The sequence below is a fragment of the Pseudomonas sp. s4 genome, assembly GCF_046764235.1.
GTDB lineage: Bacteria > Pseudomonadota > Gammaproteobacteria > Pseudomonadales > Pseudomonadaceae > Aquipseudomonas > Aquipseudomonas asiatica.
Window position 1 is genome coordinate 3,321,063 of record NZ_CP177209.1, and the last position, 230,686, is coordinate 3,551,748.

A 230,686-nucleotide genomic window follows, 5' to 3' on the forward strand; every position below is an offset into this window, starting at 1 on the left:
CCCTTCCATAGCGCATCCGCCACCTGTTTGTCGTACACGTGCGGCTGGTCGTCAGGGTTGCTTGGCGGCAACGTCTTCAGGTAGCGGGCGATAGCGGTCAGGTCGGCGTCGCTCATGTGTTGCATGCTGTGCTCGACCACGTCGCTCATGCCACCGAACACGGCGCTGCGGTCGCTACGGCCAGTCTTGAGAAACTGCACCAGCTGCTCTTCGCTCCAGCTACCCAGGCCGTCCTTGTGGTCGCCACGCAGGTTCTTGGCAATCCAGCCTTCCAGCGGTGCACTACCGGCCAGGAACTGCTCGCCATCCTGTGGGCTCAGTGCCTTTTCCTGCATGGTCAGCGCCCGCGGTGTATGGCACGCACCACAGTGCCCCAGGCCCTCGACCAGGTAGGCACCGCGGTTGACCACCGGGTCGGCTGCCGCCGATGCCTGCCAGGGCTTGGCCTCTGGCGCGAACAACCCACGCCAGACCGCCAGCGGCCAGCGCATGCTCAGCGGCCAAGGGATATCGGTGGCCTTGTTCGGCTGCTCGACCGGTTCCACGCCCTTCATGAAGTAGGCATACAGCGCTTGCATGTCCTGCTCGCTGACGCGTGCATAAGACGGATATGGCATGGCGGGATACAGGGTGCTGCCGTCCTTGCCGATACCCTTGCGCACCGCCCGGTCGAAGTCTTCGAAGCTGTACTGGCCGATACCACTGGCCGCCGGGGTGATGTTGGTGGAGTACACCGTGCCGATCGGTGTCTCCATCGGCAGCCCACCGGCGAACGGCTTGCCGCCCTTGGCGGTATGGCAGGCGACGCAGTCGCCGGCGCGGGCCAGGTACTCGCCCTGGCGCACCTGCGCATCGTCATTCGGCGCAGCCTGTGCAGCCACGCTGGCACCCAGCAGGGTTGCGATCAACATTGTCTTCATGCGCATCGCTCCTCAAGCCTGAACCAGCGGGCCAGGGTTTTTCAGGTACTGCTCGCGGATGGCGCGGGCCGACCAGTAGGTCAGCGCAGCCACCAGCCCGGTCGGGTTGTAGCCCAGCCCTTGGGGGAACGCCGAAGCCCCCGGAACGAACACGTTGTGCACGTCCCAGCTCTGCAGGTAGCGGTTCAACGCACTGGTTTTCGGGTCGGTGCCCATGATCGCGCCGCCGTTCAGGTGGGTGGTCTGGTAGCTGGCGGTGTTGAAGTGGTCCTTGACCTTCTTGCCCAGCACGGCAATGGTCTTGGGGTTCATCGCCTGGGCGATCTTGCTCAGCTTGTCGACCATGAACTGGTTCATCCTGATGTCGTTTTCCTGCCAGTCGAAGGTCATGCGCAGCAGTGGCTGGCCGTAGGCGTCGCGGTAGGTCGGGTCGAGGTCCAGGTAGTTGCCACGGTAGGACTGGTGGGCGCCGTGGGCGTCCATCGACACCTGGTGGGTGTAGTAATCGGCGGTGGCCTTCTTCCAGGCGCTGCCCCAGGCCGGTGTGCCAGGCGGGGTGGCGCCGCCGGCAATCGGCCGTGTGCCGGCCTGGTTCACCCACATCGGCGAGCCACCGACGAAGCCGTGCGGGCCATGGTCGAAGTTGTCGGCGTTGAAGTCATCGATGGCGATGCCGTTGCCACCGGCGCCGATGAAGTTGTTGGTGTAGGTGTCCTTGTCGAAGAACGCCTTGACCGTGCCCATGTTCTGGTAGGCGAAGTTACGCCCGACCACGCCTTCGTTCCTGATGGGGTCGTACGGTTTGCCGATGCCGGACAGCAGCATCAGACGTACGTTGTTGAACTGGAACGCCGCCAGGATCACCAGGTCCGCCGGCTGCTCCACTTCCCGCCCCTGGGCGTCGATGTAGGTGACGCCGGTGGCCTTGCGCTTGCTGTCGTCCAGGTTCACCCGCAGCACATGGGCGTTGGGCCGCAATTCGAAGTTCGGCACCTGGCGCAGCGCCGGCAGGATGTTCACGTTGGGCGAGGCCTTGGAGTACATGTAGCACACGTAGCCGCTGCAGAAACCGCAGAAGTTGCATGGCCCCATCTGCGCCCCGTACGGGTTGGTGTACGAGCCAGAGGTGTTGGCAGAGGGCAGGTTGTAGGGCTTGTAGCCCAGGCTGGCCGCCGCCTTTTCGAACAGCCTGGCCGACACCACGTTTTTCTGCGAAGGCAGCGGGAACGGGCTGGAACGGTCCGGCGCATAGGGGTTGCCGCCCTTCCCTTCACCAACGACCTGGCCGTTGACGGTCCAGGCCTGGCCAGAGGTACCGAATACCTTTTCGGCAAAGTCGAAGTGCGGTTCCAGTTCTTCGTAGCTGACCCCGAAGTCCTGGATCGTCATGTCTTCGGGGATGAACTTGCGCCCGTAGCGTTCTTCGTAGTGGCTGCGCATGCGCAGCTCCATCGGGTCTACCCGGAAGTGCACGCCAGACCAGTGCAGGCCTGCGCCACCTACACCTTTGCCCGGCAGGAAGGCTCCGAGCTGGCGGTTGGGCAGTGCCACGTCGTTCATGCCATGGCGGATGGTGACGGTCTCTTTCGACACATCGACGAACAGCTTCTTGCGCACGCTGTAGGTCAGCTCGTCGATCACCTGCGGGTAGCTGCCTTCCGGGTAGGTGTCCTGCATCGGCCCCCGCTCCAGCGCCACCACCTGCAGCCCGGCCTCGGTCAGTTCCTTGGCCATGATCGCGCCGGCCCAGCCGAAGCCCACGATTACCGCGTCCACTTTCTTCATCACGGTCGCCATGCCTCAGGCCCTCTCGCCACGGATCGAAACAGCCGGGAACGGGTAAGGCTCGTTGCGCTCGACCCAATCCATGAAATCGGCGCGGGCGCCGGGGAAGCCGATCTGGGTCCAGCCGACCATGCCTTTGTTGCCGCCATGGATCGGGTCGCAGAAGAACCCTTCACGGGTGTTCTGCACCAGCAAGCTGAAGAACACCTTGGCCGGCACGGTGTCGAAAACCAGCTCTCCAGCCTCGACCTTGCTGAGAATGCGGTCTCGGGTAGCGCTATCTTGCGCAGCAAAAACTTGCCCGGAATTGGCCTTGCACCAGCCGTCCACGGCGGCGATGCCCAGGCGGTAGATCTGTTGCGGGCTGAGTTGCAGCTGGTAACCCAGTTCGGGCGCGGCGTCGGCCTTGAACGGGCCCTGCATGTACCACTGCGCGCCGGTTGCGTAGGGGGTGTTCATCTGCCGGTCGATGAATTCGGCAGCGCCTGCTTCAAGTGCACCGGGACCAAGCTCGTCGGCCGGGATGATGCGCGAGACGGCCGCCTGCACGAAGGCCCACTCCTCGGCAGTGAAGAACGTCGGCTGGTAGTTGCCCGCTGGCGGCGTGGCCGGCACTTTGGGCTCGTGTTGCGGGGCCGCAAGCAGCTGACTGGCACCCACGCCAAGCCCCGTGCTGGCCACGGTGACCACGGGGATCAAGGTCAAGGTCTTGCGCAGAAAGTCCCTGCGCGGGTTGTCGGGGGCATGCTCAGGCATTGCGAATCCTCATCGGCTGTGTGCGGCCTTGAAAAGCGCCATCTGATTTTCAATATGGGGGGTGGTCTTGATGGGCCATCAAGAAAACAGCCGGATAATCTAGCGCGTTCAGAAATGTTTTGAAACCGGTTTCATGCCGTGCTTGCCTGCCATGAAAGATGCTCCTAAGCCTATGCATCCAGCCAAGGGTATTTTTCACACTAAGGACGCTTTGAGCTGCATCTTCAGATTCTGAAATGCACAAAGGAAGAATCTTCCTACGATCGCATCGGACGTTTCGGGATTCCCGATAGATTGATTCCTGGTTTACGTTCGGGCTTCAGCCAAATGCCTGCGACTAGCCGCGTGGATACTCCATGCCACCATGCAGCGATGGCGCGCCGACAAACGAGGATTAAGGATGTCCGATGAGCCCGATGTAACTGTGAAAACACTACACAGGAAGAAAAAGCCGGTCCTGCTGGAGGATATCCAAGGGAACCCGCTACCTCGCTCCAGCACCGAATCTGGGCAAGCCATGGATCTTCCTGGCTACTCAGCCGACCCGGACTTCCAGCTACGCGGCGGCTTCGCCAACCTGATGCTCGACGCGGCCAACCCGCTGTTCGGCCTGGTCATACGCCTGCGTACGCTGGATGACCTGCCCAACATCGAACATGTGCACAAGACCCTGCAGATTCAGGTCAGCACAATCCGCGAGGAAATACAGCAGCACGGTTATTCCTCTGTGCACCTCGAAGCCTATTCCTATGCCTTGTGCCTTTACCTGGACGAGGCCGTGATGAGTCGCCCCTGGGGGAACAATTCGTGCTGGAGCCACGAACCGCTGCTCAGCATCTTCCATGGCGAAACCCAGGGTGGCGAGAAGATCTTCGTGTTGCTGGAGCGGTTGATGCAGTCTCCGGAGGAGTTCCAGGATGTGCTGGAGTTCCTGTACTTCTGCTTTTGCCTGGGCCTGAAGGGCAAGTACGCCCTGGACCCGAAGTGCGATGAAATCATCAACGCCCTGATTTCGCGGATGCACAAGGTCATTCGTGCACTGCGCGGCCCCACGCCGGAATTCCCGGGCGACCCCTATACCAACGTGGTCCATCGCCCCCACCGCATGCGTCGTCGGGAATGGCCCTGGTGGAGCCCGTTGGTGATCTCCGCCATCGCCATGGTCTGCGCCTACTGCTACTACAGCTACCGCCTGAGCTTGATCACCGCCGAGGTGCTGGAGTCGCTCAACGGCATTTTGCAGCAGTAGCAAAGGGGATCCGCATGCCTAGCCAATCCGACTTGCGCTTCACCTTCCAGCCGCTCGCTGGCCAGATTGACTTCGAGGTGGTTTCGTTCGAACTCGACGAAATGATCAGCTCACCGTTCCAGCTGAAGCTGGAATTGATCAGTTTTGAAGACGAGGTCGACTTCGGCCAGTTGCTCGACCAACCAGTGCTGTTCACGATCTGGCGCGGTGAGCGCCCCCTGCGCTATGTGCACGGCCTGGTCAGCAGTTTCAGCCAGGGTGAGACGGGGTTCTATCGCACCCGTTACCGCGCATTGGTCGAGCCCGTGCTGGCCCGTGCCGGCTTACGTTCGAACTGGCGCATCTTCCAGCAGAAAACCGTGCCGCAGATTCTCGAATTGATGCTCAAGCGCCAGGGCATTGCCCGTTTCGAAATCAACAGCATGGGCGAGCATCAGGTGCGCGAGTTCTGCGTACAGGCCGGTGAAACGGACCTCGACTTCATCGCCCGCCTGGCGGGGGAAGAGGGTTTCGTCTATCGCTTCGAGCACACACCGAAACACCATCAGCTGGTCATCACCGACCGACTGCTGGCGCTGGGGCAGATCAGCCGAAGCGCGCTCAAGGCCGACGACGAGGATGAAGACTTCTTCGACGAAGACGACATCGGCCCCGGCCAGGTGCTGTACCGTGCCAACAGCGGTGGCGACCAGGCCAGGCCTTGCCTGCGCCGCCTGCGTTACAGCGAACAGGTACGCACTGCACGTCAGGTGCAGCGGGACTACACCTTCACCAACCCGCAGTACCGGCAGGAACACCGCGCAGGTGACAGTGGCATCACCCATCAGTCCCGGGACTATGAGCGCTTCGACTACCCCGGCCGCTACAAGCGCGATGCGGTCGGAGTGCCCTTTACCGCCACGCGCTTGACGGCCCTGCGCCATGACGCCCGTATTGCCGAAGTCGAGGGTGACGATGTACGCCTGCAACCGGGGCTGAGCTTTACCCTCATCGAACACCCGCGCAAAGACCTCAACGCCCATTGGCGTGTGATGCGTGTACATCACGAGGGCAGCCAGTTCACCAGCCTGCAAGAAGAAGCTGCCGGGGCCGAACAAGGAACGCGCTACTCGCAGGAAGCCGTGCTGGTGCCCGGCCGAATCGAATGGCGCCCGGCGCCGTTGCCCAAGCCACGCATCGACGGCCCGCACATGGCCACGGTCGTCGGGCCGCCCGGGGAAGAGATCTACTGCGACGAGTGGGGCCGGGTCAAGGTGAGCTTCCCCTGGGACCGGGAGAGCGAGAACAACGAGTTCAGCTCCTGCTGGGTGCGCGTGTCGCAAGGCTGGGCCGGTGGTAGCTGGGGTTCGATGGCCATCCCGCGCATTGGCCAGGACGTGATCGTCCAGTACGTCAACGCCGACCCCGACCAGCCGATGATCACCGGGCGTACCTATTGCGGCGACCAGCTGCCGCCGTACGACCTGCCCGAACACAAGACCCGGATGACCATCAAGAGCCAGATCCACAAAGGCGATGGTTTCAACGAGCTGCGCTTCGAGGACGAACTGGGACGACAGGAAGTCTTCATCCACGCAGAAAGAGACCAGAACAACATCGTCAAACATGATGAAACCACGCAAGTCGGGAACGACCGCACCGAGCGTGTCGAAAGGGATGAGACCCTTTCGATTGGCCAGGACCGCCGGGAAGAGATTGCCCGGGACGAGTCCGTCAATATCGGCCAGGACCGGACCCACCAAATAGGCAACGACGACACCCTGACCATTGGCCGGACTTATACCATCATCACCGGCCTGGACCGGATCGAACAGGTCGGCAACCACCGCCAGGACGTCACCACAGCCAATCACACGGTAGAAATTGGCGGTCACCTGGAACAGAGCGTGGCCGGTCACAACACCTTGCAGACCGGGGAAGCCATCCGCCACACAACCAAGGTCTATGACATCCAGGTCAGCGAAAGCCTGACTATCAGGAGTCCGGCCGGGTTGCTGCGCATAGATCGTGCCGGTATCACGTTGGACGGACTGGCACTGGCCTTCAAAGGTCCTGTGAGTCAGCAGGCCAAATGCAGCCAGCACATGACATCGACCTTCGGCGTACCAGAGCCCGGCGAGCCCATTTGCCTCAGCTGCTTGCTGAAAGCGATCGCGGATGGCCACAACATGATTCGCATGGAAGGAGCAAGCTGATGCCAAGCCCATTTATCAGAACTATGGTGGAGGTGCTGCGTACCTCCGACCGCTATCGTCTGAGCGCGATCGTGGAAATGGCCAAGCTGACACCCAGCGTGCAGGAAAAGTTGACCCGGCACTATGAGGATCGCTGCTGGCCACTATTGCAACAAACCCAATTCCACAATCTGCGAACAGCAGGCCCTTGGCTGTTCGGGTCGCGGCTAGGCGCCGTTGTGTCGGCCCAGTACGATTTTCAATGGCAACTCGAACAGCTTGCTTCGGGCGCGGTTTGCGGCTGGATCGTCAGTGCGTTACCAACTGCCCAACTTGCCCGGCATCTTAGCCACGCCAACATCGTGACGGGAGCAGACGGCCATTTGTACCTCCTGCGTTTCCACAACGCTGCAGCTTTGCGAGTGCTGGATACATATCGTGAGCTGCCAGGGATAAGCGAATGGCTAGCTCCCATCCATCACTGGTGGTCGCCTGTAGCGCACCCGAACAAGCGGTTGTGGCTACAAGTATCCGGTGCTGATCAGCCTCCGCCCCTGCACCTCCCACAAATCACGCTAAACGAAGACTGTTGGGCTGAATTGGCGGGAGACCCGCTGAGCTATCAACTTGCCGAATTGATCAAGGACGAGCCGTCCTGTGCGGCTTTGGCCACTGCTTGCCACGGAACAAGGGTTGGTTTGATCCAACACTACCTGGATCAGGCGCGCGAGCAAGGCTTGGACCGTGAGGAAGACCTCATCAGCTATGTGCTCATACTAGCTCGCCACGGCGAACAACTCAGTAGCTCGCAAGCCTGGCAGGACGCGATTGTCGCAACACGCGAACAGCAAACATCCCTGATGGACAACGTGCAGCGATGCCTGCGCGCCAAGAATTGAGGTACACAGCCATGGACTCGGTCACCGAAACCCTCGAACTTTGCAGACGCATCACCACTGGCTACCGCCCTGCCCTGCGCAACAGCCCTGTCGCCGACTGCACCCGCCGTTTCGAACTGCTGCCCCTGCGCTATGCCGCCGTCGGTGGCAATCCGGCACAACGAACCCGCCTGCCCAAATTGCCGGACTACCTCAGCCCCTTTCAGGATGTCGGCGAGCTGACCCATTCTGGCTATGCTATCCGCCCTTTGCGCGAAGGCTTCCTCTATCTGCTGATCAAGCGCCACAGCGAATCGGCCTATCAATGGCATAGCCAGTACCGCGTTGCCCCCAACGGCTCGCTGCTTTACATCAGCGCAGACGCGCCTTGGGAATCCGCTCCCAACGCCGCTAACCTGGAGGAGACCATTCGCGGCTTTGGCTGGACTATCACTCTTTACGATCTGGATGACATCCAGGAACTGCGCCCTTTGTTCAGCCCCTCCCCACTGACCCCACGTATGCTCGATAACTATCGCCTACTTGAGGACGAATATCGCAGTAGTCTGCCGCCCATCGATATCGCCCGATTAACCCAGCCCTCCAATGCACCGCCGCAAGCCCATGTACTCAAGCACGATCAACTTGGCTGGGTCGCCGATTTCAAAGCCCTGGAGGATTCCGACCTGAAAGCGCTGCTGGACCTGCAGCCGTTCAACAACGACCAGATCGTCTCGCCGCATGCGTCACGACAAGCCCTGGCACCGCCGGTTAATCAAACCAAACCCCGCGGCGCCGCAATCGTCATCGAAGACGCCATCGGTATCACCCAAGAGCTCAATGCCTGGCGCAATGCTGCCGTCGACGACGTAAAGACCAAGTGGCTGCGGCGCGGCGTAGAACCAGGCGTGGATAACGAGCGCAGGCTGCTGGTCGCGCAATCGTTCCTGGAGATCGAGAAGCTCTACCCGCAGATGATGGCCGACCGGATCGTCAAACGCGAAGTCATGGCCGAGACCATTCGCAACCAGCCGGCCACGCCGGTGAAGTTCTATGCATTTTCCGATCGGGCCAGACAACAGGCCGATGCGCATGATGAGAGGATGAGACCACACCTTGAGAAGTTCGAGCGCGGCGTGCGTGCCAAGGTCCAGAACCGTCAGGATACCGGTGAATTCAGCAAGAAGTTCGACCAGAAATACGGCCATCTGGTCGACCGTCAGGCGATGCACGATCAGCTGGAAAGTTTCGAGCAAGCCATGCAACAGGCCCAACAGGAGTCAGAGGATCGGGCCAAGGATCATGCCCGCTGGTTGATCAGTGAACGCCTACTAAAGGCCCTGGACCGTTACGACAATGCTGACCTGATCAATGGCCTGGCCTTTGCCGAGCAGACCGGCCAATGCGTTATCGGCATGGAGCTCAGTGAATGGGGAACGACTGTGCTGGACCACTGGTGGCGTAGTGATGTTGCTGATCGGAGCAACCTGGCGATACGGGGTATTACGTACAACCAGGATGACATTCGTGATGCGCTCGCGGCGCTACGGGAAGCGGCCATGGCCAAACCTCCGTCGGAATCATGGTTCGTGCTGCGTGAGTCACTTGTCCGACAAGCGCACATTGCGGCGAATGCTTTCGGGCGCGCCAACGCTTTATATGAAGAACTGCAGAACAGAAACAGCCACGCCAGCATCGGCCTATACGCCTGGTACGTGGCGCTGGGCCGACAAGTGCTTCGTACCGGAGCCCCCAACAGTGTGGACCGTGCCCTGCACCATGGCCTGCGCCTGACTCTGTTTGCTTCGGTACATGAGACAGCTGTCGACATTCGCCTGAGTGAAGCGGCTCGTAGCGGGCAGCCATTGAATCCGCAGCGCAGCGCTGGCCAGGCAAAACGATACTTGGACCAGGCCTGGGCCGAAGGATTGATGCAAGCCAATAAGAGCGACTTTTACAAAGTGCGTGTCTCCGGTCTTGTATGCCTGCTGGAAGGGATGCTGATGGCGTTCAAGGCCCGCGAACTGCCCGACAGTGATGTACGGATTAAGACCGAACTCATGGCAGCCGCCATGACCACGGCTGCGGCGGGTTTCGAGATTGGGGCCAGCTATGTGGAGCAGGTGGTGACGCGTTACGGCGCAAATAGCGTGTCCGGCAGAGGTGCGGTTGCGACCTTGGGGAGGTTGAAACTCTGGGGAGCCGGATTAGCGGGGACGGGAGGGTTCGTACTGGCTTGGTGGGACTTCGCCGACGGGGTAAAAAATCACACTCAACATAATGTCTCAACGAAATCTTGGACATTGAGTGGGGCCTACTTTACGCGCGCACTGGCTACACTTGCTTTATCTATCGGAGAATTGGGAACTGCTATAGGAATAGCTAAGCCCTTCTTCAATCGCCTTACGATCAACAATCAGAGCAAACTCATACGTCTTGTAGGGCGATCATTAGGTAGCCTGGCTACCAGACTGGGTACGCAGGCGGCTCGTTTGCTGTTAACCAAATTAATTTTAGGAGCGTTCTGGGTAGGCCTGCTACTAACCGCCATTATTTTCTTGCTTGAGGACGATGCGCTAGAAAAGTGGTGCAAGCGGAGCAGCTTTCGCTTGGAAAAGAACTCTAAACCTTACGATGAACGAGAAGAGTTAGCAGCCCTGCATTCAGCTTTTAGCGAGGTCCTTTAATGTATCTTATCGAGCGGGGGCTGTGGCAGATGGCGATTGAATCCGAGGCTAAGCGCAAGAAATTCGACGTGCAAAGGAGCTCGACTGTAGAGCGCGCTGACAAGGATTTCCATGAAGATGACTTGAATAAAGACATACACTTCAACAGTGTCAGCGAAAAACCAAATGCACGCGGCCCCATATTTTCTTTCAACGATACATATATGGAAATGCGCTGCGGCGGGTCAGAAGAAAAACGCGGCATCATCACGATGATGACGCTTGGCAGTTTAGGCCCAATGACTTACGCATGGCTGCACATAACGTTTGGCTCCATCTATATCAATGCGACTCAACCCGATTTCTTTTCTGCGTTCTCGGTCCTATTCAGCGCGTACATGCTATCAATTGGCGGAGCCATTTATTACTTATATGCCAAATACGGATTTCGTTTTACTCGACTTGAAATGCTTACCAGCCGCCATTTGCTCATTCGCTTCAATCGAAAAACCCAGCAAGTTCACCTCCATAGACCAAGCTACTGCGGCGGTATAGCAACATTCCCCTGGAGAACAACCGGAAGCACCGGCGTCAACCCTGAAGACGACTCCCTCAGCGCGGGCATGAGGCTGTGCTTGGTCTGGCACCCCAGCCGCACTGGCCTCCCTCACATGGAAATGGCCCTACTCGGCAAGCAAGGCCAAGGTGGTAGCGAACTTCGGGACGAGTGGGAGTTCATTCGCCGCTATATGGAAGATGGCCCACATGCCGTCCCCCGCCCCCGTCTGAGCACCCAACTCCCCTCGCCCGTCCAGGCATTCAGCGCCCAGTTCGAAGGATTGGGTCGTTTCTACCGGAAAAGCAGTTGGCTGTTCAAAGTCGTCCTGCTCTTGGTTTGGCCCGCCTTCGTCATTATCGGCACCGGCCATTGGCTGAGCTTGCTGTTGTGCTGGCGACCGCGCTGGCCGAAGGTTATCCGCGAAGCTGGCATGCCCGGTAAGCCCGTCCCAGCGGTGACAGCGCTGAGCGACTACCCACCAGAGATCCAGAAACGCCTGCTCGCCAATGCCGATCGCTGGCAACTCAAACCCGGCAAGCGCTCAGAGAAAAAGCCACGCAAATTACGTACGTCGAGATCGAAGGTGCACCGACCGGGTAGCTGATGCTACGAATGGGTCGGTACCACCTGCCCCAGTCCCCAACCTTGGGGACACGGTGCCCAACGGCAACCCCCTGCAATCGCCCTTGCAAGAGAAATGGATCCCTTGCCCTGCAAGGGCTGCAGCACATTTTTTCCGGCTTGGCACGCCTATTGCCGATCTCCTGCCAGACGCCCCAAGTCCATGGGCCCGTTTGCAGGAGGAAATGACTCATGCACCGACCGATACCCCACCCGCTGGCAGTGGCGATTTTCGCCGGCATGCTCCAGCTCCCGGCGCAGGCTGCCTTGAACGCTGTCGATCCAGGCGCCTATGTTCCCGCCAACGGTGGCTTCCCAGCCTGGTACCAGGACAGTCACGGTCGTACCCTCGACCTGTGCCTGACGAAGGCGGTCAGCTCGCGTGTGCCTGGCGCACCCGGCGCACCTTCGTACATGTGCACGCTGCTGCCCACCCCCGGCGTGTTCGACGATACCCAACCCATCGTCTTCCCCACCAACTTCCCTGACGAGGCGTTCTGGTTCACCGCCGACGCCGCCATCGTAGACGCCACTCGCGGCATCGACCTCAGCTACGGCACCGCGATCGAAGCGGCATTTGCCGCCGAAGAACCGGTCGACGGCGACCAGGTCAGCTTCGCCCGGGTGCGTATCCGGGTCGACGTGCCAACCGCCGGCACCTACGTGGTCACTCACCCCTATGGCGTCGAAGTGTTCGACGTACCTGCGCCCGGGCGCCGGGCGATCAACATGACCCGCGACATCGGCATTGCCGGCGCAGGCGACTTCACCGGCGCCCTGAAAGGCGATGTCGGCCCGTTCCTGCGCAGTGTCAACGGCCCCTACACTGAAGGCAGCGAGCGCTTCATCGGCGACCCGAACCTGGAAGAACGGGTGACCGGCAGCCCCTTCAATACCAACTACGTGCGCATCGAAGGCCCCGGCGGCATCGACCTGCGCACCGAGCTGTTCGCGGTTTCGGGCAAGCTTTCCGAAGTGACCCTGCCAACCCCGCTGATGCCGCAACGCAGTACCTACTCGCGGCATACCGAGAACGGCGACCTGCGCGCCCAGCAGGACATCTTCGCGATGGCCCCGCCGCCACCGGCCAGCGTCACCCTGACCAGCCAGACACCCAACCTGAACCTCACCGAGGCCAACGGTACCGGTGCCTGGTACGCCCAGTCGGTGCTCGACCCGGCCGCCGGGACGATCCTGACGCTGACCGCCGACAACAGCGTGGCGATCCCTGCCAGCAGCCCGACCACCGCCAATGTACCGCTGACCGACCTGGTCGTTATCACCCAGGCCCAGTTCCGTCTGTCCACCGGCGAGCTGACCTTGGTGGCCAGCACCAGCGACGAAACCACGCCGCCAGTGCTCACCGCACACACCGGCAACGGCGCGCTGATCGGCAACCTGAGCGGCACAGGTGCCGTGAAGACGCTGAGCACCAGCCTGTCGCCGATCCCGCCGGCCAAGGTGCAGGTCACCAGTACCAACGGCGGTAGCGACACCGAAGACGTGGTGCTGGTGCCATGAACAGACAAAGGCTCAGCCTTCAAGGAGGCAGCATGAACACTTGGTCGCGCCGTGCGCTGTTGGCCGCCGGTTTCTCCCTTACCGTTACCAGCGCCGCGTTTGCCGCGCTGTCCGATGTCGACCCGGGGCCCTACACCTTCGCCACCGGTGGCTATCCGATGTGGTACAAGGACAGCCTCGACCAGTCCCTGGAGCTGTGCCAGTCCCGTGCTACCAGTACGCGTGCGCCAGGCGCGCCGGGGGCACCGGCCTACATGTGTACCTTGTTGCCCGAGCCTGGCATCTATGACGATGCCCTGCCGCTGGTGTTCCCGGACAACTGGCCGCCCGAGATGTTCTGGTTCCTGGCGGAAACCGCCATTCCGCAGGTCGGCAACAGCGGCTATGAACTGGAGGTTTATGTAGCCGGGGTGGAGGCTGCCTTCGCCGCCGAAAACCCTGTCGATGGTGACCAGCAAAGCTTCGCGCGGATCCGCATCCGTGCTTCGGTTCCAAGTACCGGTACCTACACCATCACCCATCCCTACGGGGTGGAGACGGTCAACGTCACCACGGCGGGGCGTCGGGCGATCAACATCACCCGGGACATTGGCATTGGCGCACCAGGCAACTTCCGGGGAGCGCTGGCGGGGGCGATCGGCCCTTGGCTGAAGGGTGTTGGCGGGCCTTACACCGAGGTCAACCCCGATACCGGCGCCATCGAAACCTACATCGGCGACCCCAATATCACCGAGGCGGTGACCGGCAGCCCCTTCAATACCAATTTCGTGCGCATTCAAGGCCCCGCTGGCACCATCCAGACCAACACCTTCACTGTTTCAGGCAAGGTACTCGACCAACGGGCCCAGACCCCGGTCAGCCTGGAACGCGCCACCTATTCGCGCAATGCCACCGGCACTCGTACGGAAGTGTTCGCCAAGGCGCCCAGCGCAGCCAGCCTGTGCATGCGCAATGGCATTGCCCTGGTCGGCACCCCGCCCTCGCCGTGCCAGTACACCCTCACCGCCGACAACAACGGGCTGTTCTTCCACCAGCAGTTCGGCCAGGAAGCACCGCCTGCAGTGGTGGTGGTCACCGCCAGCGACAGCGCCGGCGGTACCCAGCCAACCGCGCTGTCGAGCAAGCTCACCGACGTGGTCAAGGTCGGCACCGCACGCTACGACTGGGCCAACAAGCGCCTGTTGATCGAGGCCAGTTCCAGTGACGAAGTGGCGGTCCCGGACCTGATCGCCCAAGGCTACGGTCGCCTGTCCAAGGCGGGCACGCTGCAGAGCCTGACCGTCAACGACGTGCCGCAGCCACCAGCCACCATCACGGTGAAGTCGGCACGCGGCGGCAGCGATGTCGAACCGGTAGTCGTGGTCGGCAACGCGCCGGTCGAGGCGGCCAACCAGCCGCCGCTGGCCCAGGCCGATACCGGCAGTACCAGCGTGGGCATCCCGATCACCCTCAACCTGCTGCAGAACGACAGCGACCCGGATGGCAACGTACCGCTTACCATCAGCGACCTCACCCAGCCCGGTACCGGTCTTGGCGGCGTGGTGATGAACGGCACCACCTCGGTCACCTACACCCCGCCAGCCGGGGCCACGCAACCCGTGGTGGCCACTTTCAGCTACCGGGCAGTGGACGCCAAGGGCCTGAAGTCGGAACCGGCCACGGTCACCATCAATGTGGCGCCCAACCAGGCCCCGACCGCCAACCCGGAAACGGTCGCCACCCTGGGCGTGCCTTTGACCATCAACGTGCTGGCCAACGACACCGATCCGGAAGGCAACGTACCGCTGAGCGTTGCTGCCGTCACCCAGCCGGCTGCCGGCCGGGGCACCGTCAGTACCGACGGCACCACGGTGACCTACACCCCACCGGCCACGGTGACCACGGCCTTCACCACTACCTTCACCTACCAGGCTCGTGACTCGCTGGGGGCCCTGTCCAACGCCGGCACCGTCACCGTCAACGTATCGCCACGGCCCGCCGCCGAAACCTTCACGGTCACGACCGCCACGGTCACGGCACGCTCCAACAACCGTTACAACTGGGACCTCAGCGGTACCTCGTCGGTCACCACCGGCAATACCGTCACCGTGCGGGTAACCACCACTACCGGCGTACAGACCCTTGGCACCGCCACGGTGGCGCTGACCGGCCGCTGGCGCCTGGCGGTGAGCAATAGCACCACGATCATCCCGACTGCGGCACCGACGGCGACGATCACCACCAGCCAGGGCACCACACGCACCGTCAACGTAACCGTGCAGTAAAGGCCGGAGGTTGCAATGAGACGCCTGTACTCCCTGCTGCTCGGCCTGGCCGTGGTGGGCCAGGCCTGCTGGGCCGAGGACCTGCTGGACAATGCCGACCTCGCACCCGGCAACGACCTCGGCGAACCGGTGATCATCCGCCTGCTGCCGGCCAGCGCCGGCCAGGCTGCGGTGATCGAGCAGCAAGGCGCGGGCAACCGCGCCGCCCTCGACCAGAACGGCCAGGCCCTGCTGGGCCGCATCGTCCAGGCCGGTGGCGCGCAGGAAGCGTACATCTTGCAGGAAGGCAGTGACCTGATGGCCCTCATCAGCCAACAGGGGAATGGCAACAGCGCGTCGATCCGCCAGACCGGCAGCAGCAACAGTGCGGCCATCGAGCAGATCGGCAACGACAACAGCGCCAGCATCGTGCAGTCCGGCACAGGCCTGAACAGCTCCGTGACCCAGGCCGGCAATGGCCAGCACGTGCAGATAACCCAATACCGATAGACCTGGAGGCACCCCCATGTACAAGCTCGCTCCGTTAAGTGCCGCTATCGTCCTGGCCCTCGCAGGTCAGGCCATGGCTGCTGACAGCACCTCGTCCCAGACCCAGGATGGCAAGGAAAACATCGCTGAAGTCAGCCAGTCCCTGGCGCCATTCGCTTCGGCTACCCAGACCCAGACCGGCAAGGGCAACAACCACCTGGCGGTGCAATCGGATAGCACCAGCGATATCCAGCAGAGCGCCAACGGCCAATACAACGCAGGCTACGCCGACCAGCTGTTCGAGAACGGCAGCCAGGTCACCCAGCACGCAAGCGGCAGCTACAACGATGCCTTCGCCAGCCAGTCACTGGGCTTGGACAACCAGTCGCTGCAAACCCAGCAAGGCGCGCAAAACGCCTCGACCGTATGGCAGGAAAGCCAGGAAGGCAGCAAGGCCACCTCCTGGCAATCCGGCCAGCGCAACGAAGCTTTCATCGAGCAGATCTTTGGTGGCAGCAACAACCGCAGCAGCATCAACCAGACCGGCCAGGAAAACTACGCCGCCGCCGAGCACCTGAGCCACGTCGATGGTGATATCCAGGTCTACCAGGATGGCACGGGCAACTGGGCGTATGGCGACCAGCGCGACGGCACCGGCGGCACCATCGGCATTGGCCAGTACGGTGGCGGCAACTCGGTGGAAGTGTGGCAGGACAACCAGACCGCCAGCCAGGCATCAGTGACCCAGTCCGGCCAGATGAACGAAGGCTATATCGACCAGAGCTTCGGCATGAACAACAAGGTCAGCCTGTCGCAACAGGGCACGGCCAACGCCAGCTGGTCGGACCAGTTCGAGACCAGCAACTCGACCACCACCATCACCCAGACTGGTAGCAACAACGTGCATTTCACCTACCAGAACGGTGAAAACCTCAACCTGACCATCAACACCAAGGGCACTGGCAACAGCGTCACCGCCAGCAACTGGAAAGGCGCCAAGATGGGCGGCCAGTTCGGTACCAACCAGACTGCCACCATCAACCAGAATGGCAATGGCAACGGCGTCAACCTGACCCAGAACGGTGACAACCAGCTGGCTACGCTGACCCAGAAAGGCACCGGCAACCAAATGGAGACCAAGCAGGCCGACATGAACAACGAGCTGTACTTCGAACAGAACGGCACCGACAACATCCTGATCGCCGACCAGCGTGGCACCGACAACTATGCCTACGGCAACAGCCAGGGCAACGGCAACGTCATCAACCTGGACCAGTCCGGCTACAGCAACCAGAGCTACACCAACCAGCTGTACGGTAGCGGCAACGAAGCCAACATCAAGCAGGTTGACAGCTACAACATTGCCTACGTGACCCAGGGAGGCCAGGGCAACAAGGCGTATGTCGACCAGAGCGGTGTGACGCAGACCGCGACCATCAGCCAACTGGGCAGTGCGAACGTGGCCACTGTGACCCAGCAGTAGATCGCTCCCCCCTTGAACCGCGGTGCTCCTCTCCCTGGTGCCGCGGTTCCTTTTTTTCCTGTCAGAACTTCTTTTCTTGCCGACCTGTTCGCGGGCACGCCCGCTCCCACAGGTGCTCCACCGCCGTCAAAGCCTGCGCCAACCCTGTGGGAGCGGGCATGCCCGCGAATAGGCCAAGCCTGCCAAGCGCATTACAATGGTCCACACCCCAACCGATGCCTGCCCCATGATCCAGTCCGACCTCGACCTGTTCGGCCCCCAGCCGCAACGCCTGGCCAGCCATACCGTGCTGCTGCCCGGCTTCGCCCTGGCCGAGATCGAGGCCCTGCTCGATGCCCTGCGCCCGGTGCTGCGTGCCGCGCCGTTCCGGCACATGCACACCCCGGGCGGCCTGCGCATGGCGGTAGGGCTGACCAACTGCGGCACGCTGGGTTGGGTCAGTGACGAACACGGCTACCGCTACACCCCCTGCGACCCGCTCAGCGGCAAACCTTGGCCCGCCCTGCCCCCCGTGTTGCTCGAACTGGCCGCCCGCGCTGCGACCATGGCCGGGTTCGACGGTTTCGTGCCGGATGCCTGCCTGGTCAACCATTACCTGCCGGGCACCCGCCTGAGCCTGCACCAGGACCGCGACGAGCAGGACTTCGGCCAGCCGATCGTGTCGGTGTCGCTGGGCTTGCCGGCGGTGTTCCTGTTCGGTGGCCTGCAGCGCACCGACAAGACCCAGCGCATCCCGCTGAGCCATGGCGATGTGCTGGTCTGGGGTGGCGAGGACCGCCTGCGCTTTCACGGCGTGCTCCCGATCAAGCCTGGCGTGCATCCGCGCCTGGGTGAACGGCGGATCAACCTGACCTTGCGCAAGGCCGGTGGCTGAAGCGGCCAACGGCCCGTAACCGGCGCAAACAGGATGAACGCGCATGAAACAGGTTGAACATCTTGGCCTGGCAAGCTTCAAACGATATGCCATGCCCTGTTCAGCCTGGAGCCCGCCATGCCCTACCAGCCCTGTTCCCCGCCCTCTCAAAGCGGAGCCGCGCGCCCATGAAAATGCCCTGCCGCGCGCCCAATGCCTCACTACAGCTCGATTACGTACGCGACACCCTGTTCGGCCCGGTGGCGCAAAGCGTGGAGTGCCAGTGCCAACTCGCCGCCCTCGACCTGCAAGGCCGCCCCGGCCTGCGCCTGCACATCTGCCCGCCCCTGCCCGACAAGGTCGACCGCGCCCACAGCGTGGCCTTCGTCTGGGACGGGCGCAGTTACCACGGAGTGGTCCGCGACCAGGGCAAGTGCGGTGATGGCGGCCTGAACCTGCTGCTGGAGCTGCTGTAAGACGATCAACGGCGATCAACCCGGCTGAACCCACCGGGCGCGTCACGTCTCCATAGCAAAAGGGCCCATGCCTGCCGAAGAACGCGGAGAACGTCAATGAACAGTCCGTTGCTCAAGCTCTTCACTCACCCCGCCGACGCCTGGCTGGAAATCCGCCGGGCCGAGGAAGACCACCCGCAGCAATATCTGCCGCGCCTGTTGGCCCTGGCACTGATCCCCGCTGTGTGCCTGTTCGTCGGCACGACCACCTTCGGCTGGAGCCTGGCGGCCGAGGAACGGGTGCGCCTGAGCATGACCAGCGCCGCCCAACTGGCGGGCTTGCTCTACGCCACAACGGTCGTCGGGGTAATGTTGATGGGCACGATGATCCGCTGGATGTCGCGCGGTTTCGATGCACAGCCCAGCCTCAACCAGTGCATCGGCTTTGCCGCCTACTGCGCAACACCATGGTTCTTTGCCGGGGTGGTCGGCCTGCTACCGATCCGCTGGCTGGCGCTGGCGGCACTGCTGGCTGCCTCGGCGTATGCCAGCGTGTTGCTGTATGGCGGATTGCAGACCTTCCTGCGGCTGAAGAAGGAACAGGCCATGCTGTTCGCGACCTGCGTGTGGGGGGTGGGGTTACTGCTGCTGGTCACCATCCTGGTGGCGATGATCCTGTTCTGGTTCAACGGCCTGATGCCGGAATATGTGCGCCCGGCCAGCGTGGGCTGACCGGGGCGCGGCAGGCGCCTCAGGCAATCGCCTTGAGTGTCGCCGGGTGGCTGGCACGCAGCGCGTGCAGCTGCCCCACCAGGTTGACCAGGTCACGGCAACTGTTGAGGCTTTGCAGGGGGACCCCGCTCAGGGTCACGCCCTCGTCAAGGCTCTGGCCCTGACCCAGGCGTATGGTCAGGTTGGCGCCATCCGTGCAGCTGACTTCGCAACGGTCGGGCAGGCAGGCCTGCTCGATCATCTGCCGCATTTCTAGCATCGAAACTCCTATCAACGACATGGTACGACCCTCTCTTTGGGATGGCCTGTTGTGTGAGTACGCCTTTGTCGGGCGAGGTGCCAATTGATATTGCGCATGCCGGGGCAGGCGCTCATGCGCCTGGGCAATGATCATGCAGGGAATCCTCTAGCACCTTAGTGGAAGATTGCCTGCGCGGGCTGGGCGTTCGAACGCAATGGCAGACTTAGCGACGAGCGGTCCCGGCAGGCCCCAGCGATGCCCAAAGATGCTGTGCCGCATAGGCTCGCCACGGTCGCCACGCCAGGGCTCGTTGCGCAAGTTGGGCATCCTCGCCTTCGAGCAGGCGCAACGCCTTGATCAGCGCCACATCGCCCAGCGGCAAGGCATCGGCCGCGCCGGCCTGGCGCAATGCCAGGTAGTGCGCACTCCAGGGGCCGATACCCTTGAGCTGGCACAGGTTGCGCAGCAGTTCATCCAGCACCTGCCCGCGGCGCAGCAACCTGGGCTCGGCGAGCAATGCATTGGCCAGCGTGCCCAGGGTGGCGGCGCGCGCTCGCGGCATGCCCATGCCATCGAATTTCGCAGCTGCCAATACCGGCAACGCCGGGAATACGTGGCTCAGGCCGGGTGCGGGCCAGCGCAAGGGCACGCCGTGGCGTTGCACCAGGCGGCCGGCCAAAGTCATGGCCCCGGCCACACTGACTTGCTGGCCCAGCACAGTGCGCATTGCCTGTTCGCAGGCGTCCCAGCCTTGTGGCACCCGCAAGCCTGGACGCTCCCGTAGCAGGCGCGCCATCAGTGGATCGCGGGACAGTTCGGCATTGATGCGCACGGGATCGGCGTCGAGGTCGAAAAATCGCCTCAGTCTGGCGGTCAGGCCGGGTAGCGCGTGGGCCGGGACGCCTTCAAGGCGGACCCGCAGGTACTGGCTGCCCGAAGGTGTGGCGTGCAAGACGGCGTGTCGGCCGGCAATTACCAGGGTGCGGCGGTAGGTGCCGTCGAGGCAGGTCTCGATGCCGGGGATGCAGCGGGCAGCGAGGAAGGCCAGGGTCGAGGGCCAGTGGTAAGGAGCACGGTAGCGCAGCCACAAGGTGTGGTGGCCGGGGGTGGGCAATGATCGGCGTACGGCGTGCAGGGGGGTGAGCTTTGGCATGGCTGCATCATGCCAGCAAAAGTAAAACCTGTACCGGCCCTATCGCCGGCAAGCCAGCTCCCACAGGTACAGCGTTGCTCTCGAGATTGTCGCTGTACCTGTGGGAGCTGGCTTGCCGGCGATAGGGCCGGACAAGCCATTCAATCAACCAGGATCAATGCGCCGCACCGTCCCGTGCATCCTGCATCTGCCCGAACCGCCCGGCATGGAAGTCGTCGAACGACTCGGCAATTTCCGCCTGGCTGTTCATCACGAACGGGCCATAGCCCACGATCGGCTCATCGATCGGTTCACCGCTTAGCAGCAGCAAGCTGGCACCTTCCAGCGCTTCGATAGCGACATCCTCGCCGCCCCGGTCAAACAGCACCAGGCTGGATGGGCCGGCTTCTCGCTCGCCGTTAATCCGCACGTTGCCGCGCAACACCACCAGCGCCGCATTGCGCCCAGCGGCGACCGGCAGTTGCAAGGCTGCACCGGCATTCAGGCGCAGGTCCCAGACATCCATCGCAGTAAAGGTCCGCGCCGGCCCCGAATGCCCACGATAGTCACCGGCAATCACTCGCAGGCTGCCGCCCTCGCCGTCCAGCGTCACCACCGGGATGTCCTTGGCCAGCAGCGTCTGGTAGCCGGCCGCTGCGCGCTTGTCCCGCGCCGGCAGGTTGACCCACAGCTGTACCATCTCCAGCGTACCGCCAGAACGGGCGAAACCTGGGGAATGGAACTCTTCGTGGATGATGCCATTGGCAGCAGTCATCCACTGCACGTCGCCAGGGCCGATCAAGCCGCCAGCGCCGGTGGAGTCACGGTGTTCCAGTTCGCCCTGGTAGACGATGGTCACGGTCTCGAAGCCGCGGTGCGGGTGCTGGCCAACGCCACGCCGCGCACTGGTCGGGGTGAAGTCATGAGGGCCGGCATAGTCCAGCAGCAGGAACGGGCTGATCTTGCTGGCCAGGTTGTCGTAGGTGAACAGGCTGCGCACCGGGAAACCATCACCTACCCAGTGGGCGTGGGGGCTGCGGTGAATACCCAGAATCGTTTTCATGAGAAGGCTCCTCTCTTGGTTGAGATAACCTTACCAGTGAGACCAATCAGGCAATAGCCGGCTAAAATGGCATGCATCGTCTCATTTAAAGGACAATCCACAGCCAGCTGCCTGAAAAAACTATCCCGCCGGTCCCTGAAGCAGGAAGGCCTGCACTTCTTCGGCACACGCCTCAGGATGCTCCTGCATGAAGCAGTGCCCACCTGCAACCTGCCTGCCGCTGACCTTAGGGTTGAGCGCCACCAGGCGATTTACCGAATGCGGTACGAAGGGGTAGGTGTGCTCGCCGTACAGCACCCGCGTGGGCGTACGGATTGCCGCCAGGCTCGCCCACATGCGCTTGGGGAACGAACTGAATATTTCCACTTCGCGGCTGGGCCGGCACTTGAGCACCACCGCTTCGCCACAGTCGCCAATGGCATGCTCCACGTAGGCCCGCAGCGCCGCATCGGTCCACCCCTTGAAGATACCCCGCCCATGCAGCGAAGCCAGGGCTGCCTCGCGGTCGGGCCAATGGCTGCGACGGCTGGCAGCCTTGCGCGCCAGGGCATGGCGCTGGTGCAAGCCGACCAGGGCTGCCATCCCCATCACACCCAGCATGCGCCGGCTGAACAGTACCGGGTCGAGCAGCACGGCACGCGTGAACAGTTGCGGTTCACTGGCCAGGATCAGGCCGGTGAGCACGCCACCGAAACTGTGCCCGACGGCAAAGCGCGGTACGTCACCATACTCGCCTCGCCCGGCGGCAAAAGTCTCCACCGCCAGCGCAGCGGTCCGGTTCCAGCCACGGAACACCCCGCCATGGTCGCTGTCACCATGGCCCTGCACATCGCTGAGCCACAGGTCGAAATGTTCGCCCAGGCGCATCAGCAATGGCTGGTAGGCCAGGCAGCAGAAGCCGTTGCCGTGCAGAAAATGCAGCAACGGCTTGCCACTGGCCGGGGTTCGCCAGCCCCGCAGGGTGAAGCCTTCGGCGCATTCGTGAGACCAGGGGATCAACTGCATCGGCTTACCGTACTCGCGGGGTCAGGAAAACGCTGATTCTACAAACAGCAGCGGGTACAGTGAAATCACCAGCAACAAGGCCATCAGGACATTGAACAGCATCAGCCAGCGCGGGTTCTGCAACAAGTTGCGCAGGGCGCTGCCGAACATCACCCACACCCCGACGCTCGGCAGGTTGACCAGGGCGAACAAGGCAGCAATGACAATGACGTTGGTCACATAGCCCTGCGCCGGCGTGTAGGTGGTGATTGCCCCGACTGCCATCACCCAGGCCTTGGGGTTGACCCACTGGAATGCCGCCGCTCCCCAGAAGCCCAGCGGTTTGCGGGCACTGGACGAAGCTGTGCCGACCGGCCCGGAGGTGGCGATCTTCCAGGCCAGGTACAGCAGGTAGGCGGCACCGGTGTAACGCAATACCGTATACAGCGCCGGCCAGGCCTTGAACACCTCGCCCAGGCCCAGGCCGACAGCCAGCACCATCACCATGAAACCGACACTGATGCCCAGGGCGTGCGGGATCGAGCGACGCACACCGAAATTCACCCCGGAGGCAAGCAGCATGGTGTTGTTGGGGCCGGGAGTGATGGAAGACACGAAGGCGAACAGCACGAAGGCGGTCAGCAGGTCGGCAGAGGCAAGCATGGCAGGCAATCCACTTTTTTTATGGGTGCTGTCACACTAACGGAGTCGCCCTCCTCTGCGACCGGTACAGTTTAACGAAATTGTGTAGATACACATCGCTGTACCGCTACCATCAGATCAAGGAAGCCGTCCCATGAGCCTCACCATCCGTCCTGCCGTTCGCGACGACGCCGAGCAGATACTTGCCTTCATCACCGAGCTGGCAGAGTACGAACGCGCCCGCCACGAGGTGATCGCGAGCGTTGCCGATATCGAGCACAGCCTTTTTGGCGAGGGCAGCACCGTGCATAGCCTGATGTGCGAGCGCGATGGCCGGGCAATCGGCTTTGCCGTGTATTTCTATAGCTACTCGACCTGGCTCGGGCGCAACGGCATCTACCTGGAAGACCTGTACATAACGCCCGAGCAGCGCGGCGACGGTGCCGGGCGGCAATTGCTGCGGCACATCGCCCGCGAGGCGGTGGCGAAGAATTGCGGACGGCTGGAATGGAGCGTTCTGGACTGGAACAAGCCGGCTATCGGCTTCTATCAGAAGCTGGGGGCCGAAGCGCAGGATGAGTGGGTGCGCTACCGGCTGGACGGGGACAAGCTTGCGGCGTTTGCCCGGGGCTGACCGGGTGGATGCTCACGGCATAGACCACTACAGGCCGAACCGGCTTACATGAGGGCTTGAGTGCGCATGCCTTGAGCTTTTCAGCGCCTGGGAGATCGAGCGCCGCCCGCGCGGCGCTTCGCGGCACAAGGCCGCTCCTACATCTGTTTCCGGCCAATTACTCCTGTGCCAGGTGGGTTGCAGCCTTGGTGCTTGGCTGAAGATTGATGAGGAGCAGTCGTGCGCCCCTCGATATCGAATGGAACAAACAAGACGGACAGAGGTGAACTCACAGGAGTAATTGGCCGGAAACAGATGTAGGAGCGGCCTTGTGCCGCGAAGCGCCGCGCGGGCGGCGCTCGATCTCCCAGGCACTGCAAAACCAAAGCCCTATCATCAGGGCAATTGACGCCAGCCCCGCCCCATGGTCTCCTTATGCCTCGCGTTCAGGTGCCCCCGATGGGGGTGAAACGGGAAACCGGTGCGTCACAGGCCCTCCAGCAGGGCCGGACAAGGCCGGTGCTGCCCCCGCAACGGTAAGCGAGCGAAGCGTCTGTACCACTGTGCCTGATCCCCGGCATGGGAAGGTGACGCTTTCCAGGAGCCTGGCTCCTCCTCGCAAGCCCGGAGACCGGCCTGGCGTTCATGAACACCCCGCGGTGGGCGGGCGCTGTTGCATTCCCCTGGGCTGCCACGCTCGGGGCTGCCGCGCTTGCCCGTTGCCCACAAAAAGCAGAGGAACGCGTCATGCCCGTCACCAGCGCCAAGCAACACAGCATTACCACCCCCGTCACCCTCAGCCAGCGTGTCGTCATCGCCATCGGCGCCAGCCTGCTGGGCCTGTGCCTGGTGTACTTCGCCGGCTTTTCGCACATCGAGGCCGTGCACAACGCCGCCCACGACACCCGCCACAGCGCCGCATTCCCCTGCCACTGAGTACAACCCGATGATCACACGCATTGCCCGCACCGCGGGCTTCAGCGGGTTGCTGGCGGCCTTGCTGCTGACCTTGCTGCAGAGCTTTTGGGTCGCCCCGCTGATTCTCGAGGCAGAAACCTACGAATCCTCGGCCCCCGTCGCCGAGCACGAGCATGCCGGCGAAGTGGCAGCGCATGAACACAGCGCCGAGGCCTGGGCACCTGAAGACGGCTGGCAGCGAGTGCTGTCCACCACCGGCGGCAACCTGGTGGTCGCGGTCGGCTTCGCCCTGATTCTCACCGCCCTGTACAGCCTGCGTGAACCCAAGCGAGCCGGCACCGGCGCACTCTGGGGCCTGGCCGGCTTCGCCGTGTTCTGCCTGGCCCCGACCCTGGGCCTGCCGCCGGAACTGCCAGGTACTGCCGCAGCCGACCTGGGGCAACGCCAGGCCTGGTGGATCGGCACCGCCAGTGCCACCGCGCTGGGCCTGGCCCTGTTGGTGTTCGCTCGCCACTGGTTGCTGAAGGCGCTGGGCGCTGTGCTGCTGGTCATTCCCCATGTGATCGGTGCGCCGCAACCCGAGGTGCACGAGAGCCTGGCCCCCGCCGCCTTGGAAACCCAGTTCAAAGTGGCCTCCTGGCTGACCAACGCCGCATTCTGGCTGGCCCTGGGCCTGATCAGCGCCTGGCTGTTCCGGCGCTCCAGCCAGGCCTGATGCCTGCCTTCTACGCCGGCTTCGGCTGTCGTCGGGGTTGCCCGGCGGATACGCTGGAAATCTTGCTGCGCCAGGCCCTGGCCACCCAGGGCCTGGCGTTGGCCGACCTGCAAGGCATCGCCAGCATCAGCCTGAAGGCCGACGAGCCCGGCTTGCAGCAACTGTCCGAACGCCTCGGCCTGCCTTTGGTGTTGTACGATACCGCGCAGTTGCAACCCTACGAACTCCAGCTCAGCCACCGCTCCGCCGCTGCCCATGCCCACTGTGGCTGCTGGGGCGTGGCGGAGAGTGCGGCACTGGCCCTAGCCAGCCAGCGGCTCGGCACGGCCAGGTTGCTGCTGACGCGCCAGGTACTGGGCCCGGCTACTCTCGCCCTGGCCTGTTGAACGTTTCACCCCTCTTTCCTGCAAGGACTTACCATGACGGTCTACTTCATCGGCGCCGGCCCCGGCGACCCGGAACTGATCACGGTCAAGGGCCAACGGCTGATCCGCCAGTGCCCGGTGATCATCTATGCCGGCTCGCTGGTGCCGGCCGCCGTGCTCGAGGGCCACCAGGCCGAGACCGTGATCAACAGTGCCGAACTGCATTTGGAACAGATCATCGCCGCCATGCGCAGTGCGCATGAGCAAGGCCAGGATGTGGCTCGGGTACACAGTGGCGACCCCAGCCTGTACGGCGCCATCGGCGAGCAGATCCGCCATCTGCAAACGCTGGGCATCGATTACCAGATCATCCCCGGGGTCACCGCTACAGCGGCCAGCGCCGCCCTGCTCGGCTGCGAACTGACCCTGCCCCAGGTAGCGCAGACCGTTATCCTCACCCGCTATGGTGACAGCTCGCCGATGCCGCCCGGCGAGCAGCTGGGCGAGCTGGCGCGCCATGGCAGCACCCTGGCGATTCACCTGGGGGTCAAGCACCTGTCGCGTATCGTCGAAGAACTGCTGCCGCACTACGGCACGCACTGCCCGGTGGCGGTGGTGCATCGTGCCACCTGGCCGGACCAGGACTGGGTGCGCGGTACCCTCGGCGATATCGTGGAACGCGTCGCGGCCAAGGATTTCCGGCGCACGGCGCTGATCCTTGTGGGCCACGTGCTGGGCGACACACCGTTTGCTGAATCGGCCTTGTATCGCGCCGGGCACGCCCACCTGTATCGCCCTGGCGACTGAGCATTGCCAGGTTCGCCGCAGGCGTAGCAGACTCCGGTTTCCCGCCTGCAAACAGGAGTCATGCCCATGCTGGACCTACGCCCAAACTGCGAGTGCTGCGATACCGATCTGCCGGGTGACAGCCCCGATGCGCTGATCTGCTCCTTCGAATGCACCTTCTGCCGCACCTGCGCCGAAACCCGTTTCCAGGGCCGCTGCCCGAACTGCACCGGCCAGCTGGTGGCACGCCCGACACGGGTCGGCCAGGCACTGGCCAACAACCCCGCCTCAACCCAGCGCGTGAGCAAATCACACTCCGCCTGCGCATGACGACTACAAAAACAGGCATCGCCGCTTTGCCAGGGTGATGTCTTTCCCACTTTTTGTAGGACTTTTCAACAACAAGCACGTGGACTTTCAACACTTCTATACTCGGCATTACCAAATTTCGGGAATGGTCGTATCGTGCAGCGCTTCCGATAACCCCACTTGCAGACGTATTCCTGAGTGATCCAGGAAGCGGACCACATCCTGACAGGAGTTTTCTTCATGACTACCGTGCTGATCGTCGACGACCACCCCATCGTCCGGCTGTCCTTGCGCATGTTGCTCGAACGCGAGCGCTTCCGTGTTGTCGGCGAGGTCGGCAATGGCAGCGAGGTGGCGCAGGTGGCCCGCGACCTGCGACCGGATGTGGTAATTCTCGACATCGGCCTGCCCGGCCTGGATGGCATGGAAGTGATAAAGCGCCTGCAATGCCTGGAGCCGGCGCCCAAGATCATGGTGCTGACCGGCCAGGCCACCGACCTGTATGTGCGGCGCTGCCTGGATGCTGGCATCGGCGCTTTTGTCACCAAGGAAGAAGACCACGAGGCGTTGCTGTTTGCCCTGAAAGCGCTGGTCAAGGGCTACTCGACCTTCCCGCAGATGTCGGTCAACAGCAACTCGCTGGAAAGCGAGCCAGTGCGCCTGTCCAGCCTGTCCAACCGGGAAATGGAGGTGCTGCGGCGCCTGGCGCGCGGCGAGAACAACAAGAATATCGGCACCTGCATGAACCTCAGCGCCAAGACCATAAGCACCTACCGGGGCCGCATCATGGAAAAGCTCAAGACCGAATCACTGGTTGAAATGGTCGACCTGGCCAAGCGCAACAGCGTCTACTGAGCGCTCGATGACAATGAAGCGCCTGCTGGCAAGCGCCCTACTGGTCATCGGCCTGGCCGGTTCCGGCGCGCTGCTGGCAAACAGCGAACCTCGCCAGTTGCTGGCACGCTCGGTCAGCGCCGCGTCCCCGCTTGCGCTGTCCAGCGAAGAGCGGCATTGGCTACAGCAACGCCAGCACCTGGTACTTGGCAGTTCGCGCCCCGACTACCCACCGCTGGAGATCAATGTCAGCCTGCACGACTACGAAGGCCTCAGCGCCGATTACGCTGGCATCATCGCAGAACAGCTGGGTACAACCATCGAAGTACGACGCTTCGACAGCCGCCACGAAGCCATCGCTGCGCTGCGCGACGGCCGTATCGACCTGCTGGGCAGCTCCAACGCCTTCGAGGCAGCGGATGCCCAGCTCAGCCTCAGTTCAAGCTACGCCGACGATCTGCCAGTCATCGTCACACGCGAGGGGCGCAGCCTGAAGAACACCCCCGACCTCGCCGGCCTGCGCCTGGCCATGGTCGATCATTACCTGCCGGCCAGCAGCGTCCGCCGCCTGTACCCCAAGGCGCAATTGAGCCTGTATCGCTCCACCCTGGCCGGGTTGGCCGCCGTCGAACTGGGCGAGGCCGACGCCTACCTGGGCGATGCCATCAGTACCGACTTCGCGATTGGCAAGAGTTACCAGGGCACACTGAAGATCGACCACTTCTGTCAGGTTGCCCCTGGCGCGTTTGCCTTTGCCATGGCCAGTGACAACCCGCGCCTGCAACAGTTGGTCAACAAGGCGCTGGCGCGTATCAGCGAAAGCGAACGCCTGAATATCCTGCGCCGCTGGAGCAGTGGCAACACCAGCCTGCTGCTGCAGCGCCACCTCACCGCCCTGACCGCCGAAGAAGAAGCCTGGATAGCTGCCAACCCCAACGTCAGCGTGCTGGTCAACACTTCGCTGGCGCCACTGACCTTCAACGACACCAAGCATCGCCCCAGCGGCATCACCCTCGAGCTGCTCAAGCAGATCTCGCTGCGCACGGGGCTGCATTTCAAGCCGGTCGAAAGCCCGTCGGCGCAAGCAATGATCGAGCGCCTGGCGCGCGGGGATGCGCAGATGATCGGCGCATTGGGTTACAGCACAGACCGTTCGAAACAACTGCGTTATACCCGTCCCTACCTGGTCAGCCCACGGGTGCTGGTCACCCGTGGCGACAATGCATTACCGCCGCAGGCCATGGCGCTGGATGGCATGCGCATCGCCCTGGTACGCGGTTCGCCGCAACGGGCCGTGCTGCAACAACGCTATCCGCAGGCCAGGATGGTCGAGGTGGACAACCCGCTCGGCCTGATGGAGGCCGTGGCCAACGGTGCCGCCGACGTCGCCCTGAGCAGCCATATCAATGCCGCCTACTACATCAGCCATGTGTTCAAGGACCGCCTGCGCATTGCCAGCGTGCTCGACGATGACCCGGCCATCGCCGCCTTCGCCGTGGCCGCGGACCAGCCACAGCTGCAGGCAATCCTCGACAAGGCGCTGCTGAGCATTCCACCCGAAGAGCTGGACCAGCTGATCAACCGCTGGCGCACCACCACCCTGGTCAGTGACAGCCCTTGGCGCGACTACCGCACGCTGGCCTTGCAAGTGCTGGTGCTGTCGGCCTTGCTGCTGGCCGGGGTGGTGTTCTGGAACAGCTACCTGCGCAAGCTGATCAACCAGCGCACCGAGGCCCAGCATGCCCTGCAAGCGCAACTGGCGCTTAGCCGCGGCCTGCTTGAACAGCTGCGCCAGGCCAAGGACGACGCCGAACAGGCCAGCCAGACCAAAAGCACCTTCCTGGCCACCATGAGCCATGAAATCCGTACCCCGATGAATGCCGTGATCGGCCTGCTGGAGTTGGCCCTGGAAGACAGCCGAGGCGGCCGCTGCGACACCCAGACCCTGCAGACCGCCCACGATTCGGCCATTGGCCTGCTTGAGCTGATCGGCGATATTCTCGACATTTCCCGTATCGAATCCGGGCATGTCACCCTGCAGCCAGTGCCCACCAACCTGGTAGAACTGGTACGCGCCACCGTGCGGGTGTTCGAAGGCAATGCAAGGGCCAAAGGCCTGCACCTGCACAGCGAACTGCCCGCTGCGCCGGTGTGGGTGCTGGCTGATCCACTGCGCCTCAAGCAGGTCTTGTCCAACCTTATCAGCAACGCCATCAAGTTCACCGACAGCGGTGAAGTCCAGGCCAGCCTGCTACTGCCCCCGCCCACCGACACTGACAGCCTGGCAGTAGAGCTGAGTGTGCGAGACACCGGCATCGGCATCAGCCCTGCCGACCAGGCCCGGCTGTTCAATACCTTCGTCCAGGCCGACGGCCCCCGGGCACGCCAGGGCGCCGGCCTGGGACTGGTCATCAGCCGCACGCTGGCCGAGTTGATGGGCGGTACCTTGAACTTGCAGAGCGTCGAAGGCCTTGGCACCAAGGTGCAGGTCAGCCTGCAGTTGCCCGCCTGCGCTGCACCGGTGCAGGCCGACCAACACGACCCTGTGCTGGAAACAAGCAGCGGCCCTTTGAACATACTGGTGGTCGACGACTACCCCGCCAACCTGCTGCTGCTGGAGCGGCAACTGCATACCCTGGGGCATCGGGTCACGCTGGCGGAAAACGGGGAAATCGCGCTGGCACGCTGGCAGGCTGCGCGCTTCGACCTGGTAATCACCGACTGCAGCATGCCGGTCATGGACGGCCACGAACTGACCCGCCGTATCCGCAGCCTCGAGGGCGAACGCGGCCTGGCGGCATGCCGCATTCTCGGCGTCACCGCCAACGCCCAGGCCGAGGAGCGTGCCCGCTGCCTGGCCAGCGGCATGGACGAATGCCTGTTCAAACCCATCGGCCTGCGTACGCTCAAGACCCACCTGCCCCACGCCCACCCCCGGCAGCAGCCGACAGCACGGCGCGCCAGCGGGTTCAACCTTGGCGAACTGCGCCACCTGACCCAGGACGACGAACAACTGACGCGGAACTTGCTGCAGCAGTTGTCACAAAGCGTCAGCGAAGACCTGGCCACCTTGCGGGCGTTGCCAGCAGACGCCCCCGGCGAAACTTTGCGCGCCTTGGCTCACCGGATCAAAGGTGGGGCGAAGATGCTCAAGGTACGCACGCTGGTCAAGGATTGCGAAGCCATCGAGCAGGCCCACGACCAAGGCCTGCCGACGATTGACCTTCGCCTGCAATTACAGGCCAGCCTGGAGACCCTGCTGGACGAGCTGGGCGATGTGCTCAGTGCAATTGCAGCGTCGAACTGATCTGGCTGATAGCGTTTACCACGTGCCGTGAACCCTGCTGGATTTCCATGATCACCGTACCGGCTTCGTTGGCCAGCGCCACACCATGGCCGGTACGCTTCAGGCTCGACTGCATGCTGGCCACGGCCAACAGCGACAGGTCGTGGTTCTGCCGCACCACGTCGACGATTTCCAGGGTAGCCTTGCTGGTGCGCGCCGCCAGGCTGCGCACCTCGTCGGCTACCACGGCAAAACCGCGCCCGTGCTCGCCGGCGCGGGCCGCCTCGATGGCTGCGTTCAAAGCCAACAAGTTGGTCTGGTCGGCAATGCCACGGATGGTCAGCACTATCTGCCCGATCACATCCGACTGCTTGCTCACCGCATCGATACTGCGTGCCGCGTCGTTGAGTTCATGGGAAATCTGCTCGATCACCTGTACCGCCTGCTGTACTACCTCGGTGCCCTTGCGCGCGCAGGCATCGGTCTGTACCGAACTGGCATGGGCAGCATCGGCCGCACTTTGCTGAGTGCTGACCTGGCGGGTGATGTCGCTGGCGAACTTCACCACCTTGTACAAGCGGCCCTTGCTGTCGAAAATCGGGTTGTAGGAGGCCTCCAGGTAGACCGTCTGGCCATGTTTGTCGACACGCTCGAAACGGTGCGAGTGGTACTCGCCGCGGTTGAGCGATGCCCAGAACTCGCGGTACTCGGCCGATTCGCGCTCGTGCGCCAGGCAGAACAGCCCGTGATGGCGACCGACCACCTCGTCCAGGCGATAGCCCATGGTGTCGAGGAAGTTCTGGTTGGCTTTGATCACCCGGCCTTGCGGGGTGAATTCGATTACCGCCATGGAGCGGCTGATGGCCTTGAGCAGGCTTTCGCTCTCGTGCTCCTCCATCACTCGCTGGCTGATGTCGGATGCCACCTTGATAACGCTGGTGACCTGGCGCTGCTCGTCCAGTACCGGCATGTAGCTGGCTTCCAGCCAGACTTCGCGTCCGGCCTTGTCGATGCGCTCGAAGGTACCGCTGATGGCCTTGCCCTGCCCCAGTTCACGCCACAGTTGCTGGTATTCGGCGCTTTTCGCGTAGCCAGGGTCGCAGAACAGCCGATGATGCTTGCCGCGCAACTCCTCGGCGCTGTAGCCCATGGCTTGGCAGAAGCGCTCATTGGCATCGAGGATCGTGCCGTCGGGGGTGAACTCGATCATTGCCATGGAGCGGCTGATCGCCGCCAGCTTGGCCTGCAAGCTGGCCAATGCCTGATGACTGCGCTGGATTTCGACCAGATCGGACTTGCGGTGGAAATCGAACATGACGCCGGGCTCCTGTATGCGCGGTGTCCTGAGCATAGATCGCCTGGCGTAGGTCGTGGCTTTTGTGGCGCCTGTGAGATCGAGCGCCGCCCGCGCGGAGCTTCGCAGCACAAGGCTGCTCCTACATCTGTTTCGGGCCAATTATTCCTGTGAGGTTTGTGCGCGAACGCTCTGGCACAGGCGTTACTGGCCTGAAACAGATGTAGGAGCAGCCTTGTGCTGCGAAGCGCCGCGCGGGCGGCGCTCGGTCTCGAACCCACCACACCACTCAAGACAAACTCAGGAACTCTCCCGCACCATCAACTCGAAGCCCAGGTCCTGCTGCGCATTCGGCACCCGCTTGCCATCGAGCAGCGCCAGCAGCGCCTGCGCAGCACCGCGCCCCACGGCGGCGCGAGGCGTGCGAATCGAGGTCAGCCGCGGCACCATGTGCGCCGAAGCCGGCAGGTCGTTGAAACCGACCATCGCCACCTGCCGCGGCACCTCCACCCCTTGGCGCAATGCCTGCAGCACCGCGCCCTGGGCCAGGTCGTCGTTGCAGAAGAAGATACCGTCGACATCCGGCGCCTGCTGGAGCAACTGGCTGAACAACGCGCTGCCCAGGGCAATGGAAGAAGGCTCCGGCGTCAGCACTTCCAACTCGGCCGCCTGCAAGCCGGCCTCGGCCAACGCCTGGCGGAACCCTTCGGCACGCTGCATCACTCGTGGATCCAGCTGTGCGGCAATGAACCCCAGGCGCTTGCGCCCGCGCTCGATCAGGTGGCGGGCGGCGGCGCGCCCGGCTTGCTGCTGCGAGAAGCCGACGGACAATGCACCAGCTTCGCCATTCAGTTCCATCATGTGCACACAAGGTACGCCACTGGCCGCCAGCATCTGCCGCGATGCCTCGCTGCGCTCGAAACCGGTCAGCAGCATGCCGCAGGGCTGATAGGCCAGGTAGTTGCGGATGAGGTTCTCCTCTTCGGCAAGATCGTAGTGATAGTTGCCGATCAGCACCTCGAGCCCGCGCGGGCGCATGACCTCATGAATGGCTTCCAGCGTGTCGATGAACAGCTGGTTGGACAGCGACGGGATCAACACCACCACTGACTGGCTGCGCGCCGATGCCAGGGCACGGGCCGCCGGGTTGGCGACATAACCGAGGCTCGCCGCGGCAGCAACGACCTTTTCCACCAGCTCCGGCGCAACCGTGCTGACCCCGCGCAGGGCGCGCGACGCGGTAATCGGGGAAACCCCGGAAAGCCTGGCAACTTCTGCCAGGGTGGGACGACCTGTGGTACGGGAGCCGGTGCGGGACATGGATGTTGTAATTTTACTACTTGCAAGGAAAGGGAACGGCCACTAAGGTAGCGCTGTCTCAGGACGCAGGCAATGTAATCTTTGGTAGCGGCCAACGCGCGCCCGCCGCCAAGCGTCCATACTGCGTAGGGACAAGACCAATAACACCGGGGAGGTGGCTGTTCGTCGACAATGAGACAGCGCTATCTCACCCGCAGGAGGTACTGATGAATTCTCCCCTGTCCGCCATCGTGGTGATGGGCGTGGCCGGTTGCGGCAAAAGCTGCATCGGCGCTGCCATCGCTGCCAGAAGCGGCGGCCGCCTGATCGAAGGTGACGCTTTCCACCCTGCCGAAAACATCCGCAAGATGAGCGCTGGCATCCCCCTGGACGACAGCGACCGTGCCGGTTGGCTGGTGCGTCTTGGTCAGGAGCTGCAAGCCACGACCCAGGCCGGGGAACGTCCGATCCTGACCTGTTCGGCCCTCAAGCGCCGCTATCGCGACTCCCTGCGCGACGCCATGCCCGGGCTGGTGTTCGTGTTCCTCGAGCTGTCACCCGCCGAGGCGGAGAAACGCGTGCTGGCCCGCCCCGGGCATTTCATGCCGGCGAGCCTCATCGATAGCCAATTCGCTGCCCTGGAGCCGCCACACGGCGAACCCCTGACCCTTGCGCTCGACGCCACCCAGCCCATCGAAGCGCTTGCCGAAGCGGTCGACAGCTGGCTAAAGGGCCGCAGTGAGCCGGGCCTGGCACAAACCGCCTGACCCTGGCGGTTTTCCCGGCTCACCCAAGACAGCGCTACCCTGCCCCTCAAGCGCAAGCAAATTTGCAAAAAAGCTACGCCAAAACAACGATAAGACCGAGGCCTTCAAACCATGTTCGGACTGGCTACTGATACCTTCCTGCTGCTCGACGCGCTGGTTACCATCGTCGGGCTGATCCTGCTGATCACCCACTTCAAAGTCCATCCCTTCGTCGCACTGACCATCGCGGCCGGCTTCCTTGGCCTCACCTCCGGCATGCCTGTGGCCAAGGTCATGAAATCGTTCCAGGACGGTTTTGGCGGTGTTCTGGGCTTCGTCGGCATCGTGCTCGCCCTGGGCACCATGCTTGGCAAGCTGATGGCCGACTCCGGGGGGGCCGATCAGATCGCGCAAACCCTCATCCGCGCCTTCGGCAAGAAGAACGTGCACTGGGCGATGATGTTCGCCGCCTTCCTGGTGGGTATCCCGCTGTTCTTCGAGATCGGCTTCGTGCTGCTGATCCCGCTGGTGTTCATCGTTGCCCGGCGCTCCGGTGTATCGCTGATCAAGATCGGCATTCCGCTGCTGGCCGGCCTGTCGGTGGTGCACGGCCTGGTGCCCCCGCACCCGGGCCCGCTGCTGGCAATCGGCATCTTCCATGCCGACATCGGCAAGACCATTTTCTATGGCCTGATCGTGGCGCTGCCTACCGCCATCATCGCCGGCCCGCTGTTCGGTAATTTCATTTCCCGCTACATCCCGGGCACCCCGTCCCAGGAGCTGATGGACCAGATCGCCAAGGAGTCCGACCAGGGCAATCTGCCGAGCTTCACCATCACCCTGGTCACCGTGCTGCTGCCGGTGGTGCTGATGCTGCTGAAGACCTTCGCCGACGTGGTGCTGCCTGCCGAGCACATCGTGCGCCAGTGGATGGACCTGATCGGCCACCCCATCACCGCCCTGCTCGCTGCCCTGCTGCTGGCCTTCTATACCTTTGGCTCGGCCCGTGGCTTCAACCGCCAGCAGATCATGAAGATGCTCGACCAGAGCCTGGCACCGACTGCGGCGATCGTGCTGATCGTGGGTGCAGGTGGTGGCTTCAAGCAGATGCTGGTAGACACCGGCGTGGGCAACGTGATCGGGCAGATGGCCGTACAGGCGGAGATTTCGCCCATCATGCTGGCCTGGCTGGTAGCAGCGGTAATCCGTATCGCCACCGGTTCCGCCACGGTCGCCACCATTACCGGTGCGGGCATCGTTGCACCGGTGATCGACCTGGTGCCGGGGGTCAACCGTGAGCTGCTGGTGCTGGCCACCGGCGCTGGCTCGTTGATCTTGTCCCACGTCAACGACGCCGGCTTCTGGCTGGTGAAGCAGTACTTCAACATGACCGTGGCGGAAACCTTCAAGACCTGGAGCATGATGGAGACCATCCTGTCGATCGTCGGCATCATCTTCATCATGTTGCTGTCGCTGGTGGTGTAACCGTTGATCGGGGTAATGGCACCTTGAAGCTTCGGGTAGGGCCGAAGGGAAGTATCAGCCCTACCAGAAGCAAAGGAGCCTGCCATGCCCCGCTCAAGCATCCTGCTGATTGCCCTGCTCGCCGCGCCGTTGGCCATTGCTGCCGGCACCGGCCCCACCTACCCCGACGACCCGCACAACCCGGCGCCCAAGCCGGGCGCGGACAGCACCCTCAACCCGATCGAAAAGCCCTTGCCGCGGGACACAGACCCACGCATAAAGGGCAACGACCCGGACAGCCCGCCTGCTGAACAGAATGACAACCGGGATTTGCCAGGGATGGATGGCAGTGGCTCGGAAGGTACCGGGCGGCAGGGAGCAGCCGATAATCAGCGTTGATCAATGCCCCTGAATGCAACTGTTTTGCTCAAATTCCAAAAGTTGCCGCAATCCCTGTAGGAGCGGCCTTGTGTCGCGAAAGGGCCGCAACGCGGCCCCAGGATTGATGCGCAACAGTTGAAATTGCTGGGGCTGCTTTGCAGCCCTTTCGCGACACAAGGCCGCTCCTACAGGTACAGCGACAACCTCGAGGCAATACCGCTCCCGCAAGCCCCTTGCTCACCACTGGCGCTTGTCCGGCCTGGTCAGCCCCAGCTTCTCGATCCGGTAACGCAGCATGTCCCGCGACAGCCCGAGCATGCGCGCCGACTTGGTCACGTTCCAGTCGGTGCGGTCCAGGGTCTTGCATACCAGGTCACGTTCCATGTCCGGCAGGCTGGTGCCGGGCTCCGGTTCGTGCCGAGGCATTTCGAACACCGCAGGCGCCGCCTGCTGCACCAGCGGCTCGTCGATCAAGGTCATGCACAGGTTGAGCTGGTGCGCCTGCACCACCTCGTTCGGCGCCAGCAGCACGGTCTGCTCCAGCATGTTGCGCAGTTCGCGCACGTTGCCTGGCCAGCTGTAACCGAGCATCAGGCTTTCCGCTTCGGCGGAAAAGCGCAGGTTCGGCTTGCCATAACGCCGGCCATGATGGGCCAGGAAATGCCGCGCCAGCAGCAGCACGTCCTGCCCGCGGGCATACAGGCGCGGTACCTTCAGGGCAATGATACGCAGGCGGAAGAACAGGTCGCGGCGGAACTTGCCCTGCTGCACCATCTGCTCCAGGTTGCAGTTGGTAGCGCTGATCACCCGCAGGTCGACCTTGCGCTCCTTCACCGCGCCGATCCGGCGGATACTGCGGTCTTCCAGCAACTTCAGCAGCTTGGCCTGGAGCACCAGGTCCATCTCGCCAATCTCGTCGAGGAACAAGGTGCCCCCATCGGCAGCCTCCACCAGGCCCACCCTGCGCTCCTTGGCATCGGTAAAGGCGCCCTTCTCGTGGCCAAACAGCTCGGCCTCCAGCAGGTTGGCCGGGATCGAGGCGCAGTTGAACTCGATGAACGGTCCCTTGCTGCGCGAACCATCAAAATGCAGGGCGCGGGCCACCAGCTCCTTGCCGGTACCGGTCTCGCCTTCGATCAGCACCGGTGGCAGGTCGTCGCTGGCCATGCGCCGTTCTGCATCCAGCACTTGGCGCAGGGTGTGCTTGAGGGTGAGCATCGCCGGTGATTCGCCGATCAATGCCTGCAACCCGGACTTCTGCGCCTCGCGCTCCTGGTAGAACGACAACGTTCGCTCCATGCGCTCGGCGGCCAGCGCCTTGTCCAGGGTCAGCTTGAGCTCGGCCAGCACCACGGGCTTGGTCAGGTAATGGAAGGCGCCCTCCTTCATTGCCTGCACGGCATCTTCCACGTTGCCATAGCCGGTCATCATGATCACTTTCAGGTCCGGCACCTGCGCCACCAAGGTACGCAGCAGGTCGTGCCCGCTCATGCCCGGCAGCGAGTTGTCGGTCAGCACCGCATCGGGCTGGCCCCGTTTTATCTGCTCCAGCGCCAGCTCCGCGCTGTGGCACACGGTGACCTCGAAGCCCTTGAGGCCGAGGTAGGTGCGAATATTGTCGGCGAGAATTTCATCATCCTCGACTACCAGGATGCTGTGCTCCATGGTCCCCTCCCGCTGCGATATTGAATGTGAGGCTGACGCGGGTTCCTTCCTCTTCGCGGCTGCTCAGGCTGACCGAGCCGCCAAAACGCTCCATGATGCGTTTGACCAGGGCCAGGCCTACACCCAGGCCGCCCTGCTTGGTGGTGTAGAACGGCTTGAACACCATCCGTTCCTGCTGTTGGCTCATGCCCTTGCCGGTGTCGCTAAGGACGAACTCTGCACGCTGCCCATCCTGCACATTGACCTGGGCGCACAGCATGCCACCTTCAGGCATGGCTTCCAGGGCATTGGAGAACAGGGTGTTGAGAATCTGCGTTAGCTGTAGCGGCTGGCTGGCCACCCATTGTGACCGGGGGCCTTCGTAGCAGAAGTGCACACCGTTGCGTTCGATCTGCTGGGCGAAGGCCAGGTGGGTGTCCTCGATGGCCGTCACCAGGTCCACGGCCTCGGCATCGTCACTGGTCGGGCGCAGCGACACCAGCAGGTCACGCACCCAGCGCGACATGCGGTCGACCTGGCTGATGATGTCGGTGATGTTCTTCTGCGCCGCGGGGTTGGCGATTTCCTGAGCCAGTTCGGCGCTGGAGCGAATGTTGGCCAGCGGGTTGCGCAAGCTATGCGCCACGGCCGAGGACATCTCGCCCAGGGCCACATAGGTTTCACTGGCCACCAGCCGGTCCTGCTGCAGGTGCAGCAGCTGCGCGGCGCGGCGCACGATCCAGAACAGGCCGAAGTAGACCAGCGCCCCGCCCACCAGGGTAGAAGCCCAGATCAGCACATAACCGCGCTGGATGCGCCACACCAGGTCCTGCGGCTCCTTGTAGACTTCCACCATGGCCAGCACCTGTTCGCCCTGGCTGTCGAACAGCGGGATGTAGTTCTCGATGAACAGGAAGCGCGGTTCACGCTGGAACTTCTGCTCTTCGCGGTCATCCTCGGCCTGGTGGTAGCTGGCCGATACCGTCTTGCGCGAGCGGAAGGCGCGGTCCAGGTCACCATCGGCCTCGATTCGCTTGCCGATCAGCTCCCGGTTGGTCGACCAGACAATGGTGCGGTCGCGGGCATAGACGTTGGCCAGCAAGGTGTCCGGCAGGTGCTCCACATGGTCGAGGAACTCGACCCGGGTCGATTCGGCCAGCTCCGGGTTGAACTGCAAGTGCTGCTGGTCCAGGCGCGGGTCAAGCAACTCGCCCATGGTGGTGCCCGGCGGCAACTGCGAATGACGTACTTCGGCCTGGGCCATGGCCTGGATGAACTGGGCGGTGAGCATGGCATCGCGCTCGACGCTGTCGCGCACCACGAAACGCGTCGACACATAACCCAGCCCGCCCGCCACCGAGGCGATGATCAGCAGGCTTATGACCGAAAACCAGCGCAGCAGGTTGAATTCGCGCAATGGCACGGCCACACCGTTGGCGGTAGTACTGGCCTTGTCAGGAACTTCTTTATCCAGCATCTGCATCGCGTGCTTCCCGCCCAGGGCGTCCATTCAGAAATGCATCAAGGCGACAAATAGTAGCCAATTGATAGCACTCCACCCGTGCAGCCGCAGCCGCCATTTGTCGTGTGTTGCGCTCTGCCTGTCACATTGCAAGAACCCAGCCAGCCACCATGCCGATTAAATTTATCCTTGATTATCAATAGCTTGCATACACATCTTAAATTAACTTGGAGGTCTATCCCCCACGTTTGGGGGTATTCACCCAAAAAACTTTAAATCCCTTATAAACAATGAGATACGAGCATTTATTAATGCAAGTCAGGAGCCCTTGACCAGTCGGAAACTCAGCGAAACCCGGGTGCCATGGCCTTCACTGCTGCTGAGGCGGACACTGCCCCCGAAGCGTTCCATGATGCGTTTCACCAACACCAGGCCCACGCCCAACCCACCCTGCTTGGTGGTGAAGAAAGGCCGGAAGGCCATGCGCTGCTGCTGTTCGGTCATGCCTTTGCCGTTGTCGGACAGGCGCAGGGTCAGGTTACGCCGGTCATGACGCACCACCTCGACACGCAACCGCCCACCCTGCTCCATCGACTCCAGCGCGTTGGCGATCAGGCTGCTGAAGATCTGCCGCAGTAACACCGGATGCCCCAGCACCTGCACTGCCGGTATCGGTTGCAGGTCAAGGCTCACTCCGCCGCGCGCCAGCGGCACTGCGTAGGTCTGCAGGCTTTCCTGCAATGCCAGCGGCAAATCCACCGCCACGGCCTCATCGTTGAGCGGGCGCAAGGACTGCAACATCTGGCGGATCCACTGCGACATGCGGTCGACCTGGCTGATGATGTCGTTGACGTTGCGCTGCGCCGGGCCATCGTCGAACGCCTGGGCCAACTCGGCACTGGAACGGATGCTGGCCAGCGGGTTGCGCAGGCTATGGGCCACCGCCGAGGACACCTCGCCCAGCGCCACGTAGGTTTCGTTGCTGATCAGCCGCTTCTGCTGCACCGCCAGCAGGCGCGCGGCGCGGTGCATGATGCCGTACAGGCCTACGTAGACCAGCGCGGCACCGATGGTGATCGCCAGCCAGATCAGGATCAGCCCATGCTCGATGCGCACGATCAGGTCATGGGGCTCCTTGTAGATCTCGACCATCGCCGTGACCTGCTCGCCATCGGCATCGAACAGCGGAATATAGTTTTCGATGAACAACTGCTCGGGTGGGATGACGAACTTCTGCTCGACGCGGGCCTGGTCGAAGTTGTGGTAACTGGCCGAGACTCGCATCTTGTACTCGAAAGCCTGCTCCAGGTCCTCGTCGCCTTCGATCAGCTTGCCGACCAGGGCCGGGTTGCTGGACCAGATCACCGTACGGTCCGGGGCATAGATGTTGGCCAGCAGCATGTCGGGCAGGTGCGCAATGTGGTCCAGGAACTCGCCACGCGCCCTGCGCCGGGCGTCCGGGTCGACATCGAGCAGGTTGGCGCGGTCGATGCGCGGGTCAAGCAGTTCACCCATGGTGCGCACATTAGGGATCGACACATGGCGCACTTCGGCATCGGCGATGGAGGTGATGAACTGCGCGGTGAGCAAGGCATCGCGCTCGATGCTCTCGTCGACGATGAAGCGGCTGGAAATCAACCCCAGCCCGACCGCTACCGAGAGGATGATGGCCAGGCTGACCCAGGCGTACCAGCGCAGCAGATTGAACGGCTTGCGTCGGGTGGCCAGTTCGTTACCGGCGGGTCCTTCAATAACGTCGGAACAAGGGGCGATGTCCATGGCGGACTCCACAACTGGGCACCTTCAGAAGGTTATAGCCCAGAGTTGGGGAAACAATCGGGTCAGCTTGGTGGCATCCGCCGAAGGGTATTGTTTCTGTCCTTGCCGAGGGGCGCCTGCAGATGCCGGCTCTCATAGAACAATACATGACTCATTGGTTCGGCGAGGTTCTGTAGGAGCAGCCTTGTGCTGCGAAGAGGCCGGTACTGACAAAGCCTGTCTATTGCTTGTACCGGCCTCTTCGCAGCACAAGGCTGCTCCTACAAAGGACGCGTCAGACGAGCGATATTTGTTCTCTGCGCTACAGCGCAGCCCAAAAGGGATGGGCAATCTCCCACAATGAAAGTTGCAAAGGCTACTCACCCGTCAACCCCTGCAAGCGGCGGTACTCCCGCAGTACGTTGGGCACATAGCGTCGGGTCTCGGCGAACGGCGGTACCGCACCACGGCGCAACACTGCTTCGGGGCCGGCGTTGTACGCCGCCACGGCCAGGGTGATGTCATTGTCGAACAAATTGAGCATGCGCTTGAGGTAGCGGGCCCCTCCCTGCACGTTGTCTTCCGGGTCCAGGCGGTTTTCCACGCCCATCTCGCGGGCAGTATCCGGCATCAATTGCATCAGCCCCACCGCGCCCGCTGGCGAACGCGCCTTGGGGTTGTAACCGGACTCGGCCTTGATCACCGCATGCAGCAACGCCGGGGGTACGTCGTGGGTGCGCGCCGCGGCGGCGACCAGCTTGGCGTAGGGGCGGCCGGTGATGAGCTGCGCGTTGGCCGGGCCGGCCTGGGCCTTAGGCTCGCTGATCACCGTTTCATAGAGGCGCCCGGGTCGATGGACGTTGGTCAGTATGTAGCTGCCTTTGGCGTCGATGGAAATGTACACATCGGCCTGGGCAGCACCTGCCACCAGCCAGATCAAACCGAGAATGAGTCCACGCATGTCGGTCGCCTCTTCGTGGTCTCCCCCGATGTTGGGGGATATACCCCGGAAAACCCGGGGTCGATGACCACGACGCAAGCACTGTGCCGCTTCGCGTGCCGCATGGTGCAAGGCGCCAGCGCAGGCGTGCACGGCTGTTGCATGGAGCCTGCAAAAGCTTGTCCCCATGCAGCGGAGGGCTTCACCATGCAGCGCAGATCCAACCCTCAACGTGGCTTCACCCTGCTCGAACTTTTGGTGGTGCTGGTGGTGCTCGGCCTGTTGGCCGGTATCGTCGCGCCCAAGTACTTCAGCCAGCTCGGCCGCTCCGAAGCCAAGGTGGCGCGGGCGCAGATAGAGGGGCTGAGCAAGGCCCTGGACCTGTACCGCCTGGAAGTCGGCCACTACCCCAGCAGTGAGCAGGGCCTGCAGGCCCTGGTGGTCGCCCCCAATGGCGAAGCGCGCTGGACCGGCCCGTACCTGCAGAAGGCCGTGCCGCAAGACCCGTGGGGCCGCGCATACATCTACCGGCAACCCGGCGAGAACGGCGGCGAGTACGACCTGCTGTCGATGGGCAAGGACGGCCAGCCCGGTGGCGACGGGGAAAACGCCGAAATCACCAGTTGGCAGTAGGGAGAACGGCCATGCGCTACAGCCTCAAGGCCCTGGGCAGGCAGGGTGTGGTGCAGTTGCAGATCGACGCCGAGGACGCCGACCAGGCCCGCCGCCAGGTCGAGGACCAGGGCTTGCGCGTGCTCAGCCTGCGTGGCCACGGCAGCGCCTTGCGCGGCATGGCCTGGCGCCGCGAAGCAAGCTTTGACCTGGTGCTGTTCAGCCAGGAACTTTCGACCCTGCTCAACGCCGGCCTGCCGCTGATCGACGCGCTGGAAAGCCTGGCGGAAAAGGCCCCCGCAGCCGCAGCGCGCAAAGTGCTCGCCGAACTGGTCCGCCAACTGTACGAAGGCCGCTCGCTGTCCCAGGCCCTGGGCCAACAGCCACGGGTGTTCCCGCCGTTATACGTGGCGCTGGTGCAGTCCAGCGAGCGTACCGGCGCGCTCGGCGACGCCCTCGCCCGCTACATAAGCTACCGCCAGCGCCTGGACCTGGTCCGGCAGAAGCTGGTGGGTGCCTCGGTCTACCCGATGCTGCTATTGCTGGTGGGCGGTGGCGTGGTGCTGTTCCTGCTTGGCTACGTGGTGCCGCGTTTCAGCCAGGTGTTCGAGGGCATGGGCACCGAGTTGCCCTGGCTGTCTCGGCTGCTGATGCAGATCGGGCTGTTCCTGCATGCCCAGCAACTACCGCTGGCATTGGGCGCCCTCGGTGCGGCCACTGCGCTGTGGCTGCTGCGCCGCCAGCCATGGGTACGGCGCTGGGCAGCCTGCCAGCTGCGGCGCCTGCCGGCACTTCACCAACGCCTGATGATGTACGAACTGGCGCGCTTCTATCGCTCGTTGGGAATCCTGCTGCAAGGCGGTATCCCCATCCTCACCGCCATGGGCATGGCCCGCGGCCTGCTCGGCAGCGCGGCGGCCGAGGGCCTGGAGCACGCCAGCCAGCGGGTCGCCGAAGGGTTGCCGCTGTCCGATGCACTGGAGGCCGGGCAACTGGTGACGCCGGTATCGTTGCGCCTGCTGCGCGCCGGCGAGCAGTCCGGCAACCTGGGCGAGATGCTGGAGCGCTGCGCCGACTTCCATGACCAGGAAATCGGCCGCTGGGTGGAATGGTTCGTCAAGCTGTTCGAACCGCTGCTGATGACCTTCATCGGCCTGCTGATCGGCCTGATCGTGATCCTGATGTACATGCCGATCTTCGAACTGGCCTCGAGCATTCACTGAAATCTCAGGCCCAGGATGAAAGCCCACGACCGAGCTGGCCATGTCTGCAATCGATGAATGATCTGCTCATATCATTCATCGTGATAATAACCTTCGTCCCGTTCGATTCGTGCCTCACGCGCAAGACACTCACACTCCGCCCACTACTAATACATTGGCGGAGTTCTCCATGGAACAATCATTCAAACCCTTGCGCTTCCCCCTCGCTGCCCTGGCAGTGGTGGTGATCAGCGCTTGTGGCCGAACCCCAGACGCAGTGCAGGCTCCCACCGCGCCGAAGGTCAGCGTGGCCAAGGTGATCGAGCAACCGATCAATGAATGGGACGAGTTCACCGGCCGCCTCGAAGCCCCGGAAACCGTCGAGGTACGCCCACGGGTGTCCGGCCAGATCGACCTGGTGGCCTTCACCGAAGGCGCCCAGGTCAAGAAAGGCGACCTGCTGTTCCAGATCGACCCACGCCCGTTCCAGGCAGAGGTCCGCCGCCTCGAAGCCCAACTGCAGCAGGCCAAGGCCACCGCCATTCGCAGCGCCAACGAAGCCCGCCGTGGCGAACGCCTGCGTGACAGCAACGCCATTTCCGCAGAACTGGCCGAATCGCGTAGCAGCGCCGCCGCCGAAGCCCGCGCCGGGGTCGACGCGATCCAGGCCCAGCTCGACCTGGCACGCCTGAACCTCAGCTTCACCCGTGTCACCGCGCCCATCAGCGGCCGTGTCAGCCGCGCCCAGTTCACCGCCGGCAACATCGTCACCGCCGATGTCACCCCGCTGACCAGCGTGGTCTCCACCGACAAGGTCTACGCCTACTTCGACGCCGACGAGCGCGTGTACCTCAAGTACACCCAGCTGGCCCGCGAAGGCCAGCGCGGCCAGAGCACCCCGGTGTACCTGGGCCTGACCAACGAAACCGGCAACCCGCACCTGGGCCAGATGAACTTCGTCGACAACCAGGTCAACCCGCGCACCGGCACCATCCGTGGCCGTGCGGTGTTCGACAACAGCGACGGCCAGTTCACCCCAGGCCTGTATGCACGCCTGAAGCTGGTGGGCAGCGCCCAGTACCAGGCCGTGCTGATCAACGACGAAGCCGTGGGCACCGACCTTGGCAAGAAGTTCGTGCTGGTCATGGACAAGGACAACAAGGCCGCCTACCGCGCCGTGGAGCTGGGGCCGAAGCTGGAAGGCCTGCGCATCGTGCGCAGCGGCCTGGGCAAGGACGACCGCATCGTGGTCAAGGGCCTGCAGCGTGTGCGCCCTGGCTCACCGGTCACCCCGGAAGAGACACCGATGGCCAGCGAACAGACCCTCGCCGCCCTCGCCCAGCAGCGCCAGGCCCTGGAGGCCAGCAACCCGGCGCCGAAGGTGGCGGGCAACAACGTGAAAGTCGCCAGCGCCCAGGCGCCACGCGGTTAAGGGACCACACCGATGAACTTCTCGAAATTCTTCATTACCCGGCCAATCTTCGCCGCGGTGCTGTCGCTGGTGCTGCTGATCGCGGGTTCGATCTCGCTGTTCCAGCTGCCGATCAGCGAATACCCCGAAGTGGTGCCGCCCACCGTGGTGGTGCGCGCCAACTTCCCAGGCGCCAACCCCAAGGTCATCGGCGAAACCGTCGCCGCGCCACTGGAGCAGGCGATTACCGGCGTGGAGAACATGCTGTACATGTCTTCCCAGTCCACCGCTGACGGCAAGCTGACGCTGACCATCACCTTCGCTCTGGGCACCGACCTGGACAACGCCCAGGTGCAGGTGCAGAACCGCGTCACCCGTACCCAGCCCAAGCTGCCCGAGGAAGTGACCCGCATTGGTATCACGGTCGACAAGGCCTCGCCCGACCTGACCATGGTCGTGCACCTGACCTCGCCGGACAACCGCTACGACATGCTCTACCTGTCCAACTACGCCATCCTCAACATCAAGGACGAGCTGGCGCGCCTGGGCGGCGTGGGCGATGTGCAGCTGTTCGGCATGGGCGACTACTCGCTGCGCGTGTGGCTGGACCCGAACAAGACCGCTTCGCGCAACCTCACCGCCAGTGATGTGGTGGCTGCAATCCGCGAGCAGAACCGCCAGGTGGCCGCCGGCCAGCTGGGCGCCCCACCCGCCCCCGGTTCGACCAGCTTCCAGCTGTCGATCAACACCCAGGGTCGCCTGGTCAATGAGGAAGAGTTCGAGAACATCATCATCCGCGCCGGTGCCGATGGCGAAATCACCCGCCTGAAGGACATCGCCCGGGTCGAACTCGGCTCCAGCCAGTACGCCCTGCGTTCGCTGCTGAACAACCAGCCGGCGGTGGCCATCCCGATCTTCCAGCGCCCAGGCTCCAACGCCATCGAGATCTCCGACGAAGTGCGGGCGAAAATGGCCGAGCTGAAGAAGGACTTCCCCGAGGGCATGGACTACAGCATCGTCTATGACCCGACCGTGTTCGTTCGCGGCTCCATCGAGGCCGTGGTGCATACCCTGTTCGAAGCGCTGGTGCTGGTCGTACTGGTCGTCATCCTGTTCCTGCAGACCTGGCGTGCCTCGATCATCCCGCTGATGGCCGTGCCGGTATCGCTGATCGGTACCTTCGCCGTGATGCACCTGTTCGGCTTCTCGCTCAACGCGCTGTCATTGTTCGGCCTGGTCCTGGCCATCGGTATCGTGGTGGACGACGCCATCGTCGTGGTGGAAAACGTCGAGCGCAACATCGGCCTGGGCCTGAAACCGCTGGAAGCCACGCAAAAGGCCATGGGCGAAGTGACCGGCCCGATCATCGCCACCGCCCTGGTGCTGTGCGCGGTGTTCGTACCTGCTGCGTTCATTTCCGGCCTCACCGGGCAGTTCTACAAGCAGTTCGCCCTGACCATCGCGATCTCGACCGTGATCTCGGCGTTCAACTCGCTGACCCTGTCGCCGGCCCTGGCTGCCGTGCTGCTGAAGGACCACCATGCGCCCAAGGACCGTTTCTCGCGGTTCCTGGAAAAACTGTTGGGCAGCTGGCTGTTCGCCCCGTTCAACCGCTTCTTCGACCGCGCTTCCAGCCGCTACGTCGGCGGCGTGCGTCGGGTCATCCGCTCCAGCGGCATCGCCCTGTTCGTCTATGCCGGCCTTATGGGCCTGACCTACCTCGGCTTCTCGTCCACCCCGACCGGTTTCGTGCCGGCCCAGGACAAGCAGTACCTGGTGGCGTTCGCCCAGTTGCCTGACGCGGCCAGCCTCGATCGCACCGAAGCGGTGATCAAGCGCATGAGCGAAATCGCCCTGAAGCAGCCTGGCGTGGCCGACTCGGTAGCCTTCCCAGGCCTGTCGATCAACGGTTTCACCAACAGCCCGAACAGCGGCATCGTGTTCACCCCGCTCAAGCCGTTCGACGAGCGCAAGGACCCGAGCCAGTCGGCGGCGGCCATCGCGGCTGCGCTGAATGCCCAGTTCGCCGACATCCAGGACGCCTACATCGCGATCTTCCCGCCACCGCCGGTACAAGGCCTGGGCACCATCGGCGGCTTCCGTCTGCAGATCGAAGACCGTGGCAACCTGGGCTACGAGGCGCTGTACAAGGAAACCCAGAACATCATCGCCAAGAGCCACAACGTTCCGGAACTGGCGGGCCTGTTCACCAGCTACCAGGTCAACGTGCCGCAGGTCGATGCCGCCATCGACCGGGAAAAGGCCAAGACCCACGGCGTGGCGATCACCGACATCTTCGACACCCTGCAGGTCTACCTGGGCTCGCTGTACACCAACGACTTCAACCGCTTTGGCCGTACCTATCAGGTCAACGTCCAGGCCGAGCAGCAGTTCCGCCTCGATGCCGAGCAGATCGGCCAGCTGAAAGTGCGCAACAACCTCGGCGAGATGATCCCGCTGGCGACCTTCCTCAAGGTCAGCGACACCTCCGGGCCTGACCGGGTGATGCACTACAACGGTTTCATCACCGCCGAGATCAACGGCGCCGCGGCACCGGGCTACAGCTCCGGCCAGGCTGAAGCTGCCATCGAGAAGCTGCTGAAGGAGGAACTGCCCAACGGCATGACCTTCGAGTGGACCGACCTGACCTACCAGCAGATCCTTTCGGGCAATACCGCGCTGTTCGTGTTCCCGCTGTGCGTGCTGCTGGCCTTCCTGGTGCTTGCCGCCCAGTACGAAAGCTGGAGCCTGCCGCTGGCAGTGATCCTGATCGTGCCGATGACCCTGTTGTCGGCCATCACCGGGGTGATCGTGTCGGGGGGTGACAACAACATCTTCACCCAGATCGGCCTGATCGTACTGGTGGGCCTGGCGTGCAAGAACGCGATCCTGATCGTCGAGTTCGCCAAGGACGAACAGGCCAAGGGGCTCGACCCGCTGGCTGCGGTACTGGAAGCCTGCCGCCTGCGCCTGCGGCCGATCCTGATGACCTCGATCGCCTTCATCATGGGTGTGGTTCCACTGGTGTTCAGCTCCGGTGCAGGTTCTGAAATGCGCCATGCCATGGGTGTGGCGGTGTTCTCGGGAATGATCGGGGTTACCGTGTTCGGCCTGTTCCTGACCCCGGTGTTCTTCTTCCTGATTCGCCGTTTCGTCGAGCGTCGCCAGGCCCGCAAGGCCGAACGCGCCCAATCGCTGGAGAGCCATGCATGAACCTGCTCAAACCCTTGACCCCGAGCTTGCTGGCGCTCGCCCTGGCGGCCTGTGCAGTAGGCCCGGACTACCAGGCACCGGCCACCGAGCCCGCGCAGCTGGCCAGCGACATACAGGCCAAGGCCTACGACCGTAGCCGTTTCGAAAGCCTGTGGTGGAAGCAGTTCGACGACCCGGTGCTGAACCAGCTGGTGCAGGCTTCGCTGGATGGCAACCGTGACCTGCGCGTGGCCTTCGCCCGCCTGAAGTCGGCCCGTTCGATCCGTGAAGACGCGGAAAACGATCAGTTTCCGGTGGTCACCAGCCGCGCCAGCAGCGACATCGGCAAGGGCCAGATCCCCGGCCAGACCACGCAGCGGGTAAACAGTGAGCGCTACGACCTGGGCCTGGACATGGCCTGGGAGCTTGACCTGTTCGGCCGCATCCAGCGCCAGATCGAAGCCAGCGAAGCCCAGGAAGCAGTAGCCGCGGCCGACCTGCAGCAGCTGCAGGTCAGCCTGATCGCCGAACTGGTGGATGCTTACGGCCAGCTGCGTGGCGCGCAGTTGCGCGAGAAGATCGCCCTGGCCAACCTCAAGACCCAGCAGGAATCGCGGGCCATCACCGAAACCCTGCGCGATGCCGGCGTGGGCAACGACCTTGATGTGGTGCGGGCCGACGCGCGCCTGGCCGGGGTCGAAGCCACCGTGCCGCAACTGCAGGCGGAACAGGCACGGGCCCGGCATCGCATCGCCACCCTGCTCGGTCAGCGCCCCGAGGCGCTCAGCGTCGACCTGTCGCCCAAGGCCCTGCCGGCCATCGCCAAGGCGCTACCGGTGGGTGACCCGGGAGAACTGCTGCGCCGCCGCCCGGACATCCGCAGCGCCGAACGCCAGCTGGCGGCTGCCACCGCCAACGTTGGCGTGGCCACGGCCGATTTGTTCCCACGCGTCAGCCTCAGTGGCTTCCTCGGCTTTACTGCTGCACGTGGTTCGCAGATAGGCTCCTCGGCAGCCAATGCCTGGGCGCTGGGCCCGAGCATAACGTGGGCCGCCTTCGACCTGGGCAGCGTGCGCGCCCGACTGCGCGGTGCCAAGGCCGATGCCGAAGGGGCACTGGCCAACTATGAACAGCAGGTGTTGCTGGCCCTGGAAGAATCGGCCAACGCCTTCAGCGACTACGACAAGACCCAGCAGCGGCTGCTGTCGCTGATGCGCCAGAGCGACGCCAGCCGCAAGGCGGCGGAACTGGCCTCGATTCGTTATCGCGAGGGTACGGTGGACTACCTGGTGCTGCTCGATGCCGAGCGTGAGCGGCTGAGCGCTGAAGATGCGCAGGCCCAGGGTGAAGTCGAGCTGTACCGGGGCATCGTCTCCATCTACAAGGCCCTGGGCGGCGGTTGGCAACCGGAGACCGTAGCCAGCGCGCGCTGATACACCCGTTTCAACGACTCCTTTGGTTGGCCCCTCCCCCAACCGTTTGCCCCGCAGGCCTTGGTCCGCGGGGCTTTTTTATGTTTTTGGAAGTGTGTTTCGGGGTGGGTGTTCGCCACAACATTTTCATTGCCTGTGAGACCGAGCGCCGCCCGCGCGGCGCTTCGCGGGACAAGCCCGCTCCCACATTTGTTTCGGGCCAGTCATTCCTGTGAGGTCACCTCTGTCCGCCTTGTTTGTTCCATTCGATATCAAAAGTTGCTCTGCTGCTTTTCATTCATCTGCAGTCATGCACCAAGGCTGCAACCCACCTGGCACAGGAATAATTGGCCCGAAACAAATGTGGGAGCGGGCTTGTCCCGCGAAGCGCCGCGCGGGCGGCGCTCGATTTATGCCCCACCGCAGAACCCGAGGCAGGCACCACGCAACCCTCACTCGGTTGCATTTACCCCCCGGCTAGCCCAAGCTCTGCCCTTCCCGTCGCCCCGGATCGTCCGATGCCCAGACGCAACCGCTACCTGATCGCCCTGCTGCTGTTGATCCTGGTATCGGCCCTGTTCGGCTACCTGTGGCGCGACGCTCCGCCAGCCCCGCCTACCCTGCCTGCGCACAGCTACGCCAAGGCCCTGCGCCAGGCCCATGAGGGCCAACCCGGCGCAGCACGGGTGCTGTACCAGCAACTGCAGCGCACCGACCTGCCGCCCATTCGCCGTGCGGCCTTGTATGCCGAACTGCCAAACTATCCTTCGCCCCAGGCATTGAAACTCGCCCGTCAGGACCTCGAGCATGCCGACCCGCAGGTGCGCCGTGCAGCCATTGCCGGTATTCGCCGCCTGCTGCCGGCGGCGCAGCGCAGCCTGGTACTCGGCCCACTGCTGGACGACGACGAGCAAAGCGTGCGCTTTGCCGCGGTAGATGCCCTGCTCGGCCTTGCTCCGGATGACATCGGCCTTTATTTCGGCCCGCTACAGGTCGCCCTGGAGCAATACCAGCAGGCACTCGAGCAACAACCCGAAGACGCCGACGCCCAGGTCCACCTGGCGCGCCTCTACCTGCACGAAAACGACTACACCCTGGCCGACACCGCCCTGCAGCGAGCCCTGGCGGTAGCGCCAGGCAACCTCGACGCACTGGCGACCCAGGTACGCCTGCTGGAGCGCCAGGGCCATCACGACGCCTCGCGTCAGATACTGGGCAAAGCCCTGGCGCTAAGCCCCGATTCGGCCTTTCTACAGTACGAACTGGGGCTCTGGCTGAACCGCCACGAGCAGCGCGAATACGCCTTGCTGGCCTTGTCCCGCGCGGTCGAGCTGGACCCGGACAACGCCGACTACCGCTATACACTGGCAGTCACCCTGCATGAACTGGAACAACTCGACGCCGCACAAAAGCAACTGGAAACCGTGCTCAGCCGCCAGCCGGCCAATCGCCGGGCACGGGTGTTGCTGATTAAGTACTGGAAGGAAACCGGCCAGTTGCAGAACGTGCAGGTACTGCTGGCAGAACTGGAGCGGCAGAACCCGGACGACCCCGTGCTGCAACAGGGCCTGTAGGCAACGTCCGAAAATTTGTTGAACCCTGGGGCTGTGCCCAAGGTCCAGTGGATATCAGACCACCCTGCAGGAGAGTCGTTTTGGCCAGTTCGTTGGCGCTGGACGAACGTGCATTGATCCTGGCGCCCCCGCCAATAGCCGCAGATACTGCTCGCCTGCTCGCTTCTGCGGGCATCGACAGCCTGTGCGCGGTCGACCTGGCCAACCTGCAAGCCTGCCTGGCCGAAGGCGCAGGCCTGGCGATCATTGCCGAGCAAGCGTTCAAACAGGGCCCAAGTGCATTGCTGCAAGAATTCATCGACCAGCAACCGTGCTGGTCGGACCTGCCCATCGTGCTGCTCGGTCAAGGGAGCCAAGCGGCCAAGGGCTCGACCAACCTCCCGGTGGGCAACCTGGTCCTGCTGGTCGCACCATTCGAAAACGCCCAGCTGCTGCGCATGACCCAGTCCGCCCTGCGCAACCGGCGTCGGCAGTATCTGGCACGCGACCAGTTGCAAGACCTGCAGCAACGCCTTGACGCCAAGGCCGCACCTCCCGGCGAAGAGCAGCAACGCAGCGAGTTCGTACGCCACCAGACGCGCAAGATGGAGGCCATCGGCCAACTGGCCGGGGGGGTCGCCCACGACTTCAACAACCTGCTCACCAGCATTGGTGGCAGCTTCGAGCTGATTGACCGGCGCTTGCGCCAGGGTCGCAGCGATGGCCTGGACAACGTGCTGCGCATGGGCCGCGAGGCGGTGTCACGCGCCGCGCGCCTGACCCACCGCCTGCTGGCCTTCTCTTCTCGGCAATCGCTGCACACCCAGCAGGTCGACCTGCACGACCTGCTCCAGGCAAAACGCCTGAAGGCTTGCGTGACCCCGACCGTGACCCTGCAGGTGCAAATCGCCAAGAACCTGTGGTCGGTCGAAGCCGATGACCAACAGTTGCAGGAGGCCCTCGACAACCTGTTGATCAATGCCTGCGAAGCCATGCCCAATGGCGGTCAGCTGCGCATCGAGGCAAGTAACCAGCACATCGGCGCCGGGCAATTCGCTGGCGGTGCCCTGTGCGCCGGCGACTATGTACGCCTGCGAGTCATCGATGACGGCCAGGGCATGGCGCAAAGCACGCTGGAGCATGCCTTCGAGCCGTTCTTCAGCACCAAGGCGATCGGCCAGGGCATCGGCCTTGGCCTGTCGATGGTTTACGGCTTCAGCAAGCAATCCCAAGGACATGTCACCCTGCACAGCCAGATCGGCCAAGGGACCCGGGTGGACCTTTATCTGCCGCGCCACGTCGACCAGGGCCAGGCACCGGTCAAACCCGTACAACCCGTGCGAGGTTACCAGGGCCATCACGTGCTGATAGTCGAGGACGACCCCCATGTACGCCAATTGCTCTGCCAGGCCCTGCGCGAGGATGGCTTCGCCTGCCACAGTGCCGCCGACGCCAATGAGGGCCTTAAGGTACTGCGTTCGACACAACCGGTGGATCTGCTGATCAGCGATGTCGGCTTGCCCGGCATGAATGGCCGCCAGTTGGCCGAGATTGCCCGCAACCTGCGCCCACGCTTGCCAGTACTGTTCATCACCGGCTATGCAGAAACCGCCATGGCCCGCGAGGGCTTCCTGGAGGCGGGGATGCACCTGATCAGCAAGCCCTTCGAGCTGAAGCAGCTGCAGGCCCAGGTGACCCAGATACTGGGCAAGCCCTGAACCGCTTCATTCCTCGAGCATGCGTAGCGCCTCATCCACCAGGTCCGCCAGCGGGAACGGCTTGTTCATCAATGCCGTGCCCGGCTGCTCGAGCAACTGCGCTTCGATCGGCTGACCCGCATAGCCGGTAATGAACAGGATCTTCTGCAACGGCAGCTGCATGCGCATGGCCTTGGCCACCTGGCGGCCGCTGAAACCACCCGGCAAGCCAATATCGGTGATCACCAGGTCGAACGGGCCGTCATGGCGGAAGCGCTCCAGTGCGCTATTGGCGTCGCCCACATCAATGACTTCGAAACCACGTTCGGTCAGGTACTCGCACATCACAGCACGCAAACCGAGCTCGTCATCGACCAGCAACAGGCGCTGCCTCCCGGCCATGCGCTGCGTCCGGTGCACAACCGCAGGCGCCTCGGGTACCGGGTCATGCCACCTTGGAAAAAGCATGCAGACCTTGGTGCCCTGGTTCGGCGCCGACTCGATCCAGGCGTAGCCCCCCGACTGGCCGACAAACCCATACACCATCGACAAACCAAGGCCTGAGCCACGCCCGACCGGCTTGGTGGTGAAGAATGGTTCAAAGGCCCTGGCAATGTCCACGGCCGGCATGCCATGGCCATCATCCTCCACATACAACGCAACGTAGTCGCCTGGTGGCAGGCCGCTCTCATCCGGGAAACACCTTGTCAGCCGCTGGTTGATGCTGCGCAGCGTGACATTGCCGCGATCAAGGCACGCTTCGCGGGCGTTGGTGCAAAGATTGATCAAGGCATTTTCCAGCTGGGAAATATCAAGGTTCACCGCCCACGGCGTGACATCCAGCTGCCAGTGCAAGCGCATCTCGGCGCCCAGCGTGCTCCGCAGCAGTGGTTCGCTCAAGCGCAATTGCCGGTTGAAATCCAGCGGCCTGGGCGCCAAAGGTTGATGACGGGAAAACGCCAGCAGGCGATGGGTCAGCTCCATGGCACGCTGCACCGAATCTCGCGCGACCTCGACATACGCCTCCACCCGCTCCAGCCGTCCTTCCTGCAGGCGCCGCTGAAGCAGTTCGAGGCTGCCACCGATGCCGGACAACAAGTTGTTCAGTTCATGGCCCATGCCCCCGGCCAACTGCCCAACCACCTCCAGACGCTCGTTGTTGCGCATCAGCGCTTCGGATTGACGAGCAGCCTCCTCACGTTCCCCGGTGATATCCCGGCCAACGGCAGTCAGCAGGCTGCCATCGAACCGTGCACTCCAGCGAAAACAGTGGTAATGGCCATCGCGGTGGCGCAGGCGCGTCTCTATCTGCTCGGTATCCTGGTACTGCAGGCACCCGGAAACGGCCACCTCAACCTCAGCGCGATCTGCCGGATGTACCAGATCCAGCACCGGAGTGCCCAGTACCTGCTCTTCGGACCAGCCCAGGATGCGATACCAGGCGGGGTTGGCGGCACACACCTTCATCTCGGGAGTGACCGTCATCATCGCATCACGCGACAGCTGCCAGAACTGCTCGCGCTCCACCAGGTGTCGCTCGACCTGCCGCTGGAATTCTTGCGCCTGCTCCCGCCAGTGGCGATGCGCCTCGACGCTGGCCGTGGTTTCGATCACCGCGTGCAGAAACCCTGCCACGTTGCCCAGTTCATCGTGCAACGGTGTGTAGCCGAACGCACACCACAACGGCTCCCCGCCTTGGCCGCGGCCAATATGCAGTGGTGGGTCCTCGACAAAGCTCGAGCGCCCCTCGAGCGCCTTGAACACCCACGGCCCCATCGCCGGCCATTCATCGCTCCACAGCGCGTCGAAGGGCATGCCCAATGCATTCGGGGCAACCCGCCGCAATGCCCGATAGCCTTCATTGTGGACCACGCTGAGGTCTGGTCCCCAGACCACGGCACACGGAAACGGTGACAATTGCATCATGTCGACGGCAATGCGCAACGAAGCCGGCCAGCGCGGCAGCGGCCCGAGCGGTGTACGCCCCCAGTCGAACCGTGCAATCCGTTCGCCCATGAGGTCAACCGGTGCCAGCACAGACGGCTGCAGGATGACCATCGACGCAGGCTCGCGCGGCGTACCATTTGTGACCACTGTCGTGACTCCAGCATGATTCAGAAAAAGTACAGGCGCTGCGTGAATGTGGTTCACGTTAGCACAACACACGCCACCCAATATGGCGTACTGGCACCTGAGAGCTATGCTCATTAGGTTTTCCCTCGGGCCGGGGGAGCAACGGCCCATTCAGGTTGCCGACGGGAGCGTGGTCATGAGCAAGAAAATGCTGGTGGTGCTGACCAATACAGCCAAGTATCCGACCCTCAAGCGGGCGACCGGCTTGTGGCTGGGGGAAGCGGTGCACTTTGTCGAAAAAGTCGAAAAAGCCGGTTACGAGGTCGATTATGTCAGCCCGCTGGGCGGCTACGTCCCTGTCGACCCGCATAGCCTGCAGATGGCCCCCGACCTGGACTGGCTGTGGTATGACGACAAGCGCTTCATGACCCGCCTGGGCAACACCTTGAGCCCTGGCCAGGTGAAGGCAGAAGAGTACAGCGTCATCTACTACACCGGCGGGCACGGAGTGATGTATGACTTTCCCGACAACCAGCCGCTGCAAGAGCTGGCCCGCCGGGTGTACGAGCACAAGGGCATTGTCGCGGCGGTTTGCCATGGCGTTGTCGGCCTGCTGAACATCAAGCTCAGCGACAACAGCCTGTTGCTCAAGGACCGTCAGGTGACCGGCTTCTCCAATACCGAGGAGAAGCTCGTCGAACTGGACAAGGTGGTCCCCTTCCTGACGGAAACCGAGCTGGGTGCCCGCGGTGGTACCTACAGCAAGCATGAAGACCCGTGGCAGCCGTTCGTGGTGGCCGATGATCGGCTGATCACCGGGCAGAACCCGGCCTCCACGGCCCAGTTGGCCGAAAAAGTGCTCGCCAGGCTGAAGCGAGGCTGACAACGAAGTTCTGCTTTTCTGTAAAACCGCAACACTTTTGGCCTACAGCCGGAGCATCATCAAGCACATAGGATCAGCGCTGACCTGTTCAACCCGAACAGCAAGGTTCAACGGAGCGGCGGTCCTATGGCAGCAATACCGAGTCTCGGCATCAACTGGCGGAAGTTACTATTGATATTGTCCATCGGCGCAATACCGGTACTGTCCGGGTTACTGATGATGAACTATCAACTGGATAGAAAACTTGAGGAGAATGCCAAGGTTTCTGTTCAAGAGGCGATTTTCAGCATCGACCAGGCACTGGGCCGCATGGAAGGCGATCTGGACCTGATCCTGCCATTGGCAGGCAAGCCCTGTGACGAAGTACTTGGTACGCTGGAGCAGAGAGTCGCCAACAGCCCGCACCTTCGTTCACTGATACTCACCCGCGACCAACAAGCGTATTGTGCGACGGACATGGACCCTTTGGCGTATAACTCGGCTTTTGCCCTGTCCGGACGGCAGACAGAGCTGGCATTCGACGCTCCATCGTCGCCTAACGCGGCGATCATCAAAGTCCAGAGACCGAACAGCGACCCTGGGATAATCGCAACAGCGTACGGTCGGCAGCTGCGTGACGAACTGCGTGCTTTCCAGGACGGCCTGACATTGCTTCTGGAATTTAGCGACCTGTATATCTGGAGCGAGGGAGACAGCCGCGACGCACAACGGCCCTCCCAGGTCGAATTCACCGAGCGATCGGTTTCCCAGAAATATGGTTACGTGGTGATCGGCGGTTACCCCAAAGGATACGCCACCCAGGAGTTTCGCCTATCCCTGCATCAGGTACTGCCCTCGCTGGTACTGGTCGGGGTCGCCAGCATGTTCATCATGTACCTGGGCCTGACCATTTCGGGCAAGAGAAGGGTTGATACCGCCGCCATCGAATCGTGACGGCGGTACCCTGGGGTTACTCGGTGCTCAGCACACCACGACGTACCTGGTCGCGCTCGATGGATTCGAACAGTGCCTTGAAGTTGCCTTCGCCAAAGCCGTCATCCCCCTTGCGCTGGATGAACTCGAAGAACACCGGGCCGAGCAGGGTCTCGGAGAAGATCTGCAGCAGCAGGCGCTTGTCGTCAGGCTGGGAGGCACCATCGAGGAGGATACCGCGTGCTTTCAACTGGTCGACCGGCTCGCCGTGACCTGGCAGGCGCTCTTCGAGCATCTCGTAGTAGGTTTGCGGCGGTGCAGTCATGAAGCGCATGCCGAAGCCCTTGAGGGCGTCCCAGGTCTTGAGCAGGTCATCGGTCAGGAAGGCGACGTGCTGGATGCCTTCGCCGTTGAACTGCATCAGGAACTCTTCGATCTGCCCGGAGCCCTTGGACGATTCTTCGTTCAGCGGGATGCGGATCATGCCATCCGGTGCAGTCATGGCACGCGAAGTCAGGCCGGTGTACTCTCCCTTGATGTCGAAATAGCGGATTTCGCGGAAGTTGAACAGCTTCTCGTAGAAGCCAGCCCAGTACGACATGCGCCCGCGATAAACGTTGTGGGTGAGGTGGTCGATGATCTTCAGGCCGGCACCCACCGGGTTGCGGTCCACACCCTCGATGAACTTGAAGTCGATATCGTAGATCGAGCTGCCTTCCTCGAAACGGTCGATCAGATACAACGGCGCACCGCCGATGCCCTTGATCGCCGGCAGGCGCAGTTCCATCGGGCCGGTTTCGATTTCCACCGGCTGGGCGCCCAGTTCCAGGGCGCGGGCATAGGCCTCATGGGCATTGCGCACGCGGAACGCCATGCCGCATACCGACGGGCCGTGTTCGGCAGCGAAGTACGAGGCGATGCTCTTGGGTTCGTTGTTCAGGATCAGGTTGATGTCACCCTGGCGATACAGGTGCACATCCTTGGAACGGTGGGTAGCGACCTTGGTGAAGCCCAGCATCTGGAATACCGGCTCGAGCACGCCAGGGGTCGGCGAAGCCAGTTCGATGAATTCAAAGCCCATCAGGCCCATCGGATTGTCGAAGATATCAGCCATGTTCGTGTCCTCATCTGCAGCGAAAGATTATTGATTGCGTGGGATGTGGAACGGAAACGGCGGGGAGCACGGGATACCCCGCACGCTGCGGGCGAGGAAATCACCTATTATCAGCTTGAACCCATGGTATGTCATATGGACCCATTCTCGGCGGGCTTGATCCTTCGGCATCGAAGGACCTTATTGTTGTATTCGTAAATGGATTCTACATTGCGTAAAATGGTTTGTCGCCCTTTAGTTGCTCACCGGTCCCGACAAGCGGCTATCCTCTCGTAATCCTTTATACAGATCAGGGTCAGCATGCCCCTTACCGTCAAACGCCGCGCCGGCCTCGGCTGGCGCACCCTGTTGCCCTGGGTCGTCGGCGTGCTGCCCGTGGCATGCGGCCTGGCCGTGATGAACTGGCAGATCGAGCGTGAAATGCACGCCAGCAGCCAGGCTACCACCCGCCAGGTGGTGGAGCACGTCGAGCGCATTCTCGACAATCTGTCCAGCGCTGCCCATGCTCTGCTGCCGCTTGTCGACAGCCCGTGCGACGAGGTCCAGCTCATGCTGCGCGCCCAGGTCACGCGCAACGCCTTCGTGCGCTCGACCAACCTGTTCCGGCACAACGCCCTTTATTGCACCTCGCTGTTCGGCGCATTCGACGAGCCGGTCAACCCCGGCGACTACATCGACGGCAAGCTGTGGCTGATGGACGGCAACTCGGTCACCCCTGGCCACCCGCTGCTGGTGTATCGGGCCAGCGATGGCGACCGCGGCGCGATCAGTACGGTCGATGGTGAACACCTGCTGACGGCGCTGCGCCTGATCGGCCCCGATGAAGAGCTGCAGATCCGCGTGGGCGATGCCTGGCTGGGCAAGGATGGCATCGTGCACAAGGGCGTGCCCCCTGCCGCGGCCAGCGCGAATGTGCAGCTGGGCTCGACCCGTTACCCGTTCAGCGTGCATGGCGGCTACGGCGCCGACAAGCAGGGCCAGCTGTGGCTCAGCCACTATCCCGCCCTGTTCGGTCTGCTGCTGATACTGGGCGCGGTGGCCGGCCTGGTGTGCCGCTGGCAGGTTCGCCGCGCCACCTCGCCCCGTGCCGAACTGCGCCGGGCCCTGGAGGCCGACGAGTTCCTGCCGTACTTCCAGCCGGTAGTGCGCAAGGGCGACTACCGCTGGGCCGGCGCCGAAGTGCTGATGCGCTGGAACCACCCGCGCGAAGGCCTGGTGCGCCCCGACCTGTTCATCCCCTACGCCGAACACAGCGGGCAGATCGTCGCCATGACCCGTGCGCTGATGATGCACACCGCGCAGAGCCTGGCTCCCTTTGCCGGGCTGCTGGAGGACGGTTTCCATATCGGCATCAACATCACCGCCGACCACTGCCGCGACTTCAGCCTGCTGGACGATTGCCGGACCTTCCTCCAGCACTTCCCGCCAGGCCGGGTGGTGCTGACCCTGGAGCTGACCGAGCGCAAGCTGATCGAGCCCACGCCGGTGGCCCTGGAGCTGTTCGAGAAGCTCGACGTCATGGGTGTGAAGATCGCCCTGGACGACTTCGGCACCGGCCAGTCAAGCCTCAACTACCTGCGCCAGTTCAAGGTCGATTACCTGAAGATAGACCAGAGCTTCGTGGCCATGATCGGTGGCGATGCGCTGTCGGTGCACATCCTCGAGACCATCATCGAGCTATCGGCCAAGCTGGGCCTGGGCATCGTTGCCGAGGGCGTGGAAACAGAAGCCCAGCGCGACTACCTGGCCCGTCACGAGGTGGACTTCCAGCAAGGCTACCTGTTCGCCAGGCCCATGCCGGCTGCCCAGTTCCTCGAAGCGCTGGCCGCACGCCCGGCTGCGTCGCGGTTGCCGCAAGCCGCGCCCCCTGAGATCATGCGCGGCTGATCCACCTGCTCAATTCCCTATTCGAGGCATTCGTGTCAAAAGGCATTCTTTCGTCGGTCATGGCGTCCTGTCTGTTCGCCGTGATGTACTTCTATACCTCTCTGCTCACGCCGCTCGATGGCGAGGAGATCTTTGGCTGGCGCACCCTGTTGACGCTGCCCTGCCTGACCCTGTTCATGCTTGTCTCGAAAGACTGGAAACGGGTGGGCGAACTGCTCGCCCGGGTAAAACACACGCCGCTGCTGTTGCTGGGCATGGTCGGCACATCGTGGCTGATGGGCGTGCAGCTGTGGCTGTTCCTCTGGGCGCCCCTGCACGGGCGCAGCCTGGAAGTGTCGATGGGCTATTTCCTGCTGCCGCTGGCCATGGTCCTGACCGGGCGACTTGTGTATGGCGAGCGCCTGTCACGCCTGCAGAAGGTGGCCGTGGCCTGCGCTGCTCTCGGCGTGGGCCACGAGCTGTATCAGCATGGCAGTTTCGCCTGGGAAACCCTGGTGGTGACGATCGGCTACCCGATCTATTTCGTGTTGCGCAAGCGCTGCCGCACCGACCATTTGGGAGGTTTGTGGTGCGACATGTGCCTGCTGTTGCCCTGGGCGCTGTATTTCGTGATCCAGGGCCCGCTTTCCCCTGCGGATCTGCAGGCACACCCTGGGCTGTATGCGTTGATCCCGATCCTCGGGGCGATCAGCGCCTCGGCCCTGATCGCCTACGTGCTGGCCAGCCGCCTGCTGCCTTTCAGCCTGTTCGGCCTGCTCAGCTACGTCGAGCCAGTGCTGCTGGTAGGCGTTGCGCTGTTGCTGGGCGAAACCATCGGCCCGGATCAGTGGCTGACCTACCTTCCGATCTGGGCCGCGGTGCTGGTACTGGTGATCGAGGGTTTCAAGCACCTGCTGCGTCAACGTCGCCGTTCGGTGTAAGCCGAACCTGACGCACCCGCCGCTCCTCGACCGCCTCCACGGTCAGCGTCCAGCCATTCCAGGCCAGGCGGTCACCAACCATAGGCAGGCGGTCGAGCAGGCTCATCACCAGGCCCGCGAGGGTCTGGTAGTCCTCGGTGGCTCGGGCGCAGAAGCCGGTACGTGCCTGCACCTGGCCCAGGTTCAACGCGCCGCTGACCACAAAGCCTTCACCTTCCTGAACGATGCCCGGGCCTTCGACCTCGCTGGCATCCGGCAACTCGCCGGCAATCGACTCCAGAATATCGGTCATGGTCAGCAGGCCGGTAAAGTCACCGAACTCGTTGACGACGAAAGCAATGTGCGTCGACTGGCCTCGCATCTGCTCCAGGGCATTGAGGATGCTGAAGCTCTCCAGCAGGTTCAGCGGTACTCGGGCCATGCCTTCCAGATCGGGCTGGTTGCCCGACAGCAGCTCCTTGAGCAGTTCCTTCTTGTGCACGAAGCCCAGTGGCTCGTCCACGCGGCCATCGCGGATCAGCGGCAGGCGCGAGTACGGCGAATTGGCCAGGGCCTGGGCAATGGCGTCGGCCGGCTGCGCCAGGTCGATCACATCGACCTCGGCGCGGGCGGTCATCACCGTGCGGATAGGCCGCTCGGCCAGGTTCAGCACGCCACTGATCATCACCCGTTCACGGCGGTCGAACAGCACCTGCTCCTCACCGCCTTCGACCAGGTCAGCGATTTCCTCGCCCACCTCGTCAGCCTCGACCCGGCGGCCACCCAGCAGGCGCAGCACGGCATGCGCGGTGCGCTCACGCAGCGGCCGGTGCTGCTGCAGGCTGCGCTTGCGGCGGGCACGGGCCAGCTGGTTGAACAGCTCGATCAGAATCGAGAAGCCGATGGCCGCGTACAGGTAGCCTTTGGGGATATGGAAGCCCAGGCCTTCAGCGGTGAGGCTGAAGCCGATCATCATCAGGAAGCCCAGGCACAGCATGATCACCGTGGGGTGGGCGTTGACGAAGCGGGTCAGCGGCTTGCTGGCAACGATCATGATGCCGATCGAGAAGATCACCGCGATCATCATCACCGACAACTGCTCGACCATGCCAACCGCGGTGATCACCGCGTCCAGCGAGAACACCGCATCAAGCACCACGATCTGCGCGACGATCGGCCAGAACGCAGCGTGGCGTACCGTGCCGCTGGCCTGGGCCACGTGGCCTTCCAGGCGTTCGTGCAGCTCCATGGTGGCCTTGAACAGCAGGAACACGCCACCGAACAGCATGATCAGGTCGCGACCCGAGAAGCTCTTTTCGAACACCTCGAACAACGGCGCGGTCAGGGTGACCATCCACGAGATACTGGCCAACAGGCCAAGGCGCATGATCAACGCCAGGCTCAGGCCAATGACCCGTGCGCGGTCGCGCTGATGCGGCGGCAGTTTGTCGGCGAGGATGGCGATGAACACCAGGTTGTCGATACCCAGCACCAGCTCGAGGACGATAAGCGTCAACAGGCCCAGCCAGGCCGTGGGGTCGGCTAGCCATTCCATTAGCGGGTACTCACGAGGGCAGCGTCACGAGGACGGGAGAAAGAAGGCCGGGAAGACCGGGGACTGGGGGGCTCCGCGAAGGTGCTCATATAGACCTTGTTAGCAAATTGGGAAAATGATCCTACAAGCACAGCAGCTTTCCGTAATAGCGCAAAACTATTACAAAACCTGTAACAACCTTGTAGGAGCGGCCTTGTGTCGCGAACGGGCCGCACAGCGCCCCCCGGGTTTCAGGAGCGCTGCATCAACAGCTGGGGCCGCTCTGCGGCCCGATCGCGACACAAGGCCGCTCCTACACAAAAATGCGCTGGCCGGGCGTGGGGTACTTTTCTTCAATACCGCAGGCTGTCAATGCCCGAGCATGAAGGCCTACCTCAACCAAACGGATCCCCCTCATGAGCCTGTCCCTGTCCATGGCCGCTTTCGCACTGGCGGCCTCGATCTCCCCCGGCCCGGTCAACATCGTTGCGCTGGGCAGCGGTGCCCGCCATGGCCTGCGTGCCAGCCTGGCACATGTGGCTGGCGCCACGCTGGGCTTCTGCCTGCTGCTGGTGCTGGTCGGGCTGGGCCTGCATCAATTGTTGCTGCGCTGGCCTTTGCTGGGCCTGCTTTTGCACTGGGGCGGCGTGGGGTTCCTGCTGTACATGGCATGGAAGCTGGCCAGCGATGACGGTCAGCTGGGTAGTGCACACCCCACCCAAGCCCCCTCGGCCTGGCACGGCGCGGCGATGCAATGGCTCAATCCCAAGGCATGGCTGGCAGCGGTGGCCGGGGTTGGTGCCTATACCGGCGGTGAGCAGCAGCTGCTGTGGCTGTTTGCCTGGATCTACGGGCCGATCTGTTTCATTTCGGTGGCCAGCTGGGCGTGGGCCGGGAGCGTGGTTCGCCAGTACCTGGGCAACCCACGGCACATGCGCCTGCTGAATCGGGGCTTGGCGCTGCTTCTCGTGGGCAGTGCAGTCTACCTGGTCATTTGAGCCTGGCTGCACCGACCCTATCGCTGCCCTCAAGACCTGCGCAGTACCCGTGGGAGCTGGGTTGCCGGCGATAGGGCCACCACCGCCAAAAATGGCAATTCAGCCGAATGCATTGCGGTAATGCCCCGGTGTCGCCGCCAGGTGCTGCTTGAAGGCCCGCTGCAGGTGCGCCTGGTCGGCAAACCCGGCCTCCTGCGCAACCTCGGCAATAGCCCGGCCCTGACGCAATTGCGCCCTGGCCAGCTGCACGCGCTGGTCGAGCAGGTAACCATGCGGCGTCAGGCCGAAGCGTTGGCGGAACGCGCGAATCAGGTAGGAACGCGACAGGCCGCACGCCGCGCAGATGTCGTCCAGGCTCAGCGGGTCGCCACGATGGGCGCGAATGAACGCTGCCGCCGTGTCCAGTCGTGGGTTGCCCTCGTCGTTGACGCTGGCATCGCCGCCAAGCAAACCTGGAAGTGCGCCAAACAGCGCCGCCAGGCGCCCTTCCCGGTCTGGCACGCCGGCGTCGAACAGGTCGGCAAAGGCCTGCAACAGGCTCCGGTACAACACCGGCGAGCTACTCCAGGGCCGGGCCGGCAAGGTGAACCCCAGTGCCTGCAACCAAGGCATATCGACGAACATCATCAGGTAGGACCAGTGTTCCCCGTCGATGGGGTTGCAGGCATGCACCACACCTGGGTTCATCAGCACCGTGGTACCAGCAGCCACCTCTATGCACTGGTCACCGTACAGATAGGAGCTGCGCCCCCCCGTTATCACTCCGATGGAAAAGCTCTCATGGGAATGCGCGGCGTAGCACACCTGGCGCCCGTCCCCTACCCGCCGGGCCTCGACGAAGGGCAACGCCGGGTCGCGCCAGAACCGTGATACCTCGATCATCCCTCACCCCGCTCGCCGCTGCCATGCGCCTGAATACTACACGCCTATCGCGGAAACAGGTCCAGCGTCCGCTCAACTTCGCCGACATCGATCGTGAAACCATCGCCGTCCGGTATCCCGACCACAAAGCCGAAATGCTGGTGGTCTCGGTCCGTCAGGTACTTGTAGTAGCTGACAAACCGATTGGGCGGCTGCAACGTCAGCAGGCAACCACCGGCCTGCAGTACGTTGACCCCATGCACCAGCTGGCTACCCTCCACACCGATTACCACCCTCGCCCCGGCGCAGGCCGCGACGATACTCGGCACATCGGACTTCAGCGGGTTGACGATGCGAAAACCGCGGGTGGCGCGCAAATGCTCCGCCAGCGCCAGCTCATTGCGCAGCAGGCGCAGGTCACCATCGCCACCACGCAGCAGGAACACCCCCGGATGTGGCGCATGCGGCACATGCGACAGCAACTTGTCGCCCATGGCCCGGTAGCGGGCATGCCGGCTGCGGTTGTTGGCCTGGTCATCGAACAGCACCAGCTCACGGAAAAACGCACTGCGCAGGCGCAGCGGGTTCATTTCCAGCCAGTCTTCATAGGCCGGGGCCTGGGCAAACAGCGGGTATCTGGCCGAGGGCGCGGTGGTTACCGGTATGCCTTCGTTACAGGCCAGCGCATAGGTCGGACAATCCTCCATCAGCCAGGTACCGAACCACGTGTTGCCGTTTTGCGTGCAATAGATGGCCGCGCGGTCGATTTCGTTTTCCACGACGATGCTCGGAAAGGGGCCCGGCTTCAACGACAGCCAATGGCTGGCCTTGCCCTTGTACAACGCCCCGTCGACCAGCCATACGTCCTTGATCAGGTAGCCGCGGGTTGGCCCTTGCAGTGTGCTGATGCCGCCTTCCATGGTACGCGCAGGGTGCACGTAGGGATAGAAACGCTTGCCTTCCCACCCCGTTACTCGCTCCAGCTGGCCTGGCAGGAAAACGGCCGGGGGCGAAACCGTGACTTCCCCCGGGGCAATGTCCCAACTTTTGTCCGCCACGCTCTTGAGGTCGATGCCGCTGTTCCTGCCTAGCCGTTTGCGCGCCATGTAGCGGTAGGCGGCCAGGGTCCAGGTGTGCTGCCTGGCCGCAGGCGATGCACTGAACTTCGAGATGTCGCTTCCCATGAAGCGTCCTCCCTTGATGACAAGGTCAAAAGCCTGGCGCAAGGCGCCAGATCAACGCCTCCTGGCAACCGCTCAGCTGCACGTGACCCTTTCCATGGTGGGTGGTGACCGCAGGTTGGCGTAACGGTGACGCAGGCTTTCCACGAACGTTTCGCCCGTACCGTTGCCCCCATAGAAGTAGATCTTGTGCAGGCCGCCAAACACCATTTCCTGATAGCGGCTGGCAACTTCCTCGTCACTCGCGCCCTCGGGCAACCCCAGGTGCAGCGTGAGCTTGTCGCCTTCGACCGCGAACATCGGTGTGTCCCAGAGGAACTTCGCCGTGCCGGTTCTGGGCAAGCGGACAAACAGGTAGGCATGGTTACCCAGCGAGTCGATATCGCCACCGCGGCGGCGCTTCCACTTCAACAAACCGTCATCCGGGCGCGCCAGGCAAAGGCCGATATCGTAATAGTCGAAGCCCTGCTCCAGTGCCCACTCCAGGGCCATGAAGGTGGTGATCGAATTTACCTCGCGCAACTTCCGTGCATCGGTGAACACCGCCTCGCAATAGCCGAAACGCAGGGTGCTCCAATAACGCTTGCCACCACGCACCACTTCACAGCCCAGGTGGCAGCCGATCACTTCATCGCCCAAGGTGATCAAGTCGAGCCGACCGACGCCCCTGGCAATGCGGAACACTTCTTCAGTGGGAAACTGCGCGGCATGGATACCTTGCCTGGCGCTGGCATAAGGGCGCAGCAGGTAGCGGTCGGCCATGGCGATCTCGTCATCCGACCGGGCCTGGCGCATCTGGTACAGCGGCCGGTTCTTGCGGATGCTGCGCCGCAATTCGCTGTCGTAGCGCGCGGTGATATCCTCCAGCGAGCGCCCCAGCGGCACCACGGCGCTCAGGTAATGCGGTACCGACAATGCCCCCGACGTCGGCATTTCGCTGACCACCACCACGTGGTTGGCTGCTACCGTCGCGCTTGCGCTGTCAACAATTGCAGCATTGCCCGAACCCTTGCCGGCAATCAGCAGCTTGGCCATTTCCCGTTGCTGCTTCCGGCCGATATAGATGATTTCGTAGGGGCTTTCCTGCTGCAACCTGAACCTGGCGATTTCCCAGCGCCAGAAACAGGCACGCGCCATCGCTTCAGACACCTTGCTGGCCAGGTGTCTGATTTCGTAGCGTATGGAGGGCGAGACGAGTTTCCTCGCCGCTGCCGTCAAGGTCGCTTTCATTTCTTCTTCGACGTCCTTTGAGACACAGCATGGTCAATCGGAAAAGGACAGCAATTCAGTAAAAAGCACGTATCATGTTGATATTCGGAAATTATCCAGAAACCCCCATATCAATTAACAATTTAAGGTGCGCCCAAACACTTTATCAAGTGGCACTTTGATTGCATTTCCTTAAAGCTTCCTCACGCCATGTAAAGTTTCATGACGTCAAATTTCCTGCATGAATGGCCGATTCAGACAGCGAATTTCCATCGATATATCCAAGCCGCGTTATCCCATTACCACTCGCCTGTCTGGAATTGACGTTTGATGCCCCCTTTGCCTGAAAGGAGCGTCGACATGCCAGCCATCAATCCCCATCAACCCCTGCTTCAGGCGCAGCTGCCGCACTGGGCTCGCCAGGTAACGCCCAATCAGTGGGCCGCGTTGAAGCGAACCCAGGTCGCCCCGTGGAAGAGGCAGGACTGGTTCGCCAATGCTGCCCCCGACCTGCGTGAAGCAGCGTGTGCCAGCCAGGCGCGCCTGATGCAGGCGCAAGCAGCCTTGGCCAACTCACTCAAAGGCCTGAAACAAATCACAGAATTCGCCGAGCCATTGCTGCAACGGCGTCTTGCCGAACACGGCTTTCACGCGCAGCTGCGCAATAGCCAGCTATTGCGGGTCGAGCGCAGCTGGCACTGGGCCGCCCTGCGCTATCTATTAAGCCATCGACGCGACAACCTGCTGCAAGCCGCGCTGCAGAACTTCGCCAGCGACGAGATGTTCACTGCTGAAAGTGCCATTGCCCTGGGCGATAACATTCACGTCACGCCGATTCAGATACAAGGCGCCGTCCCTGTTGGCATGCAAGTGCCCATCGCCCACTTTCCATTGCAGTCGGAGCACTACCAGGTGGAACGGCTGCCACTCGAACCGGCCGCTTTCGCCACCCTGTGCCGTGACCTGGACCTGGGCAAGGCTTACCAGGCCCACCTGGAACAGCACCTCGCCCAACCCGCCACACGGGGCTTGGCCATCAGGGTGCAGAAAGACCGCCTGCGCCTGGCGGCCGACCTTGCCTATATGCGGCACCTGCTTGATGGCAGCACCCTTGACCAGATCGAACGGCTGTTGCGGGGGGGCACCGTACAGTGCTGGCAACTGGCGCTGTTCGGCACGCCCCTGCACGAGGTAATGCTGATCGATGCCGGCGGTGCGGGGCTGGCGCTGTATCTGCCCGGCCATGACCCGGCCCTGCGCCAATGCAGCAACCTGGACGCGGTACACGACACGCTGGCGACCTTGCTGCTGGAGCCCGATGCCCGCCAAGCCTTCACGGCCTACATCAGGCAGGACCAGCGCACGCACTTTCTCGACCTGTTGCAGCAGAACCTCGACGCCACAGGCAATACTGCCTATGACCGCCCTTGGCAGCGTGCAGCGCAAGCGGACCTGCGTCCCACACGCGTGGCTATCACAGCCGATCCTTTCGGCCATTACCAGGACCTGCACCTGGCCCGCCTCAAGCACGAAGCCAGCCTGCTGGCGGTCCCGACAGCAATGGCCGATGCCAACGCGCGAACCAGGCGCCTGGAGGAATGGGAAAGCCTTGGCCTGGATGCACTCGGTATTGCCGCGTTCTTCGTTCCGGGTGCAGGCACCCTGATGCTGGCCGTCACTGCCTGCCAACTGCTCGGCGAGGCCTTCGAGGGCTACCAGGCCTGGCATGAAGGCGACCGTCACCTGGCGCTGCGCCACCTGGAGGCGGTCGGCCTGAACCTGGCCCTGATCGGCGGCTTCGTGGCGGCGGGCAAGGTGGTACCCAAGCTGTTCAACAGCCCGTTGATGGAAAGCCTGCAGCAGGTACGCGGCAGCGACGGGCGCTACCGGCTCTGGAATGAAGACCTCGCCCCCTACCGCAGTGCCGTGACACTGCCGCAAACCCTGCAGCCCAATGCACTTGGCCAGTACCTGTACCAGGGCCGGTATTTCATCCGCATGGACGGCCAGCTCTTCGAACAACGCTTTGACCACAACCTGCAGCAATGGCGGGCCATTCACCCCGACACGCCCGATGCCTGGCAGCCACCGCTGACGCACAATGCCCAAGGTGCCTGGCGCGGCCAGCATGAACAACCCGGCCAGTGGCCATTCGCGAAGCTGGCGCGCCGTCTTGGCGAGGCGTATGCCGCGTTCACACCAGAACAGCTGGCCAAGGCAGGGCGCCTCTGCGGCATCGACACCGCGCGCTTGCGCCGGGTGCACCTGGAAGGCCAACCAACGCCCCCGCTGTTGCTCGATACCCTGCAACGCATGACGGCACAGGCCGAGGTAGAGGCGTTGGCCGACAAAGCCCCGCCAGGCCTGTTCGAGCGGCTCTACAATGGCAGCGCGCCCGCCACCCCGGCAATGCAGAAGCTGCTCGACGCCTATGCGCGGCTGTCCCCAGCCTTGGCCAGACGCTTGCTGGCGCCGCTGAGCGAGGCCGAAACGTTCGCCTGGCAAGAGCACGGTCAGTTGCCCACACAGGTTCGCCAGTTGCTGGAGCAGGTGCACAGCGAGCTGCCGCTGGTACGTGCACTGGAAGGTGTGCTTCAGCCAGCCCGGGCCAGCAGCGACAGCGAACGCTTGCTGTTCAGCGCCCTGGATGCCATGCCCGACTGGCCCGCGGACCTGCGCCTGGAGCTGCACGGTGCAAGCCCCATAGGCCCTTTGCTGGAGCATGTCGGCCGCGAACAGGCCGGCACCCTGCGCCGCGTGATCAAATCGGTCGAAGGCTATGAGGTCGACCGGGGCGAGCGCCCTGCACCTGCACCGCTTGATCCAGACCTCTGCCGCGCCATAGAGCAGGCACTGCCGCGCCCGCATCGCGATACGCTGGGCATCACGACGGCCGATGGCAGCTCGCTACGCCAGCGCGTACTGGGTTGGGTCGACCAGCACAGGGAGGCACTCGCCCAACGGCTCTGGGGGCATCGCGCGCTGTTGCGCAAGCCCATGGGCAGCTTGCGCGGCGGTCGGCCGCTTGACCCCGAACCGCCTCAGCCGCGCCTGGCAAGCTCCCTGGCCGGGGCTTATCGCCGCTTGTTCCCTGACGCCACCGACTGGGAATTCGAAAACTGGCTAGGCAACGACGAGGACAACCTGTACGTCGATGACATTCGCTCACCCACACAGCGCCTGCATGACCTGCAGCAGCGTCTGGATACTTTGCGCCGCGACCTGCATGAATGGGCCCGGCCCGATCCGCAGCGCCCTCACCAGCGGCACCTGGCCATCCGACCCATCCTCAACGCCTGGCGGCGGCTGTCGACCGTAGCGCTTGAAGGGGGTGGCAGCCTGCACAGCCTGGACCTGTCCGGCCTGGAGCTGGACAACCAGGACTTGGCCAGCCTGGCCTTGCCAGACGACTTCACCCATGTGCAGCACCTGTCACTCAGCTACAATCGTTCGCTCAACCAGTTGCCAACCGGGTTCTACGAGCGCTTCCCCAACCTCAATCGCCTGCTGCTGGCCGACTGCCGGTTCGACACCGTGCCCCGCCTGGGTAACACTGAGCACCTCGCCTGGCTGGATCTGGAAGGCAACCGCATTACCTGGAGTAGCCAAGCCCAGCAGGCACTGAACCGCTGCTCCGGGCTTGTAGTACTGGACCTTTCGGGCAACCCACTGCTGCAGGCCCCGGACCTGCGCGGGCTGGGCTACCTGAGGACACTGTTCCTGAACGACTGTGCGCTCAGCGAATTGCCGCAAGGCCTGGACCAGATGATCGAGCCCATCATCCTGGACATTGGCGACAACCAGCTGCTGCGGCTGCCTGACGGTTTCAACGTACCACGGCCTGTCGCAAACGCCCTGCGCCTGGAAAGCGAATGGCTGGGTTCACCAGTGCTTGCGCAGATCGAGGCCTACAACGCGATGCACCAAGTGGACCTGCTGGTGTGCGAAGGCGACTACCTGGAATTCTTCGAACAGACCGGCCCGGCCGAAATGGCCCTGTGGCAGCGATTGCCGCTGCAGTATCGGCGCGACCTCAGGCCCTTGCTTGAACTTGAACCGTTCGTGTCCCGCCCACGGCAAGCCCGTGCAGAGTTCTGGCGGCGCCTGGCCCTGATCGACGCAGACCCGGCCCTGCGCCAGCAATGGTTGACGCACCCACCCTATGACCTGTTCAACCTCCCGCTTTGACAGGGATACCGATGCCTGCCTGTCCAACAGGCAGGCGCGGGTGGTCATGTTAGGCCAGACTGGTGTTTTTCCGGCGAGCGGTGCATGCTCGCTGCTGAAGCGTTTCACCCAGCTCGAAACCCACCCAGCAATGTGAGGTGCAGTACCCATGGACCGTCTGCTCGATTCACTCTTCCCCAGCGCCGAGGACATCCCAGAAACCTGGCGCCTGGAAGCCCCCCTGGAACAACGCGACTACCTGGTGAACGGTGAGCTCAGGCGGTGGGACGGCCCACTGGCCACAGTGCGCAGCCCGGTCTGGCTCAAGGAAGGCGACGATGAGCACCAGGTGGTGTTGGGCAGCGCTCCACTGCTCGATGCCGACACCGCGCTCACCGCCCTCGATGCCGCCGTGCAGGCGTACGACAAAGGCCGTGGCGCCTGGCCGAACATGCGCGTGGCCGAGCGAATCCAGCATGTCGAAACCTTCCTGGCGCGCATGCGCGAGCAGCGCCAGGCCGTGGTCAAGCTGCTGATGTGGGAAATCGGCAAGAACCTCAAGGACTCGGAAAAGGAATTCGACCGCACCTGCGACTACATCGTCGATACCATCAACGCCCTCAAGGACCTCGACCGCCGTTCCAGCCGCTTCGAGCTGGAACAGGGCACGCTCGGCCAGATCCGCCGAGCACCGCTGGGCGTGGCCCTGTGCATGGGCCCATACAACTACCCGCTGAACGAGACCTTCACCACGCTGATCCCGGCGCTGATCATGGGCAACACCGTGGTGTTCAAGCCGGCCAAGTTCGGCGTGCTGCTGATTCGGCCGTTGCTCGAAGCCTTCCGCGACAGCTTCCCGCCGGGGGTGATCAACGTCATCTACGGCCGTGGCCGGGAAACGGTGAGCGCGCTGATGGCCAGCGGCAAGGTCGATGTGTTCGCCTTCATCGGCACGCACAAGGCCGCCAGCGACCTGAAGAAACTGCACCCGCGCCCGCACCGGTTGCGCGCCGCGCTGGGGCTGGATGCCAAGAACCCGGGCATCGTGCTGCCCCAGGTGGACCTCGACAACGCCGTCGAAGAGGCCGTCACTGGTGCGCTGTCGTTCAATGGCCAACGCTGCACGGCGCTGAAGATCCTGTTCGTGCACGAGGATGTGGTCGATGCGTTCCTCGACAAGTTCCAGCGCAAGCTGGCCGCGCTCAAGCCTGGCATGCCTTGGGAGCCTGGCGTGGCGCTGACACCGCTGCCCGAGCCCGGCAAGGTCGACTACCTCGATGGCCTGGTCGCCGATGCCACCGCCAAGGGCGCCCGCGTGCTCAACGAACGCGGCGGGCACAGCCGTGGCTCGTTCTTCTACCCCGCCGTGCTGTACCCGGTGAAGAGCGACATGCGCGTGTACCACGAGGAGCAGTTCGGCCCGCTGGTGCCGGTAGTGCCCTACCGCGACCTGCAGACGGTGATCGACTATGTGCTGGACTCCGACTACGGCCAGCAACTGAGCCTGTTCGGCAATGACCCGGCGACCATCGGCAGCCTGGTCGACATCTTTGCCAACCAGGTCGGGCGCATCAACATCAATGCGCAATGTCAGCGCGGCCCCGACACCTACCCGTTCAACGGCCGCAAGAACAGCGCCGAAGGCACCCTGTCGGTACACGACGCCCTGCGAGTGTTCTCTATCCGCACGCTGGTCGCGACGCGCTTCCAGGAGGCCAACAAGGAACTGATCAGCGAGATCATTCGCAACCGGCAGTCGACCTTCCTGACCACCGACTACATCTTCTGACCGCCACGCTTATAGAGAATCGATCTATCACCCCTGTCGATTTTCCATCTGCGCAAACGACTCTAAGCAAAAGGGCGCCAACCGGCGCCCACTTCCAAGGAGAGTCGAACATGGCAGCCAAACCCATTCCCGAAGGCCAGCACAGCATTACGCCCTACCTGGCCATCAACGACGCCGCCCAGGCCATCGAGTTCTACAAGAAGGCCTTTGGCGCGGTGGAAATGTTCCGCCTCGATGCCCCTGGCGGCCGCGTTGGCCATGCCGAGCTGAAAATCGGCGATTCGTCGCTGATGCTGGGCGACCCCTGCGACATGGAAGGCGGCCTCACCGCCAGCCAGAAGCTCAGCGGCGCCAGCGTAGGCCTGCACCTGTATGTCGAGGACTGCGACAAGGTCTATGCCCAGGCCCTGACGGCCGGCGCCACCCAGCTGCGTGCAGTGACGGACCAGTTCTACGGCGACCGCAGCGGCACCCTGAAAGACCCCTTCGGCAACATCTGGTTCGTTTCCACCCACAAGGAGGACCTGACCCCCGATGAAATTCGCGCCCGTGCTGCGAAGATGTTCGCTGGCACTGCGCAGTAAGTTGAAAGCGGCGCCACTTTGCTTGAAGCTTGGGGCTCGTAGCTGGGAGCTGCTTCATGCGAATCATCGACAAAACCGCCGCACAGGTCCGTAGCCTGACCCCTGCAGAAGAAGAGCTGCTGGTCGGCTTTGCCACCGGCAGCCTCACCGGCCCGCGCCTGCTGCAGGCCAACCAGTTGCTGATGAAGGTGCGCAACGCCAACCAGTGGCTGGCCTGCGATTGCCGCAACGATGCCTTGCCGGTGCTGAATGTCACCCTCAACGGCAGCACCGGTACGCTGTTTCTCAAGAACAACCCGGGAACTGCCGAACACGCGCCTGGCTGCCCGTTCACCAAGGACGAGCGCGAAGCGACCGAGCGCGAGCACGACCCCGCGCCACCTGCTGCCTGGCTACCGCCCGACACACCGTTGCGCCTGATTGGTGATTTCCGCAGCAGCACCACCAGCAGTGGTGGCGACGGCAGCGAACGGCGTGAACAACAGCGCCTGCTGTCACTGTTGCTGACCTGGATCGAGACCAGCGGCCTGAACCTGTATGCCACGCACCTGAAAAAGGACCTGACCGGGCAGTTTGCCGAGTTGCGCAGCGTTGCCAGCCGCTATCCGCTGCTGGAACGGGTGCCCGCAAGCAACTACCTGGAAACCCGCCTGGACATGAAGCACATGATGATGCTCAAGTCCCGCCTGCGTGAAGCCACGGTGTTCGGCAACCACCGCCGCCACGGCCTGCTGCTGGATTGCGTGGACCAGATCAAGGGACGCAAGCTGTTCAATAACCGAAGTGAAGACGGCTTCGACTTCCAGGGGCACCACCTCTACTGGGGCGGCAACCGCACCAGCGGGCCATTGCTGGCGCTGATGCTCTATTCACCGACCAGTGCCGGCAGCCATTACTACGAACTGATCCATGTGGCCAGCGTGCCGGTGCTATCGCGTGCTCATCTGTTCCCGGTTTACCGCGATGAAGAACGCGAGCCGCTCAAGGCCCTGGTGTCGCTGGTCGACTGGATGGCCGGCAAAGGCGTGAAAGTGCAGATGCGCCGGCCGGTGATCGGCGGCCAGGTGATGGACGAACTGGTAATGACCTCGGACCAGGACCGGGTGTTGTCGGTATCGTTGCTGGAGCAGCCAATCGGCCCCGAACCGGATACCGAGAACTTCAAGCGCTACGCCGATTTCAAGAGCCTGGAAACCTTCCGCAAATTCGTCGCCGGCTTCTTCATGCGTGAGCGCTGAGCCCCCTCTACCGGCACACACAAAACCTTGTAGGAGCGGCCTTGTGTCGCGATGGGCTGCAAAGCAGCCCCTGCCATTCATGCACTAGTGCTGAAACCCAGGGGCCGCTTCGCGGCCCATCGCCGGCAAGCCAGCTCCCACCTGGACCGCACCAACCTCAAGCCATGCGCCGTCCCTGTGGGAGCGGGCGTGCCCGCGAAGAGGCCCATACAGGCTGCATGAGGTTTGCGTATCAACCCAGGAACAGCTTGTACGCCGGGTTGTCGGTCTCATCCCAGTACCGGTACCCCATCTCATCCAGCGCCAGCGGCAACCCCGCCAACTCATCCCCCGGTACTTCCAGCGCCGCAAATACCCGTGCTTCTGCCGCGCCATGGTTGCGGTAATGGAACAGGCTGATATTCCAGCGCTTGCCAAGCCGCTCCAGAAAGCCCAGCAAGGCCCCCGGGCGCTCGGGGAATTCGAAGCGCAGCACCCGCTCGTCAGCCCCGGGCGCGGCATGGCCGCCAACGGTATGGCGCACATGCAGCTTGGCCAGTTCGTTGTCGGTCAGGTCCAGCACGCTGTAGCCCTGCTCACGCAGGCTGGCCAGCAACTGCTCACGCGGGTCGTGCAGTGGGTGTGTCTGCACCCCAACGAACAGCCGCGCCTCCTTGCCAGGGTAATAGCGGTAGTTGAACTCGGTGATCTGCCGCTTGCCCAGGGCCTGGCAGAAGGCGCGGAAGCTGCCGGGCTGCTCCGGAATGGTGACAGCGATGATCGCCTCGCGCTGCTCGCCCAGTTCGGCACGCTCGGCCACATGGCGCAGGCGGTCGAAATTGACGTTGGCCCCGGAGTCGATGGCCACCAGGGTCTGCCCCTGCACGCCGTCGCGCGCCACATATTTCTTGATCCCCGCCACGGCCAGGGCGCCTGACGGCTCGGTGATCGAGCGGGTATCGTCGTAGATGTCCTTGATCGCCGCGCACAGCTCGTCGCTGCTCACGGTCACCACTTCATCAACGAAGTGCCGGCACAACTCGAAGCAATGGGCGCCGATCTGCGCTACCGCCACGCCATCTGCGAAGGTGCCGACCTGCGGCAGGATCACCCGCTCACCGGCCGCCATGGCAGCCTGCAGGCAGTTGGAGTCCTCCGGCTCGACGCCGATCACCTTCACCTCCGGGCGCAGGTACTTCACATAAGCGGCAATACCCGCGATCAGACCACCACCGCCCACTGGCACGAAGATGGCGTCCAGCGCACCCGGGCGCTGGCGCAGGATTTCCATGGCCACGGTGCCCTGCCCGGCGATCACATCCGGGTCGTCGAACGGTGGCACGAAGGTGGCGCCTTCGCTGTCGGCCAGTTTCAGCGCATGGGCCAAGGCATGGGGGAAGCTCTCGCCGTGCAGCACAACATGGCCACCTCGCGAACGTACCCCTTCCACCTTCAGCGACGGCGTGGTGGTAGGCATGACGATGGTGGCCTTCATGCCCAGGTGCGATGCCGCCAGGGCCACGCCCTGGGCATGGTTGCCCGCAGAGGCGGTGATCACCCCGCGCTCGCGCTGCAGGGTACTCAGCCGTGACAGGCGGGTATACGCACCGCGGATCTTGAACGAAAAGGTAGGCTGCAGGTCTTCCCGCTTCAGCAATACCTGGTTGCCCAGGCTGGCAGACAACGCAGGCGCAACTTGCAAAGGCGTTTCGATGGCCAGGTCGTACACCGGGGCGGCAAGAATGCGCCGCACCTGCTCCGACAGCAGTTGCTGGGGGGTGACGGTAGAACGAGGGCTGACGAAGCTGGTCATCGATGACTCCTTGGCTGTGTTCACGTTGCCCAGGAGTCAGAGAGAAGAAACCCGCCTCCAGGGCGGGTTCGGTGCACGTACGCGCTAGCCCGCCAAACTGATAATGGCGGTAATAATAATGGCGTTGACGTGCTGGAAAGTTTTCATGGGGTAGGAACTTAGCCGGTAGCGCAGCACAAAGTCAACACTTGGCCTGCTGCGCCGAAAGCGGCACATCGAACACCTTGTCGAAGCCCCACTGGAAGACAAACGCATAAACGAAGAAAAACACGAACAACGCCAGGTTGGTCAGCAACGCCGCCCACAGGCTGACATCCAGCCAGTACGCCACCAGCGGCAGCAGGATCAGCACCAGCCCGCCCTCGAAGCCCAGCGCATGCAGCAGACGCCGCAGGAAAGTGCGCTCACGCCGGTGCTGGCGCGCTTCCCAGCGTTCGAACACCCAGTTGTAGGCCATGTTCCAGCTCATCGCGATGCCCGACATCAGCACCGACAGCACGGTCGACTGCGCCATGCCGGCACCGAACGCCAGCTCCAGCGCGGGCGCCACGCAGGCGACGGCGATGGCCTCGTAAAGGATGGCCTGGACGATCTTGCGTGCCTTGCCTTGCATGTTCAGCTCCCTGGGTAAACGACCTGTAAAACTACAAGAAGTGGCCCACAAGAAAAAGCCTGAAATTTGGACAACCCCGCGTTCGGCTGCTTGTATCTATCCAGTACAAACGGCAGCAAGTCGTACAACTTCGTCCAGGGAATCGAACGAGGATAAAGACGATGGCCCACCCCTTCCTGTCGGTGACCGGCAAATGAGCCTGGTATTCATCGACTTCCTCACCTACGTGCTGTTCGGCCTGAAGATCCTCGCGATCATCCTGGCCTCGCTGATGTTCCTGCTGGGTCTGGATGATCTGTTCATCGACCTGTGCTACTGGGGCCGCAAGCTGATCCGGCGCTTTCGCATCTACGACAAGTACGAGAAAGCCGACGAAAAACGCCTGTTCGAGGTACCGGAGAAACCGCTGGCCATCATGGTCCCGGCCTGGAACGAAGTGGGCGTGGTGGGCGAGATGGCGCGCCTGGCTGCCTCGACCATCGACTACGAGAACTACCAGATCTTCGTCGGCACCTACCCCAACGACCCGCAAACCCAGGCCGATGTCGACGCCGTGTGCCTGCACTACCCCAACGTGCACAAGGTGGTCTGCGCCCGCCCCGGCCCCACCAGCAAGGCCGACTGCCTGAACAACATCATCGACGCGCTGCTGCGCTTCCAGCAGGACGCCGGCATCGAGTTTGCCGGTTTCATCCTGCACGACGCCGAGGACGTGATCTCGCCCATGGAGCTGCGCCTGTTCAACTACCTGCTGCCGAACAAGGACATGATCCAGATCCCGGTGTACCCCTACGCACCGGAATGGAAAGGCTTCACCGCCGGCCACTATGTCGACGAGTTCGCCGAAAACCACGGCAAGGACGTGATCGTGCGCGAGGCCCTGACCGGCCAGGTGCCCAGCGCCGGGGTCGGCACCTGCTTCAGCCGCCGCGCCATCAGCGCGCTGCTCGAGGACGGCGACGGCATCGCCTTCGACGTACAGAGCCTCACCGAAGACTACGACATCGGCTTCCGCCTGAAGCAGAAGGGCATGAAGTGCATTTTCGCCCGCTACTCCATCACCGACCCGGCGCTGACCCTGAAGCAGGAATGGCGCCCGGGCATGAGCCGCGAATTTTCCCAGGTGATCTGCGTGCGCGAGCACTTCCCGCGCGACTGGCAGCATGCCATCCGACAAAAGTCGCGGTGGATCGTCGGCATCGTGTTCCAGGGCACCAGCAACCTCGGCTGGAGTCGCAAGGGCGCGCTCAACTACTTCCTCTGGCGCGACCGCCGCGGCCTGTTCGCCTACCTGCTGAGTTTCCTGGTCAACCTGTTGCTGCTGGTGTTGCTGGCCATGTGGCTGGTCACGGTGATTGCGCCGGAGTCGTGGCGCTTCATGTCGATCCTCAGCGACAGCTGGCTGCTGACCACCTTGCTGTGGCTGAACGGGCTGATGCTGTTCAACCGCTTGTTCCAGCGCGCCTGGTTCGTCACCCGCTTCTATGGCATCGGCGAAGGGCTGCTGTCGGCACCGCGGATGATGTGGAGCAACTTCGTCAACTTTTTCGCCAACCTGCGTGCCCTGCGCCAGGTGATGGAAATGGGTGACTCGCGGCGCGTGGCCTGGGACAAGACCACCCACGAATTCCCCGCCATCGCTGCCCCCGCCCGCACGCCGCTGGGTCAGCGCCTGGTGGCCAAGGGCCTGATCAGCGACGAACAACTGCAACAGGCGATCACCAGCCCGGTACGCCGGCGCCTGGGCCGCGAGCTGCTGCTGCGCGGCTGGCTGAATAGCGAACAGCTGGTCGCCACCCTGGCTGAGCAGATGGACCTGCCCTGGGCGCCGCTGAACCCGTTCAAGCTCGACCCGCAGCTGATCGCCAAACTGCCGCGCAAGCTGGCGACGCACTATGGCGTGCTGCCGGTGGCCGAAGACGGCGACACGCTGGTACTGGCCAGCGAAAGCCCGGTGAGCCAGGTGTCGCTGGGGGTAATCAGCCGCCACCTGAAGCGCCCGGTCAGCGCCCGCCTGGCGCCCCAGGGCCGGGTGACCCTGGGCCTGCGCTACCACTACCCAAGCCCCTGGCAGAAGCCGGAAACCCGCGACATGCTGGCCATCCTCGAGCGTCACCAGGACGACGAAGTGCTGCTGGAACAGGTCAGCCATCACTAGGTAATGCTCGGCGCCCTGCTGCAGGTGCGCGGCATGGTCCCGGTCACTTTGTTCAACCAGGCGCTGATCGACTTCGACCCGGAACACCAGAGCCTCGGCGAGCACCTGATCGCCCGCGGCATCATCACCGAGCAGGTGCTGCAGCAGGCGCTGATCGAACAGGCCAGCGAACAGCAGGCCGCCTTTGACCTGACCCGGGAGGTGGCATGAAGCCGCGCTTTTCCCTCACCTTCACTGGCTTGTTGCTGTGTTCCGCCGCCCTGCCCTGCGCCGCTTCGGCGCCGATGACCGACTTTCAGCGGTTCACCAGTTACCCGTTCATGGAGCGCAGCTACCGCGAAGCGAAGAAGGACAACTGGGCCGAGGTCGAACGCCTGACCCGCCACGTGCTGGGCCGGGTGCCGAACAACGACGAAGCGCGTGCACTGCTGGTGGAGGCACTGGCTCATCAGCGCCGCTACAAGGAGGCCGAAGCCCTTGCCGAACAACTGGGTGACAGCCCCGAACACGCCAACGCCCTGCTGGAACTACGCTTGACCTGGATCGAACAGGACCCACCGCCGGCCAGCCAGGTGGAACAATGGCTGGCCAGCAGCGACGGCGCTCAACGGGTTCGCCTGTGGCAGGCCTACAGCCTGAGCCTGGCCAGATTCGGGGGTGCTGCCAGGGCGCTGGACTGGCTCAACCATCTGCCGCCACAGGGCGACGGCCAGGTTCTGCGCCTGGCCCGAGCCAACTTCGCCGAACAACTGCGCAACTGGAAGGAAACCATCGAGCAGTTACAGCCGCTGGCCGAGCAAGGCCAATTGCCTGCGCAGGACTGGCAGCGCCTGGCCAATGCGTATATCCAGCAGGTGGATGAAAAAGGGTTGAACGCGCTGTTGCCCAGCGCCCCTTCCCCCGAAGCAGCCAACCAGGCCCGCCTGGCCATGGCCAACCGCGCCATCGCCGTCGGCCAGAACCAGCAGGCCCGGCATTGGCTGCAGGCACTGCCCGCCGAGCAGTTGAACCAGCCCGAGCAGCGCCAGCAACTGTGGGAGCTGGCCCGCGCAGGCGACGACGCGCCGCTGGTGCAGCGCCTGAGCAACGAACTGCAACGCCCCTGCCTGGAAACCGTCGACTGGCTGTCGCGCCGCGACCCGCAGCTGGCGCGCGAGCAGTTCAAGGGCTGCACAGCCAGCACTGACCCAAAGGCCTACGCCGTGCTCAAGCAACGCCTGTACGGCGACCCGCCCCAGCCCCCGCAACCACGTACCGCCGCCGAGTGGGAGCAACGCTATCGGCAGAGCGGCGATATGGCCGCACTGGAGCAAGCTACCTTCCTGCTGATGCAGCAAGGCCATGACGAACACGCCCGGCAATTGCTGGAGCAGGCCTACGACCGCCACCAAGGCCGCCTTGCACCGTCGCTGCTGCAACGCCTTGGCAACCTGTATGCACGTAACGACGGGCCGCTGGACACCCGCCGCATGCTCGGCCTGGTCCCTCGGGTCGACGCCAGTACCCGGGCCCAGTTGCTCGGCCGCCTTGCCGAGGCTGGCCAGTGCGATGCCGTGCGCCAGGCAGTACCGGCCACCCCGAGCGAACCTGGCCAGTACCGCGCCCTGGGCCGCTGCGCCATGCCCGACCAGCCAGGCGAAGCGGTGGTCTACTACCAGGCCGCCGAGCGCCTGGGCGACAGCGGGAGCCGCCTGCCCCTGGCCTATGCCCTGGAAGCCGCTGGCGACTCCGAAGCGGCCCTGCCCATCTGGCGCACCCAGCCGGACAGCGCCTGGACCGACAACGCCCGCCTCACTGCCGCTCGCGGCGCGTTGAACGCCGGCGACGCACAAGCGGCCCGGCGCTATTGGGACGCCGCCGCACACGATAGCGCCGACGATTGGGCCCTGGGTGCCGCCATCGCCCAGCGCCAAGGCGATTACCAGGCGGCGCTGGGCTTCCAGCGCCAGGCCCTGGCACACAACCCGCGGGCCGACCACTACTACGCGGCCTCCAGCACCGCGCAACTGGCTGGCGACAGTGCCCAGAGCAGCGCCTGGCTGGCAGAAGCCGTGCGCCTGGCTCCCGACCAGCCACGCTACCGCGCCGACTACGGCATGCGCCTGGCCGGCTCGACGGACAAGGCCCAGCGCCGCCAGTCGATCCCCTACCTGGAACGCGCCACCCACGACTTCCCCGAGGACTACCGCCTTGGCGAGACGCTGGCCTTGCGCTACGACGAAGCCGAAGACAGCGCTTCGGCGCGCCGCGAACTGCGCCGCATCCTCGATGTGGAGCAGGACCTGGTCGACGGCGACGACGAATACGGCAGCCTGGAAGCGCGCAAGTACCGCCAGCGCCGCGCCCACGAAAGCCTGTCACGGCGCGACACCATCACCCTGGCCAGCACCTGGTCGCCGGCCGGCACCTCGACCAACGACAAGTTCCTCGACAATGGCCAGCGCAGCGGCACTTCGCGCCGCGCGCAATCGCAGAACGTGCAACTGGCCATGTGGGACCACGCCCTGGGCGAAGAGCCCAGCCGCAACGGCAGCACCCTGTCTGTGTATGGCCGCGTGCTGTTCGGTGGGCAAAGCCGCACCGACTACGCGCAAAGCATGGGTACCGGTGTCGGCCTGCGCTACAAACCATTCGGCCAGGCCAACCTCAACCTGTATGCCGAGCTGTACCACCAGCGTCAGATCGACGAGGAACACTACCGCGGGCTGAGCCTGGGCCAACTGCTTAGCCCCGCCAAGGTCGGCGGCAACTGGGGCGACCTGCGTCACCACGCCGAATCGAGCAACGACCTGCTGTTGCGGGCCACCGCTTCTTTCCTCGACCAGGGCGACTGGCGCAACGACTGGCGGGTCGATGAAGACGACTGGAACGAACGCTTCCTCTACCTCGACGCCGCCTGGTGGACCCGTGCCGGCGACCACGCCTGGCTGTCGCGCTACCAGCAAGGCCACGCCTGGAAGCTGCCGGGCAGCTCACCGCAAACCATCATGCCCTATGGTTTTGTCGAGTTTTCCAGCCAGGACCCGAGCAACGACTGGCGCCAGGACGCCCGGGCCGGGGTGGGCGTGCGCTGGCAATGGTGGTTCGATGACGACCGCTACAATGCCTACCGCGGTTCGCTGAAAGTGCGTGCCGAGTACCAGCAATCGCTGGGCGGCAATCTATACGAGCGCGCCAATGGCGTGCTGGTCGGTGCGGAGATGACCTTCTGATGCGTACGTTCCTGGCCCTCTGCCTGGTTGCCCTGTGCCTGCCAGCCAGCGCCGACCAGCGCCTGTTCTACCAACCCCTCAACCGCGACGCCAATGTCACCCCCGCCCAGTGGCAGCAACTGTGGCACGCCACCGTGGCCCAGGGCGGCAAAACCCTGATCGTGCAGTGGAGCGCCTATGGCGACAGCGATTTCGGCGGTGCCCGGGGCTGGCTGGCCGACAGCCTGCGCAGCGCGCGTGCCCAGGGCCTGCAACTGGTGCTGGGGCTGTACATGGACCCGGCCTATTACCAGCGCCTCGACGAACTGGACGGTGAAGGCCTGAACAGTTACTGGAAGGCGCAGCTGGGGCGCTCGCTCAGCCAGTACCGGCAACTGCGCCAGGCGTGGCAGTTGCCGGTGGACGGCTGGTACCTGCCCATGGAGCTGGACGACCATCACTTTCGCGGGGCCGAGCGCCGGGATGCCCTGCACAGCCAGTTGCAGGCCTTCAACCGGCAACTGGACAAGCCTTTGCACATCAGTGCTTTCAGCGCCGGCAAACTCTCACCGCGAGTCAATGCCGCATGGCTGGATCAACTGGCCGGGTTGGGCTTGACTGTGTGGTGGCAGGATGGCGCCGGGACCGGGCGCTTGCCCGCGTTGGTGCGCCAGGGCTACGAGCAGGCTTTGCCGTGCCGGGTTGGCGTGGTGCGCGAGGCGTTCCGCCAGGTGAGCGCGCCAGGCCAGGCGTTTCGGGCTGAGCCTGCCCAGCCGAAGCTGGGCGCCGGGTGCCATGCCGAGGCGGTGTTCGACCTGCGTTACCGGCCATGGGCCCGGGGTGTTCTGCCCACCAATTGAGTCCCCAGGCCTGGCCTCTTCGCAGCACAAGGCTGCTCCTACAGGAGAAATGCGTCACCTGTAGGAGCAGCCTTGTGCTGCGAAAGGGCCGGGACCGGCATGGTAGTACTCTCAGGAGCCCGAATGTTCAAGACCATCGAAGCCCACGTTCGCAAACAGGTCGCCCCCGCCGCCCTGCGCGCCGAGTTCCGCCAGCACGAATTCGAGCTCATGCGCCCGTTCTGCCTGCTGGTATTCTGCGTCAGCATTCTGATCTGGCTGGTTTTCGACCTGATCGTCAGCTTCCTCGGCGGCCAGGGTTTCACCTGGCTGTCCTATCTGTTCATCACCCTGCTCGGCAGCCTCACCGTGGTACTGCGGTTCACCCGTCGCAGCCATCACTTCGATGTACTCAACCTGCTGTTCATCGCCGCCATCACCCTGAGCATGCGCCTGGTGATCGAAGGCATCCCGGTGGCCCAGCGCCCGGTATGGCTGGTGCTCGGGGTGTCCACCGTGCTGTATGCCGTTTCGGTGCTACCGGTGCGGCGCTGGTCGTTCTTCTGCGCCATGGCCATCACCTGGGTGGTGCTCAACCCGTTCTACCACACCCGTATCGGGCCGGACGAACTCGAAGGCGCCATGCTGATCAGCTACGCGGTGTTCCTCAGCGGCCTGGTCATCTACAGCTACCTGCAGATGCGCAAGGCCAAGCTGCACAACTTCTACCTGTCCAAGGTGCTGCTGGACCAGGCCTATGTCGATGCCCTGACCGAAATCCCCAATCGCCGCTCGTTCATGGCCCAGGCCGGCCACCAGCTGCGCCTGGCCACGGCCGAGCAGTACCTGGCGATGATCGACATCGACAACTTCAAGCGGGTGAATGACCGTTTTGGCCATGACGTGGGCGATGAAGTACTCAAGCGCGTGGCCCTGCATATCAAGGCGAGCATGGCCGGTTACGAGTTTGCCCGACTGGGTGGTGAGGAATTCGCGATCTTTTTCCAGGGGCTGGACCAGCAAGGCGCCGAGCAACGAGTGGCGGCGCTGTGCCAACGAGTACGTGAAGATGTTGGCGAACACCCGGTAACCATCAGCATTGGCCTCACCCGGGTGGACCAGGGCGACAGCCTGACCACGGCGCTGGTGCGCGCCGACCAGGCGCTGTACGAGGCCAAGCACAGTGGCAAGGACCGGTTTGTGCTGTGGTCTGCCCGGCTGGCAGAAAGTGATTAGCAGGCCCGGCCTCTTCGCGGGCTCGCCCGCTCCCACAGGGACCGCACCGGCTTCGAACCCTGTGAATGCCCTGTGGGAGCGGGCAAGCCCGCGAAAGGGCCGGTACAGGCAGCCCATCACCCGGCAGGCAGGCGAATCCGGAACTGTGCACCACCCAGCGCCGACTGCGCCACGGTCAAGGTGCCACCTTGCCCCTCGATCGCCCGCCGGCTGATCGCCAAGCCCAGGCCAAACCCGCCGGTATTGCGGTCACGGCTACGGTCCAGGCGGTAGAACGGCTGGAAAATCCGCTCGCGCTCCTCCACCGGAATACCGATCCCGTCATCCTCCACCGTCACCAGGCAGGCGCCATCGTCTTCCAGGCGCAAGCGCAGCAACAGGCTCTCGTCGCAGTAACGCATGGCATTGCGCACCAGGTTCTGCACCGCCCGTGCCGTCAGCCGTGGGTCCAGCACAAAACGCGGCAGATCCCCCTCGGCCCGCACCTCCCACTGGATACCCCGGCCATCGAGTTCCTCGGCAAAGCCGCCGAGTACACTGTCGACCAGTTCCAGCAACGACACCTCGACCCGCTCGCGGGCCTGGTCGGCGTTGTACAGCCGGCTGTAGGACAACAGCTCCAGCACCAGCTCATCCAGCTCACGCACATGCCCCACCAGCTCCAGCAGGCGCTTGCGGCTGGCCGGCGGCACTTCGTCGAACAGCAGCACCAGGCCGAAATCCAGCCGGGTCAACGGCGTGCGCAACTCGTGCGACACCGCATTGAGCAGCTCGCGCTGCTGGTTCACGTGGCGTTCCAGGTCACTGGCCATGGTGTCGAACACCCCGGCCAGTTCACCGATGTTGGAGTGCGGCGAGATGTGCGTACGCTCGGCCATCTGCCCCTGACCCAGGCGCCGGGCGGTTTCCTTGAGGCGCTCCAGGTCGCGCCAGTGCGGCCATACCCACAGCAACAGGCAACCGAGCATCGCTGCACCGATCAGGACGGTCACACCCCACGACAGCACGTTGATATCCAGCGGGTCTGGCGGTGAGTGCAGACGCACCAGCCATTCCTTGTCCAGCGGCGCCAGCACCGTCTCGTAGTAGCCCCATTCGGCAATGCGCACGGCGTACAGGCCGTGCTCCAGGCGCGCCTGCTCGTCCTCGCTCAGGTCAGCCTGGTCCATGCGCAGCAGTTGCAGTTCCAGCGGCGCGAAATCACTGGCCAGCTCTTGCTCCACCGCCGGCCACTGCTCGCGCGGGGCCTGGCGGAACTGGCGCACGATCAGCGACTGCACGCCCTTGGCCTGGTCCAGGTTGTAGGCCATGAAGCGGTCCTGGAACAGGCCGACGATGGTGTCGGGGATGAACAACAGTGCACCGGCATAGGCAACGATGATCACCAGGTACAGCCGCACCAGAATCTTCAGCATGGGCGGTCAGCACTCCCACTCGACACGGCTGAACAGATAGCCCTTGCCCCACACGGTCTTGATCTTGCGCGCTTCGCCGGCGTTATCGTCGAACTTGCGCCGCAGCTTGGAGATGGCCACGTCCACCGAGCGGTCGGTGCCGTTGAACTCGATACCCCGCAGTTGCTGCAGGATGCGGTCGCGGTTCAGCACTTCGCCGGCATTGCGCGCCAGTACCACCAGCAGGTTGTACTCGCCGCTGGACAGCTCCACCTCTTCGCCACGCCAGCTCACGGTGCGCTCGGCCAGGTCGATGCGCAGGCCACCGATCAGGATCAGGTCGTTGTCCAGGCGCGGCTCGTTGACGCTGCTGCGACGCAGCAGGGTACGCACGCGGGCCAGCAGTACACGCGGCTCGCAGGGTTTGGTCACGTAGTCGTCGGCGCCCATTTCCAGGCCCAGGACCTGGTCGTGGCTGTCGTCGCGGGCGGTCAGCATCAGGATCGGCAGGCCCTGCGACTCCTGGCGCAGCAGGCGACACAGCTGCAGGCCGTCGATCCCCGGCAGCATCAGGTCGAGGATGACCAGGTCGGGCTTTTGCCGGCGGTACTCGTCAAGCACATGATCGCCACGGGCGATCACCTGGACATGGAAGTCGTTGCGTTGCAGGTAGCTGGCGATCAGTTCGGACAGGGCGCTGTCGTCTTCGACCAGGAAAATATTCGGCATAGGCGCTTGGGAATCTGGGTTGGGGTAAGACCTCACCGGCCTCTTCGCGGGCTTGCCCGCTCCCACAGGGACCCAACAGCACTTGAAAGCTGTGCAGTCCCTGTGGGAGCGGGCAAGCCCGCGAAGAGGCCGGTACAGGAATACTCAGGATATAGAACACTACAGGCAGACAGGATTGTTCTTCACACTTTTTCACACTCGTCCTACAGGTATTAACAGCCACGCAAGGAACGCCTGCCGTAGCATACCGGCGGTCATCATCGGAAGATCCGTATGTCTACTACCCTCCCCCCACGCTTGCGCCCGTTGGCGCTTCTGGCGCTCCTGAGCCTGTCCCTGGCCGGCTGCGACGACAGCCCCGAACAGGAAGAACAGGCTCCCACCCCGCAAGTGCGGGTGGAAACCCTGCAACTGCAGCCACTGGCCATCAGCAGTGAGCTCAGCGGCCGCATCCTCGCGCCGCGCACCGCCGAAGTGCGAGCACGTGTCGCGGGCGTTGTGCTCAAGCGGGTGTATCGCGAAGGCAGCGACGTCAAGCAGGGCGATGTGCTGTTCCTGATCGACCCGGCACCGTTCAAGGCCGACCACGACAGCGCCCGCGCCACCCTGGCCAAGGCCGAGGCCACCCTGTACCAGGCACGCCTGCAGGAACAGCGCTACCGCGAACTGGTCGACGACAAGGCCGTCAGCCGCCAGGAATACGACAACGCCAAGGCCAGCTACCTGCAGGCCGATGCCGCAGTGGCCGAGGCCAGGGCCGCCCTGGAACGCGCCCGCCTGAACCTCGGCTACGCCACCGTGACGGCTCCGATTTCCGGCCGTATCGGGCGCGCACAGGTCACCGAAGGTGCGCTGGTCGGGCAGAACGAGACCACGCCCCTGGCGACCATCCAGCAGCTGGACCCGATCCACGCCGATGTCACCCAGTCGACCCGCGAGCTCAACGCCCTGCGCCGCGCCATGCGTGCCGGCGAGCTGCAGCAGGTGGGCGACGGCCAGGCCCGGGCCACGCTGATCCAGGACGATGGCAGCACCTACCCGCTGCCGGGCAAACTGCTGTTCTCCGACATCAGCGTCGACCCCAGCACCAACCAGATCACCCTGCGCAGCGAGTTCCCCAACCCGGACCTCGACCTGCTGCCCGGCAGCTACGTGCGCGTGCGCCTGGAGCAGGCCGTGCAGCCCAAGGGCCTGAGCGTGCCGCAGCGCGCCATCCTGCGCGACAGCGCTGGCGTGCCCAAGGTGCTGGTGGTCGACCCGCAGGCCCGGGTCAGCGACCGCCAGGTAGTACTGGGCAGCGCCCAGGGCGACCGCTGGATCGTCAGCGAAGGCCTGGCCCCCGGCGAACGGGTGGTGGTGGAGGGCCTGCAACACGTCAAGGCCGGTGACCAGGTGCAGGTCGACAATGCATCAGGGGCATCGCCCATCGCACAGCACACTGGCCAGTGAGGGCCTGATTCATGCCGCAATTCTTCATCGACCGCCCGGTATTCGCCTGGGTGGTCGCCCTGTTCATCCTGCTGGCCGGTGCCCTGGCCATCCCGCAGCTGCCGGTGGCCCAGTACCCCAACGTGGCCCCGCCGCAGGTGGAAATCTACGCCGTGTACCCGGGCGCCTCGGCGGCGACCATGGACGAGAGCGTGGTCAGCCTGATCGAGCAGGAGCTTAACGGCGCCGACAACCTGCTGTACTTCGAGTCGCAGAGCAGCCTGGGCAGCGCCACCATCACCGCCACCTTCGCCCCGGGCACCAACCCGGACCTGGCCCAGGTCGACGTGCAGAACCGCCTGAAGGTGGTCGAGTCGCGCCTGCCGCGCCCGGTGACCCAGCAAGGCCTGCAGGTGGAAAAGGTCTCCACCGGCTTCCTGCTGCTGGCCACCCTCACCTCCGAAGACGGCAAGCTCGACGAAACCGCCCTGTCGGATATCCTTGCGCGCAACGTGATGGACGAGATCCGCCGCCTCAAGGGCGTCGGCAAGGCCCAGCTGTACGGTTCGGAACGCGCCATGCGCATCTGGATCGACCCACGCAAGCTGATCGGCTTCAACCTCACGCCCAACGACGTGGCCGAGGCCATCGCCGCGCAGAACGCCCAGGTGGCCCCCGGCAGCATTGGTGACCTGCCCACCCGTGGCACTCAGGAAATCACCGCCAACGTGGTGGTCAAGGGCCAGCTGAGCACCCCCGAGGAGTTCGCCGGGATTGTCCTGCGTGCCAACCCGGACGGTTCCACGGTGACCATCGGCGATGTCGCCCGGGTCGAGATCGGTGCCCAGGAATACCAGTACGGCACGCGCCTGAACGGCAAGCCGGCCACCGCCTTCAGCGTGCAGCTGTCGCCGGGCGCCAACGCCATGGAAACCGCCACCCTGGTGCGGGCGAAGATGCAGGACCTGGCGCGCTACTTCCCGGAAGGCGTCAAGTACGACATCCCCTACGACACCTCGCCATTCGTCAAGGTGTCGATCGAGCAGGTCATCAACACCCTGTTCGAAGCCATGCTGCTGGTGTTCGCGGTGATGTTCCTGTTCCTGCAGAACCTGCGCTACACCCTGATCCCGACCCTGGTGGTGCCGGTGGCCCTGATGGGCACCTTCGCCGTGATGCTGGCCATGGGCTTCTCGGTCAACGTGCTGACCCTGTTCGGCATGGTGCTGGCCATCGGCATCCTGGTCGACGATGCCATCGTGGTGGTGGAAAACGTCGAGCGGATCATGGCCGAGGAAGGCCTGCCGCCCAAGGAGGCTACGCGCAAGGCGATGGGCCAGATCAGCGGCGCGATCGTCGGCATTACCCTGGTGCTGGTGGCGGTGTTCCTGCCGATGGCCTTCATGCAAGGCTCTGTGGGGGTGATCTACCAGCAGTTCTCGCTGTCGATGGCAGTGTCGATCCTGTTCTCGGCGTTCCTCGCCCTCAGCCTGACCCCGGCGCTGTGTGCCACCCTGCTCAAGCCGGTGGCCAAGGGCGAGCACCACGAACGCAAGGGCTTCTTCGGCTGGTTCAACCGGCGCTTCGAGGGCATGAGCAACGGTTACCAGCGCTGGGTGGTGCAGGCGCTCAAGCGCAGCGGCCGCTACCTGCTGGTATACGCGTTGCTGCTGGCGGTGCTGGGTTATGGCTTCAGCCAGCTGCCCACGGCGTTCCTGCCCACCGAAGACCAGGGCTACACCATCACCGATATCCAGCTGCCGCCGGGCGCCAGCCGCATGCGCACCGAGCAGGTGGCGGCACAGATCGAGGCGCACAACGCCGAAGAGCCCGGCGTGGGTAACACCACCTTGATCCTGGGTTTCAGCTTCTCGGGCAGCGGGCAGAACGCAGCGCTGGCCTTCACCACGCTCAAGGACTGGTCCGAGCGCGGTGCCGACGACAGCGCCCAGTCGATCGCCGACCGCGCGACCATGGCCTTTACCCAGCTCAAGGACGCCGTGGCCTATTCCGTGCTGCCACCGCCAATCGACGGCCTTGGCGAGTCGACCGGCTTCGAGTTCCGCCTGCAGGACCGCGGCGGCATGGGCCACGCCGAGCTGATGGCCGCCCGCGACGAACTGCTGGCAAATGCCGGCAAAAGCAAGGTGCTGACCAACGTGCGCGAAGCCTCGCTGGCGGAAAGCCCGCAGGTACAACTGGAAATCGACCGCCGCCAGGCCAACGCCCTGGGCGTATCGTTTGCCGATATCGGTTCGGTGCTGGACGTGGCCGTGGGTTCCAGCTACGTCAACGACTTCCCCAACCAGGGCCGCATGCAGCGGGTGGTGGTGCAGGCCGAAGGCGACCAGCGCAGCCAGGTCGAAGACCTGCTGAAGATCCACGTGCGCAACGACAGCGGCAAGATGGTGCCACTGGGCGCCTTCGTCCAGGCCAGGTGGGTCAGCGGCCCGGTGCAGCTGACCCGCTACAACGGCTACCCGGCGGTGTCGATTTCCGGCGAACCGGCAGCCGGCTACAGTTCGGGCGAAGCCATGGCCGAGATCGAGCGCCTGGTGGCCCAGCTGCCGGCCGGTGCCGGCCTGGAATGGACTGGCCTGTCGCTGCAGGAGCGGCTGTCCGGCAGCCAGGCACCGATGCTGATGGCGCTGTCGTTGCTGGTGGTGTTCCTGTGCCTGGCAGCGCTGTACGAAAGCTGGTCGATCCCCACCGCAGTTCTGCTGGTAGTACCGCTGGGCGTGCTCGGTGCGGTGCTGGCGGTGACCCTGCGCGGCATGCCCAACGACGTGTTCTTCAAGGTCGGCCTGATCACGCTGATCGGCCTGTCGGCGAAGAACGCCATCCTGATCATCGAGTTTGCCAAGAGCCTGGTCGACCAGGGCGTGGATGCTGCCGACGCCGCCGTGCAGGCCGCGCGCCTGCGCCTGCGCCCGATCGTGATGACCTCGCTGGCGTTCATCCTGGGCGTGGTGCCACTGGCCATTGCCAGCGGCGCCAGCTCGGCCAGCCAGAAGGCGATCGGTACCGGGGTGATCGGCGGCATGCTCAGCGCCACCCTGGCCGTGGTGTTCGTGCCGGTGTTCTTCGTGGTGGTGATGCGCCTTGCCGGGCGACGCCAGGCGGGTAATGCCGACACGCAGGCCGTGACCAGCGACAGCTGACTGGACAAGCCCCGCGTGAAATGGGAGGGTTCCCGGCATTGACTGCCCGGAACCCTTTTTCATGCCTGATGCCCTGCCCCCCTGCTCCATCCTCATTCTCGCCGGTGGCCGCGGCCAGCGCATGGGCGGCCGCGACAAGGGCCTGGTCGACTGGCAGGGCGAACCGCTGGTGGCGCATGTGCAGCGCGTGGTACGGCCGCTCAGCGATGACCTGGTGATTTCCTGCAACCGTAACCAGCAGGCCTACCGGGCGTATGCCGACCAGTTGGTCGGCGATGCCGAGGCGGACTACCCCGGGCCGTTGGCGGGGGTGATTGCCGGGCTCAAGGTGGCGCGGCATGAATGGGTGGTGCTGCTGGCCTGTGATGCACCGCTGGTTGACCGGGGGTTGATCGAGGACCTGCTGCACCTGGCGGTGGCGGGTGACAGTGCGGCCATGGTGCGCCAGGGTGGGTACTGGCAGCCGATGTTCAGCGTGCTGCCACGCCGGGTGTTGCCGGTGCTGGAGCAGGCCTGGGCGACGGGCGAGCGGAGTTTGCAGAAGGCCTTGCTGCGTGAAGCGGTGCAGGGGCTGGAATGTGCCGACGATGATCGCAGGTTGAGCAACTTCAACAGCCCGGAGTTGCTGCAGGGCTGAGGTCATCTGCTGCCTGACCATCAGGCCTGCGCGCTCCTACAGGGGCCCACTTCCTTTTCAATGGGTGATTTACCCGGCAAACAGCTCCTCGACACTGATCTCGCGCATGCGGAACTTCTGCACCTTGCCGGTCACCGTCATCGGGAACTCATCGACAAAGCGGAAGTACCGGGGCACCTTGAAGTGTGCGATCCGCGCCTTCGCCCAATCGCGCAGTTCCTCCGCGCTGGCCGTATGCCCCGGATGAAGCCGCACCCAGGCCACGATCTCTTCACCGTACTTGCTGCACGGCACGCCAATCACCTGCACATCGGCCACCGCCGGGTGGGTGAAGAAGAACTCCTCCAGCTCGCGCGGGTAGATGTTCTCGCCGCCGCGAATGATCATGTCCTTGCTGCGCCCGACAATACGCACATAGCCCTGCTCGTCCATCACCGCCAGGTCGCCGGTGTGCATCCAGCCTTCCTCATCGATGCTTTCGGCCGTGGCCTTGGGGTTGTTCCAATAGCCCAGCATCACGCTGTAACCCCGCGTGCACAATTCGCCGATCTCGCCCCGCGGCAGCGTGTTGCCATCGGCATCAATCACCTTGTTCTCCAGCCTTGGCTGGGTGCGCCCGACGCTGGTCACGCGGCGCTCCAGGTCGTCGCTGGCGCCGGTCTGCAGCGACACCGGGCTGGTTTCGGTCATACCGTAGGCAATCTGCACCTCGGCCATGTGCATCTCGCCGATAACCCGGCGCATCACTTCGATCGGGCAGGTGGCGCCGGCCATGATCCCGGTGCGCAGGCTGGACAGGTCGAACTCGTCACGCTGCGGGTGGTCCAGTTCGGCAATGAACATGGTCGGCACACCGTACAAGGCAGTGGCCTTTTCTTCCGCCACCGCACGCAGGGTGGCCAATGGGTCGAAGGCGTCGTTGGGGTAGATCAGGGTGCTGCCGTGGGTCATGCAGCCGAGGTTGGCCATGACCATGCCAAAGCAGTGGTACAGCGGCACCGGCACCACCAGCCGGTCATGCTCGGTCAGGCCCAGGCTTTCACCGACCATGTAGCCGTTGTTGAGGATGTTGCTGTGGCTGAGGGTGGCGCCTTTCGGGAAACCGGTGGTGCCCGAGGTGTACTGGATATTGATCGGGTCGTCGCAGCGCAGCTGCGCCTGGCGCTCGGCAAGGGCTTCGCGGCTGACGGCCGCGGCACGGGCCTGCAGGTCGTGCCAGGCGAGAAAGCCCGCCGGTGGCGCAGCGGCCAGGCTGACCACACCGCGCAGTTCGGGGAAGCGTTCGCAGATCAGGGCGCCCGGCTGGCTGCTGGCCAGGCCCGGAACCAGGCCCAGCAACATGGCGTGGTAGTCGGATGTCTTGAACGCGTCGGCGCAGATCACCCAGCGGCAGCCGGACTGGCCGAGGGCGTAGTCCAGTTCGCTGGAGCGGTAGGCCGGGTTGATGTTGACCAGGATCGCGCCCACCTTGGCGCTGGCGAACTGGGTGATGCACCACTCTGCGCAGTTGGGTGCCCAGATACCGAGGCGGTCACCGGGCTGCACGCCCAGGGCCATCAGCGCACGGGCGTGCTGGTCGACCGCGTCGGCCAGCTGCTGCCAGGTGTAGCGCAGGGCCTGGTGGCGGACGACCAGGGCGTCACGGTCGGGGAAGCGGGCGACGGTGGTGTCGAAGGCGTCGCCGATGCACTGGGTAAGCAGGGGTTTGTCCTGGTTGCCCTGGGAGTAGCTTGGCTGGGGCATGGGCGGTCTCTTGTTGTTCTTGTGTTGATTGAGCGGGCCTCTTCGCAGCACAAGGCTGCTCCTACATTGGAGCGCAGTAGCCTGTAGGAGCAGCCTTGTGCTGCGAAGAGGCCAGTGAAGCCATCCTGGAGCTAACGGATGAACACCTGCGGCGTGGTGGTGGACATGTCCCCACCCGGCAACTTGATGTTCTTCACTTTCTCCAGCGTATCCGGGTTGAACACCGCCAGGTCATTGAAGGTGCCGCCCAGGTACAACTTGTCGCCTTTCTTGTCGAAGGCCACGCAGTAGTAAGTGTGGTCCAGATTCGCCGCCTTGATCAGCTTGCGCTGTTTGAGGTCGTACTTGGCCAGGCGGTTGAGCACGCCGTAGATCTGGTTCGGGTCTTTCGGCGAACGCAGCCCGGTGAAGTACAGCTCGGTCAGGTCGGCAAATTCCTGGGTGTGGGTCTTGCCGGTCTTCAGGTCGACGCTCAGGTAGCCATACAGCAGATCGGCGGTGGCCGGGTCCTGCTTGTCATCCTTGAACCTGGCAATGGTGTACAGCATCGAAAACTCGTGGCGCGGGCTCTGGTGCGGCCAGAAGTACAGCACGTCCGGGGCGCTGTAGCCTTTGCGGTTCCAGTTGCGTAGCGGCAAGGCCACCGTGTACTTGCCGGTCTTCACGTCCATCTTGTAGATGTCCGGCCCGGCGACGTACAGGCTGCCATCGTCCGCCGCACGCATCAGGTACACCTGGCGCGGCATCGGGAAGGTGCGCACCGGCTTGGCCTCCAGGCCATCGGCGGTGCTGAACACTTCCAGCCGCGGTGGCTTGACCACGTAGTGGTCGTTCAGGCGCTGGGTGGGGTTGACCGTGGCGTACACTTCCTTGCCGTCCGGGCTGATGGCGAACGAGTACATCGACCGGCCCACCTCACCCGGCACACTGGACAGGTTGGCGTGGAAGGTGTTCTTGCAGGTGTCCAGGTCGATGCCGTAGATGTCGCCGTAGTGGTTGTTGAGCACGTAGGCGGTGCGGTTGTCCGGCGCCATCATCGCGGTGCCGGGGCCGAACTTGTCGGGCATCACGCAGCTCTTGTACACCGTGTCACTGGCCACATCGACCACGTGCAGGTTGTTCGGGTAGTTGGTCACGATCATGTATTCGTGGCCAGCCTTCAGCGCCGGCCCGGTGTCGGCGGCCTGTACCAGCCCGGCACAGGCCGTGGCGGCGATGGTGAGCGCGAGTGACGCGCAGCGTCCAGCTTTCATGCGGTTTCCCCTTGTCATTCTTGTTGGGCCGGTCACTTGTCTTTCGGGAACACGGTGCCGAGGTTGCGCCAGTCTTCCGCCGAGTTGCTCGCCTGGGCGTTCCAGTCCTGGTAGGTGCTCATCATGTCCGGCACCTGGGCCGGCCACCAGCAAGGGTCGGAGCAGCCATACAGGTCGGCCTCCATCGGCTGGCACAGCGAGCTCACGCCACCAAAGGCGTCCACTTCCCAGCCCGGGTCGGTGGTGGCGGTGCAGCCCGCCACTGCGCTCATGGCCATGACTTCTTCGACGCGGTCTTCGGCGGCGGCCTGCTCGAGGATGCGCGCCTTGTTGTTCAGGGGCTTCAAGTGCTTCATGTCAGTGCGCCTTCCGCGGGGTGATGTAGCGATCGATGAAGGCCGGGTTGGCGGCCATGATGCGGCTGTAGACTTCGATGCCGAAGTCGACCCAGTCGCGCATCAGTTCGCAATAGTGGTAGGTCGGGTGCTGCGGGTCGCCATAGCGGGCATAGCTTTCGTGGTAGCAGCCGCCGGAGCACAGGTTGCGGATGCGGCAGCTGTCGCAGCCGGTGTTGCTGCGGTCCAGGCGCTGCGACAGGAAGTCGTTGAGCTGCGCCTGCTTCACGCCCTGGTGCACATTGCCGAAGGTCGGCAGGCTGGAGCCGGTGAAGCGGTGGCACAGGTTCAACTCGCCCTCATGGTCCACGGCCAGCATCTTCAGCCCGGCGCCGCACGGCAGGGCCTTCTTGTGGCCTTCGTGGATGTCGGTGATCAGCTGGTGCAGGTTGGAGAAGCCGATGTTGCGGTGCTCCAGCGCAGCCTCCAGGTAACGCCGGCCCAGCGCCTTCATGTTGGCGAACACCTGCACCAGCTCTTCGCCCGTGAGGTTGAAGTTGGCCATGTCGCCGGAGGTGACCGGGGCAAAGCCGACTTCAGCGAAGCCCAGTTCGTTGAACAGGTGGTTCCAGATGGTCTCGACATCGGTGATGCCACGGGTCAGCGTGACCCGCGCGCCCACCGGGCGGCTGTGGTAGCGCGACAGCAGCATGTCGACCTTGCGCCGCACCACGTCATAGGTGCCCTGCCCGCCCACGGTGATGCGGTTGCGGTCGTGCACGGTCTTGGGGCCGTCGATGCTGATCGACAGGCCGAAGCGATGGGCATTGAGCCAGTCGACGATCTCTTCGTTGAGCAAGGTGGCATTGGTGGTCATGATGAACTCCACCTGCTTGCCCGCCTCGGCGAAGCGCCGCTCGCAGTAGGCGACCATGTGCTCGATCAGTGGCCGGTTGGACAGCGGCTCGCCACCGAAGAACACCACGCTGTAGCGCTGCTCGTCGGGCGACTCCTTGAGCAGCATCTCCACCGAAGCCTCGGCGGTGGCAGTACTCATCTTCTTGCCCGCGGACGGTTTGTCCAGGTCTTCCTTGTAGCAGTAGGTGCAGCTGAGGTTGCAGCCGGTGTTGACGTTGAGCACCACGGTGTTCAGCGCCGTGCGCTCGACCTGCTTGAGGGCGATTTCCGGGGTCAGCGGCGAGCCGTCGCTGACCAGTTCCAGCGCGATCAGCTCGCGCAGGGTGTCCTGGATATCGCTGCCGGCAAACCGCTGGCCAAGGCGCTGCATCAGCTCCTCGGCCGAGCAGCCTTGCTGGCGCAGGGTGTCGATGATGCCGCCGGTCACCGCGTCGGCGGTGAACAGCGAACTGCTGGGGATATGGAACAGCATGCGGTCGGCGTCGACCTGCACTTCATGCAGGTTGCGTTCGACCAGATTCAGTAGCGCGCCCATGGCGACCTCCCGATAATCGATCCGTTGGAAAACCGTAAGCCCCCTGCCGTTACGGCAGCGGCGGGTTGTTCCAGCGCTGTACGGTGACGATCATGTGCCCCTCGCCAGTCTGGCCACCGTCGGCCAGGGTGGCGATGACCTTCAGGTTGCCGGCGTTGTTGGTCATCATCTTGCGCTCCGGGTTGGGGCCAGCGCCGCCTGGCACGAACACGCCATCGGCCTGCATCTTCCCGGCGAACTTGACGTCCTCGTCCTCGACCGCACGCTCGTTGAACGGCTCGACCTTCCAGCTGGCCGGCAAGTAGCCGATGCGCAGCGGCTGGCCATTGGCGTCCTTGCCCCAGGCTTCGGCCTCGAAGCGGCCCTGCACCTTGGGCACCGAGGCGCCGTTTTCACCGATGCGGGCGATGGAGAACGCCGGCACCACTTTCACTTCCTCGACCTTGTCGTACACCGCCAGGTTGACGCCCTTGAGCGCCCCTACGGCGACTTCGCGCTGGCCAGGCCTGGCATCGGCCGCGGCGCGGGCCTTCACCCGTACCAGGGTTGGGGTCTGCTCCAGTACCTCGGTCACTTCCACGCCAGCGCCCAGGTCCGGTTTGCCGGCCAGGCCGCTGCCGACCAGGGTGATCTCGCTTTCGCCACCGGCCTTGATGAATGCCGGTTGTACCGCCAGCAGGCGCGCCTTGCCCTCCTTCACTGCGGTGAAGTCCAGGCCACGCTCGTCGTGCTCGGCCTCGAACATGCGGCCCTTCATTTCGCCATCCAGCGCGGCGAACACCTGGCGCAGGTTGGCGTCGCCGACCTTGACGTTGCCACGCCATTCATAGCCGTTGTAGAGGATCGCCGACCCGCTGCCATTGAACGGCGTGCCGTCGGCATAAGCGCCCTTGACCTCGACCTTGAAGGTGTCACCCTGGTCAGGCGTGACGCTCATCACCCCGCGCACATCGCCCTTGGCCAGCATGTGGCCGCTGAATGTCCACTGGCCCGGCAGCGTATCGGCCTTGGGCCTGGCTTTCTGCCATTCGGCCCACGCCGCGCTTTCCAGCGGGTAGCGCTTGGCCAGGTCCGGCACCACTTGTTGCAGGGCGATCGGCAGCCAGTCGCGGTCACGCGCCTGGGCCTGGTATTCGAGGGACGGCCACTGGCCGAGATGGAAGTTGACCAGGTGCTCCCACTCCTTGGCCGGGCGCCGCTGCAAGGCGACACGGGCACCGGAGTGGCAACGGCCACAGGTTTCGCTGAGCTGGGTGTCGAACTGCTCGACGGTGTTCAGCCGGCGCTCCATGGCATACCGCACGCCATCGGTTTCGCTGGGCGCCAGGCCCTGCTTGTCGGCCAGGTACTTGACCAGGGTGCGGCGGTCGTCGTCGCTGATCTGCAGGCCGTGCATCACCTGCATGCGGGCGATGCTCATCAGCCAGCCTTCCGGCGTCTTGCGCTGGTGGCTGATGCGGCTGTAGGTGTCGTTGCCTTCGGGGATATGGCACCCCATGCACTTGTTCTGCAACAGGCTCGGGCCCTGCTCGGCCGCCATGGCCTGGGTGCTCAGCAGCGCGGCGGCGACCAGCGCCAGTTTGCCCGCATGCCGCCGGAGTCGAGTCGTCTTCAAGGTCAGACCTCCACGGTTGTTGTTCTTATCGTTTTCGCACGCTTTGGTACAGCAGGTGTGCATGTGACGGTTGTGATACAGGAACTGTGCCAGGTGCTGTGAAAGTGTTTTAAATCAAGCCATTGAGGTCAATTACCGGATAATGGCAATGCAAGGACAGCTTCTTTGAGCGTCCCATTCCGCGACTGAGTGTTTCACCTTGAGACACTGGGCCTGCTGCGCAGGCCTTTCGCGACACAAGGCCGCTCCTACAAGGGATCGCGTACGGCCTGTAGGAGCGGCCTTGTGTCGCGAAAGGGCCGCACAGCGGCCCCCGCTTTTACTGTTTCACCACCGTCTCACACCGTCTCAATGTGCAACAGCGCAACCCTGCAATCCCAACCTTGCAGCAGGAAAAAACCCAACCCGTTCAACGGTTTGCAGCCATCTACCGACCTTGGCACGCCCATTGCGCCTATGCCTGTCACATCCAATGACAAGAGGCACCGTCCCATGCTTTCCGAACTGCCCATCCTGCCCGCCACCCGCGCCTTTCTCGAACGCAAGCTGAAGATGCGCATCGGCGCCGACTGGCAGGACGCCGCCAGCGGTCGCACCCTGTCGTTCCGCAACCCGGCCACTGGCGAGGTACTGGGTGAAGTGCCCGCCGCCGAGGCCGAAGATGTCGACCGCGCCGTGCGCGCCGCTCGCCAGGCCTTCGACGATTCGCCGTGGAGCCGCCTGCGCCCACGCGAGCGGCAGAACCTGCTGTGGCGCCTGGCCGACCTGATGGAGCGCGACGCCCGCCAGCTGGCCGAACTGGAATGCCTGAACAACGGCAAGAGCGCCGCCGTTGCCCAGGTGATGGACGTGCAACTGGCCATCGACTTCCTGCGCTACATGGCCGGCTGGGCCACCAAGATCGAGGGTAGCACCGTCGAAGCCTCGATGCCGTTGATGCCCAACGACCAGTTCCATGGTTTCGTGCGGCGCGAGGCAGTGGGCGTGGTCGGCGCCATCGTCGCCTGGAACTTCCCGTTGCTGCTGGCCTGCTGGAAGCTCGGCCCGGCCCTGGCTACCGGTTGCACCGTCGTGCTCAAGCCCGCGGACGAAACACCGCTGAGCGTGCTCAAGCTGGCTGAGCTGGTGGACGAAGCCGGCTACCCGGCAGGTGTGTTCAACGTGGTCACCGGCACCGGCCTGAACGCCGGCGCCGCACTCAGCCGCCACCCCGGCGTGGACAAGCTGACCTTCACTGGCTCCACCGAGGTCGGCAAGCTGATCGGCAAGGCAGCCATGGACAACATGACCCGTGTCACCCTGGAACTCGGCGGCAAGTCGCCGACCATCGTCATGCCCGACGCCAACCTGCAGGAAGCCGCGGCCGGCGCGGCCACGGCGATCTTCTTCAACCAGGGCCAGGTGTGCTGTGCCGGGTCCCGCCTGTACGTGCACCGCAAGCACTTCGACAACGTGGTGGCCGACATCGCCGGCATCGCCAACGGCATGAAGCTGGGCAGCGGTCTGGACCCGGCAGTGCAGATGGGTCCGCTGATCTCGGCCAAGCAGCAGGACCGCGTCACCGGCTACATCGAGCTTGGCCGCGAGCTGGGCGCGACCATTGCCTGCGGTGGCGAAGGCTTCGGGCCGGGCTATTTCGTAAAGCCGACAGTGATCGTCGATGTCGACCAGCGCCACCGCCTGGTGCAGGAAGAAATCTTCGGCCCGGTGCTGGTGGCGATGCCGTTCGATGACATCGACGAAGTGATCGGCATGGCCAACGACAACCCCTATGGCCTGGGTGCGAGCATCTGGTCCAACGACCTGGCCGCCGTGCACCGGATGATCCCACGCATCAAGTCGGGGTCGGTGTGGGTCAACTGCCACAGCGCCCTCGACCCTGCCTTGCCCTTTGGCGGCTACAAGATGTCCGGCGTCGGCCGTGAGATGGGGGCGGCTGCCATCGACCACTACACCGAGCTGAAATCGGTGTTGATCAAGCTCTGATCATTTTCCTGTACCGGCCTCTTCGCAGCACAAGGCTGCTCCTACAAAGGTAGCGCGGTCCTTGTAGGAGCAGCCTTGTGCTGCGAAGACGCCGGCACAGGCAACCCGAGAACAACAACAAAAACATGGAGCACACCATGAGGCACAAACTCGCCTGCACATTGGCCCTGCTGTTCGCCGCCCCGGTCACCCAGGCCTACGAGCTGTACAACCACGACGGCACCACCCTCAACGCCGACATCGAAGCCCTGTTCGGCGCTTTCCACAGCGACGAAAGCTTCAACCTCGCCGGCAACCGCAAGCCTGGTAGTACCGCCTGGCAGGAAGGCTACGTCAAGTATGGCCTCAGCGGCAGCCAGGCCCTGGCCGACAGCGGCGCGCTCTACGGTGCCTTCAACCTGCTCAGCTCCGCCACCTGGGGCGACGGCGATGCCGCCGGCCTGACCCTGGGGGACGAGCGCCGCACCGCCATCGAAGACCTGTACCTGGGCTGGCGCTCGGCCAACCTGTTCCCGGCCCTGGGCGAAGACGGCGTGAACATTTCCGGCGGCCGCCAGGTGGTGACCCTGGGCGACGGCTTCCTGATCCAGGGCGACCCAGTGAACCTGGGCAAGGTCGACCTGGGCGCCAACTTCGACCGCGGTGGCGCCTACTACCTGGCCGCACGCAAGGCCTTCGACAGCACCGCCGTGCTGCGCCTTGGCGGCAAGCAAGGCTGGCGCAGCGACCTGATGTGGCTGAAGTCCGACAACCACTACCAGGCCGACACCTCGCTGGCGGTGGCCAACCTGGAACACGTCGCCGACGCCGGCACCGTGGGCCTGAGCTGGATCCACGGCCTCGATGTGGACCAGCGCTACGCGCAGATCATGGGCCTGGAACACCGCGACGGCATGGACACCGCCAGCCTGCGCGGGCGTGGCAACCTGGGGGTGAAAGACCTGGAGCTGGCCGCCGAGTACGTGACCCAGGACAAAACCGGCGGGCGGGAGAACGCCTGGTACCTGGAAGGCAACTGGACCTTTTCCGAACTGCCCTGGTCCCCCACCGCCACCTACCGCTACAGCCGCTTTTCCGAAGACTTCGACCCGCTGTTCTATGGCCTGAGCCGTGGCTATGGCACCTGGTTCCAGGGTGAGGTGGCGGCGAACTATGCCGGGCCGTTCAACAGCAACAGCCAGGTGCACCACGTGGCGCTGAAGGGCAAACCACGGGACAACCTGACCGTCGGCGCGCTGTACTTCGACTTCGATACGCTGGACACCGACCAGGGCAACCTGGGCGGGCGGGAGCTGGACCTGTATGTGGAATGGATGGTCAACGACCACCTGCTGATCAGCCCGCTGGTAGGGTTCTACAAACCGGAACGCAGCGCGGCCAATGGCGGGACGCAGCTGGGTGGGCGGGATACCGGGACCTATATGCAGCTGATCGTCGGGACTTTCTTCTGATTCGAAATCCTGGGGCTGCTACGCAGCCCATCGCGACACAAGGCCGCTCCTACAGGTACCGCACAAGCATCATGGGCATCACCGAACCTGTAGGAGCGGCCTTGTGTCGCGAAAGGGCCGCAAAGCGGCCCCGGCAATCTCAAACCAAGCCCTGCTCCAACAACCACCGCCGCACCATCCTCTGCTGCTCCCCTGGCAGGCCTGACAACACTGCCTCGAGAGGTCGGCCGCTACACAGCCCCCGCACCACTGGCGCCAGCTCCACCCCCTGCAAATGCCACACCCCCAACGGCTGATCCGCCGTCACCACCACCTCGGCCTCATCCACCAGCCCGTCACGCAACACTGGCCGCCGCTCGACCCTCACCGCGCTCCAGTCCGCCGCCACGTGCAATGCCTGCATGTCCGGCCACCCCTGCCGCCGCGTCCAGAATGGCTGCCCCACCCGACCCTGCTCTTGCCCATAGAAATCCCGCCCGATCCGGGCAAAACGCAAAAACAGCTGTTCGATCCGCTGCTGGTGAAACTGCCGCGCCAACCCGGCCCGCTCGGGCCTGCGCAGCAAGGTATTGATCACCACCGGCGCCTGCAGCGCCGAAGACAGCGACTGGAAGATCCCGTTGCCCGACAGTGGGTCAACGGCCATCGCGGCATCGCCCACGCGTATCCAGTCCTGCCCGACGCACTCACCGGCCAGAATCGCGGTGCTGCTGCGCGCATGCACCTCTGCCGGCGCCAATGCCCTGGCATCGAACAGCTCGGCCACCAGCGCGCTGTCGGCTCGCCGCGCCGCGCAATAATCCGCCAACCCGGCCTTGCCCGGCAGCCCTGCGGCGTCCAGGGTGACTTGCCAGTAGCAACGGCCGTCTTCCAGGCGCGCCATCCACGCCCAGCCATCCGCCAGGCTCTCCACCGCCGACGCGGGCGCCCCGGGAGCGGCCTGCCAGACATTGAGCAAGCTGACCGTTTCCGGCCCGCGCAGGCGGTCGGCAGCCAGCGGGGCCTGGCGGCCTCGGGCTTCGACCAGGAAATCGGCCTGCAGTACCTGCCCGTCGTCCAGGCGAATGCCATGACCGACTTCGCGAACCACCTCACGCACCCGCCCCTCGACCACGCTCACACCCGCACGCTGAAGGTCGTCGCGCAGCGCCCGGTCAAACCTTTGCCGATCCAGCAGAAACTCCTGGTTCAGGTGCAGCTGCTGGCCGTTCCAGTGCACTTGCCGAGTCGCCGGCATCGCCGCCTGGCGCAACGCCCCGCCAAGGCCGGCGTGGCGCAGACCGTCCAGCACCCGCTGCGAAACCCCTTCGACCGCGGCGAACCGGCGCCACTCGGACACCACCGTCACCGCATAACCCAGCCGCCGCAAGCCAATGGCCGTGGCCGCACCCGCAGGGCCTGCCCCCAGCACCACAATGCGCGGTTCAGCCATGGCCGGCACCTCGTCGCTCGGGGCCGGTAAACGCCGCGTGGTGGCGCAACCAGTCATGAACCTGCTGGTGGCCCATGCCCGGCTCATCACGCAGCAACGCAGCAATCCTGCCACTCAGGGCCGCACAGCCCAGGCTCGCGCCCGCCCTGCCGCCCGCGCCCACATAACCGCCGAAGTCCGCCTGCCGGGTACCCAGCCAGGACCACTGGCCCGGTGCACAGCGGGCATCGCCGGTAACCCGGATCACTCCGGGGTAGCTGGCCGGATACACCGGCCCGCCCTGGGCCGGGCTGGAGGCGCACAACAGCACACCCGCGGCCAAAGCCTCGGCGCAAGCCTGGTGCAGCACAGGCCGGTCCTGCTGCAGGCCAAGGCTGAGGTTGACCAGCGTAACCCCCGCCTCCACCAGCCACAGCAGCGCGGCCGCCACCTGCAAGGCACTGGTGCTGGCCTGGGCGCCGAAAACCTGGGCCAGCAGCACAGGCACCGGCCCGGCCTCCCGCTGCAAGCCGGCGAGCACCGCGCTACCGTGCCCAAGCTGGTCGGGCAGCATGTCACCTTCGCGCAACTGGCCGTCCTCCAGCCAGAAGCGGCGCGCGCCCAGCAAGGCGCTGGCCTGCTCCGGCGTGCAACCACTGTCGATCACGCCAACACGCACGTCAGTGCCCATGCTTGATCACCTCCTCGGGCAGCACCTGCAACTGGCCAGCGTGCAACTGCAGGTGCAGGTCGGCATCGGCCAGGGTCGAAGCACGGTGACTGATCAGGATGCGCGTGCGGCCGGCGAACAGCTGGTCGATGGCCGCGATCACTTCGCGCTCGGTGGCTTCGTCCACCGCCGAGGTGGCCTCGTCCAGCACCAGGATCGCCGGCGCCTGAAGCACCGCGCGGGCGATAGCTATGCGTTGTTTCTGCCCGCCGGACAACTGCTGGCCACGCTCACCGAGCAGGCCGTCCAGGCCCAGCGGCAGGCTGTCGACCAGGCTGTCCAGCCGCGCCAGGCGCACCACCCGCTCCAGTTCCTCACGGCTGGCCTCGGGCACGCCGTAGGCCAGGTTCTGTGCAAGGGTGCCGCGGAACAGCACGATATCCTGGCTGACCACCGCAATACGCCGGCGCAGCGCGGCCAGGTCCAGCTCGCGCAAGTCGATGCCATCCAGCAGGATGCGCCCGGCGTCCGGGTCGTAGAAGCGCTGCAGCAGGTCGATCAAGGTCGACTTGCCCACCCCCGATGCACCGCTAATGGCGACCTTCAGGCCACCCGGCACGCACACCTGCACGTCGTTCAGCACCGCGCCCTGGCGCCCTTCATGGGCAAAACTCACCCCCTCGAGGCGCAATTCGCCCGGCCCGTCGGGCACCGGCTGCGGGTTGGCTGCCGGGCGCACGGCCACGGCCTCCTGCTTCAGTTCCATCACCCGCCCCAGGCTCACCGCCATGCGCTGCACCGCCACGTACAGGCCCAGCAGGCTCTGCACCGGCCCTACCGCCATGCCCATGTAGGTGGAAAAGGCGATCAGCGCACCCAACTGCCAGGTCCCCTGAATCACCCACCAACCGCCGACCAGGAACGCGCAGGCGCGGCACCAGGAGGTCAGCGTGCCGGGGATGGCCTGGGTGAAGAATTCGGTCACCTGCACCTTGAGCAGCTGGCGCATGTAGCCCTGGCCCAACTGGTCCAGGCGCCCCGCCTCGCGGCCTTGCTGGCCGGCGGCCTGGATGAACTTCATTGCCGGCAGGGTTTCGACCAGGAACGACGACACATCTGCCGAGCGTTCGCGCAGGGTGCGTACTTCGCGCTCAACCTTGCGCCGCATCCAGCGCAGCCACAGCACTTCTATCGGTACCAGCAGCGCCAGCAGCAAAGACAGTTGCCACGACAGCATCAGCATCAACACCACCGCGCCCACCAGGCCGATCACCGCCGACACCGCCGAAAACAGCGAATCCACGGCAAAGCGCTGGATTTCCGCCACATCGCCATCCAGCCGCGAAAGGATGTCGCCGATGCGCCGCCGCCCGTAGAACGTCGGCGACAGCTGCTGCAGGTGGCGGTAAAGGTCGTCGCGCAGGGCAAACAGGATGCGCCCCGACAAGCGCGTGTGCAGGTAGCGGTTGACCCCGGCCAGCACGGTACCCAGCAGGCCCGCGCCGATCATGATCTCGGCCATGTGCCAGAGGGTCTGGTAGTCCTTGGCCAGCAGCCCCTCGTCGATCAGCGTCTTGACCAGCCAAGGTTGCGCCAGCGCCAGCAATGAGGCACCCAGCGACAAGCCGAGCAACAGGCCGATGGCGCGTCGATGGGGGCGCACGAAACCATACAGCCAGGCCAACGCCTGGCGCATGAGCACAGGGTCGCTGGACTCCACCAGCCGGGCGAACAGGCCGCCCACGTCAGCCGCGCAACTGTTTGAGCTTGCGGTACAGCGTCGCCCGGCTGATACCCAGCGCCTCGGCCGCCGCGGACACATTGCCCTGATGGCGCGCCAAGGCGCCACGTATCAGTTCCAGTTCGTTGTCCTTGAGGCTGCCGGAAGGCGCCGTGCCACTGGCCAGTTCGTCCAGCAGGCAGTCGGTGAGGTGGTCCAGGGTCAGCACCTGCTCGCCGTCCTCGCGCATGGCCAGCGCGGTGCGCACGACCATTTCCAGCTGGCGGATGTTGCCCGGCCAGTCGAAGCCTTCGAGCAACGCGGTCAGGGCCGGGTCCAAGGTCACGCCCCGGGCATCGGACTTTTCCAGCAGCCCCTGGATGATCGCAGTCAGGTCATCACGCTCGCGCAGTGCCGGCAGGCGCAGCGACACGCCGTTGACCCGGTAGTAAAGGTCTTCGCGGAAGTGCTGCTCCTGCACCAGGCGCTTGAGGTCGCGGTGCGTGGCACAGATCAATGCCACATCAATGTCCTGCTCGTCGCCCGCCCCCAGCGGTGCCACTCGCCGTTCCTGCAGTACCCGCAACAAGCGCGCCTGCAGCGCTAGCGGCATGTCGCCGATTTCGTCGAGGAACAGCGTACCGCCGTGGGCCTGCATCAGCCGGCCGACCATGCCGCCCCGGCGCGAGCCGGTGAACGCACCTTCACGGTAGCCGAACAGTTCGGACTCGATCAGCCCTTCGGGGATGGCCGCGCAGTTGACGGCCACGAACGGTTTGTCGGCACGCGGGCTGGCCTGGTGCAGGGCCCGGGCGACGACTTCCTTGCCAGTACCGGTCTCACCCAGCAACAGCACCGGCAGACCATTGCCCAGCCCCTGGCGGGCCATGCGCAGGTTGCGCGCCAGGCGCGGGTCGCCACCGGCCAGGGCGTCGAGGGCGGGTGACTGCTTGCCCGGCGCCGGCTTGCTCACCGGCGTGCTGCCGTTGACCCGGCCATGGCGCGGCAGCTGCAGGGCGCGGAAGTAGAACTCGCCCTTGGCCGTTTGCACACTGCTCACCCCGCCCTGCCACAGGCGGGCGATGAAGGCCGGTGACCGTTCACCCAGCAGGTCGCTGCTGCGCCGGCCCAACAGCTCATGGCGCGGCACCTGCAACAGCTGGCAGGCACTGTCGTTGGCAGCCAGCACTTCACCGTCCAGGCTCAGCGCCAGCAGGCCATGCCAGGCGCTGTTGAGGTATTGCGGGCGGCTGTGGAAGGCCAGCACCAATTGCTCCGGGTGGCACAGGCCAAACATGCGGCTTTCGATGTTGCCGGCCGCCAGCATCAGCGTCGACAGGCTGTCCTGTGGTTGCGCCATCACCCCTTCACGGGTGATGTCGAGCACGCCGATCACCTCGCCGCGCGGGTCGCGCAGGGGTACCGAAGTGCAGGAGAACGGGCTGAGGCGGTCGAGGTAATGTTCGCCGCAGTTGATCAGCGTCGGCCGGCCTTCCACCACTGCCGTGCCGATCGCATTGGTGCCACGCAGCGACTCGCTCCAGCAACTGCCCGGGTGCAGGTCGCGCAGGCCCTCGCGTTGCAGCACGTGCTTCTGCCCTTCGATGGCCAGCACATTGGCCTGGGCGTCGCCGAGGATGACGATGCCGGCCTTGCCCTGACGCGCGACCAGATAGTCCAGTTCCGGGGTAACGGCGTCAACCAGCAGGCGGTTGCGCTCCAGCAGCATGCGCAGGTCGTGGCCCTGCTCCAGGCCCAGGCCGACCTGCTCGCCCTGCAGGCAGTCCAGCCCATGGCCAAGGCTACGCCGCCAGGAGGCATCGATCTCGTCGCGCAGCATGCCCAGTGGCAGCTCGCCTTCGCTGGCCAGCTTCAGGCGGGCCTGGCGGGATTCGTGCAGCGGGTCGTGGGCGTTTGTTATTAGTTGTCGCGCCATTTTCTACTCCGGCTGTGCCCCGCAAGGTGGCGGGGAACGGGCTTGGGAATTTTCCGCAGTGTGCGGGAGAAATCCCTGGCCGTCATCAGGCTGAGGTAGAAGGTGGCATATGGTGACGTTTACGTAAAGGGACAGGCAGGAGCACCGCCTTGCTCAAGATCTGAAAGCTTGCGCAAGCTTTGTGGGAGCGGGTTCCTCGAGGTCGATCACGGCTGCCGCTTGATTTCAACAAAGCCCAGGTGCCCGCCAGACACCTGGCACCGGCCCATTCGCGGGTAAACCCGCACACAGGGACGGCGTCGCACTTGAGATCACGCGGTACTTGTGGGAGCGGGCATGCCCGCGAACACCGGCAAAGCCGGTGCCATCCACCGCGTTGCCTGCTTCGCGGGCGCGCCCGCTCCCACAGGTACTGCGCTGGCTTCGAGTTGGCGCTGAACCTGTGGGAGCGGGTTCACCCGCGAAGAGGCCCTCAAGCTCAATCACGGCTACCGCTTGATTTCAACGAAGCCCTGGCGCCCATCAGTCACCCGGCACCGCCCCATTCGCGGGTAAATCCACTTCCACAGGGACGGCGTCGCACTTGAGATCCCACAGGTACTGCGCTGGCTTAGCCACCATAAAACGAAACAACCGGGCACAAAGCCGCTCCTGCAGAAACAGCGCACAACTTGTTCTCAACTAATGGCCGCGAAGACAACTTAAAGCCACCCAACAACCAAGAAAAAAACACTAAGTTACAAGTTTCAGAAAGTCCCTACTTATAACCCAAAACAACAACACCCTGTTTATTTAAATCCCGCCGCAGCCCGCCTACCCTGCAAGTCCGCCCTCGCCATCAACCTTACCCCAGGCCCAATCTTCACCGGGCCTACGGCTGATACCGGAGCAATTCCTAACAAGGGAAAACACGCCATGTACCGACAATCTGATCTGCGCTTCAGCTTTCAACCCTTGGCTGGCGACATTCAATTCGAGGTGATTTCATTCGAACTCGACGAAGCCATCAGCGCACCATTCCAGTTGAAGCTGGAGCTGATCAGTCACGAAGATGAAGTCGACTTCGGTCAGTTGCTCGACAAGCCGGTACTGTTCACGATCTGGCAGCACGAACGCCCACTGCGCTACGTGCACGGCGTGACAAGCAGCTTCAGCCAAGGTGAAACGGGCTTTTATCGCACCCGTTACCATGCCTTGGTCGAGCCCCTCCTGGCCCGCGGCGGGTTGCGTTCGAACTGGCGAATCTTCCAGCAGAAAACCGTGCCGCAGATTCTCGAAATCATGCTCAAGCGCCAGTGCATCCTTCATTTCGAGTTGCACACTTTTGGCGACCATCAGGTGCGCGAGTTTTGCGTACAGGCCGGTGAAACAGACCTCGACTTCATCGCCCGCCTGGCGGGTGAAGAGGGTTTCATCTATCGCTTCGAGCACACGCCAAAACAACACCTGCTGGTCATCACCGACCGACTGCTGGCGCTGGGGCAGATCAGCCGAGGCGCGATCAAGACCGAAGACGACGATGAAGGGCTTCCTGAAGAGGACGACGTCGGCCCCGACCAGGTGCTGTACCGCGCCAACAGCGGTGGTGATCAGGCCAGGCCTTGCCTGCGCCGCCTGCGCTACAGCGAGCAGGTACGCACCGCACGACAGGTACAGCGGGACTACACCTTCACCAACCCGCAGTACCGGCAGGAACACCGCGCAGATGACAGTGGCATCGCCCATCAGTCCCGGGATTATGAGCGCTTCGACTACCCCGGCCGTTACAAGCGCGATGTGGTCGGCGTCCCCTTCACCGCCACGCGACTCACGGCCCTGCGCCATGACGCCCGTATTGCCGAGGTAGAGGGCGACGATGTGCGGCTGCAACCAGGCCTGAGCTTCACCCTCATCGAACACCCCCGCAAAGACCTCAACACACACTGGCGCGTGATGCGCGTGCATCACGAGGGGAGCCAATTCACCAGCCTGCAAGAAGAAGCAGCCGGAGCCGAACAGGGAACGCGCTACTCGCAGGAAGCCGTGCTGGTGCCCGGCCGGATCGAATGGCGACCTGCGCCGCTGGACAAACCGCGCATCGATGGCCCGCACATGGCCACCGTCGTCGGTCCACCCGGCGAGGAGATCTATTGTGACGAATGGGGACGGGTCAAGGTCAGCTTCCCCTGGGATCGCGAGAGCAGAAACAACGAGTTCAGCTCCTGCTGGGTGCGCGTATCACAAGGTTGGGCAGGCGGCAGCTGGGGCTCGATGGCTATCCCACGCATCGGCCAGGACGTGATCATCCAGTACGTCAACGCCGACCCCGACCAGCCAATGATCACCGGGCGCACCTACTGCGGCGATCAACTGCCGCCCTACGAGCTGCCGGAACACAAGACGCGCATGACCATCAAGAGTCAGACCCACAAGGGTAATGGCTTCAACGAACTGCGTTTCGAAGATGAACTGGGTCGGCAGGAAGTGTACGTGCATGCCGAAAGGAACATGAATACCAAGGTCAAACACGACCAGACCCTGAACGTCGGCAATGATCGCGCCACTGCGACAGGCCGGGACCAAAACACCAGCATTGCGCGTGACGAGACTATCGATACCGGACGTGATCGCCGCGATCATGTTCACCAGGACCGATTCACCAGCATCGACCGCAACGATATCCACACCATTGGCAACACAAGCCGCATCACCATTACCGCCGACCACAGCCTGAGTATCGGCGGCAATCAGTCGCTCGTCATCGAAGGTACGCGCGCCATTGAAGCCCGTACTGCACAACGCCTGCTGACCCGGTATTACATGCTTCAGGGCACGGAACGCATCCACATCCGTGGCCCGAGCGGCAAGATCATCCTCGATACCAACGGCATCACTATCGAGGCTCCCAACATCCACTTCAAAGGCAATGTCACCTACCAGACACCTGTGCAGGCCCAGGTCGAAGCCATCGAGGCCGCCATTCGAGAAGGCTCACCGCTGATTGAAGAATGCCCCTTTGCCGGGAAGGACGACGCATGAGCCTGCACCAGCAATTAAGCGAAGGCAGCCTGTACACGGGTGTCGTCAGTGCAAGCCTGTTCGTGCTTGCCGAAGCGTCGGCCAATCCGGGCCTGCTGGGCAGGCTCGAGTTTCATTCCACCCGACACCAATGCCTATGGCACCTGGACCATCACACCGGGCTGGAGAAGCATGCGCCATTACTGTTCCAGCTGACAGCAGGCAGCGAACTGGATGCCTGGCTTGGCGGCCTGGACGGGGCCTTCGCCTGTACTGTCGCCGAGACCACTCTGCCCCTCGAAGCCCTCGCGAGGCACCTGCGCCGCTTTGGCAAAGTCCAGGAAGGCCGACGTCGGTACTTCATGAGGCTTGGTGATCCTCGGTCGCTAAGCTTCTATGTCGGCTCACTGACGCACCAGCCAGACACCCTGGCCCGGCTGTTCGATCACGGACGCATACGCAGACTCTACTTTCACGATTCACGAACCGGGCTTGCACTTGGCGCACAGCCGCTGTTCGAGCAAACAGAAAGCAGCATCGAACGGGAAGGCTGCCTGGCCTGGCTGCCATTGCGCCACGAGGTCCCTGCATGAGCCTGCCGAAACTGAATCTGGGTGCGCTGCAAGCTGCCTCGCTACGGACCACCAACCGTCGACTGTCCCGCTTCCTGCTGGGGACGTTGGACGGTTCGATTGCGCGCTTTCATACCCGTCCCGAGGATGTTCCCCTGCTGGTAGCCAATGCGGGGGCTCTGGTCAGCAACAGGGGCTACACCTGCGGCAAGGAATACAGCTTGCTGGTGCTGAGCCATTTCTTGCTGGGTCTGGGCTGGTGGAACGACCCCGCAAGCGTATCGGTGTGGTCAATCCACCAGGTTCCCGGCCTTACCCAGGATGAGCGACTCGACATGCTGACCGTGCGGGCAGTAGCCCACCGTATGCAGTGGGAGGGTCAACTCACCCTTATGCATGACGTTACACGGCAGATTTTGCGCTTGCCCGATGACGATTGCGACCACGACCGGCAGTGGCGATCACTGGAGCAACTGATGACCCTGCGCGGCATACCGGCTGACGCGCAGCAGTCTTGTTACTGCTGCTATGAGTCGGATGCCAGCCGCCGCTATGCGCTGCCCGCCATCACTCACAAGGAGCTGAACGGGAACGAGATCCTCGCCCACCGCTATTACGGAAAACGGCTACCTCAGCCGTCCGATGACCTGTACAAGCTGCCCCCGTTGCCCCGCAGCCAAGTGCTGATGCATGTGCTCCTGGCGATCGCGTTCGGTCGACACTTTTACCTCAACCCATTGTTCACCCCTTGGGTGAAGTTGCTTGAAGCCACCGACTCTCCCCGAGAGCGCTGCCGGGTGTTGGCAAGTCAATTGGCAGCCCACCAACAAGCACTCAAGGAGCCGAGCCCGCATGGTTGAAGCATCTGCTTTACAAACGCTGGGGCAAGCCGCACTCAACGGGGCGCTGCCTGTTCCACCCGACATTTGCGTACCCTGCTCCCTTCCCGGCGCGCTGTTCTCCCTCGACGGCGGCGACGGTTGCGACCAGTTGCTGGGCATCCCCTCCCAGAACGGCGTCGGCCCTGCCTGGTTTCGCAACAACCCCTGGATCCGCGACCAGGCGCGCAACCACCGCGATACCTTCCTCCAGCAGGTGCTGGAGCATGCCGGCGACACGCTGGGCAATGCCTGGCTGGCTGAGTTTCATGCCTTTGCCGCCAGCGAAAAGCTGCAGTTGGTTTGCATCGACGACGAGATCCGCCTCGACGAACTGCCCCCACCCGTACTCGACCACATGGGCGAGCGCAGCCAGCACGGTTATGCCTTTGCCCTGCACAGCAATTTCTTGTTCACCGACCACAAGATCTATTTCGCCACCTTCACCCATGTGCAGTGGGCCGAGGCGCAACGGGAAGAGTACGTCGACGAGCACGGCACCCAGCGTATCAGCCCGCCCTACACCTGGCACACGCCCAGTGGCCTGTACCCGGTCGAACAGGCCTGTGAACAGCTGGCCCGGCACTACGCCGAAGCCAAGGCCCGGGCTCGCTTCTGGCAAGGCGTCATTGGCGCGGGCGAATTCGCCCTCGGAGTGCTGGCATTCATACCGGTGGTGCGCGGCATCAAGGGCACCGTATCGCTCGGCCGCTATGCCTTCGTCGCCCTGGAAGCCGCGCTGGCCGCCGATGCCATGGTCGACGGCAGCAGCCGCATGATCACTGGCGAAGGCCTGAGTATCGGCGAGCAGTTCTTCACCGACCTGGCGCGCCTGGCCAATCCCGACACTGCCGAGGCACGTGGCAAGCAGGTATTCATGGCCATCAACCTGGCCCTGCTGCTGCCGGCCGCCATCGGCGGCGCCCGTTGGCTGATGCACAAGTTGCAGCCCGGCAGCATGACCACCGTACGCCTCGACAACGCCGCGCTGTCGCAAGAGGAAGTCCGGCGCCTTGGCAACCGCAGCGCCGGCGAAGTCACCGTACTGGAAACCCGCATCCAGCGACGCCCCCGTGAGGGTGAGCTGCCGGTCACTGCCCGTGAACTGCACTCGGTGGAGCGCAATGCCAGCCTGGTCGCGCTCGATGTGGCTGGCGGCAAGGCCGACTATGCCTACATGGCCACCACCCTGCGCGACAGGCTGGTGGCCATGATTCAGCACAGCATCGGGCCGGTGCGCATGGGCGGCAGCCTGACCCGGGTCGTCGCCGATGCCGGCGAAGAAGCCCTGGCGGCGGCCCTGGTCAGCCACTGGAAGGTCAAGCCGGAGAACATCCTCGGCCTGAGCACCCACCCTTCCCGGCCCAGCCAGTTCGGTTTGAAAAACAAGAGCGACCAGGGGATCGACATGCTGGTGTACGTGCCACCACCGCCCTCGATGACGGTGCGTAACCCGACGACGCTGGAAATGCGGCATCACATCGACGGGCTGAAAGGGACGGCACCCGTGGAAGAGTTGAAGTTCGAGGCTGGGACGTTGTTGGTGATTGAAGTGAAGACGACGTTGGGGAAGAGCAAGACTCCTGGTTTTTTGAAGACACAAGCCAGTGGCGGAGCAGCCAACTTAGAGCGCATACAATATTTATCAGACCGAAAGCTACAAGGCTGGAACGAAAAGCTACTAGAAAGTTTTGACCAAAATTTCCCCGATAAAGTGAAAGCTATAACTAAGGCCGTGGAATCTGGGAAAATTTCATTCCTTCATGCTCAAATCTTCTTCAGCCCAACCGGACAGTTAAGTAGCCCTGACGGGAATTCAAACCGGAATCCAGTTAAATCTATGGAACCATAAATGAATAAGCAACAAAAAAAACGACTCGACCGTAGTCTGCACGCCCTGCCTGAATGGGCTAAACATGACCTTTCCGTCGACCATGGAATGCTGAATTCATATATCAACCATGGTGAGTCCATTGGAGCAGCGTGCAAGCAGATTTTCAGAACAGGCATAAACGAAATCAGTGAAGGGCTATTGCAGGAGCTACACAAACCGAAGTACTACGCTAACGAGCTTATCCGTTGCGGGATTGTGAAAATGCTCGTAGCAGATTGCCTATTAATTCAAACAAAGAAAGGCACTCAAAGGTGGTCCAGTGACACACTAGATGGGATAACTCAAATCATGCTCTGCGCCATGGCCGTTGGCCACTTTGGCTCGATAAAACCAGGCGGTTGCAGAAGCTGAGTGCAACACGGTTATTGGATTGAAGTGGGCGCATCGTGCCGCATAGCCATGGCCTTTTGCATCACCTCACTCATCATTTCGATCGGACATTTGAAATCGAAGCGCTTACGGGGACGCATATTCAGTTGCAAGGCAATGGCGTCCAGCTCCTCCTGGCTATGTACCGACAGGTCTGTGCCCTTGGGCAAGTACTGGCGAATCAGGCCGTTGATGTTTTCGTTGCTGCCGCGCTGCCAGGGGCTGTGCGGGTCGCAGAAGTAAATTGCCACCCCGGTCTGCTGGGTGATTTCAGCATGCCGCGCCATTTCTCGGCCCTGGTCGTAGGTCATGCTCTTGCGCATCGCCAGCGGCATGCCATTGAGCGCTGCACTGAAGCCTTCCATCGCCGAGGTCGCCGTCGCGTCGTTCATCTTTACCAGCATCAGGTAGCCACTGGTTCGCTCCACCAGCGTGCCTACACACGAGGCGTTGGCCTTGCCCTTGATGAGGTCGCCTTCCCAATGCCCCGGCATCAGCCTGTCTTCAATCTCCGGCGGGCGCACATGAATACTGACCATCTCGGGGATCTGGCCGCGCCGATCCACGCCACCAGAGCGCGGTCGGCGCGTCGTCTTGCCTTGGCGCAGACAGATGATCAGCTCCTTACGCAGCTCACCCACTGGCAGGGCATAGATCGCGTTGTAGATCGTCTCGCGACAGACGTAGGCTTCTCTGAGGCTGGGAATGTTCATGCTGCGCAGCTTGCCGGCAATCTGCTCGGGAGACAAACGCTCGCGCAGCATATGGGCCACCAACTGGAAGCGCTCACTACTCGGCAAGAGCTTTCGTTTCGGTCGACAGCGTTGGCGGCGGGCCTGCATTTGCTGCTGGGCCAGGCGGGCCGAGTAGCCACCGCAAGCACCTCGGTTACGGCGCAGCTCACGGCTGATGGTCGAAGGGGATCGGTTGATCAAGCAGGCAATCCTGCGCAGGCTGAAGCCTTGGGTACGACCGATTTGAATGGTGGCGCGTTCTTCAACGCTGAGTTCGGAATAAGACATAGGGGCAGCACCGTACCGGAAAGGTCAGGTGTTGCACTCAGTTTTTGCCGCCGCCCCATTTCACGCTACCGTTTTCGCTGGTTTAGAGAATGACTATGGCGTTCGCGACGGTCGCAATGCCCCCTTGGCACCACCCTACGATACGCCGCCTTCGGCCTGACCATCATCGGCGACTGGCTGGGCAAACCGCTCGACCTCGACAAACATGCCCTGCCCCGCGACCCAGCCTGGGGTCAATTGGTCGCTCATTGGCGCGAACCTGATCCCGACAAACTGGCGCCTATTTTGGTGGCGGCCTGCGATACCCATGTCGAACGCATCGCGCTGACGTCCCGCGAACTCGACTCCGGCAATTTCGAATTCGGCTCCCCCTTCGAAGCCGTCTACCCCGCCGAGATCCTGGCCATTCTCAACCTGCGTCGGTCGTTGGGGCTAACCAACCCCTCGCCCATCGAACACCCGTTGATGCAAACGCCCTATGCAAGGCTGACCTGCCCGCCTGGCATGCGTTTCGAACCTGATGAGCTGTTGGTGCAGTTCTTGGCCGCCGTATGCAAACACGACCCGGCTGCAATGCCAGACGGCCTTTATGAAGCCGTTCTACAAACAAACTCGGCCAATTGATCATGGCCGGCTTGCAGGCGCTGCTCGAAAATACCCGCAATGGCGCACTGCCCATCCCCGTCGACATTTGCGTGCCCTGCTCCCTGCCCGGCGCGCTGTTCTCCCTCGACGGCGGCGACGGCTGCGACCAGTTGCTAGGCATCCCCTCCCAGAACGGCGTCGGCCCTGCCTGGTTTCGTAACAACCCCTGGATCCGCGACCAGGCGCGCAACCACCGCGATACCTTCCTCCAGCAGGTGCTGGAGCATGCCGGCGACACGCTGGGCAATGCCTGGCTGGCTGAGTTTCATGCCTTTGCCGCCAGCGAAAAGCTGCAGTTGGTGTGCATCGACGACGAGATCCGCCTCGACGAACTGCCCCCACCCGTACTCGACCACATGGGCGAGCGCAGCCAGCACGGTTATGCCTTTGCCCTGCACAGCAATTTCTTGTTCACCGACCACAAGATCTATTTCGCCACCTTCACTCATGTGCAGTGGGCCGAGGCGCAACGGGAAGAGTACGTCGACGAGCACGGCACCCAGCGTATCAGCCCGCCCTACACCTGGCACACGCCCAGTGGCCTGTACCCGATCGAACAGGCCTTTGAACAGCTGGCCCGGCACTACGCCGAAGCCAAGGCCCGGGCTCGCTTCTGGCAAGGCGTCATTGGCGCGGGCGAATTCGCCCTCGGCGTGCTGGCATTCATACCGGTGGTGCGCGGCATCAAGGGCACCGTATCGCTCGGCCGCTATGCCTTCGTCGCCCTGGAAGCCGCGCTGGCCGCCGATGCCATGGTCGACGGCAGCAGCCGCATGATCACTGGCGAAGGCCTGAGTATCGGCGAGCAGTTCTTCACCGACCTGGCGCGCCTGGCCAACCCCGACACTGCCGAGGCACGTGGCAAGCAGGTATTCATGGCCATCAACCTGGCCCTGCTGCTGCCGGCCGCCATCGGCGGCGCCCGTTGGCTGATGCACAAGTTGCAGCCCGGCAGCATGACCACCGTACGCCTCGACAACGCCGCGCTGTCGCAAGAGGAAGTCCGGCGCCTTGGCAACCGCAGCGCCGGCGAAGTCACCGTACTGGAAACCCGCATCCAGCGACGCAGCCGCGAGGGTGAGCTGCCGGTCACAGCGCATGAACTGCACTCGGTGGAGCGCAATGCCAGCCAGGTCGCGCTCGATGTGGTCGGCGGCAAGGCCGACTACGCCTACATGGCCACCACCCTGCGCGACCGGCTGGTGGCCATGATTCAACACAGCATCGGGCCGGTGCGCATGGGCGGCAGCCTGACCCGGGTCGTCGCCGATGCCGGCGAAGAAGCCCTGGCGGCGGCCCTGGTCAGCCACTGGAAGGTCAAGCCGGAGAACATCCTCGGCCTGAGCACCCACCCTTCCCGGCCCAGCCAGTTCGGTTTGAAGAACAAGAGCGACCAGGGGATCGACATGCTGGTGTACGTGCCACCAACGCCCTCGATGACGGTGCGTAATCCGACGACGCTGGAAATGCGGCATCACATCGACGGGCTGAAAGGGACGGCACCCGTGGAAGAGTTGAAGCTCGAGGCTGGGACGTTGTTGGTGATTGAAGTGAAGACGACGTTGGGGAAGAGCAAGACGCCTGGTTTTTTGAAGACACAAATGGCTGGCGGCAATGCGAATGTCGAGCGAATACAGAAACTGATTGCGCGAAAAAAGGGCGGCTGGAATATCGACGACCTAAAAACAGTAACCCCTGATATAGCCGCCAAAGCAGCACACCTGCGCAATGCAATGAGTAGTGGAAAGATCTCACACCTGCACGCTCAAGTGTTTTTTTCATCTGATGGACAGTTAAGTACGCTCGCAGGCAGCTCAACCGGAATTCAGATAAACACGTGGTGACGACATGATATCTACCAATAGTTCTCGGCTAACCCGTAGCCTCAAAAGCATTAAAAACTGGGCGTCAGCTGATGCTTCGCTAGAAAAACATAGAATCATTGATTACATAAACGGAAACGACAGCATCGCTATTGCCGCCGACGAAATATTCAGACTTGGCATAAATGACATAGGAAAAAGTCTGCTCCAAGCCTCTGAGAACCCTTACTTGGAAGCACCTCGTACAATTGCCATAGGCATATTGAAACTCCTCGTAGCCAACAGCGTAATCGTCGAAAATTTAAAGGGCACCACACGGTTTGGCCTTGATGATCTGGATGGCATCACTCACGTAATGCTGTGTGCCCTGGCCACCGGACAATTTGCCCTAATAACGCCTTGCCACAGTGCTGTGTTGTCGGGTTTTACCAATGGTTACGGTGTCAGCGATGGCCACAACCTGCCGATAGGCACCACCCTTCGCTACGCCGCCTTCGGTCTGACCATCATCGGCGACTGGCTCGGCAAACCGCTTGACCTCGACAAGCACGCCCTGCCTCGCGACCCTGCCTGGGGTCAATTGGTCGCCCATTGGCGCGAACCTGATCCCGATAAACTGGCGCCTATTCTGGTGGCGGCCTGCGATACCCATGTCCAACGCATCGCCCTGACATCCCGCGAAATTGACTCCGGCAATTTCGAATTCGGCTCCCCCTTCGAGGCCGTCTACCCCGCCGAGATCCTGGCCATTCTCAACCTGCGCCGTTCGCTGGGCCTGCCGAATCCTTCCATTGACCACCCATTGATGAAAACACCCTACGCCAGCCTGACCTGCCCGCCTGGCATGCGCTTCGAGCCGGATGAACTGCTGATGCGCTTCCTGGCTGCCGCCTGCAAACACGATCCTGATGCCGTGCCGGCCGGCCTTTACGAAGCAATCTTGCAAAACAGCGCAAAGGATTGAGCGATGTCCCGACAAGGTGCGATTCGAAAAGGCGATCCCCACAGCGGGGGTGGTCGGATGGGGGAAGGAAGCGGAATTCTTGTCAACGGGCGGCAGCAATGCGTCCTCGGAGATCGTGCGCCATGCGCGCTTCATGGAGGGACATTTGCGTTGGTCTCTGGCGGTGACGGTAGTGTCTTGTTCAACGGTATTTCGTTGGTGTTCGAGCCGGCAGAGCTTGCTTGTGGGTGCAAGGTTTCATCTACCTGTTCGGGACCTTATGCCAAAGAGGGCTGAACGACCTGAAGATCGTGGTTTCATGCATCGACCTCTTCGCAGGCTTGCACGATTTGAACAGCGCACGCGTTGTCTGTTTCGCGGGCGCGCCCGCTTTGACAGGTACTGCGCTGGCTTCGAGTTGGCGCTGTATATGTGGGAAATTGCAAAGAACAAATATCGCTCGTCTGACGCGTCCTTTGTAGGAGCAGCCTTGTGCTGCGAAGAGGCCGGTACAAGCAACAGACAGGCTTTGTCAGTACTGGCCTCTTCGCAGCACAAGGCTGCTCCTACAGAACCTCGCCGAACCAATGAGTCACGTGTTGTATGAGAGCGGGTTCACCCGCGAAGAGGCCCTCGTAGCCAATCACGGCTGCTGATTCTGGCTCAGGTACTTGTCCACCGTAGCCTGCCCTTCCCCCGCATCCCCCGCCACCTGCCACAGCCGCCGTTCGATCCCTTGCGCCAGCAAGTGCCCCACCGCCGCCTCGATCGCCGACAGCACGCACAGCTGCGCCGGTTCGTTGGTGGTGTACCCCACCTCGGCCTCGAGTAGCTTCTTGAACTCGATGAACTTGAACACCCCCGCACTGCGCCCAACCGAATAGATGGTCTTGCTGGTCATCACGTTGGCCAGCACCTGCCCGGTGCGCACGTCCACCGCGCGCAGGTTCACGGTCACCTGGTCGACGCGGTACTGGGCTCGTGCGCCGCAGCGAGATATCGGTGGCGAGTTAGCCATGATCAAAGTCGAATCAACAGTTTCTGGGCGCCAAAACCAGTTCAGCGATAAAAATGCGCATTCGGACTTTTTTCATAATATGAATCCCTACGAACGAGCGGGCCTCTTACCTCTGCACGAACAACTATTTTATCAAATGCACCCGGACGAATTACCATACTTTCATCCCCGGAATCTATATAGTCAAAATCAATGCCCTTTCTTAATTCGTTTATATTTTTTGAATACACTCCAAAGACATGTCCGCGGCGACGATTTGAGGGGATTTCCGCATACCCTGAGGCGACATTATAATTTTGTGAGATGTAAAATCCTACCCCACACCTGTCGTGCCCCCCTATTTGACTCGTGACTCCTGCCTCCAAGCTACCGGTATAGATTTCATTACTGCCGTGATACCCTACGAGCATATGACCTTCTGGTATATTCTTACGGGATACTCTCCCAAGAGGCACGATCGTTTCGAGCACCTTTCGCCCCCTTTGCATAAACCCATAAACGCCTGTGGCATTTCTCGCATATATCCCGTACAACCTCCCAAAAAATCCTCGCACTGAGAAATGCCCACTTGAATCTTCCGAATTTATAGGGTCCCCTAGGCAATACGCATATGGATTTAAACCACCAAGCATAAACGGACTCATGCTATCAGGAGTATTGAAACGCATCAAAACCGGACTAAACTCTCGATAGCCATTACCCAACGGATAATTTCGCGTAATTTGATCTGGTCGCTCACCATTGAAGCCAAGCGCCACCAGAATTTCCGAACAAAATCCATAAGGTGAATAGTTCAAGGCCTGCCGTACACGTTCGGTATTGACCACCGTTCGATGCTGATCCACTGCTAGCAATGTGTTAACGCATGCATCACCTTTACGCTGCTGCTGAGCTAATAATTGATCCGCATTCTGCATGAGGGAAGTATACAACAAGCCTTGCACTTCATTAACCATACGTTCTTTACAGTAGAACCTGTAAATCCTATGAGCCTTCCGCTCAACTAAGTGAACTTCGGAACCTGATGAAAGGCCGTCAAAACTGTTTGCCGAAATGAGTGCCATTATTGGATTCCGCTGAATTTGTGCGTTATTTGAATATCACAAACAAGACTAAATCCACCACTAGCAAAAATACCAGGTTGCATGCTGACGCCTCGATTGCCGACAGCACGCACAGCTGCGCCGGTTCGTTAGTGGTGTACCCCACCTCGGCCTCGAGCAGCTTCTTGAACTCGATGAACTTGAACACCCCCGCACTGCGCCCAACCGATCAGCATGCTTGCTGCACCCTGGGTGACGGTGGTGGAGAACGAACTGGCCGGGGTCGGCTTGTATTGCCCGGTCTGGTCGCGGAAGCCGTACATCTCTTGGGCTGAGGCAAGTTGATCAGGATAGGAGGTCGAGTCGCGCGATAGAATTGGCTGAACGGCATCTAGTAGTGTATGGATTGGGGTAAGGCTGGGTTATATTCCATAAAATTAGCGCAATCCTTGTGTGGCTTGTCGGCGATCACAAGGCTGCTCCTACAGAACCTCGCCGAACCAATGAGTCACGTGTTGTATGAGAGCAGGTTCACCCGCGAAGAGGCCCTCGAGGTCAATCACGGCTACCGCTAGAGTCCAACAAAGCCCAAGCGCCCGTCAGACACCCGGTACCGTCTTCCGCCCAACCAGTTGCTGTCTCTCCACCCCATCCAGCAACGCCTCCACCACCGCCTTGGCCGAATCCAGCCCATGGTCGTTGCTCAACAACAGATCACGACAGGTCCCCTTGGCCCAGCTCCAGTGCCTTGAGATTGGTCGCAAACGCGCCTTTGAGCAGCGTGGACAGATGCACCAGCGCATCTTCGTAGTCCACCCCCGAACGCACGGCAAACAACGGCGGATGGCTGCATTCGCACGTGGAGAAACTGGAGGACGCCGTGGTGGCGCGTACGGGAGGATCGGGTAAGCCTTTTGTCATTGTGTCGCTCCTTGATTCACTGGAGCCGCCACAAATCGCTACCAAACGAGATGGTGACGGCTGTACGCAGGTTGGTAGACCGGGAATCAAGGAAACCGGCGCGCACGGAGGCGCCCTACGCACAGCCGCCATAAAACGAAACAGCCGGGCACAAAAAAGCGCCAACTGTATCGCAGAGCGGGCGCTTGTGCGCCTTGATTGATCGCGGGCTACCAAACCCGGCTGCTGGACTTACAGCAGCGGGCAAAGACTACCGGTGTCGGGGAAGCGTTTCAAGCGAAGGGAATGTGCAGTAACACTTCCGTTGCCGCCTCCACAGGGACGGCGTCGCGCTTGAGATCACGCGATACCTGTGGGAGCGGGCATGCCCGCGAACACCGGCAAAGCCGGTGCCATCCACCGCGTCGTCTGCTTCGCGGGCGCGCCCGCTCCCACAGGGACGGCGCGGGCTTCGAGTTGACGCTGTACCTGTGGGAGCGGGTTCACCCGCGAAGAGGCCCCCGTAGCCAATCACGGCTGCTGATTCTGGCTCAAATACTTGTCCACCGTAGCCTGCCCCTCCCCCGCATCCCCCGCCACCTGCCACAGCCGCCGTTCAATCCCCTGCGCCAGCAAGTGCCCCACCGCCGCCTCGATCGCCGACAGCACGCACAGCTGCGCCGGTTCATTGGTGGTGTACCCCACCTCGGCCTCGAGCAGCTTCTTGAACTCGATGAACTTGAACACCCCCGCACTGCGCCCAACCGAATAGATGGTCTTGCTGGTCATCACATTGGCCAGGACCTGCCCGGTGCGCACGTCCACCGCGCGCAGGTTCACGGTCACCTGGTCGACGCGGTACTCGCGGGAGATGTCTATCCCCAGGTAGCGGGCACCTTCGCCGCCGCTGCGCACGTTGGTGTCGTAGGCGATGATCCCGCCCTCCAGCATCAGGTTGGCGGCCTGCAGCGGTGGCAGCTCGCCCATGATGTTTTCCGGCACGTCGGGCTTTTTCTGCGAAGCACGGATGATCTTGCGCTCGGTCAGCAGGTTCTGCAGGCCTTCACGCTCCAGCACCACGAACCAGCCGCTGGCGTTCAGGGCGTCCATCAGCATGCTTGCCGCGCCTTGGGTGACGCTGGTGGAGAACGAGCTGGCCGGGGTCGGCTTGTACTGCCCGGTCTGGTCGCGGAAGCCGTACACCACCGCCATCAACCGACCCTTGGGCCGTGGCATGTTGATCAGGTCGTAGTAGGTCGAGGCACGGGGGGTCAGGGTCGGGGTTTCCGAATCCTGTTCGGCGGGCATCGGTTCGCGCAGGCCACAACCGTGCAGACCCAGGGCGGTGAGGATCAGCAGCGTGCTCAGCAAACGTTTCATGGTGTTCTCTCCCCAAACAAATAGCCTTGCCCCCTCAAGGGTTCAGGCCGCTGACCTCAATGATCGAAATTTCTCCTGTGGCGCGATCGGTGACCTTGATGCTCAGGGCCCCGGAATCGTCGATGACGTCGATGAGAAACGCATCGGTCGCCATGCTGCCGGTGTTGCCGTTACTGATGTTGTCCAGCAACTGCGACAACATCCGCGACTCCAGCTGGTTGCTGAAGCGCTCCAGGGCCGTGGTGCCGGCAAAGGCCGAGGAACGGTCCTTGAGGTCGGGGTCGTCGTAGTCGTTCTGCGCCTGCGCATTGTTCAGCAACCAGGTGCCATTGAGCGGGTTGCCGCCAAAGGCCGGGTTGACCGGGGTGTACACCAGCTCGGTGGCCTGGGCGGCACACGCGCTGGCCAACAGGCAGGCGGCGATGCAACGGGGTATGTGGTGCTTCATAGCTCGTCCCTCTCCAGATCGGTGGTGTCCTGCAGCAGGCGTTGCAACTTGCGTTGGATGATTTGCTGCTTGACCAGGTCGGCTGCTGCAACGGCCTCGTCCTTGAGCTCGGTGGTGTTCGGCGGCAGGAAGCGGCGGTACACCACCTCACGCTCGAACTCCACGGTGACCAGGCTGCCCCAGCGGGCATCCGGGCGTTCGCGCACCACCAGGTTGAAATCAAGCCGGCTGGTGGCGCGCAGGCGGTCGGCGAAGTAGTAGTAAAAGTCGTGGCCGATGTGCGAGATGGTGTTGTCGACGATGAAGCCTTGCATCTCGTCCTCGTCCCCGGCCCTGGCCGAGGTGGCCAGCACTGCCACCAGCAGCAGGCCCAGGCACAACGCGGCCAGGCGGCTCATGGCGTGTCTCCCGGGCCGGCATGGGTCTGCACGCCACCGGCACTTTCGGTAAAGGCCTGTTCGGCGACGAACTGCCAGTCGCTGTAATGTTCCAGCCCGTCGAAACCGCTCCATTCGGCGCTGAAGCCACTGCGCTTGAACGGGGTGGCGTCCGAGCGGCTGTGCACGCCGGTGATCCGGCCATCGATCGAGCGCAGCAGGCCCCAATCGTCGCTGTTGGTGATGGGGTCGGGGTACAACCGGCGAATGTGCCGCCTGGCCTGCGGGAAGCGGTTGTCCTGCAGCAGGTCGGCCAGTTCCTGCGGATACTGGGCCAGCCCCGGCGAGGCGCGGTAGTAGCTGCGCAGGGCCTGGGCATACTGGCTGCCTACCCACAACAGCTGGCGCTCGCGGTCACGCTGGGCAGCACTGGCCCAGAGCGTGCCGGTGGCGGCCAGGGCCACGCTGCTGACCGCAATCAGCAGCAATACGCCCAGGTAGGTGAAGCCGGCGTCGGCCTTACCATTCCGCGAACAGGCTGCCATCGCGCGCCCTCCCTGTGGCACCGCTCTTGATATCGGCCACGCCGCCAGCCACGCCTTCGGGCGGTGGCACCAGCTGCCAGGCATCGCTGCGCTCGGTGATCGGATCTATCGGGGTGTTGCGTAGGTAACGCTGTTCCACCAATTGCTCCAGCGAGTCCGGGTAGTGGCCGGTGTCGCCGTAGTAGTGGTCCAGCGCCTCGCGCAGCACCGCCAGGCTCTGGCGCAGGGTGGCTTCGCGGGAGCTTTCCAGGCTGTTGAAGTAGCGCGGCATGGCAATGGTCATCAACGTGGCGATGATCGCCAGCACCACCAGCAGTTCGATCAGGGTGAAGCCTTTGCTGCGTTTCATGGCTGTCACCATTGCCCGTAGGGGATGTTGTTCAGGCCTTTGCCGCGGGCCTTGGAATACACGTCGAACACGTCTTCACCTTCGCGCGGGTTTTCGGGGCTGCTGTCATAGGCGCGCAGCCCCCACCCGCCTTCGTCCTCACCCTTGGCCGCCACCAGCGGGTCGTGCGGGATGCGCCGCAGGAAGTAGAACTTGGCGCCCTTGGCGCTGCGCACATCGCGCACGCCGTCGACCAGCACCTGCAGGTTCGGCGGGTAGCCACTGGCGTCCAGGCGCTTCTCGATGTAGCCGGCATCGAACGCGCGCTTGTAGGCGTCGATGGCGTCGCGAATCTGGTACAGCGCCTCGCGCAGCTGCTGTTCCTTGCCGCGGCGCACCACGGTTTCGGTCAGCGGCGCGGCCATGCTGGCAAGCAGCCCGAGCAGTGCCAGGGTCAGCACCACCTCGATCAGGCTGAAGCCCTGCATGCGGCGCTGCGCGATCATGGCCGCGGGCTCCCTTTGGGTGGGGCGATCGCCATCTGGCTTTCCACCACCGGGGCATCGGTGGCCGGGGCATTGCCAGGCACATCCGCCGGCGGCAACGGCGCCATCTGCCGCACCTGCATGGCCGACTCGGTGCCGGTGGCGAACTCCATGTCCGACGGGCTCTGGTACGGCAGGTTGCGCACGATGCGCGGAGTGATCGCCAGCACCAGCTCCGACTTGCTCATGTCGTCCTTGTTGCTGCCGAACAGCCGGCCCAGGCCAGGGATGTCGCCAAGGCCCGGGATCTTGTTGCCGCTGGCGTTGTGATCGTTGCGCACCAGGCCGGCCAGCACCTGGGTTTCGCCATCGTGCAGGCGCAGGGTGGTCTGGGCGTTGCGGGTGTCGACCTGGACCGGAATGGTGCCCTGGCGGGTGGCTTCCAGCGGGGTGGCGTTGCTCACCTCCAGGGCTACCTTGATCGCCACTTCGTTGTTCAGGTGCACGGTGGGCTGCACCTCAAGCTTCAGGCCCACGTCCAGGTAGGTAACGCTTTCGGTGATCACCGGGCCCTGGGTGGACGGCACCGAGGTGGCGCTGATGATCGGTACCCGCTGGCCGATGTGGATGCGCGCCTGCTCGCGGTTGCTGACGCGGATCACCGGGCTGGCCAGGGTGTTGATGTCCTTGTCCTGCGCGTTGATCTTGGCCTGCGGTGCCGGCGCGATGCTGATGCGGCTGGAGTCGATGCCCTTGAGCTGGTCGAGCACGCTTACCGGCTGGCCGTCGGAGCTCAGCACGCCGAAGGTGTTGGGCCATTGCAGGCCGAGGTCGAGGATGCGCGAAGTGGCCACTTCCATCACCTCCACTTCCAGCACCACCTCGGGGTTGGACTGGTCCTGCGACTGCAGCAGCTTCTCGGCCATGCGCACGGCATCGGGGGTGTCGCGCATGGTCAGGGTGTTGAGGCGCTCATCGACGAACACGTCGCGGGTCTTGAGCATGGTCTTGACCATGTTCAGCGCGGTGTTGGAGTCGATGCTGGTCAGGTAGAAGGTGCGCATGACCAGTTCCTGGTAGTCCTTGGTCTTCTGCGGCGAGTCGGGGTAGATCATCAGGGTGTTTTCGTTGACGATCTTCTGCCGCAGCTGGTTCTGTTCCAGCAGCAGCGCCACGGCGTCCTCGATGCGCAACTCGCGCACGAAGATGGTGGCCTTCATGTCCGGGCGCATGTCCTTGTCGAAGATGAAGTTGATGCCGGCGACCTGGGACAGCACCTCGAAGATGGTCTTCAGGTTGGCATCGCGAAACTCCAGGGTCACCGGCCGCTCCAGCTTGCTGCGCAGTTGCGGGAACGGTTGCGCGGTGCGCGCCTGCACGTTCTCGATGTCGCTGCGCAGGGCAATGCCCTTCTGGTTCTGCGGGTCCAGGCGCAGCACTTCGCGCATGTAGCGCTCGGCACCGAACAGGTCGCCCTGGCGCAGCGCCGCCTGGCCCAGCGCCACGCGCTCGTCGAGGGTGCGGATCAGCTCCAGCTGGCGGATGCCTTCCTGGGCGCGGCGGTTGTTCGGCTCCAGGGTCAGCACCCGGCCATAGCCCATGCGGGCGCTGGCGAAGTCGTGGCGGATGCGGTCGGCGTCGGCCTGGGTCAGCAGCGCCTCGACCGCGGCCTGGCGGCTGTGGGCCAGGGCGATGTTCAGCTCGGTATCACGCGGGTCCTCGCGCAGGGCTTCTTCCAGGCTGGCGATGCCGGCTTCGTACTGGCCCTCCTTCATCAGCTGTTCGCTGTCCTTGCGTACCGCACTGGAGCCGCAGCCGGCAATGGCCACGCACAGCGCCACTAGCAGGAACGGAGCCGGTTTGCACAGCTTTGACGACTTCATGGTGCGCTCCCTACAGACAAAGTCTGCGACTGATGCAAAGGCAGGTAGACCAGATGCAGCTCGCTGGCCGATACCCGCTCGAGGCGGTAGGTGTCTTCGATCACGTCGCCCTGGCGCACGACGTAGAGTTTTTCGCCGCTCTGCAGGAAGATCTGCAGGTCGTCGCGGTCGCCGATGCGGCCAATGAACTGGAATGGCAGGGCCGGTGCAGTCGGGGCTGCGACTACGGCGGGTGCAGTGACCACGGGTTGTTCGGTGACAGTGGCCAGAGCCTTGGGTTTGGTCCATTGCTGGGTTGGGAAGAGATCCCTGGAGGCTTGTTCCGGCCCTTTCGCGGGTAAACCCGCTCCCACAGGGACCGTGGATACCGCCGATTTTGTGGGAGCGGGCGCGCCCGCGAAGGGGGCAACACTGTCTTCCTCGCCGAACCAATGACCCGGCGCCCAGGCCAGCGCAGCACTCACGCCGAGGAAGCCAACCCAGATGACAGCACGTTGTGTGTTCATCATGACCTCGACAGGTAAAGGGTCATGCGCAGGCGGGCGTTGAGCTCGCTGTCGCCAATGCGTTTGCGTTGCAGCTCCAGGTCTTCCAGCACCAGGGTCGGCAACTGCTTGAGCAGGCCCTTGAGGAAACCGCGAATCTGCGGGTAGCTGCCGCGTACCGGCAGCACGATCTGGTAGCGCGCCAGTTGCGTCTTGGGGTCGATGCCCAGGGCATATTCGCCACGCGCCAGGCTGATATGCTCGGCGCTGGCCAGGTGGTACAGGCGCTCGATCAGCTCACTGGCCCGGGGCTGCCCCGGCAGTTGCTGGCGCAGGCTGTCGAGGGCCTGCTGCTCGGGTTTGATGGCAATCTTCAGCTCGCCACGCCTGACCCGCTCGACCTGCACGCTGGCGTCCGCTTCTGTGGCGCGCAGCTCGCGCAGGTTCTGCCATTGCGGCAACACCCCGGCGCACAGCACGCCTACGGCCAGCAGGCCCACCGCAGCCGCAGCCAGGCCGACCGGGCCGACGCGACGCAGGCGCTCCTGGAGGATCAGGCTGTTCAGCGATTCACGGGCGCGCATGGCCGGTCTCCCAGGTAGCGGTGAGGGTGAAGCGCACCGGGTGTTCGGGCTGCGCGGCCAGCACTTCGTGGTTAAGCAACGACACATCGCTGAGCTCGGCACTGGCCTCCAGGCGCTGGTGGTACTGCAGCATCGCTTCCAGGTTGCGCGCCTCGGCGGTGATGCGCAGTTGGCCTTTGCGCGCGTCGGGGGCCAGGCTTAGCAGCGCCACGTCGTCCTGGGGCTGCGCTTCGAGCATGGCGAACAGCTGCTGCCAAGGCCGTTGCAGTTGCTGCGAGACGCTTTGCATCTGCGCCAGGCGCTCGGCCTGTTCGCGGCTGGCGGCGCTGCTCAGCGGCGCGACAGTGGCCGGGCGACGGCCCAGTTGCTGCTCCAGGCTGTGCACGCTGGCCTCCCGTTCGACCTGCTCGGCCTGCAAGCTTTGTTGCAGCAGCACCAGGCCGGCAACGGTGGCGCTCGCCACGGCCAGCAGCGACCAGGCCAACGGGCCGTTGCGCCGGGGCTGGAATTCCAGGTCGAGGCGGCGCATGTCAGGCCACCGCCCGCCACATGGCGCACAGTGGGTCGGCATCGCTGGCTGGCTGGCACAGCTGCACCGCCGCCAGTTGCGGCACGTCACCCCGGCCCGGGGCATGCAGGTAGACTCGTGGCAGGTGCTCGCCGTACAGCTCGCAGGTACGCTCGATCAGTGCTTGCAGGGCCAGGTCACTGTCGGCACAGCCTTGCGTCAGCACTTGCTGCCAGGCCCCGCCGGCAGCCAGCAGCAGCACGCTGCGGCGCGGTTCGGCCAGGACGAACAGGAAGTCGCCCTGCCCCAGCTGCGCCGAGCAGCGGTTGTAGGCGGCCATCAGGTACGGCTGTACCGAGCGCAGGCTCAGGTGGCTTTCCCGGCCCAGCGCCTGCAGCCGCTGCAGCAGGGCTTCGGGCAACGCCGTGGCGATGCGCGCGGCACCGGCCGGCTCGGGCGACAGCACGATGCGCCAGTCGTCCAGCGGCTGCCCGTAGAGGTTTTCGAAACAGGCCCGGGCGTAGGCGTCCAGCTCGCGCGGGTGGCTGATGGCATCACTCCAGGGCACCAGGCAGAAGCGGCTGTACCGGGCCGACAGCAGTACCCGCAACTGGGCACCGCGCACGGCATGCTCGGCCAGCAGCGTGGCCAGGGCGTCGACGGCGGCCTCCCAGGCCGGCTGGGCGGCATCGCAGGTAAAGTCGCGGCTGCCCAGCCATTGGTGGTGATTGGCGTGCCAGCTACCCAGGCCCACACCTTCGGCACCGAGTACGGCACTGTATCTGTAAGCGCCACGATCAGATGAATGTGACACGGTTGATCTCCTCGAGTGTGGTACGGCCATCCCGGACCAGGTCCAGGGCCGAGGCCCGCAGCAGGCGCAGGCCACGCTGGCAGGCGAGGTTCTTGATTTGCGACAGAGGGCGACGCTCGACGATCATCTGCCGCAGGTCGTCGTCCAGGTGCAGCAGTTCGGCGATGGCGCTGCGGCCGCGGTAGCCACTGCCACGGCACTGGCCGCAGCCCTGGGCGCGGACGAACTTCCAGCCGGCCACGCCCTCGCGGGTCAGGCCCGCGCCGTACAGGGTGTCGTCGTCGACTTCGCACGGCGTGGCGCAGTGCAGGCAGGCCAGGCGGATCAAGCGCTGGGCCAGCACCGCATTGAGCGCGGAGACGAAGCTGTAGGGGTCGACCTGCATCTGGCTGAAACGGCCGATCACATCGAACACGTTGTTGGCGTGGATGGTGGTGAACACCAGGTGGCCGGTGAGCGCCGACTGCACGGCGATTTGCGCGGTGTCCGGATCGCGGATTTCACCGACCAGGATCTTGTCCGGGTCGTGACGCAGGATCGAGCGCAGGCCGCGGGCGAACGTCAGGCCCTTCTTCTCGTTGACCGGGATCTGCAACACGCCAGGCAGCTGGTATTCGACCGGGTCCTCGATGGTGATGATCTTGTCCACGCCGTGGTTGATCTCGCTGATCATGGCGTACAGGGTGGTGGTCTTGCCGCTGCCGGTGGGGCCGGTGACCAGGATCATGCCGTAGGGCTCGGCGGCCAGGCGGCGCAGGGCGCGCAGGGTTTCCTCGGCAAAGCCCAGGGCCTGCAGCTGCACGCCGCTGACCCGGTCGGACAGGTCCTGCTTGTCGAGCACCCGCAGCACGGCGTCTTCGCCGAAGATGCTGGGCATGATCGATACCCGGAAGTCGATTTGCCGGTCGCCCACGGCAACCTTGAAACGGCCGTCCTGGGGCACGCGCTTTTCGCCGATGTCCAGCTCGGCCATCACCTTGATGCGCGAGATCACCTGGTCGGCGAAGGCGCTGCCGCTGGCCTTGCCGGCGCCGTTGAGCACGCCGTCGATGCGGTACTTTATGGTCAGGCCCTGGCCGGTCATGCCCAGGTGGATGTCGCTGGCGTGCAGCTTGAGGGCGTCGTACAGCGTGGAGTTGACCAGCTTGACCACGCGGCTCTGGTCTTCGCTGATGCTGGCCAGCGACAGGCGCTGCAGCGGGTCGCTTTCGCTGCTGGTTTCGGCGTCGTGGTCAAGGGCGTCCACGGCGTGGAAGCTTTCTTCGTGGCGGGCCAGGAAGGTGGCAAGGTCGGCGGCGTGGGCCAGGTACAGCGGTGCGCCTTGCAGCACATCGTCGATCCAGGCCAGGCGGGCGTGGTCGAAGGGGTCGGCGAACACGCCCAGCAGTTGGCCGCCCTGCTCGATCAGGACGAATTCACGCTTCAGGCACATCGCCAGGCTGACCTTGTCGAAGCGTGGGGTGCTGGCCAGCAGGGTGTGGCTGTCCAGCACCGGGTAATGCAGGGTCAGGCCCAGGCGCTGGGTGAAGGTGTCGGGGGTGTCGCAGGCCAGCTGTTCCAGGCGGGTGAGCAGGCGTTCGTCGCTGGTTTGCAGGCGGGCCTGGGCCAGCAGGTCGCGGGGGTAGGCTGAGAATGGTGCTGGATTCTTCGCGGGCATGCCCGCTCCCACAGGCACAGCGCAATCCTGAAGGCAACGCGAATCCTGTGGGAGCTGGCTTGCCGGCGATAAGGCCGTAACGGTTGCATCGAATGCTTCTGGCATGGCCTGCGACTCCGCTCAGGGGCGCGTCGCAGGCTGGCTCGGCCAGGGGTGCGGGCGCCGCTATTCCCCTGTGAGCAGTTGATCGTCGTCGGGCCCCGGGGGCTTGGCGCCGTTGCGGCGGCGGTCGGCCAATACCCAGCTTCCATCGTACAACTGCAGGGGGAACGATTCGTTCCTGTTCTGGCGTCGTTCGACAAACCCTTCAGCCGGGTTGTCCGTGGCCCTGCGCCGGCGCTCGATGCCCATCAGGTCGAAGACTGCACGGGCCAGTTCCACCAACGGGAACGGCTTGAACAGGACATGGCTCACACCCAGTTCGGCGGCCCGCTCACGCACCTCGACGGTGGGGTGGGCGGTAATCAGCACGAAGTGGCACTGCCTGTTCCTGCGTACGGTCTCCAGAACCTGAAAACCCTCCATGTCGGGCAAGCGGTAATCCAGCACGATCACTTGCGGTGCCAGGCTTGCAGCCTGCTCGATACCACTGGCACCGTCGTGGGCAACATGAACTTCCAGGCCTTGCGCCTGCAGGTACGCTTGCAGGTTCTGCGCAAGAGTCTGTTCGTCATCGACTACCAATACTCTGTTCACCAAGGTCGACTCCCAAGAACTGCCCGGTAACCCGGTCTGCGAAGTGCGCCCCTGTACAGGCTTGAGCAGGCTTCGTGCCAGGCGTGAAAAATCATGCTGCACCACTGTAAGTCATTGATTCGCCAGGGGGTACCGATCAACATCCGTAACGCAGCGGGCAGGCGCACCGGCCTGGTTCCCCACATGCGGGGAAACTGATGGCACACTGCCAGATCGTTATTCCCCATGATTGGGGAAACGCCATCAGTCACCTCAGTCGGCAATCTCCACGATAGCGGACGCACGCAAACGTTGGCGCACGGACTGGCGCGCCTGCGCCTCCCGCTGCCCGATGAGCGTGGCCCTGGCTTGAACCAGTCCCTGTTCGCGTATGACCGAAGGTTCGTCATTTTGTTTCTGCACTCCTTGCAGGGTTTCCAGGCTGGCATCGTAGAATGCCTCCACTTCGGCCTGGCTGGGCGCGGCGACAGCGCTGAGCTGGGCATACACCTGCTGCGCGGCCAGCTCGCGCCGGGTGTACTCATTGTACTGTGCCCTATCGAAGCCCGCTTCCGCCAGCCGCCGTTCAAAGATTGCCGGGCTGCCAAGCGCGGCCTCGACCTCGCCCACATGCGCCGACACCTGCTCGTCGCTGATGGCTATGCCGCGGCGCTGGGCCTCCTGCCACAACAGCTCCTTGTCGATCAGTTCATTCAGTGCCTGGTCGCGCAGGCGCTGGTACAGGTTCGGGTTGCGGATGCTGGCCACCGCGCGGCCCTGGGCATCCAGATATTCGCTGAAATAGCGCTCCAGGCGCATCGTCTCGATCTCCACACCATTGACCCGCGCCGCCGGCATATCGGCCCAGCTTGCCTTGGCCAACACCTGCAACAGGCACAACAACAGAACGCGCATGGCAACCTCCGCTCAAGGGCTGTCCGGCAGTGGCCGGTATGGGGTGACCGCGGTGAAGCGCGGCCCGGGCAGGGCCACCGCCACCACATGGGCACCGGCCATGCCCTGGCGGCGACCGGGGCCGAAGCCCAGGGCCGGGGTCAGGCCGGTGGACACATCATGCAGGCCTTCCAGCGCGGCAATCAGCTGCTCGCGGCTGGTGTCGCGGCCTGTTTGCTTTAACGCTTCACTCAGCAGGCGCAGCGCGCACAGGGTGTTGACCTGCAACGACGCCTGGCGAGGGTCGAGGCCCTGGCGCTGTTGCAGGCCGGCCAGAATCGCCTGGCCCTGTTCGGTCCAGTCCCCAGGCACGTAGGGATAAGCCAGGAACACCCGTTGCGACCAAAACTCGGGCAAGCGCGCCACGGCGCCGGTCACCTGGCTGGAGGCGGCAAACAGGTATGGCTGGCGGCCGGCTGACTGCAGCGCCGAAGCCAGTTCGGCAAAGGCCTGGGCACGGCCGAGGAAGACAATGCCCTGCCCGTCCACGGCCTGGCCAGCAAAGGCCTGGGCCGCAGGTGGTGACCAGCCCTGCTGCTGAAGGCGTTCGCGCACCTGTTCGGCCAACGCCGCTTGTTCATTGCCGGCATACACCACACGCAGGTCGTTGGCAGCCAGCCCCAGTGCCGCGCGGGCGTGGCCGGCCAGGCTCAGCAATTGCGCGGGCAAGCCGGGCAACGGGTCAAAAATCTGTGGGCTGCCGCCGCTGCGTGGGGTGCTGCCGATCAGCGGTACATTGTGGGGCGCCAGCAAGGTTGCCAGGCGCTGGTCGAGCATGGGTGCCAATGGCGCGATCAGGGCGAACACCTGCTCCTGCTCCAGCAACTGCTTCAGCGCCCGTTCGGCGCTGGCCGGGTCGGATCCCGGGTCGAGCACCACCAGCTCCAGGCGTCGCCCGTGGATGCCACCCTGCTGGTTGAGTTGCGTCAGGCCGTCTTCCAGCACCGCACGCACCACCTGCCCGGCCTCGGTCAGCGGGCCGGATGCCGGCAGCAAGGTCCCCAGGCGCAGCACGCCCTCCTCCACGCCGGGGTCGCGCTCCTGGGCCAGGCGCTTGAGGTAGGCCGTGAGGTTGCGCTGGTCGGCCAAGGTGAGTTCGAAGCGCGGCATGGCCGGGTCCAGGCGATTGCCTGCCGGGTCGACGCCGTGCTGAATCGCCCGGGCCAGGCTGCTGTCGGTGTAGGCCGGATAGCGGCGGCCGTTGACCTCGCGTTCGCCCTGGCCTTGCGTCAGGCGCTGCCAGTCGAGGCTGGGCGGGCGTACGCCCCCTTCGGCACGGCCGCGGCCATCGTTGCCGTGGCAGCTGGCGCAGGGCAGCACGCTGGCGGGGACCGTCATGTCGCTGGCGCCGACACGGGCTTGCAGCTGTGCGTCGCTGCTGGAGACGCCCTGGCGGTAGAGGTGTTTGCCGGCTTGTTCATGTTCGGTCAGGTCCAGGGCGAGTGCACCGCTGCACATGGCAATGCCTAATGCGAATGCCAGATAGCGCAGCACTGCTTCAATACGGACGCGAATCCCTGTAGGAGCGGCCTTGTGTCGCGATCGGGCGCGCAGCGGCCGCAGGACCGGCGAATGTGTTTCATCAGGTACTCCGGGTATGCCGGTTTTACGGCCGCTGCGCGCCCGATCGCGACACAAGGCCGCTCCTACAGGGATTCGCGCCGGGATTCGCGCCAAATTTGGCGTGGGCATTGGCGAAGTACTGCGCATGATACTCACCGCCCTGCCAAAGGCAGTGCCAGCAGCTGCATGCGCTGGGCAATCGCCGCCGGTGGCGCATCCGGGCGGATCTTGCTCCAGCGCTTGCCGGCCACATCGCCGGCAATCAGCTGTGTCGAATGCTGCTCGGGGCTGGGCAGGAACTGGCCGATGCGCCCGAGCACCAAATCGACATTGGCCTTGTCACCGGTCAGGAACAACCAGTTGGGCCCATCCACGCCCTGCTTCCCGGCAAACGCCTTGAGCACTTCGGGGGTGTCATTTAGCGGGTCGCTGCTGATCGACACGAAGGTCACCTGGCTGGCCAGCTGCGGCCCCATGGTCTCGCGCACTTCGCGCAACTTGCGGGTAATCAGCGGGCAGGCGTCGGTGCAATGGGTGAAGATCACGTTGAGCATCACCACCTTGTCCTTGAGCACATCGCTGTAGAAGCGCAGCTCGCGGCCATTCTGGTCCTTGAGCACAGTGTCGGTGAACCAGGCCTGGGCATCGCGGGTACCGCCGCCACTGGTCATCGCCTGCGGTGCCGGCTGCGGTGCTGGCGCCTGCGGGGCATGGCCTTCATGGGCGAACGCCACCGAGGCGAGGATCCACAGGCAGCCACCCAGCATCAGCCAGTCAAAACCGCGCATGCCTGCGCGGCGGGAGCTTACCAGGCTCATGGTTGCACCTCGTGATGGTCGGCAATCGCCGTGCTCTTGGCATGCACCCGGCGGGCGCCGAGGCGGTTGATTTCGTCGATCAGCACTGCCGGGTCGGTGAAGCCGTAGTAGCGCGTCCAGTGGCCGGTGCGCCCGTCCCCCACCAGGATCAGTGGCGGGTGCTGGCTGAGGTCGGCGCTGAAGCTGCCAAGGCCCTTGAGGGTTTCGCTGATGGCATATGGCGTGCCGGTCAGCCAGCTCCAGCCCGGCCCCTTCTGGAAAGCCTTGGCGTAATCCTGCAGGCGCTTGGCGTCGTCACGTTGCGGGTCGACGCTGATCGATACCAGGTGAATGTCTTGCCCTACCCGACCACCCAGTTGCTGCTGGACCTTGCCCATGATCGACGACACCACCGGGCACACCGTGGTGCAGCTGGTGTAGATAAAGCCCATGACCACCAGGTGGTCGCCCACCAGGTCTTTTTCCAGGCGTACCGGCATGCCGTCCTGGTTCAGCAGCGAGACATCGGCAAAGCGCACACTGGCCTTTTCCTGGCGCGCCGCCGGCGGCTGTTCGGCGTGGCCGTTGTGGTCGTGGCCGCCATGGGCCAGGGCCAGGTTGCCGGCAAAAGCCAGGCTCAGGGCCAACAGTGTGCAAGCATGCTTGGCGTTCATCGCAGGTTCCTCACGTCATTATCGGAAACGGTGGACGTTGCGGCCGGCAGCACGCGCAGGCTGGTGTAGTTTTCTTCGGCGAACTTGCGCCCCAGCGACGGCGACTGCACGTGCAGGTACCAGGCACCAGCTTCGGGCAGGCTCAGCGCCGCCTGATAGATGCCCTCGCCCACCTCCTCCAGCTGCAGGTTGCGTGGCATCGACGAAGGCGCCAGGAAGTAGCGCAGGCTCAGGTCGCTCAGGCCCAGGCGCGGCAGGCCGTCGTCGCCGACGATGCGCACCCGTGCGGTCACAGCGCTGTGCTGCGACAACGGCCGGTCCAGGCCGATGAACTCGGCATGCGCGCCCTTGCGCTTGCCGGCATTCGGCGCTGCGACCACATCGGTGCTGAAGCAGTGGATGATCTGCGGCTGGTTGAGCAAAAAGGCCACGTCGAACTTGCCGGCGGCGGGCATCTTCACCGTCGAGCCATACACGCCCGGCGCCAGTTCGCGCAGGCTGCGGTCGACGACGATGGCGGCACGGGCCTGGTGGCCACGGTTGTTGTAGCCGGACATCGGTGCGTTCATGCCTTCGGCGTAGAAGTAGGTGGTGTTGTCCACCGGGTTGACCACGAACACCGAATTGTCATCGCGCGACACCGACAGCCCCTGAGCCAGCGGCAGGTCGCCAGCCTGGCGTGGCGCCGCCGGGCCGGCCTCGAAGCCCTGGATGATCGGCGAACGCCCTTCGCCCAGGCTGGCCAGGTTGATCATGCTCACCTTCGGTGAAGCCAGGCCGCGCACGTAGGCATAGCCCTTGGTGAAAGTCAGCTGATACGGTTCGGCCGCCACCGGGATCCGGTGGATCAGCTTGTCGGTACTGGCGTCGATCACCAGGGCCTGGTTCTCCAGGGTGTTGAGCACGATGCCATAGCGGCCATCGCTGCTGAAACGCATTGGCCCCAGGCCCTGCTCGGCCTGGACCGTGTGGCGTAGCTGGTGGTTGCGGGCATCAAACACGCGCACGCTGCCCTCCTCGCCATCGACCACGTACACCGCCTGGGACAACGCCGAATAGCTGACCGACAGCGGGTGCGGGCCAACCTTGATGGTCTTGGCCAGGCGCATTTCCGGGATGTCGATCACGCTCAGGGTGCCGCTGTCGCGGTTGCTGACATAGGCGTAGCGGGAGTCACCACTGAAGGCGATTTCGTGGTGGCCGCCGCCGGTGTTGAAGGTTTTCAGGGTGTTGCGCCCCGGTACGTCTATCACCGTTACCCCGCCCTTGGCCGGGTCGCTGCTGTTGTTGCCTACCCAAAGCCGGTGCTGGTCCGGTTGCAGGGCCACGCGCAGCGGCTGGTCGCCAGCGTCCAGGTCGGCCACGCGGGTGAAGGTCTCGGTGTCGATCACCGAGACCTTGCCGCGCTCGGGAATGGACACGAACACCTGCCTGTCGTCTGCGGTGGCTACCCAGTCCATGGGCCGCCCAGGCAGGTCGATGCGGGCCATGGTGCTGGTCACGCCGCCCACCGATACGGTCGGGTCGATCACCGTCAGGCTGGCGTCCTTGTTCATCATCAACAGGAAGTAGCTGTTCAGGTCGAGCAACGGCCGGGCGCCGATACTGCTTTTGAGGAACAGCGCGACACGGGCCTTGCAGCTCTGGTCGCGGTCGCCCTCCGGGGCCGACTGCGTCGGGTCGAGCCACGCCCCCGGGGCCATGCCCGACAGCGGTTGGCCACTGGCCTGGTCGCTGACCTTGAAACGGATGTTGGCGAAGCTGCCCTCCTGCAGCTGATCCCCCGCCAGCGGCCGGGCCTCGAACTCCACGGTCACACCGTCGCGGCTGAGCCGGTGCGGGGCCTGCGGGTCGGCAGAGCCCTGCAAATACTCGCGCGGATCGCACCACAGGCTTTCATAGGCCACGCCCAGACCGATCAGCGCTGCCCCCAGTGCTACCCCCATGCATGCAAGGCGGGTCTTCTTGTTCATTTTCGCGCCCCCATTTACCGTCACTGCGCCGGTGCCGTTGCCGGCGGCGCTTCATTGGTCACCCGCAAGATCCCCCACAGCCCCGAGAGGTTGCCGTAGGCGGCGTAGTCGCGGAACAGGTAGTCACCCGCCACCGCGTTGGCGCCGCCGGCACTGGGCAGCATGAAGCTGAAGTGCGCGGCCGGCAGCACGCTTTCCTGGGCACCGATGTACATGGCCATCGGGTTGTAGCCGAAGCGCACCGAGCCGATGCCAGGCAGGCTCAGCGGGTAGCCGTCCACGTCGTTCTTCTCGGCCTGGTAGTTGTGCAGCGGCCACAAGTGGCCATCCAGCTGGTAGACCATGCCGCGGCTGCCACCACTGGGCATCACGATATGGTTGCGCACCGGCTGGCCGGGCTTGGCGTACAGCACCGGGGTTTGCGGGTCGCCACCGACCAGGGCGTTGGCGTAGGCCATGTGGGCATTGGGCACATCGCCAAAGCCCAGGCCACCGGCGCGGCCGAAGGGTGAGTCGGGGGCCATGCCGAAGCGCAGCCACAGGGGTTCGGTCTTGTAGTTGACCGCCATGTTGCCGTTGTCCTGCGGGTCGCCGGCGGCGCCGTTGCCTTCGGTATTGATGCCCTCCACCGGGCGGCCGTCGGCCCAGCGCATGTTCAGCGCACGCTGCCAGACCGTGACGAAGTCGCGGTAGTCGGGCTGGCCGGTGACCTTGACCGTGGCCTGGGCCCGTGTTGCGGTGTCCTCGGTCCAGGTGGCTGTCTGTGGCAGGATGCTCATGGCACCCACCAGGCCTTTCTGCGGCTGCTTGATGAAGTCTGACGGGGTCAGGTTGAGGCCGCCGAACTCGATGGCCGTGGTGTTGATGTTGTCCACCGTGCGGCCCAGCTGCGACACCGGCTTGCCTTCACGCTCCAGGTGGCCGGCATAGTACTGGTAGGTACGGGTCGGCCAGGCGCCACTGGTGCCGGCACGCGGGGCTACGGTCTGCACCGGGTTGAGGCCGACGTTGGCGCCATCGGACTTGGTGATGTCGTAGGCCAGCAGCTGGGCATGCAGGCCCACGTGGCTGGACGGCCGCATCAGGTTGTTGGCAAAGGCGGTGGCACCCTCGCTGTCGAAGCGGTCACGCTTGACCACGTTGTGCATCACCGCAGTGCTGGGCAGGTCCGGCATCACCAGCGGCAGGCGGTTTTCCAGGGTGATGCTGATGCACTCGCCGGCATTGGCGCGCAGCACCAGTGGCTCCACGGGCACGCCCGCCTTGAGCTTGCCGGTGGTGGCGTCCAGGTCGGCCTTGCGCACGTACAGGATCGCGGTCGGGTCGTGCAGCGGTGCGCTGTGGCCACCAATAGTGAAGGGTTCCCCATCTTCGGGGTCTACCCCACTGACCAGCGGGATGGCGGTCTTGCGGCTGTTGAACACCAGGGTGCCGCCATTGGCCTTGAGCGGGCCGCCGACATGCTGGCCGACACCGGCCGGGTCATTGATGCTGACGCCGTTGCGGTTCTCGAGGATGTCGTTGGCCAGGGCCGCGACGACCTCGTAGTTGCGTTTGACGGTCGGGCGGGTGCCGATGCCATTGGGGTTGGCCGTGGTTTTCGGGCAGATGCCGTCGAAGTTGACGGTGTTGCGCATGGCCACCGGCTGCGGGTTGTTGGGCAGCGGGAACAGGTCGGCACGCTGCGCGGTGTAGTTGCGCATGATGCCCCAGATGCCGTTCCAGTAGCCCTCCAGGGCCGCGTCCAGGGAATACAGGTAGTCACCGTTGGTGGCCGCCGAACTGGAGATCATCGACACCGGCGCCATGAAGCCCAGTTGCTCGGAAATACCGATCATCTGCGATGACTTCCAGCCCGAGTTGGAGCTGTTGCCGTAGCCGGTGCCGTTCTGCAGCCACTTCACGCCATGCAAGGTGACGTTGTGCTCCTCTTCATGGCCGCCGGCGTGCATGCGCAGGCGTACGTTGTCACCGGAGTAGGTGCGCAGCATCGGGGTAAACGGGTCGCCCGGTTCGCTGCCGGCCGCGTTGATGTGCGGCGGGAACAGCGTGGTGCCGCCGGTGGGGCCCACGGCCGAAGTAATCGCCGACGGAGCCAGGTTCATGGCCGGAATCGCCCGGTCGGTACGGGTTTGCAAGGCATAGCTGAGGTCGCCGGCCAGGCCGTCGGCCTGCATGCCACGCTTGCCGTCCGGGCCGACCTTGTTCGGGTCGTACACACGCAGGGCCAGGGGCTCGTTGCGGTAGTTGACGACGAACATGCCCGGGTCATCCACCGAGATTGCCTGCGGGCAGGGCCGGCTTGGGCAGCCCGGGTTGATGCCGCCGCGTTCCTCGACGATGGCCTCCAGCAGGTTCGACGCCTTGCCGCGCACCGGCGGGTTGATGGCGTAGCGGAAGCTGTCGGCGGTGGCCGGGTACGACTGGGCATTGGGGATGCCGTCCGGCCCGGCGCCGACGTACACACCGGCCTCGTAGGCGTGCTGGAAGTCGCTGTATTCCAGGAAGAACTCGCGGTAGCTGTCGTTCTTGCCGTCACCATCGTGGTCACCGGTCTGGATCACCGCCTGCCACGAGGTCGGGCCACCGTCCTGGCGCGTGGCCGGGTTGTACAGCTTCTCGCCGGTTTCGGCGTGGTACCAGGTGGAGTTGGCCGGTTCGGCCAGTACGGTGGCATACAGCCCAAGCTGCTGGTGGGTCGAAGGGCCGAGGTGGTCGTGGGTGAAGATGGTGCCCAGGCCACGGTCGACGTTGTACACGTTCACCAGCGGGTCGGCGAACCAGCGCTGCATGGCCGTGCGTGCGCCCAGCCAGTCGGCCCGGCCGAAGCGGCCGAAGTATGGGTGCTGCCGGGCTTGCGGGCAGGCGGCGGTGCCGTCGCGGCTATCGCCCTGGGTGCAGCCGTTGTAGGCACGAATGGCCTGCACCCGCTCGACCACGCTGCCGGGCGAGAGAATGCCGTCTTCGTAGTTCCAGCCGTTGGCCGAGCCATCGGCGGCGGTCAGGTCCCACTTGGGCAGGTGGATGTGCTGGCCGATCACGTCGGTCGGGGTGCGCACCTGGTAGTCGTCCATCTCATAGATGTTCGGGATCAGGTTGGTGTGCTGGTACATGGTGCAGTCGAAGGTGTTCATGCGCATCACCAGCGGCTCTGGCGGGCGCTGCTTGGTGATCACCGGCCAGGCGTCTTCCCACAGGGCGATGATGCGGGCCTGCGGGAAGTGGTAGCCGACCTTGTTGTACACCGCGTCGAACTGGATGTTGGCGCCCTTGTAGATGCGTGGGCGGTCGGCGGTGAAGGCCGAGGAGCCCCGGAAGTTCAGGCCCGAAAGGCTTTCGCCGCTGAAGTACTCGCCTACCCCGGAAGATTGGGTCAGGCGTTTGCCCCGGTCATCCATGCATGGCTCGTAGAACGGCGCGCCGGCAGTCGGCAAGGCGCCGTTGGTGCGGAACGCCTTGGCCACCGGCTGGCTGCCGGGGATCAGGGCAAAGCTTTGGTGTTCGGCCTGGGCATGGAACTGCATGGCCGCCTGCTCGACATCGGTGCCCTCTTCTGGCAGGTAGATCGGCTTGGCCTTGTGTACCACCTTGGTGAAATCGAGCTTGGTGGTGGTGGTTTCGGCCTCGCCGCCGGCAGATACGCCGTCCAGCGCGTGGCGCCCCAGGCCACCATCCCAGCCATCGACCTGGTTCGGGTCAAGGTTGGCCCACAGCGCCTTGCCGCTTTCCTTGAGCTGGCGTGCCATGGCCGGGTCGAGCATGTCCAGTGGCGGGGTTGGTGGGCGGTTGCCCACACTGCTTTCCATGCCGCCGATCCAGAACGGATAGCCAGGGTTCTTCAAGGTGCCGTCGGCGTTGCGGTTGGCGTCGCTGCGGTCGACCAGCGCCAGCGAGCCGATGGCCTTGCGAACCGGCGCCTGGTTGGCTGGCTCCTCATCCTCTTCTTCCTCGGGCTCGTCGTCGTCATCATTGGCGGCAACCAGCGCTTCGGACAGCTTCGGTACCACCACCACCTTGCCTGGCATCGGCGCCATGGCCTTGCCGGGCAGCGGCACGATGGCCGGGATCGGCGTGCCGGCAACGATCTCGCCATCGGGCAGGGCCCGGGCGCCAACCGCCGGCTTGCCGCTGCGCAGGGCGAACGGGGTGCTGTGGAAGCCGTTCTCGCCCTGCCCGCTTACCTCGAGGCGGGTGCCTTCCTCGAACACGTCGTGCACCCGCCACATGGCCCACATGCCCTGGGCGAAGTGCGGGTAGAAGTGGCAATGGTAGATGGCATCGCCCGCCACCCGGTTGCGGTTGCCCGAACCGCCGTTGGCGATTTCGTAGGTGTAACCGACCCCCGCGCCGATGCCCTGGGCATCGATGTAGTCGGAATTGTCGTCATTGGGGTTGAACAGCCACTGGTGGCCGTGCAGGTGGAAGATGTGCTGCTCATGGCCGTTGTGGGTGTTGCGGAACTTGGTGAAGTCACCGATGTAGCTGTGGTGCACGTTGGCCGGTTCCGCCGGGAACAGGGCCATGCTGGCCTTGACCCCGATTGCGCTGGCCGGTGGTACCTCGCCAGGGCGGATGTGCTCCAGGCCGACGTTGGCCGGCACGTCCACCAGCGTACCGACGTCACCGACAGTGTGCGCACTGAGGAAGAACTCCTCATAGGCGCACGACAGGCAGTCGTGCATCGGCCCCACGCCCAGGCGGTTGGCCACCACTTCGGCGCCCATGCCACCGGAACCGTAGTTGATCATGAACGAGTCGCGGGTGGGTTCCAGTACGTGGCCCATCACCGGGTCCGCCCAGTAGCCAGGGAACGCCTGGGTGCCGGCGACCTCGTCGGCGAACTGCGAGGCGAAGTCACGGAACGCCTCCAGGCGGTTGGGCAGCGCCGGGTTGCGCTTGCCCAGGCTTTCCAGCGGGTAGGTGGATTTGGGGAAGCTGCCATCGGGGTTGGGGCCCATGACGATGGCATCGGTTTCGCTGTTGATGATCTGGTTGCCGTCGACCATGGCAATGATCGGCTTGCCGGCCTTGCCTTCGGCGATCCAGGGTTGCATTTGCGGGTAGCGGGCTTCGTAGTCGATCACCGGCTGGCCGGTGGCGGTACGGCCGGTGGTGGCCAGGCGCATTTCTTCTTCGGTGAGGGTATTGCGGTAGGCGCGGCCGAGTTTGGGCACTACCACTACCTGGCCGAACAGGCCGTTGGCAACATTGCCCGCAGTGCCCTCGCCGCCGAAGGTGGCGGCTTTGCTGGTGGCGGCGAAAGCGCCTTCGCGTTCGGCGTACAAGGTATAGCTGCGGGTGCTGCCGGGGCTGACGAAGAAGTTGCCATTACGCCCGGTGTAGGCAGAAATGTCGGCGATGCTGTTGACCGCCTGCATGCCGTTGACCTGGAAGCCGACCATGCGTTCGGCCACCTGTTCATCGGCGACGAAGCCTTCGGCGGCTTCATTTTCGAGCTCCGGCCCCTCCTCTTCGCCCTCAGGCTCTTCGGCCTCGATGCCGTCCTTGTTGGGGTTGGCCTTGTAGTCGAGCAGGTTGGTCAGGTTGACGGTAAGGCATTCACCGGCGGCCACCCGCAGCACGATGGGCCGCGGGCGCTTGTCCGGGCGCAGGGTGACCTTGCCCGGTACCGCCGCCCCGCCGCTGCTGAGGGGGACCATCTTGTCGTCCACCACATCCTCGCGCAGGGCGAACATCATGCCGTTGGCGTTTTGCGCGCCAAGGCGGTTGAACATCAGTGGCTGGTCCAGCGCCACAACGTTGGCGACCAGGGTGCGCTGGCACTGCACGGCGGCTTCGCTGGTCGACTCCCAGCCGAGCAAGGCCAGAACGAGTGATGACAGGATGGGGCCTTTGAGTGGCATGGACATGCTGCACCTCCGGGACACAAGATCTCTGCGTGGAGCTGGAGCAAGGTGTATGCCAGGAGCGGATTGCTTTAATTTTCAGTTGGTTGCAGCGGCAAACGAAACAGATTGGGGAGGATTCCCCAGCGGTTTTCCCCGAAACGGGGGGTGGGTTGCGGGTGTTCGTCACGAGGTTTTCAGTGCCTGGGAGATCGAGCGCCGCCCGCGCGGCGCTTCGCAGCACAAGGCTGCTCCTACATCTGTTTCGGGCCAATTATTCCTGAGGCAAAGGCGCGCGGCCCCTTGGCGTCCACTTCGATATCGTGCCGGACAAACAAGGCGGTCGCGCGCGTTGGCACAGGCGTTACTGGCCAGAAACAGATGTAGGAGCAGCCTTGTGCTGCGAAGCGCCGCGCGGGCGGCGCTCGATCTCACAGGCGCTGAAAATGCAGTGCCGGACACATGGCAGCCCTGACCCCAACCTCTCGCCCTACACCCCACAGCCAACAAAGCCATCACCTGTAAGACATTTCTGAACATGAAACCAAATACTTCAGAAACGACCCGCTTGGGAATTATCCTACGCGCGCTGCCGAACTATCGCTGTTGTCGGGGAAACACCTCACGGATAACGTTTTCGGGTCGCTCCGGCGACCGGGTGTGAGAACCCGACGGGTAGATTTGGTATCACCGTCATGGTGGCCGTACGTGGGCAGGCTTTTGCCTGGCCGAGTCTTTACCAATTCTCCTCGGTTTCTCACCCCACGTATGGCTGCCACCTTCAATCCGTGAGAAAGATTCTGGTGGCAGTTCCCTTATTAGAGAACTGGAACCCTGAAAACATGAAAGACGAACCCAAGGTTATCCTCACCATCGGCGCCGAGACCTTTCTCGAGGTCGGCAACCCGCCGATCAATCTGCTGCGGGTGCAGCCCGGCATTCCTATTGATGATGCCTACGAGCAAGTGTCGATCCTGCTGAGCTATATCAAGCACCTGCTGCGCGAAGGCGATATGGAGGACGACCACAAGTTCCTGGGCGCCGCCGATTATCTCACGGCCTTGGCCAAGGCCTTGATGAACGAAGTTGAGCTGACCAAGAATACCTTGCGCTAAAGCTCAGGGTTCTGCCTGTACTGGCCTCATCGCCGGCAAGCCAGCTCCCACAGGTACAGCATTGCTCTCGAGGTTGTCGCTGTACCTGTAGGAGCGGCCTTGTGTCGCGATGGGGCGCGCAGCGGCCCCAGGATCTTGGCTGCGGTGCGGATATCGCTGGGGCCGCGGCCCGATCGCGACACAAGGCCGCTCCTACAAGGGGTCTGCGCAGTCCAGGAGATTGATGTCACCCAACCAGGGCGCGTACGCAGAAGTACAGGATCGACGGGCCCATCAGGCAGCCCAACCCGGTATGGAAGGTGGCTGTCAGTGCCCCGTACGGCACCAGGCGCCGGTCGGTCGCCGCCAGCCCGGCCGTCACCCCCGACACCGTCCCCGCCAACCCGCCGAACACCATCGCCGAACGTGGGTTGTCCAGCGCCAGCAGGCGCGCTGATACCGGGGTAAACACCATCACCAGGATCGCCTTGATCAGCCCGGTAGCAATCGACAGCGCCATCACGTCCGAGCTGGCCCCCAGCGCCGCCCCGGTCACCGGCCCGACGATATAGGTCACCGCACCCGCACCGATGGTGGTCATGCTCACCGCATCACGGTAACCGAAGGCGTAGGCCACCGCAGCGCCGACAATGAACGGCAGCACCGTGCCGAGCAGCAGCGCCACCGCGCCGATCATCCCGGCCCTGCGCGCCTCGGTGGCCTGCACTTCGAAGGCCGTGGCGACAATGGCGAAGTCGCGTAGCATGGCCCCGCCCATCAGGCCGATGCCGGAGAACAGCGTCATGTCGGCCAGGCCTTTCTGGCCACCGGTAATGGTGCCGCCGACCCAGGCCAGCACCAGGCCGATGACGATGGCGATGGCCGAGCCGTGCACGCGGCCGAAGGTCAGGTACTTCGACAGCACCACCGACAACCACATGATCGCGCCCACCACCGCAAAGGCAGTGATCAAACCGTTATGTTCCAGGGCATTGTCAATGATCGGCCACATGATCAACGCCCTCCTGCAGGGGCGGCCTGCACATTGCTTTCGGGGCCGGCCTCCACTGCCGGCAGGGGTTCGCCGCGGTGGCTGCGGCTGATCAGGGCAATGGTCGCACCGCACACCAGTACCGCACCCACTGCCGCCAGCAGCGCCACCGGCCCGCCGTGCAGGGCGGTGACCACGTTCTGCTGGGCGGCCATGGCCACCACCACGGGGATATACATGGCGCCCCAGAAGCCCACGCCGAACTCGCATTCCTTGCTCATGCCGCCGTTGCGGTGCATGTACAGGCGTGCGCAGATCAGCAGGATCATGGCGATGCCGACCCCGCCCACATTGGATTTGACGCCCAGCAGCACGCCCAGGAAGTCGCCGACGATGACGCCGGCAAGCGTGCAGACCGCCAGCAGTGCCACACCATAGATGATCATTGTTGTTGTCCTCAGGTAGTGTCGAAGTTGCTTGTTGTTGTTCTTCGTAAACACACTTTTGTGCAGCTTTCGCGGTCATTGTGGGAGCGGGCGTGCCCGCGAACACGGGCAAAGCCCGTGCCACTCACCGAGGTGCCTGCTTCGCGGGCACGCCCGCTCCCACTGGGATCACCATCCTCCGCGGTGTTGCCATCATCGTTCGTCGGCCACCTCCTGGCGCAGCAGCGCATCCAGGGTGTCCCAGCGGGTGCCTTCAACAGCAACCACCCTGCCCTGTTCGAACACCGGCCGGGCCAGCCCGCCGAGCACGTTGCCGGGCGGCAGTTCCAGGTGCAGGCGCACACCACGCTCATAGGCGTTGCGCAACGTAGCACGCCAGTCGACCACCCGCGCCATGTTGCCGGCCAGGTCGTCGCGCAGACGCTGGGGGTCGAATATCGGCCGAGCGCTGCTGCCGCTGAGGTAGGTGATACGCGGTCGCTGCAGCTCGACCGTGGCCAAGGCACTGGCCAGTTCGGCCGCCGGGCCATCCAGCAACGGGCAATGCGACGGCACGCTGACCGCCAGGCGCCGGGCCACGCCCTGGCCCAGGCGGCGTGCCCTGCCGGCAACCGCAGCCATCGCACCATCGCTGCCGGCGATGACGATCTGGTTGTCGCTGTTGAGGTTGGCGACATACACCTCGCCGCCCGTATCGCTCAACAAGCGTTCGACACAGGCCAGGTCCAGGCCGCTGAGTGCGGTCATGCCGTAGCCTTGCGGATAGGCGCGCTGCATCAGTTCGCCACGCAGGGCAACCAGGCGCACGGCATCGGCAAAGCCCAGGGCGCCCGCCGTGACCGCCGCCGGGTAGGCGCCAATCGACAAGCCCGCCACGTAATCCGGCGTGGGGCTGCGCTGCATCAGCCAACGCGCCCAGGCCACGCCAGCCAGCAGCAGGCACAGCTGCACGGCACGGGTCGTCTGCAGGGCCTGCTGGCTGTCCAGCGCCAGGGCCTGCTGGCCGAGGGTGTCACTGGCCTCTTCCAGCAATTGCCCGGCACCCTCAGGCAGGCGCTGCAGCATGCCCACCTGCTGGGCGCCCTGGCCGGGGAAGGCGAACAGGCTGCTCATGCGGCACGCTCCATCGCTGCCCATGGGTCGCTGACCAGGCGTGGGCCATGGGCCGACTTGAGCAGTACGCGGCGGGCGAAGCTGGCCCACTCGCGCAAGGCAACAGCGCCCGCCGGAGTTTCCAGCTGCAGGTCGATACGACAAGGTGCGCATTCGAGGATATCCAGCAGCTCACGCGCCTGCGCCCGGGCCAGCGGTTGTGGCGTACGCAGCAGCACATCCAGGTCGCTGTCGGCGTGTACCACCTCCATACCGGTGGCGATCTGGTACCCCACCCCACCTGTCGGCCCCCAGGCCAGGCCGCTGGCATCCAGTACCGGGGCGACCGAGGCCAGGGCCTGCAATGCAGGCCAAGGGCTCTCAGCTTGCCAGCGCAGCGCTTCGGGGCCTTGCTGACACCGGATATCGGCCAGCCGCATCAGTACACCCGACCGCTGCGCCCTGCCCTGGCCACGCAGCCCCACCGCCACCCAGCCGTTCGCACAGGTGGCACGGCGCACCACCACCGGCTGGCCGCTCAGCAGCACATCCTGCGCCCAACGCGGTGCATCAGCAGGCAGGCCCGATACGGGCATGCCCCAGAGCAGGTCGTGCGGCCTTGGCGCGTTCATCTCAAGCGCCCTGCCACTGACGGCGCAGCTGTTCGCGCACTTGGCGCGAGGCGTTGCGGTTTTCGCCCGCCAGCCGCGACGACAGGTCGCTCGAGCTGCCGATGTCGCGCACCGCATCAGCCAGGCAGGCACGTACCTGGGCGATGTCGGCACTGCTCGGCGTCTCGGCGTTGTCCACCGTCAGGCGGCGCCACAGCAGGCCCAGCGAGGCGTAGCTGGCCAGGTCGTAGGCCATCGGCGGCACCTCGGCGGCCAGGGCTTCCAGTTGCTCGACGCTGCGCAGGGTGATGCGCGCTGCCGCCGCCTTGCCCATGGCGTGCACCATGACCCCGGCATCATCCAGGGCGATCAGGCGCTGGGCCTGGTAGCCGTGGGCCAGGAAGGCACCGGACATGGCCTTGCCGACCAGCAGGCCGATCACCGGGTGCCCGGCCAGCCGCGCCTGGGCATAGGCCTGTACCGCAGCGGCCAAAGCCTGGTGAATACCCAACGCCTCCTCACGGCGGCCATAGGCCTGGCTGGGCACGTCGATCACCGCGACGATGGCGCGCTTCTGGCCATGGCGGTCAGCCTCGACCGCTTCGCTCACGGCCTTGGCCAGCCCCCAGCCTTCCAGCAGGCCGACTTCGCCAGAGCGCGCCCGGGGGAACGGGTTGTCGGCGTCCGGCACCACGGCGATGAAACGCGCCAGGCGGTTGTCCAGTTCGCCATCGATTACCCGCAACGACGCGGGGTAGCCGGGCACGGCTTGCCCGCCGGCGAGGCCCGGCAGCCAGTTCAAGGCACGGTTCATTTGGCTTCTCCTTGGTACAGGTCACGCACGGCAGCGGCATCCAGTTGCGTGCAGTCATCGCCCAGCCGGGCCAGGCGTTCGAGGAACCAGGCGTGTTGACCGGCGCGATCCCTTGAAGGCTCGTCGAGCAATTGCAGCAAGCGTTCGCGCAAAGTCTCGATGTCATCGGCCACACAGGCATCGACCAGGCCGCTGGCGTGGCGCTGCTCGCCGCCGGTCAAGCTCCAGATGAAGGGACGGTCCTTGGCGTCGTATTCACCGATGCCCGCTTCCTGCTCGATTACCTGCGGGCCGTTGAGGCCCACGCGGGCTTCGCGGGTGACCAGCAAGTGGCTGCACAGGCCGGCGGCGATGGACATGCCGCCGAAACAGCCGACCGAACCTGCGACCAGGCCGACCACCGGCTGCCAGGCGCGCAGCTCGACAATCGCCGCCTGTATTTCGGCAATCGCCGCCAGGCCCAGGTTGGCTTCCTGCAGGCGTACTCCGCCGGTTTCCAGCAGCAGCACGGCGCAGGTGGGGATGCCGTTGCGGTTGTCTTCGATGGCCAGCTCCAGCGCACCGGCGATCTTGGCACCACCCACCTCGCCCATGCTGCCGCCCTGGAAACTGCCTTCGATGGCAGCGACCACAGCGTTTCGCCCGTTCAGCAGGCCCTTGGCGATGACCACGCCATCATCGGCCTGCGGCACGATGCCCTGGCGCGGCAGCCACGGTGACATCAACCGGTCGAACGGGCCCAGCAGCTCACGGAAGCTGCCCGGGTCGAGCACGGCGCGGGCGCGCTGGCGGGCACCCAGTTCGACAAAGCTGCGGCTGTGCAGCAGGCGTGCGATATCAGTCATGGGCGATCTCCTCGAAGCCTTGCTCCAGGCGCAAGCGCACCACGCCTGGGGTGGCACCAAAATCATGGATGTCGATGTTGACGGCCGGCCAGGTGCGGCCTTCGAACAGGCGCTGGAACAGCTGCGCCCAGCGGGCAGCGCTGCCGTTGACCGAAGTCACCACCTTGATTTGCAGGCTGCCGGCGGTGCCGGGCTCGATCAGCACTTCAAGGTCGCCGGAGCTGACGCAGCCCACCAGCGTGCGGCCACGCCCAGGGGCGGCGGCGGGGAATTGAAAGGTCAGGGTTTCCATGTCACAGGCTCCCGGCTTTGTCGAGGAACAGGCAGGCGGCCAGCAGATCGGCGGCGCCGCCCGGTGAGGCATTCAGCTGAAGCAGGTGCTGGTCCAGCCGGCGCAGCTGCCGCCGCCCGGCCAGCGTGGCGCTGCCGCCTTCGCTCAGCACGGTACGGGCGCCGTGCTGGACGGCAGCCAGCCCGGTCGGGCCGCTGCGCCAGAGCACGCAGGTATCGTTGAGCACGGCCATGATCGCCAGCAGCGCGTCGAGCCGGGCGTGGGGCTCGCTGGCACCTGCGGCGCGGCTGCGCTGCAGCTGTGGCAGGCCGTGACCGATAACCGCCGGGAAGCCTTGTTGCGCCTGTTCGCGGGCGCCGCCAGTGCCATAGCGGCGGCGTACCTGCAGGCCATGGCTGTCCTGGGTGGTCATGGCGGGGTCGTCGAACAGTGCGATGCGCCCGGCACGGGCAGCCAGGGTGTTGGTATCGGCCTGGGTGTCGAGGGCCTTGGATGCTACCAGCAGGCCGAGGGCCCAGATTGCGCCGCGGTGGGTGTTGACCCCACCGGTCGCGGCCAGCATCGCCGCCTCGCCTTCGCGGCCGAGCTGGCCCAAGGTGGCGCGCAGGGGCTGGCCGAGGGTGCCGATGGCCTGGGCGGCTTCGGCCATGTTGCGCAAGCATGGCCACAGGGCCAGGGCCGAGGCATGCATCAGGGCCAGGGTCATGTCGTGGTGGGCGCCATTGCCACGGCGGTCGACCAGGCCGGGTTTGGGGGACAGGTCGGCTTCGTCGATCAGGGCTTCCACGGCCAGGTCGGCCAGGTGGTCGGCCAGGGGTAATTCGGTTGCCTGTGCTGGCCTCTTCGCGGGCACGCCCGCTCCCACAGGGACCGCGCAATCTTCAAATGGATCACTATTCCTGTGCTCGCGAAGAATCCCACGCGGTTGCAAGTCGAGTGCTTTCATCACCAGCTCCTGAACCGTGCAGGCGGGTTGTAGAGGCCGCCGGACCATTCGACCAGGTCGGCGATGCTGCGCGCGGCCAGCAGTTCGCGGCTGGCGTCGGTGCGGCGGATGCCGAGGTCTTCGGGCAAGGCGACCAGGCCTTGCTGGCGCAGGCGCTGAGTGTCCTTGGGGTCGTGCCGCAGGCCGATGGCGGTAACCCCGGCCACGGCGGCGATCATCTGCTGGCGCTCTTCCAGGCTGCGGGCCTTGTACAGGTAGGCAATGCCCTCCTCGGTCAGCAGGTGGGTAACGTCGTCGCCGTAGATCATCACCGGCGCCAGCGGCATGCCGGCTTTCCTGGCCACTTCCACGGCATCGAGGGTTTCCACGAAGGTGGGCTTGCCGCCTTCCTGGTAGGTCTCGACCATCTGCACCACCAGCTTGCGACCGCGTTCGAGCATTGTTTCCGGCACGGTCATGTCGAGCCAGGCCGGGGTCGCATGGCGCCGGCCACGGGGGTCGTGGCCCATGTTCGGGGCACCGCCGAAGCCGGCCAGGCGGCCGCGGGTCACGGTCGAGGAATGGCCATCGCCATCCACCTGCAGGGTGGCGCCAATGAACAGGTCGACGGCGTACTGCCCGGCCAGCTGGCACATCATGCGGTTGGAACGCAGCGAACCATCACGACCGGTGAAGAATACGTCCGGGCGCTGGGCGATGTAGTCCTCCATGCCCAGCTCGGTGCCGAAGCAGTGCACGCTTTCCACCCAGCCGGTCTCGATGGCCGGGATCAGTGTCGGGTGCGGGTTGAGTGTCCAGTTGCGGCAGATCTTGCCCTTCAGGCCCAGGGATTCGCCATAGGTGGGCAGGATCAGCTCGATGGCGGCGGTGTTGAAGCCAATGCCATGGTTCAGCGACTGCACCTGGTGCTTTTCGTAGATGCCGCGAATGGCCATCATCGCCATCAGCACATGCACCGGCTTGATATGGCGCGGGTCGCGGGTGAACAGCGGCTCTATATAGAAAGGCTGGTCGGCAACCACCACGAAATCGACCCAGGATGCCGGGATATCGACCCGTGGCAGGTCATCCACGCGGTCCACCAGCTGGTTGACCTGGGCAATGACGATGCCGTCGCTGAACGCAGCCGGCTCCACCAAGGCCGGGGTGTCTTCGGTGCTGGGGCCGGTGAACAGGTTGCCGTCGCGATCGGCCATGAAGCCAGCCACCAGGGTGACGTTGGGGATCAGGTCGACCAGCAGCCGCGAGTACAGCTCGATATAGGTGTGGATGGCACCGACTTCGAGCAGGCCGTCTTCCAGCAGTTGGCCAATGCGCAGGCTCTGCGGGCCGGCGAACGAGAAGTCGAGCTTGCGGGCGATGCCACGCTCGAACAGGTCCAGGTGCTCGGCCCGGCTGACGCTGGGCATGATCATGTGCAGGTCGTGCAGGCGGCCAGGGTCGACCTTGGCCAGCGCGCGGGAAAGGAAGTCGGCCTGCTTCTGGTTGTTGCCTTCGAGCACTACCCGGTCGCCGGGGGCCAGCAGCAGTTCCAGGGCTTCGACGATACGCTCGGTGGGCAGCACCACGCCGTCGGCGAGGTGGCGGACCCGGTCAAGGCGGCGCTGCTTTTCGGCGCGCCGCCGCGACCATTGCGGCGGTGGATTCTTGGTTGTTGTCATGGTGACTCCACGGGTTCGCTGTCGTGGGGGTCACCTTAGGGCTGGGGTGGTTGCGCATCAATCAAGCTCAGGCACTGATCGTTACGGTCAGGGTAACGATTTAGCATATGCGCTGTCGCTCATGGCCCTATCGCCGGCAAGCCAGCTCCCACAGGTACAGCGCAGGCCTTGAAAGTTGTGCGGTACCTGTGGGAGCTGGCTTGCCGGCGATAGGGCCAGCCCGGCCAACCTGAAACCTTGCTAGAGTGGCGTTATCGCCACACAAGACAAAAATGCAGAATCCCCCTGCAGATTTGTCGATTGTGCAAGGCAAATTCGCATGACAGGATCCTGCGATCCTCCAGCGAACTCCAGACTTCACTTGGAAAATCAATAACAAAGCAGGGAGAACGCAATGACTGCGCACGCTCATACCTCGGCAACCGACCATGTGCTGGCCGAGGTCCGCAACCAGATCGGCCATCTGACCCTGAACCGCCCCGCCGGCCTCAATGCCCTGACCCTGGACATGGTCCGCAGCCTGCGCCAGCACCTCGACCAGTGGGCCGAAGACCCGCACGTGCACGCCGTGGTACTGCGTGGCGAAGGCCCGAAAGGGTTCTGCGCCGGTGGCGATATCCGCTCGCTGCACGACAGTTTCAAGGCCGGCGAAACGCTGCATGAAACCTTCTTCGTCGAGGAATACGCCCTCGACCTGGCCATCCACCGCTACCGCAAGCCGGTGCTGGTGCTGATGGACGGCTTCACCCTCGGTGGCGGCATGGGCCTGGCCCAGGGCTGCGACCTGCGCGTGGTCACCGAACGCAGCCGCCTGGGCATGCCCGAAGTGGCAATCGGCTACTTCCCGGATGTGGGTGGCAGCTACTTCCTGTCGCGCCTCCCCGGTGAACTGGGCATCTACCTGGGCGTCAGCGGCAGCCAGATCCAGGCCGCCGATGCACTGTACTGCGGCCTGGCCGATTGGTACCTGGCCAGCGACCAGCTGGCAGCCCTCGACCAGGGCCTGGACCAGCTGCACTTCGGCGACCAGCCACTCAAGGACCTGCAGAACCTGCTGGCCAAGCTCGGCACCCAGGTGCTCGACGATGCGCCGCTGGAAAAACTGCGCCCGGTCATCGACCACTTCTTCGCCCTGCCCGACGTGCCTGCCATCGTCGAGCAACTGCGTGCGGTGAGCATTGGCGACAGCCACGCCTGGGCCGTGGCCACCGCCGACCAGCTGGAAAGCCGCTCGCCGCTGGCCATGGCGGTTACTCTGGAGATGCTGCGCCGGGGTCGCCACCTGAGCCTTGACGACTGCTTTGCCATGGAGCTGCACCTGGACCGCCAGTGGTTCCAGCACGGCGACATCATCGAAGGCGTGCGCGCGCTGATCATCGACAAGGACAAGCAGCCACGCTGGAACCCGCCGACCCTGGCCGCACTGCAACGCCAGCGGGTCGACCAATTCTTCGAAGGCCTGTGAGCCCGGGAGTACACAGATGCAAGACCTGGAACTGAGCGAAGAACAGATCATGATCCGCGACATGGCCCGGGACTTTGCCCGTGGCGAGATCGCCCCGCACGCCCAGGCCTGGGAAAAGGCCGGCTGGATCGACGATGGTGTGGTGCGCAAGATGGGCGAACTGGGCCTGCTGGGCATGGTGGTGCCGGAAGACTTTGGCGGCAGCTACACCGACTATGTCGCCTACGCCCTGGCGGTGGAAGAGATCGCCGCCGGCTGCGGCGCCACCGGAGCGATGATGAGCATCCACAACTCGGTGGGCTGCGGCCCGCTGCTGGCCTATGGCACGGCCGAACAGCAACAGCAGTGGCTGCCACGCCTGGCCACCGGCGAGGTGATCGGCTGCTTCTGTCTGACCGAGCCACAGGCCGGTTCCGAGGCGCACAACCTGCGCACCCGCGCCGAACTGGTGGATGGCCAGTGGGTGATCAACGGTGCCAAGCAGTTCGTCAGCAACGCTCGCCGCGCCGGCCTGGCCATCGTCTTCGCGGTGACCGACCCGGAGCTGGGCAAAAAGGGCCTGTCGGCGTTCCTGGTGCCCACCGACAACCCGGGCTTCAAGGTCGATCGCAGCGAGCACAAGATGGGCATCCGCGCTTCCGACACCTGCGCGGTCACCTTCGACAACTGCCGCATCCCTGCCGCCAACATCCTCGGTGAGCGTGGCAAGGGCCTGGCCATCGCCCTGTCCAACCTCGAGGGTGGCCGTATCGGCATTGCTGCCCAGGCACTGGGCATTGCCCGCGCCGCATTCGAGGCGGCGTTGGCCTACTCGCGTGATCGGGTGCAGTTCGGCAAGCCGATCAACGAACACCAGAGCATCGCCAACCTGCTGGCCGACATGCAGGTGCAGGTGAATGCCGCGCGCTTGCTGATCCTGCATGCCGCGCGCCTGCGCAGCGCCGGCAAGCCGTGCCTGTCGGAGGCCTCGCAGGCCAAGCTGTTCGCTTCGGAAATGGCCGAGCGGGTGTGCTCGATGGCGATCCAGGTGCATGGCGGGTATGGCTACCTGGAGGATTACCCGGTGGAGCGCTACTACCGCGATGCGCGGATCACGCAGATCTATGAAGGGTCTAGCGAGATCCAGCGGATGCTGATTGCGCGGGAGTTGAAGCACTACCCGCTTTAAAACCTTGCGCGATCCCTGTAGGAGCGGCCTTGTGTCGCGATAGGGCCGCATGGCGGCCCCAGCAATTTGTGCATCGAAGCTGACATCCTGGGGCCGCTTTGCGGCCCTATCGCGACACAAGGCCGCTCCTACAAGGGCCAGCGTTAACCGCCCCGCACTCGGCTATCGCCAATACCGCGAATCATCCACCACCCTGGCATGCCCCTCGAACAGTGCCGGCAACTGCTCCTTGAGGTAGTCGATCCAGGTGCGCACCTTGGCATCCAGGTAATGCCGTGACGGGTAAATCGCATACAGCGCGCTCTCGCGCAGGCGATACGGCGCCAGCAAACGGCACAACCGCCCCTGCTCGATCGCCTGGCTGGCGGTGTAGAACGGCAGCAGGCCAATGCCCATGCCCAGCTCGCTGGCCACCAGCATGGCGTCGGCGACGTTGGTGGAAAAACTGTCGTTCGGTGCGATCACGCACTGGTCCACCCCTTGCGGGAACACCCAGTCACCTTCGTACATCGGATAAGCCATGCGCAGGCAACGGTGCTGGTGCAGGTCTTCCGGGCGCTCTGGCACGCCGTGGGCCAACAGGTAGCTCGGCGCCGCGCAGGGGATGCTGAAAATGTTGCCCAGCGGCACAGCGATCAGCTGCGAATCCGGCAACGCACCGTCCACGGTAATCACCACGTCATGCCCTTCGGCCAGCGGGTCGGGGTTGCGCTGGGACAGGGTCAGTTCGATCACCACCTCCGGGCACAATGCGTTGTAGCCGGCCACCAGCGGCATCAGCAGCAGGCCCAGGCCGTGCGGGCAATGCAAGCGCAGGCGACCGCGGGGCGTGAGGTGCGCGCCACGGGCTTCACCCACCGCCTCTTCGGTCAGCAACATGATCTGCCGCGCGCGCTCGAGAAACCGCTCGCCCGCCTCGCTCATGCGCAAACGCCGCGTGGTGCGGTGCAGCAGGCGGGTCTGCAGCTGGTTTTCCAGCTCGGCAACGATACGCGAAACCTGCGCCGCGGAAATATCCAGGGCATTGGCGGCCGCAGCGAAGCTGCCGCATTCCACCACACGGGCGAAGGTACGCATGGCATGCAGCATGTCCATGAAGGTGCTCCTTGTTCGGTCTTATTCTTGCGTTACAGGCAGGAATCTATCACGGGTTAGCCCATTTATTGTGGATGACCAATGAATGGATCATTAGTCATACATTGAAAAAAGGAGCCTGCCATGAAACGTTCGATCGCTGTCCTTGCCGTTACCGCTGCCCTCGCCTCGTTCGGTGCCCTTGCCGACACCGGCAGCAACCAGCCGGTCAGCAGCAGCAATTACGAATACGGCATGCCGCTGGACGTGGCCAAGGTCATCTCCATCACCCCGCCCAGCAACGCCGCCGACTGCCAGGTTGGTACCGCGCACATGGTGTATGTAGACCACCAGGGCCAGAAGCGCGAAATCGACTACCGGGAAATGGGCAACTGCTCGCAGCAGTGAGTCAGGCCAGCACCTCGGTGATCCAGCCGACCTGTTGCCTGAAGTCGTCGATTTTCGCCTGAGGCACCGCACCGCGGGCCCGCTCGAAGTTTGCCAGGGTCTGCTGCTTCTGCCGCAGCATGCGCCGCCACTTGACCAGAAACGCCTCGCTTTTCTCCTGCACCAGCACCGGGCCGAAGTACAGCTGTTCAGCGGTGTACGCCGCCCCGCCTGGCTCGGCGACGATGATCTCGTAGTCGAAGCGGTTCTCCCGCAGCAGTTCTTCGCTGACGATCCGGTAACCATTGCCCATCAGCCACTGGCGCAGTTCGCGCTCGGCGCCATTGGGCTGCAGCACCAGGCGCGTGACGCCACCCAGGCGCTGCTTGCCGGCCTCGAGGATCTCGCACATGGTGTCGCCACCCATGCCGCAGATGCTGATCACCGAGATGCGATCTTCCGGCTCGACCGCTGCCAGGCCATCGGCCAGGCGCACGCAGACCCGCCCTTCCAGGCCGTTCCTGCGCACGTTGCGCTGGGCCGAGGCGAACGGCGTCTGCGCCACCTCGCCCGCTACCGCCGCGTCCAGTATGCCGCGCAGCATCAGGGCCACCGGCAGGTAACCATGGTCCGAGCCGATGTCGGCCAGGCGCGCGCCTTGCGGTACTTGTGCAGCCACGCGCTCCAGGCGCCTGGACAATGTCTGTTCGTTCAACGTAAACCCCTGCTTTGCAATCGGCCGCGATTCTGACGGCGAACGCCACGCATTTCAAACACCGGGGCGCCCTCGACCGGGCCGGCGCGCTCGCGTAGGCTTGCCGCTTTCCTTCCGTAGCAAGGCAAAACACACCATGGCACAAGCAGACATCATCTACACCCCGGACCCGGACGCCGAGTCGATTTCTTCCGACGTTGCCGAATACAACGGCGTGCTGGTCACCACGCAGATCCCGACCCACGCTGATGGCAGCCTGGAGCTCGGCGGCATCGTCGAGCAGAGCGAGTGCACCCTGCAGGCACTGAAGGTGGCGCTGGAGAAGGCCGGCAGCGGCATGGACCGCGTGCTGCACCTGACCATCTACCTCACCGACATGGCCGACCGCGCGGCATTCAACGAGGTGTACCAGCGCTTCTTCAGCAAGCCCTGGCCGGTACGCGCCGCCGTGGGCGTGGCTGCACTGGCGTTCGAAGGCATGCGCGTGGAAGTGACCGCAATGGCTGCCAAGCGCTGACTTTTGCCTGAGGCACGATCCTTGTAGGAGCGGCCTTGTGTCGCGATGGGGTGCAAAGCACCCCCAGATTCTCAGCTCCGCAGCATATATTGCCGGGGCCGCGTTGCGGCCCTTCGCGACACAAGGCCGCTCCTACAAGCACCCCGATGATGCCGCCAGCCCGTTTCGCCGCTACAATGCCCGCCTAAACCGTGACAGCCCGAACCTATAACGACATGTCCCTTCCAAAGAATCACCTGGAACTGCTCAGCCCTGCCCGTGACGTGGCCATCGCCCGCGAAGCGATCCTGCACGGCGCAGACGCCATCTACATCGGTGGCCCTAGCTTCGGCGCGCGCCATAACGCCTGCAACGAAGTCAGCGATATCGCCGAACTGGTCGAGTTCGCCCATCGCTACCATGCACGCGTGTTCACCACCATCAACACCATCCTCCACGACAACGAGCTGGAGCCCGCGCGCAAGCTGATCCACCAGCTGTACGACGCTGGTGTCGACGCACTGATCGTGCAGGACCTCGGGGTGATGGAGCTGGACATCCCGCCGATCGAGCTGCACGCCAGCACCCAGACCGACATCCGCACCCTGGAACGGGCCAGGTTCCTCGACCAGGCCGGCTTCTCCCAGCTGGTGCTGGCGCGTGAGCTGAACCTGCAGCAGATCCGCGCCATCGCCGCCGAAACCGACGCCGCCATCGAATTCTTCATCCACGGTGCGCTGTGCGTGGCCTTCTCCGGCCAGTGCAACATCTCCCATGCGCAGACCGGCCGCAGCGCCAACCGCGGCGACTGCTCGCAAGCCTGCCGCCTGCCCTACACCCTGAAGGATGACCAGGGCCGCGTGGTCGCGTTCGAGAAGCACCTGCTGTCGATGAAGGACAACAACCAGACCGCCAACCTGGCTGACCTGGTCGACGCCGGCGTGCGCTCGTTCAAGATCGAAGGCCGCTACAAGGACGTGGCCTATGTGAAGAACATCACCGCCCACTACCGCAAGGAACTCGACGCCATCCTCGAAGGCCGCCCTGAGCTGGCCCGTGCCTCCAGCGGCCGCACCCAGCACTTCTTCGTGCCCGACCCGGACAAGACCTTCCACCGCGGCAGCACCGACTACTTCGTCACCGACCGCAAGGTCGACATCGGCGCCTTCGACTCGCCAACCTTCACCGGCCTGCCGGTGGGCGTGGTGGAAAAGGTCGGCAAGCGTGACCTGCAGGTGGTCACCGAGGTGCCGCTGACCAACGGTGACGGCCTCAATGTGCTGGTGAAGCGTGAGGTGGTGGGCTTCCGTGCCAACATCGCCGAACCGCGTGGCGAATTCGAGGAAGACGGCGAGAAGCGCTACCGCTACCGCGTCGAGCCCAACGAAATGCCTGAAGGCCTGCACAAGCTGCGGCCCAACCACCCGCTGTCGCGCAACCTCGACCACAACTGGCAGCAGGCCCTGCAACGCACCTCGGCCGAGCGCCGCGTCGGCGTGCAATGGCACGCGGTACTGCGCGAGCAACGCCTGGTGCTGACAGTCACCAGCGAGGAAGGCGTGAGCACGCAAGTGGCACTGGAAGGCCCGTTCGGCCCGGCCAACAAGCCGCAGCAGGCGCTGGATCAGCTGCACGACCTGCTCGGCCAGCTGGGCACCACCATGTACCACGCCGACAGCATCGAGCTGGACGCCCCGCAGGCTTACTTCATCCCCAACTCGCAGCTCAAGGCCCTGCGCCGCGAAGCCATCGAGGCGCTGACTGCAGCACGGGTGCAGGCGCACCCGCGTGGCGGGCGCAAGGCCGAGACCACGCCACCGCCGGTTTACCCAGAGTCGCACCTGTCGTTCCTGGCCAACGTGTACAACCAGAAGGCCCGCGACTTCTACCACCGCCACGGCGTGCAGCTGATCGACGCAGCCTACGAGGCCCATGAAGAGCACGGCGAAGTTCCGGTGATGATTACCAAGCACTGCCTGCGCTTCTCCTTCAACCTGTGCCCCAAGCAGGCCAAGGGCGTGACCGGCGTGCGCACCAAGGTGGCGCCGATGCAGCTGATCCAGGGTGATGAAGTGCTGACCCTGAAGTTCGACTGCAAGCCGTGCGAAATGCACGTGATCGGCAAGATGAAAAGCCACATCATCGACCTGCCGACCCCGGGCAGCGCGGTGGCCCAGGTGGTTGGGCACATCAGCCCGGAAGACTTGCTGAAGACCATTCCGCGCGGGCCGCATTGATCGGTGGCCTGCAAGGGCCCTTTTGCGGCTGAAGCCGCCTGCATGATGATACTCGAAGGGGTGGTGGGACGACTCGGGAAGACCCGACAATGCTCGCCTGCAAAAAACCGTTTGCCCCCGCGCAAACCTGCGCCCGCCAAGCCCTTCTTGTACACTCCTCGCATTAGCCCCCACCTGCACATTTTTTTTTTGGTGAACGCATGATCGAGGTAACCGAGGTTTCCATTGCCGAGCTGCGCGATGCGCTCGAGTCGGGCCGCACGACGGCGGTCGAGCTGGTCCAGGCCTACCTGGCGCGCATCGACGCCTACGATGGCGCCGACACCGCCACCGCCATGAACGCCGTTGTGGTACGCAACCCCGAGGCGCTGAATGAGGCCGCAGCCTCCGACGCCCGTCGCGCCAAAGGCCAGGTCCTGAGCCCGCTGGACGGCATCCCCTACACCGCCAAGGACAGCTACCTGGTCAAAGGCCTGACCGCTGCCTCCGGCAGCCCTGCCTTCAAGGATCTGGTGGCCCAGCGCGACGCCTTCACCATCGAACGCCTGCGCGCCGCCGGCGCCGTGTGCCTGGGCAAGACCAACATGCCGCCCATGGCCAACGGCGGCATGCAGCGCGGCGTGTATGGCCGCGCCGAAAGCCCGTACAACGCCAACTACCTGACCGCACCGTTCGCCTCGGGCTCGTCCAACGGTGCCGGCACCGCCACTGCCGCCAGTTTCAGTGCCTTCGGCCTGGCCGAAGAAACCTGGTCCAGCGGCCGTGGCCCGGCATCCAACAATGGCCTGTGCGCCTATACCCCGTCGCGTGGGGTGATTTCGGTGCGTGGCAACTGGCCGCTCACACCGACCATGGACGTGGTGGTTCCCTATGCCCGTACCATGGCCGACCTGCTGGAAATCCTCGACGTAGTCGTAGCCGACGACGCTGACAAGCGCGGCGACCTGTGGCGCCTGCAACCCTGGGTGCCAATCCCGGCCGCTTCTACGGTGCGCCCGGCTTCGTATCTGGACCTGGCCATGGATGCCAGCGCGCTCAAGGGCAGGCGCTTTGGCGTGCCACGCATGTACATCAATGCCGATGCCGAAGCCGGTACTTCCGAGAAGCCAGGCATCGGCGGCCCGACTGGCCAGCGCATCCACACCCGCGCCACGGTGATCGACCTGTGGCAGCAGGCCCGCCAGGCACTGGAGGCGGCTGGTGCCGAAGTACTGGAAGTGGACTTCCCGCTGGTGTCCAACTGCGAAGGCGACCGCCCGGGGGCACCGACCGTGTACAACCGCGGCATCGTCAGCAAGGAATTCCTGCATGACGAGCTGTGGGAGCTGTCGGGCTGGGCCTTCGACGACTTCCTGCGCGCCAACGATGACCCCAGGCTCAACCGCCTGGCCGATGTCGACGGGCCGCAGATCTTCCCCCACGACCCGGGCACCCTGCCCAACCGTGAGGACGACCTGGCCGCTGGCATGGACGAGTACGTCAACATGGCCAAGCGTGGCCTGAAGACCTGGGACCAGATCGAGACCCTGCCCGACGGCCTGCGCGGCCTGGAGCAGACCCGCAAGATCGACCTGGAAGACTGGATGGACAACCTGGGCCTGGACGCGGTGCTGTTCCCCACCGTGGCCGACGTGGGCCCGGCGGATGCCGACGTCAACCCGGCGTCGGCGGACATCGCCTGGAGCAACGGTATCTGGGTGGCCAACGGCAACCTGGCAATCCGTCACCTAGGCGTGCCTACCGTGACCGTGCCAATGGGCGTGATGGCCGATATCGGCATGCCGGTGGGGCTGACCTTTGCTGGCCGGGCTTACAGCGACAATGCGCTGCTGAGCTTTGGTGCAGCCTTCGAGGCGACCGGGTCGCGTCGAATGATCCCGCCGCGTACCCCGCCCCTGGGCTGAGTACTGGGGCTGCATCGCCGCCTATCTACCTCGATCCGTGCGCAATTCCTGTAGGAGCGGCCTTGTGTCGCGATAGGGCTGCGAAGCAGCCCCAACAATCTGTGCATGTACGCTGAAAACCTGGGGCTGCTTCGCAGCCCTATCGCGACACAAGGCCGCTCCTACAGGGCTGTGCAGTCCACAACAGATCGCAAAATTCAACTTTATGTGTAAAAATACACAAAACGTTGATTTTGCGATCTGCCATGCCTATCACCCCAAGCGAAGAACGCCAGCTCACCCTCACCGTCCTCAAGGCCGCCATCCAGGCCCTGGGCAGCGTTGCCGCGCGCAACATGGAAATCCTCCTGCACGACCTCGACCACCCGGAACACTCCGTGGTGGCGATCGTCAACGGCCATCTTTCCGGGCGCAGCGTCGGTAGCCCAATCCTCGCCGCCCCGGAACAGGACCAGGGTTTCAAGGCGCTGATGCAGGCCTCGGCCGATCAGCACGGCTGCGAGCCGGTGGTGCTGCCCGACTACCCCACCACGCTGAAGGGCCGCACACTGCGCAGCGCCACGGCCATCTTCCGTGACAGCAGCGGGCACCCCTTCGCCAGCCTTTGCGTCAACACCGACGTCACCGGCCTGGACGCCGCCATGAACTTTCTTCAGCAGTTCCAGCCGCTGGGGGCCACACCTGCCGTCAGTGAACCCGCCGACATGGAACTGCTGATGAGCGAGATAATCCAGGCATCCCTGCAGCGCAGCGGCCAAGGGCGGATGAACAAGCAGGCCAAGGTCGAGGCCGTGCGCGTGATGCAGGAGCGTGGCCTGTTCATCGTCAAGGGCGGCGTGGAAAAGGCCGCCAGCGCCCTGGGTGTGACCCGCTACACCGTTTACAACTATCTCGAGCAACTGCGCGGAGCCAGCCAATGACCTTGCATATCCATACCCCCCTGATCGAATCCCGCCCGCTATCGCTGGCCGCGGGCTGCAACGTCTGGCTCAAGCTCGATGCCCTGCAGCCCTGCGGCTCGTTCAAGCTGCGCGGCGTGGGCCATGCCTGCGAGGTGCACCATGCCCGTGGCGCTCGGCATTTCGTGTCTTCCTCGGGCGGCAACGCCGGCCTGGCAGTGGCCTATGCCGGGCGCAAGCTGGGCGTGCCGGTGACCGTGGTAGTGCCCGAGACCACCACCGAGCGGGCCAAGGACCTGCTGCGCCTGGAGGGCGCCAAGGTGGTGGTGCATGGCAGCTCCTGGCAAGAGGCCAACGCCCTGGCGCAGACCTTGGTCGGCCCGGATGACGCTTTCATCCACCCATTCGACGACCCGCTGCTGTGGGCCGGGCATGCCAGCCTGGTGAATGAAGTCGCCGAGGCCGGCGTGAAACCGGATGCCGTGGTGTTGTCGGTAGGCGGTGGTGGTTTGCTCAGTGGTGTGGTCGAGGGGCTACAGCGTAACGGCTGGGGCGATGTGCCGGTGCTGGCGGTGGAAACCGAGGGCGCGGCATCGCTGCATGCGGCCATGCGGGCGGGGCATTCGGTGGAGCTGGAACGTATTGCCTCGGTGGCGACGTCGCTGGGGGCCAAGCGTGTGGCTGACCAGGCGCTGGTGTGCGTGAAGGAGCATCCGGTGCACAGCCATCTGGTCACTGACCGCGCTGCGCTGGAGGCGTGCGAGCGATTCCTGCTGGACCATCGCGTGCTGGTGGAGCCTGCATGTGGGGCGGCTTTGGCGTTGGCCTATGCACCGGGCGCCCTGGCGCAGTACCAGAATGTGCTGGTGGTGGTTTGTGGCGGGGCTACCGCCACGCTGGAGCAGATCCAGGCGTGGTTGCAGCAGGTGGATTGAGGTTACCTGTACCGGCCTCTTCGCGGGCTTGCCCGCTCCCACAGGAACCGCGCATTTTCTGAGCCTCGCGCTAAACCTGTGGGAGCGGGCAAGCCCGCGAACACCGGCGGAGCCGGTGCCATCCAATACAACACTCATCGGATTCTCCTTGCGGCACCCGGTTGCTGATTACGATAGTCACATGCCGCTGTTCTACTGAGCCCGCCGCAACCGGAAAAATCCTCTCGCAACAGCGTCAACCACGACGAAATGCGTAACCCACCCTTTCGGTCTGCGGCAAGTGAAGGCACAATGCGTGTCCTTTTTTTGGCCGGCCTGGCCGGGGGCCTTTAAATGATCAAGACGCCGTACTACCTCATCGATAAAACCAAGCTGCTGGGCAACATGGAGAAGATCGCCTACGTGCGCGAACACTCCGGCGCCAAGGCACTGCTCGCCCTCAAGTGCTTTGCCACCTGGTCAGTCTTCGACCTGATGCAACAGTACATGGACGGCACCACCTCTTCGTCGCTGTACGAGCTCAAGCTCGGCCGCCAGAAGTTCGCCGGCGAAACCCACGCCTACAGCGTGGCCTGGGCCGACGACGAGGTCGAGGAAATGCTCGAGAACTGCGACAAGATCATCTTCAACTCGATCGGCCAGCTACAGCGCTTCGCCGAACAGTCCGAAGGCAAGGTCCGTGGCCTGCGCGTCAACCCGCAGGTCAGCAGCTCCGACTACCTGCTGGCAGACCCTGCCCGCCCGTTCAGCCGCCTGGGCGAATGGGACCCGGCCAAGGTCGAACAGGTGATCGAGCAGATTTCCGGCTTCATGTTCCACAACAACTGCGAGAACGGCGACTTCGGCCTGTTCGACAAGATGCTCACGCACATCGAAGAGCGCTTCGGCCACCTGCTGCACAAGGTCGAGTGGGTCAGCCTCGGTGGCGGCATCCATTTCACCGGTGAAGACTACGCGCTGGACGCCTTCTGCGCGCGCCTGAAAGCCTTCTCGGAAAAGTACGGCGTGCAGGTGTACCTGGAGCCGGGCGAAGCGGCCATCACCAACAGCGCCTCGCTGGAAGTGACCGTGCTCGACACCCTGTACAACGGCAAGCACCTGGCCGTAGTCGACAGCTCGATCGAAGCGCACATGCTCGACCTGCTGATCTACCGCCTCAACGCCAAGATGGCCCCCAACGACGGCGCGCACACCTACATGGTCTGCGGCAAGTCGTGCCTGGCCGGTGACATCTTCGGCGAATACCAATTCGATCGTCCGCTGGCCATCGGTGATCGCCTGTCGTTCGTCGACGCGGCGGGTTACACCATGGTCAAGAAAAACTGGTTCAACGGTCTGAAAATGCCATCCATCGTGGTCAAGCAACTCGACGGCAGCGTCGAAGTGGTGCGCGAGTTCGGTTTCGAAGACTACGTTTCCAGCCTGTCGTAAGACCGGCTTTCAGTAAGGAGCAAGGGATAAATTGAAGAAGAACGTTCTTATCATTGGTGCAGGAGGTGTCGCCAAGGTGGTGGCCCACAAGTGCGCGCAGCATAACGACGAACTGGGTCGTATCGCCATCGCGTCACGGAACATCTCCAAATGCCAGGCCATCATCGACAGCGTCAAGGCCAAGGGTAGCCTCAAGGTACCCGCCGACATCCAGGCCTTCTCGCTCAATGCCCTCGATGTCGAGGCTACCAAGGCGCTGATCCGCGAGACCGAATCGCAGATCGTGATCAACGTTGGTTCCGCCTTCCTCAACATGTCGGTGCTGCGTGCCTGCATCGATACCGGTGTCGCCTACCTGGACACCGCCATCCACGAAGAGCCGGGCAAGATCTGCGAGACCCCGCCGTGGTACGGCAACTACGAGTGGAAACACCTCGAAGAGTGCCAGGCAAAGAACATTACCGCCATTCTCGGCGTCGGTTTCGACCCGGGTGTGGTGAACAGCTACGCCAAGCTGGCGCAGCAACAGTATTTCGACAGCATTGACTCGATCGACATCCTCGACGTCAATGCCGGTTCGCATGGCAAGTACTTCGCCACCAACTTCGACCCGGAAATCAACTTCCGTGAATTCACCGGGCAAGTGTGGAGCTGGCAGAACAGCCAGTGGACCAGCAACACCATGTTCGAGGTCAAGCGTACCGACGACCTGCCGGTGGTGGGTTCGCAGAACCTGTACCTGACCGGCCACGATGAGGTTCACTCGATTTCGAAGAACCTCAACGTGCCGAACGTGCGTTTCTGGATGAGCTTCGGCGAGCACTACATCAACGTGTTCACCGTGCTGAAGAACCTGGGCCTGCTCTCCGAGCAACCGGTGAAAACCGCCGAAGGCCTGGAAGTGGTACCGCTGAAAGTGGTCAAGGCCGTGCTGCCGGACCCAGCCTCTCTGGCCCCGGGCTACACCGGCAAGACCTGCATCGGTGACCTGGTCAAGGGCACCAAGGATGGCCAGCCGCGCGAAGTGTTCATCTACAACGTGGCCGACCACGAAGAAGCCTACGCCGAGACCGACAGCCAGGGTATTTCCTACACCGCCGGTGTACCGCCAGTGGCTGCCGCCCTGCTGGTCGCCCGTGGCGAGTGGGATGCCAAGCGCATGGTCAACGTCGAGGAGCTGCCAGCCGAGCCGTTCCTCAAGGCACTGGACGTCATGGGCCTGCCGACCCGCGTCAAGGATGAAAAAGGCGATCGTCCTTGGGACGCTGAAGCCTAAGCAGCAAAGCAGAGGGGGCGCCATCAAGGCGCCCCCTCTGCTTTTGCAGGCCACGTGTAAGTCTAGATGCCCTGGCCAGAGGCCTTTGCCTGCTGAGCCAGCTTTTCCAGCAATACCTTGGCCAGCGCCTTGTCCGAGAACGGGTTCTGCCCGGTGATGAGTTCGCGGTCCACCACCACATTGGGTTGCCAGGCCTTGGCGTAGCCCATGTCGCCCCCTGCCATTGCCATGGCGTTGGCCGGGTAGAACAGCAGCCGCTGGTCCTTGAGCGAACCTTCGAATACCTGCTCCTCCGGGTCGGAGAAAATGGTCATCTTGTAGCCCTTGTACAACCAGTCGGTGGCTGCCGGCTTTTCACCACGCGCCAGCGCCGACTGGTAGCTGGCCGGGTCCTGCTGGGCCGAGAGCAAGGCGATGGGGCCGTGGCAGATCGCGGCTGTAGGCTTGCCGGCTTGATGGAAATGCCGCAGCAAGGCGCCCACGTCCGGGTTGTTGGCCAGGTCGATCAACGGCGCATGGCCGCCGGGGATGAACAGCCCGGCATAGCGGCCCAGGTCACCTGCCAGTACTTCTTTCACCGACAGGGTATCGTCAATGCCCGGCAAGCCTTGCACGACCTTCTCGATCCGGCGCATCTCCACCGCATCGCCGGCAAAGTAGCTCGGGTCGATCGAACGCTGGTCGACACTCGGGGCATTACCCTTGGGGGTAACCAGCACCAGCTTGTAGCCAGCCTTGAGCAACTGGTCGGCAGGCACGCCGAATTCGTTCAGGTAGTAGCCGGTGGCGTAGCGCTTGCCGTCCTGCAGGGGCAACTGGTGCTCGCTGGACAACAGCACCAGCACCTCTCCCTTTGGCGCAGCGTGGGCGCCGATGGCAAGCAGGGTGCTGGCAACAGCCAGGGCAAGCCGGGACATCTTGGTCATGCAACAATCTCCTGATCAGGCAAATAGAGCTGTCCGCTCATGTTGGCGGGGATGCGTTCATGCTAACGGCAAGGCTATGATTCGATAATTCGAAAGCTCTCATGCCTGTGATCCAGAAAATGAATATCTCCAGCAAGGACTTCAACCTGCTGTACCTGTTCCATGTGCTGTACCAGGAACGCAACGCCACCCTCGCCGCCCAGCGCATGGCGCTGAGCCAGCCGGCCCTAAGCCACAAACTCAACAAGCTGCGCCATCAGTTTGGCGACCCGCTGTTCGTGCGCGCGCCCAGGGGCCTGACCCCGACGCCACGCGCCCACGAACTGGCGCCTGAGGTAGAACGCCTGGTCGTGGGCCTGGAAGGTTTTTATGAGCGCTGCGAAGGGCAGGACTTCCTCGCCCGCCCTGCCCGACTGCACCTGTACAGCACCGATTATGTGGAGCAGACCCTGTTGCCCAGGCTGCTGCCGATCCTGCGTAGCCAGGCACCGAACCTGACGCTGGTCACCTGCAACACCCGCGGTCTGCTGCCTCGCGAAGAACTGGAGAAAGGCACCTGTGACCTGGCCGTTGCCGGGTTCTACACCGACCTGCCGGAAACCTTCCACCAACAGCGCCTGCTCAGTGAACCCTTGGTAGTGCTGGCCTCGCGCAGCCATCCAGGCCTGGAAAACGGCCTGGACCTCGATACCTTCCTTGCCAGCGACCACCTGCTTACCACCCTCACCGGCGACCTCGATGGCCTGGTCGACCGCGCCTTGCGCAGCCAGGGCATGCAACGGCGGGTCATGGCTGGCCTGTCGAGTTTCCTGGCTCCCATGCGCCTGCTGCGCGGCACCGATCTGCTGCTCACCTGCCTGCGCTCACTGGCCACCGAAGCCGTCGAACGTGACGACGACCTGCTCATGTACCCGCTGCCGCTGACATTGCCAGCGATCGAGGTGATGCAGATCTGGCACGAACGCACCCACGCCGACCCCCTGCGCCGCTGGTTTCGCCAACAGCTGTGGAACGTCGCCCAAGAGGCAGCCGCCTGCGCGAGTAACAATTTCTAAACAACGATGTGACATTTTTTTCAGCTTTCTCGCCAAGGAGCTGTCAGATGAAGGTCACGGTTTTCGGTACCGGCTATGTCGGCCTCACCCAGGCAGTGTGCCTGGCCCAGGTGGGCCATTCGGTGTTGTGCATGGATGTCGACGCCGAGCGGGTCGCCAGCCTCAATGCAGGCCATTGCCCGATCTTCGAGCCCGGCCTTGCGCCGATGCTGGAGAAGAACCTGGCGTGCGGTCGCCTTCGCTTCACCACCGACGCCAGCGCAGCGGCCAACTACGCAAAGGTGCAGTTCATTGCCGTCGGCACCCCGCCTCAGGCCGATGGCAGCGCCGACCTGAAGCACGTGTTCGCCGTGGTCGACAGCATCCTCGAACATGCCGATGGCCCCAAGTTGATCGTCAACAAATCCACCGCGCCGGTTGGTACGGTGCACCGCATCAAGGCGCGCATCGCCCAGGCCGTGGCCGATACCAGCCGCTTCCGCGTCGTCAGCAACCCCGAGTTCCTCAAGGAGGGCTCGGCGGTCGATGACTGCATGCGCCCGGAGCGCATCATCATCGGTGGCGCGGAACCCGCCGAAGTAGAGCTGCTGCGCGAGCTGTACCTGCCGTTCAGCCGCAACCGCGAAAAACTGATGGTGATGGACGCGCGCAGCGCCGAGCTGACCAAGTACGCGGCCAACTGCATGCTGGCGACCAAGATCTCGTTCATCAACGAAATCGCCAACCTGGCCGAGCATCTGGGCGCCGACATCGAACTGGTGCGCCGCGGCATCGGCTCGGACCCGCGCATCGGCTACGACTTCATCTATGCCGGCTGCGGCTTTGGCGGCTCATGCTTCCCCAAGGACCTGCAAGCCCTGCGCCGCAGCGCCGAGGCCGAGGGCTTCGAACCACAGTTGCTGCGTGCGGTGGAATCGGTCAACGAGCAGCAAAAGAACCGGCTGTTCGGCAAGATCCAACGCCACTACCCACGCGGCCTGCGAGGCAAGGTCTTCGCCGTGTGGGGGTTGTCGTTCAAGCCCAATACCAACGACATTCGCGAGGCCTCCAGCCGAGTCTTGCTGGAAGCGCTGTGGGCCGCCGGCGCGCGGGTGCAGGCCCATGACCCGCAGGCCATGGAGGAAATCCAGCGGCACTATGGCGCCCGCGCCGACCTGCAACTGGTACCGTGCAAGGACGACGCGCTGCGCGGCGCCGATGCCCTGGTGATCGTCACCGAATGGCAGGAATATCGCGTGCTCAACCTGGACAAGGTGCCGCAACAACTGGCCGACCGGGTGGTGTTCGACGGGCGCAACCTGTTCGAACCCGAGCACATGGCCGCCGCCGGCCTGACTTACTACGGCATCGGCCGCGGCCAGGTGCAGCCAGCATGCCCGTACTGATTACCGGTGTGGCCGGCTTCATCGGCGACCACATTGCACGGCGCCTGTGCGAAGCAGGCATCGAGGTGGTCGCCGCATGGTACTTTGCTACGGCGTAACGGCGCCCTCGGGAGGATTCAGTTGCAACACCTCGTTGGTGTATGCCCACTCCTTCTGCACCTGGTCCGGGTGGTCGTTAAGGCGGATGCCGTAGGACGGGATGATCTGCCTGATCTTCGCCTGCCACTGCGGCGATGCCATCTTGTCCTTGAACACCTTGCTCAGCACATCGAGCATGATCGGCGGCGCGGTCGAGGCGCCAGGCGAAGCACCCAGCAATCCTGCAATGCTGCCATCCTTGGACGTCACCACTTCAGTGCCGAGCTTGAGCACACCACCCAATGCTTCGTCCTTCTTGATGATCTGCACCCGCTGGCCCGCCTGCCACAGCCGCCAGTCCTCCTTCTTCGCCTCGGGGAAGTAGGTGCGCAACGCTTCGAAACGGTCATCGTCAGATTGCAGCACCTGGCCGATCAGGTACTGCACCAGGTCGAACTCGCGCACCCCAACCCTTACCATCGGCCAGGCATTGTGCACACTGGCGCTGGCGAACAGGTCAAGCAGCGAGCCCTGCTTGAGGAACTTGGTCGAGAAGGTGGCGAACGGCCCGAACAGGATCATGCGCTTGCCATCGAGCACACGGGTGTCCAGGTGCGGCACCGACATCGGTGGTGCGCCGGTGGCGGCGATACCGTAGGCCTTGGCCATGTGACGCTGGGCGATGGCCGGGTTGTCGGTGACCAGGAACGAACCACCGACCGGGAAACCGGCATAGTCCTTGGCCTCCTCGATACCCGACTTCTGCAGCAGTGGCAGCGCTGCACCACCTGCGCCGATGAACAGGAACCTGGCGTCGGTGGCCGCATTGCTGCCGTCCTTGAGGTTCTTGTATTCGACATGCCAGGAGCCGTCGTCGTTGCGGGTGATCGCCTGCACTTCGGTCGACAGCTTGAGGTCGAAGTTCGGCCGGGTCTGCAGATAGCCCACGTATTGCCGGGTGATCTCGCCAAAGTTGACGTCGGTGCCGATCGGCGTCCAGGTCACGGCCAGTTTCTGGTTGGGGTCGCGGCCCTCCATCATCAACGGTACCCACTTGCGGATCTGCTCGTGGTCCTCGGAGTACTGCATGGGCTTGAACAACGGACTGGCCTGCAGCGCCTCGTAGCGCTTCTTCAGGAAGCGAATGTTGTCGTCGCCCCAGACGAAGCTCATGTGCGGGGTAGTGTTGATGAAGGAATGCGGGTTCTTCAGCACGCCCTGCTTGACCTGCCAGGCGAGGAACTGACGGGTGACCTGGAACGACTCGTTGATCTCCACCGCCTTGCTGATATCGACCTTGCCGTCCTTCTCCGGGGTGTAGTTCAGTTCGGCCAGGGCCGAGTGGCCGGTACCAGCGTTGTTCCAGCCGTTGGAGCTTTCTTCGGCGACCTTGTCCAGGCGCTCGACCATTTCCATCGACCAACCCGGCTCCAGCTCATTGAGCCAGACGGCCAGGGTTGAACTCATGATGCCGCCGCCCACCAGCATGACATCGACCCTTCTGGTTTCCGCGGCCTGGGCATCGAGCATGCCGAATGCCAAGGCCAGCCCGGTCAGCGCCAGTACCGGCTTGATGGTGATCCTCATAACCTCCCCCTTGCCTCGTTGCTATCCGTAAGTCAGCCACAAGCTTAGATGACGGATTTGGTCGGGCGTGGCTAGTGCACAATCACTTGCAATCCGTCACGTCTCAAAATACTGTATGAATATTCAGTATCACAGGTCAGACCCATGCAACTCATCGCCAAACTCGGCATCCTTGCCGATGCTGCCAAGTACGACGCATCCTGCGCCAGCAGCGGCGCGCCCAAACGCAACTCGCGCGGGGCTGATGGGCTGGGTGCTACCAATGGCATGGGCATCTGTCACAGCTACACCCCTGATGGGCGCTGCGTATCGCTGCTCAAGGTGCTGCTGACCAACTTTTGCCTCTACGACTGCCAGTACTGCGTCAACCGCCGATCCAGCAACGTGCCACGCGCACGCTTCAGCCCCGAGGAAGTGGTCCGGCTGACCCTGGACTTCTACCGGCGCAACTGCATAAGCGGCCTGTTCCTCAGCTCCGGCATCATCCGTTCGGCGGACTACACCATGGAGCAGCTGGTCCGTGTGGCGCGGCTGTTGCGCGAAGAGCACGACTTCCGTGGCTACATCCACCTCAAGACCATCCCCGATGCCGACCCGTTGCTGATCGAGGAGGCAGGGCGCCTGGCAGACCGGCTCAGCGTCAACATCGAGCTGCCGACCGACGCCAGCCTGAAACGCCTGGCACCGGAAAAACAGGCGCACACGATTCGCCAGGCCATGGGCGTGATCCACCAGGGCCAGCAAGCTGTGGCCCACGAACCCAAGGCGCCGCGCTTTACCCCGGCCGGGCAAAGCACCCAGGTGATCGTCGGGGCCGACAGCACCGACGACAGCACACTGCTGCGCAATGCCGAATCGCTGTACCAAGGCTACGGCCTCAAGCGTGTGTACTACTCCGCCTTCAGCCCCATCCCTGACAGCCCCGGCAGCGTCCCCCTGGCCGCACCACCGCTGCTGCGCGAGCACCGTCTGTACCAGGCTGACTTCCTGTTGCGTGGCTATGGCTACAAGGCCGGCGAGCTGCTGGGCCAGAGCGGCAACCTGGCACTGGACATCGACCCCAAGCTGGCCTGGGCGCTGGCCAACCGCGACGTGTTCCCGCTGGATGTGAACCGTGCCGAGCCGGCGCTACTGGCGCGCATCCCCGGCATCGGCCTGCGCAGCGTGCAGCGCCTGGTAGCCCTGCGACGCGAACGGCGCATTCGGTACGATGACCTGATCCAGTTGCGCTGCGTGCTGGACAAGGCGCGGCCATTCATTGTCACCAGCGACTACCGCCCGCCCCAGGCCGAACTGCGCAGCGGCCTGCTGAGGGCGCGCTTGCGTGAGCCGCAGGCCCCGGTGCAGATGGGTTTGTGGGGATGATCGCGCTCGATTGCGACGGCCTGTTCGCCACCTGGCGTGACCAGGCCCGGGTGTTGTTGGGGCATGGCATCGACCCGTCGGAGGTCACCTGGGCGCAAGGGCCGGTGGCTGATTTGCTGGCCGTACCGACAGCGCTGCCGGAAGGCTCCGGTCCCTTTCGCGCCAAAGTGCCTGCGGCGCTGCTCGGCCAGCTGGAACAGGCGGCCCGCTACCGTGGCGAGCACCGCTGGAACCTGCTTTACGAGGTACTGTGGCGGGTGGCCCATGGCGACCGCACTGCAATGCTGCCGGGTGACCGATTGGGCAGTGAGCTGCATAGACGGATCAAGCAGGTCAATCGCGAAGCACACCACCTGCATGCGTTTGTACGCTTCGTACCACTACCCGAAGTATTGGCTGAACAGCTGCAACTCGACCTGGTGGCCTATCACGAGCCGGCGCATGACATTCTCGAAAGCGCCAGTGGGCATTTCGCCGACCGCCTGGGGCGTTTGCGCTGGATGATTGCCACGGCCCACGACGGCATACGCTTCGATGGCCAGGCATTCGACTACCAGCGACAGTGCCCCGAACCCTGGCGCCAATGGGCCCGCAACGCCGAAGACCCTGGTGCCGAATTATGGCGCACCTACTATCGTCATACCTTCAACCCCGCCCGCCTCAACCCCGACGCCTTGCGCTTGCACATGCCCGGGCGGTTCTGGCGCCATTTGCCGGAGGGCATGCTGATTCCGCAGCTCGAAGGCCTGGCTCGGCAAGGCAAGCAACGGGACGGCCAAGCACTGGAGGTCGCCTCTCAGGCTGGCAAACAAATCAGCAGGCCCATACGGTAGTTGCGTATTCGCAAACCTTGATCAGTGGCAGTTTCTTCGCGGGCATGCCCGCTCCCACAGGTATTGCACAGTTCTCGAAGTGTGTAGAGATCCGGCGGGAGCGGGCGCGCCCGCGAAACAGCCAAAAGCAATCTCAAGCCGAACGATCAGCCGCCACAGCCGTCATAACCTGAGCCGCTGCCGACACGCAAAGAGGACGCGAAATGACCCAACCCGACCCGTCATACGTCAAATGGCTCGAAGACCGCGCCATGCTCAAGGCCTCCCAGCAACGCACCCACCTGTACTCGGGCCAGTCGCGCCTGTGGCAACAGCCCTACGCCGAAGCGCAGCCCCGCCGCGCCACTGAAATCGCTTCGGTCTGGCTGACCGTCTACCCCGATGCCATCATCGCCCCCGAAGGTTGTTCGGTGCTTGGCGCCTTGGGCCACGAGGCGCTGTGGAAGCGTTTGTCGGAGATCGGCATTCAGGGCCTGCACACCGGCCCGATCAAGTTATCCGGCGGCATTCGTGGCCGTGAACTCACCCCCAGCGTGGACGGCAACTTCGACCGCATCAGTTTCGACATCGATCCGCTGTACGGCAGCGAGCAGGAGCTGATCCAGATGAGCCGCATGGCCGCCGCGCACAACGCCGTGACCATCGACGACCTGATCCCCTCGCACACGGGCAAGGGCGCCGACTTTCGCCTGGCCGAGCTGGCCTACGGTCCCTATCCGGGGCTGTACCACATGGTCGAAATCCGCGAGGAAGACTGGCCGCTGCTGCCCGAAGTGCCTGCCGGGCGCGACGCGGTCAACCTGCTGCCGGCCCAGTGCGACGAGCTCAAGGCCCGCCATTACATCGTCGGCCAGCTGCAACGGGTTATCTTCTTCGAACCAGGTGTGAAGGAAACCGACTGGAGCGCCACGCCGCCGGTGACCGGTGTAGATGGCAAGACCCGGCGCTGGGTGTACCTGCACTACTTCAAGGAAGGCCAGCCATCGCTGAACTGGCTGGACCCGACCTTCGCCGCCCAGCAGATGATCATTGGCGATGCCCTGCACGCCCTGGACTGCCTGGGTGCACGTGGCCTGCGCCTGGATGCCAACGGTTTTCTCGGTGTGGAGACCCGCGCCAGCGGCACTGCCTGGTCGGAAAGCCACCCGCTGTCGATCGTCGGCAACCAACTGATCGGCGGCATGATCCGCAAGGCCGGCGGTTTCAGCTTCCAGGAACTGAACCTGACCCTCGACGACATCGCGCAGATGTCCAGGGGCGGTGCCGACCTGTCCTACGATTTCATTACCCGGCCGGCCTACCAGCATGCGCTGCTGACTGGCGACACCGAGTTCCTGCGCCTGATGCTCAAGGAGATGCATGCTTTCGGCATCGACCCGGCCTCGCTGATCCATGCCTTGCAGAACCACGACGAGCTGACCGTGGAGCTGGTGCATTTCTGGACCCTGCATGCCCACGACATGTACCTGTACAAAGGCCAGACCTTGCCCGGCGGCATCCTGCGCGAGCACATCCGCGAAGAGATCTACGAACGGCTGTCGGGCGAGCATGCGCCATACAACCTGCGCTTCGTCACCAATGGCATAGCCTGTACCACGGCCAGCCTGATCGCTGCCGCGCTGGGTATCCGCGACCTTGGGCAGATCGGGGTGGCAGAAATCGAGCTGATCCAGAAGGTGCACCTGCTGCTGGTCATGTACAACGCCATGCAGCCGGGTGTGGTGGCGCTGTCCGGCTGGGACCTGGTAGGCGCCCTGCCCTTGCCAGCCGAAGCGGTCGCCCAGCGGATGCTGGATGGCGATACCCGCTGGATTCACCGCGGCGGCTACGACCTGGCCGGGCTGGAGCCGCAGGCCCAGACGTCTGTGCGTGGCATGCCCCGAGCCCGGGCGCTGTATGGCAGCCTGGACAGCCAGCTGGAGAACGGCGATTCGTTTGCCTGCAAGGTGAAGAAGCTGCTGGCGGTGCGCCAGGCCTATGGCATTGCCACCAGCCGCCAGGTGCTGGTGCCCGAAGTCAGCAGCCCCGGCTTGCTGGTGATGGTGCATGAGCTGCCGGCCGGGCGTGGCATCCAGATCACTGCGCTGAACTTTGGCCAGGAAGTGATTGCCGAGGAGCTGCAACTGACCGGGTTCACGCCGGGGCCGGTGGTGGACATGATCAATGAAACGGTCGAAGGGGATTTGACCGAGGATGGGCGGCTGATGGTGAACCTGGACCCGTATGAGGCGCTGTGCCTGCGGATCGTCAACAGCAGTGGGCATGTCTGAGTTGGATTTGCCCCATTGCCTTCGCCGGTGAAGCTCTGAACGGCAGCCACGCGACTCCTGTGGGTTTCCAGTATCCTGACCAATGGCTGGCTTGCTTTTACCGCTCCACGGGCATAGCGTTCGGAAGTTTTCTTTTCCGTGCCCAGGAGCAACTCCATGTACACCGGCATCGTCCAGGCCGTCCGCCCTCTGCTTGATGTGACCACCTACCCGGGCCACAACCAGTTCACCATAGACCTCACCCCGGAATTGCTCGACGAGCTGAAGATCGGCGCCAGCGTCAGTGTCGAAGGCACCTGCCTGTCGGTCACCGAAATCAACGGCACCCAGGTCAGGTTCGACGCCATGAGCGCCACCCTCGAGCGCACCAACCTGCGCAACTTCAAGGCCGGCCAGGGCGTCAACATCGAACGCTCGGCGAAGATGAACGCCGAAGTCGGCGGCCACCTGATGGCCGGCCACATCGCCACCACCGCCGAAATCGTCGAGCTGTCGATCAAGGAAACCGGCGCCTTCATCAAGTTCCGCATGCCAGCGGAATGGGGCAAGTACGTGTTCCCGCGCGGCTTCATCGGGGTCAACGGCTGCAGCCTGACCGTAGCCGATGCCGAGGACAACGTGATCACCATCAACCTGATCCCGGAAACCCTGCGCCAGACCACCTTCCCCAGCTACAAGGCCGGCGAACTGCTCAACATCGAAGTGGACCACCAGACAATGGTGCTGGTCGATGTGGTGGAGCGCACGATCAAGAGCACCCTGGCCCGCGAAATGCCTCGCTGAGTTCCCGAGGATGCTGCCCAACACCCTCCCCGCGCGCACTGCCAAGCGGCTGCGCCTGCAGATTCTGCGTGGTCGTGTCGGCCTCGGCCTGGTCGCCGGCCTGTCCGTACTGGCCGGCATGACCGATGCCATCGGCCTGCTGGCGCTGGGCGACTTCGTGTCATTCATGAGTGGCAACACCACGCGTCTGGCCGTCGCCATCAGCGATGCGGACCTGGCCCTGGTGCTGCGCCTGAGTGCTGCAGTGCTGAGCTTCGTCATCGGCAACGCCCTGGGCGTGCTGCTGGCGCGCGCGTTCCGTCGTCGGGCCTGGCCGGTGCTGCTGGTGGTCGCCGCCCTGCTGGGCTTTGCAGCCGCATGGCCCTTGGCAGCGACCTTGCCCGCGCTGCTCGCCGCCACACTGGCCATGGGCATGATCAACGCCGTGGTCGAACAGGTGAACGGCCTGCCCATCGGCCTGACCTACGTCACCGGCGCCCTGTCACGCTTCGGTCGTGGGCTGGGGCGCTGGCTGCTGGGCGAGCGGCGCAATGGCTGGCGGGTGCAACTGGTGCCTTGGGCCGGCATGCTGCTGGGCGCCGCGCTGGGTGCCTGGCTGCAGCACCACCTGGGCCTGCAGGCGCTAGCCGGCAGCTGCTCGCTGGCCTGCGTGCTGGCCCTGGTCTCGCGGTTCATTCCACGAACATGGCAGCGTGGCTACATGCCACACTGATCACTCGATGCGCGGGTGCTGCTGCACCAGCAACTTGCGCTTGGCCTCCAGTTCGGCAATCTGCGCATCGATGTCCTCTATCCTTTGTTCGATGTTGTCGTGGTGCTCCTGCAGCAGCTCACGCGCTTCCTCGATATCCGATGCTGCCGGTGCCGCGCCGCGCAGCGGCTTGTTGGCGGTTTCCTTCATGGTCAGGCCGGTGACCAGCCCCACGGCGGCGATCACCATCAGGTAATAGGCCGGCATGTACAGGTTGCCAGTACTCTCCACCAGCCAGGCGGCGATGGTCGGGGTGAGGCCGGCGATCAGCACCGAGATGTTGAAGGCGCTGGCGAGGGCGCTGTAGCGGATATGCGTGGGGAACATTGCCGGTAGCGTCGAGGCCATCACGCCGATGAAGAAGTTCAGCAGCACGGCAATGATCAGCAGCCCGGCAAAGATCACCCCCAGTACGCCGCTGTTGATGAGCATGAATGCCGGAATAGCCAGCGCGAACAGGCCGACGCTGCCGACGATGATGAACGGTCGGCGGCCGAACTTGTCGCTGAGCAGCCCGATCATCGGCTGCACGAACAGCATGCCGACCATGATCGCGATGATGATCAGCACGCCATGGTCTTCGCTGTAGTGCAGGTTGTGCGACAGGTAGCTGGGCATGTACGTGAGCAGCATGTAGTAGGTGACGTTGGTGGCGATTACCACACCGATACAGGTCACCAGGCTGCGCCAGTGTTGGGTGGCGACCTCCTTGAAGGACACCTTGGGCCCGGACGCCAGGCCTTCGCGGTCGCCCTGCTCCAGTTTGTCGACATGCTGCTGGAAAGCCGGCGTTTCCTCCAGGGCATGGCGCAGGTACAGGCCGATGATGCCCAGCGGCAAGGCGAGGAAGAACGGCAGGCGCCAACCCCATTCGAGGAACTTGTCCTCACCCAGCACCGTAGAGATCAACACCACCACACCGGCACCCAGCACGAACCCGGCAATCGAGCCGAAGTCCAGCCAACTGCCGAGAAACCCCCGTTTTCGGTCCGGGGCATATTCGGCGACGAAGATCGACGCGCCGGTGTACTCGCCCCCCACCGAGAAGCCCTGGGCCATCTTGGCCAGCAGCAACAGGATCGGCGCCCAGATACCGATGCTGGCATAGGACGGTATCAGGCCGATGGCAAAGGTGCTGAGCGACATGATCACGATGGTCGCAGCGAGGATTTTCTGCCGCCCGAACCGGTCGCCCAAGGCACCGAAGAACAGCCCGCCCAGAGGCCTGATCAGAAACGGCACCGAGAACGTGGCCAACGCCGCGATCATCTGCACGCTTGGGTCGGCATTGGGGAAGAAAACCTTGCCCAGGGCGTAGGCGACGAAGCCGTAGACGCCGAAGTCGAACCACTCCATGGCATTGCCCAGTGCCGCCGCGGTGATTGCCTTGCGCATCTTGCCGTCGTCGACGATGGTGATGTCCTTCAGGCCGATTGGCTGGATGCTTTTCTTGCGAGGTTTCATGTCCGTATCCCTGTCGATGAATGCTCTAAGGGATGAGATACAACGGGACACTAAATAATTCAGCGCTTACGGTTTTTTTGTGTTTTTCCTCACCGGTTGCGGCGCAGGTAAAGAAAAGCCGCTGCGATGGCAGCGGCTTGCATGGGCAACGGCTCGCGGTCAGATGCCTTCGCGGGCCAGGTCCATGGCGAAGTAGGTGAGGATCAGGTCGGCACCGGCACGCTTGATCGCGCCAATGCTTTCACGCACCACCCGGCCTTCATCGATGGCGCCAGCCAGGCCACCGAACTTGATCATCGCGTACTCGCCGCTCACCTGGTACGCCGCCAGCGGCAGGCGCGAGGCGGCACGGATATCGGCGATCACGTCGAGGTAGGCACCGGCCGGCTTGACCATCAGTACATCGGCGCCTTCCTGCTCGTCGAGCAGCGACTCGCGCACGGCTTCGCGGCGGTTCATCGGGTTCATCTGGTAGCTCTTGCGGTCGCCCTTCAGCGCGGTACCACCGGCTTCACGGAACGGGCCATACAGCGACGAGGCGAACTTGGTGGAATAGGCCATGATCGCGGTGTCGTGGAAGCCGGCACCATCCAGCGCGCTGCGGATGGCCTGGACCTGGCCGTCCATCGCCGCCGACGGGGCAATGAAGTCGGCACCGGCAGCAGCGGCGATGACCGCCTGCTTGCCCAGGTTGGCCAGGGTGGCGTCGTTGTCCACGCCGTGGTCGTGCAGCACGCCGCAGTGGCCATGGCTGGTGTATTCGCAGAAGCAGGTGTCGGACATCACCACCATTTCCGGCACGGTGTCCTTGCAGATGCGTGACATGCGCGCGACCAGGCCGTTTTCGTTCCAGGTGTCGCTGCCGACGGCGTCCAGGTTGTGCGAAACGCCAAAGGTCATCACCGACTTGATACCAGCGCGGGCATAGCGCTCGATTTCCTGGGCCAGCAGCTTCTCGGGAATGCGGTTGACGCCCGGCATGCTGGTGATCGGCACGAAGTCATCGATACCCTCTTCGACGAAGATCGGCAGGATCAGGTCTTCAAGGCGGAACTCGGTTTCCTGGAAGATCGTGCGCAGGGACTCGTTCTGGCGCAGGCGGCGTGGACGAACGGACGGGAATTGGTTGGACATGACAGCTCCAGGGAATTTGAACGGCGTATACCTTATGCCTGTCGCGCGCCAGTGAAAAGGCCGGATGACGAGATATTGTCTTGCGTCAACAGCAACAAGCCTGCAATGGCCCTATCGCTGGCAAGCCCTGGCCTTGCCTTCAAGGCATGCGCAGGTCCTGTAGGAGCAGCCTTGTGCTGCGAAGGGGCCATTAAAGCCGAAGGTGATGTGTTACCTTGCAGGCCTCTTCGCAGCACAAGGCTGCTCCTACAGAGAACTGTGCAGCCCTCAAGGCAACATTTTACTGAAGCCAGGGCGGCGCAGGCTCCTCTGCCCTGGCCGCCCCATGCTCAGCCTCGGCCCGCGCGGCTCGCCGGCGCGCATCATCCAGCCGGGCCGCATCGATCTCGCGCATCACCCCGGCCACGTCAGCCGCCTGCTCGTCATCCTCGAACAACCCCGTCAGTGGGCTGTCCGGGCGCAGTTCGCCCGCCTCGTACAAGGCCCACATTTCCTGCGCATACCGGGTACTTTTCAGCTCCGGCGCAAAGCGCCCGAAATAATGGGCCATGTTGGCCACATCGCGCTGCAGCATGCTGAAGGCATGGTTGTTGGCCGCTGCATCCACCGCTTGCGGCAAGTCGATGATCACCGGCCCGTCCGGGCCAAGCAGCACGTTGAACTCCGACAGGTCGCCGTGCACCAGCCCGGCACACAGCATCAGCACGATCTGGCGAATGACAAAGGCATGGTACGCCCGGGCTTCCTCGGCTTCGAGGTGTACGTCGTTCAGGCGCGGGGCCGCGTCACCGTCGGCATCGGTCACCAGCTCCATCAACAGCACGCCGTCCTGGAAATCGTAGGGCCTGGGAACCCTCACGCCAGCGCCGGCCAGGCGGAACAGCGCCGCCACTTCGGCGTTCTGCCAGGCGTCTTCGGCTTCCTTGCGGCCGTACTTGCTGCCCTTGGCCATGGCCCGGGCCTGACGGCTGTTGCGAACCTTGCGGCCTTCCTGGTACTCGGCAGCCTGGCGGAAACTGCGCTTGTTGGCTTCTTTATAAACCTTGGCGCAGCGCACCTGGCTGCCACAGCGCACGACATACACGGCGGCTTCCTTGCCACTCATCAACGGCCGTAGTACTTCGTCGACCAGGCCGTCTTCGATCAGGGGTTCGATTCTTTTGGGTGTCTTCATCAGGCTGCGTTCGGGGTCCTGGCTGTGATGGCGGACATCCTCTCACAGCCTGATGCGACTTGCTCGTCTGTCTTCAGGCCGAGCGACTCAAGCGCCCTGCCCTACGCTGCCAACCACCGCCTCGCGCGCCCGGCGTCGTGTGACCAGAAGGCCCGAACACACCACCAGTACCGCCAGCACCATGGTCGATACTACTTCCAGACGGTGATCCGGGCGGAACAGCATCAGTACCAGCACGCCGCTGATGAACAGGATCACGCCCCAGGTCAGCCATGGGAACAGCCACATGCGGTAGCCCAACGTCTTGCCCTGTGCAGTCAGGCGCTGACGCAGGCGCAGCTGGGAAACGGCGATCACCAGGTACACCAGCAGGGCAATGGCGCCGGAGCTTGCCATGAGGAAGCCGAACACCTTGGCCGGGACCAGGTAATTGGCAATCACCGCCAGGAAAGCTGCGCCTGTGGACAGCAGTACAGCCACCACGGGGGTGCCGCTGCGGCTGGTCACCTGGGCGCAGGCCGGCGCATCACCGCGGCGGCTCAGCGAGTAGACCATGCGCGAAGCGGTATACAGCGACGAGTTGAGGCAACTGGTCACCGACGTCAGCACCACGAAGTCGATGATCGCCTTGGCATTCGGCACGCCCAGGGTGTCCAGCACCGTGACATAGGACCCTTCGGTGGCCAGGCGCGGGTCAGTCCACGGCACCAGCGCGATGACGATGAAGATCGACAGGATATAGAACAGCGTGATCCGCCAGATCACCGAGTTGGTGGCCTTGGAAATATGCTTGCCCGCTTCATCCGATTCGGCTGCGGCAATGGTCACCACTTCGGCGCCGAGGAACGAGAACATGGTAATCAGCATGGCGCTCAGCACCGCACCAAAACCGTTGGGCATGAAGCCGCCACTGTCCCACAGGCGCGACACGCCGCTGACACCGGAGCCTGGCAGCAGGCCGAAGATGGCGCATACCCCCAGCGCGATGAAGCCGACAATGGCCACCACCTTGACCAACGCCAGCCAGAACTCGAACTCACCGTAGTTCTTCACGCTGAACAGGTTGGTGGCGGTCAGCAACAGGGTAATCACCAACGACAAGACCCAGATCTCCAGCTGCGGGACCCAGGAATTGATGATGGTGGCGGCGATATTGGCTTCGATGGGGATGATCAGTACCCAGAACCACCAATACAGCCAGCCGATTGTGTAGCCGGCCCATTTGCCGATTGCGAGGTCGGCATAGGTAGAGAACGAACCGGTGTCCGGTGAAGCAACGGCCATTTCGGCCAGCATGCGCATCACCAGCACCACCAGCGCGCCGGCCAGGATATAGGCCAGGATGGTGGCGGGCCCTGCCTCGGCAATCGCACGGCCGGAGCCGACGAACAGGCCGGCACCGATCACGCCGGCAATGGACAGCATGGTGACATGCCGGGATTTCAATCCATGACTCAAATTGTTCTTGTGGGTTTGCATGGCGCTACCTTGTTGTTTTTGTCATGCCCACGCTGGGGCCGCCGGCTTGCACGTCACCGACGCAGGCGCGAAAAAGCCCGCCCTGCCCCAGATGGTGAGTGGGGCAGTACGGGTTGAGGAAAACGAAACCGCAGGGCGTATTACGGGTAGGTCAGCCGGCAGCCCGCTGACGAGGCGCCAGGTCGGCCTTGGGGAAACTGCCGCCCTGGCGGCCAACCTGCTCGCATACCTTGTCGACGATGTACGCGCCGATCGGGATGGCGGAGGTAGCGGCCGGCGACGGTGCGTTGCACACGTTGACGCTGCGAGCGGTGTTGACGAACAGGAAGTCGTCGATCAGCTTGCCGTCACGCGATACGGCCTGGGCACGCACGCCGGCCGGATAAGGCGTGAGGTCGGCCTTGGTGATGCTCGGGCAGTATTTCTGGACCTGCTTGAGGTAGCCACCCTTGAACAGCGAGTTCTTCATCTCGATCAGGCCTGGGCGGAAGTTCTTCGCCAGCACCTTGAGGATGCCGGGGGTGGTCAGGGTCTGGAACAGGTCGGCTGGGCTGACATCACGCTTGCGGTAACCCTCGCGCTTCATTGCCAGCACGGCGTTGGGGCCAACGGTCACGGTGCCGTCGATCATGCGAGTCAGGTGCACCCCCAGGAACGGCATGGACGGGTCGGGAATCGGGTAGATCAGGTGGTTGACGATCTGGTTGTGCTGCTTGGGCAGCAGGTAGTACTCGCCACGGAACGGGCAGATGACGAACTCGGTCCGCAGGCCCAGCATGCTCACCACGCGGTCGGCCATCAGGCCCGAGCAGGTCACCAGGAAACGGCTGCGCAACTCATCGTCATGATGGTCACCACGCGTGCGCACGACCACTTCGCTGGCCAGCTCCTGCAGGCCAACCACCTCGGCGCCATAGCGGATCTCACCGCCGGCGCGCTGGAACTCGGCGCCCATGGCCGCAGTCACTTCAGCGTAATTGACGATACCGCTGGAGGGCACGAAGATGCCGCCCATGCCAACGATATTGGGCTCGCGCTCGCGCAGTTCGGCCGCCGACAGCCAGTAGCGCTCCAGGCCATTGGCCGCGGTGCGCTCCCACAGCGCCTTCATGCGCTGCATTTCCAGGTCGTTGGTAGCCACCAGCAGCTTGCCGCATTCATCGAAGCGGATACCGTGCTGGGTGCAGAAAGCCTTGGTGGCCTTGTTGCCTTCCAGGCAGAAGCGCGCCTTGAGGCTGCCGGGGGTGTAATACACGCCGGCGTGGATCACGCCGCTGTTGTGGCCGGTCTGGTGGCGGGCCGGGCCGGACTCTTTCTCCAGCAGGAGAATCTTCGCATCCGGGTAGACCTTGATCAGGTGCATGGCCGTGGACATGCCCACAATGCCACCGCCAATGATGATGAAATCGTACACAGCCTTACCTCACACGCAGGCATTGCCTGACTGGCTCACCAAGGCCCGCGCGGGCCCTGGTGGCATCGTTTTGTGCAAAGACGCGAGGGCGGGCGCCCGCCCCGCGCCCTGTCATTATTGCCCGCGCTGGTACAGCGGTTTGGGGAAGGCCACGTAACCGCGCTGGCGCATCAGCTCGCGGCGCAGGCCTTCATGCGGCGTGAAGCGGTCGCGGCCATGCAGCCAGAACAGGTTGTTGATCAGCAGGAAGCTACCCACACCGACCGGTACCGAAAGCTTCTTCTCGCTGCCTTCCAGCGATTCGGACAAGGCGTTCAGCCAGATGCCCTCCTCGTAGTTTTCCGGCTGCACGAACTGGTCGATGTAGCGCATGGTCGGGCGGCCTTCGGCATCGGTGTCGAATACCGAGTGGAACACATCTTCGGACACCTTCTTGCTCGGCGGTGCGGTCCAGCGCATTTGGCGACGGGCCAGCGGGTGGCGGAAAAATTCGTCGCACTGCTCCCAGTCGTCCAGGTGCAGCAGCAGCGAGTTGCCGCCTTCCATGTTCTTTTCGTCAATCTTCAGCATCAGCACGTAGTCGGTGATCTGGTTGACGAAGGTGCCGTCGTTGTGCAGCTCCATGACCCGGTGCGGCTGGCGCAGGTAGCTGTCGGAGTTGTCGGTGTTGACCACCACGAAGCGGGCATAGAACTGGCCGCTCATGGCGTCGTAGTTGGAGCGGCCGATCAGGTGTGCGCAGGCGGTGGTGAACTTGACCATGTCCTCGGCCTGGCTCACGTCATCCAGGCCGACCGGGGTGATCAGCATGCCGCCGCTGGCGCGGTTGAGGATGGTATTGAGCAGCACCGGCCGCAGGGTGCCCTGGCACAGCTCGTCGAGGATCTCGCCAACCCGGAAGCGCAGGAACGACTTGTACTCCAGCGCCTGCACCGGCCACTGGGCAACAGCCTGGACGAACGCTTCGACCGTTTCGCGGGCAAAGGTGAGCTCAAGCAGGCGCGGCGACTGTTTCGAAGGGGCGATGGTGTAACCACGCGGCTCGAGCGGCAGTGGCATCACAAGTTCGTCGATCTGCGTAAAAGCGTTCATGGCAGTGTCCTGGCAGAAAAAATGAGTAGCGCCGTCCGGGCATGACCTGGATCAGTGCGGGCGAGCTAAAATTATCGCCATAAACGCAAAATGTCTACATTTTTATTTTTCAAAGACAGAATGTATTTTTGTCCATTGTTTTTCGCCGGCGAACGCTTTCGGTATGATCGTCAAAACCGTTTGAGGAACAGGACCTTGGAAGCGCTCGCCCCCCGACAAAACTCAGCATTCAGCGGGTATGAGAGGCTCAAGAAGGACATCATCCGCGGCGTGTTCAAACCCGGCGAAAAGCTGCTGATGAGCACCCTGAAGGAGCGCTACGACCTGGGCGTGGGCCCGCTGCGCGAAGCACTGTCGCAGTTGGTGGCCGAGCACCTGGTCAACGCGATCAGCCAGAAGGGCTACCGTGTGGCGCCCATGTCGCTGGACGAGATGAACGACATCTACGATGCCCGCGCCAACCTGGAGGCGATGATCATCACCCTGGCCATCGAGCGTGGCGACGACGCCTGGGAGGCGTCGGTACTGGCCCACTCGCATACCCTGGCCAAGGTGGTGGAAGTGAAGACCCGCGAGCAGCGCCTGGATGTGTGGGACGAACGGCACAAGGCATTCCACACGGCCATTGCCTCGGGCTGCGGCTCCAAGCACCTGCTGCAGGCGCGCACTTACCTGTTCGACCAGGCCGAGCGCTACCGGCACCTGTGGCTGACCCAGACGGTGTTTTCCGAACAGGCCCTGGAGCTCAAGCGCCAGGAGCATGCGGCTCTGGTGGAAGTGATTCTGGCCCGGGACGCCAAGCGCGCCAGTGCCATGATGCGCTCGCACCTGATGACTCCGGTGCCGATCATTGCGCAGATCATGCATGCCGAGGGTATCGGCGCACGCTGAGCGCTTTGCCCTGGCCTGCGCAGCCCTTTGTAGGAGCGGCCTTGTGTCGCGAAAGGGCTGCGCAGCAGCCCCGGCAATTTGTGCATTTGTGCTGAAATCCCGGGGCTGCTGCGCAGCCCTTTCGCGACACAAGGCCGCTCCTACAAGGGGGCGGTCAGCCGGTCAGGTGGCCAGATGAATTTTTCTTAAATCGCCGTTTGGCTATTCTTTGGCACAATCAAGTCTCCAATAGATGCCCGGGAACCAGCATGCCTCGCGTACTGACTATCGAAGACGACGCCGTCACCGGCCAGGAAATCGTCGCCGAACTTACCAGCCACGGCCTTGAGGTGGATTGGGCCGACAATGGCCGTGAAGGCCTGGCCAAGGCCATTGCCGGCGGCTACGACCTGATCACCCTGGACCGCATGCTGCCCGAGGTCGATGGCCTGACCATCGTCACCACGCTGCGCAACCTCAAGATTGCCACGCCGATCCTGATGATCAGCGCCCTCTCCGACGTCGACGAGCGGGTGCGCGGCCTGCGTGCCGGGGGTGACGACTACCTGACCAAACCGTTCGCCTCCGACGAGATGGCCGCGCGGGTCGAAGTGCTGCTGCGCCGCAACAGCGTACCCATGACCCAGACCCGCCTTCAGGTCGCCGACCTGCAACTGGACCTGATCAGCCACGAAGCCCGCCGTGGCGAACAGACCCTCAACCTGCTGCCCACCGAATACAAGCTGCTGGAGTACCTGATGCGCCATAGCGGCCAGGTGATCACGCGGATGATGATTTTCGAGGAAGTCTGGGGCTACCACTTCGACCCGGGCACCAACCTGATCGACGTACACATCGGTCGCCTGCGCAAGAAAATCGACTCGCCCGGCCAGTCGCCGCTGATCCGTACGGTACGGGGCTCCGGCTATGCCATTGCTGAACCCGTCTAAGGGCTGGAGCTCCTCGACCAGCCGCCTGCTGGCGCTGTACAGCTTTCTGTTCGTGGCCTGGAGCAGCATCCTCATGGGGGTGCTGTACTTCGAGGTGTCCAGCTACCTGAACAAACTCACCCGCCATTCGATGCTGCAGCGCCAGCACCTGTTCGCGCACATGAGCGGCAAACAGCTGGACGACGCCCTGGTCGCCAGCCAGGCCTTCGAGGAGCGCAGCTTCGACGCCTACGGCCTGTTCGACAACCAACTCAACCCGATCGGCGGGCGCATTCGCGCCATCCCGCCAGAGCTGGGGCTGGACGGCAAGGTTCACGAACTCAAGCGCTGCCTGGACGCCGACGACCCGCACATGCCGCGTGACAGCTGCGACGCGGTGGCGATCAAGGTGCAAGATGGCCGCTGGCTGGTGCTGGTGCGCGACAACGGCTCGCTGTTCGTGGTCACCCGGATCATCCTGCATGCCCTGCTTTGGGGGATCTCGCTGACCCTGATCCCGGGCTTTGCCGGCTGGTACCTGCTGAGGCGCCGCCCACTCAAGCGTATCCGCGCGATCCAGGCCCAGGCCGAACTGATCGTCGCCGGTGACCTTACCCACCGCCTGCCGCTGTCGGCCCGGCGCGACGAGCTGGACATGTTGGCAGCCATCGTCAACGCCATGCTCGACCGCATCGAGCGGCTGATGCACGAGGTCAAGGGCGTGTGTGACAACATCGCCCACGACCTGCGCACCCCGCTCACGCGCCTGCGCGCCCAGCTGTACCGCATTCGCCAGCAAAGTGACGCTGACTCCACCCAGGCCGAGGCACTGGACCAGGCCATTAGCGAAACCGACACCCTGATGGCGCGTTTTCGCGGGTTGTTGCGCATCAGCGAACTGGAAGACCGCCAGCGGCGGGCCGGTTTCGTCCAGCTTGACCCGCACGAGTTGCTGGTCGAGCTGCACGACTTCTACCTGCCGTTGGCAGAAGATGGCGGCATCCGCCTGGAACTGCAGCAGCCGGCCGAACTGCCGGCATTGCATGGTGACCGCGAACTGCTGTTCGAGGCACTGGCCAACCTGGTGGGCAACGGCATCAAGTTCACGCCCGAGGGTGGGCTGGTGCGGATAGCGGCGACGCAGGACGACAAAGGGCTGCACCTGGCCATCGAGGACAGCGGGCCGGGTATTCCGGAAGAGGAACGTGCGGCAGTGCTGAAGCGCTTCTACCGTAGCGATGAAGGCCACCGCCATGCGGGGTTCGGGCTGGGGTTGTCGATCGTTGCGGCGATCGTCGACCTGCATGGGTTCGGGCTGGAAGTGGGGGAAAGCGAGCTGGGTGGGGCGAGGCTGGTACTGCACTGCCCGCTCGCCGGGCTAGCCAAATAGAAGCTGGGGCCGCTATGCGGCCCATCGCCGGCAAGCCAGCTCCCACAGGGACTGCGCAGTTCTTCAGTATTGCGCGGTTCCTGTGGGAGCTGGCTTGCCGGCGATGGGCTGCGCAGCAGCCCCAATGACATCGATCAGTCGGCCAGACGCCAGGTAGTCCCACCCTTGCCGTCTTCCAGCACCACACCCATGGCGGTCAGCTGGTCGCGAATGCGGTCGGACTCGGCCCAGTTCTTGTCCGCTCGCGCCTGCAGGCGAGCCTGGATCAAGCTTTCAACTTCGGCCGAATCAACCTTGCCTTCGGCCCCTGCACGCAGGAAGTCATCGGCTTCCAGCTGCAGCACACCCAGCACGTCACCCAGCTCGCGCAGGCGACCTGCCAGGCCGGCAGCAGCCTCCACGTCGCTTTCGCGCAGGCGGTTGATCTCGCGCACCAGGTCGAACAGCACGGCGCAGGCTTCGGGGGTGCCGAAGTCGTCGTTCATGGCCACGCTGAAGCGCTCGACAAACTCTTCGCCACCCTTGGCCGCCACCCGTGGCAAGCCACGCAGGGCGTGGTAGAAGCGCTCCAGCGCGCCCTTGGCGTCGCGCAGGCTGTCTTCCGAGTAGTTGATCGCGCTGCGGTAGTGGCTGGCCACCAGCAGGTAGCGCACCACTTCCGGGTGATACTTCTCGAGCACGTCGCGAATGGTGAAGAAGTTGTTCAACGACTTGGACATCTTCTCGCCATTGATACGAATCATGCCGCAGTGCATCCAGGCGTTTGCGTACTGCTTGCCGGTGGCCGCCTCGCTCTGGGCGATCTCGTTCTCGTGGTGCGGGAACTCCAGGTCGCTACCGCCGCCGTGGATGTCGAAGCTTTCACCCAGGCAGCAGGTGGACATCACCGAGCACTCGATGTGCCAGCCCGGACGCCCCGGGCCCCATGGCGACTCCCAGCTCGGCTCGCCCGGCTTGACGCCCTTCCACAGCACGAAGTCCAGCGGGTCCTGCTTGGCTTCGTCGACCTCGATACGGGCACCGATGCGCAGGTCTTCGATCTTCTTGCGCGACAGCTTGCCGTAGCCGACGAACTTGCCGACGCGGTAGTACACGTCACCATTGCCCGGGGCATAGGCATAACCCTTGTCGATCAGGGTCTGGATCATCGCGTGCATGCCGGCGATATGGTCGGTGGCACGCGGCTCCTGGTCCGGCGGCAGGATGTTCAGGCGGCGCTCGTCTTCGTGCATCGCGTCGATCATGCGGGCGGTCAGGGCATCGAAGCTTTCGCCGTTCTCGTTGGCCCGGTTGATGATCTTGTCATCGATGTCGGTGATGTTGCGCACGTAGGTCAGCTCGTAGCCGCTCTTGCGCAGCCAGCGGGTGACCAGGTCGAAGGCCACCATGCTGCGGCCATGGCCCAGGTGGCAGTAGTCGTACACGGTCATGCCGCACACGTACATGCGCACCTTGTTGCCATCCAGCGGCTTGAAGGTTTCCTTCGTTTTGCTCAGCGTGTTGTAGATGGTAAGCACGGCGGTTCCTCAGCTGCCCCAGGAGTCACGCAGGGTGACAGTGCGGTTGAACACCGGGCGGCCCGGCTGGCTGTCCTTCAGGTCGGCGCAGAAGTAGCCTTCGCGTTCGAACTGGAAACGGTCCTCGGGCTGCGCCTGGGCCAGCGACGGCTCGGCGCGGCAGCCGCTGAGCACCTGCAGCGAGCCTGGGTTGATGTTGTCCAGGAAGCTGCCGCCCTCCTCGGTCTTTTCCGGGTTCGGCGAGCGGAACAGGCGGTCGTACAGGCGCACTTCGCACTCGATGCTGCCCTCGGCCGGTACCCAGTGGATCACGCCCTTGACCTTGCGGCCTTCCGGGTTCTTGCCCAGGGTGTCCGGGTCGTACGAGCAGCGCAGCTCGACGATGTTGCCGTCGGCATCCTTGATCGCCTCGTCGGCGCGGATCACGTAGCTGCCGCGCAGGCGCACTTCACCGGCCGGTTCCAGGCGCTTGTAGCCCTTCGGCGGCTCTTCCATGAAGTCGTCGCGGTCGATGTACAGTTCACGGGAGAACGGCAGCACGCGCACGCCCATGTCTTCCTTCGGGTGGCGCGGCAGTTCGAGCTGCTCGACCTGGCCTTCCGGATAGTTGGTTATGACCACCTTCAGCGGGCGCAGCACGCACATGGCGCGCGGTGCGGTGCGGTCCAGGTCGTCACGAATGCTGAACTCGAGCATCGACATGTCGACCACGCCGTCGGAACGGTTGGTGCCGATCATTTCGCAGAAGTTGCGGATCGAAGCCGGGGTGTAGCCACGGCGACGGAAGCCGGACAGGGTCGACATGCGTGGGTCGTCCCAGCCTTCGACGTGCTTTTCGTCGACCAGCTGCTTGAGCTTGCGCTTGGACGTGATGGTGTAGTTCAGGTTCAGGCGGCTGAACTCGTACTGGCGCGGGTGCGCCGGCACCGGCAGGTTGTCGAGGAACCAGTCGTACAGCGGACGATGGCCTTCGAACTCCAGGGTGCAGATCGAATGGGTGATGCCCTCGATGGCGTCCGACTGGCCGTGGGTGAAGTCGTAGTTCGGGTAGATGCACCACTTGTCACCGGTCTGGTGGTGGTGGGCATGGCGGATACGGTACAGGATCGGGTCACGCAGGTTCATGTTCGGCGAGGCCATGTCGATCTTGGCCCGCAGCACGCGCTCGCCATCCTTGAACTCGCCGGCCTTCATGCGCGCGAACAGGTCGAGGTTCTCGTCAACGCTGCGCTCGCGGAACGGGCTGTTCTTGCCCGGCTCCTTGAGGTTGCCACGGTATTCCTTGGCTTGCTCGGGGGTAAGGTCGCAGACGTAGGCCTTGCCACGCTTGATCAGCTCGACCGCCCAGTCGTGCAGCTGGTCAAAGTAGTCGGAGGCGTAGCGCACATCGCCGGCCCAGTCGAAGCCCAGCCACTTGACATCGCTCTGGATGGCGTCGATGTACTCCTGGTCTTCCTTGGCCGGGTTGGTATCGTCGAAACGCAGGTGGCAGACGCCCCCGAATTCCTTGGCCAGGCCGAAGTTGACGCAGATCGACTTGGCGTGACCGATGTGCAGGTAGCCATTGGGCTCCGGCGGGAAACGGGTGACGATGCTGCTGTGCTTGCCCGAGTCCAGGTCGGCCTGGATGATCGGCCGCAGGAAATTCGCAGGGACAGCGGGGGCGCCTTTGGCAGCGGCGTTGGGCGCGTTGTCGGCAGTGGGCTTGCTCATAGGATCCTTGAATGCACGTGTCCGGCCTGGGTAGGCCGATTGAATCAAAGGGCCTATCATAGCCGAAGCAGTCAAGCTGCTGACAGTCGGGCCCGGACAAACTGGCGTGATTTATCACGGCTTTTTGCCGCAGCCTGGCAAAATGGCCAGTGCGCGCCATGTGTCGCGATCGCCTGATCCTGCGTCAGGTGATGACCCGCGCCCTGCGCACCCTAATTCCGATTGCCTTGAAAGAGCGAGTTTCAGCATGTCCAAAGTCAAACTGAGCACCAACCACGGCGACATCGTCCTGCAACTGGACGCCGAGAAAGCGCCGCTGACTACCGAAAACTTCGTTCAGTACGTCAAGGACGGCCACTACAATGGCACCGTGTTCCACCGCGTGATCAAGGGCTTCATGATCCAGGGCGGCGGCTTCGAGCCTGGCATGAGCCAGAAGAAGACCCGCGCCAGCATCCAGAACGAAGCCGACAACGGCCTGAAGAACAAGAAGTACAGCATCGCCATGGCCCGTACCATGGAGCCGCACTCCGCCTCGGCGCAGTTCTTCATCAACTCGTCCGACAACGACTTCCTCAACCACAGCGGCAAGAACGTTCAGGGCTGGGGCTACGCGGTATTCGGCGAAGTGATCGAAGGCCGTGAAATCGTCGACGCCATCGAAAAGGTCGCCACCGGTTCCAAGGCTGGCCACCAGGACGTGCCGAAGGACGACGTGATCATCGAGAAAGCCGAGATCGTTGAGTGATCCTGCTGATCTCCGATCTGCACTTGCAAGAAGAACGCCCGGACATTACCCGGGCGTTTCTTGATCTGCTCGATGGCCGTGCCCGCCACGCCAAGGCGTTGTACATCCTTGGCGACTTTTTCGAAGCCTGGATCGGCGACGATGCCATGACGCCCTTCCAGCAGTCGGTCTGCCAGGCCATGCGTCGGCTGAGCGACAGCGGCACGGCCATCTACCTGATGCATGGCAACCGTGATTTCCTGATCGGCCAAGCCTTCTGCGACGCTGCGGGCTGCACGTTGCTGCACGACCCCAGCGTGATCGAGCTGGGTGGCGAGCAGGTGCTGCTGATGCATGGCGATACCTTGTGCACCCGCGACCTGGCCTACATGAAAATGCGCCGCTTGCTGCGCAACCCGCTGAGCCTGTGGGTGTTGCGGCACCTGCCGCTGTCGGCCCGCTACAAGCTGGCACGCAAGCTACGCAGCGAAAGCCGCTCGCAAACGCGGATGAAGTCCACCGAGATCGTCGATGTCACGCCAGAGGAAGTGCCGAAGGTAATGGCGGCGCATGGTGTACGTACCTTGGTGCATGGGCATACCCATCGGCCGGCGATACACAAGCTGGTGGTCGACGGGCAACCGGCACGGCGTATCGTGCTGGGCGACTGGGACCGCCGAGGCTGGGCCTTGCAGGTTGACGAGCAAGGCTTTCAGCTGGCGCCGTTCGAGTTTTCCTGACCGACCGAGGCACCTTCTTCGCGGGCATGCCCGCTCCCACAGGTACTGCACCAGGGCTACAAGCGGTGCGGTACCTGTGGGAGCGGGCGAGCCCGCGATGAGGCCGGTATGCCCTACTGCTGGACCACCGCCCCCTTGTCCCCCTCACTGATCACCACTTCCCGGTACTCCGGGTCAGCCTTGATCTGCGCCTCGGTAAATGGAATCACCGCCAGTTGCCCGGCTGCAAACGCCTTGGTCTGGTCACTGGCATGCACCGAAGCCGCTTCACTGGACTGGGAAAACGCCAGCAGCCCACGGGCCTCTGGCCCCTGGTCGGTAAAACTGACCAGTTGCAGGTAGCTGGTACCACTGACCACCAACCGCTTGCCCTGCCCATGCGGCACACTGTAGATCGCGTTGTACACGCCCAACGCCTGCGGGCCACCCGGCACCGGCGTACCATCGCCCGCCTGTTGCACCTGCCCCCAACGCACCTCCCCTGCCATACCGCTGTCACGCACCTGCTCGAGCGACGCCAATGCGGCCTGATGCAACAGCTTGCGCACGGCCGCCTGCTCGACCGCCAACCCGCGCGGGGTGTGCTGCGGATCGGCAGGGTCAAAGGCCACCCGCCAGCTTTGCGGGTGCTCGGCCAGGGCATCGTACAGGTTCTGGAAATGTATCAGCCCAATGCCACTGTCCAGGTCAGCCTTGCCATTCCAGGCCGCCAGGCTGCTGCATACGGCCCGCACATCCGCCTCGGCGCCCTTGCACCACTGCAGCAGGTCAGGCAGCAGCAGGCTGGCCAGGTAGACCTCGTCATCGGTCACCATGCGCTGCAGGTCGTCAGCGCCCAGGCGGGCCGTACCCTGCAGGCGTTGCAGGGCAAAGCGGCCACGCATGCCCAGCGGCTGGTCACTGCGGCTGACCAGCGGCGAATAACCGGTCAGCGGCTGCGCCGGGTTGGCCATCCAGGCCGGGTCGTTGGAGTTCTGCACGAAATCCTCGCGCTCCAGGCTCGGCAGCAGCCGCGCAGGGAAGATCCCAGGCTGTGCGGCCTGCGCATCGACCTTCCACTGGCACGCGCTGCGTGAGCCATCCAGTACCACCAGGCGCCCCTGCGCCTGCGGGTTGCTGCACGCACTCAGCAGTTGCTGATCCACATAAGGCACCACTGACTGGTTCAGGTACAAGGCCTTGCCTGCCGGGTCTACCGCCAGCGTGTTGACCCAGGGAATACCCTGCAGCTGTTCGATCGAGCCTTTCAACGTAGCCAGGCTGTCGGCACGGTTGATCTGGTACCACTGCTGCAACACCCGGGTGTTCTCGAGGTTGGCGTCGCGCAGGCTGTAGGCAGCATGTGCATCCCAGTCCAGGCGCCCCGGCCATTGCACCACCGGGCCGAATTGCGAGCTGTAGACCTGGCGCTGCACCTGGCTCAGGCTGCCATCCTCGGCCTTTACCGCAACACTGACGGTTTGCCGGGCCAACGGCAGCGACTTGCCATCGAGCAGGTAGCGGGTCGGGTCCTTGGGGTCGAGTTGCAGGCGGTACAGGGTGAAGTGATTCGACGTATCGACGGTGTGCGTCCAGGCCAGATGCTGGTTGAAGCCGATGTTGACCACCGGCAGGCCCGGCAATGCCGCCCCCATGACATCGAGCTGGCCGGGAATGGTCAGTTGCATCTGGTAGAAACGCATGCCGCCCATCCACGGGAAGTGCGGGTTGGCCAGCAACAGACCGCGGCCATTGGCCGAACGCCGGGCCCCGACAGCCACCGCATTGCTACCGCGCTCCGTGGCAAAACGCTGTTGCCTGGCCAGCGCCGCGGCAAACCCTGCCGGCGCCGGCTGGCTGGCCTGCGTTGGCGGTTGCGCCCCGGCCAGCGCTTCGACGAACTGCCCGACACCGCCTTCGGCGAGCAGCCGACGGGTCAGCCTGACCAGGTCCTCGCTGCTGATCGGCCGCAGCCACTCGCCGGTGCCACATTCGGCGGGCAACCCCTGGCTGCGGCGCTCGGCCAGCGCCCGGTTGAACCCGCTGGCATAGCCTGCCAGCAGCGCCCGTACCGGCGCCGGCTGCGCCTGCAAGAACGCATCGACTGCCGCCGGAGTGTTGAGCCAGGTGAAGAATACGTCGCTGGCCAGGTTGTCACGCTGCTCAAGGGTCTTGCCCTTGGCACCGAAGTAGCGTGAGCGCTCGCCACTCACGGTCAGCACTTCATTGGCCAGCAGGCACAAGTTGTCCTGGGCGTAGGCGTAGCCGATGCCATAACCCAGGCCGCGCTCGTCCTTGGCCACGATGTGCGGCACACCGTAAGTGGTTCGGCGAATCTGCGCACTGGCATCGGCTGCGGCGGACTGCACCGGCACTGCGCCAACGCTGAAGGCTACCAGGGCGGCGGCCAGGCCAGCGCAAGTCATGGGACGGGAAAGTGGAAACACAGGCACTCCTCGGCTTCGGGGATCATCCCGATCAGACGAATGGCCAAATGAAAATTTTACGTATTACAAGGCAATGGAACGTCTTGAACAGAACCAGATTTTTTTTTGCGAGTGGGCTGCAGTTTTTCCGTTCTCATTCGTCCTAGTAAGTGAGGCACCCAAATTTCGGGTTCGTCCACGAAAAGGAGCATTCACATGTACAACCCGCAACCCTCGATCCAGGCTGGGCGCGTCCCAGGCAAAGCGCCCAGGGAACAGGACGTTTTTGCTGACGAACGCATCGGCAACGAACAGATCCGCGAGCTGTTGCGCAGTTTCGGCCTGCGTACCAGCCTGATCCGCCTCAAGGTCATCGATGCCTTGCACGCCGCCGACCGCAATGGCCGCAGCATTGGCGTGCGCGGCGTGCACGCGCAGCTGGAACAGCTGGATATCCCGCTGTCGTTCCTCAGCGTGCGCGAAGTGCTCAAGCGGCTGTGCAGCGAGGGCGTCATCCAGCTGGGCAGCGACAAATGCTACAGCCTCGACCCCCAGGCGCGCGCCGTGCTGGAACGAACGCCTTTGCGCTGAGCGCATGGCCGGCCATACCTGGCCGGCCAGCCAAAGTCAGGGTTTGACCTTGCGCCGCAGGATGCCGTTGATCACCACGACCACCACGGCGATGGCGATGGCCAGCATCTGGAAGGTCTGCTCACTGATCGTGCCCTGCTTCTGCAGGTGGGACAGGCCCAGCATCAGGCCCAGTACCACCAGGATGATCAGAAGGGAGTATTTGAGGCGCTGCACGTGTGTCATCGAAGGTTCCTTGCAACATCAGGGGCAAATGGCTCGCAACGAGCCGCGGCAATGATACAACGGCCACCGGCCCCGGCGCTGCATTTCCTGCTGGGTGGGTCGGCGCCTGCCTGAAAGCATGGGGCTCCCAAGCACCCACGCCGGAGGCACCATGTACAAACCCCTTCTGTTCGCGTCGCTATTGCTGACCCCCTTTTCCCTTCATGCGCTGGACACCCGCCAGACCTCGGCCGAGCAACTGCTCGAACTGGGCCGCGAACTGGCTGCCCAAGCTGGCGCCAGCCAATGGCAACAACTGTGGCAGCGCGTGCGCCAGGCCGGTTACCTGCAGGCAAAAGGTGCGTCGGTGCATTTCACTGCCCCCCAGGCGCAACTGCCAGAGCTGGCCCGGCAAACCCTGGCCCAGGCCGACCGGGTACAAGCGCAACAGCAGACCCAGGCACTGTATCGCCGCCGCTTTGCCGACCAGGTCATCGGCCAGCGTGACGGGCAGCCGCTGCATGCCCTGTGCCTGCTGGTCGATTGGCGCACGCTGCCACAAGGCATGCGCGACTCCCCTCAGGCCTACCTGCGCAGCGCCAGCCTGTTGAGCAGCTATCCGTGTGATTGATGGTTATCACACCCTGCGCGCAACACAAGGAGTGAGCTGATGGGAAATCACCCGCTACAGCCAGATGTTGAAGCCATGTCCTACAACGCCGGATATCGCTGCCTGCAAAACCTGTTCGCGGAAGCTACAACCCCCAACCCATATGCCGCCTAGCGACATGCCTCGGCTGTCACAGAAAATCCAGTCACACCTTCGACATAACGCCGCTGGTGATCGGGTAGCACAGCCCATCCGTCCCGAAGGAGCGCCATATGCAAATGCCAGACTTGAGCCACATCGATATCAGCCAACTGCCCCACTCGCTGCAGGCCCTGATCGACTGCATCGGCATCGACAACGCCTACCAGCTGACCTGCGCCTACGGCGGCAGGCCCAAGTACATCCCCAAGCACCGCGAGCGCACCAAGCTTGCCGACGTGCTGCCGCCCGAAGCGCTCGACGCGCTGATCAAGCGCTTTGCCGGTGTCGCCCTGGAAATCCCCAAGGCTGACCATTTCATGCGCCAGTTGCGCAACCTGCAGATCCAGAAGGAAAGCGCCAGCGGCCTGTCACGCAGCCTGCTCGCTGACAAGTACGGCCTGAGCCTGCGCCAGATTGGCAACATCCGCCGGCAAGAACCTTGCGCGCGCTGAAGCCCCCGGCATCGTCACCACCATTGACGGCCACGTTTTGAACCCAACCAGAAGAGAACCCAGCAATGTCGATAGATAACAGCCTCATCGGTTCCGTAATCAATGCCTTGCCGATGGACCGCATGATCGCAGGCCCCCTGCAGGCCATGGTCCAGGCCCAGGTCACCGCCAGCAAATCCTACGCCGACTTCCTGATGCAGGTGTGCGTCCAGGACGGCAAGGCCGTGGCCATCCAGTTCGACTACGACGAAACCATCGTCGACGAACAAGGCGAGTACAAGGGCGTGGTCAGCAAGACCATGAAAGTGCCGCTGGTGGCAGCCATCACCCACCCGAACATCTCCATCGAAGAAGGCAACGTCGAGTTCGAGCTGGTCATCAACCAGATGTCGGAAGACGTTTCCAGCAAGGACATGAGCGCCGAGGCAAGCGGTTCGCTGGGTTGGGGGCCGTTCAGGCTCAACGTGAAAGGCAGCGTCAGCCACAAGTCCACGCAAACCCGCAAGACTGACACCCGCGCCCGCTACGCCTTCAACACGACCTTGAAGCGCCAGGACCCGCCTGAAGCGATGATGCGGGTGATCGACTTCCTGACCGACGCCGCGACAAAGCCGACCGTGGTCAAAACCGCCACACTGGAAAGCCAGGACTTGATTTCCCAGGCCGATACCTTGAAGAACCCTGCCGCCGACGGCGCTTCGGCCCTCGCCGCCGCCACCTCTTGAGACGCACCTCCCTGCCCCGAACAGCCCCCCTGACCAGCAACAGGGGGGCACCACCTGGCCTGAGGAGTCGAAGCATTGGATAAATCCCCCGCCCCCATGACTTCCATCGACCTGCGCGAAATCACCCGTGGCCTGCAGGAAGCCGCCAGTGCTACCAACAGCCTGATCGCGCAGCAGTACATCAACCTGTTCGACCAGTTCTTCGAATGCGACACCGAAGCGTTGGGCGCGCCCATGAAAGCCAAAATGGTCGAAGTGGCCATGGACGGCCAGCACATCATGCGCGTACCGCTGTTCGCGCTGGTGTCGCCAAAAGGCCTGGCCCTCGAGCGCATGCAGGTCGACCTTTCGGTAAGGGTCAAAGGCACCGAAGCACAGCAGGCACTGCTGACTGCAGGTGAAAACAAGGCGGCCAGCTTCAAGGTCACCATCGGCGGCCAAAGCCGTCAGGGCGACAGCCGTGACCCCGATGAAGTGCAGATCCGCATGCAGTTCCAGGCCAGCGAACCGCCGGAAGCCCTCAACCGGTTGATCGAGGAATACACCAGCCTGATCATCCCGGTACGCGCCCCCAGCCCGCCGCCATCGCCCGATACCAATGAGTTCATCGAAGCGGCCACTGTCCGTTGACGGCCGCCCTGCGCCAGCTCAGAAGTCGCGCTTGTAGAAGATGTCCAGTGAACTGGCCAGCCCGCTGGCAGCTTCGAGGTACACCTTCTTGCTCAGCTTGTAGCGCAATGCAATGGTGTTGGCGGGCTCGAACACCCCCACCCCGTAGCGCAGGCTCAGTTTCTCGGTGAGGTTGCCGCTGGCGACCACGCTGGTGGTATTGCCCGAACCTTCGGTGTCCAGCTGGAAGTCGTCGATGCCCAGGCTCGAGGCCAGGCTGCCGGTGATGCCGGCGCTACCCGCCAGGCCCAGGCCCAAGGCAGCCTCGGCGAGCATGTTGTTGTCTTCACCGGACGTGCCCAGCGGCCGCCCCAGTACCAGGTACGACAGCGCCTGCTCCTGGCTCATGGCCGGTTCCGAGAACACCTTGCTTGTGGGCTGCTCGGCACTGCCGCTCAGGCGGATACCGGCAATCACATCGTCGACCTTGCGGATCGCTTCAATGTCCAGGTATGGCTGGTCGATCGGGCCTGCGAACAACAACCGCGCACGGCGGATGGTCAGGCGCTGGCCGTAGGCGCGGTAGCGGCCATCGGCCAGGTTCAGCTCGCCACGGGTGTCGAGGTTGTCGCCGATGTGCACATGGCCGAGCAGGTTGGCCGTGAGACCAAAGCCGCTGAACGAAAGCTTGTCGCGGCCCACTTCGACATCGATGTCCATGGCCATCGCCATGGGCGGTTTGCCCTCTTCGGTCTGGTGGCCGACGATCACCGTGTCATCCGAGACCTTGACGGTGGACGGTGGCAGCTCGCGCACAGTGATCGCACCCTTGGGCACCTGTACCTTGCCGGTCACCGCCAGCTTGTCGTCGATCAGGCGCAAGGTCAGGTCTGGGGCGACCTCCAGCGTCGCATAGGGCTCGACCGTGACGGGCAGTTGCTGGCCCTGCAGACGCAGGTCCATGCCCAGTGCCTGGCCCCAGGTCAGGTTGCCATTGAGCTGGCCACGCCCCGCCTCGCCACTGCGCCAGCCGCCGTTGAGCTGTACCTGCTCGCCGGCAATCAACGCCTGCAATGACAGGTCCTCGAGGCTGACCGGCAGCTCGGCACCACTGACTTCGCCGCCACTGAGCATCAGGTTGCCGTTGACCTGCGGCGCCAGCAAGGTGCCCGACAACCTGCCACTGCCATTGAGCTGCCCGGCCAGACGCTCGACCATCGGCACGAACGGGCGCGCCACCGAAAGGTCGAGGCCTGCCAGCTGGAAATCACCCGACAGCGGTTTGTTGCTGCCCAGTGGATCCAGGCGGGTGTTGACGTTCAGCTCGCCCAGGCGCTCGCCGCGGAACGCCAGGCGGGTATCGATGCGCCTTGGCGCCAGCGTGCTGTCCAGGCGCAGGGCCTGGTACGGGAAGTCGACCCAGCGGTCCTTGTCGCGCACGCGCAGGGTACCGCCACTGGCGTCGACGACGATGTTGCCCTTGGGGCCGCTGGCCGGGATGTCCAGATTGATGTCGGCATTGAGCAGGCCCTGCCAGGCGAAGTCCTTCGGCAGCCACTGGGCCAGGCTGTCCAGCGGGAACTGCTTGAGGTGGTAGCGCAAGCGTGGCTCGGGGGCCAGACGCTGGTCGTCGCCGCACAAGCTGGCCTGGCCGGAGCGCCAGCAGTGCGCAGCAAAGTCCAGCTGGCCGCTGGCCAGCCGCTGCAGGCGCGCCGGTGCCTGCAGCCGCCAGTCCTGGCCGCCGGCCTGGATCCGCCCACTGGCCAGGCGCCCGCGCCAGTCACCCTTGTTCAACTGGCCATCCAGGCCGAGGTCGAGTTTGAGCTGCGGGCCGTCCAGCGCCAGGGTCAAGGCTTGCTGGCGAATGTCGCCTTTGCCGTTGGCCTGCAAGGTGCCCAATGCCGTGTCACCCAGGTGAATGCCGCTGGCCTTCAGTTCGATCACGCCACGCTGGGCGTTGTCCAGGCGGGCGTCCAAGTCCAGCTGCTGCACGCGGTTTTCCGCCTGGGCCAGCCGCTGGCCCTGCAGGGCCAGCGTACCTTGCGGGGCCTGCAAGGTGCCGGCGACGTCAAGCCGGCCCTTGACCTGGCCCTGCAACCTTGGCCACAACTGGCCCAGGCGCGGCAGGTCGAGGTCGAGCCGCCCGGCCAGGCGTTGCTGCAGGCTGCCACTGCCATTGATGCGGTTATCCCCCAGCTGGACTGCCAGGGTACCCAAGGTCCAGCTCTGCCCTGCCCCCTGGGCCTCGACCTTGAGCACTGCCGGCTGGCCGCGCAGGCGGCCTTTCAGGTCTAGCTGGGCATCGAGGCTCAAGGCGTCGCCTTTCATCTCGCCTTTGCTGCGCAGCGGCCCCGCCAGGGTACCCGGCAGCTCGGCCAGCCAATAGGCTGGGTCGAGCGCCGACAACTGCAGGTCGACATCCCATGCCAAGGTGTCGGCAAAGCGCACGGCGACACTGCCGGCAGCCTTGCCTTGCCCGGCGGTCAGCGCCAACTGCGGCAGCTTCACCTGGCTCAGGTCACCTTCGAAGGGGCTGGCCAGGCTGAACGCGCCAGCCGGGCCATCCAGGTCGCCATTGAAGGTGCCCTGGTAGTTGCCATCGCGATAATGCACCTGGGCCATGAGCCGCTTGAGGGTGACCTCAGGGGGCGTCTCCAGCGGATACAGGCGCAGCCACGGAAAGTCCTGCCAGTCCAACTGGGCGTCGGCGACCAGGCCTTGCTGCCAGTCAGCCGTGGCTTGCATCTTGACCCGCTGGGTATCGCTGGCGCTCAGGTCCAGGGCATCAAGCCTGGCGCCTTTGCTGTCGACCAGCCCGGACAACAGCAAGGCGATCGGCGACTGCTCGGCTGGCAGGCTGGCCGACCCCGACAGTTGATAGCCCTTGAGCAGGTCGCCGCGGGCGTCGAGCTTGAGCTGGTTGAACTGCACGGTGTCGGGCAACGAGGCGGCCGGCTTGAATGCCTCGGAGCGGATCTGCAAAGTCGCCGGCAGGTGCTCGGCCAACGCCTGCAATTGCCCGTTCAGCGTGGCGTCGAGGTAACCGCTGCTGGTGCCGGCGAGTTTCAGGGTTTTCTGCAACTCGCCAGTGGCAGTCAGCGCCAACTGCCAGGGTTTGCCGTCTACCGTTGGCAGTTGCAGCTGCGCCTGGAGTTGTACCGGCCAGTCAGCTTCGGGCTGCAGATTGCCTTGCAGGTTCAATTGCAGGTCGTCACGCTTCAGCTGCAGGCTGTCGACGCGCAGCCCGGCATTGGTCCAGTGCGCCGCCAGTTGCAAGTCGCCAAGCAGGTCATTGCCATCCAGCCGCAACTGGCCAACCTTGACCTCACCCAGTTCGATGGCCAGCGGCAAACGCAGGGCCGGCAACTGCAGCGGGCCACTGTCGGCCGATTCGGCGCTGGGCGCAAAGGCCATGTCGATACGTTGCGCCTGCAACTGGTCAATGCACAAGGTAGAGCGCAGCAGGCATGCCGGCGACCAGGCCAGCAGCGGTGCCTGCAAATCTACCGTGCTGCCGGCATCGGCCCAGATAAGCCGGCTGGCTTGCCAGCTACCGGCCAGGCGGCCCTGGAAATCAGCCACCTCAAGCCCGGGCACCTTGCCCAGCACCCAGCGGCTGCCGGCTTCGGTCCCCAGCAACAGGCCGAGTACCAGGCCCAGGCTTGCGGTTACCCCCAGCAGGCCCGCCAGAATGTACTTGATCACGCGTTTCACAGCTCAGGCCCCATGGAAAAGTGCAGGCGAATTCCCCCTTCATCATCCAGCGCCTTGGCCAGGTCCAGGCGCAGCGGCCCGACCGGCGACACCCAGCGCACGCCAAAACCGACACCGGTCTTGAGGCTTGGCAGTTCCAGGTCGTTGAACGAGTTGCCCTGGTCGACGAAGGTTGCCAGCCGCCACTTCTCGGTCAGTGAATACTGGTACTCGACGCTGCCGGCGACCAGGTAGCGCCCACCAATGCGGTCGCCGTCGCTGTTCTTCGGCGACAAGGTCTGGTAGTCATAGCCACGCACGCTCTGGTCGCCACCGGCGAAGAAGCGCAGCGACGGCGGGATGTTGTTCTTGAAGCCATTGGTCGCGCTGCCACCGAACTGCACCCGGCCGAGCAAGCGATGGTCATGGCCAAGCGTGGTCAGGCCCTTGAGCAGCACGTTGCCATGCAGCAGGTTGGTGTCCGAGACCAGCCCTTCCTTGGCTACCTGTACATCGAACTGCAGGCGGTAGCCGTTATGCGGGTCGATGCGGTTGTCACTGCGCAGGAAGGAGTAACTCACCCCCGGCATCAACAGGTTGCTCAGCCCGGAGTCATCACCCAGACGGTACTCCTCGCGCTGGTACTTGAGGGAAATCACCCGCTGCCAGCCGCTTGGCAGCTTGCTGTGCCACTCGGGGCCCACCGTCAGCAGTTTGCTGAGGGTGTCGGTGCCGGCAATCTCTTCGTTCTGGTAGCCGCCGGCAAAGCGCAACTTGTCGGTCAGCGGCGGGTCGAGGGGGATGTCGTACCAAAGGCCGACGTTCTGCCGGGGTGCCGACAGTTCGGTTTCCCAGCCGTAGCTATGGCCTTGCGGGTTGACCCAGTGGCGGGTCCAGTTGGCCTTGCCGCGGGGCCCGACGTCGGTCGAGAAGCCCAGGCCCAGGCCCAAGGTGCGCGGTTTGCGGGTTTGCAGGCGGACATCCACGGGGATTTCTTCGCCCACGGCGGCGGTGGGCGCCGCATCCACGCGCACGCCTTCGAAGTAGCCGCTCGATTGCAGGTCATTGTTCAGCTCGGCGATCAGTTCCGAGTCGTAAGGTGTACCCGGCTTGAACGAGACCATACGCTGCAGCAGGTCGTCGTCCATCGGTGTGTCGCCACCGAAGGTGACCGCGCCCAGGTGATAGCGCGGGCCGCTCTGGTAGACCAGTTCGATATCGGCCACACCGGCCTGGGGGTCTACCGCCAGGCGCTGGCGGCTGAAGCACCCACTGAAGAAGCCGTAGCGCGATGCCTGGTTCTGGATCAGCCGCTTGGCATCTTCGTAATGGCCGTGGTTGAGTTGTTCACCCGTGCGCAGGGCCTTGCTGTCGGGCACGCGGAAAGCCTTCATCTCACTGGCGGGGCCTTCGATGCGTATGGTCACGTTGCGCAGGCGAATCGGCTCGCCAGGGTCGATGGTGATGATCAGTTGCGGGGAACGGTCAGCCTCGCTGGCGGGCTTGACCTCTGTGTCGATCTGCGCCTGGTAGTAGCCAAGTGCCTGCGCGGCTTTGCGCGCCTGCTCCTGGGCGCCGCGACTGAAGCGCAGCAGCGCTTCTTCATCGCGGTCGCCAAGGTTACCGATATAGCCTTCGACATTGGCCTTGAGCGCCTTGTTGGCCGGTTTGACCTTCACCAGCAACTCACTCTGGCCCCATGCTGCGAAACTGGCGACCCAGATAACCAGGCCCCAGGTCAATCTTCCTGAATACGTCATGCGGCGCATGCTACCAGAGCCGGGCGCTCAAGGGAGCCGTCGCGCGGTTCGCTCAGGCAAAAGCAGAATTGGAAGAGACCGGGTTGGGATGGAAGAACACCCTCTCACGGATTGGTCCTACAGCCACCTCGCCAATTTCCTCATAGCCCTGGCGCTGGTAAAAGGCCAGGTAGTGCTCGTTGCCGGTGTCCAGCACCACTCCCTGCGTACCAGGGTCGTCTGCACACCAGTCATGCACAGCTTGTAACAATTGCTCGCCGTAGTGCTTGCCCTGGAACTGCGGGTGCACGCCCAGCAGCGGCAGCACATGCACCTCGTCGGTGGGCAGGCAGGTGGCCAGGGCGGCCTGGTAGTCCATGTAGCGGCGCGTACAGCGCAGGCCGGTGCCCATTATCATGCGCAGGCGCCAGGCCCAGCTGTCGGCTACGCCCAGCCGGCGCATCGGCGGCACGATCAGGGCCATGGCGATCAGGCGGTCTTCCACCAGCAGGCCGATGGCGGGCAGTTGCAGGTAGAAGTGCTGGCGTACCCACTCGCGCACCATCACCCGCAGACGCCGCTCGTAGCCTGGGCGCTGGGCCTCGAAGATATAGGCGAAGGTAGGTTCGTGACGGTAGGCGTTATACAGAAGCGAACGCGCCTCACGACTGTAGCCGTCATCGAGCAGGCAGACACGGGCCGGAGCGGCAGTGGTTTCGGGCATTGCGGGCAGTCCTCCTGGAATGGGCTCATGGGTGCCTTGGAAAGGACGTTAGCAGCAGGCTGCCGAAGCCGCCATGCTGGTGATGGCAAGCGATGTCGGCTAGCATCGCGCCTTTTACCGGGATCATCTTTCCATGAAGATCGTCTGTTTCAACATCAACGGCCTGCGGGCCCGCCCGCACCAGCTGGCGGCGCTGATCGAAAAGCACCAGCCGGACGTGATCGGCCTGCAGGAAACCAAGGTCAGCGACGATCAGTTCCCGCTGGCCGACGTGCAGGCGCTGGGCTACCACGTGCATTACCACGGCCAGAAAGGCCACTATGGCGTGGCCCTGCTGTCCCGCCAGGCACCGCTGAGCCTTCACAAGGGTTTTGCCAGCGATGAGGAAGACGCTCAGCGCCGCTTCATCTGGGGCACCTTCGCCGATGCCGATGGCAACCCGATCACCATCATGAACGGCTATTTCCCTCAGGGTGAAAGCCGCGACCACCCCACCAAGTTCCCGGCCAAGCAGCGCTTCTACAGCGACCTGCAGGCGCTGCTGGAGGGCCAGTTCCGCAACGACCAGCCACTGCTGGTGATGGGCGACATGAATATCTCGCCGCAGGACTGCGACATCGGCATCGGCCCGGACAATGCCAAGCGCTGGCTCAAGACTGGCAAGTGCAGTTTCCTGCCGGAAGAGCGCGAGTGGATGGAGCGCTTGAAGGGCTGGGGCCTGGTGGACAGTTTCCGCCACCTTTACCCGGAAGTGGCCGACCGCTTCAGCTGGTTCGACTACCGCAGCCGCGGTTTCGAGGACGAGCCCAAACGCGGCCTGCGCATCGACCTGATCATGGCCTCCCAGCACCTGGTGCCGCGGATCAAGGATGCAGGTGTGGACTACGAACTGCGCGGGATGGAAAAGCCGTCGGACCATGCGCCGATCTGGCTGGAATTGAGCTGATCGCCGGGGGCTGCTACGCAGTCCATCGCCGGCAAGCCAGTTCTTGCACCCGTGGGCTGGCTTGCCGGCAAAGGAGCCGGCCCAGCCACTGGAGAATTTTCAGGGGCGGTGCTCGGTCTGGATATACCGCAACACAGCATCACAGATCATGGCCTTGTGACGCAGCTTGACCTGCTCATCGGACAGGTCGATCTGGAAGATCTCGCCAAAGGTGTGGCGGTTCGAAACCCGGTAGAAGCAGAACGAGCTCATCAGCATGTGCAGGTCGATGACCTCGATGCCGGTGCGGAACACACCTTCCTGCACCCCACGGCGCAAGGTATTGCCCAGAGCCTCGAGCACCAGGCTGCTCATTTCGCGAATCGCCGGCGACTGCTTGACGTACTCGCCATAGTGGATGTTTTCGGTGCAGATGATCCGCACGAAATCGACGTTGCGGTCGTGGTGATCGAAGGTGAACTCCACCAGCCGGCGGATCGCCTGCTCGGCCGGCAGCGACTCAAGGTCCAGGCTTTGTTCGGTCTTGCGGATGTCGCCGTACAGCTTGATCAGGCACTCGCAGTACAGCTGCTCCTTGCTGCCGAAGTAGTAGTAGATCATGCGCTTGGAGGTGGCGGTGCGCTCGGCGATGGCGTCGACGCGGGCACCAGCCAGCCCTTGCTGGACGAACTCGTTGATGGCGGCCTGGAGGATGTCCTCGCGGGTTTTCTCGGGGTTGTTCTTGCGCGTCTTGCGCCCCCCTTCGGTTTCAGGCTGGCCGAGGCTGACTACGGAATCACTCATACCCACTCACAGGCTGTTTATTGGAATGAGGGGGATTATCCGCGAGCGCGGCCATGCAGGGAAGCGCGCTGTTGGTCGGGTAGCCACCACCCCACGGCTGCTGCCTACCCGCAAACGCTGCCTGCACTGGCCAAGGGCCACGCTGGTCGCAGAACAGGCACCTCGGAGTGCGAAGGCCCTGCACGCTCTCGTCATCGAATGGCCTGCCGGGAGCCTGGCAAGTGAATGTGAAATGGACCAGACGTCACAAAACAAAAGGATATAAAATAACAAAAAAATCTAACAAAAAGAGATATAAAAATTGAATGCCAAACGCCACCTCCCTAGTCTGGGCGCATCGCTTCCCTCCCCGTTCAAGGAGCAATGCCCATGCCCGCCCGTGCCTTTTCCCCCCTGCGCCGCCTGTTGATCGGCGGCTTGCTGGCCAGTGTCGCCAGTACCCTGTTGCCCTGGTCCCAAGCCCTGGCCGACGAGGCCAGGACCCTGCGTATCGGTTACCAGAAGTTCAACAGCATCAACATCCTCAAGGGCAGCGGTGCCCTGGAGAAGGCCCTGGCGCCGCAAGGCGTGAAAGTCAGCTGGCACGAGTTCGCCGCCGGCCCGCAGTTGCTCGAAGCCTTGAGCACCGGCGCCATCGACCTCGGCCATGCCGCCGACGCCCCCTCGGTGTTCGCCCAGGCCGCAGGCAAGCCGGTGGTGTACCTGGCCGCCGAGCAGCCCTACCCACGTGGCATCGGCCTGGTGGTACGTGAGCAGGACCACCTGGCCAGCGTGCAAGACCTCAAGGGCAAGCGCGTGGCCACCGGCCGCGGCTGGAACGCCCAGTATCTGCTGGCCGTTGCCCTGGAACAGGCCGGCCTCAGCTACCAGGACATCACCCCGGCCTACGTCAACAACGCCGCCGATGCCGTGGCTGCCCTGCAATCGGGCAGTGTCCAGGCCGTGACCCTGTGGGACCCGTTCCTCGCCGCGGCAGAAAGCCAGCCGGGCCTGAAGAACCTGCGCGACGGCAGCGGCCTGTCCAACAACCGCACCTTCTACCTGTCCACCGCCAGCTTCGCCGACCAGCATCGCGCATTGCTGAAGACCTTCTTCGCCGAGCTGGCCAAGGTCAGCCAATGGGCCAACGCCAAGCCTGCGGAAGTCGCCGCACTGCTGGCCCCACAACTCGGGATCAACGCCAACGTGCTGCAAGCGGCCAGCGAGCGGCGCAACTACAATGCCGTGGCCATCACCCCAGAGATCGTTGCCGAGCAACAAAAGCTGGCCGACACATTCCAGGGCCTGGGCCTGATTCCACGCAAGCTGCAGGTGGCCGACGCGGTCTACCCAGCTTCCGTATTGCCTTGAGCGGAGCGCGCCCACCATGCCCCGCCCGATTCGCTTCAACGCCTTCAGCATGAATGCCGCCAGCCACCAGTCCCCCGGCCTGTGGCGCCACCCGCGCAACACCAGCGTGGCCTTCAATTGCCTGGGCTACTGGACCGACCTGGCCCGCCTGCTCGAACGCGGCTTGTTCGATGCCCTGTTCATCGCCGATGTGCTGGGCATCTACGACGTCTACCAGGGCGGCCCCGAAGCCGCCCTGCGCGGTGGCGTGCAGGTGCCGGTCAACGACCCGCTGCTGCTGGTGCCGGCCATGGCCGGGGTTACCGAGCACCTGGGCTTCGGCGTCACCTTCTCGCTCACCTACGAACACCCCTACCCGTTCGCCCGGCGCATGTCGACGCTCGACCACCTGAGCAATGGCCGGGTCGGCTGGAACATCGTCACCGGCTACCTCGACAGCGCCGCGCGTAACCTGGGCCTGGCGCGCCAGTTGGGCCACGACCAGCGCTACGACCTGGCCGAGGAATACCTGCAGGTGCTGTACAAGCTATGGGAGAAAAGCTGGGACGACGATGCGGTGCTGCTGGAGCGTGACAGCGGGCGCTATATCGAACCCGCCCGGGTGCACCCCATCAACCATGTGGGCGAGCACTTCCAGGTGCCGGGCATGCACCTGTGCCAACCTTCGCCGCAACGCACGCCGGTGCTGTTCCAGGCCGGTGCTTCGGCACGCGGCCAGCAGTTCGCGGCGCGGCACGCCGAATGCGTGTTCATCAGCGGGCCGACGCCCACGGTACTGCGCCGCTACGCCGACGGCATCCGCCAGGCCAGCGAGGTGGCCGGGCGTGGCCGGGACGAGGTGCTGATCTACGCCCAGGCGCTGTTGATCGTCGCCCCCACGCGGGAGGAGGCCGAAGCGCGCTTCGCCGAATACCGCCGTTATGTCGACCTGGACGCCGCCCTGGCACTGCTGTCGGGCTGGACCGGCATCGACTTTGCCGGCCTCGACCCCGATGCGCCCATCGAATACGTCGAGAACGATGCCGGCCGCGCAGCCCTGGCCGCCTTCACCGCCGCCGACCCGAACCGCCGCTGGACCGTGCGCGAGGCTGCCGAGTTCGTCGGCCTGGGCGGCCGTGGCCCGGTGCTGGTGGGGGCTGCCAGCGAGGTGGCCGACCAGCTGGAAAGCTGGCTGGACCAGACCGGCATCGATGGCTTCAACCTGACCTACGCAGTGCAACCAGACGACCTTGCAAATGTGGTCGAGCTGCTGGTGCCGGAGTTGCAACGCCGTGGCCGCTACCCGCTGAGTTATGCCGAAGGCACCTTGCGCCACAAGCTGTTCGGCCAGGGCGACCGCTTGCCGGAAGGGCACGCTGGCCGGCAGGTTCGCATTCAGCCGGCAAATACCGGGTATTCCAACATTTAATTTGTGGATGGCACGCACTCGACCCTATTCTGTCGCCACATCCCCTGCGCCGCACCGGCCGGTGCGGTTCACGGCATGGGGAGAGAACAACAAGTCGAGATCGTCCATGTCGAACCATTCGTACTTCGCCCCCCACGGTGGGCACCCGGCTCAGACCGAGCTGCTGACTGACCGTGCCATGTTCACCGAAGCCTATGCCGTCATCCCCAAGGGCGTGATGCGTGACATCGTCACCAGCCACCTGCCGTTCTGGGACAAGATGCGCATGTGGGTCATCGCCCGCCCGCTGACCGGTTTTGCCGAAACCTTCTCCCAGTACATCGTGGAAGTGGCCCCGGAAGGCGGCAGCGAACGCCCTGAGCTGGACCCGAACGCCGAAGCCGTGGTGTTCATCGTCGAAGGCGAACTGGACATCACCGTCGAAGGCAAGCACCACACCCTGGTACCGGGCGGCTACGCCTTCCTGGCCCCGGGCGCCGAGTGGAGCCTGCGCAACAACAGCAAGTCCAACGTGACCTTCCACTGGCTGCGCAAGCACTACCAGAAGGTCGAAGGCCTGGACGTTCCCGAGTCGTTCGTCACCCACCGTGACAACGCCACCGTCATCGAGATGCCGGGCACCGAAGGCCGCTGGGTCACCACCCGCTTCGTCGACATGGCCGACATGCGCCACGACATGCACGTGAACATCGTCACCTTCCAGCCGGGCGGCGTGATCCCGTTCGCCGAGACCCACGTAATGGAACACGGCCTGTACGTGCTGGAAGGCAAGGCGGTGTACCGCCTGAACCAGGACTGGGTCGAAGTGGAAGCCGGCGACTTCATGTGGCTGCGCGCCTTCTGCCCGCAAGCCTGCTACGCCGGTGGCCCAGGCAAGTTCAGCTACCTGCTGTACAAGGACGTGAACCGTCACGTGCACCTGACGCTCAACCCTAAGCGTTGATGCATTGGGGGCGCTCTGCGCCCCTTTCGCGACACAAGGCCGCTCCCACAAAAGTACGGTGTACCCCGAACCCTGTGGGAGCGGCCTTGTGTCGCGAAAGGGCTGCAAGGCAGCCCCAGTAGCCGCATACTGAAAATCCTGCCCCCGTGCGGTACCAGCCATGAACCGCTGCCTGCTGCTCACCGCCCTGCTGTTCTGCACCCCCGCCCCAGCCGCCGACGACTGGAACCTGGCCTACGACCGCGAAGGCATCCGCGTTTACCTGAACGCCGCCCCCGACTCGCCCTACCAGCAATTCCGTGGTGTCAGCACCATGAAAGCCAGCGTTCGCACGCTCACCGACCTGCAGGAGAACCTGCGGGTGGCCTGCAAGTGGCTGTACGCCTGCGCCGAGATGCGCTTGCTGGATGTGCAAGGCGAAAACACCTGGGTGTACCTGACCACCAACCTGCCGTGGCCGACGATGCCGCGGGACATCGTGCTGAAGGTCACCACCGAACGCCTGGACGACGGCACGTTGCTGCGCCACCTGAGCGCCGAGCCAGACAGGATCCCCAAGGTAGATGGGCTGATCCGTGTGCAGCAGCTCAACGGCGAGTGGCGGATGAAACCGCTGGGTGAGCGCAGGACCGAGGTGACCTACCAACTGCAGGCCGACCCTGCCGGGGATGTGCCGGGGTGGCTGGCCAACCGGTTTGTGGTGGATGCGCCAGTGGTGACGTTGCGGACCCTGCGAGCGGTGGCCGAGCGCCAGCCCTAGAGGGTATTGAAAACCTGCACCGGCCTCATCGCCGGCAAGCCAGCTCCCACCTCGACCGCATTGGCCTCAAGCCATACGCAAACCCTGTGGGAGCTGGCTCCCACCTCGACCGCATTGGCCTCAAGCCATACGCAAACACTGTGGGAGCTGGCTTGCCGGCGATGGGCCGCAAAGCGGCCCCAACCCTGTCAGATCCCGCCACCCGCAAGCAATTGCGTCATCACCTCGGCCAGCGCCTTGACCATCACATCCGCCGTCGGCCGGTGGACGATGACGATTTCATAGCTGTCGACCTCAGGTAGCCCCTGCTCCGCACCGAGCACCCGATGCTCGCCGGTCGCCGCCCGTGGCGGCAGCAGGCTGATGCCCATGCCATCGGCGACCGCTGCCTGGATGCCGCTGAGGCTGGAACTGGTGAAGCTGATGCGCCAACGCCGGCCCATGCCTTCGATGGCGGTAATCATGTCGTCGCGGTACAGGCCGCGGGGCGGGAAGGTCACCAGCGGGATCGGGTCCAGTTCGAAGGCGGGCGTGCGCGCGCTGTCGATCCACTGCAGGCGCTCGGGCCAGCAGGCCACGCCTTCGCGGCTGTTGCGCCGCTGCTTGAGCAACACCAGGTCGAGCTCACCGTTGTCGTAGGCCTGGCTGAGGTCGCGGCACAGGCCGCTGGTCACTTCCAGCTTCACCTGCGGGTGCAGCCGGCTGAACGCCGACAGCGCATTGGTGGTACGCCCGCCCACGAAGTCCTCGGGCACGCCAAGGCGCACGGTCATGCCAACCATCGCCCCGGCCAAGGCTTCGAGCATCTGGTCGTTGAGGGCCAGCATGTGCCGGGCATAGCCGAGCAGGGTCTGCCCGGCGTCGGTCGGCAGCACGTCGCGATTGCCACGCACCAGCAGACGGTGGCCAACCATATCCTCCAGGCGGCGCACCTTCTGGCTGATGGTCGATTGGGTGGAGTGCAGGCGCGCAGCAGCCGTGGTGAAGCTGCCGCAATCGGCCACCACGACAATGGCACGCAGCAGGTCGAGGTCGAACAGGGCCCTATTCGATTTCACGCTGATGGACATCTTGGTATTCAACTTTTGAATGGCAAGACTAGCTTCTATCACGCCACCTGCCGCACCGCAACGCACACTGCTAGTCGCCGACTGCCACGCCTTCGCGCCGAGGGTCGGCACCACCCGACCAACCCTCGCCACTGCGCTGGATGATCTGCATGCCACTGGTCATGATCATCGGCGTCACCTCATGCCCCCAGGCTGCCAACTGCCGGATCAGTGCCGGGCTGGCCAAACCCGCCTCTACTTCGGTGCCGGCATTGCGGCTGCCGAAGTTGGGCAGGCCGGCGGCCTGCTGCGGGTCGAGCTGCCAATCCAGCAGGCCGATCAGCGCCTTGTTCACGTAGCCGATGATCTGCGAGCCGCCGGGCGAGCCCAGGCTGGCCACCAGCTCGCCGGAAGCTTGCGAGAACACCAGGGTCGGCGCCATGGCCGACAGCGGCCGCTTGCCCGGTTGCACCCGGTTGGCCACGGGCTTGCCTTGTTCCCGGGGGATGAACGAGAAGTCGGTCAGGTGGTTGTTGAGCAAGAAGCCCTTGACCATCAGGTGCGAGCCGAACGCTGCTTCCACCGAAGTGGTCATGGCCAGGGCCTGGCCGCGGTCATCCACCGCGCTGAGGTGCGAGGTGGAAATGCGCAGCGGCGAACGGTCAGGCGCCAGGGCCAGGTCGGCCCCCTGCGGCTGGCCCGGGCGGGCGCGTTTCATGCTGTACTCGCCGACCTGCGCGGCGCGGCTGGCCAGGTATGTGGAGTCGGTCAGGGCCTTGAGCGGCACCGGCACGTAATCGCTGTCGGCCAGGTACTGGGCGCGGTCGGCATAAGCCAGGCGCTCGGCCTCGGCAACCAGGTGCACGGCCAGCGGCGGGGCTTCCAGCCCGGCAACGGTCGAAGTGCGCAGCGGCCGCATGGCGGCAAGGTCGCGCTGTGGCGAAGCCCGCTGCAGTGCCTCCAAGATGCCCAGGGTCTGCAGCACCGTCACCCCGCCCGACGATGGCGGTGGCATGCCACAGATGCGCCAGGCCTTGTAAGGGCCACACAGCGGCTCGCGCACTTTGGCTCGGTACTGCTGCATATCCTGCAGCGACAGGTAGCCGGCATTGGCATGGCTGCGCACCTTGGCGACGATGGCTTCGGCGATCTCGCCGCTGTAGAACACCTCGGGGCCCTGCTCGGCAATCTGCTCGAAGGTTTGCGCAAGCTCGGGGTTGCGCAAGGTAGTCCCCACCGCCAGTGGCTTGCCCTGTTCATCCAGGAAGTAGCGGGCCATGGCGGGTGAACGGGCAATGAACGGGTCGCCCGCCACCAGGGTGTGAAGGCGTTCGGAAACCGCGAAACCGTTGCGTGCCAGCGCGATGGCAGGGGCAAACAGGTCGCGCCAGGGCAGCTTGCCGTGCTGCTCATGGGCCAGCTTCAGGGCACGCAGAACCCCTGGTACGCCCACCGAACGCCCGCCTATCTGCGCTGCCCTGAATGGCATCGGTGAACCATCGGCTTGCAGGAACAGGTTTTCCGTTACCGTCGCCGGGGCTGCCTCGCGGCCATCGAAGGCCTGCACGCGCTGGCCGTCCCAGTAGAGGATGAACGCCCCGCCGCCAATGCCACTGGATTGCGGTTCGACCAGGGTCAGCACCATCTGCATGGCGATGGCCGCGTCGATGGCGCTGCCACCGGCACGCAGCATCGCCCGCCCCGCTTCGCTGGCCAGCGGGTTGGCAGCTGCGGCCATGTGCCGGCTGGCATGCACCGGCTGCAGGCCAGTGCGGTAGCCAGAGGCCAGTTCCGGTGGCGCGGGCAGCACCTGGTCGGCACAGGCCCAGCCACTGGCAGCTACCAGGCACAAGGCGCCCATCAGAGGGGTGGAGAATTTCATCGTTGTGCTTCCTGCCATTACCTATTCAGCACGGCACTGTCTTTCATGCGCAAACTTAACTTCAAGCCCTGGCGTGTTTTTTCTAGGATGCGGGCAGGTCATCGAGGAGCCTGCCCCATGCGTTCACTACTTGCTGCGATGCTGTTCGCCCTGTGCACCAGCTTTGCCGCCCACGCCGAGAGCACTGCCATGGACAACCGCCTGCACAACGCTGCCCGTCACGATGATGTGCGCACCCTGCAACAACTGCTGGCACAAGGTGCGCAGCTGGAGAGCCGTGACGAGCAAGGGCGCACTGCCCTGCTGGTGGCCACCCACGGCAACCACATTGCGGCCGCGAAAGCGCTGATCGAGGCCGGTGCCAATGTGAATGCCAAGGACAACATCGACGACAGCCCGTACCTGTATGCCGGGGCTCGTGGCCTGAACGACATCCTGAGGCTGACCTTGAGCCACGGTGCCGACCTCAAGAGCACCAACCGGTATGGAGGCACTGCGCTGATACCCGCCGCCGAACGCGGGCATGTCGAGACCGTGCAGTTGCTGATCGATGCCGGGGTGGACGTGAACCATCTCAACCGCCTGCACTGGACTGCGCTGCTGGAGGCGGTGATCCTCGGTGACGGCGGGCCGCGGCATGTGGAGATCGTGCGCCGGCTACTGGCGGCCGGGGCGGATCGGCAGATTGCCGACAAAGATGGGGTGACCGCGCTGGAGCATGCGCGGCAGCGGGGGTATCGGGAGATGGAGGCGTTACTGGCCCGCTAGGCAAGGTTGCATGGCACGGGCTTCGCCCGTGATCGCCGGCAAGCCAGCTCCCACCAGGACCGCATCGACTCCAAGCCATACGCGGTCCCTGTGGGAGCTGGCTTGCCGGCGATGAGGCCAGGACAAGCAGCACAGGACCTCAGGCTACTTCTTCGAACGGCAGCCCTACATAGTTCTCGGCAATGTTCACCAGCCCCGCCGGCGAGGTCAGGAAGTACTCGCGGTCGGCTTCCTGCATCTTCTGGTCCCAGGCGTCCTTGTGGCTGCCGAAGTCATGCAGGAGCTGGGTCATGAACCAGCTGAAGCGCTCGCCTTTCCACACCCGGCGCAGGGCCAGCGGAGAATACTGCTGCAACAGGTCGGTGCGCCCTTCGCGGTACACCTTGACCAGGATCCGGTACAGGTAGTTGACATCCGATGCCGCCAGGTTCAGGCCCTTGGCGCCGGTCGGCGGGACGATATGCGCAGCATCCCCGACCAGGAACAGGTGGCCATACTGCATCGGCTCGACCACCAGGCTGCGCAGCGGCGCGATGCTCTTCTCCAGGGCCGGGCCGGTGACAAGGCGCGCAGCCACATCTTCGGGCAAGCGTGCCTTCAGCTCCTCCCAGAAGCGCTCGTCGGGCCACGCCTCCACCTGCTCGTCCAGCGGCACCTGCAGGTAGTAGCGGCTACGGGTGTGCGAACGCTGGCTGCACAGCACGAAACCGCGTTCGTGGTGGGCGTAGATCAGTTCGTGGTTGACCGGTGGCGTGTCTGACAGCATGCCCAGCCAGCCAAACGGGTAGACCCGCTCGTACTGCTTGAGGATGCCCTCGGGGATGCTCTGACGCGAGACACCGTGGAAGCCGTCACAGCCGGCAATGTAGTCGCAGTCCACGCGGTGCATCTGGCCGTCTTTTTCGTAGGTCAGGTAGGGCCGTTCGCCCTTGAGTTCGTGCGGCTGGACATTGCCTGCCGAATAGATGATCGGCGCACCGCTGGCTTCACGTGCCTGCATCAGGTCACGGGTGACTTCGGTCTGGCCGTATACCATCACCGTCTTGCCACCGGTCAGGGCCTTGAGGTCCAGGCGTTGGCGGCGCCCGCCGACCAGCAGTTCGACACCCTCGTGTACCAGGCCTTCACGGTCCATGCGCTCGGCCACACCGGCTTCACGCAGCAGGTCGACCGTGCCTTGCTCCAGCACCCCGGCACGGATGCGGCCAAGCACGTATTCGGGCGTCTGGCGTTCGACGATGACGGTATCGATACCGGCCTTGTGCAGCAGTTGGCCCAGCAGCAGGCCAGACGGACCTGCACCAATAATTGCGACCTGAGTTTTCATTGTTGTTGTCTCTGTGCGGACGATGCCGGCCCTGGACTGGCAGTGGGGCGGCATCTGCTGTTAGGGTTTGCCCTTGCATTTTTACTGGCAAAAACAGCCATTGAAGTGTGATATCCCATGCATAACCTGCACTTTTACAAAAAACGTTCGATTAACGGACAGGCCTGCACGCATGAAATCCACCCTCCCCGGTGTCCCCTTGTTCAAGTTGTACGGCGAAAACCAGGCCTGGCCCGGCACCGACCTGCTGCACTGCGAGTCGATCCCGGCGCGTAGCCGTTTGCATCACTGGGAAATCAAACCGCACCAGCACGCCGAGCTGTTCCAGTTGCTGTATGTGCAACGCGGCCGGGCCGAAGTGGAGATCGAGGGGGTGCGCAGCGCCATCAGCGAAGCGGCAATCCAGGTGGTACCGCCGATGACCGTGCACGGGTTTCGCTTCAGCGCCGATATCCAGGGGCATGTGCTGACCTTTGGCACGGCACTGGTGGCCAACCTGGAGCAGCGCCTGGGCGCGCCGCTGGCGGTACTGGCGAAGGCGGCGTGTTACCCGCTGGGCCGGGACCGGGTGCATCTGCGCAGCCTGATCGACACCCTGCAGCAGGAGTACCAGGGCAACGCCCCGGCGCGGGCGGCCTTGCTCGAAGCACTGGTGACGGCGCTGATGGTGTGGATCAGCCGCCGCCAGCAGCTGGTGCAGGCACCGCGCAACCGCGATGAACGTGACCGCCACTTGCTGGGGCAGTACCTGCGCCTGGTCGAGGCGCATTACCGTGAGCACCTGTCGGTGGAGGATTTTGCCGCGCGGTTGAATATTCCGAGTCTGCAGTTGAACCAGCTGTGCCGGGCACTGAGTGGGCAGACCGCGCTGCAGGTGGTGCACCAGCGGTTGCTGCTGGAGGCTCGGCGCAACCTGATCTATACGCGGATGAGCATCGGGCAGTTGTCGGATAGCCTGGGGTTTACCGACCCGACGTATTTTGCCCGGTGGTTCAAGCGGTTGACTGGGCAGACGCCGAATGGGTATCGCAGGTCGGGGTTGTCTGAGTAAATTTTTCGCCTGTGCAGGCCTCTTCGCGGGCTTGCCCGCTCCCACAGGTATTGCATTGACCTAGAGGGCACCGCTGTCCCTGTGGGAGCGGGCAAGCCCGCGAAGAGGCCGGTACAGGCAACACACATTCCGCGCCCCTGCTTGACGTATACGTCAACCTGCCCTCAGGATACCCGCATACCCCACGCCGAGCCCCAGCATGAGCACCCAGACCTACAGCATTTCCGACCTGTCCCGCGAACTGGACATCACCACCCGCGCCATCCGCTTCTATGAGGAACAGGGCCTGCTGAGCCCCGAGCGCCGTGGCCTGGAGCGTATCTATTCGGCGCGTGACAAAGTCAGTTTGAAACTCATCCTGCGCGGCAAGCGCATCGGCTTTTCGCTGGCCGAATGCCGCGAGCTGATCGAACTGTACGACCCCTCCAGCGGCAACCTAAAGCAGCTCAACAGCATGCTGGCGAAAATCGCCGAGCGCCGCGCCCAGCTGGAACAGCAGATGCTCGACATCCACCAGATGCAGCTGGAGCTGGACACCGCCCAGGAGCGCTGCGAACAAGCCCTGGCCACCACCCTGAACAACAAAGACAACCGCTGAACGCCACAGGAAACCCGCCATGTCCTTGCCCAAACACGTCCGCCTGGTCGAAGTAGGCCCCCGCGACGGCCTGCAGAACGAAGCCCAGCCCATCAGCGTCGCCGACAAGGTGCGCCTGGTGGACGACCTCACCGAAGCGGGCCTGGCCTATATCGAAGTGGGCAGTTTCGTCTCGCCCAAGTGGGTGCCGCAGATGGCCGGCTCCGCCGAAGTGTTCGCCGGCATCCACCAGCGCCCGGGTGTCACCTATGCGGCGCTTGCCCCCAACCTGCGCGGTTTCGAGGACGCCCTGGCCGCCGGCGTGAAGGAAGTGGCGGTGTTCGCCGCCGCCTCCGAAGCCTTCTCGCAACGCAACATCAATTGCTCGATCAGCGACAGCCTCAAGCGCTTCGAGCCGATCATGGAAGCCGCGCGCAACCACGGTGTGCGCGTGCGCGGCTATGTGTCGTGCGTGCTCGGCTGCCCCTATGAAGGCAAGGTCAGCGCCGAGCAGGTCGCCCCGGTGGCCCGTGCCCTGCACGACATGGGCTGCTACGAGGTATCGCTGGGTGACACCATCGGCACCGGTACCGCCGGCGAGACCCGGCGCCTGTTCGAGGTGGTCGCGGCACAGGTACCGCGCGAGCAACTGGCCGGGCACTTCCACGATACCTATGGCCAGGCCCTGGCCAACGTGTATGCCAGCCTGCTCGAAGGCATCAGCGTGTTCGACAGCTCGGTGGCCGGGCTGGGCGGCTGCCCCTATGCCAAAGGCGCTACCGGCAATATCGCCAGTGAAGACGTGGTGTACCTGCTGCAGGGGCTGGGCATTGAAACCGGCATCGACCTGGACCTGCTGATCGCCGCCGGCCGCCGCATCAGCAGCGTGCTGGGCCGCGACAACGGGTCGCGGGTAGCACGGGCGCGCAGCGCGCAATAAGTCATACGGGTGTCACATTGGTGTGGGTGAAGTGTTACCGCCCCCACGTTTTGCAGCAAAAAATCGGGTAACAGGGAAACAAATCGGCAGAATTTCAGGCCAGTCGATTTCGACTGAAATCGCCAAGTGATTGATTTTAAAGGGTTTGCAAAAGTTGGCACGCACCCTGCTATATCTCTGGTACAACAACAAAAAAAATGTGACACCCAATAAAAACAACAGGTAACGGCTCTGACATAACAAGAACAACACGGCAGAGGCGTAGCAAGCAGATTTTTTTGGAGTCGACACGCTTTTCAGGGGTACGCCCCGCGGTCTGGCACAGAACAATAAAACTAACTCCAGGTAGCGGCAGCCAGGTTCGGATCAGCAATGATGAAAGCAGGTCAGCGCTCAAAAAAATACGTTTGCTCTTGACCCCGCATGGGGGTCGCCCGCAACACCAGGACAGGCTGACAAAAACAACAACAGGCCGGTCCCAATAATAAAAAAGAGCAGGCAACAACGCTTTGAGGGGAGCTTCGGCTCCCCTCAGTGCTTCCTGCCCTCTTCCTCCTCCTGCTTTCCCTCATCCTGCCCTTCGAGCTTGTCCACCAGCAACGGCATCGTGCCCAGCACCAGCAGGGCCAGTATCGTGCTGATCAACGCCGTGGCTTCGCGGCCCATGCCGGCTGCCGTACCGATGGCGGCGGTCATCCACAACCCGGCAGCAGTGGTCAGGCCCTTCACATGGCTGGCGTCCTGGCCGTTGCCCTTGAGAATGGTGCCCGCACCCAGAAAACCGATACCGGCGACAATGCCCTGGATCACCCGGCTCAGCGCTTGCTCGTCGGCCCCGGCCATGCTCGGTGTCAGCACGAACAGCGCGGCGCCCAGCGAAACCAGCATATGCGTACGCACCCCGGCGGCCTTGCCCTTGTGCTCGCGCTCGAAGCCCAGCACAGCGCCAAGCAGGGCTGCCATCAGCAGGCGTACGAGGATTTGCGTGACCTCGCGCTCGTCGGTGATATCGGCGAATTCGGCCTGGATTGCTTGCCAGATGAGGTCCATTGCTTTCTTCCCATGTGGAGCATTGTGTTGTCAGGCCCGGCCCGTTCGCGGGCACGCCCGCTCCCACAGGGATCTGAGAAACACCTGTGGGAGCGGGCGTGCCCGCGAAGAGGCCAGGCCTGCCATCTGCAAGGGTTGACCCCCGAACAAATGACAAAGTGCCGTTCAGCCTGCTGATGCAGCAACCTTCCCCTCAGCACGGTCCACCCTGTAACCACCCCCAGGAGGACTACTCCATGCCCATTGAAATCGACGAAACCACCCGCCGCTGCACCCTGATCGCCGAAGACCTGCGCATCGAGGGTGATGGCCCGTCCATCGAAATCGTCACCGACGAACAGCTGCGCATGTCCGTGGCCCTGCTCGCCGGCCAGCGTGTGCCCATCACCGAAGCCGAGGCCGATGCACTGACCGTGGCGGGTGCGGTGGATAGCCGCAGGCATCTGAAGGCCAGCACGCCAGGCTCGGTAATCTGAGGCCTGGCGGGGCCTGCCGGGAAATCTGATACGGTTTTTATCGCAAAATCTGAGCCTGTGCTGATAACAGTCTCAGGGCCATAGTGCTCATGCCTGATCGAGGCCTGATGAGCACCGAGCCATGAACGATAGAATCCCTTTCACAGAGATCGCCACCGCCCCAGCCAGCCCCCAGCCACGCCGCGCCGACAATGGCATCCATACCCGCAGCTTCACCGGGCTGTACCGCAACCTGCGCATCGGCTTCGCCGGCGCCCTGTTCGTGCTGTTCTTCGGCACCGCCTGGCTGAACTGGAACGGCCGCCAGGCCGTGCTGTGGGACCTGAGCAACAGCAAATTCCACATCTTCGGCGCCACCTTCTGGCCGCAGGACTTCATCCTGCTGTCGGCGCTGCTGATCATCTGCGCCTTCGGCCTGTTCGCCATCACCGTGTATGCCGGCCGCGTGTGGTGCGGCTACAGCTGCCCGCAAAGCACCTGGACCTGGCTGTTCATGTGGTGCGAAAAGGTCACCGAGGGCGACCGCAACCAGCGCATCAAGCTGGCCGCCGCGCCCTGGAGCCTGAACAAACTGGCCCGGCGCATGCTGAAGCACAGCCTGTGGCTGGCCATTGGCGTGCTCACCGGGCTGACCTTCGTCGGCTACTTCACCCCGATCCGCCCACTGGCCGCGGAACTGTTCACCTTGCAACTGGGCGGCGTGGCGCTGTTCTGGGTGCTGTTCTTTACCGCCGCCACCTACATCAATGCCGGCCTGCTGCGCGAAGCGGTGTGCCTGCACATGTGCCCCTATGCACGCTTCCAGAGCGTGATGTTCGACAAGGACACCCTGGCGGTCGCCTATGACCCGCGTCGCGGCGAAGCCCGTGGCCCGCGCAAGAAAGGCAGTGACCTCCGCGCCCAGGGCCTGGGCGACTGCATCGACTGCACCTTGTGCATGCAGGTGTGCCCCACCGGCATCGATATCCGCGACGGCCTGCAAATGGCGTGCATCGGTTGTGCGGCGTGCATCGATGCCTGTGACGGGGTAATGGACAAGATGGGCTACGCCCGTGGCCTGATCGGCTACAAGTCCGAACGCAGCCTGCAAGGTGGCACCACCCATTGGCTGCGACCGCGCCTGCTGGGCTACGCCGCCGCGCTTGGGGTGATGATCGCGGCACTGGTGGTGGCCTTGCAGCTGCGCCCGATGGTGTCGCTGGACGTGATCAAGGACCGCGGCCTGTTCCGCGAGAATGCCCAGGGCCAGATCGAGAACATCTACCTGCTCAAGGTCATCAACAAGACCGAAAGCACCCGGCACTATGAGCTGCGCCTGCTGGACGCCGACGGCTTCAGCCTGCAGGGCAAGACCTCCTTCGTGATCCCGGCCGGTGAAATGAGTGAACTGCCGGTGTCGGTGGCGATGCTCGCCGAGCGCCCGGCCAGCAGCTCGCAGACGCTGAGCTTCGAAATCAGCGAGCGCGACGACCCCGCCATCCGCAGCGTGGCCCACAGCCGCTTCGTCGCGCCGATGAACCGTTGATCCCTTACACTGAGTCCAGCTTGCCTGCCAGGCTTCGACAGAAGGCCAGAATGAAACGCTACGAACGCTTTGCCGACGACATCGCCGAACTGATCCGCTCCGGGGTGCTGGGCCCCGGCCAGCGCGTACCCTCGGTGCGCTATGCCAGCCAGACCCACGGGGTCAGCCCGTCCACCGTGTTCCAGGCCTACTACCTGCTGGAGCGGCGCGGGCTGATCCGTGCCCGGCCGCGCTCGGGCTATTTCGTCAACGCCCACGCCCCGCGCCAGTTCAGCGAGCCGCAGGCATTGCAGCCGGTAAGCGAATCCACCGACGTAGACGTCAGCGCGCTGGTGTTCTCGATCCTCGACTCGATCAAGGACCCCAACACCGTGCCGTTCGGCTCGGCCTTCCCCAGCCCCGAGCTGTTTCCGCTGCAACGCCTGTCGCGCTCGCTGGCCAGCGCCAGCCGCAGCATGGACCCGCGCATGGTGGTGACCGACCTGTCACCCGGCAACCCGCAGCTGCGCCGGCAGATTGCCCTGCGCTACATGGTTGGCGGGCTGATGCTGCCGATGGAGGAGCTGCTGATCACCAACGGCGCGCTGGAAGCCCTGAACCTGTGCCTGCAGGCCGTCACCCAGCCCGGTGACCTGGTGGCCATCGAAGCCCCCGCGTTCTATGCCTGCCTGCAGGTACTGGAGCGTCTCAAGCTAAAGGCCGTGGAAATTCCTGTGCACCCGCGCGAAGGCATGGACCTGGGCGTGCTGGCGCAAACGCTGGAGAAACACCCGGTCAAGGCCGTGTGGTGCATGACCAACTTCCAGAACCCGGTGGGCGCCAGCATGCCGGAGGCGAAAAAGCAGGCACTGGTGGAGCTGCTGGCGCGTCATCAGGTGCCATTGATCGAAGACGACGTGTACGCCGAACTGTACTACGCGCAACAGGCACCCAAACCGGCCAAGGCGTTCGACACCCAGGGGCTGGTGATGCACTGCGGCTCGTTCGCCAAGAGCCTGGCGCCTGGCTACCGCATCGGCTGGGTGGCAGCCGGGCGCTTTGCACAGAAGATCGAGCGGCTCAAGCTGATGACCTCGCTGTGCGCCTCGATGCCGGCCCAGGCGGCCATCGCCGACTACCTGCAGCACGGCGGCTACGACCGCCACCTGCGCAAGCTGCGCTATGCCCTGGAAGGCCAGCAGGCCAACATGCTGGCGGCCATCGCCCGGCACTTTCCGGCGCAGACGCGGGTCAGCCAACCGTCCGGCGGCTACTTCCTGTGGCTGGAGCTGCCCGAACAGATGGACGCCCTCAAGCTGTTCCACATGGCCTTGGCCCAAGGCATCAGCATCGCCCCCGGCCCGATCTTCTCGCCCACCCGGCGCTTCGGCAACTGCATCCGCCTGAACTACGGCAGCCCCTGGCATGAGGATGCCGAACGGGCCATGGAAACCCTGGGGCGGATCATCCGCTCGTTCTGATGACTGGCGCCCCGGCAGGCGGCTATAGTTGCTTGATCCGCTCACCGGTCCCTCGCCATGCAAGCAGACTCGCTCCCGTCATTGGCACAACTGCAAGCGCGTGTCGCAGAACTGGAAGCTCGCCTGGCAGAGCGCGACGACACTGCACAGGCCCACATCCAGCTACTGGGCGAACTGCTCGACAACAGCCGGGCCAACGTGTTTGCCGCCGACAGCGAGATGCGCCTGGTCGCGATCAACCGCACGGCCCGGGAAACCTTCGAGCATTACCGGGGCTTCGTGCCGCAGATCGGCGATTACGTGCCACAAATTCTGCTCAACCACCCTGACATCATGGGCCGCCTGGCACCGGTGTGGCCACGCGTGCTGGCCGGCGAAGCCTTCATCGACACTATCTCACTCGGCCCCTCCGATGCCCCCCGCCATTACGAAATCCGCTATCACCCATTGCTCGATGCACAACAGCAAGTCCAGGGCGGGTACCTGTTCGCCTATGACATCACCGAGCGCATGGCCGAGCAGGAACGCCTGCGCCAGGCCGAAGAGGCCCTGCGCCAGTCGCAGAAAATGGAGGCGGTCGGCCAGTTGACCGGCGGCATCGCCCACGACTTCAACAACTTGCTGGGTAGCCTGCTTGGCGCGCTGGAGCTTGCAGAGCAGCGCCTGGGCGAGCAACGCCTTGCCGACACCGCCCGCATGCTCGGGCTCGGCCGCAGCAACGCAATGCGCGCCGCAGCCCTGGTGCAGCGGTTGCTGGCCTTTTCGCGCCAACAGACGCTGATGCCACAAGCGGTGGATGTGCACCGCCTGGTCGCCGACATGCATGACCTGATCCGCAGCTCGACCGGCCCGCACATTGACTTCCAGGACCGCACGCTGGCCGCGCAATGGTCGATCCGCATCGATCCGCAGCAGCTGGAGAACGCTCTGCTCAACCTGTGCATCAATGCCCGTGACGCCATGCCGCTGGGCGGCACCTTGCGCATCGGTTGTGAAAACGCCGATCTCGCAGCGGCCGAGGCCAAGCGCCTGGACCTGCCGACGGGGCACTATCTGCACATTCGTGTCGAGGACACCGGCGTGGGCATGCCCAGTGAGGTGCTGCAACACGCTTTCGAGCCCTTCTTCACCACCAAGCCGCTGGGCCAGGGCACTGGCTTGGGATTGTCCATGGCCTATGGTTTTGTTCGCCAGTCCGGGGGGCAGTTGCTGATCGACAGCGTCACCGGGCAAGGCACTTGCGTTCACCTGTACCTGCCCCGTGACCAGAGCGCTTGCGCAACCGGCCACGGCGAGCCAGCCACATCCGCCACCGCGACGTTGCAGCCGCGGATGCACCGGATCATGCTGGTGGCGGACCAACCGGCCCTGCGCCTGGTACTGGTCGAAGTGCTGACGGAACTGGGCTATCAGGTGCAGGCTTTCGAGAGTGGCCACCGGGCTCTGGAATCGTTGCAGAAAGGGCCGCCACCGGACCTGCTGATCACCGATGTCGGCCTGCCTGGGCGACTCGACGGTTACCAGCTTGCAGAGGCCTGCCAGGACCTTGTGGCGGATGCCCCGGTATTGCTGATTACCGGCTACGAAACTGCCGAAACGGTGCACTGTGCCCGGCCCGGCAGGCGCACCGAACTGCTGCACAAACCCCTCGACCTGAACACCCTCGGCGAACGGATCGAGCGCCTATTGGGCATTGCGTCACACCCGCGTTGACTGGCTATTCGCCTGTTGCCGAACACGCTAAAGTCTGGGCTTCATCCACTGTCGGACGTCGGCATGCCCTCCCGCGACCTGCTTTCACTGCGCCAACAAGTCGAAGCCCTGCAGCAACAGAACGCGCTGCTGGAAGCCCGCCTGGCAAGCCATCAGCAACACGATCAGGACTTCTACCGCTCGCTCTTCGACACCATGGACGAAGGCTTCTGCATCATCGAGTTCTTCGACGGCCCGCACGGCCCACTGAGCGACTATGTGCATGTGCTGGCCAATGCGGCCTATGCCAAGCATGCCGGCATCCCCAACGTGGTCGGGCAGAAACTGCGCGAGATGGTGCCCGATGAGGCCGACGATTGGGTCGCCCGTTATGGCGCGGTGCTGCGCACGGGCGAGCCGCTGCATTTCGAGCAGGAACTGGTCGCCACCGGCCATGTGTTGTCGGTGACCACCTTCCGCGTAGAGCCTGCCGAAAAGCGCCAGGTGGCGGTACTGTTCAAGGACGTCACTGCACGCCGACGGGCAGAGCAGGCCCTGCAGCGCCTGAACGAGGAACTGGAACAACGGGTGAATGCGGCACTGGCAGAACAGGCCAAGGCCGAGGAAGCCCTGCGCCAGGCACAGAAGATGGAAGCGGTCGGCCAGCTCAGTGGCGGCATCGCCCACGACTTCAACAACCTGCTGGGCGGCATCCTCAGTGCCCAGGAGCTGATGCGCCAGCGCCTGGAGCAATCCCGTTTCGACGCCCTGGAGCCATTGCTGAAGCTGTCCAACGGCTCGGCGCAGCGGGCCTCTTCGCTGGTACACCGGCTGCTGGCATTTTCCCGTCAGCAGACCCTGCAGCCCTGCTCCACGCAGGTAGCCACGCTGGTGGGCGGCATGGAAGAGCTGCTGCGCCGCACCATCGGCCCCTCCATCACCCTGACCAGCCAATTCCCCTGCCAGCTGTGGCCGACCTTCATCGACCCGCCGCAACTGGAAAGCGCCCTGCTCAACGTGTGCATCAATGCCCGCGATGCCATGCCTGCCGGCGGCGTGATCGATATCCTCGGTGACAACCTCCTGCTCGACGACCAGCAAGCCCGTGCACTGGAACTGCCAGCTGGCGAATACGTACGGCTGAGCATCAGCGACAACGGCAAGGGCATGTCGGCGGAGGTGGCCGAGCGCGCCGTCGACCCGTTCTTCACCACCAAGCCCATGGGCCAGGGCACTGGGCTGGGCTTGTCGATGACCTATGGTTTCGTGCGCCAGTCGGGCGGGCAGCTACGGGTGTTGTCGACACTGGGCGAAGGCACCCGCATCGAGCTGCTGCTTCCCCGCCACCACCAGCACCCCGAAGCCCCGGCACCCAGGCCACCGCGCACACTGCTGGAAAAAAGCAGCAGCGCCACGCAGCGTATCCTGCTGGTTGAAGACCAGGCCGCCTTGCGCGTGGTCGTCTGCGAGGTGCTGGAAGAACTGGGTTATCGGGTCGATGCATTCGAGAACGGCCCAGCCGCCCTCGCCCACCTGCAAGCTGGCGAGCGGCCAGACCTGCTGTTGAGCGATATCGGCCTGCCCGGCGGCCTGAATGGCCGCCAGTTGGCTGAACGTTGCCGCGAGCGCCACCCCGACCTCAAGGTACTGTTCATCACCGGCTACGACGAAAGCGCGGCGCTCAGTGACGGCCAGTTGTTGCAAGGCACTCAGGTGCTGACCAAGCCGTTCGAGCTGGCAGTGCTGGCCGAACGGGTACGCACGCTGTTGGAGGATTGACCGGCGCGTTCAGCGCCCGCCGCCCAGGTCGATGAAGCTGCCGGTGGAGTACGAGGCTTTGTCCGAGAGCAGCCAGAGGATGGCCTCGGCCACTTCCTCCGGGCGCCCGCCGCGGCCCATGGGCAAGCCGGGCTCGAGCTTGCTGACCCGGTCGGGGTCGCCCGACAGCGCGTGGAACCCGGTATGGATGTAGCCTGGCCGCACACCATTTACCCGCACGCCCTCGCCTGCCACTTCCTTTGCCAGGCCAATGGTGAAGGTGTCGAGGGCGCCCTTGGAAGCGGCATAGTCCACGTATTCGTTGGGCGAGCCCAGGCGGGCGGCCACCGACGACACGTTGACGATGGCCCCGCCCGGCCCGCCGTGCCGGCGTGCCATGCGCTTCAGTGCGTGCTTGGCGCAGAGCATGGGGCCGACGACGTTGGTCTTCATGACCTTGAGCAGGCGGAACTCGGACATGTCCTCGACCCGGCTTTGCTGGCCAATGGTGCCTGCGTTGTTGACCAGCGCGGTGACCGGGCCGAGTTCTTCGTCAACGCGCTGGAACAGCTGGATGACCTCATCCTCGACACTGGCGTCGGCGCGCACGGTGATGGCCTTGGCGCCCAGGGCTCGGACCTGGCCGAGGATGTCCTCGGCGGCCTGGTCGTCGGCGTGGTAGTTGATGCAGATGCGGTAGCCCTGACGGGCGGCCAGCAGCGCCGTGGCGGCGCCGATGCCGCGGCTGGCACCGGTGATGACTATGACTTGCTCCATGGGTCTGCCAATCGTTTGGAAAGGGAGCATCGACAATAGGGGAAAAGGCAGCGCGTGGGAATGACCTTTCCTTCTGCTACTGCGTGGGTTTGCCTTGCCCGGGAAACAACGTCTCGAACCGCGGCGTCGCCCGCGCAACGAACCCCAGCCCCTGGTGCATGATGAAGTAGGCAGCGATTTCATTCCGCTCGGCGAAGGCATAGCCTTCCTCCGGGCCCAGCACCATCAACAGTGTGTCCAGGGCATCGGCACGCAACACCGAAGGGTCGACCACCGACACTGCCGCCAGCGCGTGCTTGACCGGCCTGCCGACACGGGGATCGAAGGTGTGCGAATAACGCTGGCCACCTTCCTCGAAATAGTTGCGGTAATCGCCGGCGGTGGCAACGCCGTAGCCATCCAGGGCGATGGCGCGCTCCACTTGCTGTTCGCCCCCACCACTCGGTACCTCGAGGGCGATGCGCCAGGGCGAGCCATCCGGTTTGCGGCCAACCCCCTTCAGTTCGCCGGTGATCTCGACCAGATAGGCCTGGATACCCAGGGCCGCAAGCCTGTCACCCACCCGATCCACTGCATAACCGGCGAGCATGCTGTCGAAATCCAGCTGCGCCGCCACATCCTTGCACAGCTTTTCTCCATCCAGGTGCAAGTGCTGCAGGCCTACCCGTGCCTGCTCCCGCGCCAGCGTGCTGGCATCCGGCACCTGTCTGCCGCGTGACTGTGGGCCGAAGCCCCAGAGGTTCATCAAGGGCAAAACCGTCAGGTCGAAAGCCCCGCCACTCTGGCGGAACAGAGAAACACCGTACGCCAGCAATTGCTGCATCTCTTGCGGCACTGCCTGACAGGCGCCGGCCGGCAGGTTGTTGAAGCGGGAAACCACGGAATCGCCGCGCCAGTTGGAGAACTGCTTGTCGAGGGCCTGGAGAACAAGCTCGACTTCGGCCTTTACCTGCCGCGAATCGGGCGTCTGTGCAGTGGGTACGTACTGGATCGAATACGTACTCCCCATGGTCGGCCCGCCAAAGCGTTCAATCCTGTCGCCGCAGCCATACAGCAACGTCACCAGCATCACCAGCAGGCTTGCGCGCATCATTGGACACCTCGCAGACTCTGGCCGCCCGTTCGCGGCGCAGGCTATTTCACCAGAGTTGCGAGATGGCAATTGGCCTACCGTTCATCAGCAAACCTGGTCAAAAACCGAACAAACTCCTCTTCGAACACTCTGATCTGCGCGGGTGATCATTCATCCCCCTCCCTTTCCGCTTAACGTCCCGGAAGCAATAAAACAACCATGTGCATAAGCGCACAGGGGCGTTCTTTGCCCAAAAATTGGAGGACATTACATGTCTAGCCATTCGTTGCAGAGCGTCGAACGCCTGCAGAGCCGCATCCGCGCCCAGCGTCAGCCGCAACAGAAACCTTTCTGGCGCCGTCTGCTGGCCATCGCCTCATCCTCTCAGCGTAGTTGGCACGGAGGGATCGAGCTCAGGGGATACAAGGAACTATCCAACGCCACGACGGTTGCCCCGGTCGTGGTCGGTAAAATCCAGCTGGCGATTCCGCTCGGGCGGGGTCGGCGGTTTGTCCAGCCTTGCGTGCAGCCGGGGCAGCATGTGCGCAAGGGCGAAGTGATCGGTATTGGCGACAACACCACCGCTTGGGTGCATGCCAGTACCTCCGGCATCGTGGACCGGATCGATCACGTCTTCGCGGCCGACTCGGCCGAACCAGTCATGGCCGTCATCCTGAACGCAGATGGCCTGGACGAGTGGCTCGAACGCCCGGCACCGGGCCTGCCGCAAACGCCAGAGGCGCTGGTCGAGCACGCATTGCAGATGGGCATAGTCGGCCTTGGTGGTGCGGGTTTCCCCACGGCCCTCAAGCTGGCCGGCGCACAGCAGCCCGACCTGCTGCTGATCAACGGTGCCGAATGCGAGCCCTTCCTTACCTGCGATGACCGCCTCATGCGTGAAAATGCCGAAGCGTTGATCGAGGCCGCCGACTATGTCGCCGCGCTGCTGGGAATAACGGCAACCCGTTTCGGCATCGAAACCAACAAACCGGAGGCGATGGCCACGTTACGTGCCGCCGCACGCCAGGCGCGCACCCGGGTCGAGATTTGTCCACTTCCGGAGCGTTACCCAGCAGGTGGGCAGCCGTTGATGATCAAGAGCCTCAGTGGCCGCAACCTGGCCCCGGGGAGCCGCCCCGCCGATATCGGCGTCCTCGCCCTGAATGTCGCAACGCTCTACGCGCTGGGCCGGGCCGTCTTCCAGGACGAACCACTGACCAGCCGCGTGCTGACACTGACCGGTGACTGCGAGCGCCCCGGCAATGTGCGGGTGCCGGTGGGTTACCCGGTCAGCGAACTGCGCGCGATTGCTGGCGCGTCCCCCACAGGGCAGTTGACCCAGGTCGGAGGCCCGATGATGGGGCAGCCGCTACCGGACGCCAACGCCTTCGTCAGCAAGACCAGCAGTTGCCTGATTTTCGGCGCCGAGCGCTACCTGCCGGCTGCTCGCCCCGCCAGCAGTTGCATTCGCTGCACGCGCTGTGTGGATGTCTGCCCGATGTCGCTGCGGCCGCTGGACCTCTACGCTGCCGCCGAGCGCCTGGACAAGGCCAGCCTGCAGGAACTGCGCCTGGACGCCTGCATCGAATGCGGCAGCTGCAGCAGCATCTGCCCAAGCAATATCCCGCTGCGCGAACGCTTCCGCCAAAGCAAGACGGAGGTCCGCGCATGAGCCTGATACGCCACCCCATCCCGCAACGGCTGCGCACGGTGATGCTGCTGGTCGTCCTGTGCCTGCTGCCGGGCACCGCCCTGTATGCCTGGCAATTCGGCGTCGTGGTCTGGTTGCAGGTGTTCTGGTGCGTGCTGTTTGCCCTGGGCTTCGAAGCCGCCCTGCTGCGCCTGCGCGGGCATGACGTACGCAAGGGTTTGAGCGACCTCAGCTGGCTGGTGCTGGGCCTGATACTGGCTCGGGCATTGCCGCTGATGGTGCCGTTGTGGATGATCGCCCTGGCCAGTTTTGCTGCTCTGGCACTGTGCAAGCACGCCAGTGGAGGCCTTGGTCGCAACCGCCTCAACCCTGCCATGGTTGGCCTGGGGGTGGTTGCCATCTGCTTCTATCAGCAGTTGTACCCCGCGCCATCGAACCATGCCCCCTGGACCGCAACCCTGGACGCCAAGGCGGTTCTGCTGCAACAGCTACAGTTGGTGCCACGCCTGGAGCTCGATGCGTTCGCCGGCGCCA

The 230,686-nt window shown here is 63.9% G+C and carries 187 protein-coding genes, 6 pseudogenes and 1 riboswitch (2 of these 194 only partly in view); of the genes and pseudogenes, 102 read left to right on the forward strand and 91 right to left on the reverse strand.

The window, feature by feature from the left end:
- The 3 genes in view from ACK56M_RS15585 to ACK56M_RS15595 are tightly spaced (at most 12 nt apart) and all read right to left on the reverse strand, a layout consistent with a single transcriptional unit that may run on beyond the window.
- Positions 1-920 carry the 5' portion of a cytochrome c gene (locus ACK56M_RS15585; RefSeq protein WP_015270509.1) on the reverse strand. The gene continues 325 nt to the left of window position 1, outside the view, so only the first 920 of its 1,245 coding nucleotides appear in the window; the start codon lies at positions 918-920; its stop codon lies off the left edge, out of view.
- A gap of 12 nt (positions 921-932) precedes the next feature.
- Positions 933-2,717 carry a GMC family oxidoreductase gene (locus ACK56M_RS15590; protein ID WP_100414160.1) on the reverse strand — a complete coding sequence of 595 codons (1,785 nt, stop codon included), beginning with the start codon at positions 2,715-2,717 and terminating at the stop codon, positions 933-935.
- Between the two features lie 3 nt (positions 2,718-2,720).
- A complete protein-coding gene (locus ACK56M_RS15595) occupies positions 2,721-3,461 on the reverse strand; it encodes a gluconate 2-dehydrogenase subunit 3 family protein (RefSeq protein ID WP_054571852.1) in 741 nt (246 codons plus the stop codon).
- A gap of 400 nt (positions 3,462-3,861) precedes the next feature.
- Between ACK56M_RS15595 and icmH the strand changes: the two genes are divergently transcribed.
- The 12 genes from icmH to ACK56M_RS15655 all read left to right on the forward strand — a co-directional run bounded on the left by icmH (position 3,862) and on the right by ACK56M_RS15655 (position 19,384).
- Positions 3,862-4,710 carry a type IVB secretion system protein IcmH/DotU gene (icmH, locus tag ACK56M_RS15600; protein WP_137109016.1) on the forward strand — a complete coding sequence of 283 codons (849 nt, stop codon included), beginning with the start codon at positions 3,862-3,864 and terminating at the stop codon, positions 4,708-4,710.
- A gap of 14 nt (positions 4,711-4,724) precedes the next feature.
- Positions 4,725-6,905, forward strand: a complete 2,181-nt coding sequence (locus ACK56M_RS15605) for a type VI secretion system Vgr family protein (protein WP_411958772.1) — start codon at positions 4,725-4,727, stop codon at positions 6,903-6,905.
- Positions 6,905-7,783: a DUF4123 domain-containing protein gene (locus tag ACK56M_RS15610; protein ID WP_100414064.1), complete on the forward strand. Its 879-nt coding sequence runs from the start codon at positions 6,905-6,907 to the stop codon at positions 7,781-7,783. Before ACK56M_RS15605 ends, ACK56M_RS15610 begins: the two co-directional genes overlap by 1 nt.
- 11 nt (positions 7,784-7,794) lie before the next feature.
- A complete protein-coding gene (locus ACK56M_RS15615) occupies positions 7,795-10,449 on the forward strand; it encodes a T6SS effector BTH_I2691 family protein (RefSeq protein ID WP_100414065.1) in 2,655 nt (884 codons plus the stop codon).
- On the forward strand, positions 10,449-11,591 hold the full coding sequence (locus ACK56M_RS15620; RefSeq protein WP_061304524.1) for a DUF6708 domain-containing protein: 1,143 nt from the start codon (positions 10,449-10,451) through the stop codon (positions 11,589-11,591). The genes ACK56M_RS15615 and ACK56M_RS15620 overlap by 1 nt, the downstream gene beginning before the upstream one ends.
- A gap of 209 nt (positions 11,592-11,800) precedes the next feature.
- The gene (locus tag ACK56M_RS15625) at positions 11,801-13,129 is read left to right on the forward strand and encodes a hypothetical protein (protein WP_191472651.1); all 1,329 of its coding nucleotides are present in this window, start codon (positions 11,801-11,803) and stop codon (positions 13,127-13,129) included.
- Between the two features lie 32 nt (positions 13,130-13,161).
- A complete protein-coding gene (locus ACK56M_RS15630) occupies positions 13,162-15,393 on the forward strand; it encodes an Ig-like domain-containing protein (protein ID WP_015270513.1) in 2,232 nt (743 codons plus the stop codon).
- A gap of 15 nt (positions 15,394-15,408) precedes the next feature.
- Positions 15,409-15,882, forward strand: coding sequence for a curlin-associated protein (locus ACK56M_RS15635; RefSeq protein WP_015270514.1), 474 nt, complete (start codon positions 15,409-15,411; stop codon positions 15,880-15,882).
- A 16-nt stretch (positions 15,883-15,898) separates the two neighbouring features.
- The gene (locus ACK56M_RS15640; protein ID WP_015270515.1) at positions 15,899-17,344 is read left to right on the forward strand and encodes a curlin-associated protein; all 1,446 of its coding nucleotides are present in this window, start codon (positions 15,899-15,901) and stop codon (positions 17,342-17,344) included.
- Between the two features lie 226 nt (positions 17,345-17,570).
- Positions 17,571-18,218, forward strand: coding sequence for a DNA oxidative demethylase AlkB (gene alkB / locus ACK56M_RS15645; RefSeq protein ID WP_264209469.1), 648 nt, complete (start codon positions 17,571-17,573; stop codon positions 18,216-18,218).
- A gap of 167 nt (positions 18,219-18,385) precedes the next feature.
- A complete protein-coding gene (locus ACK56M_RS15650; protein WP_013972780.1) occupies positions 18,386-18,673 on the forward strand; it encodes a hypothetical protein in 288 nt (95 codons plus the stop codon).
- Positions 18,674-18,769: 96 nt separating this feature from the next.
- Positions 18,770-19,384, forward strand: a complete 615-nt coding sequence (locus ACK56M_RS15655; protein ID WP_015270517.1) for a Yip1 family protein — start codon at positions 18,770-18,772, stop codon at positions 19,382-19,384.
- 19 nt (positions 19,385-19,403) lie between these two features.
- On the opposite strand, the gene ACK56M_RS15660 is transcribed toward ACK56M_RS15655, so the two are convergent.
- The 5 genes from ACK56M_RS15660 to ACK56M_RS15680 form a co-directional block, all read right to left on the reverse strand.
- Positions 19,404-19,664 carry a DUF1652 domain-containing protein gene (locus tag ACK56M_RS15660; protein WP_043935665.1) on the reverse strand — a complete coding sequence of 87 codons (261 nt, stop codon included), beginning with the start codon at positions 19,662-19,664 and terminating at the stop codon, positions 19,404-19,406.
- Between the two features lie 184 nt (positions 19,665-19,848).
- Positions 19,849-20,778 (reverse strand): DNA-3-methyladenine glycosylase family protein, encoded by a 930-nt coding sequence (locus tag ACK56M_RS15665; protein ID WP_100414067.1) that lies wholly within the window; start codon positions 20,776-20,778, stop codon positions 19,849-19,851.
- A gap of 154 nt (positions 20,779-20,932) precedes the next feature.
- Entirely contained in the window at positions 20,933-21,820 is an 888-nt protein-coding gene (locus ACK56M_RS15670; RefSeq protein WP_015270520.1) for a pirin family protein, read from the reverse strand.
- Positions 21,821-21,940: 120 nt separating this feature from the next.
- Entirely contained in the window at positions 21,941-22,825 is an 885-nt protein-coding gene (locus ACK56M_RS15675) for an alpha/beta fold hydrolase (RefSeq protein ID WP_100414068.1), read from the reverse strand.
- Between the two features lie 21 nt (positions 22,826-22,846).
- Positions 22,847-23,467: a LysE family translocator gene (locus ACK56M_RS15680; protein WP_015270522.1), complete on the reverse strand. Its 621-nt coding sequence runs from the start codon at positions 23,465-23,467 to the stop codon at positions 22,847-22,849.
- A gap of 133 nt (positions 23,468-23,600) precedes the next feature.
- Between ACK56M_RS15680 and ACK56M_RS15685 the strand changes: the two genes are divergently transcribed.
- The 8 genes from ACK56M_RS15685 (at position 23,601) to ACK56M_RS15720 (ending at position 31,293) form a co-directional block, all read left to right on the forward strand.
- Positions 23,601-24,080, forward strand: coding sequence for a GNAT family N-acetyltransferase (locus ACK56M_RS15685; protein ID WP_100414069.1), 480 nt, complete (start codon positions 23,601-23,603; stop codon positions 24,078-24,080).
- Between the two features lie 410 nt (positions 24,081-24,490).
- Positions 24,491-24,714, forward strand: a riboswitch (cobalamin riboswitch).
- Between the two features lie 92 nt (positions 24,715-24,806).
- Entirely contained in the window at positions 24,807-24,995 is a 189-nt protein-coding gene (locus ACK56M_RS15690) for a CbtB domain-containing protein (protein ID WP_003258255.1), read from the forward strand.
- Between the two features lie 10 nt (positions 24,996-25,005).
- Positions 25,006-25,692 carry a CbtA family protein gene (locus ACK56M_RS15695; protein ID WP_015270524.1) on the forward strand — a complete coding sequence of 229 codons (687 nt, stop codon included), beginning with the start codon at positions 25,006-25,008 and terminating at the stop codon, positions 25,690-25,692.
- The gene (locus tag ACK56M_RS15700) at positions 25,692-26,078 is read left to right on the forward strand and encodes a cobalamin biosynthesis protein (RefSeq protein ID WP_015270525.1); all 387 of its coding nucleotides are present in this window, start codon (positions 25,692-25,694) and stop codon (positions 26,076-26,078) included. Before ACK56M_RS15695 ends, ACK56M_RS15700 begins: the two co-directional genes overlap by 1 nt.
- Before the next feature lie 33 nt (positions 26,079-26,111).
- Positions 26,112-26,864, forward strand: coding sequence for a precorrin-4 C(11)-methyltransferase (gene cobM / locus ACK56M_RS15705; protein ID WP_015270526.1), 753 nt, complete (start codon positions 26,112-26,114; stop codon positions 26,862-26,864).
- A 66-nt stretch (positions 26,865-26,930) separates the two neighbouring features.
- Complete coding sequence (locus ACK56M_RS15710) at positions 26,931-27,173, forward strand: DUF1272 domain-containing protein (protein WP_013972792.1); 243 nt, start codon at positions 26,931-26,933, stop codon at positions 27,171-27,173.
- Positions 27,174-27,392: 219 nt separating this feature from the next.
- Positions 27,393-28,007, forward strand: a complete 615-nt coding sequence (locus ACK56M_RS15715; protein ID WP_015270527.1) for a response regulator transcription factor — start codon at positions 27,393-27,395, stop codon at positions 28,005-28,007.
- A gap of 13 nt (positions 28,008-28,020) precedes the next feature.
- Entirely contained in the window at positions 28,021-31,293 is a 3,273-nt protein-coding gene (locus tag ACK56M_RS15720) for a transporter substrate-binding domain-containing protein (RefSeq protein ID WP_015270528.1), read from the forward strand.
- Here the strand turns inward: ACK56M_RS15720 and ACK56M_RS15725 are convergent.
- The 3 genes and pseudogenes from ACK56M_RS15725 to ACK56M_RS15735 form a co-directional block, all read right to left on the reverse strand.
- Positions 31,268-31,840: a methyl-accepting chemotaxis protein gene (locus ACK56M_RS15725; protein ID WP_235891317.1), complete on the reverse strand. Its 573-nt coding sequence runs from the start codon at positions 31,838-31,840 to the stop codon at positions 31,268-31,270. The genes ACK56M_RS15720 and ACK56M_RS15725 overlap by 26 nt on opposite strands.
- A gap of 12 nt (positions 31,841-31,852) precedes the next feature.
- Positions 31,853-32,623 (reverse strand): annotated as a pseudogene (locus ACK56M_RS15730) (PAS domain-containing protein); the annotation flags it as partial.
- A gap of 243 nt (positions 32,624-32,866) precedes the next feature.
- Positions 32,867-33,886 (reverse strand): LacI family DNA-binding transcriptional regulator, encoded by a 1,020-nt coding sequence (locus ACK56M_RS15735; RefSeq protein ID WP_054572869.1) that lies wholly within the window; start codon positions 33,884-33,886, stop codon positions 32,867-32,869.
- A 206-nt stretch (positions 33,887-34,092) separates the two neighbouring features.
- Here ACK56M_RS15735 and ACK56M_RS15740 point away from each other — a divergent pair, with 206 nt between their 5' ends.
- From ACK56M_RS15740 to ACK56M_RS15750, 3 genes are all read left to right on the forward strand, one after another.
- Positions 34,093-34,632 (forward strand): gluconokinase, encoded by a 540-nt coding sequence (locus tag ACK56M_RS15740; RefSeq protein WP_015270531.1) that lies wholly within the window; start codon positions 34,093-34,095, stop codon positions 34,630-34,632.
- A gap of 111 nt (positions 34,633-34,743) precedes the next feature.
- Positions 34,744-36,096 carry a GntP family permease gene (locus ACK56M_RS15745; protein ID WP_015270532.1) on the forward strand — a complete coding sequence of 451 codons (1,353 nt, stop codon included), beginning with the start codon at positions 34,744-34,746 and terminating at the stop codon, positions 36,094-36,096.
- Positions 36,097-36,180: 84 nt separating this feature from the next.
- Positions 36,181-36,474 (forward strand): hypothetical protein, encoded by a 294-nt coding sequence (locus ACK56M_RS15750; protein ID WP_015270533.1) that lies wholly within the window; start codon positions 36,181-36,183, stop codon positions 36,472-36,474.
- A 219-nt stretch (positions 36,475-36,693) separates the two neighbouring features.
- On the opposite strand, the gene ACK56M_RS15755 is transcribed toward ACK56M_RS15750, so the two are convergent.
- The 4 genes from ACK56M_RS15755 to ACK56M_RS15770 form a co-directional block, all read right to left on the reverse strand.
- A complete protein-coding gene (locus tag ACK56M_RS15755) occupies positions 36,694-38,121 on the reverse strand; it encodes a sigma-54-dependent transcriptional regulator (RefSeq protein WP_015270534.1) in 1,428 nt (475 codons plus the stop codon).
- Positions 38,090-39,583: a sensor histidine kinase gene (locus ACK56M_RS15760; RefSeq protein WP_015270535.1), complete on the reverse strand. Its 1,494-nt coding sequence runs from the start codon at positions 39,581-39,583 to the stop codon at positions 38,090-38,092. Before ACK56M_RS15760 ends, ACK56M_RS15755 begins: the two co-directional genes overlap by 32 nt.
- A gap of 297 nt (positions 39,584-39,880) precedes the next feature.
- Entirely contained in the window at positions 39,881-41,341 is a 1,461-nt protein-coding gene (locus ACK56M_RS15765) for a sensor histidine kinase (protein ID WP_015270536.1), read from the reverse strand.
- A gap of 355 nt (positions 41,342-41,696) precedes the next feature.
- Positions 41,697-42,281: a lytic transglycosylase domain-containing protein gene (locus tag ACK56M_RS15770; protein WP_015270537.1), complete on the reverse strand. Its 585-nt coding sequence runs from the start codon at positions 42,279-42,281 to the stop codon at positions 41,697-41,699.
- 186 nt (positions 42,282-42,467) lie between these two features.
- On the opposite strand from ACK56M_RS15770, the gene gspG reads away from it, so the two are divergent.
- From gspG to ACK56M_RS15805, 7 genes are all read left to right on the forward strand, one after another.
- Complete coding sequence (gspG, locus tag ACK56M_RS15775) at positions 42,468-42,893, forward strand: type II secretion system major pseudopilin GspG (RefSeq protein WP_015270538.1); 426 nt, start codon at positions 42,468-42,470, stop codon at positions 42,891-42,893.
- 11 nt (positions 42,894-42,904) lie between these two features.
- On the forward strand, positions 42,905-44,095 hold the full coding sequence (locus tag ACK56M_RS15780; RefSeq protein WP_015270539.1) for a type II secretion system F family protein: 1,191 nt from the start codon (positions 42,905-42,907) through the stop codon (positions 44,093-44,095).
- Positions 44,096-44,264: 169 nt separating this feature from the next.
- A complete protein-coding gene (gene mexE / locus ACK56M_RS15785) occupies positions 44,265-45,506 on the forward strand; it encodes a multidrug efflux RND transporter periplasmic adaptor subunit MexE (RefSeq protein ID WP_015270540.1) in 1,242 nt (413 codons plus the stop codon).
- Positions 45,507-45,518: 12 nt separating this feature from the next.
- Positions 45,519-48,698: an efflux RND transporter permease subunit gene (locus tag ACK56M_RS15790; protein ID WP_039614707.1), complete on the forward strand. Its 3,180-nt coding sequence runs from the start codon at positions 45,519-45,521 to the stop codon at positions 48,696-48,698.
- Complete coding sequence (locus ACK56M_RS15795; RefSeq protein WP_015270542.1) at positions 48,695-50,110, forward strand: efflux transporter outer membrane subunit; 1,416 nt, start codon at positions 48,695-48,697, stop codon at positions 50,108-50,110. Before ACK56M_RS15790 ends, ACK56M_RS15795 begins: the two co-directional genes overlap by 4 nt.
- Before the next feature lie 497 nt (positions 50,111-50,607).
- Positions 50,608-51,663 (forward strand): tetratricopeptide repeat protein, encoded by a 1,056-nt coding sequence (locus ACK56M_RS15800; RefSeq protein WP_015270543.1) that lies wholly within the window; start codon positions 50,608-50,610, stop codon positions 51,661-51,663.
- Between the two features lie 80 nt (positions 51,664-51,743).
- Positions 51,744-53,360: a response regulator gene (locus tag ACK56M_RS15805; RefSeq protein ID WP_411958773.1), complete on the forward strand. Its 1,617-nt coding sequence runs from the start codon at positions 51,744-51,746 to the stop codon at positions 53,358-53,360.
- A 6-nt stretch (positions 53,361-53,366) separates the two neighbouring features.
- Here the strand turns inward: ACK56M_RS15805 and ACK56M_RS15810 are convergent, their stop codons facing one another.
- Positions 53,367-55,397, reverse strand: a complete 2,031-nt coding sequence (locus ACK56M_RS15810; RefSeq protein ID WP_137138129.1) for a PAS domain-containing sensor histidine kinase — start codon at positions 55,395-55,397, stop codon at positions 53,367-53,369.
- Positions 55,398-55,608: 211 nt separating this feature from the next.
- On the opposite strand from ACK56M_RS15810, the gene ACK56M_RS15815 reads away from it, so the two are divergent.
- Both ACK56M_RS15815 and ACK56M_RS15820 read left to right on the forward strand, forming a co-directional pair.
- Complete coding sequence (locus ACK56M_RS15815) at positions 55,609-56,295, forward strand: type 1 glutamine amidotransferase domain-containing protein (RefSeq protein WP_015270546.1); 687 nt, start codon at positions 55,609-55,611, stop codon at positions 56,293-56,295.
- 126 nt (positions 56,296-56,421) lie between these two features.
- Positions 56,422-57,228 (forward strand): CSS-motif domain-containing protein, encoded by an 807-nt coding sequence (locus ACK56M_RS15820; RefSeq protein WP_015270547.1) that lies wholly within the window; start codon positions 56,422-56,424, stop codon positions 57,226-57,228.
- A 16-nt stretch (positions 57,229-57,244) separates the two neighbouring features.
- On the opposite strand, the gene hppD is transcribed toward ACK56M_RS15820, so the two are convergent.
- The gene (gene hppD, locus ACK56M_RS15825; RefSeq protein WP_013972820.1) at positions 57,245-58,321 is read right to left on the reverse strand and encodes a 4-hydroxyphenylpyruvate dioxygenase; all 1,077 of its coding nucleotides are present in this window, start codon (positions 58,319-58,321) and stop codon (positions 57,245-57,247) included.
- A 300-nt stretch (positions 58,322-58,621) separates the two neighbouring features.
- On the opposite strand from hppD, the gene ACK56M_RS15830 reads away from it, so the two are divergent.
- A complete protein-coding gene (locus ACK56M_RS15830) occupies positions 58,622-60,208 on the forward strand; it encodes a cyclic diguanylate phosphodiesterase (RefSeq protein ID WP_015270548.1) in 1,587 nt (528 codons plus the stop codon).
- 32 nt (positions 60,209-60,240) lie between these two features.
- A complete protein-coding gene (gene rarD / locus ACK56M_RS15835; RefSeq protein WP_015270549.1) occupies positions 60,241-61,128 on the forward strand; it encodes an EamA family transporter RarD in 888 nt (295 codons plus the stop codon).
- Here rarD and ACK56M_RS15840 read toward each other — a convergent pair.
- On the reverse strand, positions 61,091-62,662 hold the full coding sequence (locus ACK56M_RS15840) for a TerC family protein (protein WP_015270550.1): 1,572 nt from the start codon (positions 62,660-62,662) through the stop codon (positions 61,091-61,093). The genes rarD and ACK56M_RS15840 overlap by 38 nt on opposite strands.
- A 395-nt stretch (positions 62,663-63,057) precedes the next feature.
- On the opposite strand from ACK56M_RS15840, the gene ACK56M_RS15845 reads away from it, so the two are divergent.
- Positions 63,058-63,639: a LysE family translocator gene (locus tag ACK56M_RS15845; RefSeq protein WP_100413861.1), complete on the forward strand. Its 582-nt coding sequence runs from the start codon at positions 63,058-63,060 to the stop codon at positions 63,637-63,639.
- A gap of 99 nt (positions 63,640-63,738) precedes the next feature.
- Here ACK56M_RS15845 and ACK56M_RS15850 read toward each other — a convergent pair whose 3' ends face one another.
- The 3 genes from ACK56M_RS15850 to ACK56M_RS15860 all read right to left on the reverse strand — a co-directional run bounded on the left by ACK56M_RS15850 (position 63,739) and on the right by ACK56M_RS15860 (position 66,911).
- Complete coding sequence (locus ACK56M_RS15850; protein ID WP_013972825.1) at positions 63,739-64,521, reverse strand: AraC family transcriptional regulator; 783 nt, start codon at positions 64,519-64,521, stop codon at positions 63,739-63,741.
- Positions 64,522-64,565: 44 nt separating this feature from the next.
- Positions 64,566-65,684: a glycosyltransferase family 61 protein gene (locus tag ACK56M_RS15855; RefSeq protein ID WP_015270552.1), complete on the reverse strand. Its 1,119-nt coding sequence runs from the start codon at positions 65,682-65,684 to the stop codon at positions 64,566-64,568.
- Between the two features lie 72 nt (positions 65,685-65,756).
- Complete coding sequence (locus ACK56M_RS15860) at positions 65,757-66,911, reverse strand: hypothetical protein (RefSeq protein ID WP_054572562.1); 1,155 nt, start codon at positions 66,909-66,911, stop codon at positions 65,757-65,759.
- Between the two features lie 339 nt (positions 66,912-67,250).
- Between ACK56M_RS15860 and ACK56M_RS15865 the strand changes: the two genes are divergently transcribed.
- From ACK56M_RS15865 to ACK56M_RS15880, 4 genes are all read left to right on the forward strand, one after another.
- Complete coding sequence (locus tag ACK56M_RS15865; protein WP_411958774.1) at positions 67,251-71,078, forward strand: dermonecrotic toxin domain-containing protein; 3,828 nt, start codon at positions 67,251-67,253, stop codon at positions 71,076-71,078.
- Between the two features lie 148 nt (positions 71,079-71,226).
- A complete protein-coding gene (locus ACK56M_RS15870; protein ID WP_024087207.1) occupies positions 71,227-72,846 on the forward strand; it encodes an NADP-dependent glyceraldehyde-3-phosphate dehydrogenase in 1,620 nt (539 codons plus the stop codon).
- 110 nt (positions 72,847-72,956) lie between these two features.
- Entirely contained in the window at positions 72,957-73,430 is a 474-nt protein-coding gene (locus tag ACK56M_RS15875; RefSeq protein WP_015270556.1) for a VOC family protein, read from the forward strand.
- Positions 73,431-73,486: 56 nt separating this feature from the next.
- On the forward strand, positions 73,487-74,668 hold the full coding sequence (locus ACK56M_RS15880) for a hypothetical protein (RefSeq protein WP_411958775.1): 1,182 nt from the start codon (positions 73,487-73,489) through the stop codon (positions 74,666-74,668).
- A 232-nt stretch (positions 74,669-74,900) separates the two neighbouring features.
- Here the strand turns inward: ACK56M_RS15880 and ilvA are convergent, their stop codons facing one another.
- A complete protein-coding gene (ilvA, locus tag ACK56M_RS15885) occupies positions 74,901-76,460 on the reverse strand; it encodes a threonine ammonia-lyase, biosynthetic (RefSeq protein WP_081013950.1) in 1,560 nt (519 codons plus the stop codon).
- Positions 76,461-76,641: 181 nt separating this feature from the next.
- A complete protein-coding gene (locus tag ACK56M_RS15890; protein WP_003259966.1) occupies positions 76,642-77,073 on the reverse strand; it encodes a PACE efflux transporter in 432 nt (143 codons plus the stop codon).
- A 193-nt stretch (positions 77,074-77,266) separates the two neighbouring features.
- Between ACK56M_RS15890 and nrfB the strand changes: the two are divergent.
- The 4 genes and pseudogenes from nrfB (at position 77,267) to ACK56M_RS15910 (ending at position 84,497) form a co-directional block, all read left to right on the forward strand.
- Positions 77,267-79,441: pseudogene (gene nrfB, locus ACK56M_RS15895) on the forward strand (cyclic di-3',5'-guanylate-activated glycosyltransferase NrfB).
- Positions 79,438-82,443: a phage receptor gene (locus ACK56M_RS15900; RefSeq protein ID WP_015270559.1), complete on the forward strand. Its 3,006-nt coding sequence runs from the start codon at positions 79,438-79,440 to the stop codon at positions 82,441-82,443. Before nrfB ends, ACK56M_RS15900 begins: the two are co-directional and overlap by 4 nt.
- Positions 82,443-83,282 carry a DUF4434 family protein gene (locus ACK56M_RS15905; RefSeq protein ID WP_217190110.1) on the forward strand — a complete coding sequence of 280 codons (840 nt, stop codon included), beginning with the start codon at positions 82,443-82,445 and terminating at the stop codon, positions 83,280-83,282. Before ACK56M_RS15900 ends, ACK56M_RS15905 begins: the two co-directional genes overlap by 1 nt.
- Before the next feature lie 123 nt (positions 83,283-83,405).
- Positions 83,406-84,497 carry a diguanylate cyclase domain-containing protein gene (locus tag ACK56M_RS15910; RefSeq protein ID WP_411958776.1) on the forward strand — a complete coding sequence of 364 codons (1,092 nt, stop codon included), beginning with the start codon at positions 83,406-83,408 and terminating at the stop codon, positions 84,495-84,497.
- Between the two features lie 116 nt (positions 84,498-84,613).
- Here the strand turns inward: ACK56M_RS15910 and ACK56M_RS15915 are convergent, their stop codons facing one another.
- Both ACK56M_RS15915 and ACK56M_RS15920 read right to left on the reverse strand, forming a co-directional pair.
- Complete coding sequence (locus ACK56M_RS15915) at positions 84,614-85,912, reverse strand: ATP-binding protein (protein ID WP_013972839.1); 1,299 nt, start codon at positions 85,910-85,912, stop codon at positions 84,614-84,616.
- 6 nt (positions 85,913-85,918) lie between these two features.
- Positions 85,919-86,620: a response regulator transcription factor gene (locus tag ACK56M_RS15920; protein WP_003259958.1), complete on the reverse strand. Its 702-nt coding sequence runs from the start codon at positions 86,618-86,620 to the stop codon at positions 85,919-85,921.
- Positions 86,621-86,893: 273 nt separating this feature from the next.
- Between ACK56M_RS15920 and ACK56M_RS15925 the strand changes: the two genes are divergently transcribed.
- From ACK56M_RS15925 to mobA, 3 genes are all read left to right on the forward strand, one after another.
- Entirely contained in the window at positions 86,894-88,069 is a 1,176-nt protein-coding gene (locus ACK56M_RS15925) for an efflux RND transporter periplasmic adaptor subunit (RefSeq protein WP_061304561.1), read from the forward strand.
- Positions 88,070-88,080: 11 nt separating this feature from the next.
- A complete protein-coding gene (locus ACK56M_RS15930; RefSeq protein WP_015270564.1) occupies positions 88,081-91,209 on the forward strand; it encodes an efflux RND transporter permease subunit in 3,129 nt (1,042 codons plus the stop codon).
- A gap of 61 nt (positions 91,210-91,270) precedes the next feature.
- On the forward strand, positions 91,271-91,846 hold the full coding sequence (gene mobA, locus ACK56M_RS15935) for a molybdenum cofactor guanylyltransferase MobA (RefSeq protein ID WP_015270565.1): 576 nt from the start codon (positions 91,271-91,273) through the stop codon (positions 91,844-91,846).
- A 69-nt stretch (positions 91,847-91,915) separates the two neighbouring features.
- On the opposite strand, the gene ACK56M_RS15940 is transcribed toward mobA, so the two are convergent.
- From ACK56M_RS15940 to peaA, 5 genes are all read right to left on the reverse strand, one after another.
- Positions 91,916-93,589, reverse strand: a complete 1,674-nt coding sequence (locus tag ACK56M_RS15940) for a fatty acid CoA ligase family protein (protein WP_015270566.1) — start codon at positions 93,587-93,589, stop codon at positions 91,916-91,918.
- Positions 93,590-93,720: 131 nt separating this feature from the next.
- Positions 93,721-94,842, reverse strand: a complete 1,122-nt coding sequence (gene peaD, locus ACK56M_RS15945; RefSeq protein ID WP_015270567.1) for a quinohemoprotein amine dehydrogenase subunit beta — start codon at positions 94,840-94,842, stop codon at positions 93,721-93,723.
- 32 nt (positions 94,843-94,874) lie between these two features.
- Positions 94,875-95,198 carry a quinohemoprotein amine dehydrogenase subunit gamma gene (qhpC, locus tag ACK56M_RS15950; protein WP_004375838.1) on the reverse strand — a complete coding sequence of 108 codons (324 nt, stop codon included), beginning with the start codon at positions 95,196-95,198 and terminating at the stop codon, positions 94,875-94,877.
- Position 95,199: 1 nt separating this feature from the next.
- Positions 95,200-96,630: a quinohemoprotein amine dehydrogenase maturation protein gene (peaB, locus tag ACK56M_RS15955; protein WP_015270568.1), complete on the reverse strand. Its 1,431-nt coding sequence runs from the start codon at positions 96,628-96,630 to the stop codon at positions 95,200-95,202.
- A gap of 49 nt (positions 96,631-96,679) precedes the next feature.
- Positions 96,680-98,245, reverse strand: coding sequence for a quinohemoprotein amine dehydrogenase subunit alpha (gene peaA, locus ACK56M_RS15960; RefSeq protein WP_054572755.1), 1,566 nt, complete (start codon positions 98,243-98,245; stop codon positions 96,680-96,682).
- Between the two features lie 492 nt (positions 98,246-98,737).
- Between peaA and ACK56M_RS15965 the strand changes: the two genes are divergently transcribed.
- Together ACK56M_RS15965 and ACK56M_RS15970 are read left to right on the forward strand one after the other, a co-directional pair.
- A complete protein-coding gene (locus ACK56M_RS15965; RefSeq protein ID WP_015270570.1) occupies positions 98,738-100,231 on the forward strand; it encodes an aldehyde dehydrogenase family protein in 1,494 nt (497 codons plus the stop codon).
- A gap of 137 nt (positions 100,232-100,368) precedes the next feature.
- Positions 100,369-101,682 carry an alginate export family protein gene (locus ACK56M_RS15970; protein ID WP_217190113.1) on the forward strand — a complete coding sequence of 438 codons (1,314 nt, stop codon included), beginning with the start codon at positions 100,369-100,371 and terminating at the stop codon, positions 101,680-101,682.
- Positions 101,683-101,821: 139 nt separating this feature from the next.
- On the opposite strand, the gene ACK56M_RS15975 is transcribed toward ACK56M_RS15970, so the two are convergent.
- The 4 genes from ACK56M_RS15975 to ACK56M_RS15990 are packed head-to-tail and all read right to left on the reverse strand — an operon-like array spanning position 101,822 to position 107,419.
- Complete coding sequence (locus ACK56M_RS15975) at positions 101,822-103,114, reverse strand: NAD(P)/FAD-dependent oxidoreductase (RefSeq protein WP_100413870.1); 1,293 nt, start codon at positions 103,112-103,114, stop codon at positions 101,822-101,824.
- Positions 103,107-103,784: a hypothetical protein gene (locus ACK56M_RS15980; protein ID WP_015270573.1), complete on the reverse strand. Its 678-nt coding sequence runs from the start codon at positions 103,782-103,784 to the stop codon at positions 103,107-103,109. Before ACK56M_RS15980 ends, ACK56M_RS15975 begins: the two co-directional genes overlap by 8 nt.
- Positions 103,774-105,507, reverse strand: coding sequence for an ABC transporter ATP-binding protein (locus ACK56M_RS15985; RefSeq protein WP_411958777.1), 1,734 nt, complete (start codon positions 105,505-105,507; stop codon positions 103,774-103,776). The genes ACK56M_RS15980 and ACK56M_RS15985 overlap by 11 nt, the downstream gene beginning before the upstream one ends.
- Position 105,508: 1 nt before the next feature.
- The gene (locus ACK56M_RS15990) at positions 105,509-107,419 is read right to left on the reverse strand and encodes a sigma-54-dependent Fis family transcriptional regulator (RefSeq protein ID WP_054572748.1); all 1,911 of its coding nucleotides are present in this window, start codon (positions 107,417-107,419) and stop codon (positions 105,509-105,511) included.
- A gap of 915 nt (positions 107,420-108,334) precedes the next feature.
- Between ACK56M_RS15990 and ACK56M_RS15995 the strand changes: the two genes are divergently transcribed.
- Genes ACK56M_RS15995 through ACK56M_RS16015 form a run of 5 tightly spaced genes read left to right on the forward strand, consistent with a single transcriptional unit; the run spans position 108,335 to position 114,111 of the window.
- On the forward strand, positions 108,335-110,437 hold the full coding sequence (locus ACK56M_RS15995) for a type VI secretion system Vgr family protein (RefSeq protein WP_411958778.1): 2,103 nt from the start codon (positions 108,335-108,337) through the stop codon (positions 110,435-110,437).
- Positions 110,434-111,009, forward strand: coding sequence for a DUF4123 domain-containing protein (locus ACK56M_RS16000; RefSeq protein ID WP_015270578.1), 576 nt, complete (start codon positions 110,434-110,436; stop codon positions 111,007-111,009). The genes ACK56M_RS15995 and ACK56M_RS16000 overlap by 4 nt, the downstream gene beginning before the upstream one ends.
- The gene (locus ACK56M_RS16005; protein ID WP_054572750.1) at positions 111,006-111,848 is read left to right on the forward strand and encodes a hypothetical protein; all 843 of its coding nucleotides are present in this window, start codon (positions 111,006-111,008) and stop codon (positions 111,846-111,848) included. The genes ACK56M_RS16000 and ACK56M_RS16005 overlap by 4 nt, the downstream gene beginning before the upstream one ends.
- Positions 111,841-113,718: a hypothetical protein gene (locus ACK56M_RS16010; RefSeq protein WP_411958779.1), complete on the forward strand. Its 1,878-nt coding sequence runs from the start codon at positions 111,841-111,843 to the stop codon at positions 113,716-113,718. The genes ACK56M_RS16005 and ACK56M_RS16010 overlap by 8 nt, the downstream gene beginning before the upstream one ends.
- Positions 113,719-114,111, forward strand: coding sequence for a hypothetical protein (locus ACK56M_RS16015; RefSeq protein WP_411958780.1), 393 nt, complete (start codon positions 113,719-113,721; stop codon positions 114,109-114,111). It begins immediately after the preceding gene.
- 11 nt (positions 114,112-114,122) lie between these two features.
- On the opposite strand, the gene ACK56M_RS16020 is transcribed toward ACK56M_RS16015, so the two are convergent.
- Entirely contained in the window at positions 114,123-115,151 is a 1,029-nt protein-coding gene (locus ACK56M_RS16020) for an IS30 family transposase (RefSeq protein WP_188258425.1), read from the reverse strand.
- A gap of 237 nt (positions 115,152-115,388) precedes the next feature.
- On the opposite strand from ACK56M_RS16020, the gene ACK56M_RS16025 reads away from it, so the two are divergent.
- From ACK56M_RS16025 to ACK56M_RS16040, 4 genes are read left to right on the forward strand one after another with little or no spacing between them, the layout of a single operon-like run.
- On the forward strand, positions 115,389-115,775 hold the full coding sequence (locus ACK56M_RS16025) for a hypothetical protein (protein ID WP_411958781.1): 387 nt from the start codon (positions 115,389-115,391) through the stop codon (positions 115,773-115,775).
- A 2-nt stretch (positions 115,776-115,777) separates the two neighbouring features.
- The gene (locus tag ACK56M_RS16030; protein WP_411958782.1) at positions 115,778-117,640 is read left to right on the forward strand and encodes a hypothetical protein; all 1,863 of its coding nucleotides are present in this window, start codon (positions 115,778-115,780) and stop codon (positions 117,638-117,640) included.
- A 4-nt stretch (positions 117,641-117,644) separates the two neighbouring features.
- Complete coding sequence (locus ACK56M_RS16035; RefSeq protein ID WP_224765913.1) at positions 117,645-118,583, forward strand: hypothetical protein; 939 nt, start codon at positions 117,645-117,647, stop codon at positions 118,581-118,583.
- A 57-nt stretch (positions 118,584-118,640) separates the two neighbouring features.
- On the forward strand, positions 118,641-118,859 hold the full coding sequence (locus ACK56M_RS16040; RefSeq protein WP_243897693.1) for a PAAR domain-containing protein: 219 nt from the start codon (positions 118,641-118,643) through the stop codon (positions 118,857-118,859).
- A gap of 346 nt (positions 118,860-119,205) precedes the next feature.
- On the opposite strand, the pseudogene ACK56M_RS16045 reads toward ACK56M_RS16040, so the two are convergent.
- The 23 genes and pseudogenes from ACK56M_RS16045 to mnxG form a co-directional block, all read right to left on the reverse strand.
- A pseudogene (locus tag ACK56M_RS16045) lies at positions 119,206-119,538 on the reverse strand (CsgG/HfaB family protein); the annotation flags it as partial.
- Positions 119,539-119,621: 83 nt separating this feature from the next.
- Positions 119,622-120,644 carry an RHS repeat-associated core domain-containing protein gene (locus ACK56M_RS16050; protein WP_100413877.1) on the reverse strand — a complete coding sequence of 341 codons (1,023 nt, stop codon included), beginning with the start codon at positions 120,642-120,644 and terminating at the stop codon, positions 119,622-119,624.
- A gap of 70 nt (positions 120,645-120,714) precedes the next feature.
- Positions 120,715-121,030 (reverse strand): annotated as a pseudogene (locus ACK56M_RS16055) (CsgG/HfaB family protein); the annotation flags it as partial.
- Positions 121,031-121,222: 192 nt separating this feature from the next.
- Positions 121,223-121,460, reverse strand: a pseudogene (locus ACK56M_RS16060) (hypothetical protein).
- 594 nt (positions 121,461-122,054) lie between these two features.
- The gene (locus ACK56M_RS16065) at positions 122,055-122,903 is read right to left on the reverse strand and encodes a CsgG/HfaB family protein (protein WP_015270587.1); all 849 of its coding nucleotides are present in this window, start codon (positions 122,901-122,903) and stop codon (positions 122,055-122,057) included.
- A gap of 34 nt (positions 122,904-122,937) precedes the next feature.
- On the reverse strand, positions 122,938-123,351 hold the full coding sequence (locus tag ACK56M_RS16070) for a curli assembly protein CsgF (RefSeq protein WP_013972854.1): 414 nt from the start codon (positions 123,349-123,351) through the stop codon (positions 122,938-122,940).
- Positions 123,348-123,749, reverse strand: coding sequence for a curli production assembly/transport protein CsgE (gene csgE, locus ACK56M_RS16075; protein WP_013972855.1), 402 nt, complete (start codon positions 123,747-123,749; stop codon positions 123,348-123,350). Before csgE ends, ACK56M_RS16070 begins: the two co-directional genes overlap by 4 nt.
- On the reverse strand, positions 123,746-124,273 hold the full coding sequence (locus ACK56M_RS16080; RefSeq protein ID WP_013972856.1) for a type II secretion system protein: 528 nt from the start codon (positions 124,271-124,273) through the stop codon (positions 123,746-123,748). The genes csgE and ACK56M_RS16080 overlap by 4 nt, the downstream gene beginning before the upstream one ends.
- Positions 124,248-124,622 carry a type II secretion system protein gene (locus ACK56M_RS16085; protein ID WP_024087221.1) on the reverse strand — a complete coding sequence of 125 codons (375 nt, stop codon included), beginning with the start codon at positions 124,620-124,622 and terminating at the stop codon, positions 124,248-124,250. The genes ACK56M_RS16080 and ACK56M_RS16085 overlap by 26 nt, the downstream gene beginning before the upstream one ends.
- 5 nt (positions 124,623-124,627) lie before the next feature.
- Positions 124,628-125,107, reverse strand: coding sequence for a type II secretion system protein (locus tag ACK56M_RS16090; protein WP_085720390.1), 480 nt, complete (start codon positions 125,105-125,107; stop codon positions 124,628-124,630).
- Positions 125,104-126,969, reverse strand: coding sequence for a secretin N-terminal domain-containing protein (locus ACK56M_RS16095; protein ID WP_015270590.1), 1,866 nt, complete (start codon positions 126,967-126,969; stop codon positions 125,104-125,106). The genes ACK56M_RS16090 and ACK56M_RS16095 overlap by 4 nt, the downstream gene beginning before the upstream one ends.
- On the reverse strand, positions 126,966-127,475 hold the full coding sequence (locus ACK56M_RS16100) for a hypothetical protein (RefSeq protein WP_043936184.1): 510 nt from the start codon (positions 127,473-127,475) through the stop codon (positions 126,966-126,968). The genes ACK56M_RS16095 and ACK56M_RS16100 overlap by 4 nt, the downstream gene beginning before the upstream one ends.
- Positions 127,475-128,038 (reverse strand): GspMb/PilO family protein, encoded by a 564-nt coding sequence (locus tag ACK56M_RS16105; RefSeq protein ID WP_015270592.1) that lies wholly within the window; start codon positions 128,036-128,038, stop codon positions 127,475-127,477. Before ACK56M_RS16105 ends, ACK56M_RS16100 begins: the two co-directional genes overlap by 1 nt.
- A complete protein-coding gene (locus ACK56M_RS16110) occupies positions 128,025-128,567 on the reverse strand; it encodes a PilN domain-containing protein (RefSeq protein ID WP_015270593.1) in 543 nt (180 codons plus the stop codon). Before ACK56M_RS16110 ends, ACK56M_RS16105 begins: the two co-directional genes overlap by 14 nt.
- A 1-nt stretch (position 128,568) precedes the next feature.
- The gene (locus ACK56M_RS16115; RefSeq protein WP_044047068.1) at positions 128,569-129,360 is read right to left on the reverse strand and encodes a hypothetical protein; all 792 of its coding nucleotides are present in this window, start codon (positions 129,358-129,360) and stop codon (positions 128,569-128,571) included.
- Positions 129,344-131,017 (reverse strand): GspE/PulE family protein, encoded by a 1,674-nt coding sequence (locus ACK56M_RS16120; RefSeq protein ID WP_137137536.1) that lies wholly within the window; start codon positions 131,015-131,017, stop codon positions 129,344-129,346. Before ACK56M_RS16120 ends, ACK56M_RS16115 begins: the two co-directional genes overlap by 17 nt.
- 165 nt (positions 131,018-131,182) lie before the next feature.
- Positions 131,183-131,716, reverse strand: coding sequence for a response regulator (locus tag ACK56M_RS16125; protein ID WP_031325917.1), 534 nt, complete (start codon positions 131,714-131,716; stop codon positions 131,183-131,185).
- Positions 131,717-131,965: 249 nt separating this feature from the next.
- Positions 131,966-132,607: a SurA N-terminal domain-containing protein gene (locus ACK56M_RS16130; protein ID WP_013972866.1), complete on the reverse strand. Its 642-nt coding sequence runs from the start codon at positions 132,605-132,607 to the stop codon at positions 131,966-131,968.
- Between the two features lie 12 nt (positions 132,608-132,619).
- Positions 132,620-134,104, reverse strand: coding sequence for an ABC transporter substrate-binding protein (locus ACK56M_RS16135; RefSeq protein WP_411958783.1), 1,485 nt, complete (start codon positions 134,102-134,104; stop codon positions 132,620-132,622).
- A 257-nt stretch (positions 134,105-134,361) separates the two neighbouring features.
- Entirely contained in the window at positions 134,362-135,027 is a 666-nt protein-coding gene (locus ACK56M_RS16140; protein ID WP_015270597.1) for an SCO family protein, read from the reverse strand.
- Positions 135,024-135,680: an SCO family protein gene (locus ACK56M_RS16145; protein ID WP_015270598.1), complete on the reverse strand. Its 657-nt coding sequence runs from the start codon at positions 135,678-135,680 to the stop codon at positions 135,024-135,026. The genes ACK56M_RS16140 and ACK56M_RS16145 overlap by 4 nt, the downstream gene beginning before the upstream one ends.
- Positions 135,677-137,653: a YncE family protein gene (locus ACK56M_RS16150; protein ID WP_015270599.1), complete on the reverse strand. Its 1,977-nt coding sequence runs from the start codon at positions 137,651-137,653 to the stop codon at positions 135,677-135,679. The genes ACK56M_RS16145 and ACK56M_RS16150 overlap by 4 nt, the downstream gene beginning before the upstream one ends.
- Before the next feature lie 20 nt (positions 137,654-137,673).
- Positions 137,674-143,523, reverse strand: a complete 5,850-nt coding sequence (gene mnxG / locus ACK56M_RS16155; RefSeq protein WP_411958784.1) for a manganese-oxidizing multicopper oxidase MnxG — start codon at positions 143,521-143,523, stop codon at positions 137,674-137,676.
- An 818-nt stretch (positions 143,524-144,341) separates the two neighbouring features.
- On the opposite strand from mnxG, the gene ACK56M_RS16160 reads away from it, so the two are divergent.
- Entirely contained in the window at positions 144,342-144,614 is a 273-nt protein-coding gene (locus tag ACK56M_RS16160) for a DUF3077 domain-containing protein (protein WP_015270601.1), read from the forward strand.
- 226 nt (positions 144,615-144,840) lie between these two features.
- Here ACK56M_RS16160 and madM read toward each other — a convergent pair whose 3' ends face one another.
- The 9 genes from madM to mdcA all read right to left on the reverse strand — a co-directional run bounded on the left by madM (position 144,841) and on the right by mdcA (position 152,291).
- Positions 144,841-145,605, reverse strand: a complete 765-nt coding sequence (gene madM, locus ACK56M_RS16165) for a malonate transporter subunit MadM (protein ID WP_015270602.1) — start codon at positions 145,603-145,605, stop codon at positions 144,841-144,843.
- Between the two features lie 2 nt (positions 145,606-145,607).
- Complete coding sequence (gene madL / locus ACK56M_RS16170; protein ID WP_003258591.1) at positions 145,608-146,030, reverse strand: malonate transporter subunit MadL; 423 nt, start codon at positions 146,028-146,030, stop codon at positions 145,608-145,610.
- A 192-nt stretch (positions 146,031-146,222) separates the two neighbouring features.
- Positions 146,223-147,143, reverse strand: coding sequence for a malonate decarboxylase subunit epsilon (gene mdcH / locus ACK56M_RS16175; protein WP_411958785.1), 921 nt, complete (start codon positions 147,141-147,143; stop codon positions 146,223-146,225).
- A complete protein-coding gene (locus tag ACK56M_RS16180) occupies positions 147,140-147,754 on the reverse strand; it encodes a malonate decarboxylase holo-ACP synthase (RefSeq protein WP_085720400.1) in 615 nt (204 codons plus the stop codon). The genes mdcH and ACK56M_RS16180 overlap by 4 nt, the downstream gene beginning before the upstream one ends.
- A gap of 1 nt (position 147,755) precedes the next feature.
- The gene (mdcE, locus tag ACK56M_RS16185; RefSeq protein WP_411958786.1) at positions 147,756-148,547 is read right to left on the reverse strand and encodes a biotin-independent malonate decarboxylase subunit gamma; all 792 of its coding nucleotides are present in this window, start codon (positions 148,545-148,547) and stop codon (positions 147,756-147,758) included.
- Positions 148,544-149,392: a biotin-independent malonate decarboxylase subunit beta gene (locus ACK56M_RS16190; RefSeq protein ID WP_411958787.1), complete on the reverse strand. Its 849-nt coding sequence runs from the start codon at positions 149,390-149,392 to the stop codon at positions 148,544-148,546. The genes mdcE and ACK56M_RS16190 overlap by 4 nt, the downstream gene beginning before the upstream one ends.
- Positions 149,385-149,684: a malonate decarboxylase subunit delta gene (locus ACK56M_RS16195; RefSeq protein ID WP_015270607.1), complete on the reverse strand. Its 300-nt coding sequence runs from the start codon at positions 149,682-149,684 to the stop codon at positions 149,385-149,387. The genes ACK56M_RS16190 and ACK56M_RS16195 overlap by 8 nt, the downstream gene beginning before the upstream one ends.
- Before the next feature lies 1 nt (position 149,685).
- Entirely contained in the window at positions 149,686-150,630 is a 945-nt protein-coding gene (locus tag ACK56M_RS16200) for a triphosphoribosyl-dephospho-CoA synthase (protein WP_043935669.1), read from the reverse strand.
- Positions 150,630-152,291: a malonate decarboxylase subunit alpha gene (gene mdcA / locus ACK56M_RS16205; protein ID WP_015270609.1), complete on the reverse strand. Its 1,662-nt coding sequence runs from the start codon at positions 152,289-152,291 to the stop codon at positions 150,630-150,632. Before mdcA ends, ACK56M_RS16200 begins: the two co-directional genes overlap by 1 nt.
- Positions 152,292-152,685: 394 nt before the next feature.
- Between mdcA and ACK56M_RS16210 the strand changes: the two genes are divergently transcribed.
- Both ACK56M_RS16210 and ACK56M_RS16215 read left to right on the forward strand, forming a co-directional pair.
- Complete coding sequence (locus ACK56M_RS16210; protein ID WP_411958788.1) at positions 152,686-153,756, forward strand: enoyl-CoA hydratase/isomerase family protein; 1,071 nt, start codon at positions 152,686-152,688, stop codon at positions 153,754-153,756.
- A 16-nt stretch (positions 153,757-153,772) separates the two neighbouring features.
- The gene (locus ACK56M_RS16215) at positions 153,773-154,924 is read left to right on the forward strand and encodes an acyl-CoA dehydrogenase family protein (RefSeq protein WP_003258582.1); all 1,152 of its coding nucleotides are present in this window, start codon (positions 153,773-153,775) and stop codon (positions 154,922-154,924) included.
- Positions 154,925-155,086: 162 nt separating this feature from the next.
- Here the strand turns inward: ACK56M_RS16215 and ACK56M_RS16220 are convergent, their stop codons facing one another.
- Complete coding sequence (locus tag ACK56M_RS16220) at positions 155,087-156,019, reverse strand: LysR family transcriptional regulator (RefSeq protein WP_217190117.1); 933 nt, start codon at positions 156,017-156,019, stop codon at positions 155,087-155,089.
- A 123-nt stretch (positions 156,020-156,142) separates the two neighbouring features.
- On the opposite strand from ACK56M_RS16220, the gene ACK56M_RS16225 reads away from it, so the two are divergent.
- Positions 156,143-156,406 carry a DUF2790 domain-containing protein gene (locus ACK56M_RS16225; protein WP_015270611.1) on the forward strand — a complete coding sequence of 88 codons (264 nt, stop codon included), beginning with the start codon at positions 156,143-156,145 and terminating at the stop codon, positions 156,404-156,406.
- A gap of 1 nt (position 156,407) precedes the next feature.
- On the opposite strand, the gene ACK56M_RS16230 is transcribed toward ACK56M_RS16225, so the two are convergent.
- The gene (locus tag ACK56M_RS16230; protein WP_015270612.1) at positions 156,408-157,100 is read right to left on the reverse strand and encodes a tRNA (adenine(22)-N(1))-methyltransferase; all 693 of its coding nucleotides are present in this window, start codon (positions 157,098-157,100) and stop codon (positions 156,408-156,410) included.
- 136 nt (positions 157,101-157,236) lie between these two features.
- Between ACK56M_RS16230 and ACK56M_RS16235 the strand changes: the two genes are divergently transcribed.
- The 7 genes from ACK56M_RS16235 (at position 157,237) to ACK56M_RS16265 (ending at position 166,278) form a co-directional block, all read left to right on the forward strand.
- Positions 157,237-157,617, forward strand: a complete 381-nt coding sequence (locus ACK56M_RS16235; protein ID WP_015270613.1) for a RidA family protein — start codon at positions 157,237-157,239, stop codon at positions 157,615-157,617.
- A gap of 215 nt (positions 157,618-157,832) precedes the next feature.
- The gene (locus ACK56M_RS16240; protein ID WP_253152729.1) at positions 157,833-159,833 is read left to right on the forward strand and encodes a peptidase U32 family protein; all 2,001 of its coding nucleotides are present in this window, start codon (positions 157,833-157,835) and stop codon (positions 159,831-159,833) included.
- Positions 159,834-160,033: 200 nt separating this feature from the next.
- Entirely contained in the window at positions 160,034-161,737 is a 1,704-nt protein-coding gene (locus ACK56M_RS16245) for an amidase (protein WP_411958789.1), read from the forward strand.
- Between the two features lie 245 nt (positions 161,738-161,982).
- Positions 161,983-162,657, forward strand: coding sequence for a transcriptional regulator (locus ACK56M_RS16250; protein WP_075045117.1), 675 nt, complete (start codon positions 161,983-161,985; stop codon positions 162,655-162,657).
- Positions 162,654-163,571 carry a pyridoxal-phosphate dependent enzyme gene (locus ACK56M_RS16255; protein WP_411958790.1) on the forward strand — a complete coding sequence of 306 codons (918 nt, stop codon included), beginning with the start codon at positions 162,654-162,656 and terminating at the stop codon, positions 163,569-163,571. The genes ACK56M_RS16250 and ACK56M_RS16255 overlap by 4 nt, the downstream gene beginning before the upstream one ends.
- 333 nt (positions 163,572-163,904) lie before the next feature.
- On the forward strand, positions 163,905-165,002 hold the full coding sequence (nspC, locus tag ACK56M_RS16260) for a carboxynorspermidine decarboxylase (RefSeq protein ID WP_013972889.1): 1,098 nt from the start codon (positions 163,905-163,907) through the stop codon (positions 165,000-165,002).
- A 31-nt stretch (positions 165,003-165,033) separates the two neighbouring features.
- Complete coding sequence (locus tag ACK56M_RS16265; protein WP_003248123.1) at positions 165,034-166,278, forward strand: saccharopine dehydrogenase family protein; 1,245 nt, start codon at positions 165,034-165,036, stop codon at positions 166,276-166,278.
- Between the two features lie 62 nt (positions 166,279-166,340).
- Here the strand turns inward: ACK56M_RS16265 and ACK56M_RS16270 are convergent, their stop codons facing one another.
- The gene (locus tag ACK56M_RS16270) at positions 166,341-167,204 is read right to left on the reverse strand and encodes a type 1 glutamine amidotransferase domain-containing protein (RefSeq protein ID WP_191472604.1); all 864 of its coding nucleotides are present in this window, start codon (positions 167,202-167,204) and stop codon (positions 166,341-166,343) included.
- A gap of 119 nt (positions 167,205-167,323) precedes the next feature.
- On the opposite strand from ACK56M_RS16270, the gene ACK56M_RS16275 reads away from it, so the two are divergent.
- The 3 genes and pseudogenes from ACK56M_RS16275 to ACK56M_RS16285 all read left to right on the forward strand — a co-directional run.
- Positions 167,324-168,259, forward strand: a complete 936-nt coding sequence (locus tag ACK56M_RS16275; protein WP_411958791.1) for a LysR family transcriptional regulator — start codon at positions 167,324-167,326, stop codon at positions 168,257-168,259.
- A gap of 47 nt (positions 168,260-168,306) precedes the next feature.
- Positions 168,307-169,644, forward strand: a complete 1,338-nt coding sequence (locus ACK56M_RS16280) for a UDP-glucose dehydrogenase family protein (protein WP_411958792.1) — start codon at positions 168,307-168,309, stop codon at positions 169,642-169,644.
- Positions 169,632-169,715 (forward strand): annotated as a pseudogene (locus ACK56M_RS16285) (NAD-dependent epimerase/dehydratase family protein); the annotation flags it as partial. The gene ACK56M_RS16280 and the pseudogene ACK56M_RS16285, both read left to right, overlap by 13 nt.
- Before the next feature lie 16 nt (positions 169,716-169,731).
- Here ACK56M_RS16285 and mqo read toward each other — a convergent pair.
- The gene (gene mqo / locus ACK56M_RS16290) at positions 169,732-171,309 is read right to left on the reverse strand and encodes a malate dehydrogenase (quinone) (RefSeq protein ID WP_023660582.1); all 1,578 of its coding nucleotides are present in this window, start codon (positions 171,307-171,309) and stop codon (positions 169,732-169,734) included.
- 144 nt (positions 171,310-171,453) lie between these two features.
- Between mqo and ACK56M_RS16295 the strand changes: the two genes are divergently transcribed.
- From ACK56M_RS16295 to ACK56M_RS16315, 5 genes are all read left to right on the forward strand, one after another.
- Positions 171,454-172,674: a putative DNA modification/repair radical SAM protein gene (locus tag ACK56M_RS16295; RefSeq protein WP_013972894.1), complete on the forward strand. Its 1,221-nt coding sequence runs from the start codon at positions 171,454-171,456 to the stop codon at positions 172,672-172,674.
- Positions 172,665-173,507, forward strand: coding sequence for a TIGR03915 family putative DNA repair protein (locus tag ACK56M_RS16300; protein ID WP_043935670.1), 843 nt, complete (start codon positions 172,665-172,667; stop codon positions 173,505-173,507). Before ACK56M_RS16295 ends, ACK56M_RS16300 begins: the two co-directional genes overlap by 10 nt.
- Positions 173,508-173,710: 203 nt before the next feature.
- Positions 173,711-175,777, forward strand: coding sequence for a maltose alpha-D-glucosyltransferase (gene treS, locus ACK56M_RS16305; protein WP_015270624.1), 2,067 nt, complete (start codon positions 173,711-173,713; stop codon positions 175,775-175,777).
- A 156-nt stretch (positions 175,778-175,933) separates the two neighbouring features.
- Positions 175,934-176,560, forward strand: a complete 627-nt coding sequence (locus tag ACK56M_RS16310) for a riboflavin synthase subunit alpha (RefSeq protein ID WP_191472602.1) — start codon at positions 175,934-175,936, stop codon at positions 176,558-176,560.
- Positions 176,561-176,570: 10 nt separating this feature from the next.
- Positions 176,571-177,272: a YoaK family protein gene (locus tag ACK56M_RS16315; protein WP_013972898.1), complete on the forward strand. Its 702-nt coding sequence runs from the start codon at positions 176,571-176,573 to the stop codon at positions 177,270-177,272.
- On the opposite strand, the gene proP is transcribed toward ACK56M_RS16315, so the two are convergent.
- The 6 genes from proP to glaH form a co-directional block, all read right to left on the reverse strand.
- Positions 177,273-178,775 carry a glycine betaine/L-proline transporter ProP gene (gene proP, locus ACK56M_RS16320; RefSeq protein WP_015270626.1) on the reverse strand — a complete coding sequence of 501 codons (1,503 nt, stop codon included), beginning with the start codon at positions 178,773-178,775 and terminating at the stop codon, positions 177,273-177,275.
- Between the two features lie 159 nt (positions 178,776-178,934).
- On the reverse strand, positions 178,935-179,909 hold the full coding sequence (hemB, locus tag ACK56M_RS16325) for a porphobilinogen synthase (protein WP_013972900.1): 975 nt from the start codon (positions 179,907-179,909) through the stop codon (positions 178,935-178,937).
- Between the two features lie 280 nt (positions 179,910-180,189).
- Positions 180,190-181,083, reverse strand: coding sequence for a PA4780 family RIO1-like protein kinase (locus ACK56M_RS16330; RefSeq protein ID WP_015270627.1), 894 nt, complete (start codon positions 181,081-181,083; stop codon positions 180,190-180,192).
- A gap of 87 nt (positions 181,084-181,170) precedes the next feature.
- Positions 181,171-182,562, reverse strand: coding sequence for a GABA permease (gene gabP, locus ACK56M_RS16335; protein WP_023661037.1), 1,392 nt, complete (start codon positions 182,560-182,562; stop codon positions 181,171-181,173).
- A 151-nt stretch (positions 182,563-182,713) separates the two neighbouring features.
- Complete coding sequence (gene lhgO / locus ACK56M_RS16340; RefSeq protein WP_003260140.1) at positions 182,714-183,976, reverse strand: L-2-hydroxyglutarate oxidase; 1,263 nt, start codon at positions 183,974-183,976, stop codon at positions 182,714-182,716.
- A 114-nt stretch (positions 183,977-184,090) separates the two neighbouring features.
- Entirely contained in the window at positions 184,091-185,068 is a 978-nt protein-coding gene (gene glaH / locus ACK56M_RS16345; protein ID WP_015270629.1) for a glutarate dioxygenase GlaH, read from the reverse strand.
- Between the two features lie 195 nt (positions 185,069-185,263).
- Here glaH and csiR point away from each other — a divergent pair, with 195 nt between their 5' ends.
- The 3 genes from csiR to ACK56M_RS16360 all read left to right on the forward strand — a co-directional run bounded on the left by csiR (position 185,264) and on the right by ACK56M_RS16360 (position 188,257).
- A complete protein-coding gene (csiR, locus tag ACK56M_RS16350; protein WP_015270630.1) occupies positions 185,264-185,959 on the forward strand; it encodes a DNA-binding transcriptional regulator CsiR in 696 nt (231 codons plus the stop codon).
- A gap of 248 nt (positions 185,960-186,207) precedes the next feature.
- Positions 186,208-186,888: a response regulator transcription factor gene (locus ACK56M_RS16355; RefSeq protein WP_013972905.1), complete on the forward strand. Its 681-nt coding sequence runs from the start codon at positions 186,208-186,210 to the stop codon at positions 186,886-186,888.
- On the forward strand, positions 186,866-188,257 hold the full coding sequence (locus tag ACK56M_RS16360; protein ID WP_015270631.1) for a sensor histidine kinase: 1,392 nt from the start codon (positions 186,866-186,868) through the stop codon (positions 188,255-188,257). The genes ACK56M_RS16355 and ACK56M_RS16360 overlap by 23 nt, the downstream gene beginning before the upstream one ends.
- A 134-nt stretch (positions 188,258-188,391) precedes the next feature.
- On the opposite strand, the gene cysS is transcribed toward ACK56M_RS16360, so the two are convergent.
- Together cysS and ACK56M_RS16370 are read right to left on the reverse strand one after the other, a co-directional pair.
- Positions 188,392-189,774, reverse strand: a complete 1,383-nt coding sequence (cysS, locus tag ACK56M_RS16365) for a cysteine--tRNA ligase (RefSeq protein WP_191472595.1) — start codon at positions 189,772-189,774, stop codon at positions 188,392-188,394.
- 9 nt (positions 189,775-189,783) lie between these two features.
- A complete protein-coding gene (locus ACK56M_RS16370) occupies positions 189,784-191,487 on the reverse strand; it encodes a glutamine--tRNA ligase/YqeY domain fusion protein (RefSeq protein WP_015270632.1) in 1,704 nt (567 codons plus the stop codon).
- Positions 191,488-191,734: 247 nt separating this feature from the next.
- Between ACK56M_RS16370 and ACK56M_RS16375 the strand changes: the two genes are divergently transcribed.
- Together ACK56M_RS16375 and ACK56M_RS16380 are read left to right on the forward strand one after the other, a co-directional pair.
- The gene (locus tag ACK56M_RS16375; protein ID WP_003259195.1) at positions 191,735-192,235 is read left to right on the forward strand and encodes a peptidylprolyl isomerase; all 501 of its coding nucleotides are present in this window, start codon (positions 191,735-191,737) and stop codon (positions 192,233-192,235) included.
- Positions 192,232-192,954 (forward strand): UDP-2,3-diacylglucosamine diphosphatase, encoded by a 723-nt coding sequence (locus ACK56M_RS16380; RefSeq protein WP_013972909.1) that lies wholly within the window; start codon positions 192,232-192,234, stop codon positions 192,952-192,954. Before ACK56M_RS16375 ends, ACK56M_RS16380 begins: the two co-directional genes overlap by 4 nt.
- 113 nt (positions 192,955-193,067) lie before the next feature.
- Here ACK56M_RS16380 and ACK56M_RS16385 read toward each other — a convergent pair whose 3' ends face one another.
- On the reverse strand, positions 193,068-195,380 hold the full coding sequence (locus tag ACK56M_RS16385; protein ID WP_100413551.1) for an acylase: 2,313 nt from the start codon (positions 195,378-195,380) through the stop codon (positions 193,068-193,070).
- Positions 195,381-195,575: 195 nt separating this feature from the next.
- Between ACK56M_RS16385 and ACK56M_RS16390 the strand changes: the two genes are divergently transcribed.
- Positions 195,576-195,950 carry a fe2+ zn2+ uptake regulation protein gene (locus ACK56M_RS16390; protein ID WP_023661040.1) on the forward strand — a complete coding sequence of 125 codons (375 nt, stop codon included), beginning with the start codon at positions 195,576-195,578 and terminating at the stop codon, positions 195,948-195,950.
- Between the two features lie 36 nt (positions 195,951-195,986).
- Here the strand turns inward: ACK56M_RS16390 and ACK56M_RS16395 are convergent, their stop codons facing one another.
- Positions 195,987-196,175 (reverse strand): hypothetical protein, encoded by a 189-nt coding sequence (locus tag ACK56M_RS16395; RefSeq protein ID WP_003248064.1) that lies wholly within the window; start codon positions 196,173-196,175, stop codon positions 195,987-195,989.
- Positions 196,176-196,326: 151 nt separating this feature from the next.
- On the opposite strand from ACK56M_RS16395, the gene ACK56M_RS16400 reads away from it, so the two are divergent.
- The 4 genes from ACK56M_RS16400 to ACK56M_RS16415 all read left to right on the forward strand — a co-directional run bounded on the left by ACK56M_RS16400 (position 196,327) and on the right by ACK56M_RS16415 (position 198,772).
- Positions 196,327-196,785, forward strand: a complete 459-nt coding sequence (locus ACK56M_RS16400; protein WP_015270634.1) for a hypothetical protein — start codon at positions 196,327-196,329, stop codon at positions 196,783-196,785.
- Positions 196,786-197,036: 251 nt separating this feature from the next.
- Positions 197,037-197,417 (forward strand): Mor transcription activator family protein, encoded by a 381-nt coding sequence (locus tag ACK56M_RS16405; protein ID WP_015270635.1) that lies wholly within the window; start codon positions 197,037-197,039, stop codon positions 197,415-197,417.
- Between the two features lie 65 nt (positions 197,418-197,482).
- Complete coding sequence (locus tag ACK56M_RS16410; RefSeq protein ID WP_015270636.1) at positions 197,483-198,142, forward strand: DUF2589 domain-containing protein; 660 nt, start codon at positions 197,483-197,485, stop codon at positions 198,140-198,142.
- A 75-nt stretch (positions 198,143-198,217) separates the two neighbouring features.
- Positions 198,218-198,772: a DUF2589 domain-containing protein gene (locus ACK56M_RS16415; protein WP_054573526.1), complete on the forward strand. Its 555-nt coding sequence runs from the start codon at positions 198,218-198,220 to the stop codon at positions 198,770-198,772.
- Positions 198,773-198,790: 18 nt separating this feature from the next.
- Here the strand turns inward: ACK56M_RS16415 and ACK56M_RS16420 are convergent, their stop codons facing one another.
- From ACK56M_RS16420 to ACK56M_RS16430, 3 genes are read right to left on the reverse strand one after another with little or no spacing between them, the layout of a single operon-like run.
- Positions 198,791-202,465, reverse strand: coding sequence for a translocation/assembly module TamB domain-containing protein (locus ACK56M_RS16420; protein WP_054573527.1), 3,675 nt, complete (start codon positions 202,463-202,465; stop codon positions 198,791-198,793).
- On the reverse strand, positions 202,462-204,204 hold the full coding sequence (locus ACK56M_RS16425) for an autotransporter assembly complex protein TamA (RefSeq protein ID WP_411959624.1): 1,743 nt from the start codon (positions 204,202-204,204) through the stop codon (positions 202,462-202,464). Before ACK56M_RS16425 ends, ACK56M_RS16420 begins: the two co-directional genes overlap by 4 nt.
- Positions 204,205-204,256: 52 nt before the next feature.
- Complete coding sequence (locus tag ACK56M_RS16430; protein WP_013972919.1) at positions 204,257-204,907, reverse strand: GNAT family N-acetyltransferase; 651 nt, start codon at positions 204,905-204,907, stop codon at positions 204,257-204,259.
- Between the two features lie 133 nt (positions 204,908-205,040).
- Between ACK56M_RS16430 and xthA the strand changes: the two genes are divergently transcribed.
- Positions 205,041-205,853 carry an exodeoxyribonuclease III gene (gene xthA / locus ACK56M_RS16435; protein ID WP_013972920.1) on the forward strand — a complete coding sequence of 271 codons (813 nt, stop codon included), beginning with the start codon at positions 205,041-205,043 and terminating at the stop codon, positions 205,851-205,853.
- Between the two features lie 99 nt (positions 205,854-205,952).
- Here the strand turns inward: xthA and ACK56M_RS16440 are convergent, their stop codons facing one another.
- Positions 205,953-206,636, reverse strand: a complete 684-nt coding sequence (locus tag ACK56M_RS16440) for a TetR/AcrR family transcriptional regulator (protein ID WP_015270640.1) — start codon at positions 206,634-206,636, stop codon at positions 205,953-205,955.
- 369 nt (positions 206,637-207,005) lie between these two features.
- On the opposite strand from ACK56M_RS16440, the gene ACK56M_RS16445 reads away from it, so the two are divergent.
- The 4 genes from ACK56M_RS16445 to ACK56M_RS16460 all read left to right on the forward strand — a co-directional run bounded on the left by ACK56M_RS16445 (position 207,006) and on the right by ACK56M_RS16460 (position 211,097).
- The gene (locus ACK56M_RS16445; RefSeq protein ID WP_039614223.1) at positions 207,006-207,986 is read left to right on the forward strand and encodes an aliphatic sulfonate ABC transporter substrate-binding protein; all 981 of its coding nucleotides are present in this window, start codon (positions 207,006-207,008) and stop codon (positions 207,984-207,986) included.
- A 16-nt stretch (positions 207,987-208,002) separates the two neighbouring features.
- Complete coding sequence (locus ACK56M_RS16450) at positions 208,003-209,394, forward strand: LLM class flavin-dependent oxidoreductase (RefSeq protein ID WP_015270642.1); 1,392 nt, start codon at positions 208,003-208,005, stop codon at positions 209,392-209,394.
- Positions 209,395-209,500: 106 nt separating this feature from the next.
- Positions 209,501-210,337 (forward strand): bifunctional allantoicase/(S)-ureidoglycine aminohydrolase, encoded by an 837-nt coding sequence (locus ACK56M_RS16455; protein ID WP_013972924.1) that lies wholly within the window; start codon positions 209,501-209,503, stop codon positions 210,335-210,337.
- Between the two features lie 160 nt (positions 210,338-210,497).
- Entirely contained in the window at positions 210,498-211,097 is a 600-nt protein-coding gene (locus ACK56M_RS16460) for an START domain-containing protein (RefSeq protein ID WP_054573529.1), read from the forward strand.
- A gap of 188 nt (positions 211,098-211,285) precedes the next feature.
- Here the strand turns inward: ACK56M_RS16460 and ACK56M_RS16465 are convergent, their stop codons facing one another.
- Positions 211,286-212,167, reverse strand: a complete 882-nt coding sequence (locus ACK56M_RS16465; RefSeq protein WP_015270644.1) for a LysR substrate-binding domain-containing protein — start codon at positions 212,165-212,167, stop codon at positions 211,286-211,288.
- A 70-nt stretch (positions 212,168-212,237) separates the two neighbouring features.
- Entirely contained in the window at positions 212,238-214,028 is a 1,791-nt protein-coding gene (ggt, locus tag ACK56M_RS16470) for a gamma-glutamyltransferase (protein ID WP_061304606.1), read from the reverse strand.
- 117 nt (positions 214,029-214,145) lie between these two features.
- On the opposite strand from ggt, the gene ACK56M_RS16475 reads away from it, so the two are divergent.
- Positions 214,146-214,796 carry an ankyrin repeat domain-containing protein gene (locus tag ACK56M_RS16475; RefSeq protein WP_015270646.1) on the forward strand — a complete coding sequence of 217 codons (651 nt, stop codon included), beginning with the start codon at positions 214,146-214,148 and terminating at the stop codon, positions 214,794-214,796.
- A gap of 139 nt (positions 214,797-214,935) precedes the next feature.
- On the opposite strand, the gene pobA is transcribed toward ACK56M_RS16475, so the two are convergent.
- Positions 214,936-216,123: a 4-hydroxybenzoate 3-monooxygenase gene (gene pobA / locus ACK56M_RS16480; protein WP_054573531.1), complete on the reverse strand. Its 1,188-nt coding sequence runs from the start codon at positions 216,121-216,123 to the stop codon at positions 214,936-214,938.
- Between the two features lie 172 nt (positions 216,124-216,295).
- Here pobA and ACK56M_RS16485 point away from each other — a divergent pair, with 172 nt between their 5' ends.
- The 3 genes from ACK56M_RS16485 (at position 216,296) to ACK56M_RS16495 (ending at position 218,691) form a co-directional block, all read left to right on the forward strand.
- Positions 216,296-217,174: a helix-turn-helix domain-containing protein gene (locus tag ACK56M_RS16485; protein ID WP_015270648.1), complete on the forward strand. Its 879-nt coding sequence runs from the start codon at positions 216,296-216,298 to the stop codon at positions 217,172-217,174.
- Between the two features lie 199 nt (positions 217,175-217,373).
- The gene (locus ACK56M_RS16490) at positions 217,374-217,772 is read left to right on the forward strand and encodes a MerR family transcriptional regulator (protein ID WP_411958793.1); all 399 of its coding nucleotides are present in this window, start codon (positions 217,374-217,376) and stop codon (positions 217,770-217,772) included.
- A 19-nt stretch (positions 217,773-217,791) separates the two neighbouring features.
- On the forward strand, positions 217,792-218,691 hold the full coding sequence (locus tag ACK56M_RS16495; protein ID WP_085591451.1) for a hydroxymethylglutaryl-CoA lyase: 900 nt from the start codon (positions 217,792-217,794) through the stop codon (positions 218,689-218,691).
- A 531-nt stretch (positions 218,692-219,222) separates the two neighbouring features.
- On the opposite strand, the gene ACK56M_RS16500 is transcribed toward ACK56M_RS16495, so the two are convergent.
- Positions 219,223-219,741, reverse strand: a complete 519-nt coding sequence (locus ACK56M_RS16500) for an MgtC/SapB family protein (protein ID WP_015270650.1) — start codon at positions 219,739-219,741, stop codon at positions 219,223-219,225.
- A gap of 236 nt (positions 219,742-219,977) precedes the next feature.
- Between ACK56M_RS16500 and ACK56M_RS16505 the strand changes: the two genes are divergently transcribed.
- The 5 genes from ACK56M_RS16505 (at position 219,978) to ACK56M_RS16525 (ending at position 226,673) form a co-directional block, all read left to right on the forward strand.
- Positions 219,978-220,217 carry a DUF3203 family protein gene (locus ACK56M_RS16505; RefSeq protein ID WP_013972933.1) on the forward strand — a complete coding sequence of 80 codons (240 nt, stop codon included), beginning with the start codon at positions 219,978-219,980 and terminating at the stop codon, positions 220,215-220,217.
- 121 nt (positions 220,218-220,338) lie between these two features.
- Positions 220,339-221,742: a cytochrome c oxidase accessory protein CcoG gene (gene ccoG, locus ACK56M_RS16510; RefSeq protein WP_411958794.1), complete on the forward strand. Its 1,404-nt coding sequence runs from the start codon at positions 220,339-220,341 to the stop codon at positions 221,740-221,742.
- A 50-nt stretch (positions 221,743-221,792) separates the two neighbouring features.
- Positions 221,793-223,202 (forward strand): GntR family transcriptional regulator MpaR, encoded by a 1,410-nt coding sequence (gene mapR, locus ACK56M_RS16515; protein WP_013972935.1) that lies wholly within the window; start codon positions 221,793-221,795, stop codon positions 223,200-223,202.
- A 57-nt stretch (positions 223,203-223,259) separates the two neighbouring features.
- Positions 223,260-224,915: a PAS domain-containing sensor histidine kinase gene (locus tag ACK56M_RS16520; RefSeq protein WP_031324575.1), complete on the forward strand. Its 1,656-nt coding sequence runs from the start codon at positions 223,260-223,262 to the stop codon at positions 224,913-224,915.
- A gap of 63 nt (positions 224,916-224,978) precedes the next feature.
- Positions 224,979-226,673 (forward strand): response regulator, encoded by a 1,695-nt coding sequence (locus ACK56M_RS16525; RefSeq protein ID WP_411958795.1) that lies wholly within the window; start codon positions 224,979-224,981, stop codon positions 226,671-226,673.
- A gap of 9 nt (positions 226,674-226,682) precedes the next feature.
- Here ACK56M_RS16525 and ACK56M_RS16530 read toward each other — a convergent pair whose 3' ends face one another.
- Both ACK56M_RS16530 and ACK56M_RS16535 read right to left on the reverse strand, forming a co-directional pair.
- A complete protein-coding gene (locus ACK56M_RS16530; protein WP_024087260.1) occupies positions 226,683-227,429 on the reverse strand; it encodes an SDR family oxidoreductase in 747 nt (248 codons plus the stop codon).
- A gap of 76 nt (positions 227,430-227,505) precedes the next feature.
- Entirely contained in the window at positions 227,506-228,522 is a 1,017-nt protein-coding gene (locus ACK56M_RS16535) for an FAD:protein FMN transferase (protein ID WP_043935679.1), read from the reverse strand.
- 250 nt (positions 228,523-228,772) lie between these two features.
- On the opposite strand from ACK56M_RS16535, the gene rsxC reads away from it, so the two are divergent.
- Together rsxC and ACK56M_RS16545 are read left to right on the forward strand one after the other, a co-directional pair.
- Positions 228,773-230,173, forward strand: coding sequence for an electron transport complex subunit RsxC (gene rsxC, locus ACK56M_RS16540; protein ID WP_015270656.1), 1,401 nt, complete (start codon positions 228,773-228,775; stop codon positions 230,171-230,173).
- Positions 230,170-230,686 carry the 5' portion of an RnfABCDGE type electron transport complex subunit D gene (locus ACK56M_RS16545; protein WP_015270657.1) on the forward strand. It continues 434 nt past the right edge of the window, so the window shows 517 of its 951 coding nt (coding positions 1-517); the start codon lies at positions 230,170-230,172; its stop codon lies off the right edge, out of view. Before rsxC ends, ACK56M_RS16545 begins: the two co-directional genes overlap by 4 nt.

Excerpts from the sequence above, each read along its gene's own strand:
- ACK56M_RS15590 (WP_100414160.1), bottom strand. The coding sequence starts at position 2,717 with ATGGCGACCGTGATGAAGAAAGTGGACGCGGTAATCGTGGGCTTCGGC.
- ACK56M_RS15595 (WP_054571852.1), bottom strand. The coding sequence starts at position 3,461 with ATGCCTGAGCATGCCCCCGACAACCCGCGCAGGGACTTTCTGCGCAAG.
- icmH (WP_137109016.1), top strand. The coding sequence starts at position 3,862 with ATGTCCGATGAGCCCGATGTAACTGTGAAAACACTACACAGGAAGAAA.
- ACK56M_RS15605 (WP_411958772.1), top strand. The coding sequence starts at position 4,725 with ATGCCTAGCCAATCCGACTTGCGCTTCACCTTCCAGCCGCTCGCTGGC.
- ACK56M_RS15610 (WP_100414064.1), top strand. The coding sequence starts at position 6,905 with ATGCCAAGCCCATTTATCAGAACTATGGTGGAGGTGCTGCGTACCTCC.
- ACK56M_RS15615 (WP_100414065.1), top strand. The coding sequence starts at position 7,795 with ATGGACTCGGTCACCGAAACCCTCGAACTTTGCAGACGCATCACCACT.
- ACK56M_RS15620 (WP_061304524.1), top strand. The coding sequence starts at position 10,449 with ATGTATCTTATCGAGCGGGGGCTGTGGCAGATGGCGATTGAATCCGAG.
- ACK56M_RS15625 (WP_191472651.1), top strand. The coding sequence starts at position 11,801 with ATGCACCGACCGATACCCCACCCGCTGGCAGTGGCGATTTTCGCCGGC.
- ACK56M_RS15630 (WP_015270513.1), top strand. The coding sequence starts at position 13,162 with ATGAACACTTGGTCGCGCCGTGCGCTGTTGGCCGCCGGTTTCTCCCTT.
- ACK56M_RS15635 (WP_015270514.1), top strand. The coding sequence starts at position 15,409 with ATGAGACGCCTGTACTCCCTGCTGCTCGGCCTGGCCGTGGTGGGCCAG.
- ACK56M_RS15640 (WP_015270515.1), top strand. The coding sequence starts at position 15,899 with ATGTACAAGCTCGCTCCGTTAAGTGCCGCTATCGTCCTGGCCCTCGCA.
- alkB (WP_264209469.1), top strand. The coding sequence starts at position 17,571 with ATGATCCAGTCCGACCTCGACCTGTTCGGCCCCCAGCCGCAACGCCTG.
- ACK56M_RS15650 (WP_013972780.1), top strand. The coding sequence starts at position 18,386 with ATGAAAATGCCCTGCCGCGCGCCCAATGCCTCACTACAGCTCGATTAC.
- ACK56M_RS15655 (WP_015270517.1), top strand. The coding sequence starts at position 18,770 with ATGAACAGTCCGTTGCTCAAGCTCTTCACTCACCCCGCCGACGCCTGG.
- ACK56M_RS15660 (WP_043935665.1), bottom strand. The coding sequence starts at position 19,664 with ATGTCGTTGATAGGAGTTTCGATGCTAGAAATGCGGCAGATGATCGAG.
- ACK56M_RS15665 (WP_100414067.1), bottom strand. The coding sequence starts at position 20,778 with ATGCCAAAGCTCACCCCCCTGCACGCCGTACGCCGATCATTGCCCACC.
- ACK56M_RS15670 (WP_015270520.1), bottom strand. The coding sequence starts at position 21,820 with ATGAAAACGATTCTGGGTATTCACCGCAGCCCCCACGCCCACTGGGTA.
- ACK56M_RS15675 (WP_100414068.1), bottom strand. The coding sequence starts at position 22,825 with ATGCAGTTGATCCCCTGGTCTCACGAATGCGCCGAAGGCTTCACCCTG.
- ACK56M_RS15680 (WP_015270522.1), bottom strand. The coding sequence starts at position 23,467 with ATGCTTGCCTCTGCCGACCTGCTGACCGCCTTCGTGCTGTTCGCCTTC.
- ACK56M_RS15685 (WP_100414069.1), top strand. The coding sequence starts at position 23,601 with ATGAGCCTCACCATCCGTCCTGCCGTTCGCGACGACGCCGAGCAGATA.
- ACK56M_RS15690 (WP_003258255.1), top strand. The coding sequence starts at position 24,807 with ATGCCCGTCACCAGCGCCAAGCAACACAGCATTACCACCCCCGTCACC.
- ACK56M_RS15695 (WP_015270524.1), top strand. The coding sequence starts at position 25,006 with ATGATCACACGCATTGCCCGCACCGCGGGCTTCAGCGGGTTGCTGGCG.
- ACK56M_RS15700 (WP_015270525.1), top strand. The coding sequence starts at position 25,692 with ATGCCTGCCTTCTACGCCGGCTTCGGCTGTCGTCGGGGTTGCCCGGCG.
- cobM (WP_015270526.1), top strand. The coding sequence starts at position 26,112 with ATGACGGTCTACTTCATCGGCGCCGGCCCCGGCGACCCGGAACTGATC.
- ACK56M_RS15710 (WP_013972792.1), top strand. The coding sequence starts at position 26,931 with ATGCTGGACCTACGCCCAAACTGCGAGTGCTGCGATACCGATCTGCCG.
- ACK56M_RS15715 (WP_015270527.1), top strand. The coding sequence starts at position 27,393 with ATGACTACCGTGCTGATCGTCGACGACCACCCCATCGTCCGGCTGTCC.
- ACK56M_RS15720 (WP_015270528.1), top strand. The coding sequence starts at position 28,021 with ATGAAGCGCCTGCTGGCAAGCGCCCTACTGGTCATCGGCCTGGCCGGT.
- ACK56M_RS15735 (WP_054572869.1), bottom strand. The coding sequence starts at position 33,886 with ATGTCCCGCACCGGCTCCCGTACCACAGGTCGTCCCACCCTGGCAGAA.
- ACK56M_RS15740 (WP_015270531.1), top strand. The coding sequence starts at position 34,093 with ATGAATTCTCCCCTGTCCGCCATCGTGGTGATGGGCGTGGCCGGTTGC.
- ACK56M_RS15745 (WP_015270532.1), top strand. The coding sequence starts at position 34,744 with ATGTTCGGACTGGCTACTGATACCTTCCTGCTGCTCGACGCGCTGGTT.
- ACK56M_RS15750 (WP_015270533.1), top strand. The coding sequence starts at position 36,181 with ATGCCCCGCTCAAGCATCCTGCTGATTGCCCTGCTCGCCGCGCCGTTG.
- ACK56M_RS15755 (WP_015270534.1), bottom strand. The coding sequence starts at position 38,121 with ATGGAGCACAGCATCCTGGTAGTCGAGGATGATGAAATTCTCGCCGAC.
- ACK56M_RS15760 (WP_015270535.1), bottom strand. The coding sequence starts at position 39,583 with ATGCAGATGCTGGATAAAGAAGTTCCTGACAAGGCCAGTACTACCGCC.
- ACK56M_RS15765 (WP_015270536.1), bottom strand. The coding sequence starts at position 41,341 with ATGGACATCGCCCCTTGTTCCGACGTTATTGAAGGACCCGCCGGTAAC.
- ACK56M_RS15770 (WP_015270537.1), bottom strand. The coding sequence starts at position 42,281 with ATGCGTGGACTCATTCTCGGTTTGATCTGGCTGGTGGCAGGTGCTGCC.
- gspG (WP_015270538.1), top strand. The coding sequence starts at position 42,468 with ATGCAGCGCAGATCCAACCCTCAACGTGGCTTCACCCTGCTCGAACTT.
- ACK56M_RS15780 (WP_015270539.1), top strand. The coding sequence starts at position 42,905 with ATGCGCTACAGCCTCAAGGCCCTGGGCAGGCAGGGTGTGGTGCAGTTG.
- mexE (WP_015270540.1), top strand. The coding sequence starts at position 44,265 with ATGGAACAATCATTCAAACCCTTGCGCTTCCCCCTCGCTGCCCTGGCA.
- ACK56M_RS15790 (WP_039614707.1), top strand. The coding sequence starts at position 45,519 with ATGAACTTCTCGAAATTCTTCATTACCCGGCCAATCTTCGCCGCGGTG.
- ACK56M_RS15795 (WP_015270542.1), top strand. The coding sequence starts at position 48,695 with ATGAACCTGCTCAAACCCTTGACCCCGAGCTTGCTGGCGCTCGCCCTG.
- ACK56M_RS15800 (WP_015270543.1), top strand. The coding sequence starts at position 50,608 with ATGCCCAGACGCAACCGCTACCTGATCGCCCTGCTGCTGTTGATCCTG.
- ACK56M_RS15810 (WP_137138129.1), bottom strand. The coding sequence starts at position 55,397 with ATGGTCATCCTGCAGCCGTCTGTGCTGGCACCGGTTGACCTCATGGGC.
- ACK56M_RS15815 (WP_015270546.1), top strand. The coding sequence starts at position 55,609 with ATGAGCAAGAAAATGCTGGTGGTGCTGACCAATACAGCCAAGTATCCG.
- ACK56M_RS15820 (WP_015270547.1), top strand. The coding sequence starts at position 56,422 with ATGGCAGCAATACCGAGTCTCGGCATCAACTGGCGGAAGTTACTATTG.
- hppD (WP_013972820.1), bottom strand. The coding sequence starts at position 58,321 with ATGGCTGATATCTTCGACAATCCGATGGGCCTGATGGGCTTTGAATTC.
- ACK56M_RS15830 (WP_015270548.1), top strand. The coding sequence starts at position 58,622 with ATGCCCCTTACCGTCAAACGCCGCGCCGGCCTCGGCTGGCGCACCCTG.
- ACK56M_RS15840 (WP_015270550.1), bottom strand. The coding sequence starts at position 62,662 with ATGGAATGGCTAGCCGACCCCACGGCCTGGCTGGGCCTGTTGACGCTT.
- ACK56M_RS15845 (WP_100413861.1), top strand. The coding sequence starts at position 63,058 with ATGAGCCTGTCCCTGTCCATGGCCGCTTTCGCACTGGCGGCCTCGATC.
- ACK56M_RS15850 (WP_013972825.1), bottom strand. The coding sequence starts at position 64,521 with ATGATCGAGGTATCACGGTTCTGGCGCGACCCGGCGTTGCCCTTCGTC.
- ACK56M_RS15855 (WP_015270552.1), bottom strand. The coding sequence starts at position 65,684 with ATGGGAAGCGACATCTCGAAGTTCAGTGCATCGCCTGCGGCCAGGCAG.
- ACK56M_RS15860 (WP_054572562.1), bottom strand. The coding sequence starts at position 66,911 with ATGAAAGCGACCTTGACGGCAGCGGCGAGGAAACTCGTCTCGCCCTCC.
- ACK56M_RS15865 (WP_411958774.1), top strand. The coding sequence starts at position 67,251 with ATGCCAGCCATCAATCCCCATCAACCCCTGCTTCAGGCGCAGCTGCCG.
- ACK56M_RS15870 (WP_024087207.1), top strand. The coding sequence starts at position 71,227 with ATGGACCGTCTGCTCGATTCACTCTTCCCCAGCGCCGAGGACATCCCA.
- ACK56M_RS15875 (WP_015270556.1), top strand. The coding sequence starts at position 72,957 with ATGGCAGCCAAACCCATTCCCGAAGGCCAGCACAGCATTACGCCCTAC.
- ACK56M_RS15880 (WP_411958775.1), top strand. The coding sequence starts at position 73,487 with ATGCGAATCATCGACAAAACCGCCGCACAGGTCCGTAGCCTGACCCCT.
- ilvA (WP_081013950.1), bottom strand. The coding sequence starts at position 76,460 with ATGACCAGCTTCGTCAGCCCTCGTTCTACCGTCACCCCCCAGCAACTG.
- ACK56M_RS15890 (WP_003259966.1), bottom strand. The coding sequence starts at position 77,073 with ATGCAAGGCAAGGCACGCAAGATCGTCCAGGCCATCCTTTACGAGGCC.
- ACK56M_RS15900 (WP_015270559.1), top strand. The coding sequence starts at position 79,438 with ATGAAGCCGCGCTTTTCCCTCACCTTCACTGGCTTGTTGCTGTGTTCC.
- ACK56M_RS15905 (WP_217190110.1), top strand. The coding sequence starts at position 82,443 with ATGCGTACGTTCCTGGCCCTCTGCCTGGTTGCCCTGTGCCTGCCAGCC.
- ACK56M_RS15910 (WP_411958776.1), top strand. The coding sequence starts at position 83,406 with ATGTTCAAGACCATCGAAGCCCACGTTCGCAAACAGGTCGCCCCCGCC.
- ACK56M_RS15915 (WP_013972839.1), bottom strand. The coding sequence starts at position 85,912 with ATGCTGAAGATTCTGGTGCGGCTGTACCTGGTGATCATCGTTGCCTAT.
- ACK56M_RS15920 (WP_003259958.1), bottom strand. The coding sequence starts at position 86,620 with ATGCCGAATATTTTCCTGGTCGAAGACGACAGCGCCCTGTCCGAACTG.
- ACK56M_RS15925 (WP_061304561.1), top strand. The coding sequence starts at position 86,894 with ATGTCTACTACCCTCCCCCCACGCTTGCGCCCGTTGGCGCTTCTGGCG.
- ACK56M_RS15930 (WP_015270564.1), top strand. The coding sequence starts at position 88,081 with ATGCCGCAATTCTTCATCGACCGCCCGGTATTCGCCTGGGTGGTCGCC.
- mobA (WP_015270565.1), top strand. The coding sequence starts at position 91,271 with ATGCCTGATGCCCTGCCCCCCTGCTCCATCCTCATTCTCGCCGGTGGC.
- ACK56M_RS15940 (WP_015270566.1), bottom strand. The coding sequence starts at position 93,589 with ATGCCCCAGCCAAGCTACTCCCAGGGCAACCAGGACAAACCCCTGCTT.
- peaD (WP_015270567.1), bottom strand. The coding sequence starts at position 94,842 with ATGAAAGCTGGACGCTGCGCGTCACTCGCGCTCACCATCGCCGCCACG.
- qhpC (WP_004375838.1), bottom strand. The coding sequence starts at position 95,198 with ATGAAGCACTTGAAGCCCCTGAACAACAAGGCGCGCATCCTCGAGCAG.
- peaB (WP_015270568.1), bottom strand. The coding sequence starts at position 96,630 with ATGGGCGCGCTACTGAATCTGGTCGAACGCAACCTGCATGAAGTGCAG.
- ACK56M_RS15965 (WP_015270570.1), top strand. The coding sequence starts at position 98,738 with ATGCTTTCCGAACTGCCCATCCTGCCCGCCACCCGCGCCTTTCTCGAA.
- ACK56M_RS15970 (WP_217190113.1), top strand. The coding sequence starts at position 100,369 with ATGAGGCACAAACTCGCCTGCACATTGGCCCTGCTGTTCGCCGCCCCG.
- ACK56M_RS15975 (WP_100413870.1), bottom strand. The coding sequence starts at position 103,114 with ATGGCTGAACCGCGCATTGTGGTGCTGGGGGCAGGCCCTGCGGGTGCG.
- ACK56M_RS15980 (WP_015270573.1), bottom strand. The coding sequence starts at position 103,784 with ATGGGCACTGACGTGCGTGTTGGCGTGATCGACAGTGGTTGCACGCCG.
- ACK56M_RS15990 (WP_054572748.1), bottom strand. The coding sequence starts at position 107,419 with ATGGCGCGACAACTAATAACAAACGCCCACGACCCGCTGCACGAATCC.
- ACK56M_RS15995 (WP_411958778.1), top strand. The coding sequence starts at position 108,335 with ATGTACCGACAATCTGATCTGCGCTTCAGCTTTCAACCCTTGGCTGGC.
- ACK56M_RS16000 (WP_015270578.1), top strand. The coding sequence starts at position 110,434 with ATGAGCCTGCACCAGCAATTAAGCGAAGGCAGCCTGTACACGGGTGTC.
- ACK56M_RS16005 (WP_054572750.1), top strand. The coding sequence starts at position 111,006 with ATGAGCCTGCCGAAACTGAATCTGGGTGCGCTGCAAGCTGCCTCGCTA.
- ACK56M_RS16010 (WP_411958779.1), top strand. The coding sequence starts at position 111,841 with ATGGTTGAAGCATCTGCTTTACAAACGCTGGGGCAAGCCGCACTCAAC.
- ACK56M_RS16015 (WP_411958780.1), top strand. The coding sequence starts at position 113,719 with ATGAATAAGCAACAAAAAAAACGACTCGACCGTAGTCTGCACGCCCTG.
- ACK56M_RS16020 (WP_188258425.1), bottom strand. The coding sequence starts at position 115,151 with ATGTCTTATTCCGAACTCAGCGTTGAAGAACGCGCCACCATTCAAATC.
- ACK56M_RS16030 (WP_411958782.1), top strand. The coding sequence starts at position 115,778 with ATGGCCGGCTTGCAGGCGCTGCTCGAAAATACCCGCAATGGCGCACTG.
- ACK56M_RS16035 (WP_224765913.1), top strand. The coding sequence starts at position 117,645 with ATGATATCTACCAATAGTTCTCGGCTAACCCGTAGCCTCAAAAGCATT.
- ACK56M_RS16040 (WP_243897693.1), top strand. The coding sequence starts at position 118,641 with ATGGGGGAAGGAAGCGGAATTCTTGTCAACGGGCGGCAGCAATGCGTC.
- ACK56M_RS16050 (WP_100413877.1), bottom strand. The coding sequence starts at position 120,644 with ATGGCACTCATTTCGGCAAACAGTTTTGACGGCCTTTCATCAGGTTCC.
- ACK56M_RS16065 (WP_015270587.1), bottom strand. The coding sequence starts at position 122,903 with ATGAAACGTTTGCTGAGCACGCTGCTGATCCTCACCGCCCTGGGTCTG.
- ACK56M_RS16070 (WP_013972854.1), bottom strand. The coding sequence starts at position 123,351 with ATGAAGCACCACATACCCCGTTGCATCGCCGCCTGCCTGTTGGCCAGC.
- csgE (WP_013972855.1), bottom strand. The coding sequence starts at position 123,749 with ATGAGCCGCCTGGCCGCGTTGTGCCTGGGCCTGCTGCTGGTGGCAGTG.
- ACK56M_RS16080 (WP_013972856.1), bottom strand. The coding sequence starts at position 124,273 with ATGGCAGCCTGTTCGCGGAATGGTAAGGCCGACGCCGGCTTCACCTAC.
- ACK56M_RS16085 (WP_024087221.1), bottom strand. The coding sequence starts at position 124,622 with ATGAAACGCAGCAAAGGCTTCACCCTGATCGAACTGCTGGTGGTGCTG.
- ACK56M_RS16090 (WP_085720390.1), bottom strand. The coding sequence starts at position 125,107 with ATGATCGCGCAGCGCCGCATGCAGGGCTTCAGCCTGATCGAGGTGGTG.
- ACK56M_RS16095 (WP_015270590.1), bottom strand. The coding sequence starts at position 126,969 with ATGAAGTCGTCAAAGCTGTGCAAACCGGCTCCGTTCCTGCTAGTGGCG.
- ACK56M_RS16100 (WP_043936184.1), bottom strand. The coding sequence starts at position 127,475 with ATGAACACACAACGTGCTGTCATCTGGGTTGGCTTCCTCGGCGTGAGT.
- ACK56M_RS16105 (WP_015270592.1), bottom strand. The coding sequence starts at position 128,038 with ATGCGCGCCCGTGAATCGCTGAACAGCCTGATCCTCCAGGAGCGCCTG.
- ACK56M_RS16110 (WP_015270593.1), bottom strand. The coding sequence starts at position 128,567 with ATGCGCCGCCTCGACCTGGAATTCCAGCCCCGGCGCAACGGCCCGTTG.
- ACK56M_RS16120 (WP_137137536.1), bottom strand. The coding sequence starts at position 131,017 with ATGCCCGCGAAGAATCCAGCACCATTCTCAGCCTACCCCCGCGACCTG.
- ACK56M_RS16130 (WP_013972866.1), bottom strand. The coding sequence starts at position 132,607 with ATGCGCGTTCTGTTGTTGTGCCTGTTGCAGGTGTTGGCCAAGGCAAGC.
- ACK56M_RS16135 (WP_411958783.1), bottom strand. The coding sequence starts at position 134,104 with ATGTGCAGCGGTGCACTCGCCCTGGACCTGACCGAACATGAACAAGCC.
- ACK56M_RS16140 (WP_015270597.1), bottom strand. The coding sequence starts at position 135,027 with ATGAGCCTGGTAAGCTCCCGCCGCGCAGGCATGCGCGGTTTTGACTGG.
- ACK56M_RS16145 (WP_015270598.1), bottom strand. The coding sequence starts at position 135,680 with ATGAACGCCAAGCATGCTTGCACACTGTTGGCCCTGAGCCTGGCTTTT.
- ACK56M_RS16150 (WP_015270599.1), bottom strand. The coding sequence starts at position 137,653 with ATGAACAAGAAGACCCGCCTTGCATGCATGGGGGTAGCACTGGGGGCA.
- mnxG (WP_411958784.1), bottom strand. The coding sequence starts at position 143,523 with ATGTCCATGCCACTCAAAGGCCCCATCCTGTCATCACTCGTTCTGGCC.
- ACK56M_RS16160 (WP_015270601.1), top strand. The coding sequence starts at position 144,342 with ATGAAAGACGAACCCAAGGTTATCCTCACCATCGGCGCCGAGACCTTT.
- madM (WP_015270602.1), bottom strand. The coding sequence starts at position 145,605 with ATGTGGCCGATCATTGACAATGCCCTGGAACATAACGGTTTGATCACT.
- madL (WP_003258591.1), bottom strand. The coding sequence starts at position 146,030 with ATGATCATCTATGGTGTGGCACTGCTGGCGGTCTGCACGCTTGCCGGC.
- mdcH (WP_411958785.1), bottom strand. The coding sequence starts at position 147,143 with ATGAGCAGCCTGTTCGCCTTCCCCGGCCAGGGCGCCCAGCAGGTGGGC.
- ACK56M_RS16180 (WP_085720400.1), bottom strand. The coding sequence starts at position 147,754 with ATGAACGCGCCAAGGCCGCACGACCTGCTCTGGGGCATGCCCGTATCG.
- mdcE (WP_411958786.1), bottom strand. The coding sequence starts at position 148,547 with ATGAACCGTGCCTTGAACTGGCTGCCGGGCCTCGCCGGCGGGCAAGCC.
- ACK56M_RS16190 (WP_411958787.1), bottom strand. The coding sequence starts at position 149,392 with ATGACTGATATCGCACGCCTGCTGCACAGCCGCAGCTTTGTCGAACTG.
- ACK56M_RS16195 (WP_015270607.1), bottom strand. The coding sequence starts at position 149,684 with ATGGAAACCCTGACCTTTCAATTCCCCGCCGCCGCCCCTGGGCGTGGC.
- ACK56M_RS16200 (WP_043935669.1), bottom strand. The coding sequence starts at position 150,630 with ATGAAAGCACTCGACTTGCAACCGCGTGGGATTCTTCGCGAGCACAGG.
- mdcA (WP_015270609.1), bottom strand. The coding sequence starts at position 152,291 with ATGACAACAACCAAGAATCCACCGCCGCAATGGTCGCGGCGGCGCGCC.
- ACK56M_RS16210 (WP_411958788.1), top strand. The coding sequence starts at position 152,686 with ATGACTGCGCACGCTCATACCTCGGCAACCGACCATGTGCTGGCCGAG.
- ACK56M_RS16215 (WP_003258582.1), top strand. The coding sequence starts at position 153,773 with ATGCAAGACCTGGAACTGAGCGAAGAACAGATCATGATCCGCGACATG.
- ACK56M_RS16220 (WP_217190117.1), bottom strand. The coding sequence starts at position 156,019 with ATGGACATGCTGCATGCCATGCGTACCTTCGCCCGTGTGGTGGAATGC.
- ACK56M_RS16225 (WP_015270611.1), top strand. The coding sequence starts at position 156,143 with ATGAAACGTTCGATCGCTGTCCTTGCCGTTACCGCTGCCCTCGCCTCG.
- ACK56M_RS16235 (WP_015270613.1), top strand. The coding sequence starts at position 157,237 with ATGGCACAAGCAGACATCATCTACACCCCGGACCCGGACGCCGAGTCG.
- ACK56M_RS16240 (WP_253152729.1), top strand. The coding sequence starts at position 157,833 with ATGTCCCTTCCAAAGAATCACCTGGAACTGCTCAGCCCTGCCCGTGAC.
- ACK56M_RS16245 (WP_411958789.1), top strand. The coding sequence starts at position 160,034 with ATGATCGAGGTAACCGAGGTTTCCATTGCCGAGCTGCGCGATGCGCTC.
- ACK56M_RS16250 (WP_075045117.1), top strand. The coding sequence starts at position 161,983 with ATGCCTATCACCCCAAGCGAAGAACGCCAGCTCACCCTCACCGTCCTC.
- ACK56M_RS16255 (WP_411958790.1), top strand. The coding sequence starts at position 162,654 with ATGACCTTGCATATCCATACCCCCCTGATCGAATCCCGCCCGCTATCG.
- nspC (WP_013972889.1), top strand. The coding sequence starts at position 163,905 with ATGATCAAGACGCCGTACTACCTCATCGATAAAACCAAGCTGCTGGGC.
- ACK56M_RS16270 (WP_191472604.1), bottom strand. The coding sequence starts at position 167,204 with ATGACCAAGATGTCCCGGCTTGCCCTGGCTGTTGCCAGCACCCTGCTT.
- ACK56M_RS16275 (WP_411958791.1), top strand. The coding sequence starts at position 167,324 with ATGAATATCTCCAGCAAGGACTTCAACCTGCTGTACCTGTTCCATGTG.
- ACK56M_RS16280 (WP_411958792.1), top strand. The coding sequence starts at position 168,307 with ATGAAGGTCACGGTTTTCGGTACCGGCTATGTCGGCCTCACCCAGGCA.
- mqo (WP_023660582.1), bottom strand. The coding sequence starts at position 171,309 with ATGAGGATCACCATCAAGCCGGTACTGGCGCTGACCGGGCTGGCCTTG.
- ACK56M_RS16295 (WP_013972894.1), top strand. The coding sequence starts at position 171,454 with ATGCAACTCATCGCCAAACTCGGCATCCTTGCCGATGCTGCCAAGTAC.
- treS (WP_015270624.1), top strand. The coding sequence starts at position 173,711 with ATGACCCAACCCGACCCGTCATACGTCAAATGGCTCGAAGACCGCGCC.
- ACK56M_RS16310 (WP_191472602.1), top strand. The coding sequence starts at position 175,934 with ATGTACACCGGCATCGTCCAGGCCGTCCGCCCTCTGCTTGATGTGACC.
- ACK56M_RS16315 (WP_013972898.1), top strand. The coding sequence starts at position 176,571 with ATGCTGCCCAACACCCTCCCCGCGCGCACTGCCAAGCGGCTGCGCCTG.
- proP (WP_015270626.1), bottom strand. The coding sequence starts at position 178,775 with ATGAAACCTCGCAAGAAAAGCATCCAGCCAATCGGCCTGAAGGACATC.
- hemB (WP_013972900.1), bottom strand. The coding sequence starts at position 179,909 with ATGTCCAACCAATTCCCGTCCGTTCGTCCACGCCGCCTGCGCCAGAAC.
- ACK56M_RS16330 (WP_015270627.1), bottom strand. The coding sequence starts at position 181,083 with ATGAAGACACCCAAAAGAATCGAACCCCTGATCGAAGACGGCCTGGTC.
- gabP (WP_023661037.1), bottom strand. The coding sequence starts at position 182,562 with ATGCAAACCCACAAGAACAATTTGAGTCATGGATTGAAATCCCGGCAT.
- glaH (WP_015270629.1), bottom strand. The coding sequence starts at position 185,068 with ATGAACGCTTTTACGCAGATCGACGAACTTGTGATGCCACTGCCGCTC.
- ACK56M_RS16355 (WP_013972905.1), top strand. The coding sequence starts at position 186,208 with ATGCCTCGCGTACTGACTATCGAAGACGACGCCGTCACCGGCCAGGAA.
- ACK56M_RS16360 (WP_015270631.1), top strand. The coding sequence starts at position 186,866 with ATGCCATTGCTGAACCCGTCTAAGGGCTGGAGCTCCTCGACCAGCCGC.
- ACK56M_RS16370 (WP_015270632.1), bottom strand. The coding sequence starts at position 191,487 with ATGAGCAAGCCCACTGCCGACAACGCGCCCAACGCCGCTGCCAAAGGC.
- ACK56M_RS16375 (WP_003259195.1), top strand. The coding sequence starts at position 191,735 with ATGTCCAAAGTCAAACTGAGCACCAACCACGGCGACATCGTCCTGCAA.
- ACK56M_RS16390 (WP_023661040.1), top strand. The coding sequence starts at position 195,576 with ATGTACAACCCGCAACCCTCGATCCAGGCTGGGCGCGTCCCAGGCAAA.
- ACK56M_RS16395 (WP_003248064.1), bottom strand. The coding sequence starts at position 196,175 with ATGACACACGTGCAGCGCCTCAAATACTCCCTTCTGATCATCCTGGTG.
- ACK56M_RS16400 (WP_015270634.1), top strand. The coding sequence starts at position 196,327 with ATGTACAAACCCCTTCTGTTCGCGTCGCTATTGCTGACCCCCTTTTCC.
- ACK56M_RS16405 (WP_015270635.1), top strand. The coding sequence starts at position 197,037 with ATGCAAATGCCAGACTTGAGCCACATCGATATCAGCCAACTGCCCCAC.
- ACK56M_RS16410 (WP_015270636.1), top strand. The coding sequence starts at position 197,483 with ATGTCGATAGATAACAGCCTCATCGGTTCCGTAATCAATGCCTTGCCG.
- ACK56M_RS16425 (WP_411959624.1), bottom strand. The coding sequence starts at position 204,204 with ATGACGTATTCAGGAAGATTGACCTGGGGCCTGGTTATCTGGGTCGCC.
- ACK56M_RS16430 (WP_013972919.1), bottom strand. The coding sequence starts at position 204,907 with ATGCCCGAAACCACTGCCGCTCCGGCCCGTGTCTGCCTGCTCGATGAC.
- xthA (WP_013972920.1), top strand. The coding sequence starts at position 205,041 with ATGAAGATCGTCTGTTTCAACATCAACGGCCTGCGGGCCCGCCCGCAC.
- ACK56M_RS16440 (WP_015270640.1), bottom strand. The coding sequence starts at position 206,636 with ATGAGTGATTCCGTAGTCAGCCTCGGCCAGCCTGAAACCGAAGGGGGG.
- ACK56M_RS16445 (WP_039614223.1), top strand. The coding sequence starts at position 207,006 with ATGCCCGCCCGTGCCTTTTCCCCCCTGCGCCGCCTGTTGATCGGCGGC.
- ACK56M_RS16450 (WP_015270642.1), top strand. The coding sequence starts at position 208,003 with ATGCCCCGCCCGATTCGCTTCAACGCCTTCAGCATGAATGCCGCCAGC.
- ACK56M_RS16455 (WP_013972924.1), top strand. The coding sequence starts at position 209,501 with ATGTCGAACCATTCGTACTTCGCCCCCCACGGTGGGCACCCGGCTCAG.
- ACK56M_RS16460 (WP_054573529.1), top strand. The coding sequence starts at position 210,498 with ATGAACCGCTGCCTGCTGCTCACCGCCCTGCTGTTCTGCACCCCCGCC.
- ACK56M_RS16465 (WP_015270644.1), bottom strand. The coding sequence starts at position 212,167 with ATGTCCATCAGCGTGAAATCGAATAGGGCCCTGTTCGACCTCGACCTG.
- ggt (WP_061304606.1), bottom strand. The coding sequence starts at position 214,028 with ATGAAATTCTCCACCCCTCTGATGGGCGCCTTGTGCCTGGTAGCTGCC.
- ACK56M_RS16475 (WP_015270646.1), top strand. The coding sequence starts at position 214,146 with ATGCGTTCACTACTTGCTGCGATGCTGTTCGCCCTGTGCACCAGCTTT.
- pobA (WP_054573531.1), bottom strand. The coding sequence starts at position 216,123 with ATGAAAACTCAGGTCGCAATTATTGGTGCAGGTCCGTCTGGCCTGCTG.
- ACK56M_RS16485 (WP_015270648.1), top strand. The coding sequence starts at position 216,296 with ATGAAATCCACCCTCCCCGGTGTCCCCTTGTTCAAGTTGTACGGCGAA.
- ACK56M_RS16490 (WP_411958793.1), top strand. The coding sequence starts at position 217,374 with ATGAGCACCCAGACCTACAGCATTTCCGACCTGTCCCGCGAACTGGAC.
- ACK56M_RS16495 (WP_085591451.1), top strand. The coding sequence starts at position 217,792 with ATGTCCTTGCCCAAACACGTCCGCCTGGTCGAAGTAGGCCCCCGCGAC.
- ACK56M_RS16500 (WP_015270650.1), bottom strand. The coding sequence starts at position 219,741 with ATGGACCTCATCTGGCAAGCAATCCAGGCCGAATTCGCCGATATCACC.
- ACK56M_RS16505 (WP_013972933.1), top strand. The coding sequence starts at position 219,978 with ATGCCCATTGAAATCGACGAAACCACCCGCCGCTGCACCCTGATCGCC.
- ccoG (WP_411958794.1), top strand. The coding sequence starts at position 220,339 with ATGAACGATAGAATCCCTTTCACAGAGATCGCCACCGCCCCAGCCAGC.
- mapR (WP_013972935.1), top strand. The coding sequence starts at position 221,793 with ATGAAACGCTACGAACGCTTTGCCGACGACATCGCCGAACTGATCCGC.
- ACK56M_RS16520 (WP_031324575.1), top strand. The coding sequence starts at position 223,260 with ATGCAAGCAGACTCGCTCCCGTCATTGGCACAACTGCAAGCGCGTGTC.
- ACK56M_RS16525 (WP_411958795.1), top strand. The coding sequence starts at position 224,979 with ATGCCCTCCCGCGACCTGCTTTCACTGCGCCAACAAGTCGAAGCCCTG.
- ACK56M_RS16530 (WP_024087260.1), bottom strand. The coding sequence starts at position 227,429 with ATGGAGCAAGTCATAGTCATCACCGGTGCCAGCCGCGGCATCGGCGCC.
- ACK56M_RS16535 (WP_043935679.1), bottom strand. The coding sequence starts at position 228,522 with ATGATGCGCGCAAGCCTGCTGGTGATGCTGGTGACGTTGCTGTATGGC.
- rsxC (WP_015270656.1), top strand. The coding sequence starts at position 228,773 with ATGTCTAGCCATTCGTTGCAGAGCGTCGAACGCCTGCAGAGCCGCATC.